Consider the following 230,686-nt stretch of genomic DNA (forward strand, 5'->3'; position numbering starts at 1 on the left):
GAAGAGCTAAGTAATGCTAATGAAAGCGAAAGAGAAACTAGACCCGTTATATGGAAGTCTGCACTACCATTAATAAAAGACAATATAATTATTGGACTTGGAACAGGAGATGCAAATAATGTTTTAATAAATAAATATAAAACCGAAGGATTAAAAACTAGTACTAATATTCATAATCAATATTTAGATTATTTATTGCGTTTTGGGGTTTTAGGTTTGATATTGTTTTTATGTGTATTTGGCTATGCGCTTTATCAATCGATTAAACTAAATAATTATGCATATTTTTGTTTTTTAATATTAATTTTGGGAAGTTGTTTTACAGAGAATATTTTGAGTCGACAATGGGGAATTACTTTTTTCGCTAGTTTTAATTACTTACTCTATCTAACGACCACAAAAACCATTAAATGGGAATAACATATATACTAATATTTGTTTTATTAATCCATATTTACCTATTTAGAAAGCTAATTTTTAAATGGAATGTTTTTAGTGTTTTTTTTATATCTACAGTCATATTTTCCTTAATAGGAATTTTAGCTTTCCCTTTTGTAAAACAATTTGTTTTAAAAGTATTTTGGACGTTTGATTTTAGGTCTATTACAAATTATGTGATAATTAAGACTCAAATTATTGCCGTTTTTAGTGTATTGTTGATTCTATATACATATTCTTTTGTAATGACTATAGTTTATGGAAAAATAAAATGTATAAATCATATGGAAATTGAGGAAGGAATAAAAGACAATATTAGTCGCTCTAAATATTTCTTTATACTCTTTTGTATTGGCTTATTTTTATTAATTTATCTGTATATCAAAAGAAAAGTACTATACACTGGCTTCTTTGAAGGTTTAATTTACAGAGACCCTGATGCTTTATTAACGTCTCGTAAAGCTATCACCTCTAATTACTTATATGTTGTAATAACCTATAATCTATTGCCTTTTATTACTATTATATCTTTATATTTAGCGATAAATAAAAATAGTTTATTTAATAAGTTTGTGTTTTTTACACTTTTAATTACATCTTGTATTTTAATCCTACTTCTCTTTCAAAAAAGACCATTAATACTATTCTTATTATGTCTGATTTTTGCAACATTCATTTTTAAAAGGAACACAAAAAGAAGCAATACAAAAAGAAGGAGCGCAAAAAAAGATAAAAAAATTATTCGGAGGCGTTTTATTTTGTATGGGTCTTATTTATTTATTTTATTAATGTTATTATATTACAGTTCGACAACTTATCAATTTAAAAGTATTTTTCAAGGTGTTTCGACATTAACAGAAGTAGCATTGACTAGAGTTTTTGGTCGATTATCTATTCCTTCATTTTTTTATGTGTCATATTTCCCTGATGTTGGTAGTCATTATGGTATTAGAAATATAGGGACATTAGGGAAAATATTTAGATATGAAGTATTTCTAGATACGCAAGAGCTTTTTAAGCATTTTTCTTGGAGAGAAAAAAAAGGAACTTTAGCTATAAATTCAATTATGGATTTTTATGGTGCTTTTGGTTATTACGGACTTATTATAGGTAATATTACACTTGGGTTTTTTATTGGAGGTTTAGATGTTTTATTAAATAAACTTGAGAAAAACACTGTTAATCTTGTTTTTATAATATTTTGTTTTGTTTTTGCCTATTATCTATCTCAAGCTAGTTTTGCGAGATCACTTTTAGGTTATGGCTTTTTCTTTTTTGTTCTATGTTGGGTTTATTTACAGAAAAGGTTTAAAATTAAGTTAAGATAGTGCAATTAATAAGAAAGAATATAGATAAAATTATACCATTTTTAATAATAGGCTTATTAGTAAGTGACTTTATTACAAGCGTGGTTTATAAACTATCATTGTTCTCTTTCTATAGATATTCAGGTGCTTTTAAATTAGTCTTTCAAATAATTATGTCCTTAGTCATAATATTTAATTATAAATCATTATCAAGACTTCATAAGGTTACAATTGGAATTATTATTTTGTTTATTATTAGTCAGATAAATATAGACTCTAGTTCTTATGATTTTATGTATCATATTTCTAGAGGTAATATTTATTTTTTTAATAGATATCTTTATATATTAATATTTATACTTTTTTTAAATAGCATTAAAATTCCGAGTATATCTTTTCAAAAAGGATATAACTATTTAGAGGTATTATTATTCATTAACTGTTTAGTAATTATATTCGGAATATTATTTGAAATCAATATTTTTAAATCTTATGAAAGCACACCTAGGTTTGGTTATGCTGGCTTATTTTCTAAACCTGAAGAAGCTGGGTTTATTTATTGTATAGCAATAATCTACAACTACTATTATTGGTCACTAAATAAAAGTAAAACCAATCTTATTAAAGTAGCTGTTTTTATTGCAACAATTTTAGTGTTAGGACAAAAGAAAATGTTTTTGTTTGTAGCATTATTAATATGTATGCATTTACTATTTCAAGTCAAATACAAGAAGTTTTTTAGAGTTATAATACCTGTTTTAGGATTAATTGTAATAATATTTAACAAAAAGATTTTTAGTTATTTAATTAGTCATTCATCTTTTTGGACTAGAATATATCAAGAAAAGGGGTTGTTATCAACACTCACATCTACAAGGAGTGATTTAGTTAAAAATGTTATAATTTATATAAAAGCTAATTGGGACACATATAACTTTATATTTGGAGGTATAGATTTTAATAAATATAAAGTAGAATTTGAAGCTTTTGATTTATATATCTTTTTGGGAATATTTGGTTTGCTTTTCTACTATTACTTCATTAAAACTTTTTTTTATAAAAATTTAGATAATTTAAAAAGGCGATTAGTGTTTACTCTCTTTCTAACAAGTTTTTTAGGAGGAGGTTTATTACTAAGTGTTACTGCAACATTATTATTATATATAGTAATTAATAAAGTTATGGTTGTAAATGACAATGAATAATATAATTTGAATAATTACCTTTGCAAGAATATTTAAAAGGATAAAATTTTATATGAAGCAAATATTACAGTCTTTTAAAACAGGTAATACTGAACTTGCAGATGTTCCAGCACCAAAAGTTAAAAGAGGACAAGTGTTAATACAAACCACAAGAAGTTTAGTATCACTTGGTACAGAACGTATGTTGGTAGAGTTTGGGAAGGCATCACTTATACAAAAAGCCAGACAACAACCAGATAAGGTTAAAATGGTTTTAGATAAAATTAAAGCAGAAGGTTTGATGCCTACCTTAGAAACTGTTTTTAATAAACTAGAACAACCATTGCCGTTAGGCTATTGTAATGTAGGTAAAGTAATTGCAGTCGGTGAAGGTGTTTCAAGCTTTAAAATAGGGGATCGAGTAGCTTCTAATGGACAGCACGGAGAATTTGTTTGTATACCTCAAAATTTAGTAGCTCATATTCCAGATAATATAACAGATGAAGAAGCGGCTTTTACAGTAATTGGAGCTATAGGTTTACAAGGTATTCGCTTAATTAGACCAACAATGGGTGAAACTATTGTGGTTATAGGTTTGGGTTTAATAGGTTTGTTAACTGCCGAAATGCTAATCGCTAATGGCTGTAAGGTTATAGGATACGATTTAGATGACGCTAAAGTAGAAATAGCAAAATCTAAAGGGGTTAAAGCATTCAACCCATTAAAAGGAAATGACCCTGTAAAATTTGTCTTAGAAAACACAAATAATGTTGGAGCAGATGGAGTAATTATTACTGCTTCAGCTAAAACAAACGAGATTATATCACAAGCTGCTAATATGAGTAGGCAACGTGGAAGAATCGTATTAGTGGGTGTAATTGGGCTAAATATCTCTCGAGCAGATTTTTATGAAAAAGAATTAAGTTTTCAAGTATCATGTTCTTATGGTCCAGGAAGATATGATGATGATTATGAACAAAAAGGTATCGATTATCCTCTACCATTTGTACGTTGGACGGAAAAAAGAAACTTTGAAACAGTTCTACAACTTATAGAAACGGGTAAATTAAAGGTTAAAGAATTAGTCTCAGAAATTATTCCATTAGATGAATACGATAAAATATATGGAAATATAGGGCAATCAAAATCTATTGCATCCATAATTAAATATAATGAGAATAATGTTCCAGAACATAGTATTGTTGTAAATAAAAAACAATTAGAGACCAATAAAGGTGTAATAGGTTTAATAGGAGCTGGGAACTTTACTAAAATGACATTGTTACCAGCTTTAAAAGGAACAGATGCTCAAATAAAGCATATTGTTTCTTCTGGAGGTGTAAATGGAACTGCTTTAGCTCAAAAACATAATATAGCTCAAAGCACAACAGATTATGATTTAGTTTTAGATGACAATGATGTCAATTTAATAATGATTACTACTAGGCATAATTTACACGCCAATATGGTGGTAAAAGCTTTAAATAAAGACAAACATGTATTTGTAGAAAAACCTTTAGCATTAAATGTTGAAGAACTTCAAAATATAGAAGAAGCATACAAAGACAGTAAGGGAACATTAATGATTGGTTTTAACCGTCGTTTTTCTCCACATACACAAAAAATGAAATCTATAATAGGCAACTCTCCTATGAATGTTATTGCGACTATGAACGCAGGAGCAATTCCTGCTAATGTTTGGGTTCATGACATGGCAGTTGGAGGAGGAAGAATTATAGGTGAAGCTTGCCATTATTTAGATTTAATAGTTTACTTAACAGGAAGTAAAATTAAAGCTGTTTGTATGAACGCATTAGGTGAAAACCCTGAAGAGAATACAGATAATGCTTCTATTTTAGTTAAATTAGAAAATGGATCAACAGGTGTAATTAATTATTTCTCAAATGGTGCTAAATCATATTCAAAAGAACGTTTAGAAGTGTATTCTCAAGAAAAAACGTTAACAATGGATAATTTCATAAAAACTTCAGGCTATGGAACTAAAGGCTTCTCGAAGTTAAAAACAAAATTAGATAAAGGGCACAAAAACCAATTCGCAACTATTTTGAGCGAACTTAAAAAAGGAAGTGTAGAATTAATTCCTTATGATGAGTTAATCAATGTTACAAAGGCTAGCTTCGCGGCAATAGAAAGTCTTAAATCTGGAGAATGGGTTGAGGTAAAATAGTCTTATAGAATTTAAAATTTTGATATGATTCAAAAAATAAAATTACTTTCCAATCTTATTAATAATATGGGGTTGCGATATGTTTTATTTAGAATATATTACGCAATTTCGACAAAATTAGGTTGGCAAAAAAAGGCGTTTCCAATTAACCCTGAATTTAAAAAGTTTATTTCTTTAGAAGAATGGAAAAATAATTTACCTGCGTTTTTTTTCTATGGAAAGGATATTCATAATCTTACAAAAGATAAAGACGAAAAATTAAAAGATATTTTCGAAAATATAAAAAAAGGACGATTTACCTTTTTTAGTAAACATGAATATGATTTAGGGAAAGAATACGATTGGATTACAAACCCAGTAACAAATTACAAATATGATATTTCTAAACATTGGTCAGAAATTCAAGATATTTCTACTGAAGCCGGAGATATAAAGTTTGTTTGGGAAAAAGCAAGATTCTCTTTTTTATATGATATTATTCGTTATGATTATCATTTTGAAGATGACCAATCGCAATTGGTTTTTAATGAAATAGAAAGTTTTATAGATAAAAACCCAATCAATCAAGGCCCTAATTATAAATGTAGTCAGGAAACAAGCTTAAGGATTTTAAACTGGATATTTGTGTTGTATTATTATAAAGATTCAGAGTGTTTAACCGATAGTCTGTTTAATAAAATAATAAACTCTATATATTGGCAATTGCATCATGTATACAAAAACATTAACTTTTCAAGAATAGCAGTAAGAAATAATCACGCTATAACAGAAACCCTTACGTTATATCTTTCTAATAAACTTTTTCCATTTATTTCTGATACAAAAAAATGGAGTACAAAAGGGAAAAAATGGTTTGAACAGGAGGTAGAATACCAAATATACGAAGACGGAACATTTCTTCAGTTTTCTATGAATTATCATCGTGTAGTTGTGCAGTTATTAACATGGGCATTGCAGCTCTCAAAACTAAATAAAGAGAAATTTAAGCCTATTGTATACAATAGAGCAACACAATCATTAAACTTTTTAGACACATGTTTAGATCCTATTTCAGGAAAACTTCCAAATTATGGGTCTAATGATGGCGCACTGTTTTTTAAGTTTACAAGTGATGATTTTAGAAATTATAAATCACAATTAAATGATTTAAGATCAGTCTTAGAAAAGAAAACCTACACTAAAAACGAAAGTGCGTTTTGGTATGGTTTAAATAAAGTGGATGTAGTCGATTATATTCCTCCTAATACGATAAATAGTTTCAAAAAAGGAGGATATTATATTATACAAGATCAAGATGTAAAAACATTTATTAGATGTGGAAAATATAAAGATAGGCCATTTCAAAGTGATAATTTACATTTAGATATTTGGATAAACGGAAAGAATATTTTAAGGGATTCTGGTTCTTATAAATATAATACAAAAAAAGAGTTTATTAATTATTTTAACGGTTGTGAAGGTCATAATACGGTTAGTGTATCAGGTGAAAATCAAATGTTAAAAGGGAGTCGTTTTATTTGGTATAATTGGGTAAAAGAAGCACAAGCTAAATTAACTAAAGAAAGAGACTTTTTTAAATTTCAAGGGAAAATAAGAGCCTTTAAAAGTATAGCTAATAACATTTACCATAATAGAAGTTTTACTAAAGTTATAGGTGAAAACAAATGGGAAGTTGTAGATGTTATAGAAAATGCTAAAAATAAAACAATATATCAATATTGGCACATAAATCCAGACTTTGAAGATACTATTACAATAGATGCTTTTGACGTAGATAATCGTAAATTAGAACCTTTAATAGAAGAAAAATGGTTTTCTGGTTATTATGGTGTAAAAGAAAGATCAATAAGGTTTACTTTTGCAACCAATAAAAATAGTTTTAGAACTACAATAAAAATTGATAAGTAATATATGCGCATTCTCTTAATTCATCACGCGTTTTTAGAAAAAAATGATGGAGGTGGATCTCGTTTTAATGAAATGACTAAAGTTTGGGCAAACCAAGGACATGAAGTTAGTGTTTTAGGAGGTATGGTTCACTATGCAACTGGAAAAAAAAATGAACGCTACAAAGGAAAATATTTCCATACAGATAAACAGTTCTACAAAGGTGTAGATGTATATAGGTGTCACGTTTCAGAAAGTTATAATGTAAATTTTTTAGGACGCCTTTGGGCCTATTTTTCGTTTGTGTTTTCTAGTATTTATGCTGGTTTATTTAAAGTGCGAGGTAAGTTTGATATTATAGTCGTGACTTCACCGCCTCTTTTTGTAGGTATTACTGCTTATGTTTTATCTATTTTAAAACGTACTCCTTTTGTTTTTGAAATTAGAGACTTATGGCCCGAATCGGCAATAGATACAGGCGTTTTACAAAATAAAGCAATTATTAAATTCGCGTACTGGTTTGAAAGTTTTATTTATAAAAGAGCAAAACTAATTAATGTTTTAACACCAGCATTTAGAGAGACTTTAATAGAAAAGAAAAAGGTTCCAGAAAATAAAATATTATTCATACCAAATGCTGCTGATTTTAATTTAGCAGAAACTATTCAAAAAGAATTTGATGCGAATAAATTTAAATCAGAATTAAATTTACAAAACAAGTTTGTTATAACCTATGTAGGCGCTCATGGTGTTGCAAACCATTTAATTCAATTAGTAGACACTGCAGAAAAGTTAACAGATACAAATGTTGTATTTCAATTAATTGGATCTGGAATGCAAAAGGAAATGCTTCAGCAAGAAGTTTTAAAACGAAAAATAGATAATGTTATATTTCGTGATCCAGTATCTAAAGCAGAAGTGTTTAAGTATATATTAGCTTCAGATATGGGAGCATCTGTATTAAAAAGAGTAGACACATTTAAAACCATATACTCTAATAAAACGTTTGATTATATGTCTTGTAAGAAACCTGTTTTATTAGCAATTGAAGGCGTATCGAAGCAGTTAATAGAAGATGCTAAGTGTGGTATTTGTGTTGAACCAGAAAATGCCGAAAATATCGCCAGTAAGATTAAAAATTACATTGCCAATATTGAAGATTATAAATCATATGGAGAAAATGGTTATAATTATGCTAAACTTCATTTTGAAAGAAAAGGTTTGGCGATTAAGTACCTTAAAAATCTAATTAAAGTGGCAAAAAAGTAGAATATGTATAAATCTTTTGTAAAACAGTTCTTTGATTTTTTTTCAGCATTAATGATTTTGTTAATGGTATCTCCAATATTCATAATCCTTATTGTTCTATTATTTATAAGTAACAATGGTAAACCTTTCTTCACACAAACAAGAGGTGGCAAAAACAATAAAATTTTTCATGTCATTAAGTTTAAAACAATGAATGACAAAAAAGATGCTAGTGGAGAATTATTGCCCGATAATGTTAGATTAACTAAAGTAGGAAACTTTGTTAGAAGTAAATCTTTAGACGAACTACCACAATTAATAAATGTTTTAAAAGGAGAAATGAGTTTGGTGGGGCCAAGACCTTTTATGTCTGAGTATTTAGAAATATATACAGATTACCAAAAAAGAAGACATGAAGTAAAACCAGGAATTACAGGTTGGGCACAAGTAAATGGTAGAAATAATATAAGTTGGCAACAAAAATTTGAATTAGACATATGGTATGTTGATAGACAGTGCTTTTCACTAGATATTAAAATACTTTTTTTAACTTTGCTTAAAATTGTAAAACCTACAGATGTTAATCAAACAGGAGAAGCCACAACAGTAAAATTTAACGGAAAAAATTAGAGAGAATGGAATTTATAACCGATGTGAAATTAAGAACAAATAATCCTTTGGAAGCTGCAAAAACAGTTAAAGAAGCATTAGCAAAACATAAAGTGATTAAAGTGATTCCAGAATGGTATTTAGGAGATTTAAGAGCATTTTATGATGTATTTGTAGATAATTTAGGAGACCCTATAAACATTGGAGAAGACTTTACAAAAGGTGGCGAACAAACACATGAAAAATGGTTGGAGATAAGATATGATGCAGATATTCCTGATTTAGCCGCTTATCGACATAGTAAAAATGCTCAACCATTACATACTGATGAATCATATATTTCTAATCCTGCCGATGTAATGATGTTTTATGGTATCAATAAAGCAGTAAAAGGAGGAGCAACCACGTTTATAGATAGTACTGTATTATTAAAATACATGGAGGAAAACGCTCCAGATTTACTACATCGATTAAAAACTACAGATGTTAGATACAAAAAAGCAGATGAACAGCGTACAGAAAAAATAATTGACTTTAAAGCAGATGGGCAAGTGCACTTTAATTATAACTATTACTGTGTAGATAAAGATGAAACTGAAGAAAATAAGGCTTTAAATAAAGAGTTTTTCGATTTTCTTCAAAACTATGTAGCACATTCGCATATGGTTGAGAAAGTGACTTTAAATCCTGGAGAAGCAGTGCTTTGGTGGGATGAGTTAGTGTTACATGGACGTACTTCTTATGAAGTTGAAAAAACAAACGATAGATTTATTTGGAAAACAGGTTTTAAGTGGAAGAACTAAAATCCACTTTAAACTTAAGTGAAATTACTTTAGGTACTATGCGGTTTTTTGATAAATCATTAAGTACTAAAGAGATTACAAATTTAATTGAAGCAGCCTTTTCTATTGGAATAGACACACATCATTCTTCAGTAGAATATAGCTCTTATGGTTTATATACAGAAGCTTTAAAACAATCTAATTGTGCTAATAAAGTAAAACATATTGTTAAGCTTTCTGCACCGCATTTTGAAGACGATACTTTTTCAGCAAAACTATTAGAAGAAAGAATAGATAAAGAATTAAAAGTTTTAGATATTGAAAGAATAGATGTTTTGCAATGGTTATTAAGATCTAAACCAATAAACGATAAAGATAGGCTAAATACGCTTTATGAATATAAAGAAGAAATTGAAGATGTTTTAAAAAAGCTAAAAGATAAAGGCAAGATTAAATCTGTATTTAGTTTCCCATATTCAGTGCCGTTTGCTGATGCTGTTGAAGAGTTAAACGAAATAGACGGTATTATATCTTATTTAAATAAAGAAGAGCAAGACTATTCAAAATTTGCTAAAAAAGCTCCTTTTATAGCCATACGTCCTTTCTTTGCTGGAGAATTATTGAAAAATTCTGAAGATATAAAAAAGAGTATTGAAAGCTGTTTAGCTTATATTAGTACCAATAAAAAAGTCTTAACTACAATTGTTGGTATTAATTCAATACAGCAATTAGAGGCTTTTAAAAACTAAAATTACGCATATGTTTTTATATGGTGCAGGCGGACACGCAAGAGTAGTAATAGACATTATTTTATCTTCAACAAACTATAAAATAGATGGTGTTTATGACGATTTTATTTTAGAAAAATTTATACATAATATTCCCATAGTTAATGTCTTACCAGAAGAAAAGAAAAAGGAGGCAATTATTACTGTGGGCAATAATAAAATAAGAAAGAAAATAGCCCAATCACTATTAGTAAATTATATAACAGCAGTTCACTCTAAAGCTGTAATATCCAAATTAGATGTTATTATAGGAAAAGGAACAGTTGTAATGGCTAATGCAGTAATAAACCCCAATTCTACAATTGGTAAACACTGTATAATAAATACGGCTGCTATTGTAGAACATGATTGTAAAATTGAAGATTTTGTGCATATTTCACCTAATGCAGCTTTAGCAGGAAATGTTAGTGTTGGTGAAGGTACGCAAGTTGGTTTAGGAGCTAATGTAATACCTGGCGTGAAAATTGGAAAATGGTGTGTTATTGGAGCTGGATCCACAGTAATAGAGGATGTTCCTGATTTTTCAGTAGTTGTGGGTTCTCCCGCTAAATTTATTAAATCAAATAAATAACAAACTAAATGACTTAAAGTGTTAAGTATAAATCAGAAAATAGTAAAACGAACTTTCGATGTTATTCTAGCAATAATACTGTTCTTTTTTATTTGGTGGATTATTGTATTACTTTTCATTATCAGTTTTTTAGACACAAAAAAGCCAGGAATAATAGTTCAAAAGAGAATAGGTTTAAATGGTTTACCATTCAAAATCTATAAAATTAGAACAATGAAGTCTTTAGAAAATGAGAATGATACAACTATTACAATTAAAGGAGACAAAAGAATAACTAAGATTGGACGATTTATAAGACGATTTAAATTGGATGAATTACCTCAAATTATAAACGTACTTATTGGAAATATGAGTTTTGTAGGACCAAGACCAGATGTAGAAGGTTATGCAAATAAATTAGAAGGTGAAAATAGAATAATATTAACAATAAAACCTGGTATTACTGGACCAGCATCTATTCATTTTAAAAATGAAGAAGAAATATTAGAAAAGCAACAAGATCCAAAAAATTATAATGACACAATTATTTGGCCTAAAAAAGTTGAAATAAATAAAGCATATATAGAAAACTATACTTTGCTTAACGACATAAAATATATATTTAAAACATTAATTTAAATACTTATGAATCCAAAAATATGGCTCTCATCACCACATATGGGTGGCACTGAGCAAAACTATATAAAGGAAGCGTTTGATACTAACTGGATAGCACCTTTAGGACCAAATGTAACAGGTTTCGAAAATGATTTAGAAAATTATCTAGATCAAGATGTACATGTTGCATGCTTGTCTTCTGGTACCGCAGCAATTCATTTAGCTTTAGTTCAATTAGGAGTTAGTTTAAACGATGAAGTTATATGCCAAAGTATGACATTTTCTGCCTCAGCAAACCCAATTACATATCAAGGAGCTAAGCCTATATTTATAGACAGTGAAAATGAGACATGGAATATGTGTCCTATTCATTTAGAAGCAGCAATTAAAGATAGAATAGCTAAAGGAAAAAGACCTAAAGCTATAATTATAGTTCATTTATATGGGATGCCAGCTAAAACAAGCGAGTTATTGACTATTGCAAGGGAATATGATATTCCTGTAGTTGAAGATGCAGCAGAAGCCTTAGGCTCGACTTATAAAGGAAGAAAATGTGGCACATTTGGAGATTATTCAATATTATCTTTTAATGGAAACAAGATTATAACAACCTCTGGTGGTGGAGCAATGGTTTGTAATACTGAAGAAAAGAAGAAAAACACAATATTTTTAGCTACACAGGCTAGAGATCAAGCGCCTCATTATGAGCATTCTCAAGTGGGATATAATTACAGAATGAGTAATATAAGTGCTGGAATTGGAAGAGGACAGATGGAAGTATTAGATAAACATATAAATCTAAGACGTAAAATGAATGCTTTTTACAAATCTATTTTCTCAGATGTAAAAGGAGTAACCGTTTTAGAAGAATCTAATAATGAAATTTTTTCTAATCATTGGTTAAGTTGCATTATAATTAATGAAAAGGCACCTTTTACAAGGAAAGAATTATATGATTTAATGCTGGAGAATAACATAGAAACTCGCCCTCTATGGAAGCCTATGCATTTACAACCAATTTTTAAAGGAGCACCATATTATGGTTCTAATGTGAGCGAAACTTTATTTAAAACAGGATTATGCCTGCCAAGTGGATCAAACTTACAAGAAGCAGATTTACAGAGAATTGCTAATGTAATAAGTAAATTAAAACAAGAATAATTCTTGATATATTAAGAGTAAACTACTCTTATATTTCTATATTGTAATTATAATTAAGATATTTGCTTTCTATAATTATTTTATACAAATGCTTAGAAAATTAAAACTAGCAATATTTCAAGTATTAGAATCTAGTCGTAAAAAGATAGATTTTAAAAACATAAACTATTTGCCTCGTTGGGCAATATTATGTTTTGATACTACTATTTTGTTAATAGCATTGGTGGTTACTAAAATTATTATAAGTAACCTTCAAAATATTAATTATTTTTCTTTTTTGCCCACTAGTCAAGAACTTATAGTGGTTCTTGTTAATGTAATGTTTTTCATTTTATTTAGAACTTATGCGGGTTTAATTAGACATTCTACATTTATAGATGCAGTTAAGTTTTTTTTGGCCTCAGCAGCGACATTAATTACGACCTTAGGTATTCATTACATTTATTTTTTATTTTCTAGAGAAAGTATATTTGTTATTCCTGAAATATTAGTTTATTCAATTATTTCATTCTGTGGATTGTTTTTATTTAGAATATTAGTAAAACAAGTTTTTGAAGTTTATTTAAATTATCAACATTCTGAAAATCAATTAAATGTATTAGTCTATGGTACAGATGAAAACGCGATAGCTATTGCAAGTGCATTAAAATCAGAAAAACCATCTAGATATAAAGTACTTGGTTTTGTTGATAAAGATGATAAAAATAAGAGTAAGGAGATCCTAGGATTACCAATTATATACTTGCACCGTAAAATAGCTATTACTTTAAGAGCTCATAGAGCTCAAGCATTGATTATAGCAGATAACAATCTTACAAAAGATGAAAGTATAGCGCTTATTGATAATTGCTTAGAATATAATTTCAAGGTTTTTAGAGCACCATTAATTTCTGATATAGAAGCAAATAAAAGTCTTTCTAATCAAATAGAAAAAATTCAAATAGAAGATATTTTAGAAAGAGAACCTATAAAGCTAGATAATAAGTTAGTAGCAAAAGAAATATATAATAAATGTATTCTCGTTACAGGTGGAGCTGGATCAATAGGGAGTGAAATTGTAAGGCAAGTAGCAAATTATAGCCCAACGAAGCTAATAATATTAGATCAAGCAGAATCGCCTTTATACCGCATTCAATTAGAAATAAAAACAAGTTTTCCTGATTTAGCTTTTGAAGCAATAATAGCAGATGTAAGAAAAAGAGAAGTTATAGAACAAGTGTTTAAAGAACATAAACCTAACGTTGTTTATCACGCTGCCGCCTATAAGCATGTCCCTTTAATGGAAAGACATCCTTCTGAAGCCATTTTTTCAAATGTAATTGGTTCTAAAAACATTGCAGATTTAGCTAATATATATAAAGCAGAAAAGTTTGTTATGGTTTCAACAGATAAGGCTGTAAACCCTAGTAATGTTATGGGAGCATCGAAACGTATAGCAGAAATATATGTTCAAGCATTACAACGAAAATTACAAAGTAAAAATAAATCTAAAACACAATATGTTACAACAAGATTTGGTAATGTATTAGGTTCAAATGGTTCTGTTGTTCCTTTGTTTAAAAAACAAATTGAGCAAGGAGGTCCTTTAACAATAACACACCCAGACATTATTAGATATTTCATGACTATTCCAGAAGCATGTCAATTAGTAATTGAAGCAGGTGCTATGGGTAATGGAGGTGAAATATTTATTTTTGATATGGGAGAAGCGGTTAAAATTATTGACCTTGCTAAGAAAATAATAAGGTTAGCAGGTTTCACGCCATACAAAGAGATAGATATTAAAGTAATTGGTCTAAGACCAGGTGAGAAATTATATGAAGAATTGCTGAATGATAAATCTGAAACGTTACCTACTTACAATGAAAAAATTATGATAGCAAAAATAGGCAGTCATGATTATGATATTGTAAATAAAATGATTTTAGATTTAGCAATTATAGCTCAAGAAGGAACTAAAGCAGAAATAGTTTTAAAAATGAAGGAGATAGTTCCTGAGTTTTTAAGCATGAATTCTGATTTTGAAAGGTTAGACAAAAAAATTGTATAAAACTTTTTCAATATAATTTTAATCTTCTCAAAACATTTAAAATAATTAATATCAATAGATGAAAATAGCGGTAATTGGTACAGGATATGTTGGTTTAGTTACTGGCACATGCTTAGCTGAAACAGGTAATGATGTATTGTGCATTGACATAGATGAAGAAAAGGTAAAACAAATGCAACAAGGGCAAGTGCCAATATACGAGCCTCATCTTGATGTGTTATTTGATAGAAATATAAAAGCAAACCGCTTAAAGTTTTCTACATCCCTAGAAGAAGGTATAGATCATGGAGATATAATCTTTTTGGCTTTACCAACACCTGAGGATGAAGATGGATCAGCAGATTTAAAATATATTCTTGGGGTAGCTAACGACATTGGAAAGCTAATTAAAGAGTATAAGGTTATTGTAGACAAAAGTACAGTGCCAGTGGGAACCTCCGATAAAGTTAAAGCTGCAATTTCAAAACATGCCAATGTGGATTTTGACGTTGTCTCTAATCCAGAATTTTTAAGGGAAGGTTTTGCTGTTGACGATTTTTTAAAACCAGAAAGAATAGTAGTAGGAGCAGATAGTGATAAAGCCATTAAGTTAATGGAAAAACTGTATAAACCTTATGTAAGATCTGGTAATCCAATAATTATAATGGATGAAAAGTCTGCAGAATTAACAAAATACGCTTCTAATGCGTTTTTAGCAGCAAAAATAACCTTCATGAACGAGATAGCTAACTTTTGTGAAAAAGTTGGTGCAGATGTAGATAAAGTGAGAATTGGAATGGGAACAGATTCACGTATTGGAAAACGTTTTCTTTTTCCAGGTATTGGTTATGGTGGTTCTTGTTTTCCAAAAGATGTTAAAGCTCTCCATAAGTCTGGAAAAGACAACCATTATAATTTTCAAATATTAGACGCTGTAATTAATGTAAATGCAAGACAAAAACTAGTTTTAATCCCTAAAATAGAAGCTCATTTTAATAATGATTTAAAAGGTAAAAATATTGCGGTTTGGGGATTAGCATTTAAGCCAGAAACCGATGATATAAGAGAAGCTCCAGCGCTTTATATGATTGATAATTTATTAGATTTAGGTTGTAATATTTCAGCTTACGACCCGGAAGCAATGCCTAATGTAAGAAGAAAACTAGGCGATAAAATTAATTATGGAAACTCTATGTATGATATTTTAGATAATGCAGATGCTATAGTAATTTGTACTGAATGGAGTATTTTTAGAACACCGGATTTTGAACAAATGAAAGCGAAAATGAAAGAGAAAGTTATTTTTGATGGTCGAAATCTATATGATGTTAAAGATGTTAAAAATGAGGGCTATAAATATATTTCAATAGGAAGATAAGTGAGTAAAACAGTTTTAATTACAGGTGCAGCAGGTTTTTTAGGGTCACATTTGTGTGACCGCTTTCTTAAAGAAGGTTTTAAAGTTATTGGTATGGATAATTTTATTACTGGAGATGAAAAAAACATTGCGCATTTAAAAAACAACTCAAAGTTTAGTTTTATAAAACATGATGTTACAGAGTTTATAAAAATTGAAACCGATATACATTACATTCTTCATTTTGCTTCACCAGCAAGTCCAATAGATTATTTAAAAATACCAATTCAGACTTTAAAAGTAGGATCACTAGGAACTCACAATTTATTAGGTTTAGCAAAAGCTAAAAAAGCAAGGTTATTAATAGCTTCAACATCTGAAATATATGGAGACCCATTAGTACATCCTCAAACTGAAGATTACTATGGAAACGTTAATACCATAGGTCCAAGAGGTGTTTATGATGAAGCCAAGCGTTTTCAAGAGTCTATAACAATGGCATATCATCGTTTCCATGGTTTAGAAACACGTATTGTTCGTATTTTTAATACTTATGGACCTAGAATGCGATTAAATGACGGTCGAGTAATTCCTGCCTTTATGGGCCAAGCATTACGAGGAGAAGACCTTACTGTTTTTGGAGATGGATCGCAGACACGTTCATTTTGTTACGTAGATGATCAAATAGAAGGTATTTATAGATTATTAATGAGTGATTATGCTTTTCCTGTAAATATTGGAAACCCTCATGAAATAAGTATTAGTGATTTTGCTGAAGAAATAATTAAATTAACTGGCACAACACAAAAAGTAATTTATAAAGATTTACCCGTTAATGATCCATTACAAAGGCAACCAGATATTTCTCTAGCAAGAAAATTATTAGATTGGGAACCTAAAGTAAATAGAGCAGAAGGCATGAAAATTACTTTTGATTATTTTAAAAACCTAAGTGAAGAAGAACTTTATAGAAGCGACCACAAAGATTTTTCTAGTTATAATAACAAATAATTAATGGAATATAAACGCGGAAGATATTCTTGGTTATTAAGGCCATTTCTTATCATTTTTGACCTTACGGTCATTAATATTTTAGCGTTTTACTATTTTAATTTTAATGATCAAAATCTTTATTTTTTCTCTTCAGCTTTTTTTAATAATAAGCACTTACTATATATTATTTATACTATTATATTTTGGTTAATAACAACCTCTTTTATAAAATTTTATGATGTTTATCGTTATACTTCAGCATTAAATATTTTATCACTGCTAGTAAAACAATTCTTCTTGTTTAGTATTGTTGTCTATGCTTTTATAGGTGTGTTTAGAAGTATTAATGTTCAAGCATTTGTAACTTTAAAGTACCTTTTATATACTTTCTCGTGTATTAGTCTTTTAAAACTTTTTAGCTATTATATGTTAAAATCTTATCGTTCCTATCTTAGTGGAAATGTAAGACATGTTGTAATAATAGGAAATACTCAAGGAGCCCAAGAATTAGAATCTATTTTTAAAAACAAAAAAGAATTGGGTTATAATTTATTAGAAAAGTTTAACACTGGAAAAGGTAATAAAACTAGTATTAAAGATAGTTTTGAATTTCTAGAAAATCACAAAAATATAGATGAAATTTATTGTGCAATTGATGATTTAACAGAGAAAGAGGTTAATGATTATGTTAAGTATGCTAATATTAATCATTGCAACATTAAATTTATTCCAAACACAAAAAAACTATTTACTAAAAGATTAAAGACAGATTTTTACAACTATTTACCTGTTTTATCTATACAAGAAGTATCTTTAAATGAGGATACCAATAAGTTTCTTAAGCGTAGTTTCGATGTTGTTTTTTCAATATTTATAATTGTATTTATATTGTCTTGGGTTTATGTTATCCTTTTTATTGTAATAAAATTAGAATCTAAAGGTCCAGTTATCTATAAACACAAACGTAATGGTATAAATTATAAAGAGTTTAATTGCTTTAAATTTAGATCACTAAAAACTATTAAAGAGGTACAAGGCACTTATGTAAAACAAAATGATAGTAGAGTAACCAAAATAGGGAAGTTTATTCGTAAAACCAGTATTGACGAATTACCTCAATTTGTAAATGTACTAATAGGAGACATGTCTGTAGTTGGCCCAAGACCACATATGTTAAGTTATACTGAAGAATATTCAAAAAAAATTGATAAATATAATTTCATTTTTAGACACAATGTAAAACCAGGAGTTACCGGTTTAGCTCAAGTTAAAGGATATCGTGGAGAGATAAAAAATGATGAAGACATTATAAATCGAGTAAAATACGATATATTTTATATAGAAAACTGGTCATTATTATTAGATATAAAGATTATATTTCAAACCATAAGCCATATTTTTAAAGGGCAAAAACAAGCCTATTAATATTTATATTGAAAGCACTCGTTTCTATAATAACACCGCTGTATAATTCTGAATCATTTATTACAGAAACGATATCAAGTATATTAAATCAAACTTATAAAAATTGGGAACTAATTCTAGTCGATGATTGCTCCATAGATAAAACAGTAGAACTTATACAAGAGCTTGTTTTAAAACATAAAAACATAAAACTGTTAAAAAATAAGAGTAATTCTGGCGCTGCAGTTTCAAGAAATAATGGTATAAATATAGCTAAAGGTGACTTTATTGCCTTTTTAGACGCAGATGATTTGTGGAAACCTCAAAAACTAGAGAAACAAATACAATTTATGCATGAAGAAAATTGTAATGTTTGTTTTTGCAGTTATGAGCAAATAGACGAATCCAGCAAGCCACTTAATATATTAGTTAAGGCATTGCCTATTTTAAGCTATAAAAAGCTATTAAAAACAAATTATCTTGGTAACCTAACAGGAATATATAATGCTAAGACTTTAGGTAAAATAACGACTCCTAATTTAAGAAAAAGGCAAGATTGGTTACTTTGGCTGGCTGCTATAAAAAAATCAGGTAAACCTGCTAGAAGCATTCAAGAGTCTTTAGCATATTATCGTGTTCGTAAAGGATCCATATCTTCTAACAAAATATCTCTTTTAAAATATAATTACTTAGTATACAAAAAAGGACTGGGTTTTTCTACGCTAAAATCTTGCTACAGAATGTTGGTATTTTTATATGAACATTTTTTTGTAAAATCTAAACGAATAATCTCTATAGATGAGAAATAAACTGTTTTAGTTTGCCACTTTTTGCACGAGTTAATTTTTCTTTTCTTTCAAATTTAACAGTCAAATTGGACTCTAAGTATTTATCAAACGCAGCTTTTATCTTTTTTAATTTTTCTTTAGAAAGGACTTCGCTACTAACATAACTCACTTTAAAAGTGTCTAATTCTAATTGTTCTATTATAAACTCTTTTACACTAGATTTATCTTCAATAATTGTTTTTGTAACGTAATAAAATGTTAAACCAGCAGCTTTTTTTCCACTAGGCAAAATAGCAATATCATTAGTTCTCCCTATTAATTTTTCAAGAATAGGTTTTTGTAATGTGCTATCTTTAGAAAGCATACCAATATCTCCTAAATCGTAGCGAATAAAAGGATGAGCTTTATTATATAATGAAGTAATTACTACTCGACCAACATTTCCATAAGGTAAAATAGCTCCAGATTCATCAACAATTTCAACATATAAATCTGTACTATTTATTAACCATTGATTTAATGTGTTTTGGAAAGCAATTAAACCCAACTCTGCTGCGCCGTATTCATTAACTATTGGTATTCCAAACTGCTTCTCTAAAAGGTTTTTGTCGATTTTATATAACATTTCGGAAGTTACAATACAAACCTTCAAACTTGGACAAACAGATTTTAAAACGATTTGTTTACGTTCTAAATATTTTGCAAACTGAACAATAGAACTTGTATAACCATTAATGTAATCGAAAGAAGTACGTTTAAATTTGTTGAGGTTTTTTTCTAACTGGTTATCACTTAAATCGAACACCGAAAATCTAAAACGATTCGCTAAAGTATCTTTAAAACGTTCTTTATAGTAGCCTTTTTTATTTAAAGGAATGCCATAAAATCGCGCTTGTTTAGAGGTATTAATATTTAAATTATACCAACTAAATCTATTTTTAAAAACAGACCAAGTTAACGCATGAGAGAACTTGTCTTTTGCAAAAATAAAAGGAGTTCCAGATGAACCTGAAGTTTTATGAACGTGACAGTTTTTCTTAGTATAACCTTTAGACAATCTATTATTTATAGGTTGTTGTAAATCTTTTTTTGTGAGTATAGGAATAGAACTCCAGTCGTTTATATTTATTTTTTCTGCTAAAGATTTATAAAAAAGATTGTTATTTAAATGATAATTAACAATATCCTTTTTCTGCTTTTCTAAGTATTTAATAAAATCTTCATTATTTAATTTATTAATATTATTAAAAACACGATTAGCTTTCTTGACAGGAAAGCCATTAAATTTTAAACTAATGTCAAATAAATTCAAAAGAAAAAGGTATAAATATGTTTTTGTAAAGTAAATAATTATTTTTGCGCAAACAACAACAACAATGAACATTTTAATACTTGGTTCTGGAGGAAGAGAACATACTATAGCTTGGAAAATTGCACAAAGCAGTAAGTGCGAGAAACTTTTTGTTGCACCGGGAAACTCTGGAACAGCAACAATAGCTACTAATATTTCAATTAGTGTTACAGATTTTAATGCTATTAAAGAAACCGTGTTAAGTAACGATATTTCAATGGTCGTTGTAGGTCCTGAAGATCCTTTGGTACAAGGTGTTCATGATTTTTTCTTAACAGACGATGCTCTTAAAAATGTTGCCGTTATTGGGCCTCAAAAAGCAGCAGCAGAATTAGAAGGTAGTAAAGAATTCGCTAAAGAATTCTTATTTAGACATAATATTCCAACCGCAGCTTATCAAAGTTTTAATGCATCAAATGTTAATGATGGTTATGCTTTTTTAGAAACATTAAAACCACCCTACGTATTGAAGGCTGATGGTTTAGCAGCAGGTAAAGGAGTCGTTATTCTTGATGATATTGAAGAGGCAAAAGCAGAATTAAAAGCAATGTTAGTAGATGCTAAATTTGGTAATGCTAGTACTAAAGTTGTTATTGAAGAGTTTTTAGACGGAATAGAATTAAGTTGTTTCGTTTTAACAGATGGTAAAAATTATAAAATTTTACCTACTGCAAAAGATTATAAGCGTATTGGAGAAGGAGATACAGGATTGAATACTGGAGGAATGGGAGCTATTTCACCTGTACCATTTGCAGATGAGACGTTCATGGAAAAAATAAAGAATCGTGTTGTTATTCCAACAATTAATGGACTTCAAAAAGATAACTTACCTTATAAAGGCTTTGTGTTTATAGGACTTATAAAAGTTGGAGAAGATCCTTTTGTTATTGAATATAATGTTCGATTAGGTGATCCAGAAACAGAAGTTGTTTTACCGCGTTTAAAAAATGATTTAGTAGATGTGTTTAATGCTGTTGCAAACCAAACATTAGATGCTATTGAAATAGAAATTGATGATAGAGCTGCAACAACAGTAATGTTAGTTTCTGGTGGCTATCCTGAAGCTTATGAAAAAGGAAAAATAATTTCTGGAATAGAAAATATTAAAGATTCTATTGTTTTTCACGCAGGAGCACAAGAGAAAGATGGAGATATAGTTACATCTGGTGGACGAGTTATGGCTATTACAAGTTATGGGGAAACCTATAAAGAGGCCATAAAAAAATCTTATCAAAATATAGAAAAACTACATTTTGATAAGATGAATTACCGAAAAGATATTGGTTTCGATTTATAGGTATGAATGTGAAGAGATGCTTTTATCTTCTTCATTATTGTCATTAAATTTCTTTAATTGTAGCATCCAGTATACAAATGCTACCGAGCCTATAATTGTAAAAAACCAAGACATAAAGTTTGCAGCAAACCAACTGTCTAGCTCTAAAGCTCTTAAAGCATCAAATGGTGCAAACAATACGTTTACAAATAAGTCTTGAATGGCATAAAAAAATTCTTTCATCTTAATATTATTTTTTAGTGGTGATTTTTTTCACCATCATAATTTAAAAATATAAACTATAGGACTATGATTTTAAACATAGTAGTATATTTATAAGGCAAAAATACAAAAACCAATAATGATTACAAGTATTTTCAGTAAATCTAAACCGATTAATTTTTCAATCGTTTTTATTATTTCTGTTTTAACACTTTTTATAGCTATATATAAGTTTAATAAAGTAGAGTTATTAACAAGAGATTATGTTTTTATTGGGCTTAGTTATGTGTGTTGTTTGTTCTCTATTTTACTTTTAGATTTTATAGTAAACAAAAACTCTTTATCTCAAACAGCTTTTTACGAAGTAATACTCTTCTCTTTTTTTTTATTAACGACTCCTCAAGTTTTTTTAAACTATAGAATTGTATTATCTAATTTTTTAATTTTATTAGCCTTACGAAGACTTATTAGTCTAGGAACGCAAAAAGATACTAATAAAAAGCTTTTTGATGCAGGGTTTTTAATAGGCTTAGCTTCGATTTTTCATTTTTGGGCCATTTTATTTTTTCCAATAGCTTTTATTGCATTACTGTTTTATGCAGAAAGTGAAATGAAAAAGTGGATAATTCCAATGCTTGGCTTAATAGCAATTATAATAGTATCAATAGCTTATTCTTTAATAGTTAATGATAGTTTCTTTTATGCACTTCATATAGATCCAAGTTTTAGTATTGACTTAAGTGCATATAATTCAATACAATTTATTGTAGCTATTACAATGTTTTTATCTTTTGGATTGTGGTCATCTGTCTCTTATTTAAGAGATATAAAAAAGAAAAAGAAAACTTTTAGACCTTCTTATAAAATAATTTTCATAATTTTTATTGTAGCTGGTATCATCATGATAATTTCGCCTAATAAAAACGGTAGTGAATTCTTATTTTTATTTTCTCCGTTAGCAATTATTATCTCAAATTATATAGAAACGATAGAAGAAAAGTGGTTTAAAGAATTGTTTTTTATTTTACTTATAGTAATCCCTTTTGTACTGTTATTGCTGTAATTTACTCCCAAAAGCTAAATCGCCAGCATCACCTAAACCAGGCACAATATAACCTTTACTATTAAGGTTTTTGTCTATAGCGGCAATCCATAAATGAGTGTTTTCAGGAAACTGTTCCTTCACAAAATCGACTCCTTCTTGGGCACCTATAACAGCAACTAAATGAATCTCTTTAGGAGTACCAAAAGGTTTTAAAGCTTCAAAGGTGGCAAGTAACGATTGGCCAGTAGCAATCATAGGGTCAGCTAATACTAATGTTTTGCCTTCTAAACTAGGGCAAGCCAAATACTCAACTATAATTTCAAATGTTTCAGGGTTTTCTAAATGATGTCTATAAGCAGAAATAAATGCGTTTTCTGCCTTGTCAAAATAGTTTAATAAACCATTATGTAAAGGTACTCCAGCGCGTAAAATTGAACAGAGTACAATGTCGTTCTCATAGGTTTCTAATTCAATTTCTGCCAGTGGAGTTTCTATTTTCTTAGTCTGATAGTTAAAAGATTTACTCATTTCATAACCTAAAACTTCTCCAATACGTTCTATGTTTCTTCTAAAACGCATACTGTCTTTTTGTATGTCGACATCCCGAATTTCAGAAATAAAAGTATTTAAAATTGAATTTTGCTCGTTTATATTATGAATATGCATTTATAGGTAATCTTAGGTGTTAAATGGTAAAGTTAAATATTTATACGTAGTTTTACAGTCTTAAAATAAATGAATATGTTTTCAAGTAAAGCCAATGCTATTTTTCAAGATGTAATAGCAAAATATCACGAGATTAATACTGTAGATCAACCTTTCACTAACAAATATGATGAGAAGTCAAACTTATTAGAGCATTTGTTATATAGAAAATGTTGGATAGATACTGTACAATGGCACTATGAAGACATTATTCGTGACCCGCAAATTGATCCTGTAGCTGCTTTAACATTAAAACGACAAATCGATGCTTCTAACCAAGACAGAACAGATATGGTAGAATATATAGATAGTTATTTTCTTGAAAAATATAATGATGTTAATGCAAAAAGTGATGCCACTATTAATACAGAGAGCCCAGCTTGGGGTGTAGATAGACTGTCTATTTTAGCATTAAAAGTATATCATATGGAAGAAGAAGCAACTCGTAAAGATGCTTCAGATTCGCATAGAGCGGCTTGCCAAAAAAAATTAGATATTTTACTAGAACAGCGTGTAGACTTATCTACTGCAATAGATACACTTTTAGATGATATTAGTAAAGGTGATAAGTATATGAAAGTGTATAAGCAAATGAAAATGTATAATGACGATGAATTAAACCCTGTTTTACGAGGGCAGAAATAACATAACTAGTTATACTAAATACAGGTGTTAAGCAGTGTTTAAGTGTAATTTAGATCTCATTTAAAAATTAAGATGTCTATAAAATCAAAACACATCTTAGTCATTCGTCTTTCAGCAATGGGAGATGTCGCAATGTCTATTCCTGTTTTACGTGCTTTTTCTAAGCAATATCCACAAGTTAAGCTAACGGTTTTAACGCGTGCTTTTTTTATTCCTTTTTTTAGAGATATACCAAATGTTGAAGTGTTTGATGCAGATTTAAAAGGAAAATATCAAGGAGTTATTGGTCTTTATAAATTATCTAAAACATTAAAGAGACAAAATATAGATGTTATTGCAGACTTGCACAATGTATTAAGAACTAAAATTCTTAAACTGTTTTTTATAGGAAAACCATTTAAGCAGGTTAATAAAGGTAGAGCAGAAAAGAAAGCACTAACTAAAGGTAAATTATTTAATCAACTAAAAACAACTCATGAACGATATGCAGATGTTTTTAGAGCTTTAGGTTTTGATCTTGATTTATCAAACCCAACATTTCCTAAAAGAGTTGTAATAGAATCCAAAACACAAGAATTTATTGGTAAAGACAATAAAAATTGGATAGGTATTGCCCCTTTTGCTCAATACGAATCTAAAATGTATCCATTAGATTTAATGGAGAATGTAATTAAAGCGCTTTCTAAAAAAAATAAAATTTTGCTATTTGGCGGTGGTAAGAAAGAAGTCGATATTTTAAATAAATACGAGAAGACTTACGATAATACTATTAATATAGCCGGGAAATATGATTTAAACCAAGAGCTCGATATTATTTCAAATTTAGATGTTATGTTATCTATGGATTCTGGCAATGCGCATATTGCCGCTATGCTAGGAAAAAAAGTAGTTACTATTTGGAATGTTACACATCCTTTTGCAGGCTTTTCTCCATTTAACCAACCCAAAGATTATGCTATTACCGCTAGTAGAGATCAGTTTCCATTAATTCCTACATCTATTTATGGAAATAAATATCCTGATGATTATAAAGAAGCAGCTAGAACTATTACTCCAGAAACAATTATAAATAAAATTGAGTCTATCTTATAATAGAAATAAAAAGATGTACTTATATAAAAGTAAATGCCTCACTGGTTAAGTGAGGCATTATATTTATAACAACCATTCAAAATATTAATGTTATCCCTTAAACTAACAAATTATTGTGTTATAAACCGTTTCAAATATAGGTTTGTAGTTATGTTTTAGAGATATGTTAATTGTAAATAATCTTATCAATTCGATAAAAAGCAATAAAAACCGATTAAATGCTTAAGAGGTTTTTAAACATCATCATAATCAACAGTAATGGATGCGCTTGTTGGTTGGGCTTGGCAGGTTAATACTAAGCCTTCTGCAACCTCACTATCCGTTAAAATGTTATTTTGACGCATGGTAGCACTACCGTCAGTAATTCTAGCAATACAACTACTACAAATGCCACCTTGACAAGAATAAGGAGCGTCTAAATCATTATCTAAAGCAGCTTCAAGTATGGTGTGTTTTTGAGACATAACAAAGTTTGCTTCTTCGTCATCTACTATAACTTTTATATTTGTTTCACCCGTTTGAGATGAACTAGCGATAGCTTGTTCTGCTTTTGCAGCTTTAAAAAGCTCAAAGAAAATAGAGGTTTCAGCAATGTTATTTTCTATTAATACATCTTTTACAGTATAAATCATTGCTTCTGGGCCACAAAGGTAAAAAGCATCTATAGTTGTGTGTTTGTATTTGTTTTTAACAATAAGGTTTACAGTGCTTTTTTCTATACGTCCAAATAAAGCATCAGGTTCTTGAGATTGACTAAATATAAACTGAATATCAAAACGTTCTTTGTATTGATGATGCAGCTCTAATAATTCATTTAAAAAAATCGTGTCTTTAGTGGTTTTATTTCCGTAAACTAATACAAAAGTACTATTAGGTTCTTGTTCTAATACAGCTTTTGCAATACTCAAAACAGGTGTAATTCCACTTCCAGCAGCAAAAGCTGCAATGGTTCTAGATTTGTTTGCTTCAGGGCTAAAAACAAAACGTCCTTGCGGTTCTGCAACATCTAATGTGTCTCCTTCTTTTAAGTCATTATTTGCAAATTTAGAAAATGTACCATTTTCAACCTCTTTAACAGCAACAGTAATATTTCCACTTTTTGGTGAAGAACATAAAGAGTAATCTCTACGTATTTCTTCCCCATTAATAGTAGTTTTAAGAGTGATATATTGTCCAGCTGTAAAGTTAAAATTAGCAGTTAAATTTTCTGGAATAGAAAAATTTAGCGTTACACATTTATCGGTTTGACGCGATATATTATTTATAGATAGTTTATGAAAGTGAGCCATAATTTTATTTTTTGTAAAAATAGTGAAGCTGTAAACGAATAAAAATCTATTATGAAAAAAATAATACATAAGAATCTTATACATAAGAATTTTATGTATATATTTGAACTATGAGTAATTCAAAATTATATAAAGGAAGTTTAACCACTATTATTTTAAAGCTTTTAAATGAAAGCGATAAAATGTATGGTTATGAGATTACACAAAAAGTAAAAGAATTAACTAAAGGCGAATTAAAAATTACAGAAGGCGCATTGTATCCTGCTTTGCATAAGTTAGAGGCAGAAGGTTTATTAGAAGTTGAGGTAAAAAAGGTAGATAATCGCTTGCGTAAATATTATAGGTTAACAGAAAATGGTGAAAAAGAAACGGTTAATAAATTAAATGAATTGGCTAATTATATTAGTACAATGCAAAATTTGGTAAGCCCTAAATTGAGTTTGGAATAATGGAAAAATTAAATAAGGAAGAAATACAGTTTATAGATAATTATTTAGATAATTCAGATATAGTATATGGTGATGTTAGATTAGAAATAGTAGACCATATAGCTACAGATATAGAATGCCAAATAAATGCAGGTGACAATAGGTCTTTTTACGATATATTTAAAGCATACATGATAGACAATAAATCTTTAATATTAAATAATCATAAAGCGTTTAAAAAAGCAACAGATAAGAAGATAATAAAAACACTTTTTAATCAATTATTGTCTTTTAAAGGAATACTGTTTTTCATATCAATGGGATTTATATTATATATAGGGATAAATTATTTAGAGGTAAAAACCTTTAATCGTATTTTAATTAGCAGTGAACTTCTTATACAAATAGGAGTGTTAGTTCTAATTCTAATTACTTATAAAAAAAATAAAATAAGATATTCTGCTTTAGAAAGAGCATTAGTACTTTATGTTATATACATATTTGGAGTTTTTAACCTAAAGTATAATGCAAGTTTTTGGGGAGAATTTGTTTATGTTTTTTTGCTTGTGAAAGCATTTTTAGTAATGCTTCCAATTCTATTTTTAATGACAGCAATTAAATTTAAAAACGATTATGAAATAAAGTTTAAATCAATTCTATAAAATGAAACTAATTAAAGAAGAAATAGAGTTTATAGAGCATTACCTCATTAAAAATGGAGTAAAATATTGGGATGTACGTATAGAATTATTAGATCATATTGTGTCTGCAGTTGAAGATAAAATAGAGCAAGAAGGTGTTTCATTTAATGAAGCTTTGTTAGATGTTCATCAAAGTTTTGGAAACAGAACTAAAACCTTTGGAATTTATAATGATAAATTAATGAAAACCGGTTTATATGCAGATAATAACGGCTTCAAAAAATTCACTAGAAAAAAGCAAAAAGAATTAGGTCGAAAATATAGAAATCTAACGCTTAAAGAGCTTAAAAAAATGCTTGTTAGTCCTGCATTTTTATTAGAATATACAAGTATTATATTGTTGTTTGTTATCGTTTTTCAATATTGGCCAAAAACAACTGGTTTTATTGGATTAGTTGTTTTAATGCTGCCCTATTTTTTTAGTGCTTTTCATTCATTAAAAGATAAATCGACCCGTAAATCTTTGAATATTATGATTGTGGGTAATATGGGATTTCTTTTTTTTTCACTCTATAATTTAGGAATACAGATATTCAATTCTTACTATGAAGCAGAAATACACAAACCATTTATAATATTTGCAATAATGACGTGTTTGTTATACCCAATAATGAGAACAAATATTAACGTCTATTTTCTGGCTTACAAAGAGCATAAAAACATGTATGAACTAATGTTGACTTAAATGAAAATAAACGAAACCCAAGTACAACAACTCTATAATTTTACACAGGCCCATTATGTAGAGCATTATGATTTGCAAACAGAATTAGTGGATCATTTAGCTAATGCTATAGAAGACATATGGCAAGAGAAACCATTGTTATCGTTTGAAGAGGCAAGAGATCAATCTTTTAAAAAATTTGGAATTACAGGTTTTTCAGATGTGATTACGCAAAGAAGAAAAGCAATGAATAAACGTTATTATAAATATCTATGGAGAGAATTAAAACAATGGTTTTCAATTCCTAAAGTTGTTATTACATTGTCTTTGTTTTTTATGTTTTATTATGCTTTTACTTCGGTTATTTCAGGTTATTTATTTTTGGTGTCTTATGTGCTTTTGTTTATACATATCGCTTATATGAGTATACAATTAAATAAGCAATTTCGTAGACGTAAAGAAATATCTAATAAAAAATGGCTTTTAGAAGAAATGATATATAAGCAAGCTGGTGGAATAGCAATAATTTTAATCTCCCAGTTTTTTAATGTTATAGGTTATAAAGACTTTATATTTAGTAATTTGTACTATGTTATAGGGCTTTCGTTAGTATTTACGCTTCTGTTTCTTATTAACTATATCGGGTTTAATTTACTTCCAAATAAAGCAGAAATACTCTTAAAGGAAACATACCCAGAATATAATTTGTAACAAATTAATTATTTTAGATACTTACTATATAAACCAAACCAAAATATTTTTCTATGATTAGTAAGTTTATAAACTTAGAATGGAAATCTTTTATTCGTTCAGCTAGTATGGGTAAAAGCATAGCTATTAAAATATTAATAGGCTTTTTTGTGCTTTATTTCATTGTAATTTTCTTGTCAATTGGTATTGGAGGTTATTATCTTTTAAAGAAAGAATATCCAGATTCAGACCCATTACAAATTGTAAATTCTTATTTGTTATTTGCAATTCTTGGCGATTTAATTTTTAGATATTTAATGCAAAAGTTACCAGTAATGAATATAAAACCATTACTAACATTGCCAATAAATAGAAGTAAGTTAGTTCACTATGTACTAGGTAAATCAGCATTTTCTGGGTTTAACTTTTTAAGTTTGTTTTTTTACATTCCTTTCTCTCTTGTACTCATTAAAGAAGGCTACGATACAGTAGGCGTTTTAGGCTGGTTATTTACCATGTTTTTAATTATTCAATCTGCAAATTTTTTAAATTTTTTAATTAATAAAAAGAATACAGTATTAGTATGTGTTGCAGCTCTTTTAGTTGGTTTAATAAGTCTCCAAAAATTTGAAATATTCGACGTAGTAGGATATGGAGGTAAAATATTTGATGCTATTTATTCAAACCCAATATTTTCTTTAATTGGAGTTTTTGTTTTAGGAGCACTATATTATTTAAACTACAAACAATTACGAAGTCTTGTATACTTAGACGAAGCTGTATCAACCAAAGTAAAAGAAGCTACTTCTGTAGATTTATCTTGGGCAGATAAATTTGGTGATGTTGCGCCATTTATAAAAAATGACATTCGATTAATTTGGAGAAATAAAAGGACAAAAACAGTATTCCTAATGTCCTTTCTGTTCCTTTTTTATGGATTAATATTTTTTACAATGGATGCCTATAAAGACAAAACTGCTATGTTAATGTTCGCCTCTTTATTTGTTACAGGTGGTTTTACTTTAAACTACGGACAATTTATTCCTGCATGGGATAGTGAGCATTATAAAATGTTAATGAGTCAGAGTTTTAGGTATAGAAAGTTTTTAGAATCTAAATGGGTTTTAATGGTCGCTATGACAGCAATTTTGTACTTATTAAGTTTTCCATATTTATATTTTGGAACTAAAATTTTTTTAATGATTACTGCAGGCGCAATATTTAACATAGGTTTTAATTCTCTATTTCTATTATTTGCTGGTTCTTTTAATAGAAAGAAAATAGATTTAACAAAAAGTGGTTTTGGTAATACACAAGGAACAAGCATTACACAGTTTATTATTATAATTCCTTTAATGTTATTTCCAATGCTTTTATTCTGGCTTTTCGACAAATTTGTTGGCTATAATTCAGGTTTTATAGCAGTAGCTGCATTTGGCGTTTTAGGATTAGTTTTTAAAAATTATTTTATGAATTTAATTGAAAAGAAATACATAAGAGAAAAGCACGACATGATTAGCGCTTTTGGAAAAGAAGCATAAACCACCAAAACTTAAAAACAACATGATTACAATAGATAATATTTCAAAAAAATACGGAAAAGCACAGGTTTTAAATGTGCCAAATATTAATATTCCTACTGGGCAAAGTTTTGGGTTAGTAGGAAATAATGGTGCGGGTAAAACAACACTATTTAATATTTTATTAGATTTAATAAGACCAACAACAGGAAAAATTACAAATAACAATATTACTGTAAATGAAAGTGAAGATTGGAAAAATTTTACGGGTTCTTTTATAGATGAATCGTTTTTAATTGGTTACCTAACACCAGAAGAATATTTCGATTTTGTAGGGAGTTTAAGAGGTCTTAATAAGGCAGATGTAAAGTCATATATAACTCAGTTTGAAGAGTTTTTTAATGATGAAATTATAGGAAAGAAAAAATACCTTCGTGATTTAAGTAAAGGAAATCAAAAAAAGGCAGGGATTGTTGCAGCATTAATGGGTAACCCGGAAGTTATTATTTTAGACGAGCCTTTTGCTAATTTAGATCCTACAACGCAAATAAGATTAAAACAAATTATTAAAGATCTAGCAGAAAAACAGGGTGTTACAGTATTAATTTCTAGTCACGATTTAATGCATGTAACAGAGGTTTGCGAGCGCATTGTAGTATTAGAAAAAGGTGAAGTTATAAAAGATTTAGAAACAAGTGCTGCCACTTTAAAAGAGCTAGAAGCTCATTTTTCTGGTGTGGCTGAGGTGTAGTTTTAATAAAAGAAAATTTTGTCTATTGCCAGTACTTTCTATGTTTGCGATAATCTATAACGATTGACATTCCTAACCTACGAAAACAACTATATTATTTTACTCTTTTCTTATGGAGTTTGAAAAATTTGAACACATACTTGGAAAAGCTATTTCTGTAGTAAAAAAAGCTATTGGAAAAGAATTTGTAAATGAACTTTTCGGGAGTGATTTTTATTATACATATGATTTTGTTAGTAGAGACCTTTATGGAACGAAATATAATTCTCTTACAATACTAACTGATGAAAAAGATGCTATTCAATCTGTTACAATTCATTTTCAAAATATTATAAATCGTAAATTTTACGAATCATTTGTCAAAGAATACGGAGAGCCAAACATAATTCAAGTAATCGATAAAAGGGAAATTATAAGTGAGAGTAAATTAGAAGATAATAATTTTTCACAGCACTTAACAAAAAGTAATATTACATTAAGAGAAGGGAGTTTTGAAGAAAATCCTTTATTTATTATTTGGAGAAAAGAAACTTTTCAGATTAAAGCTTTTTTAAGGCATAAGCAAAATATTAGTGAAATAACATTTAGTATTTCTAAAGATTAAATATTTGCTCTTTTACTCCTGCTTTTAATATTACATGATAAAATTTATTTCTTTACTCTCGTCGAAAGGGAATACTCTTTTTAGTTATTTGTACCATGATTAATTATGGTAAAGCGTATACTAATAATCAATTTCCCTTGATATTTTGGCATAAACTCAAAAAGATGCTTATTTTTACGTGCTTATCTAAGTAAACACATAATATTAAAGTAATTTAATAGTTATGTATTAGACTAAAAATCATAACGTTGAAAATAACATCAAAATTAATAGTATTTACTGCGATTTCTGTATTAATATTAGCGAGCTGTTCTAGAAAGAACGATAGTTTTATTAATAGAAGTTGGCATGCTGTTGGAACTAAATATAATATTCTATACAATGGTTATAACGCCTTAGAGCAAGGGCGTAGTAGTCTTAATGATAGCTATCAAGATAACTATTGGGATATTTTACCAGTAGAGCGCATGCAGATTAAAGAAGAGATTATACTTCCAGGGCAATCTAAAAACGCAAACTTTACTAATGCCGAAGAAAAAGCGGTAAAAGCCATACAAAAACATGGCATGAATATTCAAGGTAAAGAAAGAAATCCACAAATAGACGAAGCATATTTATTATTAGGTAAAGCACGTTATTTCGATCAACGTTTTATACCAGCTTTAGAAGCGTTTAATTATATTTTATATAAATATCCAGCAAGTAGTAATATTAATCAAGCCAAAGTTTGGCGTGAGAAAACTAATATGCGTCTAGAAAATGATGAGTTGGCCATAGAGAATTTAAATCGTTTACTTGAACAAGAAGAAATAGAAGGGCAAGATTTAGCAGATATTACATCTACATTGGCTCAAGCATATATAAACACAAAAGCTTTAGACAGCGCATTAACGCAAATTAAAATTGCAGCAGAGTCTACAAAAAAGAAAAACGAAGAAGGACGCTATTTCTTTATACAAGGGCAATTACATAATGCTTTGCAAGATAAAGATAGTGCCAACATAGCTTTTGATAGAGTTATAGATTTAAACAGAAAAATTCCACGTAAATATTTAATTAATGCACATGTTGAAAAAGCAAAAAATTTCGATTTTGAAAACGGTGATAAATTAGCATTTATAGAACATCTTACTAAGTTAGAGGAAGACAGAGAAAACAGACCTTTTTTAGATAAAATATACCACCAGATTGCGCAGTATTATCTAACAAATAAGAATGATTCTTTAGCAACAGCTTATTATAATAAATCACTTCGTACTAATTCTCAAGATAAAATATTAGTTGCTAGAAATTACGAAACGCTTGGTGACATGAACTTCGATAAAAACAACTATAAAATGGCTGGTGCTTATTTTGATAGCACAATGACCAAAATGGTTGAGAACAGTAAGCCTTATAGAGTTTTAAAACGAAAGAGAGAGAACCTAGATGATGTAATTTATTACGAAGGTGTAGCAGAAACAAATGATAGTATTTTAAATTTAGTTGCTATGTCTAAAGTAGATAGGTTAGACTACTTTGAAAAACACGTCGCTAAATTAAAAGCCGAGGCCGAAGCTGAAAAAGAACGTCAAGAAATTGCTGCACAAAAGCAAGGTTTAGTTACTAATAATGCAGGTAATACAAGTAATAGTAATTTTATTAAGCCAGCAGGTTCTACGCCTAATGCATCAGCATTTTATTTTTATAATGACCAAACGGTAGCTTATGGAAAAAATGAGTTTTTACGTATTTGGGGAGAAAGAGAACTAAAAGATAATTGGAGATGGTCTTCTAATGGTAAAACAGGAATTGCGATTGCTAATTCAGCTGATGGTAGTGAAGAACCAATATCAGAAAGTGAATTATTTGATGTTAAATACTATTTAGATAAAATTCCTAAAGAAGAAGATAAAATTAACGAATTGGTTAGAGATCGTAATTACGCATACTATCAATTAGGATTAATTTATAAGGAAAAATTTAAGGAATATGAATTGTCTAAAGACAAGTTTCAAGCGCTTTTAAATAACCAACCAGAAGAACGATTGGTTTTACCTTCTAAATATAATTTGTTAAAAATATATGAGGTTTTAGGACGTGAAGCAGAAGCTAATATTTTAAAAAGCGAAATTATATCTAATTATCCAGAATCTAGATATGCTAGTATTTTAAGTAATCCAGAATTGGCTCTTGAAAAAGATGAAAATAGTGTAGAAAGTATCTATGAAGGTGTTTATAAGTTATTTGAAAAACAAGAGTTTGCACAAGTTATTAAAGACTGTGAGAAACACATTACTAATTTCGAAGGCGATGACATTGTTCCAAAATTCGAACTATTAAAAACCTTTGCAATAGGGAGACTTTATGGTTTTAATGAATACGAGAAATCACTTAATAAACTTGCTGTTGCTTATGCTAATACAACAGAAGGTCTTCAAGCACAAATGATTTTAGACAAGTCTTTAAAAAACATTAAAAGTCCAGAATTTGTAGATGATACAACTCTAACAAGCTGCAAAGTTGTTTTTAGTTTTGTAAATGCGACAGAATCAGAATTAAAAGATTATAAAGACATTCTAGATAAGGCCATAAAAAAAATGGGATATAATAGAATGTCAACATCTATAGATGTATATAGTCCAGAAACAACATTTGTAGTTGTACATGGATTAAGGAGTATTGAAAGTTCTAAAGGATTTACAGATTTATTCGAACCTATTGAACGTTCACAAATTACTAAACCATCTTTTGGTATTGCTACCGAAAATTATAGAATACTACAAATTCATAAAAACCTCGAATCTTATATAACCAATCAATAAAATTAATAGCGCCATGTTTTCTGAGAATAAAAAAACCAAAGTAGACCAAAGTAAAACGAGTAGTACTTCAGTTCAAAACCTTATTGCCAAAGGCACTAAAATTGTTGGCTCTTTTATAAGTGAAGGTGATATAAGGATAGATGGTTATGTTGAAGGCGATGTTAAAACACCAGGAAAAGTAGTCGTTGGAAAAACAGGAGAAATTAATGGTTCGTTACAAAGTGGTAATGCTTATGTAGAAGGTAAGTTTTCTGGAAAATTAAATTTAACAGGAACTTTAACTTTAAAAGCATCTGCAGTTATTGAAGGAGAAGTTGTTACTGAAAAACTGGCCGTAGATCCAGGAGCAACCTTTAATGTGTCATGTGTTATGAAATCAACAACAAAAAGTGACTCAAAACCCAAACAACTTAAATAGTTACGCTAAGTACTCAGGCTTAGTTATCCAAATGATTGCTATTATAGCTATTGGCACTTTTATAGGTGTAAAGTTAGATGACAAGTATCCTAATGAAAATAATCTTTTCACATTAGTACTAACATTACTATCTGTAATCATTTCAATATATTATGTTATAAGACGTATCATTTTAGTTTCTAAAGACGATAAATAAATGAATGACCTTTTTAAAAAAAGAGAAGCAAACTTCCTTATTCAGCTTATAGTTATAAGTGCATTATTATTTGGTATTCATAGTTACTTAAATTATCATTTTGCAAAAGAAGTACTGTTGTTTTTTCCTTTATGGCATATTTATTTATTCCATATTATTACAATTGCTATTATTTACTCCTTAATTAATTATAGAGATTCTATTGGCAAGAAAGAAGTGTTTAATACCTTTATATTAGGAATGCTTTTAAAAATGATATTAGTAATGGTGTTTTTGCTACCATGGATTTTATCTAAACCAGAGCAAAAGGGTTACGATCTTGCAAATTTCTTTATACCTTACTTTCTATTCTTGGCTTTCGAGGTGTATTCTGTAACAAGATTTCTTCAAAAAAAGTAATTATTAAAATTATTATTTTGAGTAATAATTGCAGTTAAATAGAATAATATCAACCGTTTTTAACTGTAGTAATTGGTTGAATATTTGGCCTAAGAAAACAAGACAAAAAAAGGCTGTAAATAATCATTTAAATATAGTTTGCCAATTCATTAAATGTGTGTACATTTGCACAAAATTTAAAGCAAGGTATTTTTAATTAATACAGCATGATATTGAACACTTTTAGAACAGTATTATTTTCAACACTATTTTTAGCAGTCTCATTTGTAGGTTTTGCTTCTGAAGATAAACCAGTTAGCGACGATGCGCCATTCGATGCTAAGTCAATGATTTTACATCACGTAAAAGATGCTCACGAGTTTCATTTGTGGGATTGGAAAGGAAAACCAGTATCATTATCTCTACCTATTATATTATGGACAGATAATGGATTAACTACTTTTTCTTCTAGCGAATTTCACCATGATGACGAAGGCCATACTATAGTTGAGAAAAACGGAGGTAAATTTGTAAAGCTGCATGAAAAAATATACCAATTAGATGCTGGAGCATCTTCAGTAGCTTTCGATGCAGAACATCACCCAACAAATGCTAAGAAGCCTTTAGATTTTTCAATTACAAGAAACGTATTCATGATGTGGGTTTCTGTAGCAGTATTATTGTTTATCTTTTTATCGGTAGCAAGAAGCTATAAAAAATCTAAAGATGGAGTGCCAACTGGATTAGCTGGATTTGTAGAGCCATTAGTAGTATTTGTTAGAGACGAAATTGGAAAGCCAATGATTGGAGAGCATAAGTATAAAAGATACATGCCTTACCTATTAACCATCTTTTTCTTTATTTGGATTAATAACATTTTTGGATTAATTCCAATATTAAATGGTGCTAACTTAAGTGGTAACATTGCGTTTACTTTTACGCTAGCCATTTTTACATTTATCATTACAACATTAAGTGGTAATAAGAACTACTGGAAACATATCTTTTGGATGCCAGGCGTTCCTGTACCAATGAAAATATTTTTAATGCCTATAGAAATTATCGGGATGTTTGTAAAACCTATCTCTTTAATGATTCGTTTGTTTGCTAACATTACAGCAGGACACGTAATTATCTTAGCATTAATGTCATTAATATTCGTATTTAAGTCGGTTGCAATTGCACCAGTATCTGTAGCATTCTCATTGTTTATTACGGTTATTGAAATTATTGTAACGGCAATACAAGCATATATATTTACAATATTGTCTGCCCTTTATTTTGGTATGGCAACAGAAGAAGAACATCATTAATTAATTTAAATTTTATAACTATGACTATTACTGGAATTGCAGCTATTGGAGCTGGTTTAGCAGCTATTGGAGCTGGTGTTGGTATTGGTAAAATTGGTGGATCTGCTATGGAAGCTATGGCACGTCAACCTGAAATGCACGGAAAGATTCAATCTTCTGCGTTAATTTTAGCAGCCTTCGTAGAAGCGGTAGCACTATTTGGTGTTGTTGTTGCTTTCTTACAAGGGTAAAAACACAAAAAATACTGAAGTAACGGTTGGTTACTTCAGTATTTTTTAAAATTTAAGTTATTTAAAAAAGAACAAAGAAATGGATTTAATTACACCTGGATTTGGATTAGTATTTTGGACGGCAGTAACGTTCATTTTCCTACTAGTGATTTTAAGAAAATTTGCTTGGAAACCAATTTTAGGCGCAGTAAGCGACCGTGAAGAAGGTATTAAAAATGCTTTAGCTTCAGCTGAAAATGCGCGTAAAGAAATGGAAAACCTTACGGCAGATAACGAACGTATTTTACAAGAAGCACGTGCAGAGCGTGAAGCAATGTTAAAAGATGCTCGTGAGATGAAAAATAAAATGATTTCAGACGCTAAAGATGAAGCGCAAGCACAAGCTAGCAAGATGATTGAGCAAGCGCAAGCAGCAATCGAAAGCGAAAAGAAAGCGGCTATGGCAGAATTAAAAAGTCATGTAGCAGGTTTATCTGTAGATATCGCAGAAAAAGTAGTACGTCAAGAATTATCTAATAAAGACAAGCAGCTTGCATTAGTTGAGTCTATGTTAGGTGATGCAAAACTTAACTAAGACATAGAAATGGCAGGAGCAAGAGCAGCAATACGTTACGCAAAAGCAGTATTAAGTATAGCAAACGATCAAAATTCAGCAGATGCTGTAAATAGCGATATGAAGCTAATAACGAATACTATTGCCGAAAATAAAGACTTAAGCGATATGCTTCAAAGTCCTGTAATTAGTCCTTCAATTAAAAAATCATCTTTATTAGAGATTTTTAAAGGAACTAATGCATTAACTGGTAATTTAATAGATACACTTATTTCTAATAAGAGGATCGATATTATTGGTAATGTAGCATCAAAATTCAACGAATTATATGATGCTTCTAAAGGAATTGAAGTAGCAACAGTTACAACGGCTATACCTTTAACAGATGATTTAAAAGCTAAGGTTTTAGCTAAAGCAAAAGAATTAACTGGAAAAGAAGTAGCAGTAGAAAATATTGTAGATGAAGACATTTTAGGTGGTTTTATTCTACGAATTGGCGATTTACAATACAATGCTAGTATTTCAAATCAGCTAAATAAAATTAAAAGAGAATTTACATTAAACTAAGATATTTATATCTAAATAAATAATAAGATGGCAGAAGTAAAACCAGCTGAAGTATCAGCAATCTTAAAACAACAACTTTCAGGTTTTGAAGCTAGTGCTTCTCTAGACGAAGTTGGAACAGTATTAACTGTAGGTGATGGAATTGTACGTGCTTACGGATTAGCTAACGCTCAATACGGAGAATTAGTAGAATTCGAAGGTGGATTAGAAGGTATTGTACTTAACCTTGAAGAAGATAATGTAGGTATTGTATTATTAGGAGGATCTACAGGAGTTAAAGAAGGTTCTACAGTAAAACGTACATCTCGTATCGCATCTATTAAAGTAGGTGAAGGTATTGTAGGTCGTGTAGTAGATACTTTAGGTAACCCAATTGATGGTAAAGGACCTATTTCTGGTGATACATATGAGATGCCTTTAGAGCGTAAAGCACCTGGAGTTATCTATAGAGAACCAGTAACAGAACCATTACAAACAGGAATTAAAGCAATTGATGCAATGATTCCAGTAGGTAGAGGACAACGTGAGTTGGTTATTGGTGACCGTCAAACTGGTAAAACAACTGTTTGTATTGATGCGATCTTAAATCAAAAAGAATTTTACGATGCAGGAGAACCTGTATATTGTATATATGTTGCCGTTGGACAGAAAGCTTCAACAGTAGCAAACATTGCTAAAACTTTAGAAGAAAAAGGAGCTTTAGCTTACACAACAATAGTAGCTGCAAATGCATCAGATCCTGCTGCAATGCAAGTATATGCACCAATGACTGGAGCATCTATTGGGGAATACTTTAGAGATACTGGTAGACCAGCTTTAATTGTATTTGATGATTTATCAAAACAAGCCGTTGCTTACCGTGAGGTATCTTTATTATTAAGAAGACCACCAGGACGTGAGGCATATCCAGGTGATGTATTCTACTTACACTCAAGATTATTAGAGCGTTCTGCAAAGGTGATTAATGATGATGATATTGCTAAAGAAATGAATGACTTACCAGAGTCATTAAAACCAATCGTAAAAGGTGGTGGTTCTTTAACAGCTTTACCAATTATTGAAACACAAGCAGGAGACGTTTCAGCTTATATTCCAACTAACGTAATTTCTATTACAGATGGACAAATCTTCTTAGATGGAGATTTATTTAACTCTGGTGTTCGTCCGGCAATTAATGTAGGTATTTCTGTATCTCGTGTTGGTGGTAACGCTCAGATTAAATCAATGAAAAAAGTATCTGGTACATTAAAATTAGATCAAGCACAGTTCCGTGAATTAGAAGCGTTTGCTAAGTTTGGTTCAGATTTAGATGCCGTTACTTTAAATGTAATTGAAAAAGGAAAGCGTAACGTAGAGATCTTAAAGCAAGGTCAAAACGATCCGTTTACAGTTGAAGATCAAGTAGCAATTATTTATGCTGGATCTAAAAACTTATTAAAAGACGTTCCTGTAAATAAAATTAAAGAATTCGAAAGAGATTTCATTGAATTCTTAAATGCTAAACACAGAGGTGTTTTAGATACCTTAAAAGCAGGAAAATTAACTGATGAGGTTACAGATACATTATTAACTGTATGTAAAGACCTTTCAGCTAAATACAGAGCATAAAAAAATTAAAGTTATGAGTTAAGAATTTTTTTTGCTCATAACTTTAAATTAGAATTATTAAACTAATGTCACTCTAAGCTTGTCGAAGAGTCTTTATAATATAAAGAATGGCTAATTTAAAAGAAATACGTAATAGAATATCTTCAGTATCTTCAACGATGCAGATTACTAGTGCCATGAAAATGGTATCTGCTGCAAAGCTAAAGAAGGCACAAGATGCTATTACAGCAATGCGTCCTTATGCAGATAAGTTAACTGAGCTTTTACAGAGTTTAAGTGCAACTTTAGATGCAGATTCTGGAAGTAAGTTTTCTACTCAACGTGAAGTAAATAATGTGTTAATTGTAGCAATCACATCTAACAGAGGTTTATGTGGTGCTTTTAATTCTAACATTATTAAACAAACACAAAACTTAATTAGCAATGTTTATGCTAGTAAAAAAGTGTCTGTTCTTGCTATTGGAAAAAAATCTAATGATGCTTTCGAAAAGCAAGGTGTTGTTATTGCTAATAAAAGTGAAGTTTTTGATGATTTAACGTTCGATAACGTAGCTGCAATAGCAGAGATGTTAATGGATAAATTTGTTGAAGGAGATTTCGATAAAATTGAAATTGTATACAATAAGTTTAAAAATGCTGCTACTCAAGAAGTAATGACTGAACAGTTTTTACCAATTGTACCTATAGAAGGAGAAGCAGATGCAAATTCAGATTATATTTTTGAACCATCTAAATTAGAAATTGTAGAACAATTAATCCCTAAGTCTTTAAAGACTCAATTATATAAAGGTATTAGAGATAGTTTTGCAAGTGAGCATGGTGCACGAATGACTGCGATGCATAAAGCAACAGATAATGCCACAGAATTGAGAGATCAATTAAAATTAACTTATAACAAAGCACGTCAAGCAGCAATTACTAATGAGATTTTAGAAATTGTTGGAGGTGCAGAAGCTCTTAATAATTAGACGAAGCATCGAGAAGTCAAATTATTAAAAAGTGCAGAAGCTCTTAATAATTAGACGAAGCATCGAGAAGTCAAATTATTAAAAAGCGCAGAAGCTCTTAATAATTAGACATAGCATCGAGAAGTCAAATTATTAAAAAGTGCAGAAGCTTTAAATAACTAATATCAGTTATTCTGTATTTATTACAGAATGATAATAATATAAAAGCCTTATTCATTTTGAATGAGGCTTTTTTATGGAATAGATTTTGATTTTCTATCTTTATAAATCTAATATATAATTTACATGAAAACATATATAATACTAGTACTAGCATGTTTTAGCTTGATATTATTAATGCAATGTTCAAGTTCTAAGAAAGGTGTTAAAATGGAAGAAAAAAAAATAGAATTTCAATCAGATATTGTAGTTAAAGCTCCTTATTATACAAAATGGGCAGCTGGAGAAAAATCCGGAGGCACAGGTTTTAACGTATATTTCCCAAACCTTATCAATAAAAGTAATTACCCTGTTGAAACGGTATATTTTAGAAACCTCACAGGAAGGATATTAGTTGGTAAAGGTGCATATTTTGTAACTCTTAAAGATAAAACTAAAGATATAATAATGAGTAATGAACCAAATGCAGAGTATGGCAATACATTACCAAATAACCAAGATACGTTTCCATTTCAATTAAAAGATAATGAGTGCGTAATAAGTTATATCGTTAATGGAGAAACTAAATATTATAAAATGAACAATTTAGTCGAAAAACCTGGCGAGTATTTGCCAAGTCAAGCACCTAGACAAAATAAAGACTAAAAGAGACCCCGAAAAAGTTACTAAACATGAAATTTTTAAAACCAATTACAATACTATTATTATTGGCTTTTATAACTATAAATTTTCAATGCACTGCTGCAAAAAGAGCCCATAAATTGCCAGTTGAAGTTGAAACGAGTTTAAAATTTACAAAACCTTATTTTCAAATATGGAATGCAGCTATTAAATATGGTAGTAGTGGAGCCAATTTGTATTTGCCTAATTTAGAAAGTAATACAAATGCAGAGATAAAGAAAGTATACTTTAGAGGTATGTCTGCTAATTTAGAAAAAGGAAGAGCAATACATACAGCGCTACTTACTAAACCAAAATTAAATGATGGTTCACTAAACCCTAATGTACCTCAAGAAGATTTCCCTTTCGACTTAAGACCCAATGAATGTGTTGTAAGCTATATTGAAAGTGGCTATACAAAGTATTTTCTTATTGAAAAACTTATTGAAAAAGAAGGAGTGTATTATCCAGATGGGCCACCGAAAAAGATAAACTAAGTTTAAACTTTTTTAGGTCTTACAAAATCAATACATTTAGAGAAAATATTTACAAATACTATTGAGCGGATTAAAATCTCTTTTTAAGCAAACATTTATTTATGGTTTAGCGACTGTGCTGCCTAGAATGTTGAGTTTTATTTTAGTGCCGTTATATACAGATCCATCTGTGCTTTCAAGAGCAGAGTATGGACGCGTATCATTCATCTTTGCTTATTTTGTTCTTTTTAATGTTGTTTTAGCTTATGGAATGGAAACAGCCTTTTTCAGGTTTTTCAATAAGGAAGAAGGCCAACAAAAAACAACCAGTACATCTGCTATTTCTTTAATTATTAGTTCATTTACTTTACTAGGATTTGCATTTCTATTTCGTGATCAAATTTCATCATTAATAGATATAGAACTTAAATATTTAAACTTAGTTTTTATTATTCTATTGTTAGACGCTTTAGTGATTATACCTTTTGCTTGGCTACGAGCCACAGCAAAGCCTATGCGTTATGCAATTTTAAAGATTACAAACGTAGCTATTAATTTAGGCTTAAATGTTTTTTTACTATTGTATTTAAAAGATTTAGCAAAAGAGAGTTCTGTTTTTGAGAGTATTTACAAACCTGATTTTGAAATTAGTTACATTTTCATTTCTAATGTTATAGCAAGTGCAGTTACATTATTACTTTTACTTCCATTTTATACTAAAATCAAATTTAAATTTGATTCAGTATTATGGAAAAAAATGATGCGTTATGCATTGCCAGTATTGATTGCTGGAGTAGCTTATTCTATAAATGAGACTTTTGACCGTATTCTTTTAAAAGAATTGCTGCCTGCGAATATTGCAGACGATCAAATAGGTATGTATTCTGCATGTTATAAACTAGCTTTATTCATGACGCTGTTTGCTACGGCTTTTCGTTTGGGTATTGAACCATACTTTTTTAGCCATTCTAAATCCGAAAACCCACAAAAAAATTATGCAAAAATTTTAGAGTTTTTTGTGGCTTTTGGCTCTGTGATTCTTTTAGGCGTTGTTGTGTTTGCAGATGTTTTAAAACCATATATTATTAGAAGCGAAGCTTATTATGAAGCAATGTGGATTGTGCCATTAATTTTATTAGCAAATTTTTGTTTGGGAATTTACCATAACCTATCCGTTTGGTATAAAATTACAGACCGTACAAAGTTTGGTGCTTATATTTCAGTCTTAGGTGCAATAATAACATTAGTTTTAAATTATATTTTGATTCCTAAAATTGGTTTCAAAGGCTCAGCGGTAGCAACTCTTGCAGCTTATGCAGTTATGATGTTTTTATCTTTTTATTTTGGAAGAAAGTATTATCCTGTTCCATACAATTTGAAAAAGATAAGTTTATATCTAGGACTTTCAACAGTATTCTCAATACTATATTTCTACTATTTTAGAGGGAATTATTTCGTGGGAATTGCATCATTAATCGTATTTTTAGGCCTTGTTTTTCAGTTTGAAAAAAAAGAATTAAAACAGTTGTTAAAAAGATAGTATGCAAATAAAAATAATTAACAAATCTAATCACGCATTACCGCATTACGAAACCATAGCGTCTGCTGGAATGGATTTAAGAGCAAATATTCAAGATAGTATAATATTAGAACCAATGGCGCGTAAAATAGTGCCTACAGGACTGTTTTTAGAGCTTCCTATTGGTATAGAAGCACAAGTGCGACCAAGAAGTGGTTTAGCTGCTAAAAAAGGAATTACAGTGCTTAATGCGCCTGGAACTGTAGATGCCGACTACCGAGGAGAAATAGGAGTGATATTAATTAACTTATCTTCTGAAAATTTCATAATAGAAAATGGTGAGCGAATTGCGCAGTTAGTTATAGCAAAACATGAAAGAGCAGAATGGAAAGAAGTAGAAATATTGTCTGAAACAGCTCGTGGAGAAGGAGGTTTTGGAAGTACTGGAGTTAAATAAATAGAGTTGTCATTCTGAGCATAGCGAAGAATCTAAAAAAATAGAGTTTAATTAAAAATATACCTGACAAAACAGGCATTAAATATGAAGATTATTGTACCAATGGCAGGACGAGGTTCTCGACTGCGCCCACATAGTTTAACAGTACCAAAACCATTAATTCCTGTAGCAGGGCAACCAATAGTGCATCGTTTAGTAAAAGATATTGCAAAGGTTTTAAATGAGCCTATAGACGAAATAGCTTTTGTTTTAGGAGATCCAGCATGGTTTGGTGATGATGTAGTAACAAGTTTAGAAAATTTAGCAAAAGGTTTAGGAGCTAAGGCCTCTATTTATCGTCAAGATCAACCTTTAGGTACTGGTCATGCCATTATGTGTGCTAAAGACTCTTTATCAGGACCTGCTGTTATTGCTTATGCAGACACTTTAATTCGTGCCGATTTTAATTTGGACCCTGAAGCAGATGCAGTAATTTGGGTAAAACAAGTAGATAAACCAGAAGCTTACGGTGTTGTTAAACTTAATAATAATCAAGAGATTATTGAATTGGTTGAAAAGCCAGAACAATTTGTAAGTGATTTAGCAGTAATTGGAATCTATTACTTTAAAGATGTTTCTGTATTAAAAGGAGAGTTACAAAAAGTACTAGATAATAATATTATTAATGGTGGCGAATACCAAATTAATGATGGTATTAAAGGCATGATGGCAAATGGTAAAGTATTCAAAACAGGCGAAGTTAGCGAATGGATGGATTGTGGTAATAAAGCAGTTACTCTAGAGACAAATCAACGTATGTTAGGCTTTTTAAAAGCTGATGGAGAGGAACAATTGCTTTCAGATTCTATTAGAAATATTGATTCAAATATTATAGAACCATGTTATATTGGTAAGAATGTAGTGATAAAAAATAGTTCTATCGGCCCTAATGTTTCTATTGGAAACAATTGTGTTATTGAAGACTCATCAGTTAAAAATAGCTTAATTCAGAATGAAACTACAATAAAAAACGCTAATTTAGAGGACGCTATGATTGGCAATCATGTTAGATACGATGGGAAATTCACCAAAATAAGTATTGGAGATTATTCTGTTTTAGAATAACCAAGTTCTTGCAAAGGCAAGAATCTTATGAATTTATTTGAACTAATTTGGTATAAATATTGCTTTATCTTGATAATACATTAAGATTCCCTTTTTCAAGGGAAATAGATATGAAAAAAAAACTATACATATTAACTTTTACTATAGGAACATTTCTTTTCCCACAACTAAACTTTGCGCAAGTAGATTTTAATGATGTGCCTCAAGATGATTTGGGAAATGTATCAGACGAATACCAAGAGTTATTTTATGAAGCATTAAAACAGAAAGGCATAGAAAACTATGACAAGGCAGTAATTGCACTTCAAAAATGTATAGATATTGATGATTCTGAAGCGATTTTATATTTCGAATTAGGAAAGAATTATAATAAGTTAAAAAACTTTGGTGCTGCTGAAGATGTATTAAAACAAGCGGTAAAAAAAGAACCAGATAATGAATGGTTTTTAGACGAATTGTATGAGGCTTATGCGCAACAAAAAAATTACGATAAAGCAATAAAAACAGTGAAGCAATTAGTTAAATTCCATCCAGATTATAAAGAGGATTTAGCTTCAATTTATGTACGAACTAAAAATTATAAAGGCGCTTTAAAAGTTTTAGATGAATTAGATGAAGAGTTTGGAATTACAGATGCAAGAGACCGATTAAGAAATCAAATTTATAATGCTACAGGACGTAAAAAAGCTCAGATAAGAAACTTAGAAGATCGAGTAGATAAAAATCCAGATGCCGAAAAAAATTATTTAGCTCTTATTTTTAGATATAGTGAGAATAATGATAAAGACAAGGCTTTTGAGACTGCAAAAAAGCTTTTAGAAATAAACCCAGAATCGCAATTAGTCCATTTGGCACTCTATAAATTTTACTTAGACGATAATCAAGCAGAGAATGCTATTAAGTCTATGAAAGTAGTATTAAATAGTCGTAAAATTAAAGCAGAACCTAAACTTAAAGTATTAGCAGATTTTATTCAGTTTGTTGGAAAAAACCCTCAATACGAAAAAGATTTAGTAGCTATAACTTCAGAAATTACAGATAACACTGCAGATGTAAAAACATTAGCAGAAATTGCACAATACTATTTACTTAAAAAAGATAATGCAAAAGCATTAGAATACTATATAAAAGCGCAAGATGTAGAGCCTGATAATTTTTCTGTATTGCGTAATATTTTACTACTACGTATAGATTTAAAGCAATATAAAATAGCAGAAGAGAAAAGTGATGAGGCATTAGAAAAATATCCATCTCAACCTGTTTTATATCTTATAAATGGTGTTGCATTAAATAATTTAAATCGTGGACAAGAAGCTGTCGATAGTTTAGAAGCTGGTTTAGATTACATTATTGATAATACTAAAATGGAGTTAGATTTTTATAAACAACTTAGTAAAGCCTATAAATCTGTAAACAATTTAACAAAGGCAAAAACGTTTAGTGATAAAGCTAAAAAGTTAGAACTCTCAAATTAAATGAATTACTTCAATAAGTCCTTTTTCTTTTTTTCGATATTTATATTTTCTTTTGTTGGCTGTAAATCGACTAAAACGGTAACATCAAATGGCGAATTAAATACTAATGCTTCGGCAAAAAGTATTGTTAAGAATATAGATAAAAACGTATCCAAATTTAAAACAATGGCTTCGCGTTTAAAAATAGAAACCATTCAAGGCCAAAAATCGCAATCATTTTCTGTGTCTATGCGTATGGAAAAAGATAAAACCATATGGATTAGTAAGTTAGGAATTGTAAGAGCCATTATTACACCAGATAGAGTAGCATTCTACAATAAATTAGACGGTAGTTATTTTGATGGTGACTTTAGTTATTTAAGTAATATGTTAGGAACAGAGTTAGATTTTAAAAAAGTGCAAAACATGATTCTGGGAGAACCAGTTTATAATGTAAATGCAAAAGATTATATCGCATCAACTTTTGAAAAATCGTATTTATTGCAGCCTAAACAACAACAAGAATTATTCGAATTATTTTTATTAATAAATCCATCACATTTTAAAATGGATTCGCAACAAATTTCTCAAGAAAAAGAGGTACGCCATTTAGAAGTAAATTACGAAGCATACCAAACAGTAGATAGCGAAATTTTACCAGAAAAAATAAGAGTTATTGCTGTAGAGAAAGAAGAGCAATTGCTTATAAACTTAGATTTAAAAAACATATCATTAAATGGAGATTTACGTTTTCCATTTACTATCCCATCTGGATATAAAGAAATAGAACTTAAATAATGCTTAGTAAAAAAACATATACTATTTTATGTTTATGCTTGTTAAACATTTTCTTTTCTTTTGCCCAAAACGGAAAGCAAAAAGAGCTTGAAACAAGACGTTTAGAATTAACACGTGAGATTAATAAAATTAATTCGTTATTAAATTCTAATAAATCTAAACAGAAATCTCAAATAACTTTAATTGAAGATTTAAATTATAAGGTTCGTGTTAGGCAAAACTTGATAAAAGTTACAAATCAACAAGCTAATTTATTGACACGTGAGATTAATAATAATCAAAAAAAAATCTCTGCAAATAGAGAAGAATTAAAACTTTTAAAAGATAATTACGCGAGTATGATTAGGAAATCATACAAAAATAAGAACAAGCAAAGCCGTGTGATGTTTTTATTATCTTCAAGTAACTTTAAACAAGCATATAAACGTATCCAGTATCTTAATCAATATGCAGATTACCAAAAAAAGCAAGGTGATAATATAAGAGAAAAAACAAAGGCCTTGCAAAAAAGTAATCAAGAATTATTGGTTAAACAAGAGGCTAAGAAAAAACTTATTGCTGAAAATAAAATAGCAAAAAAGGCTTTAGAAAAAGAGCGTAAGCAACATGAGAAAATCATGAGCGCTATTAAAAAAGATTTAAGTAAGTATTCGGCTCAAATAAAGAAGAAACAAAACGAAGCTAGAAAAATTGACCGTCAAATTGATAAAATCATTAAAGAGGCTATTGCAAAGTCTAATAAAAAATCTGGAGTAAAGAAAACGAAAACAGCTTCAAGAAGTTTTGCGTTAACAGCAGAAGCTAAGGCGCTTGCTAAAGACTTTTTAAGTAATAAAGGTAAATTACCTTGGCCGGTAGAAAAAGGCATTGTTAAAATGCGTTACGGGAAGCAACCATCACCTATAGACAGAACTGTGAAAATTAATAGTAACGGTGTTAGAATTTCTACTGAGAAAAATGCTAAAGTACGCGCTGTTTTTGCAGGAAAAGTTATGAAAATTATTAAGCAAAAACGTAGTAATCCTACAATTCTAATAAAACACGGAAATTATATTACCGTATATAAAAACTTAGGAAAAATCTATGTTAAGGAAGGTGATAAAGTAACTACTAAACAAGACATTGGTGAAGTATTCACTAACCCTGCAACAGGAGAAAGTTTATTGCGTTTTAGTATTTATAAAGACAATGGAACGCAAAACCCTGCGAGTTGGATCTATAAAATGTAATAAATAAGTTTCATTATTTTATGTAATTCAATGAAAAAAGCAACACTATTATCAATAGTCATTACTTGTATTCTTTTTTTTGGTTGTAAAAATGAAACCCAAAAAATTGAGAATATAGAAGAATTAAATCAAATACCTCAAAAAGAAAAAGATCCTTTAGATAGTATTACAGAGATTCAAGAAAAAGACTTAGCAAATGCCTATTTCTATGTTTTAGCACCTAATGGCTTATTACTTCGAAAATCTGATAATTTAAATAGCGAAAAAATTTTAACGATACCTTTTGGAGAAAAAGTAAAACAAAAATCTCTTATTTACACAGCAAATTTAACTGTCGAAAATATTCATGGTAGTATGATGGAGGTTATATACAATGGTGTGACTGGTTATGTATTTAGTGGGTTTCTTTCTCCATTTGCTATGCCAATAAAAGAAGAACCAATAAAAGATTATATTAACAGGTTAAAAGAAGTACATTCTAATATATCGTTTAAAGAAAACCCTACAGACCCTGATTTTCATGAAGGTACAGAAGAAACGATTACATTGCCCACTAAGAATTGGCATGAAGCATTTTATATTGCTAAAGCCAGCTATAATATTCCTCTATCTTTAATATTTCCAGGTCATAATGGGCTTAAAAAAGAAACAATAAACCAAGAAGATAAAGAAGATTATATTTGGTCTAGCGTACTTATGGTTAGTAGGAACGAAAAAAAATTAGATACTATTCAATACAATTGGCGCACAGAAGGTGGTGGTTATTGGGTAACAATTACAAAACCAGTAGCGAATCAATTTAAAATTGAGTATACTGGTTTTGCAGATTAAAAATTTTATAACGACTAGTTTTATACTCTTACTACAATATAGCCTTTACGTGTTTTTCTATAATGCTTCCCATTCCAAAAATAATAACGTTTACCTTTTACTTTAACTATTTTATAATGCCTAGGTGGTGTTTTAACAACAATAGTTTTTGCTGGTCTCTCTACAACACGAGTAGCACACGATGTAAGATTTATAATTAAAAATAACGATAGTAGTGTTAAAAAAGCTCTCATAATATTAAGGGTTTAGTATACTACTAAGACTACTTAAAATTAGAAACGTTTAAAACAGTATAATTTTACTCAAATAGAGCTTTTAATTCAGAGGCGTCATTAGGTTTCATTTTACCAGCTAAGACTAAACTTAATTGTTTGCGCCTTAAAGCACCTTCAAAACGTTCTATTTCTAAATCTGTTTCAGGTTTTAATTCAGGAACACGCACAGGTCTTCCGGTTTCATCTACAGCAACAAAAGTATAAATAGCTTCATTTGCCTTAGCTTTAATGCCAGATTCTCTATCTTCTGTCCAAACATCAATATAAACCTCCATAGAGCTTTTAAAAGCTCTGGAAACCTTAGCATCTACAGTAACAACGCTACCTAAAGGTATGGCCCGATTAAAAGCAACGTGGTTTACCGAAGCAGTCACTACAATACGTCTTGAATGGCGTCGTGCACTAATACCTGCAGCACGGTCCATTCTTGCTAGTAATTCACCACCAAATAAATTATTAATAGGATTGGTTTCACCTGGTAAAACCATATCTGTCATTATTGTTCTTGAGTCTTTAGCAGTTTTTGCTTCCATAAAAAAACTATTATTTTTTATTTCCGAGAAAGCGGAAATCGTATCTTTTTAACATGAAATACTGAAAATAAATTCAGAATATCACAATCATATCACATTTAAAAATGCAAAGGTAATCCGATTTAGATTTTCAGCCTTAATTTTTAAGAAATATTAAGAATTAAAACGAAAAAACTCCAATGATCATCAGTATCATTAAGTAACATAAAATGCCTAATAAAGCATAAAAGCGACGTTCTTTTTCCTTTTTAGCGGATCCTAGTGATGAAAAGGATTTTCTTTGATTTTTTTCATATTCGTTAGAAACGAAACCTGTAGTTTTTCCAAAAGGAAAAAAGAAGTAAAAAATTTTGTCTTCTAGTGCTAAAGTAGTAGCTAATCTTGTAAAGGCAAAATCTATTTTTTGATTGATATTTTTTTGCTCTTCAGAATTAAAAGAGTTTAAATCAATTGTCTTTAACAATGCGTCTTTAGAATAGTTATTTTCAATAATTAATTTAGAAAAATATTCTGCCGAGATTTTTCCATTTTATTAAAAAAAGATTAAGAATTAGTTTAGCTTTTTTACCAATAACCAAGCATCGCGGTTACCATTCTGTCTAACTGTATTAAGTGCTTGAAGTGCTTCGCTTCTATTGGTATAGCTATCGTAAGCAACTTGATGTAAACCAAATCTATTAGTACCTATTTTTCTGGCCTTATAACCTTGTGCTTGTAATTGCTCTACTTTTTTATCAGAGTTTTCTTCAACTCTAAAAGCACCAGCAACAACATGGTAATTACCTGTGTTTTTAGTCACATTTAATGTTATAGCAGGTAAAGGATTACTAATAATAAAAGTAGCTTCTTGAACTTTAGAATCTAATTGCGCATTTGCTTCTTCTTGAGCTATTTGGTTATGCGCTTCAACATCATTTAAGTAATATTTAGAACCTCCTAAACCACCAATAGTTAAAGCTATTAAAGCAATAGCGGCATATTTTAAGTATGGTCTAGCGTTACGTTTTTCTGGTGTAACAGCAATAGGAACAATCTTTTCAATTGCTTCAACTTCTTCTTTGTATACTTCGCGACTTACAGCTGGAGATGTAAATTGTGCTAAGCCAAAAGCATCAGTTAAATAATTTAAATGATAGCTTGGATTAAATTCAATTTTATGTTCGTTGTTAAGTTTTAATTCACCAATATTTTCAAAAATAAGTGTTTCACCTTCGGTTAAATTAGACTTTAACGACTTTACACGTTTTTCAATTTTATTAGAGGCTGCTTCAAAAGGAATTTTCTCTACATCTGCAATATATCTTACTAAGATCCCGTCATTTGTTTGTATCTGCTCGTTAAAAGTTAAACTTTTTTTAGGCGGATAAAACGCATTAGTAGACTCATGAACTGTAGCCGAAACACGTTGCGATAAAAAGGCACCAAAGTTAGGCACAGTAACACATTCGTAACGGTATAATAAATCGCTTATGTATTGTTCTAATTGCATAAAACAAAGTTAAAAAATTTTATACCTGAATAAAATATAAGCCGTATTAGTTATTAACAGCGTTAAAATTCTTTTATTGTAGTCTCAAAATCAGAAACATAAAATGACAGAAAATGAGCTGCTTTATACTTTAGCATTGCAAAACGTACCCAAAATTGGAGATGTTACTGCTAAAAAACTAATAGCACATTGCGGTTCTGCCGAAGCTGTATTAAAAGAAAAAAAGCAAAACTTATTAAAAATTGATGGTATTGGTTATATTACTGTTTCCGATTTATTTGCTAGTAACCATTTAGAAGCGGCCGAAGCAGAGTTACGTTTTATTAAAACCGAAGGCATTAAAACACACTACTTTAATTCTGAAACCTATCCGGAACGTTTAAAACAATGTATAGATAGTCCTATTTTATTATTTGAAAGCGGACACATAAACCTTAATAAAAAACACATTATTAGTATTGTTGGTGCCAGAAAAATAACAACTTCTGGTATCGCGTTTTGTGAAAAATTAGTTGAAGAACTCGCTATATATAATCCAATTATTATCTCTGGATTTGCTTATGGTACAGATATTACAGCACATAAAGCAGCCTTACAAAATAAATTACAAACCGTAGCCTGTTTAGCACATGGCTTAAACCAAATTTACCCTAAAGTCCATAAAAAACATGTTGCTGAGGTTGAAAACAATGGTGGTTTTTATACCGATTTTTGGAGTAGCGACCCTTTTAATCGCAATAACTTTTTAAAGCGTAACCGTATTATTGCTGGTATTAGCGAAGCGACAATTGTTATTGAAAGTGCCGAAAAAGGAGGTAGTTTAGTTACAGCAGATATTGCTAATTCTTACAATCGCGATGTTTTTGCTGTTCCTGGTCGTACTACAGATTCGCAAAGTGTGGGTTGTAATAATTTAATAAAACAGCAAAAAGCACATTTGTTGTCTACGCCATTAGATGTGCCTTATTTACTTAATTGGCAATTAGAATCCGAGCAACGTCCACTAGTACAAAAACAATTATTTGTAGAGCTTGATGAGAATGAAAAAATGATTTATAATTATTTAAAGGCTAACAGTAAACAACTATTAGATGTTATTGCTCTAGAATGTAATATGCCTACCTATAAACTGGCCGGTTTACTTTTAAACATGGAATTAAAAGGTGTTGTTAAGCCTTTGCCAGGTAAGTTATTTGAGGTTATTTAAATTTTTTTTATAAACTGTGTTAACCTGACTATTAAAAATACATAAAGTATAGTTAATCATTAAAACTTAAAATCATGAAACAACTATTCTTTAAACTTAAATGCGTATGTCTATTCATTACGCTATGTATTCAAACTAACAGTTACTCGCAATGCGATCCAAGTGCACCAAATATAGGAGTTCAAGCTGAAGCTATATCAAGTATTACAATTATTAAAGGGACATCTACCACTTTGTCGTCACCAATTACTGGGTCGAGTTATCAATGGACAAAGGATGGAGCTAATATTTTAGGAGCTAACTCGGCAAATTTAGTCTTAAATAATTTTAACTCAGTAGATGTTGGAGAATATACTATTATTGTTGATGGTGTAACACTTGTTAACACAATAAGCTTAGCTATTCTTGAAAACACTATTAGTGGATACGAAAGTGATCGTCAAGCCTTAATAGATTTGTATAATAGTACTAATGGACCAGCATGGACTAATAGTACAAATTGGTTAACCGGACCAATAGAAAATTGGGAAGGCGTTACAGTTACAAATTGCAGAGTAACAAGACTTAATTTACAAGCTAATAACTTGAATGGAACATTACCAGCTTCTTTTAGTAATTTAACAGGTCTTAAATATTTATATCTAAAAGAGAATGACATTTCGGGGGTTTTAGATATATCCTCAATGACATCTTTAACCATATTAAATGCTCAAAATAATAACTTTAATGATATTATATTTGGTTCTAACAACTCATTACAAAGAATAAATATATCTAGTAACCCAATAATTTCTGGTAAAACTATAGACCTTTCTGCAATGCGCGAATTAATAGATTTTAGAGCTGTTGGATTAGGGTTAAATCAATTAACCCTGTCTGGAGATTATAATAATTTGAGATACTTATTAGTTCAAGATAACAATCTTACAGGTACATTAGACATGTCAAAAATGCCTAAGATCACTATTGTTTTTGCCCATAACAATCAATTCACAGATTTTAATTTAGGAACAGGAGCAGAGCTTCAACGTTTTTATTTTTATAATAACCCAGTAATATCAGGCAAATCTATAGACATTTCTTCAATGCGAAATTTACTTGATTTTAGAATTCAAAACTTAGGAATATCCAATATTACTCAGTCAGGAACTTATAATAAAATGCTATACTTTTTAATTCAAGATAACCAAATATCTGGAACGTTCGATATCTCTAATATGCCAAATTTGGTGTTAGCTTTTGCTCATAATAACCAATTTACAGATTTTAGTCTAGGAAATAATACTAAGTTAAGTCGTTTGTATTTATATAACAACCCTATTATACCTGGAAAAACTATGGATATATCTTCTATGAGGGCGCTATTAGACTTTAGAGTTCAAAACTTAGGGCTTAGTGATTTAGTTATGTCTGGAACCTATAGTAATATGTATTATTTTATAGTTCAAGACAATAATATCACAGGAGATCTAGACTTATCTACAATGTTAAATTTGAGATTGTGTTATGCTAAAAGTAATTTTTATGAAAACTTAATCTTACCAACAAATTTTGCTGATGTAGATAGTGAATTAACACATATTAATGTTAGAGATAATAGCTTGCATTTTGATGATCTTATTCCATATAATAGCATTTTTAGTACTACAAATTTTTATTATGCACCGCAGCGTAATGTGATTACTCAGGTTTCTGGTAATACGCTTTCAGTTAATGTTGGAGGTGCTACAAATTATAATTGGACACCTTCTGGATCTGGAAACCCACTTGTTACAACGTCTAATGGAACTTATGCCTGCGCTACAAGTAACCCATCTCAAGTGCCAGGTTTAGTTATACATAGTAATCCAGTAACAGTATCTCAGTCCGCAAGGTTTATAAATAAAACGAATAACGAAATAGGTAAATTAAAAATGTATCCTAATCCATTACCTCAAACAGAAGCAATACTAAATGTTGAACTAAAGACAGAGTCATCTAAATCGGTCCATTTCGTAGTGTATTCTATTAATGGAAAAAAAATTAAAGACATTTTTAAAAAGGGCAAAACAGGGGTGTTTACTTATAAATTAGACTTAAACGGAATACCGCAAGGTATGTATATTTTACAATCAGAATTTGATGATAAAATATTGAAACAAAAAATTATTATACAATAGTAAGTATTTAAAAATAGGAATGAAAAAAGCTGAATTAAATTATAATTCAGCTTTTTTAAATTTAAGGATAAATAGAACCTATGCGTTCAACTCTTGATATACCACTGCCACCATAAATAGTTTGCGGGTTTTCAATTTGATAATCTTGAAAATGTTCTAACACAATAAGATGATTTATAAGATTAAGAATAAAAATTACTAGTTAATTATATTAGCATGCTTCAGTCCTTGGTTCTTTACAAGCATACGGACATCCATGTTGAGGTGTGCCATAACTTGTGTTTGGAGGATTGCCACCACCAAATAAAGATTTACTGTTAAATGTAGAGACCACATTTTTGTTTAGAGCTAAGTTTTTTAATACTCTTTTTTTCATGATTTAAATTTTAAAGATTAATAGTCTCCAAAATACTTAATCATAAAAATGAATCATAAAGAACTAAACTTAAATTATCTAAAATAAGGAAGTAATCGGTTAGCAAATTTGTAACTAAGATACTTTTAGATAAGTAGCCTTAATATCCAACTTTATCACGTACACGTTTTAAAACGTCATTGGCTACAACCTTAGCTTTTTCAGCGCCTTTGGCTAGCGCCTCATCTATTTTGTCAAGGTTATTCATATAAAAATCGTAACGCTCACGTTGCATTTCAAAGGTTTTTATAATGAGTTCAAACAAGGCTTGTTTGGCGTGACCATAACCATAATTGCCGTTTTCGTAATTAGCTTTCATGATTTTTATCTCCTCATCTGAGGCTAATAATTTATATATAGCAAAACAGTTACATGTTTTCCAATCTTTTGGATCTTCTAGAGGAGTACTATCTGTTTCAATACTCATTATTTGCTTTCGTAATTTCTTTTCTGGTAAAAAGATATCGATAATATTACCTTTGCTCTTACTCATTTTAGAACCATCTGTTCCAGGAATAAGCATCGTGTTTTCTTGTACTTTAGCTTCTGGCAATATAAAAGTATCTCCCATTTTTGCATGAAAACGAGAAGCCACATCGCGAGTCATTTCTATATGCTGTAATTGGTCTTTACCAACAGGAATAATATTAGCATCGTATAGTAAAATATCTGCAGCCATTAACATAGGATATGTAAATAATCCAGAGTTAACATCTTCTAATCTATCAGCTTTATCTTTAAAACTATGCGCTAATGTTAAACGTTGGTATGGAAAAAAACAACTTAAATACCAAGACAATTCTGTTACTTGTGGAATATCACTTTGTCTGTAAAACACTGTTTTTTCAATATCTAAGCCAAAAGCTAACCACGTAGCAGCTGTGGAATAGGTGTTATTTCTTAAGACATTACCTTCTTTAATTTGAGTTAGCGAATGCATATCTGCAATAAATAAGAATGAATCATTCTTTACATCGTTAGAAAGCGCTATTGCTGGCATTAATGCACCTAAAATGTTTCCTAAATGTGGTGTGCCAGTACTTTGTATTCCTGTAAGTATTCTTGCCATAGTATTTTCCGCGTAGGCGGAAATTGTATTAAAAAACGCAAATTACAATTGCATTTTAGAGGAACAGCTAAAGCATTTTTTAGCGGGACACTCTTTTTTGTTAAACGAAAAAACAAAGGTATTTTTTTTCAATTAAAATAGCTCAAAACAATTATGTATTTTTGGCGCTTATGATTGTATTTAAATACATATTTTGGTTACTCTACCGTATTTGGTTTTATATTTTGGTTGCTTTGCCTATAGTTTTAATGTTTCCTTTTCTGTTACTATCTATTTTAAAAGAATCTTGGTATCCATATTTTTTTAAATTAGCTCGTATTTGGGCGCGATGTATTCTAATAGGTATGGGTTTTAAAACGAAAATTACTAGAATGCAAGAGACTAATAGAGGAGATAGTTATATGTTTATTGCAAATCATACTTCTATGGCAGATATTATGCTAATGTTGATTGCTACTAAAAACCCTTTTGTATTCGTAGGAAAAGCAGAACTAGCTAAGATTCCATTATTTGGATTTTTCTATAAACGCACCTGTATTTTGGTAGATAGAAGCAGTCCGGAAAGCCGAAAAAGAGTGTTTTTAAGAGCAAAAAGACGTTTAAAAGATGGTTTAAGTATCTGTATTTTTCCTGAAGGCTTAGTCCCTGAAGAAGATATTCTCTTAACAGATTTTAAAGATGGTGCTTTTCGTTTAGCAATTAACCATCAAATACCTATAGTACCTATTACTTTTGCCGATAATAAAAAACGATTCTCTTACACTTTCTTTAGTGGTAGCCCTGGAAAAATGCGAGTTAAGATTCATAAATTTATTGAAACCAAAGGACTAACAGTTGAAGACACTAAGCTTATAAACGAAAAGTCCAGAACTATTATTTACAATCAATTACTTGCTTTTGGTATAAAATAAAAAGCTACCCTTGGCACAGAGTAGCTTTTTGTCATCATTGTCTTTCTCAATTTAATGAGATACTAATTTAAAGTTTAACCAACTAAAAAACTTAAAACTCAAAATTTATAACTAAAACCAGTATAAACACCAATGATGTATGGTCTAAAATCTCCAGATGTTTCACTATAGGCATTCATTTGATATTTAAAAGTAGGTTCAAAATTAAATTGTAGCTTATCACTAAATTTATAATCTATTCCTAAACCAATATTTGCACTATAGCTTATATCGTTAATATTATTTGCTTCACCAATTTTTTGTTTTCTATTATCTATTTCAGAAACAACTTCATTATCTCCTAAAAAGAATGCGCTTGCACCAGCAATAACATCAATACCTAATTTATTGTCTACTAAAGCATATTCCATTTCTAAAGGCACTTCTACATAGCTTAAACGCTGACTTAATGCTGCGTTTAAATTTTTATTTACTAAATTACTTACTTGTTGTACTCCAAAATTATCAGCGCTTAATACAGAAAATGTTTGCCCTTGATTATCAGGTACAAAATTTATATTTCTTAACGCTGCATTATTAGGAGCATTAGAAACGGCATCGTAAACTAAAACGTTTGCTGTATCATAACTTAAATCTAACATGTTAACACCAGTACGAACTTTTAGTTTTTTATTAAGAGCATAACCCACTTTTACACCATAACTTGTGTTGACTTCGCCGCTTTTAGGGTTGTCAATAAATTGATCATGAATGTGAGAGCCTTTGCCAAGAGTATTGTAGTAAACAGGGGCAACGTTAGCATTAACGGTCCATTTGTTTGCTTCTTTTTCTTTTTCATCAAGATCTTCAATCTTGGCAATGGCCTCTTCGATAGATTCAGACGAGTCTTCACTCTCTTTTTCTATCATTTTCTCTTCTTCTTTTTCACTATCTGTTGTTGCAACATCTGTATTAGAAATTGCAATATTGTTATCTAAAACAGGAACTGTTTTAGTATTAGTTTTATTCTTATTTATAGTATTAGAGCTAGCTACAGTGGTATTAGAGTATGAAGGTCTAGCTTCTGTATTATTTTTTTCTTCTTCTTTTTTACTATCTGTTGTTGCAACATCTGTATTAGAAATTGCGATATTGTTATCTAAAACAGTTCCTGTTTTAGTATTAATTTTATTCTTATTTATAGTATTAGAACTAGATACAGTGGTATTAGAGTATGAAGAGTTGGTTATATCATTATTTTTCTCTTTAGAAATTGTTTTATTTTGAGAATTGTTAGCAACTGCATTTGCAGTATAATTACTATTTTCATTTGTAACAATACTATAGTCTTTTTTATTTTTATTAGAAATAGAGCTTTTATTATTTGAATTTGAAACTACAGATGTGTTATAGTTGTTTTTACTTGATGATGTTACTAAATTATTAGCATTTTTCGTTTTGTCTTTAAGTGCTTTAGAAGCATTTTTGTTGCTTAATAAATTACTTTCAATAGATTTAGAATCAGTATTATTAGTATTAGAAATAGCAGTGTTATTTTCGGTGTTTTCAGTAACACCTTCAATATTTTCTTTTTCTTTAATGATATCATCTTTGTTTTCATCATTTGAAGTATTACGAATAATTTTATCTTCAGTTTTAGTATCAACAATAGTAGTGTTGCTTTCAGTGTTGTTATTATTATTTAAAATGGAGTTACCTATTACTAAAAATAATAATAGTGTAGCAGCAATACCACTATAACGTAACCATACAGGGATTGTTTTTCTTTCTTTTTTAGGTTTGGTATTATTGTCTAATTGATCTTCAATATTAGCCCAAAGGTTTGGATTGGGCTTCATCTCGAAGTCTTTAAACTTTTCCTGGAAAAGTCTGTCTATGTTTTTTTTATCACTCATATTTATAAAGATTGAGAACTAATTCCCATTTTATAGTCTGTAATTTTTGTTTTTAAAATCTGTCTAGCTCTAGCTAGATTAGATTTTGAAGTTCCAGAGGTTATTTTTAACAAATCCGCAATGTCATTATGCGAATAACCATCTAAAACATAAAGGTTAAAAACTAACCTATATCTATCAGGTAATTCTTGAATAATCTTTAAAAGATAATCTATTGAAATATCATCTTCATCTTCAACATTTACCGTTTCATCTTCAATGTTTTCATCATTAATAATTTCAAAAACACCTTGTTGCCTGTAACGTTGTAAAGCAGTGTTAATTGTTACACGCTTTAACCAGCCTTCAAAAGAGCCTTTGTTTTTATATTGATCTATTTTTTTAAAAATAGAAATAAAAGCATCTTGCAAATTATCTTCAGCTTCCGCATAATTACGCGAATACTTTAAACAAAGAGAAAACAATTTACTCGAAAAGAGCTTGTAAAGTTCACTTTGTGCTTTAGTATCATTGCTTTTACATTTATATATGAGTTGGTCTAAACTCAATTTATAATCACGTATTAGTTAATAATTATTCTACTGCAGGTATTTCCATTTCTAAATATGTGTCTTCTCCATTTTGATCTTCACCTTGCCAAAACTTGAAAATATAAGAACCTGTTTGAGTTGCTACGAAATTAAATGAAACATCAGTCTGTGCATCTATAGTCGTACAATTTTCATTTTGATATACAGTACTAATTACTGCAACAGTTCTTTCATTAAAATTTTTTAAATAATAAATGTTATAAAAAGAATGACAATTAGTAGGCTTTACATAAGTTAAATCGATTTGGTAACTTATCCCTACTTGAAATTCATCTGGGATTACAACACTTTCTATTGGTAATAATTCTTGGTGAGATGCTGGGCCAGCATCATCTACACTACAAGAAAATAGTGCTACTGTTATTAAACAAAAAAGAAACTTTCTAATCATTTTCAAATTAAAATATACGTGTATTATAAATAGTAGATGCAGAAATCTATAAATGGTTGCGTCTAAAAATAAAAAATCCCGAAATTTTTCGGGATTTAATTATTATTTATCTTCTTTAATGGCTTTTTTTATTTTTTCTTCAAGCTCTTCAAAAAGCTCGGGGTTGTCTTTTATTATTGCCTTTACAGAATCTCGCCCTTGTCCTAACTTTGTTTCATCATAACTAAACCAAGATCCACTCTTTTTTATAATTTCTTTGTCTACTGCTACATCCAGAATTTCACCAACTTTACTTACACCTTCACCATACATGATATCAAATTCGGCTAACCTAAATGGAGGAGCAACTTTATTTTTAACCACTTTTACTCTGGTTTTGTTACCCATAACTTCACCATCTGTATTCTTTATTTGTGTAGAACGACGAATATCTAAACGTACAGAAGCATAAAATTTTAATGCATTACCTCCTGTTGTTGTTTCTGGGTTACCAAACATAACACCAATCTTTTCTCTTAATTGATTAATAAATATTACAGTACAATTCGTTTTACTAATTGATGCTGTTAATTTTCTTAATGCTTGAGACATTAAACGAGCATGTAAACCCATTTTACTATCGCCCATTTCTCCTTCAATTTCACTTTTAGGAGTTAATGCTGCTACAGAATCGACAACAACTATATCAATAGCTCCAGAACGAATTAAATTATCTGCTATTTCTAAAGCTTGTTCTCCATTATCTGGTTGAGATATTATTAAATTATCTATATCTACGCCAAGTTTTTCTGCATAAAAACGATCGAAAGCATGTTCTGCATCAATAAAAGCTGCAATACCTCCAGCTTTTTGAGCTTCAGCAATAGCGTGTAATGTTAATGTTGTTTTACCAGAAGATTCTGGACCATATATCTCTATAACTCGACCTCTTGGATAACCACCAACGCCTAAAGCAATATCTAAACCTAATGAACCAGAAGGAATAGACTCTACGTCTACTACAGCAGCATCACTCATTTTCATTACTGTTCCTTTACCGTAAGCTTTATCTAATTTATCTAAGGTTAGCTTTAATGCCTTTAATTTTGCTTCTTTTTCACTGCTCATGTTATCTTATTTTTAGGTAATATTCGTGCTAAAATAATACTTTTTTTCACTTTTTTTTATTTTCTCACGCAACCTTTTCACTCTTTTTGCATCTACTAATAAAAGCGGGAAAAATTTTGCTATGAAAAAGAATCATTAATCCCAATTTTTACAAATATTCATCATTAACTTTTAAGTGTTTTAACGATGAGGTATATAAAAAAAACAATTAAATCAAAAGCATTAGGCGTTTCAGTAACTGTATTTATAAACAGTAGCTGTAAAGCCGATGGAGGTTAGCTCGTTTACTTTTTTTAGAAATAAAAAAATTAATAACGAGTTAGTCTATTAAAAGTCCGTTGAAAGTCAACGGACTTTTTTTTATACATAACACTTTCTTTTGTTGCTAAAACTATTAAAAACAGTACTTTTGCAAAAAAAATCTTTAACCTTAAAATTAGTATAGCATGCAACTGTACAATAAACTAAGTGCCAAAGAAAGAGCAGAACTTATAGAAAACGCAGGAAAAGAGCGTTTAACTCTTTCATTCTATCAATATGCGAATATTGGCAATCCACAAATACTTAGAGATCATTTATTTTTAACATGGGACGCATTAGACGTTTTAGGTCGTATTTATGTTGCGACCGAAGGGATAAATGCACAATTGTCGTTACCAGCAGATCGTTTTAATGCATTTAAAACACATCTAGATACCATTGAATTTTTAAAAGATATTAGATTAAATATTGCTGTTGAACAAGACAATATGTCTTTTTTAAAACTTAAAGTAAAAGTTCGGAAAAAGATTGTTGCAGATGGTTTAAATGATGACTCATTCGATGTTACGAACAAAGGCGTACATGTTGCTGCAGAAACATTTAATGAGCTTATTGAAGATGAAAATACGGTATTGGTAGATATGAGAAATCATTATGAAAGTGAAATAGGTCATTTTAAAAATGCAGTAACACCAGATGTAGATACATTTAGAGAATCGTTAGATATTATTGAAGATGATTTAAAAGATCATAAAGAAGATAAAAATTTGGTGATGTATTGTACTGGCGGGATTCGATGTGAAAAAGCTAGTGCATATTTTAAACATAAAGGATTTAAAAATGTATACCAATTAGAAGGAGGTATAATTGAATATACTAGACAAGTAAAAGAAAACGAGTTAGAGAATAAGTTCTTAGGGAAAAACTTCGTGTTTGATGATCGCCGTGCAGAAAAAATTAGTGAAGATATTATTGCTAATTGCCACCAATGTGGAAAACCTTGTGATACGCATGTTAATTGTGCAAATGAAGCTTGTCATTTATTATTTATTCAATGTGAGGACTGTAAAACAGAATTAGATAACTGTTGTTCTACAACTTGTAAAGATATAAATGCCCTGCCTTTTGAAGAACAAAAAGCATTACGAAAAGGTCAAGGCAATAGTAATGATATTTTTAAAAAAGGAAGAGCAGATCATTTGCCTTATAAAAAAGATTTAAGGAATATTTTTGAAACATTGAAAAAGAAATAAAATTCTAAAATCATATAAAAAAAGCCTGAGTTTTAACCTCGGGTTTTTTTATATTTTTAAGTCATAAGAATAATCTTATCTTTACCAATAGATTTTGTTTTAAAACTGAAAGAAAAATAGTTTATAAAAAAACAAAAGAATATTAATCGTCTTCTGGTGCTAAAGCATTCAGAATCAATATATCTACATATATGGCTTGTGCAAGTTGCTCAACTAAAGATGGCCAACCTAAAGGCTGCAAAAATAATGGTACTTGTGGTACAGATAGTTGTAATAAACTAACCGTTTTCGATTGGTTAGCAAATATGTCTGTTCCAAATGGAGAAAAACCTTTCGATTTTGTTGAAGTTCGTTTTAAAAATGGTAGAAAACAATACTATAAAAATGCAGAAAATTTATCGCTTTCTATTGGCGATATTGTAGCGACTCAAGCGCAATCTGGTCATGATATAGGAATGGTTACATTATCTGGTGAACTTGTTCGTGTTCAAATGAAACGAAAAAAAATAGACCCTAAACCAGATGAGGTTTTAAAAGTGTATCGTAAAGCTTCACAACGAGATATTGATATTTGGAGCGGAGCTCGTGATAAAGAAGAACCAATGAAGGTTAAGGCACGTCAATTTGCAATTGATTTAAAATTGCAAATGAAGATTTCAGATATTGAGTTTCAGGGTGATGCCAGCAAAGCAACATTTTATTACACAGCAGAAGAACGTGTAGATTTTAGAGAGTTAATAAAACTATTTGCGAGAGAATTTAGAACGCGAATAGAGATGAAACAAGTGGGTTTTAGACAAGAAGCTTCAAGATTAGGAGGAATAGGTTCTTGTGGACGAGAATTATGTTGCTCTACTTGGTTAACCGATTTTAGATCGGTAAGCACTAGTGCAGCTCGTTATCAACAGTTATCCTTAAATCCGCAAAAATTAGCAGGACAATGCGGTAAATTAAAATGTTGTTTAAATTATGAGTTAGATTCGTATTTAGATGCTTTAAAAGCATTTCCTAAAAACGATACCAAACTTTATACAGAAAAAGGTACAGCCGTATGCCAAAAAACAGATATTTTCAAAGGACATATGTGGTATGCCTATGAGGGAGAATGGATGAATTGGCATAAAATTACTACAACACAAGCCAGAGAGATTATTGAGCTTAATAAAAAGAAACAGAAAATTGCTAGTTTAGAAGAATATGCTGCAGATTTAATAGAAGATACTAAAGTAGAATTTGAAAACGTTGTTGGTCAAGACAGTTTAACACGTTTTGATAGTCCAAAAGGGAATAAGAAACGTAAAAATAATAGGAACAGAAATCGAAATAAGAATCGAAATCAAAAAAATAAGGCACAAAGAAAACCACAAAACAAAACGAATAATGCAAAATAGAGTTGTTGTTTTTAGCTTTTTAATATCTTTATTATTATTGGCATGTGATGGTGGTAGTGTTTTTGATGAGTACCAATCTGTACCAGATAATTGGAATAAAAACAAGATAATTAGTTTTAATGTTAAAGTTCCAGATTCAACCAAACCATACAATTTATTTGTAAATCTTAGAAATACTGGTGATTATAAATACAGTAATTTATTTTTAATTGTTGAAATGAATTTTCCTAAAGGGAAAGTAGTCCGTGACACCTTAGAATATAGAATGGCTAGACCAAATGGAGAGCTTTTAGGTACAGGTTTGTCAAGTATAAAAGAGAATAAATTGTGGTATAAAGAAGGTGTTATTTTTGATGAAGCAGGTGAGTATAAAGTTAATATTCAGCATGCCATGAGAATAAATGGAGAAGTAAACGGCATTACAAACTTAGAAGGGATTACAGATATAGGGTTTAGAATAGAAAATCCTTTAGAAAATAAAAATTAATGGCAAAAACAGAAACAAAACAAACAGCAGAAGCTCAAAACTTCGACAAATATGTGCGATGGTTTTGGATGCTATTTTTAGGCGGGATATTTTTAATCGTTTTATTGTTTTTATTAGCCTCTTGGGGAGCTTTTGGTGAATTGCCGGATCATACACAATTAGAAAACCCAAAAACAAACTTAGCAACTGAGATTATTTCTTCTGATGGTAAAACTTTAGGTAAATTCTATTTCAATGATAACAGAACTCCCGTTAGTTATGAGGAGCTTCCAAAACAATTGGTTGAGGCGTTAGTTGCTACAGAAGATGTACGTTATTATGACCATTCTGGGATTGATGCGCGGGGAACTTTAAGAGCTTTTTTAAAACCGGGAAGTGGTGGAGCCAGCACAATTTCACAACAATTAGCTAAGCAATTATTTACTAAAAGGGCATCTAGTAATAAAATTAAAAGATTGTTGCAAAAATTTAAAGAGTGGATTATAGCTATTCGTTTAGAAAGACAATATACTAAAGAAGAAATCATTGCTCAGTATTTTAATATTTACGATTTTGGAAACAATGGAGATGGCATTCGTTCTGCTGCTAATATCTACTTTGATAAAGAAGCAAAAGATTTAAACCTTAAAGAGTCTGCAATGTTGGTGGGTATGTTTAAAAACTCATCATTATATAACCCTAGAAGAAACCCTGTTGGTGTAAAAAACAGAAGAAATGTAGTGTTGTCTCAAATGCAGAAATATGAATATATTGAGAAAAAGGCAAAAGACTCTCTTCAAAAAACTGAGCTAGATTTAAGGTATTCTCCACAGTCTCATAGAGATGGAGTCGCAACATATTTTAGAGAATATCTAAGATCATGGATGAAAGATTGGACTAAGGATAAAGCAAATAGAAAACCTGATGGCTCTAAGTATAATATTAATAGTGATGGTTTAAAAGTATTTGTGACTTTAGATTCGCGTATGCAAAAATATGCAGAAACAGCTGTTGCTAGACATATGCCAAAATTACAAGCAGAATTTTTCCATCAAAACACACCAAAAAGAAACCCTACAGCTCCTTTTTTAGAATTAGATAAAGATGAAATTGAGAAATTAATGAATGATGGGATGAAACGAGGAGAGCGATGGCGAGTATTAAAAAAGGAAGGGAAAAATGAGAAGGAAATTAGAGCTTCTTTTCAAAAACCTACAAAAATGACAGTTTTTAAATGGGAAAACGGTAAGCCAAGCGAAGTGGACACTATTATGAAGCCAATAGATTCTATGCGTTACTATAAATCATTTCTACATCCTGGAATGATGAGTATGGATCCCAAAACAGGACATGTAAAAGCCTGGGTTGGAGGTATGAATTATAGACATTTTCAATACGATCATGTTAAGCAAGGGAAACGTCAAGTTGGGTCAACATTTAAACCGTTTGTTTATGCAACGGCAATAGATCAATTGCACATGTCGCCTTGCGATAAAATACCTATCTCTCAAATTACAATAGAAGCTAATAAATATGGTAATCCCGAGCCTTGGACGCCAAGTAATAGTGATGGGAAATATGGAGGAGAAAAAACACTAAAGGATGCTTTGGCAGCTTCCGTAAATACTGGAACTGCAAGGTTAATGGATAAAGTTGGGCCGCAACCTGTTGCTAAACTAGCAAGGAATTTAGGTGTTACATCAGATATACCAGAGGTGCCTTCTATTGCGTTAGGTACTCCAGATATAAGTGTCTATGAAATGGTTGGAGCGTACTCTGCTTTTGCAAATAAAGGCGTGTATACTAAGCCGGTGATGATTGAGCGCATTGAGGATAAAAATGGTACTGTTTTATATCAATTTACACCAGAAACTAAAGATGTTTTAAGTGAAGAATCTGCTTATGTAACAGTTAAATTAATGGAAGGTGTTGTGCAGTCTGGTTCTGGTAGTCGATTACGAGGTAAATGGAGAGCAAACCAAACATTATATAAAGAGATTATAACTGGTTATCCATATGAGTTAAGTAATCCTATAGCTGGAAAAACAGGAACAACACAAAATCAAAGTGATGGTTGGTTTATGGGTATGGTTCCCAATTTAGTAACAGGTGTTTGGGTTGGAGCAGAAGATCGAGCAGCGCATTTTAGTAGTATCTCATATGGGCAAGGAGCTTCAATGGCATTGCCAATTTGGGGCATGTATATGAAAAGTTGTTATGAAGATAAAACTTTAAACGTTTCTAAAGGGAATTTTGAAAAACCTAAAAATCTATCTATTGAAGTTGATTGCGAAAAATACCAACAAGATAATCCAGATGGTGATAACGATACACCAACTGAAGAAATTCCTGACGAATTGGATTTAATGCCGTAAATTAAAGAGACTTAATATCATTGATAAAAATAGATTCAAAGCAAATAAGTAAAACTGAAAACTTCAAAAAGCATGTACGATGGTTTTGGGGATTATTTTTAGGAGGAATATTTTCTTTTTTTCTATTGTTTTTTATTGCATCATTAGGTGGTTTTGGTGAAATGCCAGACCACACACAGTTAGAAAACTTAAAAACAAATTTAGCTTCAGAAATTATTTCTAACGACGGTAAAACATTAGGAAAACTATATTATAAAGCCAATAGAACACCAGTAAGTTATGATGAGTTGCCAAAACACTTAGTCAATGCTTTAATAGCTACAGAGGATGTTAGGTATTTAGAACATTCTGGTATTGATGCTCGAGGAACATTAAGAGCTATTTTAAAACCAGGAAGTGGTGGCGCTAGTACTATTACGCAACAATTAGCTAAGCTGTTATTTACTAAAAGAGCTTCTAGTAATAAAGTTAAAAGAGTTTTACAGAAATTTAAAGAATGGATTATAGCTATTCGTTTAGAACGCCAGTATACTAAGCAAGAAATTATTGCACAATACTTAAACATTGCAAGTTTTGATAATAATGCCCATGGCATTCGATCAGCTTCAAGAATATATTTTGGAGGAAAAGAGCCAAATGAATTAGATCAAAAAGAATCTGCAATGATTGTTGGGATGTTAAAAAACCCATCTTTATTTAATCCGCTTAAAGACAAAGGAAAAAGAGCTGTTAAAACAAAGAAGAGAAGAAATGTTGTTCTTTCTCAAATGTATAAGTATGAATACATATCTAAAACTAAAAAAGATTCACTTCAAAAAACAGATTTAGGTATTAAATATACCCCTGAAAGTCATAATACAGGGACAGCAACTTATTTTCGAGAATATATTAGAGCTTGGATGAAAGGTTGGGTTAAAAAGAAAATTAATAGAAAACCCAATGGTGAAAAATATAATATTACCAGTGATGGATTAAAAATATATGTAACTATAGATTCTCGTATGCAAAAATATGCTGAGAAAGCTGTTGCTAGACATATGCCAAGATTGCAAGCAGAGTTTTTTAAACAAAATACATCAAAACGAAACCCAACAGCACCCTTTTTAGGTTTAAATAAATCTGAAATAGAAAAATTAATGAATGATGGAATGAGTCGAGGAGAACGATGGAGAATTCTAAAAAGCCAAGGGAAAAGCAAAAAGGAAATTAGAGCCTCTTTTTACCAACCGACAAAAATGACCATTTTTAAATGGATTGATGGAAAAGTAGGTAAGGTAGATACTATAATGAAACCTATTGATTCGATGAGGTATTATAAACATATTCTTCGTACTGGTATGATGAGTATGGATCCACAAACTGGACATGTAAAAGCATGGGTTGGAGGTATAAGTAATAGACATTTTCAATTCGATATGGTAAATCAAGGAAAGCGTCAAGTAGGATCTACTTTTAAACCATTTGTATATGCTACTGCTATAGATCAATTACATATGTCTCCATGTGATGAAATTCCAATGTCTCAAATTACAATTGAAGCTAATAAATTTGGAAGCCATGAGTCATGGACACCAACTAATAGCAATGGAGAATATGGAGGAGAAAAGACATTAAAAGCAGCTTTAGCTGGATCTGTTAATACCGCTACAGCTCGTTTAATGAATAAAGTTGGACCTCGACCAGTAATAGATTTGGCTAAACGATTAGGAGTTACTTCTAAGATTCCTGAAGTGCCATCAATAGCATTGGGCACTACAGATATTAGTGTTTACGAAATGGTTGGTGCTTATTCTACTTTTGCTAACAAAGGCGTGTATACAAAACCCGTAATAATTGAACGTATTGAAGATAAAAACGGAACTGTTTTATATCAATTCGAGCCAGAAACTAAAGATGTTTTAAGTGCAGAATCGGCTTATGTTACTGTAAATTTAATGGAAGGCGTGGTACAATCTGGATCTGGAAGTAGACTAAGGCATAGTAGGTCTAAAAATGAATATGCATATAAAAAAATTATTACTGGCTATCCTTATGAGCTTTTAAATCCTATAGCTGGAAAAACAGGAACCACTCAAAATCAAAGTGATGGTTGGTTTGTGGGAATGGTTCCTAATTTAGTAACAGGTGTATGGGTTGGAGCTGAAGATAGAGCAGCTCATTTTTCGAGCGCTACTTATGGAGCTGGAGCAGCAATGTCATTACCAATATGGGGAATGTATATGAAAAGCTGTTATGAAGATAAAACCTTAAATGTTTCTAAAAGTAATTTTGAAAAACCAAAAAACTTATCTGTTGAAGTAGATTGCAATAGACACCAACAAGATAATCTTGGTGAAGATAACGGTACGCCAATTGAAGAAACCACAGACGAATTAGACTTGTTACAGTAAATAATTGTATTATTAATAGTATAGTTAAGATCTCTAATAATAAAAAAGCCATTCATTGCCGAATGGTTTTTTTATTTCATAAATTTAAGCCACAAAAGAAAAGAGTATTATGATTAATAAAAAGGTAGATTCTGTTGAGGAAGCAGTAAAGGGTATTACAGATAATATGACTTTTATGCTTGGTGGTTTTGGCTTATCAGGGATTCCAGAAAATGCTATTGCTGCATTAGTAAAAAGTAAAGTAAAAGGTTTAACATGTATATCTAATAATGCAGGAGTTGATGATTTTGGTTTGGGTTTATTACTGCATCAGCATCAAATAAAAAAGATGGTATCATCTTATGTAGGAGAGAATGATGAGTTTGAGCGTCAAATGCTCTCGGGAGAATTAGACGTAGAGTTAATTCCGCAAGGAACTTTAGCTGAACGTTGCCGTGCGGCGCAAGCAGGTTTTCCAGCTATATATACTCCAGCTGGATATGGGACTGAAGTTGCTGAAGGAAAAGAAACTAGAGAATTCGATGGAAAAATGTACGTATTAGAACATGCTTTTAAGGCAGATTTTGCTTTTGTTAAAGCATGGAAAGGTGATGCTGCAGGTAATTTGATTTTTAAAGGTACAGCTAGAAATTTTAATCCTTGTATGGCTGGTGCTGCTAAAATAACTGTCGCTGAGGTTGAAGAATTAGTTCCAGTAGGAACGTTAGATCCAAATCAAATTCATATACCTGGTATATTTGTGCAGCGGATTTTTAAAGGAGCTCATTACGAAAAAAGAATAGAACAAAGAACAGTTAGAACAAGAGAATAATTATGTTAGATAAAACAGGAATTGCAAAACGAATTGCAAAAGAAGTACAAGATGGTTACTATGTGAACTTAGGTATCGGTATTCCTACATTAGTGGCTAATTATGTTAGAGAAGATATAGAAGTAGAATTTCAAAGTGAAAACGGTGTTTTGGGTATGGGGCCATTTCCGTTCGAAGGAGAGGAAGATGCAGATATTATTAATGCGGGTAAACAAACAATAACAACATTGCCAGGTGCTAGTTTTTTTGATAGTGCTACAAGTTTTTCTATGATTAGAGGTCAGCATGTTGACTTAACTATCTTGGGAGCTATGGAGGTTGCTGAAAATGGTGATATTGCTAATTGGAAAATACCAGGAAAAATGGTAAAAGGAATGGGTGGAGCTATGGATTTAGTTGCCAGTGCTGAGAATATAATTGTTGCCATGATGCATACTAATAGAGCAGGAGCATCGAAATTACTTAAAAAATGCTCTTTACCATTAACGGGAGTTGGTTGTGTAAAGAAAATTGTAACAAATTTAGCTGTTTTAGAAGTTACAGATAAAGGGTTCAAATTGTTGGAACGTGCTCCAGGAGTAACTGTTGAAGATATTCAAAAGGCCACAGAGGGAACTTTAATTATTGAAGGGGATATTCCAGAAATGAATTTGTAAGTTTTAAAAATAAACGACCTGTTTCACGCATGCGCATTAAAACTTTAGCGAATACTTATATAAATTATAATTATATAGAAAATAGAGATTATAATGTAATTGAAGACCGTTTTCTTAGAAATACAACCACTGCATTAGACTTTCTTGTAAAGAGTAGTGTGCTTACGATTTCTTTTATAGATAATAGTGTTTTAAAAACAATCGACATCATTGATGTTTTGGTTGCAGATACAGAAAATAACATTACAATTATACCTGGGCAAAAAAATGCTTATAGCCCATCTCATAATACAGTATTATTCTATGACACTCATGGTGTCGTTTTTCGTAAAAATCATAAAAAAAGTTGGTTCAGGAGAAACAAAGGCTATAATTCTCCAGTAGCATTATTATCTCATGAGTTAATTCATTGCTATAATGAATTATATGAAACAGAAGATTATCATGCTAGAAAAAAAGATCATTCTTCAAAAGGAAAAAAAATTGATGCAGATGGCCATGACTTATCTTTTCCAAATGCAGAAGAGGTTTTTGTTATAAAAATGACGAATCAAGTAGCAAAGAGGCTAGGAGAAGACAAAAGAAGCAACTACGGTAGAAGTTATTATCCAACAATTTCAGTGCTATCTACCAAAAGAGCTAACAGGAGTTAGTATGTTTTAAATGTTAAAATTACATGCATTTCATCGAATAATATTGCTTTTTAACTGATTCAATCTAAATTAATCATATATTTACAATCCCAAACCTATCTAAATTATAACTCAAATGTACCATAACTTTAACTACTTTGTTATTTTTTACGCACCAAGTTTACTAATTTAAAGATAATCCAGATTTATCATAAACATCCCTTATTATGAATATTGCAACAAATCTACCTGAGCAACCTACTACATTAAATAGAATATCTAATACTGTAAAAAAAACGGCACGTTTTGCTAAAAGCGTTTTGTATTTAACAAAAAAGGTGTTCATGCTATAAACCTTTAGGTATAGCATTAATTAATTTTTTGGTATACTCTTTTTTGGGTGATGCATAAATAATATCGGCATCATCAATTTCTTCAATTCTTCCTTTATTCATTACTAGTAATTGATCACTCATGTATTTTACAACAGCTAGGTCATGAGAAATGAAAATATAAGTAAATCCATACTTTTCTTTTAGTTCATTAAGCAAATTTAATACCTGAGCTTGTACAGATATGTCTAAAGCCGAAACAGATTCATCACAAACTATTAGTTTTGGTTGTAATGCAACGGTTCTTGCTATCCCAATACGTTGTCTTTGACCACCTGAAAACTCATGCGGATAACGATTAAAATAACTTTCATTTAAACCTACTCGATTTAATATCTCTATTACTTTGTTTTTTCTTTCGGCTGTGTTTTTATACAATTTATGTACCTCCATAGGTTCCATTATTGCTTTTCCAATAGTTAGTCTAGGGTTTAAGGAAGAATATGGATCTTGAAAAATGATTTGAATATCTTTTCTTAGCATTTTTATTTCTGAAGGAGATAGCTTAGTTATATCTTTTCCTTTAAATAATACGCTTCCTGAACTTGGCTTGTCTAGTAATAATAGAGCGTTGCCTAATGTCGATTTGCCACAACCAGACTCTCCAACTAATCCTAAAGTCTCTCCTTCATATAGCTTAAAGCTAACATTGTCTACTGCTTTAAAATATTTAGGTTTTGTAAACCAACCAGATTTTGAAACATATGTCTTATCTAGGTTAATTATTTCTAGCAATGGTGCTTTGCTATATATTTTTTCATGTTCTTGTTTTCTCATTTCTAAAGTTATAATGTCTTTAGAAATACTATTATTCATAACGTCATCAATAGTGGGTAGTTTTTTTAGTCTAGTTTTTAATGAGGGTCTTGAAGTTATTAGCGCTTTAGTATAACTATGCTCAGGAGATTTGAAAATAGTATTTACTGTATTTTGCTCAACAATTTCACCTTTGTACATTACAATTATGCGATTAGCTATTTGAGAAATTAAAGATAAATCGTGTGTTATAAAAATAACACTCATTTTGGTTTCTAATTGTAATTCTTTTAACAAAGAAATTATGTCATTTTGAACTGTAACATCTAATGCGGTTGTAGGTTCATCTGCTATTAAAATTTGAGGCTTACATGCAATAGCCATAGCAATCATAACACGTTGTTTTTGGCCGCCAGAAATTTCATGAGGATAAGACTTGAAAACGCGTTCCGGTTCAGGAAGTTTCACCTTTTCAAAAAGACGTATTGTTTCTGTTTTAATTTCCTTTTTTGTTAAGGTTGTATGTTGTAATAATATTTCTTCAATCTGTTTACCGCATGTCATAGATGGGTTTAATGAGCTCATTGGTTCTTGAAAAATCATTGCGATTTTTTTGCCTCTTATTTTCTGAAAAGATTTAGATGATAATTGAGTTAAATCTTTAGATTCAAAAACAATATTTCCAGAAGTAATTTTTGATATTTTTTTAGGTAGTAAACCTAATATGGCTAGTGACGAAACAGACTTTCCAGAACCAGATTCTCCCACAATACCTAGAATTTCATTTTCCCCTAAATGATATGAAATGTTATGAATAACTTCATTTTCCTTTCCATTTGAAAAAAAAGAAACACAAAGGTTTTTTATTGATAATAAATGACTCATAATTTTAAAATGTAGGAATAATAGATGTTAAAATTACGGCAAAAACCGTAATCACATCGAACGTTATTATTTTGTTGGCATTTCATCGAAAAATCTACAGGATAAATATGAATTAAACAAAATAACCTATTAATTATTATTAATTTTATTAAAATTTTATTAATCCATTAAACCCTTTCGTATGAAAAAAGTATTACTTTTTGCTTTTTTCCTAAGTACTATTTTTGCGTTTTCGCAAGATAAAGTATTATGGGAAAAACAATCACCGGCTAATTTTGCTAAAGTTAAAGAAAGCAAAAGAAATTTACCAACAAAACAAATTTATTCACTAAATCTTAGTAATCTAAAACAAACATTAGAAAATGCTCCCAAAAGAGGAGAATTTTATGGAGAATCTAATGTAATTGTATCTTTTCCAAATGCAGATGGTAGTTTTGAGCGCTATCGTATAATGGAGGCTTCAGTTATGCATCCAGAATTAGAAGCTAAATACCCTGGTATTAAGTCTTATGCCGGACAGGGAGTAGACAATGCATCAGATCGTATCCGTTTTAGCGTATCTCCATTGGGACTACAAAGTATGCGTTTATCTGCTAATAAAGAAGCGTCTTTTATTGAGCCTTATACTAATGATCTATCTCAATATACAATATATAAAAGAGCTGATAAAACAGCTGATTTAAGTGATTTTGAATGTGAAGTAACAGCAAAAGCAAATAATGTTTTATCTGGCAATAATACAGCTTTTAAGAACGCAGATGATAGTATTTTGCGTACCTATAGAATTGCAGTATCTACAACTGGAGAGTATACAGCATATCATGGAGGGACTAAAGCTCAAGCTTTGGCAGCAATTAATACGACTATGACCAGAGTTAATGGTATTTTTGAAAATGACTTCAATGTTACAATGGTATTAATTGCTAATACAGATGATGTAATTTATACCAATGGAAATAGTGATCCTTATTCTAATGGTAGTTTTAACGGTCAGTTACAAACGACTCTTACAAATAATATAGGAGAGGCTAATTATGATATAGGGCATTTATTTGCTAGGGCTTCTAATAATGGAAATGCAGGCTGTATAGGCTGTGTTTGTGTAAACGGAAGTAAAGGTAGTGGATGGACATCACGTGATACTCCAGAAGGAGATCCTTTTGATGTTGATTTTGTAGCGCATGAAATTGGTCATCAATTTGGTGGAAATCATACATGGACTCATGGAGGAAATGAAGGTAGAAACGTACAAATGGAACCAGGAAGTGGAACAACTATTATGGGATACGCAGGGATTACAGGTGCTAATACAGATGTGCAACCAAATAGTGATCCATATTTTCATGCTATTTCTGTCCAACAAATTACAAATTATATAAAGACAACTAGTTGTCAAACAAACACAAATACTAATAATGCAGTGCCAACTGCAAATGCTGGGTCGAATTATACAGTTCCAAAAGGAACAGCTTTTGTGTTAGAAGGAACAGGTGCTGATGCTAATTCGCAAGACGTATTAACATATTGCTGGGAACAAATAGATGAAAACGATTCTGCAACATCTAAACCTAGTGTAACTGCAACTGCAGGACCAGCGTTTAGATCGTATAACCCAACAACAGATAATAAAAGATATTTTCCAAGATTATCAACAGTGAAAACCGGAGCTACAGCATGGGAATGGGAAGCTGTGCCAAATGTTGCTAGAAATTTAAATTTTAGACTAACTGTTAGAGATAATCGAGCTGGTGGTGCTAATAATAATAGCGACGATATGCGTGTAACGGTAAATGGAACAGCAGGACCATTTGTTGTAAATGCTCCTAATACTAATGTAACATGGAATGGAGGAACAACCCAAACTGTAACATGGAATGTAGCCGGAACAACAGGAAATGGAGTGAATGCTGCAAACGTTGATATTTTCCTATCCACAGATGGTGGAGATACTTATCCAATAACATTAGCTTCTGGAGTAACAAATGATGGATCTCATGATATAGTAGTTCCAAATAACCCAGGAAACCAAAATAGAATTATGGTTAGAGGATCTAATAATATCTTTTTTGATATTTCAAACTCTAACTTTACTATTGGAGCGCCTGTATCTTGTACGGCAAATGTACCTACTGGATTATCAGCTTCAAATATTGGTTCTTCTTCGGCTACTTTAAGTTGGACTGCTGTGCAAGCAGCTACTTATGATTTGCGTTATAGAGTTGTAGGTACATCAACATGGACAACTAACGCTGTAACTAGTATTTCTTCAAACGTGTCTGGATTATCTGCATCTACTCAATATGAAACTCAAGTAAGAAGTAAGTGTTCTGGTGGAAGTAACTCTTCTTATAGTGCGTCTGTTAATTTTACAACAACAGAAGTGCAGTTGAATTATTGCAGTTCGAATGGAAATAATACTAATGATGAATATATTAGTAGAGTTGAATTAGGATCTATTAATAATACATCAGGAGTTGGTACAACGAGTACAGGTTATTCGGATTTTACATCAATTTCAACAGGCTTATCAAAAGGAGCATCTGCAACAATAACAATAACACCAACTTGGACAGGAACTTTATATAATGAAGGTTATGGCGTGTTTATAGATTATAATAAAGATGGAGATTTTACAGATTCAGGAGAAACGGTTTGGACAAATGCAGCATCTCAAACCACACCAGTTAGCGGAACATTTACGGTTCCAGCAAGTGCTGCAGATGGAGCAACAAGAATGCGTGTAGTAATGCGTTATAATGTAACACCAACATCTGCTTGTGGCTCATTTAATTATGGAGAAGTAGAAGATTACACAGTAAACATAGGTGGTACAGTAGCAGATACCACAAAACCTGTAATTACACTGGTAGGAAATGCGTCTATAAGTCTTACTGTTGGTGCTAGTTATACAGATCAAGGTGCAACAGCAACAGATAATGTGGATGGAAACTTAACATCAAGTATAGTTACAACAGGATCTGTAAATACGGCATTAGAAGGCGTTTATACAATTAGATACAATGTGAGTGATGCAGCAGGAAATGCGGCAACAGAAGTAACTAGAACTGTAACGGTAACTGCTCCAGTTTCAGTAACATATTGTTCTTCTAATGGAAATAATACAAATGACGAGTATATTTCACGAGTACAAGTAGGCTCTATAGATAACACATCGGGAGTTGGAACTACAAGTACTGGTTATTCAGATTTTACATCAACATCAACAAACTTGTCCAAAGGAGTATCAACGACAATAACTATAACTCCAACATGGACGGGAACAATCTACAGAGAAGGTTATGGTGTATTTATAGATTATAATCAAGATGGTGATTTCACAGATTCAGGAGAAACGGTTTGGACGCAATCAAGAACAAGAACAACGCCAGTTAGCGGTTCATTTACAGTACCAGCAGGAGCGACTAATGGAGCAACAAGAATGCGTATAGTGATGCGATATAATGTAACACCAAATTCGGCATGTGGATCATTCAATTATGGTGAAGTGGAAGACTATACAGTAAATATTGTAAATTCAAGTATTGGTGAAGCATTAACTACTAGAGGAGATGAATTAATAGAATTAAGTATTTATCCAAATCCAGTAAAAGGAAATACATTATATGTAAAATCTAATAAAAGTTTACCTTATACAGTTGTTAATACGTTAGGTCAGCAAGTGGCTAGAGGTATTTCAACAAATACAATAGATGTAAGTGATTTAGAAGCAGGTTTATATATAATACAATTTAATGTCAATAATAAAATAGAAACAAGAAAATTTATAAAGCGATAAGAATCTAATATCCCTTAAACTAGGCTTTTATTGTTGGGCCCAGACGAAAGTCTGGGCTTTTTGTTTTTCTCAATAAAACAGCTTAATCGTAGAATAAAACTTAAACCGAACGTTAAAATTTTAACAGTATTTCATCGAAAAGCCCATGGGATAACTAGGTATTAAATAAATAATTAATACTTTCGCTGCCGATCTAATAAAAAATTAATTAATTCATTAAATTATCCTCATGAAAAAAACAATTACATTATCATTGTTGAGTTTTTTATTTGCGTTTACAACTTTTGCGCAAGACGCAAGAAATTGTGCGTCTATGGAAAACTTAGAGTACAGAAAGCAGCAAGACCCAAATCTTGAGCAACGAATGGCACAAATTGAAGCTTTTTCAAAATCAAGAGAAGCTCAATTAGAAAATTCTCAGAATAAGATTGTAGGAAACATTATAACACTACCAGTTGTTGTTCACGTATTATATAGAAATGCCACTGAAAATATTAGTGTTGCACAAATTCAATCACAATTAGACGTTTTAAATGAAGATTTTAGACGTACTAACCCAGATGCAGATAACGTATGGTCTCAGGCAGCAGATACTCAAATTGAATTTTGCTTAGTAACTGTTGACCCTAATGGAAATGCTACTACGGGAATTACAAGAAAATCTACAACTAGAAGAGACTGGGGAACATCAGACGATATGAAAAGAGCTTCATCTGGTGGTATTGACCCATGGGATACTAGCGAATATTTAAATATGTGGGTTGTACCACAAATGTTAAATTCTCAAGGTGGAACAATTTTAGGTTACGCACAATTTCCTGGAGGAGCTGCATCTACAGATGGTGTAGTAATGGGTTATAACTATTTTGGTAGAACAGGAGCTGTATCTGCGCCTTTCGATGGTGGTAGAACAACTACTCATGAAGTGGGGCACTTTTTAAACTTACGTCATATTTGGGGAGATTCAAACTGTGGTAATGATTTTGTAAGTGATACACCAACACATCAAACTTCAAATGCTGGTTGTCCTGCAGGAAGAGTATCTTGTGGATCTACAGATATGTATCAAAACTATATGGATTATTCTAATGATGTGTGTATGAATTTATTTACTACAGGTCAAAAAAATAGAATGCGTGCGGTTTTAGATGTTGGAGGTTTTAGAAGAAGTTTAGCATTATCTGATAAGTGTGGTGCTGTAGCACAGCCAACATGTACTGATGGTATTCAAAATGGAAATGAAACAGGTGTAGATTGTGGTGGTTCATGTACTCCATGTCAAACAGGAACACAGTATTGCGATTCTAATGGAAATAATACTAATGATGAATATATAAGCCGTGTAGAATTAGGCACTATAAATAATGCCTCTGGTGTAGGTACAACAAGTACAGGGTATTCTAACTTTACAAATATATCTACAGACTTATCTAAAGGAGCTTCTGCAACAATTAGAGTAACTCCAACTTGGACAGGTACTAAGTATAATGAAGGTTATGCAGTATATATTGATTATAATAACGATGGAGATTTTACTGATTCAGGAGAAACAGTATGGACAAATGCGCCATCTCAAACAACACCAGTAGTTGGAACATTTACAGTCCCAGCTAGTGCAACTAATGGAGAAACAAGAATGCGTGTAGTAATGAGATATAATACAACACCAACTTCAGCTTGTGGCTCATTTGATTATGGAGAAGTGGAAGATTACACTGTAAATATTGAAACAGGTACTACAAACCCTCCAGCAGGTGGATGTACAGGAGGTATCACATCATTCCCTTATAGTGAAGGTTTCGAATCTAGTTTTGGAGCTTGGACTCAAGGTAGTGGAGATGACTTTAACTGGACAAGAAATTCTGGTACAACTGCTTCAAGTAACACAGGACCATCTAGTGCATCTCAAGGATCTCAATATGTATATATGGAATCTTCATCTCCAAACAACTCTAATGATAGAGCAATTTTAGTGTCACCTTGTTTTAACTTAACAGGTCAAAACCAAGCAACATTTAGTTTCAAATATCATATGTATGGAGCTTCAACAATGGGTAACTTAAAATTAGCAATAAGCACAAATAACGGATCTTCGTGGACTACAGTATGGAGTAAAGCTGGTAACCAAGGAAACTCATGGCAAGATGCAAGTGTAGACTTATCTTCATATGAAGGAGATACAGTTCAGTTAAGATTTGATGGAACGACAGGTACTACATGGCAAGGAGATATGGCTGTTGATGCTATTTCATTAGCAAATGGAGCTACTTCTGCAGATAAATGTGCAGGTGTTCAAGCTTATGTTAGTGGTCAATCTTATTCTGTAGGAGAAAAAGTGACTTATCAAGGAACTTTATATCAAAGAACTGCTTCTGGTTGGACTAATTTAGGAGCTTGTGGTACAGCAAGAACAGATGAAGGATTTGTAGAGCATTTAGGTGTGGATATAAAAGTATACCCTAATCCAGTAAAAGGAAACACATTATTTGTAAAGTCTAGTGTTGAAAACTTATCGTTTACTGTTGTAAACATGTTAGGTCAGCAAGTAGCAAGAGGTACATCTACTAACGGTGTAGATGTTAGTAATCTTCAAGCTGGAATGTATATGATACAATTTAATGTCAATGATAAATTAGAAACAAGAAAGTTTATCAAGCAATAAAAGATATCCTTTAGACAACAAAATTATTTTAAAAAGCCTCAACATATTTGTTGAGGCTTTTTTTTGTTTTAATGCCTTAGCAGTTACGGGTTTAACCGTAAATTTTATAGAATAAAATTCTACTTAATGTTATTCGTCGAAAAGAACCGAATAAATATTCGGGTTTAATATGGTTTTAATAATTTAATTAAGAATTATTCAAACAATTAATTAATCCATTAAATTATCATTATGAAAAACAGTTTTAAATTGTTTTTACTGCTAGTTTTTGCAGTACAAACGTCATTTTCCCAAAAACAAATGAATGGTGTCGTCCAGAACTACTTTAATAGTATCTCTGAAGCGTCAGAATCTAAAGCAGCAGATTTGTCTGAATGGAAAATTACAGATATTGTCCCCTCATTGAACCCAGAAATTCAACATGTTTATGTTCAACAATATCATAATAATATTCCAATTCAATTTGCTAGTTATAAGTTAACCGTTAAGAATAATCAAGTAACATGGAATATTAACCAGTTTGTTACAGATATAGCATCAAAAGCTAATGCTGCGATCCCTTCAATCACTCCAGAGAATGCTGTATTAAAAATAGTTAATAAACACCGTTTGATGAATCCTATACTAAAAAGGACTAAAACTAAAAACGGAGTGTATGAGTATAAAAATTCAGGAATAAGTGAAGAGCCAATTAAAGTTAAACAATTATATCAAATGTATAATGGTAAATTAAGATTGGTTTGGAATGTTAGTCTATATCAAAAAGATGGACAACATTGGTGGAACATAAATATAGATGCGAATACAGGTAAAACACTCTATACTGAAGATTGGGTAATCTCTTGTAATTTCGATGATTCAAATCATGAAAATCATAAACATGACAACAAAACGTTACATGTAGAAGAAGAAATGGGACCCGTTTTATATGAAGCTAAAAAAGTAAATGAAGCTTTTGTTGGAGGCGGATCATATAATGTATACCCTTTAGGTATTGAAAGTCCTAGTCATGGTAACCGTACAATTGTAAGTGATCCTGCAACTGCAACAGCATCTCCATTTGGATGGCATGACACTAATGGCTCATCTGGAGCTGAATATACAATTACAAGAGGTAATAATGTTTGGGCACAAGACGATACAAATGGGAACAATGGAACTGGAACGTCTCCAAATGGAGGATCTAGTTTAAATTTCGATTTTGCATTAAATTTAAATAATAATCCTTCAACATTTTTACCTGCTGCTACTACAAACTTATTTTATTGGAACAATATTATGCATGATGTATGGTATGAGTATGGGTTTAATGAAGCTTCTGGTAATTTCCAGGAGAACAATTATGGAAAAGGAGGAATAGGAAGTGACTCTGTAAATGCAGATGCGCAAGATGGAAGTGGTACTAATAATGCAAATTTTGGTACACCTCCAGATGGAAGTAATCCTAGAATGCAAATGTTCTTATTTACTAATCCAACAAGAGATGGTGATTTAGATAATGTAATTATTGCTCATGAATATGGTCATGGAATTTCAACAAGACTTGTAGGTGGTCCAGGAACTAATGCTCTTGGTGGCTCTGAACAAATGGGAGAAGGATGGTCTGATTGGTTTGGACTTGTTATGACAATACGTCCAGGAGATGACCGAAACACTGCCCGTGGAGTTGGCACCTATGCAATAGGTCAACCAACAACTGGAGCTGGAATTCGTCCAACAAGATATTCTACTGATTTAGCTGTAAATGGAACCGATTACGGTGATATTTCAGGACTGTCTGTTCCACATGGTGTAGGTTATGGGTTTGCAACTATACTTTGGGATATGACTTGGGATCTTATTGATTTAGAAGGCTACGATAGTAACCAATATACAGGTACTGGAGGTAATAATATTGCGATGGCTCTTGTTATAGAAGGTCTTAAGAATACAGCAAATAATCCAGGATTCGTTTCTGGACGTGATGGAATTCTTCAAGCAGATCAAGATCTTTATGGAGGTCAATATAACTGTTTAATTTGGGATGCTTTTGCAAGAAGAGGTGTTGGTGTAGATGCTGTAGAAAATACTAATGGAGGAACAAATACTAACTCAGATCAAACGACTTCGTTTACTAGCGGTTGCTCTGCTCCACCACCACCAGCTAGTTGTAATTCTACTTTGGATAACTTTCCTTATAGTGAAGGATTTGAAAATACATTAGGCGCATGGTCTCAAGGAGCTGGAGACGATTTTGATTGGACACTTAATACTGGAGGAACACCATCTAATAGTACTGGTCCAGCAGCTGCTTTTGAAGGAACACATTACATATATGTAGAAGCTTCAGATCCAAATTTTGGAGGGAAAAGTACGATATTAAATTCACCGTGTTTTAATCTTACAAGTGTTAATTCACCAACGGCTAATTTCCATTATCAGATGACAGGAAACTCAGTTGGTACCATTAGACTTGAGGTAAGATTAGATGGTGAAAATACATGGACAGAAATATGGTCTCAATCTGGTGATCAAGGAGCTGCATGGATAGAAGCGAATATAGATTTAGCTGCTTATACGAATAATACTATTCAATTGCGTTTTAGAGGTACAACAAATACTTCATGGCAAGGAGATATAGCTATTGATGCCTTTGGAATTGAAGGAGCAACAACAGCAGACACTCAAGCTCCAAGTACACCAACAAACCTTGCGGTAACAGCTGTAACAACTAATACAGTGAGTCTATCCTGGAATGCTTCAACCGATAATGTAGGAGTAACTGGATACAATGTTTTTAGAGACGCAACAAATATAGGAACTGTAACAAGTACAACATATCAAGATACTGGTCTTGCCGAGGGAACAACATATCAATATACAGTAAGTGCTACTGATGCTGCCGGTAATATTTCAGCAGAAAGTAATACAGCTTCTGCGACTACAGATACTACACCACCAAATGGAGGATGTGTAAATGGACAAAATGCTCCATATACAGAAAGTTTTGAGGCTAGTCTTGGACTTTGGTCGCAAAGTGGCGGAGATGATATTAATTGGACTCGTGATTCTGGAGGAACGCCTTCTAATAATACAGGACCATCTACTGGGTCTAATGGGTCATTCTATTTATATGTGGAAGCTTCAGGTAATGGAACAGGATTTCCTAATAAACGTGCAATTATAAACTCTCCTTGTTTTGATTTAGCTGGTGAAACGGATGTGTCTTTTGTCTTTGATTATCATATGTTTGGATCTACAGATGGCGGCCGAGTAGATTTAGAAGTAAGTACAGATAGTGGCACTACTTGGACTAGTATATGGAATCAAACTGGTAACCAAGGTAATCAATGGAATACAGTTACTATTGACCTTGCTGCTTACTTAGGAGGAGCAATACAATTACGATTTAATCGTATTACCGGAGGTACTTGGCAATCCGATGTTGCTATTGATAATACACGCCTTGTATCTGGAGGAGTTGGAAACCCTAATCCACCAACAGGTTATTGTTCGTCTAACGGACAAAACAATAGTGAAGAATTTATTAGTAGAGTGCAAATAGGAAGTATTAATAATGCTTCTGGCGCTGGTGCTGGAGGTTATCAAGATTTCACAAACCTTTCTACTGATTTAAGCGGAAGTACTTCTATTACAATTACTCCTACATGGACAGGTACTGTTTATAGTGAAGCATATGCTGTATTTATAGATTGGAATAGAGATGGCGATTTCGCAGATGCTGGAGAAACAGCATTTACGCAAGCTCCTACACAGGCAACTTCTATTAACGGAACAATTACAGTTCCTTCTGGAGCATCGCAAGGTCCAACAAGAATGCGAGTGTCTTTGAAATATAATGCAGCGCAAACTGCTTGCGAAAGCTTCAACTTTGGAGAAGTGGAAGATTATATTGTAAATGTAACATCTAACATAAATGGCTTTGGTTTAGCAGATACTAATGGTAGTATAAATGATACAGCTAATTTTGAGTTCTCAATTTTTCCTAATCCAGTTACTAGCGGAGAACTTAATGTTCGAGTTGCAGGAGGAAAAGCGCAAAAACTTATAATATATAATGCACTTGGACAAATAGTGCGTAAAGGTGCATTTATAGAAAAGGTAAATGTTTCAAACCTAGATGCTGGAGTTTATATTTTAGAAATAGAAATAGAAGGTAAAGTATTAAATAAGAGGTTTATTAAAAAATAGAATTAGTAATTGACACTAACCATTCAATTATGATTAAAAACTCCAGCAATTTTGCTGGGGTTTTTTGTTTAGAGGGCTGTTAAAAGTCTAATCTTAATGTTAAATTAGGTATTCTGCCTAAAGAAAATTTATTAATTTCTCTTAATTGATAAGTTGCATTATCTGTGTTCAAGATAATTCTGTATGTTCTATTTAATATGCTTTTTCGATTATAAATGTTCAATAAGGAGAAACCTATAGTTGCTTTTATATTTTTATTTTTAAAAGGAGCAACTTTATATTTTGTAGAAAAATCTAATCTATGGTAATCATTTAAATATTTACTATTAATTGCGTCATAATCTATAGCAATAGTATTAGCATTATTGCCAGTTAAGCCATTAGCCGGAGTATATGGTCTAGGCGATTTGTATTTCCAACCCAAAGAGAATTCTATGTTTCTTAATTTGAATGATTGTATTAGTGTTAGATAGTGTCTAATATCAAAATTTCCAGCAAAAGGCATGTTGTTATTTAAATTATTAAATGTAAAGTCATTTTTAGTTAAAGAATAACTAATTAAACTAGTAAAATTCTTTATGCGCTTTTTAATAAGCATGTCTATACCTTTAACTTCACTTTTTCCTATTGAAAATGTATTTATTTCTCTATTAAACCCTTTAGTTACTGATGTAATATTTTTAATTTTTTTATAATAAGGTTCTATGTCTATGTTCCAATTATTTTTTTTGAAATTAATTCCAAAGCTAAACTGCTTACTCTCAATAACAGGAATTTCATTATTATCTGCTATGGTCCATACTTGATTTTCTAATCCAAATTTTCTTGTTTCAAACTCGATTATTTGACTTATATATTGATATTGTTTTTCAATTGAAAGGTTCAACTTTATATTTCGATTTATTAGCCTTGTTAGGCTTATTGTTGGCTGAAAATATAATTTAGAAGTATTATCATAGTAATCTGTTTTAATACCTGCATTTACATGCCATTTTTCGTTACTATAACTATATTCATTAAATAAAGAATGAATATTACTTTTTGAGTTTTGAGACTCTACAAGTATATCACTATCAAAAATAACTTTAGATTGGTCAATTAGTTTATAGCTTAAGTTATTATTTGTTAAATTATAACCATTTACTAAAGATGTGTTTTTATTGATTTTATATTTTGTAAAAACATTTAAGGATAATTCTTTTATATCATTCTTTTTAATTGCTTTATACTTAAATAAATTAGAAAGGAGCTCGTCGCCTTCGTAATCATAATTATAATCGGTATAATTAATTTGTAGTTTAGAGTTGAATTTTGAATTCCATTGTTTTTCCCAATTAGAGGTAATGCCAATATTTGTTATATCTAAATTGTCTTCAGTTTGTTGATTTATTTCTTCAAATTGAGACAAGAAATCTAATTTATTTTTAAAATAAATACCACTAATGTTAAGTGTGCTACTAGGGCTTAATTTTGTAATAAACTTTGCTGTGTAATCATTAAAATAATAATCGGTATTTGTTTTAGATAAGACATCACTAAAGATTTGATTATTGTCTGTTATTTTAGTGTTTTGAAATACTTGTTCGGAAAACTTTTCAAAAGTGATAGTTCTAAAAACTTCAGTAAATGAGCGTCTGGCTGTTATAAACAAAGCAGAATGTTTTGCTATTGGGGCTTTTAAGTAAGCATCAGAATAAATTAAATTAGAGCCAATACCGGCTTTAACTTTATTTGGTATTTTATAATTGGAATGTATATCGATAACTCCAGATAGATGGTTACCATATCTTGCTAATGAAGCGTTTTTATATAGTTTAACATCCTGAATACTATTTGGATTAAAAGAAGAAAAAGAACCAAAAAAGTGATCGTATTGGTACATTTTTATACCATCCCATAGTATTAAATTTTGATCAGGTGTACCGCCTCTTATATTTATTCCTGTTGCTGTTTCATCTGGGCTTTGAATACCTGGAATAAGCTGTAAGCTTTGCATGACATCTGGTTCGCTAAACCCTGGAAGCAATTGCATTTTATCAGGAATAGCGAGTATAGAGCCATCTTTTTGTTTATAAAAACCTGAAGTGAAATAACTGTTTAAAGTAATTGAGTTTAAATTTAAAACTTTGTCTCTTATAGGGATATGTTTTTTTGCAGCTCTTAAAACAAGATTTCGATTATTAATTTTAGTAAATATGGTTTGTGTTTGTTCCTCAATTAGAGCTAAAATGTCATCAAGTTTTAATGATGATATTTTTATGTTAACAGATTTTTTTTCAGCAATTTTTGAATTATAGGAAATAACAATATCAAACTGTTTTTCTAATTTTAATAAAAAAACATCTAAGGGAGTATTTTGCTTTTCAGTATTGTTGTTCTCTTGAGAGCATAGAGTATTGTAAAAGAAAATTAAGATAATAACTACATATAATCTCCTCATTTATTATTAATTCTTAATAAGAACGATATCATTATTTATGGTATACTTGATACCCATTGCAGTAAAAACTGTTTTTAATGCATTCTCATAATCTTTATTAGAAAAGCTTCCTGTAAAGCGTTCTTGTTTGAAGTTATTACTGTTTTGTATTTTAATATTAAATTGATTTTCTAAAGCTAAAATTACTCTAGAAAAAGGAGCCTTATAAAAAGAACTCATTCCTTTTTTCCAAAAAAGATCTTCAGGATTAAAATTCCATTTCTCTTCTGTTTTTATAGCGGTTCGACTAGCATTTCCTTTTGTTAATGTCGTTTCTGTATTATACTTATTAATTACATTAACTTTTCCAGAATAGCACATTACTTCAAAATAATTAAAACTGCTATTAACGTTAAACTCAGTCCCAAGAACTTCTACACGACCTTCTTTAGTTTCGATTTTAAAAACAGAACCTTCCTTAACAGAGAAATAAGCTTCTCCTTCTAAATTTAAGTTTCTGTTTTTTTTCCATGATGTTTTATTAAATGTTAAAGAAGAGTTTGCATTTAAAACAACTTTAGAACCATCTGGCAAAATAACAGACAGTTGTTCGCCATAACTAGTATTATATACAGGGTTTTGAGCATTTTGATAAAAGAAAACACCTAATAAAACAATTATAGAAGCAGCTATAGAAATTATTCTTGGAAGGTTTAATTTTCTCACCTTAGGTTTATCTATCGTTTCTTTTTTAATTTTAGAAATTAAAAGATTAGCATCAAAGTCTGGAGCTTCAAGAGTATTAGAAACATCAATTATTTTTTGATATTCAATATATTCTTTAGAATTTTTAAACGCATTTTCTTCCTCAGGAGTTAAATCTCCATTTAGCCATCTTGCTAAAAATGTATCGTCATTTTTTTTCATTTTATTTAAGCGCTTCATTATATAAACAACACATGTTTATAAAACCCTATGGTTTAAATTAAACATTTCCTATTTCTTTTCTTAGTACGACTAGAGCATTATGCATTCGTTTTTCTACTGTTTTAATTGATATTTCTAAAAGAGTGGCTATTTCTGCATACTTTTTTTTATCAATTCTATTCAATAAAAATACTTCTCTTTCTTTTTCTGGTAAACTTTCTATAGCTAGTTTTACTTTAGCCGCAAATTCTTTTTCTTCAAGTATAAATTGAGGACTTTCGTTATTACTTCTTTCAATTGCATTTTTCTTAAAGTTCAAAACTACTTTTTTATGTTTGTAAACATTAAGTAAGGCATTGTTTGATACTCGTTTTAAAAAGAATAAAGCAGTGTCGAATGTTACTTTATTACAATTATTCCATAATTTAATAAAAGCTTCCTGTGCTATATCTTCAGATAGATTAGTATCTCCACATTTATAATAAATATAGTTTCTAATAACCTTTAAATGAAGATTGAATAGTGTTTGAAAATGTTCTGTTTTACATACAGATTTTTCCTTTTCTTTCATTAAGTTGATGCTTGTGTCAAATTCATTTCAAAATTAATATAAAAAAACAAATAATTTAAATACCTGATTATCAAATGTTTATATTTAAAAATAAATTTATTTTCAGAAAAGCATAGGGTTTTATAAATATGGGTTGTCTGTAATTTGTAAACCAAGTAAAAATTACAAAAAACAAAAAATTATGAAAAACGTTTTAAAATTTTCTTTAGTAATCTTAATGATTTTCGGCTTTTTTTCATGTGATGATGAAGAAGTTGTTATCGATGAGCAGCAACAAACTGCAGCTATTTCTCCAAGTTTAAAAACAAGCCTTTCAAACTTTACAGAAACAGCTTCTACAACTAATCAAGACAGTGACTTTTTTAATAACAATGACGATTGCTTTGAATTAGCTTATCCTCTTTCTGTTACAAGTGATGGAGGTATAACTGTAACAGTAATTAATAATGAAGAAGAGTTATATACTTATCTGTCTACAATGAATCCAAATGGTCCTTCAGGTAATTTTGATTATGTATATCCATTAAACGCAACTGTAGATGGAGAGATGGTAACTTTCAATAATGCAATGGAAGTTCAGGATGCAATTTTATCATGTATTGAAGACCAATACCCAGATAATGGAAATCCAGATAATGGAAATCCAACTGGTAACGGTTGTTTTGAATTTAATTTTCCTTTACAAGTTGAGACTGTAGATGGGCAAACTGTTACTATTAATAATATGGATGAGTTAATAACGGTTAATGGTGTTGGTTTTGCTTACCCAATAACTGTTACTTTAAATGATGGTACAGTAGCAACTATTAATAGTGATGATGAGTTTGATGCTTTATATAACGATTGTTATGATATTGATACTTGTGATAACTGTGAGCCAAACTGTTTTATAATTGTTTATCCTATTAATTTAATATCAGATTCAGGTGTAGTAACTACAATAAATAATGATGATGAATTTGCTGCTTTCTTTGAAAACATTAATGAAAATGACTTATTTACTGTAACGTATCCATTAAACTTAGAGTACGAAGATGGAACTCAAGTTACTGTAAATAATGATGCCGAATTTGAAGCTGAGTTTGCTAATTGTATGTAAAATTTTTAAGGGATTGGTCATTAATTTGATTGATTAACATGAAAAGGACCGTTTAAGGCTAGTATTAGTTTTAGATGGTCTTTTTTTATGCTTTTAAGGATTAAGTTTAAACATGAATAATTTCATCATCTTCTAAAAGACGATCTCCTCGGAATCTTAAGAATATTTGTGCTACTGCAATTGTGTCTTTTTCACAATAAATTATAATACGATCAATATTATTTTCTTCATAATAGACTCTATATACTTCACTACCATCTATATCATCTTTAGGAGAGGGAATACCCAAGACATTAGTCATTAGTTTTAGAGATGTATAGGTTTTATAATCACCAAACTTCCAAAGCTCTAAAGTATCTAAGTGTGGAACTTCCCAAGGTTTTTTTCCGATAAGATTAAGCTTATATGGTAATTCAATATTGTTTATTATCATGCGCCTAGCTATATAAGGGAAGTCGAATTCTTTACCATTATGAGCGCACAATAAATGTTTAGTTTGGCTAAAATGTGAAATTAATAAATTTTTAAACTCTACTAGTAGTTTTCGTTCTTCACCATAAAAAGATGTGGTACGAAACAGTCTTGTATCTCCTTGCATTGTAAAATACCCAACAGATATACAAATAATCTTTCCAAACTCTGCCCATATACCTGCGCGATCATAAAACTCTTCAGCCGAAAACTCTTCTTTTCTTTGATAACGAGATTTTGCCTCCCAAAGCTCTTGTTTGGTTTTATCTAATTCATTAAAATATTGTGTTTCTGGTACAGTTTCAATATCAAGGAATAATATGTTTTCTAGGTTGAGTTTACTTATCATTTGCTAACATCTTATATGCTTCATCGATATAAATAGAAATGTCATTAGTATAAGCTCCAGTGCCAGCATCTGGAGATTTTTGGTGCCCAAGGCGTACAATAATAACATTGTCTTCTGGTTGAACAATAACATATTGTCCTAAGTGACCACGCATCATTTTAAAATTTTTCCCATTATGTTTTTTTAACCACCAACCATAGCCGTAAACAGGGTCGAATTTAGGAGTTAGTGATTTGGCAACAAATGCAGAATCTAAAATTTGTTTACCATTCCATTTGCCATGATTTTTGTATAATTTTCCAAAACGAGCAAAGTCTTTTGCGTTACTTGCAATACAGCAATAACCTTTTACTAAATCGTGATTATCACTATCTACTTGCCAAAGTGTTTGGTTTTCACTTCCTAGAGGTTTCCAGAAACTATCTTCAAAATAATCATACAATTTTTTACCAGTAGCTTTTTCAATAACCATAGCTAGCATTTGTGTATCACCACTAGCGTATTTAAATGCTTTTCCAGGTTCTGTTACTACTTTTAAGCCATTCATTACCTTGGCTAGATCATCATCAAAATAGGCACGTGTTGTTATTGATAAAGGGGAATAATAAGCTTCATCCCAGTTAGTTCCAGAACTCATAGAAGATAAATCGCCTACAGTCATTTTTGCCGCTTTACCTTCGCAAAAAGCTGGTAAAAAATCACAAACGGGTTGCTCTAAACTTTTAATATAACCTTCCATAATCGCTTTTCCCATTAAGCCAGAAACGTAGCTTTTTGCCATGGAAAAAGAGTTAGATTTTGAATTAGCATTATATCCATCGTAATAGTTTTCAAACCAAATGCTATCATTTTTAATTATTACATAAGCTACAGTTCCATAATCATTATTTGCTTTAGTTAATGCATTGGTTTCTTTTACAGAATTGTAATTTTTATGGTTTGCCCATGGTTGAGGTGAGCCTATTTCAATGTTTCTATTATCAAAACGTTTATAATCGTCTAAAAATGCAGTCGTATAACCTCGCATGTAAATTGTACGTACCGCTTTTATTAAATAATCTGTATCAGTGATATAAAGTATAGCGATTAATAGGCCAAAAAGTACAACAAGTACTTTAAGTAATTTTTTAAGAAATTTCATTGATGCGTTTTAATTAGATTTTTAAGATACTAAATTATTTTGTTGAACGTTGATTTTGTTGTTGTTTTCTAAGTTTTTGTTTGTCTTTATAAAATGATTTTTTAGCGATATAAATGGTTTTTTCTACTTCAGCAATAATAATGTTTTCAGCATTTACAAGTGCCGTATTTTTTGTGATATCTATTTCGTTTTTAATATCTATTTGCTTTTTAATAGTATCTATTTCTTCCTTAGAAAATATAAATTCGGCATAAATAGTTTCTTTAGCTGGCCGTTTATATTTTACATTAACAGTCTTGTCCCAAACAACATAATCATCACCTAAAATTTGAATAAGTTGTATCATGTAAATAGGATCTGTAGCAGATAACATGCTACCGCCAAATATAGAACCCGCATAGTTTCTGTTTTTCCAACTAAGTTTTAATCTAATTTTTACAACATGTAAATCATCACTTACATCAATAAGTCTAGCGGTTGAACGTCTATACATTGGTGACCAATTAAAACCGTATTTGTAGATAGTAGCGGTTTTAAAAAACCGTTTAAAAAAATTAGCAAGTATTCTATACATTTAGAATAAAGATTGTTGTTTGTATGGGCTTTCGTGCTCTAATAGCCATTGTTTTCTATATAATCCGCCTGCGTAGCCTGTAAGGCTTCCATTGCTACCAATTACTCGATGACATGGCACAATAATCCAAAGCGGGTTTTTGCCATTTGCATTTGCGACAGCGCGAATGGCTTTTACATCACCTAACTGTTTTGAAAGTTCTAAATATGAAGTTGTTTTGCCATATGGAATGTTTAGTAAAGCATCCCACACACGTTCTTGAAAGCGTGTCCCTTTAGGGTTTAATTTTAAACTGAATTGTTTACGTTTTCCATCAAAATACTCATTAAGTTGAAGCACACAATCTTCCAGAGTTTCTGGAATAACTTCTGATGTTTTTTCGTTTGAATTTAGAACTGAAACAGATGCAATACCATTCTCATTACCTACAATTTTGGTAATACCTAAAGGAGAATTAATAAAGCAAATGTCTTCCATTATTCAGGTTTTTCGTCATCTATTATGCCTAGTTTTTTGGCACGAGCTTCCCAGTTTTTTCTTGCTTGATGTTGTAAATCGCTAACATTATCGCTTTCATCCATAATTTCAAGCCCAAGTAATGTTTCAATAACATCTTCCATAGTTACTAAACCACTAACAGTACCATACTCATCAACTACTAAAGCCATATGATTTCTTGTTTCTACAAGTTGCTCAAACAATTTAGGAATAGCCATATCTCTATTAATAATAATGATATCTCTTTTTAGCTCTGATAATTTTTTAGAACCATTTCCTAATGCCATTTCTTTAAAAATTTCATCTTTTAAGACAAGGCCTTTTATATTGTCCTCCGTATTAGAATATACAGGAATTCTTGAAAAACGAAGGTTTAGGTTCTTATTAAAAAAATCTTCAACTGTTGTTGATTCGTTTTCAGCTTTCATAACCGTTCTTGGCGTCATGATACTTTTTGCCATAACGTCTTTAAAGGTTAATAGGTTTTTTATAACCTTACTTTCACTTTCTTGAAAAACGCCTTCTTCATGAGCCATATCTGCCATTACATGAAAATCTTCTCGACTTAATACACTTCCATGATGTCCTTTCCCTCCAATTAATTTTGTTGTTAATTGTAATAACCAAAGAATACCTGTCCATTTTAATGGAAAAATTAAAACGTTAAGTGCTTTTGTAGTAAAATTAGCTAACCCTTTCCAATATGTTGCTCCAATTGTTTTTGGTATAATTTCGGATGCAACTAAAATTAAAATAGTCATAATTGATGAGACAACACCAACCATAATGTCTTCAGAAAATTCTATTCCTAAAATAGTTTTAGTTTCTGTACCATACATTTCTGCATAAGCTACTTTTGCTTGAACACCAACTAAAATAGCGCCAACAGTATGTGCAATTGTATTTAAGGTTAATATTGCAATAAGTGGACGGTCGACATCTTTTTTTAAAGCTTCTAAATTATTTGCAAAAGTTTTACCTTCTTTCTTTTTTACATTAATAAATGTTGGTGTTACACTTAGTAAAACAGCCTCTAGAATAGAGCAAAGAAAAGAGAAAAATATTGAGATGATTCCGTAGAATAGTAGTAAAGCCATTAATTATAGTATTTTGAGGCTAATTTATATAAATTATTATAACTATATTTCTTTATTGATTTAAAAAACAAATAAATTAAAAAAGGCAAGGTATTTGTGCTTAACAAATTGTTTAATAATACTTTAGGTTAATAAAAAACGTGAAAAAGTATATTTTTAGCATAAAAAAATATACTTTTACGGTCCCAAATTGTAAATGATGCTATGAAAAAAATAAGATTTTTAATCCTATTTTTAATTTTCCCTACCTATTATATTAATGCGCAGGTTAATACTCCCGCTCAAAAGTCTTACCTAGACTCATTAATTGTTAGGTCTAAAGAAATATACGGTACATATAACTTTAAAGAAGCTATTACTCTAAGTGCAAAACTTATTGAGAAGAGTGATGAATATAGAATAAGCTATCCAAAATATTATGGATATGATTTATTAGCAAATGTATATAGTAAACTAGATGATTCTACTAAAGCAAGAATTAATGCGCAAAAAGCAATTAAAATAGCTAAAGAGATTAATAACGATACGCTTATAGGTGCTGGTAATCTTAAATTGGGCTCTATTTTATCTTATAACACTAATACATATAAAAAAGGAATTAGATTATTAGAAGAGAGTATTTCCATTTATCATGAGAGTGATAACTTAGAGGCAATACATATTGCTTATATTAATATTACTAGAGCATTACTTGAAAATAATAGTTTAGATGAAGCTTACGACTATTTAAATAAAGCACACGTAATTGAAGATGAAATTGAAGTTTCGAAAATGAGTAAACTTCGTACTAACTTTTTACTTGCTACTTATTATTTTAAAAAGAAATATTATAATCTTGCAGAAAAAGAACTACTGTCTATTAGTGAAGATGTTGATAAAAGCTCAATAAATAGCCTTGGAACCATAGTTTATAAGTATTTAAAAGAAATATATATTGAAAAGAAAAACTATAAAAAAGCTTTTTCGTGTCTTGAAAAGGAAAAAATGTATAGCGAAAAAATATATGCTTTTAAAAAAATAGAAGCTATTGAAGTCGCTAGTGGTCAATTTGAATTGAGCGAATATAGAAGAAACCTACAAGTTGCTATAAAGGATAAAGAGTATGCGGCTAATGATAATAAAAAATCCAAACAGCTAACAACTATTTTGATAATTGCAACCGGAATTTTATTATTAGCTCTTTTAGGGTTCTTTTTGTTATTTAGTTCACGAAAAAAGTTTGTAAAACAGCTTAGTAAAAATAATGAAGAACTAACTATAGCAAAGAATAAAGCAGAAAAACTCTCAAAAGTAAAAAGTCAGTTTTTCTCTACGGTAAGTCATGAATTAAGAACGCCTTTGTATGGCGTTATTGGGATCTCTTCAATACTACAAGAAGATATTAAATTAAAATCTCACCAAAAAGAATTAAATTCACTTAAGTTCTCTGCAGACTATCTTTTAGCTCTTATTAACGATGTTTTATTGTTAAATAAAATGGATTATCAAGATCTTGTATTAGAAAAAATTCCATTTGAATTAAATGGCCTAGTAAGAAGTATTACAAATTCTTTTGAATTTAGTTTAGAGCAAAATAAAAATAGACTTTACGTTAGTATTGATGATAAAATACCAAATAATTTGATTGGTAGTACTGTTCGTATATCTCAAATACTTATGAATATAATAGGTAATGCCACTAAGTTTAATGAGAATGGTAATATTTGGCTAGATATCACTTCTCAAGGTTCAATAAATGAAGACTTACACCGCATTTTATTTGTTATTAAAGATGATGGTATTGGTATACCAAAAGAAAAACAAGACACAATATTTGAAGAATTTTCGCAAGTAGAAAATCATAATTATAGCCACAAAGGCACTGGATTAGGATTGCCTATTGTAAGGAAATTATTGAAATTACATAATAGTGATATTCATTTAAAAAGTGAATTAGGAAAAGGATCAGAATTTAGTTTTACTTTAGATTTATTAGAAAATAAAAACGTTGTAGAAACTTCTTCTGTATCAAATTTATCTTTAGATGAAATTAAATTAAAATATAATGAAGTCCATGTTTTAGTAGTAGATGATAATAAGATTAACCAAAAAGTTACGCAAAGAATGTTAGAGCGAAATGATATAAAATCTAGTGTAGCAAACGATGGGGAAGAAGCTGTTAAAATGACTAGAGTTAATAATTATCAGTTAATATTAATGGATATTAATATGCCTAAAATGAATGGTATTGAAGCGACGAAGGTTATTAGAACATTTAATGAAGACATTCCAATAATTGCACTAACTGCTGTAGAAATAGAAGAGATGCGAGCTGAAATTTTAGCATCTGGGATGAATGGGATATTATCTAAACCATATGATGCTTCTCAGTTTTTATCTACAATATTAAAAAGTATATCTAAAAGAGAAACGGTAAAATAATAAAAAAGGATGCGCAGAAACTTTAATATTACACATCCTTATTTTGTTTTAATTATTTCTTTTCGCACGTTCCAAATCTCGTTTTGCTCGTTCTAATTCCTTTTCTGCTCTTTCAAGATCACGCATAGCACGTTCGGTTTTTTTAGCTTCTTCTTTTTTTCGATCTCTACCAGAGATATAATATTTTAAGTCGTTCCCTAAGGCATTAATTTTCTTAGAGAATTCTTTAGAAGCATAATTTAAATCTACATGCATACGTAAACGACCATTTGTGAGTTTGCATTCAAAAATTTCATCACTATTTTGATTGTTTGTCCATAAATAAGTGTTTCCATTAACACTTAAGTTTTTTTCTCCCAAAGCTTTAAATAACATTGTTTTTACACCTTTGTTTTTAGTTTTATGAAAGCTAGCTCTAAACTTATATGTGTCTTCTGTAATAGAAACAGAAACAGAGCTGTTGGATGTTCTGTTATCATCATTGTCAACTGAAATTGAATAAGAAACGCCTGTAGAAGTTGAAGGTGGTGTTGGTGGCTCTGGAGTAGATTGTGCATTTAATGATAATGTTGAAATAAAAGCAAATAAAATTGCTAAACTTACTCCTTTTTTTACATTAATAATTCTAATGATTTGTTGTCTTTCTTTTGATTTTGTAAAATTCATAATTGTATGTTTTAATGATTGAATGATACAAATGTAGCGGACAGATTTGGTGAAAAAAAGAATATGGAGATCGTTAACCTAGCATTAACCAATAAAGAAAAACGTATTAACTTACTTTGAATTCTAAGCCTACATTTCTAATACTTTCAATAGTAATTGAAGTATCATGTTTAAAGTATTTACGAAGTCTGCTAATAAAGACATCCATACTTCTACCAGAGAAGAAATCATCGTTTTCCCATACAGCTTTAAGAATATCTTCACGTTTTAAAAGCTGGTTTTTATGTTTAAAAAGAAATAGAATTAACTCGGCTTCCTTTTGTGTAAGTTGCTTATTATAATCTTTACATACAAGCTCTAAGCGATTGGTATCGAAAGTGTAGTTGCCAATATTTATAATAGCTTCTTGAGTTGTTTGAGTTGTTACTTTCTCTGTGCGCTTTAAAATATTGTTTAATCTAAGTACAAGTTCATCTGCTTCAAAAGGCTTAACAATGTAGTCATCTGCACCTAGCTTTAACCCTTTTATTTTATCTTCTTTAAGTTTGCGTGCCGTTAAAAAAATAAAAGGTATTTCGGGGTTAATATCAATTACTTTTTCAGCCAAAGTAAAACCATCCATTTTTGGCATCATTACGTCAAAAACACAAATGTTATAACTTCCATTTTTAAATAATTCTAGAGCTTCTTTTCCATCTTTTGCCCAAGTTATATTGTAACCCGAAATTTCTAAATACTGTTTTAAAATATTTCCAAAATCTAAATCATCTTCTGCTAAAAGAATACGTTTCATAATTTTTAAAATTAATTAAAAGGAATAGTTAAAATGAAATTAGAACCACTGTTTTCTTTACTTTCTACTACTATATTTCCATGGTGAGCCTTAATAATCTGACTAGTATAATATAGCCCCAAACCTAAACCTTTTACATTGTGAATTTCTTTATTGCCGGCACGATAGAATTTATCAAATACTTGTTTTTTTTCTTTATCTAAAATACCAATTCCATTGTCTTGTATTGAGATTTTTAATGTATTTATACTTTTAACTTCACAGTTTATAATAACTTCATCGCCTGAATATTTTACAGCATTTTCAAGAATATTTAATAACGCAGTTGTAAAGTAAAATTTATCAAGATTTATAGTATTCTTTGATTCTAAAAACTTTCTGTTTATAGTTATGTTTTTTGATTTTATAGATAATAGAAAGTCATCTAAAATAGTATTGATGTAGTTTTTAATATTTACAGTTTCTAGATTAAGTTTAATTTCATTATAACCCAAGCTATTATTCAATACTTGATCTATTAATTTTTGTAACCGTTTATTTTGACGTTCAATAGTGTTTACTGTATTTTCTACCAGTTGAGGTTTTTTCTTGACTTCTTCTTTTTTAAGCATTTTAGTTGCTAAAGTTAGAGTTGCTAATGGAGTCTTAAGTTCGTGTGTGATATTATTAACGAAATCTGTTTTTATGTCTGCAATTTTCTTTTGAGTAATTAGACTTCTTATTGAATAATACAGTAAGCCTATGACTATTGAAAAAATAATTAAAGAGAGAAGAAGTAAGCCAAACATTTGTTTAAAAACAATTTTTTTCCATCCATCAATGTCCATTTCATCTTGAGTTTGAAACATTAAATAAAAGAGAACATCTTGCGTTTCTCCATTAACTACTCGGCTAGAAGTATGGTCTGTTTGCCAAAGTGTTGTACTTACTCCAATTGCCTTTTCATCTATTATTGGATCACCTAAAACAATGCGTTTAGGTGTTTTATTAATATCAAAAAGAGTGTCATTTCTAGTAGAGTCTAATAAAATGATGGCTTTAACCTTTTTATGAAACTTAATACCGTAAGGAATATTGTTTTTTACTAACTCTTTTTGATACTCAATTCTATAGGTTTCATTAATAGAATCGATAACCATTTCAAGACCATTAAGTACATCTGTTTTTGTTGCTAAATTAACTTTGTAATCTGCTATTCTATTTAAAAAGTTATCCTGCCAAATATCTGATAAAGAATCTAATGCTGGAGAAAAATCATCAAGCTGGGAAATGGATCTTCGAGTATCTGTAATAAAGGCTTCTTTTTTTAATTTATAAGTGTTGTTAATTAAGTAACCTTGAATAATAGATAAAGCAATTAATCCTAATATGGAAGTAATGATTAATAAGTTGATTTTTTTCTTCATTTGGATAATGTACAGATCTTAAAATTAAGAATCATTTTAATAAAATGAGCACAATGTCATAAAAAGACATTATGCTCATTTCGGTGATTGGTTGATTGATGAATTGATAAGTTCTTTTTACTTAATTAATCTATATCGCCTTCTTGAATTCCAGTGATGTGATTTTGTGTTTTGATGTCTTTCTGTAATTAAATTGTTGTTTAAAGTTCTCATGATGTTTTGATTTTTAATGATTGATGATACAAATTTAGAAGGAAGAATTGAATTAAAACCAAAAATGTACATGGTTAACCTAGCGTTAACCTTAATAGAAAGTAGAGTGTATGATTTGTAGGTGCTAAGAGAAAGGTTTTAATTTCTGTTAACGTATAGAATTAATTGAAAAAAGAGGAATTGTGTTACTAATTTATTAAGAGACTATCAATCAATTGGTATATGAAATCAAATTTGAAATTTCTTTTTCAGTTAAAAAAGGAAAGTTAAGACATTTAGAATTATAGTTCTTAGTTGCTATAAGTTTTTTGTTTCCAATTATATAATTTTTGATTGTAGTAGAATCGTATTTTTGAGCAATATTTCTTAATGCAGGTCCAGTCATTCTTTTATCTAATTTGTGACAAGCTGCACAATTAGTGTTAAAAATGGCCTTGCCTATAGAAGCTTCTTCAGATTTTGGCCCAACTGTACCACAAAATGGTTGAGGACTTATAGTGCCACATATGTTTCTTGTATTTTCTATTTTTAGAATTAAAACAAATAAGCAAATTCCAGAGAGTAAGATTAGAGAAAATAAAAGTAGTATACGCTTCATTATTAAGAAAGCAATTTCACTACATCTTTAGCAAAATAAGAAGCAATGACATCTGCTCCAGCTCGTTTTATTGCTGTAATTTGTTCCATCATCACGGCATCGTGATCTAACCAACCTTTTTCGGCGGCAGCTTTTAACATAGAGTATTCTCCAGAAACTTGATATACAGCTACTGGTACATCTACTTCATTTTTAATTTCACGAACAATATCTAAATAGCATAAGCCAGGTTTTACCATTACAATATCTGCACCTTCATCGATATCCATTTCGGTTTCACGAATGGCTTCAAAACGATTTGAATAATCCATCTGATACGTTTTTTTATCCTTAGGAATATCTTTTATAGCAGCAGGAGCAGAATCTAGAGCATCACGAAAAGGACCATAAAAAGCAGACGCATATTTTGCACTATAACTCATAATGCCAGTGTCTGTATAACCTTCATCTTCTAGGGTTTCTCTTATTGCTAAAATACGGCCATCCATCATATCACTTGGTGCAACAAAATTAGCGCCAGCTTGTGCATGAGATAGACTCATTTCTGCTAAAACTTCAACCGTGTCATCGTTTATAATTTTGCCGTTTTCAATAATGCCATCGTGGCCATATGAAGAATATGGGTCTAGAGCGACATCCGTCATAACTAACATGTCTGGACAAACGTTTTTAACCGCTTTTATAGCGCGTTGCATTAATCCATTAGTGTTTATAGCTTCGGTACCTTTATTATCTTTTAAATTGTCTGGGACTTTTACAAATAATAAAACTGATTTTAAACCTAGTGACCAAAGTGATTTTACTTCACCTTCTAACAAATCTAAACTAAAACGATAATAATTAGGCATTGAAGCAATTTCTTCTTTCACACCTTTACCTTCAACTACAAAAAGAGGTACTAAAAAATCGTTAGGAGAAATTATAGTTTCTCTAACTAAGCTTCTAATTGCTTCGTTTGTTCTAAGTCTACGGTTTCTTCTAATGGGATACATAAGTTTCTATTCTAAATTTCTAATAAACTTCTCTACATTTATATATACATCATCTTCACCTTGTTGGTCAAATGGGTTTTCTAGATGCGATTGTATATTATCTAATGCCACTAAAATAACACTAAACATAATTGGAACCGCAAAATGGAGTCCAAAGTTGTAATTTGTAACATTATGGGCAAAATGTGGGCCATATATTATTGGTAAAATCACAATAAAAATATCACTATAAGTACGAAGTGTACGTGGTGTTCTATATTGATATATGTGTTTTATGCGTTCAAAAGAAATCATCATTTTACTTAAAAACTGATTTGATCGTGAAGCTTCACCAGACGGTAAGCCGTGTCTACGCATTTCTTTTACAAATAAAGATAGTTTTTTAAAACTATCGTAGACTTCCTTTTCATTATTCTCTAACTCACTAACAGGATGTGTGAAAATTTGTTTACAAGAGTTTAACAAACTTGCCAGGTGCTCTTTTAACTCTGTTTTTAATTCTTGTGGCGGATTTTCCAGCCAGTCTGAGACTGCAAAGTATAAAGCTCGCCCGTGTGCTTTTATAGAACCATATTCATCTAAAGCGACTTCTCGTCGTTTGTATGCACCACCAATAGAAAATACAATAGGAAACACTATCGCCGTGCCTATTAAGGTTAATGGGAAGTCTGCTTTAATATGAAAGTGTAAACATATTGCAGTTGAAGCAATTGCTAATCCAGTAATTAAGAGTGTTTTCCAGTTTATAATTAAACCTACGCGTTTAATAAGTTTCCACATATTCTAAATCTTCAGTTTTATTTTTTTTATTTACTTAGCCCTAAGTATTTCCAGTGATTACCTTCTTTTAAAAAAGCAGATTTTTCATGTATAATATCTACTTTTCCATGGTCGTAAAAATAAGCATTAAATGTTACTGTGCCTTCTGTATCGTTCTCTAAGCCTTTAGTTTTTTCTAATACTTCTAACTTTATCCATTGTACAGATTTAGCCCATATAACAATGCTTTTTTTCTCTTTTATTTTACGTGTTGTTGAATGATGACTTTTCATTAAATAATCGCCATTAGCCACTACAAATGCACTATATCTAGAACGCATTAATTGTTCTGCTGTTAATGCTTGAGTAATGTCTTTGTGCACTTTTTCACAACAGTTAGTATACGCTTTTAAACTTCCGCAGTAACATTCCATTTTATGCTTTTAAACCCATTCTAAAGGCTCTTTTAAGACTTTAATTAATCGTTCTTCTTCACTTCCTGCTTCTGGATTATGATCGTAAACCCATTGTACATGTGGTGGTAAACTCATTAAGATGCTTTCTATTCTTCCGTTTGTTTTTAAACCGAAAAGCGTGCCTTTATCATGTACTAAATTAAATTCTACATAACGGCCACGACGAATTTCTTGCCATTTACGTTGTGCTTCGGTATAGTTTAACTCTTTTCTTTTTTCTATTATAGGAATATAGGCTTCAAGAAAACTATTGCCAACTTCGGTAACGAAATTATACCAGTTTTCCATAGTCATCTCTTCTGAAGCTTTACAATAATCAAAGAATAAACCACCAACTCCACGACCTTCGTTTCTATGCGCATTATAAAAATATTCATCGCAACGTGCTTTGTATTTAGGGTAAAATTCTTGATTGTGTTTATCACAGGCTGTTTTACAGGTTTGATGAAAATGTTTAGCATCTTCATCGAACAGGTAATACGGTGTTAAGTCTTGTCCACCGCCAAACCATTGATCTACAATATTTCCATCTTTGTCATACATTTCGAAATATCTCCAATTTGCATGAACTGTTGGAATCATTGGACTTTTAGGATGGATAACTAAGCTTAGGCCACAAGCAAAAAAGTCTGCGTCTTCAACACCAAAGTATTTTTGCATGGTATCTGGTAATTTACCATGTACACCAGAAATATTTACACCACCTTTCTCGATGATATTTCCATCTTGTATTATTCGTGTGCGTCCGCCGCCACCTTCAGGTCTTTTCCAGATGTCTTCTTGGAATTTGGCTTTGCCGTCTATAACTTCAAAAGCTGAGGTAATAGTATCTTGTAATTCGTGTATGTAATTGAAGAATTTGTCTTTCATCTTTTATTAAATCATAGATTTATTGCAATACGTTGCCTTTTCGAAATCTCTAATATTAATAGCAATAAATTCTATTGATGGAAATACGATTTTAAGCTGACTAATAATTTGCTTAGAAAGCATAGCTTTTTGAGTAGTTGTCCTTCCTTCCATAATATTAGCAAAAACATGAATGAAATCATCTTTTTTTCCACCAACACTATAATTTTCTTTAAAAGGGTTTAATCTTACTTTAATATCTGCTTCATCAAACAAATCACTATTAACAGCTACATCATGTACAATTTTAAGTGTGCTTTCGGGAGTATTAAGTTTTAATATAGTCTCAGAACAATCTATAACAAAATGTGGCATAATTTTATATTATTTACTTATGCCTACAGGTTTAAAAAACTGCAGGATTAGATTGCGCAAAGATAAGGATTACCTATAAAAATAGGTTTTGAAATGTAAAGTATTATAATTGAAAGAAACTGTTATTATCTACAGGCTTATCTTTAATTATTTTTTTTGTTGCTTCTTTTATAATAGTTTCTGGTTTTGTTGTTTTTACATTAAGAGTTTCTCCCATTTGTATTGACGTTTTGGCTTTTTTCTTTTTGGGAGTTGGTTTGGATTTTGGAATTGCTATTTGGGTTGAATCTTCTTCACGAAGTAACATCTCGTCTTCCTGTTTGAAGGCTAAGATTTCATCAAGTGTAAATTCTCCTATTGGGACGTCTTCGAAACCTTTAAAGGTTGAAATATCATATTCTTGATATACTTTTTCTATTAATTTTATACAGTCTTCATTTGTAGCATAGCGTTGACGATGTAATGTGTTTGGAACCACTAAATGTTCAACCAGCCATTTGTTTCTTTTGTGGAAATTGAAGATTATGACTTCATAATACACATCAATAAACCCAATATATGATTTTTTATGGTCTGATAATGCTAGAAAGTAATCCTTAGCATTAGATAAACTTATCGACTTACTTTCGAAAGTTACTTTTCTGGGTGAATCGTTGTAGTAGGTTTTCATTTTACTTTTTTAAATATAAGTTCTATAGATTTGTATAAATAGAATAACCTTCTTCAACAAAACTCATTCCTTTAAGCTTAGCGATTTCACTCTTTTTCTTGAAATTTTCATTAATAATAATTCTTAATTCATCTTCTTTTAAACGTATAATGTCGAGGTTGTTTTTTATGAGTTTTGAATCAATATAAAGTTTTTTAATTTCATAACTTTCATAAGAATTTATTTTGAAAACGGATTTCTTTTTATCTAAGCATTCAATCAGGTTTAAGATATTTAATGAATAAAACATGTCGTTAATATTACCTTCTTTATCAATTATTTTTGCAGGAATAAATTGTAGCTGTTCATTTTCTAGTTCAATAAAAGTATTTCTGAATTTTTCACTAACCAAAGGAGGTCCAGATGATACAGGAAGAAAATCATATTCTACTATATAAGAATCAATTATATCAACATTATAATAAAGAATCTTTGGTGAATCAATACTAACTCCTTTAAAGAAATTGAGCCAACTAATTTCAGATTTTGATTCATCAAAAAAGAAATATAGACTCCTTTTATATTTTTCATATAATTCGTAATACATTTTAATTAAGCTTTAGAGTTAATTATCTACATTTTATTGTGCCATTTCTTAAACCTTGTCTTGTTTCTAACCTTAGTTTATCGACCTCATTTTTATACTGCTCTTTAGTCCAATTATTTTTCTCTCCTTCTATAGCTAATCTATCAAGCTTGCTTTTCATTAATTTATTATACTTAGCATGATCGCCAGTCCAACCTTTGTGAGCAGATCTGTCCCCATAGGCATCAATCTCTTCTGGAAGATAAATTAAGTTATCGAGCTTGTTAATATTATATCCAATAATTTTTAATGTTTTATGGTCATTTAATGATTTTGGAATTACATGATGCAATTGGAACCCATCTATCTTTGGCATATTGCCATAATTCCAACCATTTGGAGGTCTTTTTTTTCCTGGTGCTAAGCCAAATGGATCAAGCCAGCAATTAGAATCATGTGTGTAAGCATATATATTTGGATTGTTTCCAGCTAAACGAATTGGATCCTGTGATATATAAATACCTTCTTCAGGAGAATAATATCTAAACCTATTATAATACAAACCTGTTTCTATATCTTCATATTGTCCTTGGTATCTAAAAGGGCAGTCATCGGGATTTCCTTTTATCTGTTTTCTAATTTTACCATAAATATCATATTCTACCTGCCATGTTTTTTTACCTTCATTATTATACATTTCTACAGGAGTACCTAGATAATCTGTAATTATTGAGTAATATTCACCATTTACAATTTTTGCAGCAGGTTTAAATGTATTTTGATCGAAAATCCAAGTAATTAAATTTGAGCTAATAGGTTCTTTTTTGTCCAGACTTAAGTGCCCATTATTATTGATAATAGTTTTTGGACGTTCTTTTAAATTATAATTCCATTCATGAAGAGGTACATTACCATCCCAAACGAAGCGAGCAATTGTTGATTCTTTATCAGGTACTGTGTTTATTTTGGATTTGTGATTTACTATTTTAGAAGTACGACGTCCAAGAGCATCATACTCAAATGAAACCTCTGTATAATCTGGTCGAAGTATTTTTTGTAACATACCAGACGCTTCCCAGAAATAATACCAGGTACCTTTAGGCGTTCTTTTTTGAGTTAAATTACCTTCTGTATCATAGTCAAAATATGTATTACCAGAGCGTAATAATTTTCCGCTTTTAGTATATTCTTGATCTTTTTTATCTTTTGTACGATATAGATTCCCTACTTCGTCAGGCAATTTATAATCATAAGAGTCATTCTCATAGTTAGCCCATGCCAGACTATTAAATACATTATATCCAAAATTTACCGAACCTGTATTAATTGTATCTACAATTGATCGTAGTTTATCATTAATATCCCAATTATATTGTTTGTCGCGATGTTCTTTGTTATTTCCTTTTATTTTGTGTCGTGTTGGTCTACCAGCGCTATCATATTGCCAATTACTGTTTGTGTTACCAGGCAAAGATCTTTCAGTTTCTTGTCCTAAGCTATTGTATTTAAATTGTGCTTGCCATTCTTCACTATTGTTTGTTTTTGCATACATTGAAATTACTTGTCCTAAATCTGAGTGATTAAAACGAATATCTGCGCCTAAACTACTTTTAATGTTTGTACGTAATCCTAATTCTCCATATTGACTATTTACAATATGTCCGTCTTGGTTCTCAGCTGTAATTCTTCCTGCTTCATCACGAATAAGTTTTACATGACTGTTAGAATTAATGGCTTCAATTAGCAAGCCATCTTTATTGTAATTGTATGTCGCCCATGTACCGTCTTGATGTTCAATTCTAGAAATACGACCTCCTAAATCATACTCATAAAGGCTATATTTTTCATTAGGTCGTTCTATTTTAATAACTTTTCCAGCTTTATCTCTTTGAAATTGTCTTGTTATTCCATCAAAACCTTCTTCTTTAATTATATTACCTTTTAGATCTCTAGTAAAACGATAGAATTCGTCATGCTCGTTTACAATAGATATTAATTCTTCTTCAGAATTGTATCCAAAGCGTACTTTTACACCATTCTCTTCTCTAACTAAAAGATTTCCAAGTGCTGTATATTTAAATTTTACGGTACGTTGTTTATCTATAGCTTCAATAACTTCATTATAATTATTATATTTAAGTTGGATTTTGTTTTTATCAGGTAAGTTGACATTAGTGACTCTACCTAAGGCATCGTAAGAAAACTGTTGTCTGTGATTTTCTGGGTTTATTGCAGCAATACATTGCCCCCATTGATTATACTCCCATTTAGATATAGTGCCATCTGGAAGTTTCATTGCTATTAGATTACAATCTTTATCATAACTAAGAAATGTTTCATTGTCTAAATTATCGAAAACCTTAATAGGTAACCCTTTTGAATTGTATTGAAAAGTAGTCATGCTACCATCTGGTTGAATAACACAATCTAATTTATTATTTTTATAGGATTTAACTACTGTTCCTCCTTCAGGGTTATTTGCAATAACAGCTCTTCCTAATTCATCATAAGTGTATTCATAGGTGGCTCCATCTGGAAGTCTAATTTCTGTTAGATTTCCATAATCATCATAATTATAAGAGGTCTCAAGCCCTTCTTCATCAATTTCTTTAATTAATTCCTCTTGCTCGTTATATTCTTTTATTTGTATTCCTCCTAATGCGTCAATTTCTTTTATTCCTAGTCCATTGTTATGATAGAATGTACTTTTTCCATGTGGTTTATTCTGATAAATTGTATAATCTTGGAAGTATTCAAAAAAACCTTCCATAACACCATTATCTCCACTGGTGTATATACACTTAGAGCCAATAGTAATGCCATCATATTTCCAAAAAAACGTTTGCCCGTTACGATCTGTTTTAGAAATCATTAAATGATTTTTATATCGCATTTGTAGTGTTTTCCCCATTATATCTGTTATGCCAACAAGATTTTTTGAGTTATCGTAAGTGTAAGTAACTAATTCTTTTTTTTCGTCTTTGTTAGAAATAGTTATGTTTGATATTAAATTATTTTTGTTAGAGTTAATATTAATTACTTTACCTAAAGTATCAATAATTTTAATAAGTAAATTCCCATTATAATCAAATTTTATACTAGCTAAATCTGAATTAAATATTTTTTTCAATCTAAAAATAGTGTTGTATTTTTCAAAACTATAAGTGAGTTGATTGTTATAATTAAAAAGTTCATAATTACCGTTATTTAAATACGTAAGTTTTAATTTTTCTTGTCGGTTATAATGGGTGTTCTTTTCTTTTGAAAGTTTTGGAAAAAAGGTTCCTCTTCCATCAGGAAGTCTTAATAATATAGTGGTTGTGTTTTCTTTTAAATGTAAATTATAACTATGATGAAATCCTGATCCTAAAGGGCCTTTATATTTAGAGTCTGAATACCAAACACGTTCCCATTTTATTGGTATTATACCTGGGATTTCGAAATCTATACCGGAATAGAACATTGCACCCGTAACTACATTTACAGGATCATTTTTACAGACCTGCGAGCCATCTGCTCTGCAGGAAGTCCCGTCATTATCCTTAGGTTGATTATTATCTCCATTTTTGTCTTTTGGTGGTGGAGGATCATCAGGTGTATTTATTGTTACATCTCCATCTTTATTTTTTGCTAATTTTGCAGCATTAGCTGCATCTGAACTCATTTGAAGAGTGTTTTCAGTTGTTCTTACCGAGTTTTTTACTGTATTTACTTTTTGTGTAACATTAGCAATCTGGCTTGAGCCTCCTGAAAGTAAGGTGAATGCAACTTCAAATCCGCCTCTACCAATTAGCTTTTGTACATCTGAAGCAGTAAGGTTATTATACCACTTTTTAATGCCTTCTCCTTGAGCTTTTATAAATGCTTTATCACTTGCTTGTGCAGCAGCATAATCTTCTGGGTTTAAAACAGCATTTATTCTTGTTCTTCTATATATTGCTCCAGATGCTGAGACTACAGTGTCAATATCTTTTGATGCGGCTCCAGAGAAATCTTGAGTATAACCCCATAAATGTCCACCAACTCCAACAACAAGATCTTTTGCTCCAGTTACTAAAGCTGCAGATCCTTCTAATGCACCTAGCCCAATAGTTGCAATGCCTTTATTTACATCCATCAAAGCTCTAGCTTCATTACCAACACCAAAACGATCCTCGGCGAAATTTTCTATATCATCAGATGCATCTTTAACTCCATCTACAACGGCTCCAATGCCGTCACCTAAAGCTATATGAGCTTCTTGAGCTGTTTTTTTAACAGAATCTACAGCACCACCAATAGCATTACCAAGAGACTCCTTAGCGCTAGATAAAGAATCACCTAAAGCTTGCTTTGCATCATTATATGGTGCAGTTACTTTATTTACTAGGCCGTTCATATTACTTTTCATTTTCTGAAAGGCATTAGGAGTTTCTGGTGTTGGAGCTTCGAGAACAATGCTAATTTCTCCTCCAGATCCTGTAGTGCAAGGTAATTTACTTTTGTGAGTTAATAATTTACCACCAGCACAAGTTACATCTGGAGCTAGGTTTGTCCATTCTTTAACACTTGGAGTGCATGCTGTTCCTCCATTAGCAGAGCAAGCTCCAAAACTTTGAAAATTTGTACCGAAAACGTTGTCTTTTTCAGTCCCTAAATCCATGCCATGGATAGTCGTATTTGGGTTTTTTATTATGAAAGGAGAAGGTTTAGGACATTTATCACATAATAAGTTTACGTTCTTTGGAACACATTTTTTTTCACTCATAATCTATTCTTTTACTGTGATTACTTTTGAAAATTGTTCGAACAAATAAACACCTCCAATTTTTACGCTAAATATTTGCATTGCATAATCAATGACATATTTAGAATCTAAATCGAGTAATTCTATATAGTTAATATCAAAATCTACAATTAAATTATATTTTTGATAGTGATTTCTAAAAAATTGCTTTATTTCATCTTCTTTAAAAAGGGATTTATTAATATGTCCTTGTCTCGACATTTTTAAAGCTTTATTATCCTTAGTTGGTAGTTTAATTATTTCTGTTTTTATTAATAATGGTAAACTGATTGCTCCAAAAAAATCTTCGTAATTTTTCTGTTGTATTAAATATGATTCTGTTGTAAGAAACTCTGTATATACTGGAGGAAATAGAAGGCTAACTAATTCAGACTGATTGAATACTTTGATAAAACTTTCCATATCACTAAATAAGAGATTTAATCTTTCTATTATTTCACTAATATTAGGCGTTTTTTTAAATCTTTTTTTGAAGTCGGAGCGAGATGTTATCCATTGTTCTTCTATTTCTTTTAAATTGACTATAGATTTAAACTGACCTAGTTCATCTACATATAAAATAATTTTCTTTTGAAAAAGAGACAAATAGTATTCCATTCCTCTTAAACCTTCTTGATTGCTTTGTTTTCTTTTTGTTATATCTAAAGAATACAGAAACCCAAAAGCGTCCTTTTTGATAAGACTTTTTTTTACATTATATGAGGTTATGTTTTCGTTTACATCTGATTCAGATATTATTTTTTGAGTAATTTCTATTTCATAGCTTTTAGAATATACTAATTGGGGTTGTTGTATAATGAAATTATTTTTATTAACTAAAGTTTCCATTCTATATCACTATTTAGTTATTAATTTCGACTTTCCCACCATTAACTTTCACCTTACTTCCAAAAATTTTTGCGGCTGCTCCAGCCATAATTCCTATGCCTAAAGAAGCTAAAGATAATGCCACTCCAGCTTGTATGTTTGCCATCACAGAAGCCGTTATAGAAATACGTTTTCCACTAATTGAAGTCGTTTTTCCTTTTAATGAAGCTTTAGAACCGCCACTGGCGCTAAAATTACTAGCACCATCTAAACTCATATTTGAAGCTGCATTTGCACTAAAATTACTACCTGCACTAGCTGCTATGTTACTACCTGCATTTATGGTTAAGTTATTACTAGCTTCTATAGCAATATCTGTAGAAGAAAACGTGATTTTATTAGGCGCATTAATTGTTATTTCTCCATTACCACCCATTACAATAGTATTTCCGCTTGGATCAGCTATAGTGACGCTACCATCTGCATCGTTAAGTGTTAATTGATTTCCACTTCTTGTTTTTATTGCTTTTAAATGGTTATTTCCACTTTTAAAACTTTCAGGAACTGATGATGCATTGTATAAACTACCTTGTACAATTGGGCTTTCTGCATTTCCGCCTTCGTAGCCAACTATTACTTCGTCACCTATTTCTGGAACCATAAAAAAACCTTGTCCAGCTCCTGCAGCAGTGCTACTTAATCGAATAAAAGGAGTTGTTTCTCCTAATGGTTTTTGCCAAGGGTATTGTACTTGTACGCGACCTAAGCCATCTGGGTCGTTATTGTTTACAATTACTGCTGTTTGAGATTTACTTTTAGGAAATGAAGACACTGAGGTTTTTGGGTATACTTTTACGTTTTCTGGTATAGCTTCAAAACTATTTTCATAATTTCCATTACTAATATTATGGGTAACTTTAGTAATTCTATAGTTGCCATAGTGAGAGTCTTTGCCGTCTATTTCTATAATACTACCAATTTGAACACCAGAATTATAACTTTTACCAGTGACTTTTATTTGACTTGCTTCACGGGCTAATTTTTGTTTTCTAATTTGCTCATCCATTCTTGGTTTCATCATCGGATCATCATAAGCATTCACAAAAACCTGTGTTTCTTTTGGGTATAATCTTTGAGATTTCTTTCTTAATAATTCATGTTCTCCATTTAAATCGGATGTTATTTCTTGCGTTTTTGTTTCGTGAAACGAGTTTGTAAAATAATCGTTTGTTATATATTTAAAGTTATTAGGAACTGGTTCTAAATTTACGGACAGATTCATTAAATCTGAACCATAATTTAATTTTACGATGTCTCTTTTTGGAGATTCTCCAAAAATAAGTTTCATACCATCATAATAAAACCATTCACCATACTGAGCAGCTAAACGGCTAACATATTTAAAAGCGCTTTCATTTTGTTGTACACTATAATGTATTAGATCCTTATTTTCGGGTGTGATTTTAATCTCTAGTAGAGATTTGTCATAATCCTTAAAGGCTTTATTAATAATTTCATTTAAACTATTATCCATAAAAGAAGATAGATGCGGTCCGTCATCCGAAATAATACTAGTGCTTTTTCCTTTAACTTCAATTAAATCGCCATCACCATAGTAAAGTCCTCTACTACTGTTTATAGCGGTAACAACACCTTTAAAACGTAATAATTTTTTATTTGTTGAACTCTCATTTTCATTAAGTATTAGAATAAATTTTTCACCAAGGAAACTCTTGCTTTCACCAAATATTTCTTTAGATGTAGATTCAAGAGTATCTTTTCTGCAGACCATTTTAAAATCATGATGTGCATCTATTTCTTGAGATAAAACGAGGCTTTTAAATATTGGAATTAATTTATCTCCTATGTAAACTTGACTTTGTATTTCTTGAAACATAAACCCGCTATTTTAAGTTGAATTATTTTTAATAATGTTAAGTTAATTAAAAACAATTTATATACGAAAAAAAAGGGACTAGGGTATGTTATATGTAGCTAAACAGCAAAAAAAAGGTGACTAAATATAATTGTGATTTTAAGTAATAATCTTCATTAGTGATTTATTTATACAATTCATATAACTCCATATCTAATGGTTTTTCACCAGTTGGAGTAAATTCTTCTTTTAAGGTTTTTTGCCATATAAAGCTATTATTCAATGCGACCTTTACACTAGAGGTATTGTCTTTATGAGCAATAATTTGTAATGTTTCTATTCCTAAAACTTCAAAGGCATACTTTGAAAGTTCTTTAACAGCTGTGCTTGTTATACTTTTGCCTTCAAACTGGTAACCAATACAATAGGCAAATTCACCTTGTTTTATAGTCCAATCTAATTCTTTAATATAAATCAAACCAACTAAGGCATCTGTTTCTTTTTCTTTAACCGTAAATAAAAACTCTTCTTTTAAGTTGAATTTTTTTACTTTTTTTTCAGCAAATAGTTTAGATAATGTTGGTGTTAAGTTTTGTTCTAGGGTTTTAGGGAAATAACGTTTAAATCGATCTTGATTTATAATCATAAAATCACAAAGTTTCCAAGCGTCTTTTTCTTGGATTTTATCTATGTAATATGAATCAAATTTTATTACCATTATACTGTAAGTTGTTTTGAAGACAATAAATCTTCAGACTTTAAAATTTCCACAGTTTTTAACGAAGCTGCAGTTACGCTCATGGGTAAAACTAAAATAATACCAACGACAGGAATCAATAAGAATAGCATAAAAACAATACCATTGCCAATGGCAACACCACGGTGCTTTCTTACAAATCGAACGCTTTCGTTGTATTTAAAATGACGTTCTAAAGTGTAATCTATATTACCAAACCCAGCATAGTAAGCTTGAACTAAAAATAATAAACCTGTAGAAAATATATTAACAACAGGAATAAATTTAAGTAAAAGTAGAGGTAATGTAATTAATAATTCTTTGCCTAGGTTTCTAACATTCATTCGAATGCCTCTGGCTAATTGTTCTTTAAAGGATGTTTTTCTATGTTGATGTTTTTCTATACCAGTTAAATGTGTTTCTATTTTTTCGGAAACAGGACTCATAAACGGCGCAGATAAAGCCATAATAATATGCTTATATAATATAAGTCCAACAGCTAGTACTATAATTGCTCCAATAAAACTTGAAATAGCAGTAAAGGTTTCTTTTCCTGTTTCCCAAGGCCATATTCTAGCTATAAAATCACCAATATTATCAGATAGTCCATATGCAGATAATCCAATAATAATAGCTGTTACAACGCTAATTACTATTGGGATTAAGAAGTATTTCCAAAGATTTAATTTAGAAATTAATGCAAAGGTTCCTGTATAGGCTTTAATGCCATTTAAAATATTTTTTATCATCTTTTGGTATTGTTGTAATAAATGTATTGATTTTACAACAAAACAAGACGTAAAAATTACTTTAATGTTACAATAAAGTAATCAATTAACTAGACTTTATATTCTTTTACCGCATCTATAAATGCTTTAGCATTATCAAGTGGAATGTTAGGTAAAATACCATGACCTAAGTTTACAATGTATTTGTCTTTGCCAAATTCATTAATCATTTGGTGTACCATTTTTTTAATTTCACTTGGTGGTGAGAATAATCTAGTAGGATCAAAATTACCTTGCAGTGTAATGTTTCCTCCAGTTAAATAACGTGCATTACGAGCCGAGCATGTCCAATCTACACCTAAAGCAGCAGCTCCAGATTTTGACATTTCATTAAGCGCAAACCAACAACCTTTACCAAAGGCTATAACTGGAGTCTCGTCTTTTAAGGCATCTATTATTTGTTGAATATATTTCCAAGAAAACTCTTGGTAATCTACTGGAGATAACATGCCTCCCCAAGAATCGAATACTTGTACAGCATTAACTCCCGCTTTTACTTTTTCCTTTAAGTAAGCAATAGTAGTGTCTGTGATTTTTTGCAGTAATTGGTGAGCAGCAATAGGATTAGTAAAACAAAATTCTTTGGCTTTATCAAAATTTTTACTGCCTTGACCTTGAACACAGTAACATAATATTGTCCATGGAGAACCTGCAAAACCAATTAAAGGTACTTCATTATTTAGTTTTTCTTTTGTAGCTTTAATAGCTTCATAAACGTAATTTAAAGACTCTTTTACGTCTGGTACGATGACATTATCAACATCTTTTTGAGAACGCACAGGATTTGGTAAATAAGGCCCAAAATTTGGTTTCATTTGCACCTCGATATTCATTGCTTGAGGAATTACTAAAATATCACTAAATAAGATAGCTGCATCCATTCCATATCTACGAATAGGTTGCACCGTAATTTCACTTGCTAATTCTGGTGTTTGACAACGAGTAAAGAAATCGTATTTAGCTTTGATTTCCATAAATTCCGGTAAGTAACGTCCAGCTTGACGCATCATCCATACTGGTGGACGATTTATTGTTTCTCCCTTTAATGCTCTTAAAAATAAATCGTTCTTTATCATACTTTTAAACGTAATGTTCATTTACTAACTCAATTACACTCTCTACTGTTGGTAGTTTTGCAATTCTAATATCTTTAAAATGTCTACTAGCTTCTTTTGCTGTAGTTTCTCCTATGCAAAAAGCAATAGTATTGTCTTCAACTGTGTTTTCTTGCTTAAAACTTTTTACCGTAGATGGGCTATAAAACATAACGCCTTCAACATTGTTATCGATTTTTACACTATCAAATTTTGTTTGGTAAGCTTCAATTTCTGTAACTTTTATATTGTTTTCTTCTAGAATAGTTGGTAAATCATCTAACCTTAAATCGCTACAGAAATAAGAAACTTCACTGCCTTCCATAAACTCAACAAGATATTCTGCCAGTTTTTTAGCATTCTTTTCACTGTGTTTAACTTTTCCTATTCTATTCTCTACTAGTCGTTTTGTACGTCGACCAACACAGTATATGTTTTTAAATTGTAATTCTATAGGGGAAAAATTTGTGAGTAAAGCTTCAACTGCATTTTTACTAGTAATAACAACGTTCTCTACCTCATTCTTTAGATGTCTAGGAGGAATACGATTCAAACTAATTTTAATAAAGTCACTACTTTCTGTCACTACCTTTTCATGAAATAATAAGCGCTGATCTTCAGTGAGAGATTTTGTAGAATATATATTTGTTTGCTTAGCCGACTGTTTAATGTTATCCATTAAACGTTTGCCACCTTTTTCAATAACATAGTTAGCACACCATTCTGCTAAATCTCCATGTTCTCCTAGTTTTTTAACACGTTTAACAGTTATTTTTTTGCTTCCGTTTGGGCTTAATAAAACGCCTTCAAAGTTAACTTCTTCGTCTTTTATATAACATAAAGCACCAATTGGAGCAGTACAACCGCCTTCTAAACGATTTAAAAACTCACGTTCTATTTGCGTACAAGTTTCTGTTTCTTCGTGGTTAATTTCTTTTAAAATTACTTGTGTTTCTTCGTCATCTTCTAAAGCAGCTACCATAATAGCGCCTTGCGCTGGAGCTGGAACCATCCATTCTAAATTTACCGCAGTTTCTGGACGTAAACCTAAGCGGCCTATGCCTGCAGCAGCAAAAATAGCAGCGTTAAAATGCTCGGTGCTATCTAGTTTTTGTAAGCGAGTGTTCACATTGCCTCGAATATCTTCAATGGTGTGTGTTGGGTAGCGATTTAACCATTGTGCTTTTCTTCGTAAGCTACTTGTGGCAATAACAGCGTCACGCGCTCCTAAAAACTCTTCTGTTGTTTTATAAACCAATGTGTCACGTACATTGCCTCGTTTTAAAACGGCTGCTTGTATTATACCTTTAGGTAAAAGAGTAGGTACATCTTTTAGAGAATGTACGGCAATATCTATATCGCCATTTAACATAGCAATATCTAACGTACGTGTAAAAATACCAGTAATTCCTAATTCATAGAGAGGCTTATCTAAAACAATGTCGCCTGTAGATTTTACAGGAACAAGTTCTGTTTTATGACCTAAATGTTCTAATTGTTGTTTTACGGCATTGGCTTGATAAAGCGCTAACTCGCTATCGCGAGTACCAATTCTTATTATTTTAGACATTTTTTGTTGGTTCTAACTGAAATACTTTTTGAATAAGTTCCAGGCTATCATTTGTAGAAACCGCTTCGTCTTTTAAATGATGAGCGAAGTGATTTGTTATTTTTTGAATAAGTTTATTACTAATTAATTCGGCTTGTTCCTCATTAAAATTAGTGATTTTTTTACGTTGCGTATCTAATTCGGCATTTTTAAAGTCTTGCAGCTTACTTTTTAAAGCCTTTATGGTAGGAGCAAACTTTCTGGTTTCTAACCAGCTACTAAATTCCATTTTTACTTCATCAATAATACTTTCTGCTAACGGAATATGCTGTTTCCTTTTTTCTAATGTTTCATCTGTAATTTGTGATAAATCATCTAAATGGATAAGTTTAACATTACCTAGTTCTGAAACATTGTTATTTACATTTTTAGGAATTGATAAATCTAAAATTAGTAAGTCTTTTTTAGATTGTATAATGTGTTTATCAATGGTTGGATTCTGTGCTCCAGTGGCTACAATTAAAATATCTGAAGCGTTTATTTCTTCTTGAAGATTTGCGTAATCTTTTACGATGAGGTTAAATTTACCTGCTATTGCTTCGGCTTTATCTTTTGTTCTATTGATAAGAGTTATGTGCTCATTTTTTGTATGCTTAACTAGGTTTTCGCATGTGTTTCTACCAATTTTACCAGTTCCAAATAATAAAATATTTTTTTCTGAAACATTTTCAATATGTTTCATGATATATTGGACAGAAGCAAATGAAACCGAAGTTGCACCTGATGAGATTTCTGTTTCTGTTTTAATACGCTTACTTGCTTGGATAACGGCATTTACTAAACGCTCAATAAACGGATTAAATAAATCATGTTTTTTAGATATACGTGCAGCTGTTTTTAACTGACTAATAATTTCAAAATCGCCTAAAATCTGGCTGTCTAAACCAGAACCTACACGAAACATATGTGAAATAGCATCTTTATTTTTATATACATATGCTACTTGTTGGAATTCTTCTACCGTTCCTTTTGTGTTATCGCAAAGCAGTTGAATAAGTTGAAAAGGATGTTCTGCAAAACCAAAAATTTCTGTTCTATTACAAGTAGAGGTTACAATTAAACTTTCTATACCATTAGATTTAGCTTGATGAAGTAAGTTTACTTTTGCTTCTTCACTCAGACTAAAATGACCACGAATCTCGGCATCAGCTTTTTTATAACTTAAGCCAATGGCGTAAAACGTTGTACCTTTTGAGATATGATATTGTTGCATTAGTAGATTTAAATCCTGACGAATGCAAAAATAAGTGGTGCATTATCTAAAAAGTAACGCTAAAAGAACTATTAGTATCGTTTAGGGTTTTTTAGCGTTGTTTTTGTGTGTAAAATCTCTAAAGTATTATATTTGTTGTGTTTAACAGGATTTTGTATATTGCAGTTTAGAACAAATCTAAATAAGAAAACTATGAATTCGGAAAATAAAATGACAAAAAATGTCGCTAAAGGTTTTTTTATAGAAACTAGGGCAGATGATGGTGTTTTTATTTTAACGCACCAAAATGATTCTGAGGAAGTTAAGGTTATAGATCGAGAAATAGATAGTAGTTTTATTCAATTTCATTTTTGTTTAAAAGGAGAAAGTAAATTCAATTTTAACAATGGAAATTACACATTAAATGTTGCTGAAGAAACATCATTATTATTGTATAATCCTCAACGCGATTTACCAATTCATTTAGATGTTCAGCCAAATTCGTGGTTAGTTTCTGTAATTATCTCTATTAAAAAATTTCATGGGTTATTCTCTCAAGAGGCAGATTATATTACTTTTTTAAGTGAAGATAATCGTGATAAAAAATACTATAAGGACGGAAAGATATCTCCTTCTATGGCTATTGCATTAAATCAACTAGTTAATTATAATTTAAATCAATCTATAAAAAACATATATTTTAAAGCTAAGGCCTACGAAATATTAAGTTTATATTTTAATAGAAGTGAAGAGGCTAATATTGAACAGTGTCCTTTTTTAGTAGACGAATCTAATGTTTTGAAAATTAGAAAAGCCAAAGACATTGTAATATCTAGAATGGCTGAGCCTCCAAGTTTACAGGAACTATCTGATGAAATAGGTTTGACACTTAAAAAATTGAAAGAAGGTTTTAAACAAATTTATGGAGATAGTGTGTTTAGTTTTTTGTTTGATTATAAAATGGAATTTGCTAGAAAACTATTAGAATCTGGTGAACATAATGTTAATGAGGTTGGATTAAAAGTTGGATATAGTACTTCAAGTCACTTTATAGCCGCTTTTAAAAAGAAGTATGGCACAACACCAAAGAAATACGTACAGTCAATAGTTTAATTTATTACCTGTTAATTCGCTTTCTAGTTTTGTGTTTAACTAATTCTAGAGCTTCTTTAATTAAATCTTCTTCTTTGTCATTTTCATTCATGTAAATACCACTATAGCCGGATTTGTAATAGAGTTCTGTTTGTAGTTCTCCTTGTTTTTGAGGTTTTAAAAAGGCAGCATAGTACAGTTTCTTTCTGTCATTATATTCATTTTTCTTATGGAGGATATAAAAATAAATTGTTCCTTTTTTATTATTATCAGTTTCAAAAGTTTTTTCGGCTAAAAAAGAAATAGAGTCTCTTCCTTTTTCAATTTTGATATCACTAAATAAGTATGAGTTTGCATATTGTTCTTGACTTATTGCTCTTAATAAATAAGCGTCTTTTAAATCATTATTATATAACTTATCGACCAATAAAGCTTGGTTTTTGTAATCAAGTACTGTTTTCTTTATTAGTTTTTCAGGTATTACTTCTTTGGCACCTTCAAGCATTACGTAATAGGTTGTCAAAGCCTTAGCGTTATCACTGTCTAAGAGTTTGTCAAAGAAATTTTTTGCAGAAGTTTCTGTTCTAAAAGGGAAAATAAGTTTTACATAATTATATAGTGAACTTTGCCTAGATTTATATCCAGAAGTTTCACTTAAACTTCGTTTAACTTCTATTTTTCCATCATTAATAATAGACTTTTTATATCTTTTATAGTCTTTAGGTTTTAATAAACTGCTATCCTTTAAAGTTGCTAATAGTTTATATATAGGTTCTTTATATTCTTGAATTGTGGTGTATTCTAAAAGTTCTGGGAATAAGTTTTTTTTAAGTTCTAAAGAATCTTTATAGCTATAGAAAAGTGATTTTACACCATACTTCTCTAGAGGCAAATCTTTACTTAAAAGGTCTAAGAAGTCTTTGTAGGCTTTCTTTTCTTTTCTGTTTAATAATGATTTTAGAATTGAAGTTTGAATTTCTGGGTCTGAATAAGAATCTTCATATAGAGATTTTAAAAAAGGAGTAATTTTAGGATCGTCTATGTCAGATAATGCTAGAATAAGGTCTACTTTTATGTCTTCTTTGTTTTCAGGAAAATCAAATGTTTTAATTGTTTCAATAATTTCGTTTGTATGACTTTTATCAAACTTTACTAGATTATAGCTTTTCATTACAATACTGTCGTCTGCTTTAAGCGCAGTAAAAAATTTCTTAGTTTTATCTTTAAAGACATTTTCACCTAATAAAGTATCTAAAGGCGTGAAAGTTTTGTAAAAGTTTGTTATAAAATCTGATGGATTTGCAATAGTATCTGTTAGTGTTTTAAGCTGAAATAGTGTTCCTTTTTTTAAGATATTTTTTACTAAAATTGCTTTGGTACTCAAAGAATCTTTTAGAGTATAAGAATAGCTATATGTATCACCTTTCTTTTCTTTTTTCTTATTTGATATGATAAATTCATTGTCTTTTTTCTTAGAAAACTTGCCTTTTCTAAAATGCTCAACATCACTCCATAAACTATCAATGTTTTTAAACATTTGAAGATCATGAAACTTAGTTCTGCTTACAAAAACACGTTCATTAGCTTTAGAAAAATATGTTGTGGTTTTGTTTTCAGCTTCATACGTTTTTGCTTTTTTTCTCCTGTAATTATAATAGGATGACCCTATAGGTTTTGTATTAGTTAGTACAGTAAAATGTAATGAAGTGTCTGTGGTTTTTTCGAACCCAGTATAATTTGTATCTCTAAATTTAAAAGAATTGAAAAATATGTTCGCTTTATATTTGTCTTTACCTGCATAACCTAGAAAATAGTAACTACCATCTTTAACAATGCTTTTAATGTGAATTCTAGATGAAGAAGTATCTCTGCGAGCAGAGGCAACATATGTTTTATAAGGACCTTCTGCAAAACGTCCTGTCATAGTATCATCTATTTCGAGTTCCTTGTATAAATTTTCAATACTATATTTTGCTTCAAAAGCATCTTCCTCTATATATCTTATGTCTTGATTTACAGATTCTTTTAGAAAATAAAAATCGTCTCCAATTGAACCTTGAATTAATTTATTACCGGGATTAGTTAAATTATCTGCGATATTAAAAGATGGAATGTCTACTTGATATTTTTCATATGGAGAAATAAAGGTTTCTATTTTTTTTGAAGGTGTTTTAAATACAATCGAACTAAAAATAGCTTTTTCATAATTTAAAACATAATCTTTTGGCCCACCAAATTTAATAATGATAAGTTCTAAAGGTGTTTTATATATATGATATTTTTGGTAATCACCCTTTTTAGTTTTATTAAGAATACTTATGCCAGGAAAAGGAGTCTTAATTTTTGTTTTAGATATAATATCACCAGGAATATCTTCAAAAAGAAAGTTGTCTAGTCGCTCTAAAGAAATCTCTTCTTCATGAGGTAAATATTCAAATAAATTAAAGCGACTAATAGTTAAATAGGCGCCGTTAGTCATATCTGGAGAGACAGTAAATTTATTTCCGTTGTAAAAAAATGTTTTTAAACCGGTAAAACTATTTAATGTTAAAAATCCATCTTGAGTGGAAACTTGCTTTAGCTGTGGTTTAGCAATAAAGTCTTCAAGGCTTTGTTTAGCAGTTATAGCTCTTTGTGTTTGACCAGAAATTAATGGTTTAACTTTATATCCCTTTTTTCGAAGTAAATTTAACATGCCTTTTTCTCCAGGTAAATGCGCAGCTCCAACACCAGCAAAAACGGTTTGTTTACGAATTACAGAATCTAATACTGTTGTCATATTATCGTTCCTAATAAACAACATGTTTTCTCTAAAGAAATTTGTATTTGAAGCTTCGCCAATAGAATCTAGAAGGTTTAAATTACGCTCTCTATATGTGTTTTCTTGAACTAAATATGGGCTTTCTTTCTCATAAATTTCTACTAACCATGGGTCCATTTTTTTCTTATAAGCATTACTTCTGGCTTTAGAAGTTAAGTATTGGGCTTCATCTAGGTCTTCAAGGCTAATTATGGGTTTGCTTTTCTTTTTTCCTGCTTGATAAATAAACATATCTAAGTAGGTTTCTTCTTCAAAATTATCTGAATTTGAGTCTTTTCTATATAAATAACCATTAATCATTCTATTATCAGATCTAATAGCGCTCCTTATCATTAATTCTTCTGGTTTTTCAAAGTTAAAAAGAGAAGAGTAAAAGCCTTGCCTGTATGTGTTTTTGTAATTTTGTGGAGAGATAATTGCGTTTTCATAATTATGATCTAGCCATGTTGCGGGATCACTTTCTAAAGCAATTGATTCGCTGTTTTCTAAAGCATCAAAAAAAATATCATCTAATCTAAAAGCCACTTTTTTACTAACATGCATGGTGCCGTAGATGTAAGACGATTTCTCCAAACCATTTCCAGAGATTTCCCAAAGTAAGCTCTGTTCTTGTTCTTGAGAAAAAACCAAAACACCTAAAAGTGAGGTGATTATGATGAAATATTTTTGCATAGAAAATTATATTGGGGTTATAAATATATTTATTTAAGCGAAAAAACATTGGTAAAATATGGAATTTTAACGTGTTTATAACATATACAACGTTTTTATCTACTGTTTAATATGAATTAGAGTTGTATTTTTGCCTAAAGAAGTTTGATGAAATTCTCATTTTTTTGAGAATGAAAAAATTTTAATTTTTCTATGAAAGGAGTACTACTCGTTAATTTAGGGTCACCAGATAGTCCAGAACCTAAAGATGTAAAAAAATATTTAGGTGAATTCTTAATGGATGAACGTGTAATTGATGTGCCACTATGGGCAAGAACATTGATTGTTAAAGGTATTATCCTAAATACACGGCCAAAAGCATCTGCCAAAGCGTATAAAAAAATTTGGTGGGAAAACGGTTCGCCATTAATTGTTTTGTCTGAAGAGCTTCAAGACAAAGTTCAAGAGCAAGTAGATTTTCCAGTTGCATTAGCTATGCGATATGGTAGCATGACTATTAAAAAAGGATTGCAGGAATTAGTAGATAAAGGAGTGAATGAGGTGTTTTTAATTCCGTTGTATCCTCAATTTGCTATGGCGACAACCGAAACTATATTGGTTTTAGCAGAAAAAGTAAGGCAAGATTATTTTCCAGATATTACAATAGAATCACTTCCTGCTTTTTATAACAACCCAGAATATATTGAAGTGCTTTCAAATAGTATTAAGAATGATTTAAAAGGTAAAGATTATGAGCATTTACTATTTTCTTATCATGGCGTTCCAGAACGTCACATTCGTAAAAGTGACATTACTAAATCGCATTGTAAAATAGATGGTAGCTGTTGTGAAACAGCAAGTAAGGCTCATGAATTTTGTTATAGACATCAATGTAAAGAAGTAACTAGATTAGTAGCAGAAAAACTTAATTTAAAAGAAAATACATATTCAACTTCTTTTCAATCGCGACTAGGTTTTGATCCTTGGTTGCAACCATATACAGATAGAACGATTGAGCGTTTAGGAAAAAGAGGTGTTAAAAAAATGGCTATTGTAACTCCTGCTTTTGTTAGTGATTGTTTAGAAACGTTAGAAGAGATCGCAATGGAAGGTGAAGAGATTTTTCATGAAGTAGGAGGAAAAGATTTTAGTACTGTTTCTTGTTTAAATGTAAATAAAGATTGGGTTGCATTTCTTGCAAACCGTATTAATGAATGGTCTAAAACGCAAGTAGAAGCATAATCTTTTATGGAATATTATAACTATATAAAATCACTACATCTTATTTTTGTTATCACTTGGTTTGCTGGTTTGTTTTATATTCCAAGATTATTTGTTTATCAAATAGAAGCTTTTTATAAACCGTCTCCTGAAAAAGAAATTTTAGGGAAACAATTAAAGCTAATGGCAAAGCGATTATGGAATATTATCACATGGCCATCAGCTATTTTAGCAGTGCTTTTTGGTATATCTCTGTTTTATTTAAATCCCTATCTTATAAAAAACGATTGGATGCAAGTAAAGTTAGGCTTTGTTGTTTTACTTATTATCTATCACATTAAAACCCATTTTTATTACAAGCAATTGCAAAAAAATGTAGTAATAAAAAGTTCTAATTTTATGCGTTTATGGAACGAAGGCGCTACTTTTATCCTGTTTGCAGTTATATTTTTAGTCATCTTAAAAAATGCTTTTAATTGGATTTTTGGGGTTGTTGGAATTCTAATTTTAGGTATTCTATTAATGTTAGGGTTTAAGTTGTATAAGCGTATTCGAGACAAAAACCCTGAAGCTTAGGAATAGAAATTAAATAATCTTTGGTGCGATTATTGTTATATTTAATGCAACAAAATAATAGATGAAAATAAAAAAACTGTCTTTACGTGTTCGTATTTTTATAGCAATGATATTGTTAGTGTTATTATCTTCAATACTAATTGCAGTTGTAGCAAATTATAATTACGATAAAGAAGCGCAAGATTATAATAAAGATCGATTAGATCGTAAAGAAAAAGCGATTATTAGCCATCTAGACATTGTTATTAGGGAAACTACTTATCCCGTGACTACAGAAAATGTTCCACTTATTTTTAGAAATAAAATTCAAGAAGTTGCAGAGGTTCATAACATTCAAATTAACTTATACGATTTAGAAGGAGGATTACTTATCTCGTCTAAATCAGATTTAAAACCAGAATTGTCATCAAGGTGTTTGGATGCAGAGGTTTTAAATACATTGTTAAACACTTTTAAGCATCGTTTTGAAGAAAAAAGAATAAAAGGAGATGATACCTATAGGTCTTCGTATAATTATATCACAGATCAAAAGTTTAAGAATCTAGCTATTTTAAATTTGCCTTATTTAGAAAAGGATGATTTTTTAGCGAAAGAGCTTCAGGCTTTTATAGAGCGTCTAACATATACAACATTATTTGTTCTGTTATTTGCGGTAGCATTGGCTTTTTTTGTATCTAAATATATTACTAAATCGTTACAAACTATTAGTGAAAAAATGAGTTCCACTCGTTTAGAAAAGCGAAATAAGAAGATTGAAATTGGTGATACTAGTGAGGAAATTAGTATGCTCGTTAAGTCTTATAATAGTATGATTGATGAGTTAGAGGAAAGTGCTGTGCAGTTAGCAACTAGTGAAAGAGAGCAAGCGTGGCGAGAAATGGCAAAGCAAGTTGCGCATGAGATTAAAAACCCATTAACTCCAATGCGATTAACAGTGCAAAGCTTTCAAAGAAAGTTTAATCCACTGGATGAAAATATACATCAAAAATTAGATGAGTATAGTAAGACTTTAATCCAGCAAATAGACACGATGAGTGCAATTGCGGGTGCTTTTTCGAACTTTGCTAAAATGCCAGCACAAAAAAATGAAACACTAAATGTTGTTGAAATAGTGGATTTAGCGCTAGATATTTTTAATGAAAATTATATTACTTTTCACTCTGATAAAAAGGAGATAATTGCCACTTTTGATAGAACGCAGTTAATTCGTGTAGTTACAAATTTAGTTAAGAATGCTATTCAATCTATTTCTGAAGGGCATACGCCTAAAATTGTAGTTAACGTTTTTGAAGAGAATGATAATGTTAATATTACAGTTTTAGATAATGGAGTAGGTATTTCTGAAGAAAATAAACCTAAAATATTCGAGCCAAAGTTTACAACCAAAACTAGTGGAATGGGATTAGGGTTGCCAATGGTAAAAAATATTGTAGAAACTTATAAAGGAACAATTACCTTTGTATCCCAAAAAGGAGAAGGCACAACATTTACTGTTGCTTTTCCAAAAAAATAATACTTTTATTTTTGCGACAACTAAAATCTATTTCAAAATATAAATTATGAACTACGAAAACATACTTACAGTTAGCCAAAACGGACTTACTACTATAACAATTAATAGACCATCAAAATTAAATGCCTTAAACAAGGTTACTATTGAAGAATTGCATAATGCTTTTGATGCAGCAGATAAAGATGCCGAAACAAAAGTCATTATTATTACTGGTGCTGGTGATAAAGCTTTTGTTGCTGGAGCAGATATTAGTGAATTTGCAAATTTTAGTGTTGAAAATGGAGGTAAATTAGCTGCTAACGGGCAAGAGCTATTGTTTGATTTTGTTGAAAATTTATCAACACCTGTTATTGCGGCTGTTAATGGTTTTGCTCTTGGAGGTGGATTGGAATTGGCAATGGCTGCGCATTTTAGAGTCGCTAGTGATAATGCAAAAATGGGTTTGCCAGAAGTCTCGCTTGGGGTAATTCCTGGTTATGGTGGAACACAACGTTTGCCACAATTGGTAGGTAAAGGGCGTGCAATGGAATTAGTAATGACAGCAGGTATGATTGATGCTAAAACAGCTAAAGACTATGGTTTAGTAAACCATGTGGTATCTCAAGAAGAATTAATCCCTTTAGCAGAGAAGATTGCTAGTAAAATAAAACGAAATTCTTCAGTGGCCATTAGCAAAGCTATAAAAGCAGTAAATGCAAATTATAAAGATGGTATTAATGGTTTTGATGTAGAAATAGAACAATTTGGAAATTGCTTTGGAACCGAAGATTTTAAAGAAGGAACAACAGCGTTTTTAGAAAAACGTAAAGCAGATTTCCCTGGAAAATAATAGTTGCCAACTATATAAATAATGAATAATTCTTTGTTTTATTAATAGATGAGAATACCAATCCTTTTCTTGTTTTTTATTGTAACGCTAAATGCGCAGGAAAAGGACACACTTTCAGCAGTATCTTATAATAATCTAAAAACATTAATTAAGAGTAATATAAGATCTAACCCAGATAAGGCAATACTATATAGTGATTACCTTTTAAAAAAAGGATTAGAGCAAAACGATTTTGCTAAACAATGCTTAGCACACTCTTTAAAAGGAGCTTCTTTTCGTGTATTAGGCGATGTTTCTAAGGCGCTTGAGCAACAATTAAAAGCAAAAACATTACTTGGTAATGTAGATGATCCTGAAATTTTAGTTACAGTATATACTGCTTTAGGAAACACCTATTCAGACCTAGGTGATTTTGGTAATGTTTTGCCTAGTTATTTTGAGGCTTTAAAAACTGCAGAAGCCAATAATTTAAAAGATAAAGTAATATCGTTAAAACACAATTTGGCTTATTTTAAAGATCAAATAGGTGAATCTAATGAGGCGCTTAAATTGCTTAAAGAGAGTAAAAAGCTATTAGATGAAGGGTTTGTGGGGAATGGTGTTAAGTCTTTCTATTCGTCTCATAATGATATGCTTCAGGCTATGGTTTATAGTAAATTAAATCAGCCAGATTCTATAATTGTATATGCTAAACAAGGCTTGTTAAAAAAGAAAAAACATAATGATGAATTTTCCTTACAAGGTTTATATAATTATTTAGGTATAGCTTATACGCAAAAAAATGACTTTGATACTGCATTAAAATATCTTAAAAAGTCAGATTCTTTAAGTAAAATAATAGGTAACTCTATTGTTTTAATGGAAGTTCGGCATTCTTATGCTTCTTTATATTATAAAAGGAAAGAGTATGAAAAAGTCATTTCTATTTTGCAATCGTCAATTAATATAACAGAGAGAGACAGTCTTGTTTATCAAAACAATGATGATAATTATAAATTAATTGCTAATGCTTACAAAGAAATTGGAGATTATGAAAATGCTAATCTTTATTTTGAAAAGTATATGGCAAAGTACAATGCTAATAAAGCACTTTATAATATAATTGATAATGGCTTTGAACAAAAGCGAGTAGAGGGTTTTAAGAAGGAATTAGAGCAACTTAGAATTGAAAAAATGAAGCAAAGTAAATATGCTAAATATGCTTCATTGTTAGCAATATTAATTATTTTAAGTTTATTGTTATTGCTTTTAAAATTTTATAAAACAAAAAAGAAAAATGAAATAAAATTTGAAGCACTTCTTAATAAATTAAACGTATCTCAGGAAATAGTAGATACAAAAGATGTTATTTTAGGAGAAGAAAATTCTCAAAGTATTAGTATAGAAATTAAAACCCAAATACTTGAAGGGCTTGAAAAACTAGAAACCCAAGAGTACTTTTTAAATAAAGACTGTAACTCTTATAATGTTGCAAAAAAGATAAAAACGAATACATCTTATTTGTCTAAAGTTGTTAATTCTCATTATCAAAAAAACTTTAATACTTATATCAATGATTTACGTATTAATTATGCTGTTTTAAAATTGAAAGATGATGCAAAATTTAGAAGATATTCTATCCAATCTATAGCCGAAGAGTTAGGTTATAAAAGCTCAGATTCGTTTACTAAATATTTTAAAAAACATACAGGATTAAATCCTTCATTCTTTATAAAACAGCTAAATAATTTAACATAAAAGCGTATTTGTGCCCCTAAATTTATAAATATAGGGTTTTAGCTTTTCTTTCAATTTCTTACTTTTTATTCGTTTATAAGTAGCTAAATACCAATGAGTTAATTTGGTTTTGTTTATCCCTATTTTTCTAAAACTCGGGTTGCTTGTCTTGTTTTTAGGCTTTTTATGAAAGTAATTTGCTTTGTAAATCAATCTAAAACAAATAATCATGAAAACAACAAAAACAATCAAAGGTCTCAAGTTTTGCATAGGTCTATTTATAGGTATTTCTATCTATTTAATACAAGAGTTCCTTTTTTAAAAAAATAAAATTATGATAACTATAGCAAGATTTGTAATTGAAACAGTAACAAACATTTTATTTTAAACACTAATACTTTAAACAATATAATTATGAAAAATTTTAAACAACTTATATCCTCATTAATTTTAGCTATAACATTTGTTGGAAATGTAATTGCTCAAGATAATACAAAAACGAATCTATGGAAAATAGAAGGCGATAGTATAAAAACGTCTTATTTATTTGGTACGATTCATTTATTACCAAAAAAAGATTTTAAAATAGCAGATAAAGTAAAAAAGGCATTTGATGCCTGTGATAAGGTTGCTTTAGAAATAGATATGGCAGATACTGGTTTTTCTGCAGAGGTTATGAAGCATTCTTTTTTAAAAGAAGGTGAGGAGTTAAAATCTTATTTAGATGATGATGAATATGTTGTGTTAGATAACTACTTAAAAGAAAAGACGGGAGTTGGTATGGCTAACTATAATAAATTTAAGCCATTTATGCTTATGTCTGTTATTATGACGAGTGCTTTAGGAGAGCAACTAGCAAGCTATGAAATGACATTCATGCAAATGACAAAAGAGGCAAGTAAAGACATGGAAGGTTTGGAGACTTTTAAAGATCAAGTAAAAGTTTTTGATGCTAAGCCATATGATGAGCAGTTAGATACTCTTGTAGAAATGATTGAAGATCCAGAAAAGAATACAGAAACATATAAAACACTATTAGATTTATATTTGGCTGAAGATGTAGACGGTATGTATAATTATATGGATGAGTTTATGGAAGGAGATATTGAGGCTATGAAATTATTTCTCGATGATAGAAATAATAAGTGGATACCAAAATTCGCAGAATATTCTAAAGATAAATCTGTATTTTATGCTGTTGGTGGTGGACATTTGGGCGGAGATCAAGGTGTAATAAATTTACTTAAAAAAGCAGGATATACAGTAACGCCAGTTACTGAATAAATTATTTTCTTTAATAGATACTTAGCCTCAATTTGTATTGAGGCTTTTTATTATTTGTGTAGGGTAAACTATTCTACTTTTTGTTAATATCATAAGCGTATTTGTTGCTTTTAGAATTATTTATTTTGTAATTTTACAAAAAATTACAAAATATGTTTAAAAAAGATGTTATTAAAGGGCGAGGCGCACAATTAAATACGCATAACCGTTTTTTTGCTCTTTCTCACGAAACACGGGATGATTTTTTAGAATTTTGTGAAAAAGAAGGTGAAACGGCCGATAAAAATAAAACACTTTATCTAGAAACATTTCCAAAAACCATAGTAAATAAAGTCACTAGTCCAGATGTTGGCATGACGTATTCTATGAATGCTTATCAAGGTTGCGAACATGGTTGTATATATTGCTATGCAAGAAATAGTCATGAGTTTTGGGGGTACAGTGCGGGTTTAGATTTTGAACGTCGCATTTTGGTAAAGAAAAATACACCAGAATTATTAGAGGCTTTACTTAAGAAGAAAAGTTGGAAAGCAAATACAATAGTAATGTCTGGAAACACAGATTGCTATCAACCTGCAGAAAAGCAATTTCAAATAACTAGACAATGTCTAGAAATCTTTTTAAAATATAAACATCCAGTATCTATAATTACAAAAAATGCATTAATTCTACGTGATTTGGAGTTAGTAAAAGCGCTTGCGAGTGATAATTTAATAAGTGTTAATGTATCAATCACTTCTTTATCTGAAAAAACTAGGCGAATATTAGAACCAAGAACTGCAACAAGTACAAAACGTCTTGAAACTATTAAAATATTAAGTGATAATGGTGTTCCTGTAAATGCAATGTTAGCACCAATTATACCTTCAATAAATAGCCATGAAATATTGCCATTAGCAGAAGCCGTTTCAAATGCTGGTGCATTAAGTATGGCACACACCATTGTAAGGTTAAACGGTGCTATTGGTGAAATTTTTACCGATTGGATTAAAAAAGCACTACCAGATAGAGCAGACAAAGTATTGCATCAAATTGAAAATTGCCATGGTGGTAATTTAAACGATTCTAGATATGGAACTAGAATGCGAGGTGAAGGTAATATAGCAAAGCAAATTAATGATTTGGTGAGATTAGCACGATTAAAATATTTTAAAGAAAAAGGAATGCCGCGTTTAAATACAATGCTTCATGAAGAGTATAAAGATGGTCAACTAAAGCTTTTTTAATATTGAAAGGTGAGCTTAAAAAGCCCACCTTTAAAATTTAAAAAATATCATAATAATTTAGTGTGTGATTTTTTCAACAAAAGTTTTGCCTTCAGTTTTTAATATTATTTTATATTTTCCAATTTCTTTTTTAGATAATTTATAGACTCTTCCTATATCTAAAGTATTATCAATTGTTTCAGATAGTAGTAATTCAAAATTGTCATTTTCTGGTGCATTATAATAAAGCTCAATTTTTAAAGGGTTTTTATTTAAAGATAATTGTGAAACATATAGAAAATTGTTTTCAACTCTTACAAAAGGCTTATATAATTTAGTTTCTTCATTTTTATTAAATAATACCTTATTGTAAGTTACTGTAAATGGAGTTGTAGTTATTTCTATGCCCTTGTCTAATTCAAAGAAGTAGTTTCCATTTGGAAGAGAAGTTAAATCGAAAGTTTTAGAATACATTCCATTTTTTTTAATCTCTTCTTTGTACATAATTATACCATTAATATTAATAATTGATAATTGTTGCCCTTTTACAGCATCTTTAATGCTAATTGTAAAATTGTTTAATACTCCATCTTTGTTTGAAGTCGTGTTGCTCGTTGCATAACTTAATGTGGCTATTAACGTTGTCACAATTAACATGCTTTTTTTGATTGTTGTTTTCATACTGTTTTTTTAAATATTTATAGTACAAATGTATACGAGATAAGAGAATTTTAAAACATCAATATTTTCATATTTATACACTATATTACCTGTTTAATAAAACAAGTGTCTCATTGGGGTTAATATAGAATATAAAAAAGGTAATTTTGCATATGTTAGAAATTAAATAAGGTAGTAATTTTACATAAACTAAAAATTATTTTTTGAATATTAAGCCCACATATGAAAAGATAAGCACAAGTTTTGGAAACTCTATATTGGTTAAGCAGCATACTAAAAAGAGGAAGAATAATTTGGCTTTTTGGCATTTTCACCCCGAAGTAGAACTCGTTTATGTTAATAAAGGAAAAGGTAAACGCCATATAGGTAATCATTTATCTTATTTTAACAATAGTCAGCTTATCTTGTTAGGTTCCAACTTACCGCACAATGGATTTACCGATAGGTTAACCGCAAAAGGAAAAGAAACTATTGTACAATTTAAACCAGACCTTTTTGGAGAGCCTTTTTTGAACTTGCCGGAAATGTCAGATATAAAGATTCTATTAGATAAAGCAAAACAAGGTATTCTATATAAACCAGAAACAAAACTTAAAGTTGGACCTAAAATTGAAAAACTTTTGAAAGCAAAAGGTTTAAAAAGGGTTGTTAAGCTTATAGAGATTTTAAATATTTTGGCGCTAGCTGAGGATTACACTATTCTAAATGCTGATGGTTTTACTTTTGAAGCCAAATCTCAGGACAATAATAAAATAGATATTATTTACAAATACGTTAATAAGCATTTTAATGAGCATATTCCCTTAGAAGATATCGCTACCAGGGTGAGTATGACTGTACCGTCTTTTTGTCGCTATTTTAAAAAATCTACAGGAAAAACATTTACGCAGTTGGTTAATGAATATAGAATTGTACATGCCACAAAATTGTTATCTGAAACACAGGCTAGTATTACAGATATATGTTTTGATTGTGGTTTCAATAACTTTTCGCACTTTAATAAACAGTTTAAAATAGTTACTGGTAAAAGTGCTTCTAATTATAGAAAAGAGATCAAGCTAATATTAAAATCGTAACTAAATATTGCCATTCCATTCAGCATAAAACTGATCTAAAAAAGAACTCATATAATTATGACGAGCTTCTGCAATTTTACGACCGGTTTTTGTATTCATTTTATCTTTTAGAAGTAAAAGTTTTTCATAAAAATGATTGATTGTTGGAGCTGTAGAGCTTTTATATTCTTCCTTTGTCATATTAAGGTTAGGCTCAATATCTGGATTATATAGAGCTCTATTTTTAAAACCACCATAATTAAAAGTGCGAGCAATACCAATAGCACCTAATGCATCTAGCCTATCTGCGTCTTGGATAACATCTAATTCAATAGATTTAAATACATTATCGTTATTAATATTAGAACTAAAAGAGATGTTTTCAATAATTTTTACAACATGTTCAATAACGGTAGAATCTACATTGTGTTTAAATAAAAACTCTCTTGCTTTTTTTGGGCCAATTGTGTCATCACCATCATAGAATTTACTATCAGCAACATCATGCAATAAAGCACCTAGAGCTACTACAAGTTTGTTAACATCTTCGCTTTTAGAGATTAGCAAACTGTTTTTATACACTCTTAAAGTGTGAAACCAATCGTGGCCGCCTTCGGCATTCTCTAACTCTTTTTTTACAAAGGATTTAGTAGCTTCAATAAGTGTTTCGTTAAGCATTTATAATGTCTTTCTTTATTGTCGATTCAAGTAATTTTAAAAGTGCCTCAGTTTCAAAGTCACTAACTTTTAAGGGTTTGTGAACAGTATATTTTATATGAGCACCAATACCATAAGGAAACTTGCCATATTCTAATGTTTTCCATGAATTATTAATACTAACAGGAATAACGTACGCATTTGGAGCTTCTGCAAAAAGTGTTTTTAAGCCTCTTGTTTGAAATGGTTTTGGTTTTCCATCTCGACTACGAGTGCCTTCAGGAAAAATAATAACACCTCGATTGTGTTTTTCTATATATGCCGCCATAGTTTTTATCGCTTCTACAGCTTGTACAGGATCTTTTCTGTTTATTAAAACCGAACCTCCATGACGTAAATTATAAGATACACTTGGTATGCCTTTACCAAGTTCTCGCTTACTAATAAATTTAAGATGAAATTTTCTAAAAAACCATATCATTGGCGGAATGTCGTTCATACTTTGGTGATTGGCTACTAAAATTACGGGTACATTTTTAAGTAAGTTTTCACGACCAGAAATGGAAAAACGAGTACCTAAAAGATGTAAAGAACGCGTTAAAAATAGGTTTAGATAATCTACACTTTTTTTATGTGCTTGGTAACCAAAAAGATTAAAACAAAGCCACTGTATTGGGTGAAATATCAACAAGAAAAACCCGAAGAACAGGAAATAAATACAGGTTAGCGGATAAGCTAAAAGTTTTCTCATTTTGGACTAATTACGAATCCAAAAATAGTAAAAACTTAAACGAATTAATATTTTAATAGACAGGAATACAAATATTATTTTCGCATTCCATAGCTGTTGGAGGCGTAACAAAAGCACAATCTGAAACCGTATTACAGCTTGTATTAAAGCTTTCTTGTTCTGTATTGTACGTTGCGACTAAATTAGTTAGTTGTAGTGTATCAATTGAGGTAGAGTAGGTTAAGTAAGACCATGGGCCACCACAAGGTTTAGAGCCAAAAGCAATAAAACGACATTCGAAATTTTCTGAACATACAGATGCGCTTGCTAAATCTTCAATTTCGGTTTTTAATTCATTTAAATAGCTTGTTGTGTTTTCACAAGGATCAACAGGATTGTCATCGTCTTCACATTGAAATGCCATTAATAATAGACAAGTAGATAGAAAAAGTAAAATGTGGAATGTCTTTTTCATTTTGGTTGATTTATAATTATAAACGTAAAAAAATGAAAAAGGTTGTGTAGTATAATAAAAAACCACGCATTTAGCGTGGTTTTTAATATTTATAAGGCTATAATTCTAGCAATGCTCATTGTAAGCATCCATAAGGTTTTCAGCAATTAATTCTGCTGGACGACCTTCAATATGATGACGTTCTAACATGTGTACTAATTCTCCGTCTTTAAATAATGCCATACTTGGCGAACTTGGAGGAAATGGTACCATATGACCACGAGCTCTATCTGTAGCTTCTCTATCTACACCAGCAAAGACTGTTACGGTGTTAGATGGTTTTTTGTCGTTATTTAAACTCATTTTTGCTCCTGGACGAGCATTTGCAGCTGCACAACCGCATACAGAATTTACAACAACTAATGTTGTACCTTCTTTTTTTATTGCAGCATCTACAGCATCTGCTGTTTGTAATGCTTCAAAACCTGCGCTCGTTAAATCATCGATCATAGGTTTTACTAATTCTGCTGGATACATATTTTCTTTTTAATTTTTATTAATGTTTACTATGCAAAGTTAATCAAAAACCATGCAAATGTTGTTATGCTTAAGCTATATAACATTTATAGTGTCATAAGGGCAGACTATAATACTTTTTTTAAAGTAAATAAATACAGTCGATAGTTATATTTTACTTCAGTAGAGTCGTAACAAAATGATAAAAATATCAACTAACAAAGTATTATATTTACTTTTTTAAAATTGAATAGAACAGAATGAGTGCATTTAAATGGATAGGCGCAACAATAGGTTGGTCGGTTGGCGGACCAATAGGAGCAATAATAGGATTAGCATTAGGTAGTTTAGGAGATGCTTTTTCAGATAAAAATAAAGGTCTTTTAGGACAGGGAAAAGATCCTTATCAAAACCGAAGAGCACAGCAAGAAGGAAGAAGATCAAGACATGAGCAACGTGATCCATATAGTCGTCCACGCCCAAATTATAGAACGCAACAAGAAAGAAGACAACAAACTAAATCTGGTGATTTTGAAGTAAGTTTACTCATATTAGTAACAGTTGTTATTAAAGCAGATGGTGTACAAGATCAGCGTGAATTAGACTTTGTGCGAGAACAATTTGTTAGTATGTATGGTAAAGACAGAGCTAATAAAGCGTTTAAATTATTTAAAAATATTAGTCAGCAAACTATACCGGTGCGTCAAGTGTGTAAACAAATACAAACAATGATGGATCATTCATCGCGTTTACAATTAATGCATTTCTTATTTGGTATTGCTAAAGCTGATGGTATGGTAACCGAAGATGAAGAAAGGCAAATATTTACAATGGCTGGTTATTTAGGCATAAGCTCTAGAGATTATAATAGTATTAAAGCCATGTTCTATAACAGTAGTGATAATGCCTATAAAATTCTTGAAATAGAAAAGACTGCTACAGATGATGAGGTGAAAAAAGCGTATCGTAAAATGGCAAAAAAATACCATCCAGATAAAGTTGAACACTTAGGAAAAGAACATAGAAAAGGTGCAGAAGATAAGTTTAAGCAAGTGCAAAAAGCTTATGAGCAATTACAAAAGGAACGTGGATTTTAAATTCAAAGTCCTTAAAAATGAAGAGTTCTATTTCCTGTTTTTTTAATTTTTTCCAAGGTCTTAAAACATGTAAGTATTAATTAATCTTTTTAGTATAAAAGCTAGGTAAACATTAACAATAATTGAGTGAGTTAAAGAATATAATAAGTTTTTATAGAGATTGTTATCAGTTTGATTTAAAAGGAGTTAGGGTTAAAAACTTTATATCAAATCAATGCGAAAAAAGATTTGTTCCAAGTAATACTACCTTTTTTAATAATAGTTATTCAAGAATAGCTATTGATAAAGATTGGGCAAAAGAAGTCGAGCAAATTTTATTTTTAAACTCAAAAGAAAAAACACTTTATGCTGGTTCGGTTTTTATAAAAGGAAAACAAAACACATTAGGTTCTAAAAGAACTGCATATGTACCTCTTTACATTCATGAATTAAGTTTATTAAAAGAAAACAGTAGTTTTTATATTTCAATAGAAGAGTCCTACTTCAATCCAGATTTTATTGAACTGGCTAATAGTATGGACGAAAATTTAAATATTAATTTAGACTTTATTTCTAGTAATGCTCCTGCAAATCCTTTTGGGCCTGAAAATTTAGATTTACTCAAAACGTTTTTTGGTAAATATTTTCACGGATGGAACACTTATGACCTTAATAATTACCAAAACTTTAGCTTTAATTTTAAACACTACTACAACAGAAGTAATGCTATTGAAAATACGTCATCAAAATTTCTTTCTTGTTTAATGATAGGAATATTTAAAAAACCCGAAGGCTCAATGGGTATTTTAAATGAATTAACTGCCTTATCTGAAAATATCAAGGTATGTTCTATTTTAAGTCTATTTTTTAATTTAGAGGATTTTATAATTACAGAAATAGAAAAAAGAGCTATTTATTTACCAACTACTTTAAGTAGCAAGCAAGAATCTGCTTTTTATGGCGTAGATGCCTATCCTATCTCACAAATTATTGGTCCACCAGGAACAGGAAAATCCTTTACTATAGCTGCCCTTGCAATAGATGCTATATCTAATAACAAGTCTGTATTAATTGTCACTAGAAATAGTCAAGCTTCTAAGGTTATAACTAATGTTATAGAGAAAGATTTTATGCTTAAAGGAGTAGTAATAAAAGCATATAATCAAATTTATAAGAGAAGTCTATCCTCTAAACTTAGAAAGTCAATTTCTGTAAAACCTACAAGAAACAACGATCCAAAACAATTGTTAAAAAGGATTAATAAGATTGAAAATAGGATAGAAGAAATTGAAAAAGACATAGTAGAGGTTGAAAATGATGAAATAAAGTGGGGAGCATTCTATTCAGAATATCAAGAAAACTTCTTTTCTAGTTTTAAAGACAAATGGTATCAATATCAAAAAAGAAAAACCAAGCCAATTGACGCTTTAAATTATTCACTTAAAGCATTAAGAACCGAAAAAACAAGGCTTGTAAAAAAATACATTACTCAAAAAATTAAGCATGACTTATTTCATATAGTAAAAAGAAAAAAAGTTGAGTTTTTAAAATTAAATGCTTCTCTAAAAGAAAAGAATTTAACACTAGTAGATAAAAAGTTAAAACAAGTAGATTTTCAACTTGTACTCGAAGCATTGCCATTATGGGCTACAACAACAAAAGAAATCTCAAAATGTTTGCCTTTACAACAAGGGTTGTTTGATCTCGTAATTTTTGATGAATCTTCTCAATGCGATATAGCGTCTAGTATTCCAGTGCTTTATAGAGCTAAAAAAGCAATTGTTGTTGGCGATCCACATCAATTACAACATGTTTCATTTTTATCAGACAATAAACAAATAGAATTAAAATCTAAACATTCTATAGCGACTCAAATACCAGATTATAGAAAAGAGAGCTTAATAGACTGGACAGATAGCAGGTTGTCAAATCCAGATCAAACAACATTTTTAGATCAACATTTTAGAAGTAAAACAGATTTGATACAATTTTCAAATCATAACTTTTATGATAATCAATTAAAGTTAATTAGATCAAACCCCATTTCAGATTTAACGTCTTCAATTGAAATAGTAAAAACAAATGGTGCTAGAAACAATACAGGAAGTAATGAGATAGAGGCTAAACATATAATAGAAAAAGTAAAAGAAATAATTAAAGTTTATTTGAAGGCAGATAAAGAGTTAGTGCCTTCAATTGGAATTATTAGTCCATTTACGCAACAAGTACAATTACTTAAAAAAAGCTTATCAAAAAGTATAGTATTCGATCAAATTAAAAAACATAAAATATTAGTTGGTACACCATTTCATTTTCAAGGTGAAGAAAGAGATGTAATGCTTATTTCTTTTTGTGTAGACTCTAATACACATTTTGCAGCTATAAACTATTTGAATAAGAAAGATGTCTTTAATGTTCTTATTACAAGGGCAAGAAATAAGCAAATAGTTTTTACTTCTTTAGAATCATCTATTTTACCAGGCAATTCTTTACTTAAACAATATTTGGAGTCAAATACAATTCAAATTAGTACCACAACTAAAGATACTATATATGATTTATTTGTAAAGCATGTTTCAGATTTCTTGGTTCAATCGGGATTTGATATAGTTTATCAATCAATAGTTGTTTCTGGTGTTTTAATTGATATGGTTGTGGTAAATAATAACAAATATTATTGTATAGATTTAATTGGTTATCCTGGTGATTTTGAAGAACAGTTTAGTTTAGAAAATCTTAGAATTCTAAATAGAATGAACACGCCTATTTTCTTCTTACCATATAGTAGTTGGTATTTAGAAGAGGAAAAAGAAAAAAAGAATCTTATTCAATTTATTAATAAATAGGCAGAGCGTTTTTTAACCTTTAAATAAAATAATTGTTTTTTAAGGAGACCTTTCCATAAAATGACTATTAATAAGTAAAATGCTTTTTTGGTAAAATAGAGTCTAAAGGTTTCATTTTCATTCCTAAAAAACCATCAATATCATATATGTATTCAAAATGTGGAATTGAATAACTCCAGATATGTTTTATAGGAGTTTCAAATTTTATAGAGTCTAATTGATTTTTTGTTAAGTCATTTAGTGTTAAGTTGTATCTTTTTAAAGAGTTTTGCTCTCTAATAGAATTGTATACAGACCTTATTGTTATTTGAAGTTCTAAAAAATGGTAATAATTAGATTCTAAATCATATAAACTTAATATGTAATTTTTGTTTTTAATAGTTTCTTTTAATAGTTGAGAAAGATCAGATTTATTGATTTTTTTTGTGTTAAAGTAGCATTCGTTTTTTATTAGAGAAATAACATTTGGATAATGTGATAATTCACCATAATACATATAGTTGTGAGTTTGATGTATAAATGGTATTATATTATTCTTATTATTTATAATAGAATTAAGATAATCCCATTCTTCAGTTGGAGAGATTCGTGTTCTGAGAACCTGATTTTTATAATTAAAGGCTAAAGTATCTTTAATTTGAAAATTAGAATTGTTAACTAGTAAAATATCTTTCTCGTTTATAGATGACATAATTAGAAATATTTTTTCTAAATCTTTCATTTTTGAATCTTTATCAATAAATAAATAGTGTTTTTGTTTGTTATCATATCTATCGTTTCTTGTATTTGATAGAAAACCTATAAGATCAGTAAACTTAGAGTACTTATCATTTAATTCGAGAGCGAATTCTCCATTATCATGTCTTTTACCAAATCTTATATATGTTGATGTTAAGAATTTTGGATATTTAATAATATTCTTAGGTTCAATTTCAGGTAAATTAATTTCAATTTTAGGATCTGTTAACCCTATTTCTTCAAATATTTTTCCGGAATCGTCTTTAAAAAACTTCAAGCGATCATTAATAATTAATGTGTCTTTATTAAAAGCTGTCTTTATAGGTTTATTCTCTATAACTATGTTATCATCTTGTAATATAAAAGCATATTTATTTAATGGATTAAAATCAAATCGAGTTATTTTAATTGAGTCTTTCGAAAAGATTAATTTCATTGGAGCATCATTATCAAATACAGATGTAGAATCACTAAAAACCCAAGTTCCAATATATTTTTCTTTAGGATTACATGAGATACATAAAATACTTATAAATAGAAGAAAAAATCTTTTCATTTAAGTTTAAATTTGTTTTACATCCACAATAAAGATACCAATTAGGTTAAAATAATAAGCTTCTTACTTATTTTAGTAAAAAAAATTAGGAGACCTTTTCATAAAATGACCATTAATAAGTAAAATACTTTTATGAGTGATCAAAAAATATTAGAGCTTTTTAAAAATGGTAAGAGAAGTAAAGCGTTTCGAGAGCTATATAAACTCTACCCAAAAATAGAGAAACTTATTCTTTCTAAAGGAGGCACAAAAGCCGATGCTAATGATGTATTTCAAGAGGCATTAATTATTCTCAATAGAAATCTTGAAAAGACAGATTTTAATTTAACGTCTTCATTTTACACCTATTTATATTCTGTCTCTCGATTTGTATGGAAAGACACACAAAAACAATTCTCAAAGCAAGAATTATATAATTTAAAACCAGATGAGGTTTCTATATTTCATAGTGTTATAGAAGAAGAGAAATACCAATTTGCCGAAAAAGCGTTTCGCGAATTAGGAGAACGATGTCAAGAATTATTACAACGGTTTTACCTTAAAAAAATGTCGTTTAAAGACATTGCTGAGGTGATGCAATTTAAAAGTGAAAAAATTGCAAAAAACCAGAAGTATAAATGCTTGCAAAAAGCTAAAGATAGCTTTAGAACCCATTTTAAAACCGTTCAATCTTAATTCTCGACATCATGGAAAATAATATAAACACTATAGACTTAATAAATGCTTATATAGACAATACGCTTTCTAATGAAGAAAGATTAGCATTTGAAAATAGATTAGAAATAGACACAGAATTAAATACCCTTTATAATGAACAATTGGCTATTATAGAAGGTATAAAAAGAGTAGAAATAGGAAAAGAAATACAAGTTGCTAGACAACATTATGTTCGGGGTAAATGGTCTAAATATATTGGGATTTCTATTGCTATTATTTTAGTTTCTGCCATAATATATAACATTGTTTTTAAAGCTGAAGAACCGCAAATTGTTGAGCCAGTATATAATAACGAGATTGAAGTCGTTATAGATTCAATGATAGTTAAAAAAGCTTCCGAGGAGAAAATTGAAACAAAAAATGTTGATGAGCAATCTAAGATTGGCACAACTTTAAAAGCAGAAGAAATTATTAAATTGGAAGAAGATAAAGCCGAAGTAAAAGAACCTTTTGAAGAGGATAAGACAGAAGTTGTTGAAAAGGAATTAGAAAATATCGGGGTAATAGAGCCATTAAGTCCAGAGTTAAACTCGTTCTACAATTCAGTAAAAAAAGCACCACAAGTTATAGAAATAAATACAGAAAAACGGTTTACTGTGACTTGCAAAGAGGGAACAGTACTAACAATTCCTGCAAAGTCTTTTGTTGATTCTAAAACAGGACGATTAGCAAGAGGAACAATTAATCTTGAAGTGACAGAGTATTATAAATTATCTGATATGTTGTTAGCAAATCTTAGTACAAAATCTGATGATAAACAGTTAGAAACTGGTGGCATGTTGTATATCAACGCCAATAAAAAAGGTAAAAAGCTAAGGTTAAAACAGGGTAAAAGAATACAAGTAGCTTTTAATAATAGTGATAAAAAGAATATGCAATTATTTTCTGGTGAAGAACATAATGATAGTGTTAATTGGAGGCTGCAAGATCAAATAGGTAATACAAAAGAAATTGTAGAAGAAGATGTTGAAGTTTCTTTTGATGTAATACAAGAAGTACCAATTTATCCTGGTTGCGAAGATGGTAATAATGATATGAGGCGAAAATGTATGTCTGATAAAATATCAAGTTTTGTATCTGAAAACTTTGATAGATCTATTGCTGAAGATTTAAGGTTAACCGGGCTTCAAAAAATTAATATGTTTTTTGAAATAGACAAAGCAGGAGACATAGGTAAAATAGATATTAGTGCTTCAAGAAAAGAGCTTGGAGAAGAAGCTATTAGAGTTATTGAATCTATGCCAAAACTTAAACCTGGAAAACAAAGAGGGCATTTGGTAAGAACAACATTCTTTTTGCCTTTTTCAATCGCACTCGAAGGAAAAACGATTAATCAAGCACCGGTTAGTGTTAGAAGTGATAGGAAATTCATTAAAGAATTTGAAAATCGAATGGACTCAACCAGATCTATTCAAGGAACACGTCCTATAACAAATAACGATATTGAGCGTTATGCTTTTTCAACTTCAAAATTAGGTTGGCTAAATTGTGATCGATTTGCAAGAACTACGAGCAAGAAAATAAAATATAAATTTAAGCTTAAAGACTCTAAAGGTGCTAGCGTGAAAATGGTTTTTAAATCAATGAGTTCTATTTTGCCAAGTATAAAACGAAATAGTGATTATGAGTTTGGTTGGGTTCCTAAAGATGAGGAAGTTATTTTAATTGCGATTAAATGGAAAGGCAATAAGCTTTATTTAGGAAAGAAAACAGCGAATACTAAAATTGTTCAAGATCTAAATTTAAACTTTAAAGAAGTAACTGTCCATGAATTAAAAAAAGAATTAGAGACTTTAGATAATGGTTTTAATTAGCCTCTAAACAAAAAGAAATCATCTTTCATATCTTCTATTTGAGTATCCTCATTTGTAATGATATAGTCAATAGCTTTAGAAGTAAATGTGTTTCCTTTTTTTGTAAGAGAAACAATATTTTCATCAATCACAATCATATTGTTTTTAAGAGCTAATTCTAATACGGTTTTAGCTCTTACTTTTTGCCAATTAATATGTTCTCGTAAGTGATTAACATGGCGTTCTTCTTCTTCGTTATGGTTTTTTAGGTGTAATAAAAACGTTAATAAAGAGACTTCGGTACGTTGTTGCTTTTCTCTATATAAAACAGCAATTACGCCTTTGCTAGGCGCAAATAAATACACTAATAAAAAAATAAGACCTAACATGGTGGTTATTGATCCTGCAATCGAGGCATCTAGCCAATGCGCAAACCAGTAACCAGAAATAGCACTTAGCACACCAAACCCAATGGCTAGAGATAACATTTTCTTTAAATCTGTAGTTAGTAAATAGGCTGTCGCAGCTGGAGCAATCATTAAGGCTACTACTAATATTGCGCCTACAGCATCGAAAGCGCCTACGGTTGTAACAGACGCGACACTCATTAATCCATAATGAATTATAGCAGGCGAAAACCCTAAAGAAGCAGCAAGTCCAGCATCAAAAGTACTTATTTTCAACTCTTTAAAGAATGCAATTAAAAGACTAATTGTAATTAATAAAATAATACCAATAATCCATAATGCTTTTGGCCCAACATCAATTCCAGAAATTAATAATCTATCAAAAGGAGCAAAAGCTAATTCCCCTAATAGAACGGCATCAACATCTAAATGTACATCATTAGCATTTTTAGCAATTAAAATAACTCCAATACTAAACAAGGCAGGAAACACTAAGCCAATGGCAGTATCTTCTTTTACTAAGCCTGTTTTTTGAATATACTCAACTAATATAACGGTAATAATACCAGTGAAAGCAGCAAAGAGTATTAATAAAGGAGAGTTGAGGTTATGTGTAATAAAAAAACCAATAACAATACCTGGTAAGATAGAGTGACTAATAGCATCACTTATCATTGCCATTTTTCTAAGTACTAAAAACGTCCCCGGAATGGCACAAGCGATGGCAACTAAACTTGCAATAAGTTGTATTTCTATTTGAGCGCTATTCATCTTCTGTAGTTTGTTTAGTGTACAAATTTGCAGCAGTTTCAAAACCGGTTTCGGTTAAACTCCACATATTCCCTTGGAGAGTAACATAATCTTTTTCTACTAATTTTTTTAATGTCTTTCGAGTATAACCTTGAAAATTATTTAATAGTTTAATCGCATGCGGATGCGAAATATCTTCATGTGTTTCGGCTATATTATGCATAAATGCTAATGTCTTGTGCAATTGCAAATCCCGACGATTTCTTATAAAACGAATCTGCTTAAATAATAAACCTCGACTTGGAGAAAATACAAAAGATACGAAAACAAAAACGGAAGCTACTAAAACAATAACTGGTCCAGTAGATAAGTTGTTTTGGCTAGCGCTAATAGCGGTTCCAAAAATACCCGAAAACGCTCCAAAAATAGCAGCTAATAATACCATAGTCGCTAAGCTATTGGTCCATTGCCTTGCAGCTGCAGCTGGTGCTAATAACATAGCGCTCATTAATACAACGCCAACAGTTTGTAAGCCTAAAACAATAGCTAAAACAATAAACGAAGTAATTAAAACATCTATAAATTTAGTATTAAAACCTAGTGTTTTAGTATAATCGGCATCAAAAAGTAAGAGTTTAAATTCTTTCCAAAAAAGGAGTAAAACAAATAAACACAAACCAGTTACAATAGCCATTAGCCAAACATCACTTTCTACTAATGTGGCAGCTTGACCAAATAAATACTTGTCTAAACCAGCTTGATTGGCGTTAGGTTGTTTTTGAATAAAAGTGAGTAATAGCATTCCGAACCCAAAAAATAAGGATAGAATTAAGCCTAAGGCTGTATCACTTTTTAAATGTGTTTTAGTTACAATACCACGAATCCAAAATGTTCCAATTAAACCACTAACTAAAGCACCTAATAATAATGTGTTGGTATCTTTTGCACCAGTAATTAAAAATGCGATAGCAATTCCTGGTAAAGCGGCATGAGATATTGCGTCTCCTAATAAGCTTTGCTTTCTTAGTACAGCAAAACTACCAAGCATACCTGTAACAGCACCTAAAATAGCTGTTCCTAGTGTGATTGTACGTAATGTGTAATCACTAAAAACTAACTGTATGTATTCTGTAAAGTCGATAGTTACTAGTTTTTAGAGGTTAGTTTAGATTCTTTGTTTCGTTCAGAAATTACATTTCCTGTTTTTAAAAAAGTTTCTCGATACAATTTTTTCATTCTTCAAAAATCACTCGAAGTGACGTTATTTTTTATTAGAGTATGCACTGCAAACTGAATACTGCAAATTTTTTATTCCTGTATACTTACTTTATAATTAATACCATAAGTCTTAGTTAAATTATCATCATTAAAGATGTCTTTAACTGGACCTGTTGCAATCTTTTTTACGTTTAAAAAGGTTACCCAATCAAAATATTCAGGAACAGTTTGTAAATCATGATGTACTACAATTACTGTTTTACCTGCTTTTCTTAGTTCTTTTAATATATTAATGATTGCAATTTCGGTAGTAGCATCTACACCTTGAAAAGGTTCATCCATAAAATAGATTGAAGCATTTTGTACTAATGCTCTGGCTAAGAAAATACGTTGTTGTTGCCCGCCAGATAGTTGACTAATTTGCCTTCCTTTAAAGGCTAGCATACCTACTTTTTCTAAAGCTTCTAAAGCTGCTTTTTTTTCTTTTTGTTTTGGACGTTTAATCCAGCCTAAACTACCATAGGTTCCCATCATTACAACATCTAAGGCAGTAGTTGGGAAATCCCAATCCACACTTCCTTTTTGAGGAACATAAGCCACCAGTTGACGTTGTTTTTCATATGGTTTATCATATATACTTACGCTACCAGCAATAGGTTTTAAGATCCCTAAAATAGATTTAATAAGTGTTGATTTTCCTGCGCCGTTAGGTCCAACAATAGCCATTAAAACACCTTCAGGAATTTCTAAATCGATATCCCAAAGAACAGGTTTGTAGTTATAGGCTACTGTAAGATCATCGACTTTTACGGCTATTTGTTTCATTAATTTGTTTTTTTTCGTCAGTTAGAGTGATTCCCAAATTTTTATTAGGAATTATATCGAGGACTTTTTAAAAAATACTTCTCGATACAATTTTTTTCATTCTTCAAAAATTACTCGAAGTGACGTTATCTTTTATTCAGAGTAATTAATGTAAATTTATTTTAAGGCGTTTACAATAGTATTTACATTATACTCAAACATGCCTATGTAAGTGCCTTCTACTGTCCCAGCATTTCCAAGAGCATCAGAGTATAATGTGCCACCAATAATTACTTCGTGACCTTTAGACTTTACAGCCGCTTGTAATGCTTCAATAGTTCGTTTTGGTACAGAGCTTTCTACAAAAATAGCTTTTACTTTATTTTCTATAATAAAAGCAGCTAATTTTTGAACATCTTGTACTCCAGCTTCAGTAGCAGTACTTAACCCTTGTAATCCTACAACATTAAAACCATAATTTTTCCCAAAATAATTAAAAGCATCGTGTGCAGTTACTAATATTCGTTGTGCTTTAGGAAGTGTCTCAATAGTTGTTGCTACCTTAGTTTCTAAAGCATTTAATTTCTCAATAAATAACGTTTCGTTTTTAATAAAGTTTGCTTTATTCTCAGGATTTTTTTCAGATAAAACAGTAGTTACTTTTTTAGCAAATTGTTTAAAATAAGCAATGTTAAACCATACATGAGGATCGTAATTTGAGGCAAAATAATCTGAACCTATTAATCCAGATTTATCTAATTGATCTGCAAGAGCAATAGGTGATTGGGTTTTCATTTTTTCAAAAACTTCAACTAACTTGCCTTCTAAATGCAAACCATTATAAAAAATAATATCGGCATTTAATAGTTTAGAAACGTCTCCTTCACTGGCTTTATATAAGTGCGGATCGACACCACTTCCCATTAAGCCACTAACAGTTACAAAATCGCCACCAATGTTTTTTACTAAATCGGTAATCATTGTAGTGGTTGTTACAATGTTTAGTTTTCCATCTTCTTTTTTTACTTCATTTTTACAGCTAAAAATGACCGTTAATATAAGTAGTATAATTATGTTTTTTTTCATTGATTTTTTTTTTTTTCATTCCCATAAACACGGAAACCTTGTTATTTAAATACTCTAAAACTTGCTCCTAAACCAAATAGTAAATCTTGACCTTTAGTAATACTTGTACCCGCATAAATATCTAATTGTAGATCATTAGTAACGAGATAAGTTAATCCTGCATCCCAATAATGGTTGGCTTTATTGTCTTCTGGTAAATCGCCATATAACTCAGCATAAAAACCAAAGGCATCTGTTATACTATAGCCATATGCTACTGTGTAAACAGCTGCTGCTTCTGCAGAATCATCTCCCCATTGACCACCAAGGTTGTAGCCAATACTTGATTTTTCGCTCAAAGTATGAGATAATGAGAATCTAAAATCGATGCCTGTGCTTTCCGGGCGATAATCACTTGATGCAGTAAATATTGGAAAAACATGACCAATAAGTGCTATTTCTGGCATAGCTCCTTTTTCTTCGGCGATGTCAATTTTTACGCCTAAAAGTAGAGGTGAGAACCCACTAGTGACATCGTCTAAAGTGTTTCCGTTTAATTTAGTCTGTCCTTCAGTAAAATCCCAACCAACACGTAGCTCCATATTATCGAGAATACCATAACGCACTAAAGTTGTGTTATAAGTATAGTTTTCTGTCTTGACTTTATTTTCTTCAAAAGAGTCGTAAATACCTCCTGTTTCTATTTGTAGAACACCTTTACCAACAGTTGAAGATGCTTCAGTTGCATCCGGTCTATCTGTTACTAAAGCGCTTTGAGTTTCTTCCTCTTGAGCATATGCATTAAAAGTGCCTGCTAAAAGTAAAACTGTTAAAGTTAGTTTGGTGGTTTTAATTAATTTCATTTGGTAATTCTTATGGTTTTTTAATGTTATTATCTATTAACTGTTAGTTTATTTCATCAACATAAATAATATTAGTAAAATCTTGATTTAAAACTATTGTGTTGTTATTAATTGAAATTTGAGTCATTTTATTACTACTAAATTGCTTTGTGACCAAAATAGTATTACCATATTTTAAGCCGTTTTGAGTGCAAAAGTCAAAAAATTCTTTATCATCACTCATCAATCTAGAAATTACATATTCTTTATTTTCTATGGTTTTAGATAAGGCTATTGAGGTATTGGTTGTTGTTATTTCTCCATTCTCATTTGGAATAGGATCTCCATGAGGATCAAACTTTGGATTACCTAGATACTCACTAATTTTATTAGCTAAAAAATTTGAAGTTTCGTGTTCTAAAAGTTCTGCTTCTCGATGAATATCATGCAGAGACATATCAAAAGTTTTATATAAAAATGCTTCCCATAGTCTATGCTTTCTTACTACATTTAATGCCATTTTTTCACCTTTTTTGGTGAGTTTTAAGGCTTTGTACTTTTCATAATGTAATATATCTTTAGTCGCTAATTTTTTAGCCATGTCTGTTGCTGCTGCGTTAGATATACCAAGTTTTTTGGCAATATTACCTGGCTTGGTGTTATTGCTATCATTATTATTATTTTTATAAATAGCTTTTACAAAATTCTCTATTGCTACAGACATTTACTTGTGCTTTAATTAATTTTTAAGTAAGCTTAAATTTTTTTCAAATATAACTAAAATTTTAAAAAATTATATAGTTTGGTACGATTTAAGCTATATTTATAATGTAAATTATTATTATGAAAACAGTATTATTCTTTTTTGCATTAGCAATTTCTACTTTAAGCTATGCACAAGACTCAACTAAAGTAAAGGTAGAAACTCCCAAAATTGTAAATAAATTACAGTATGGAAAATCGGTTTCTGTAAACGATATAGAAGTTAAATTTGTGGAATTAGTTAGTGATTCTCGTTGCCCACAAGGTGTGTCTTGTGTTTGGGCTGGTGAAGTTGTTATTTTAGTAGATGTATTAGAAAATGGTAAAAAAATAGATACTAAAAAAATGACTTTTAATGCAGTAGGTAAAGCTAATGATATATACATCTCTGATGGCTTAAGTATCTCAGGTGTAAATATCTCTCCTTATCCAGTATATGGTAAAAAGATCGCTCTAGAAGATTATAAAATGCAATTATATATTAAGAACTAGCTTATTCTAGTTTATTTAATAATTCTTTAGCTTTTTTATTATTATTCATTTTTTGTAATTGCTCTATAGCCTTTTCTGTATCGTCAATTTTTAAATATGTTAAAGCTAAATACCAGTAGGCTTTGGAAGCATCTAAATTTTCAGAATCTGAGACTTTTGTAAACGCCTCTATTGCTTTATTTATATTATTCATTTCTAAATGAGAAATACCTAAATATAATAGTACTGTTGAATTATATGTTTCGGGGTTGGTTTTTATCCAATCTTGAAAAGCAATAGCTGCTTTATCATAGTTTTTTGCCTTAAAAAAACGCTCACCGTTTACTAAGTATTCATTGTTATCTCCTCTTAAGGTTAAAGATGGTAATTGGTTCCAATCTTTATAATTACTATAAAGTTCTAAATTACTAGGAGTACTATTAAGACGATAACCTAAATAGACACAGCATAAAATAGCAGCAACAGCTATAACTTTATAAAATAATTTAAAAGTATTATTGCTTTTTGGTGGGTTTTCAAAATAACTAGATTCTGCATTAGTAATGGCTTCTTTTATAGCTTTAGCCTTGTTGCTTTTATAGTAAGTTTCGTATGCTTTAACGTCTTCTTTAAACTGTTCTAAAGGCAAGTTACTCCAGTCGTTTTCACTAAAATTTGCATACAGTTCTTTACAAATAGCAAAGTAGTCTTTGAATTCTTTATCGGTTTCAAGCTCTTTTTTAAAAGCCGTAACGTCGTCTGCATTCATTAACCCAGAAAGATAGGCATGTATGTGTTCTGCTTGATGGTTCATAACTAGTTTAACTTTTTAAAACGTTTATCTCTTTGAATAATTTCTGTTAAACGCTTTTTGCATTTAAAAATACGTTGCCTTACTACATTTCCTGTATTATAGCCTAATTCTAAAGCAATCTCCTCGTATGGTTTTTTTTGAAAAGCATAACCTAAAAGCGTTCTACAGTTTTCTGTTAATTCTTGTAGTTTTTCTCTAAATAAGTCCCAACGTTCTAACTCTACGGTTGCCAATCCTAAATCATGCTCTTCATTAACGAGTTCCATCACCTGTGGATTTGTTACCCTATTTTTTTTCTTATTTAAAGCCCTTTTCCATAGATTTTTGCAAGCCGTAAATAAATACCCTTCAAAAGTAGAATTAATAGTAAACTCCTTAACAGTTATTCTTGCAGTAATTTGTAATAAGGCTTTTTGGAATACATCTTTAGCGTCTTGTAATTCGCCATTGTTTTTACGAACAAACCCTAATACTTTAGGGAAAATTAGCTTGTAAATTTCTGCTATACCTTTTTCGTCTTTATTAATAAGACTGTTTAATAAATAATCGTCTTTCTCGCTGTTGGTCATAGATATAAGAAAAATAAACTATCTGTTATATATTTTGATAAAATTCGTCAATTCGAGTGAATTTTTCGATTGAAAATGAGAAAAACTTGTATCGAGAATAGAATTTTTGCTCTAAATATGTTCTCGATACGGTTTTTTATATAATTTTTAATTCAAAATGCACAACGGGTTAAACTATTGATTTGTATTTGGTATAAGTATAGGTTATGAAATTAAGGTTTTAAATAATAAAACCTAATCACTCCCGTTTTTTATATATACACTATTGTATTTAACTTAAAAACCTATTAAATATTATGAATACGGAAACAACAAAAAATACTAAAATTGAAATTTTTAAAGCTTTTGAAACAAACAAATCACACCTTATTCTTGGTGGGAGTAGACTTGGAGAAACAGAAGCAGACCCAGACCTTGAATAGAGTTAAACAATAAATAAAGACCATTAAATTTATATATTAAAGTTGAACAATAATTGTATTGTTCAGCTTTTTTTGTTTTAAATAGCCTTTTTAGGAACTCGAATTGTTATTTTAGAAAATAATGTGTGTTGTAAGTCTAGATCTAACTCTTTTCATTTTTTAATAAATTATTTAAAAATTAGGGTAACATTTTAGAAGTTGAAGAACCTCTCTAAAAATAGAACTTATTAAGTATAAACTGTAACACTTTATAATACTTGTAGTCTTATGGTACTAAATAATATGTTTCTATAAATATTTAAATTATTAACCTTTAATTAATTAAAATTATGAGAACGATTAAATCCCTAATGTGTATTGCAGGTGTATTTCTGTTATTATTTAATAGTTGTAGTACAGAGGAAGATTTTGAATCTAGAAATGATATTAAACAAGAAACTGAAAACAAAAAGACAGTAAAAAAGGATGTTCAAGGAGGTTTAGAAGAAGTTACAACTCCTGAGTATGTAAATAACCAATTAATAATAAGATTTCGTGAGCAATTAGAAAACGAGACGGACTATGAGTATAATAGAATGAAATCTGAAAAAATGGTGATTTATGAAGCTGTAGACGCTGAACCTTGCAGTTGTGAAGATGATCGGATAGTGCTTTGGACTTTTCCAGATGATATAAATATAGAAAATAGATTAGGAGAGATGCCACTAGATGACGATTTAGATGGGAACCTTCAATTTTTATTCAGGAGTGATACAAATCAAACGAATTGGTATACTCCTATTAGTGGGTCTATATCAAATAAAGTGGCAACAAACAATAGTGGAGTAACTATAGCTGTAATAGATTCTGGGGTTAATTATAATTATGAAGGGTTTTCTTCTGGGTTTTTATATAAAAACACTAATGAGTGCTCAAATGAAGATGTAATTTCTGGACGTAACTTTGTAGAATCAGGAACCTTTCCTTTCGATGATAATGGACATGGTACAGTTGTAACTAGTTTGATTACAGATCAATTAGATGATGCAAATACAAATTACCAAATTTTACCAATAAAAATATTTGACCATAATGGTAATACGTCATCTTTTAAGGTTACGTGTGCTTTAAGTTATGCTACTAGAAATAATGATGTAGATATTATTGTTAGTAGTTTTGGATGGTATCATGAAGATAGAAGCTTTGTCTTAGACCTTATGCAAGAAGTAGAAAATGACAAACTATTAATAGCTTCTGCGGGTAATGCTAATGTTGATAGTGATTATGATAGTGGTGTGCATTTTCCTTCAGGATATGCTTTAAATAATATATTATCTATTGCCGCTACTAATTCAAGTACATTTAACACCACACTAACAAATACAAGTTTAGAACTTGCTTGGTATTCAAATTACGGAATTAATAGTGTGGATATAGCAGCGCCAGGATTAAATATTCCATTTGTTTTTAATTCGAATACTTATAATGTGAGTGGAACATCTTTTGCTAATGCATATGCTGCAGGAAGAACAGCTCTTTTATTTAATTCAACTACTCCTTTAAACCTTAAAAATGCAATCATTAGTGATGCAAATGTTTATACATCATTAAAAAATAAAGTAAAATATTGGAGTGCTTTAGATTAAAAGTTAATTAAGTGTATTTTAGATTAAAAATAGAGTCTTTATAAAAATTAAAGACTCTATTTTTTTATTTTAGAGGATTAAAAGAGATTATGGTTAAGCGTTTTTTTTTCATTATAATTATTACTTTGTTTAATTCTAATGTTTATAGTCAAGATACTTCACCAGTATTAAAAATTATAAAATCAGATAAAAGTAAAATTGAGAAGCAAAATCTATTAGAAACGTTTTTTACTTCTGGAATAGATACTTTAAATAGTGTTGAACAAGGAAACTGTTATCATAATTATGCAACACATTGGTTTCATAAGGCTAAAGATTATACAAATGCTATTAAGTATATAAAAAAAGCTATTGAATTAAAAAAAACTAATAAAGATTCTCTCCCTCAAGTATATAATAAAAGCTTATATAATCTAGGAAGGTTTGAACAAATTTCAGGAAATCATTTTGAAGCTATCAAAGTTTTCGAAGCGCTTATTAAAACAAAATTATTAGATAAATATACAGTTAAGGCATATTCAGCAATTAGTTATTCTTTTAATGTTATAGGGGATTTTAATAAAGCTATAAATTATAGCAATGAGATTGAAAGAAAAGTAATAAAGAATTCTCTTAAACTTAAAGAATTAAGGTTAGTTTACCTTGAAAAGGTTAGAGCATTAGGCCATTTAGGGCGTAATAAACATAGAAAAGATATTGTTTTTTACCTGAATAAAGTTGATTCTATACTCAAAGAAAAACCAAAGAAAAAAGTAGAGACACATTCAAAACAATTTAGAGCTAATCTTTTTATAAGGACTAAACAATATAAAGCAGCTTTACCTCTCTTAAACTTTATTATAGAACAGGAAAGGTATTTGCCTATAGCCTATAACAATATAGCAGTAGCTCATGATGAAATGGGTGATAATGAAAAGGCTATACATCATTATGAAAAGGCTATAAAAGGAGGTTATTTATTAGCATACCAAGGACTAGGGGATTTATATGTAAAAACAAAAAAATTTGAAAATGCAACAATAACATATAATAAAGGTATTTTACATGCTTTTAATTATAATGAAAAATACTTAAACAATTGGTTGCCTTCAAATAAGGATTTAGAATTTATCACAGAAAAAATAGATGTGCTTTATATCCTTAATGCTAAAGCGATGGGGTTAATTGATTACTATAATTTTTCAAATAATAAACATCATTTACAAGAAGCCCTAAAAACATTTCAATTAGCAGATAAACTAGTTGATTTAATCCGATCAGAAAGTACAGAATATCAATCTAAATTATACTGGAGGGAAATAGGGAGTGACTTATATCTTAATGCAGTTAAAGTTTGTAAATATTTAAATAACCCTGAGATGGCTTTTTATTTTATTGAGAAAAATAAAGCCCTATTACTTCTTGAAGATGTTACTAATGAGCAAGCCAAGATTAATAGTAACTTACCAATTGCAGTTGCAAAAAAAGAATTTGAACTAAAACGAGGAATTTATTTAGCGCAAGAACAATTTCTAGAAGCTAAAGACACTACAAAAGCATATAAAATCACATTAGAAGATGCTATTTTTGAAAAAAAGCGACATTTCGAAAAATTTATAGATTCTATTGCCATACTTTACCCAAAGTATGCTGCGTCTAAAAAGAATATTAAGCTTAGTACTAGCAAAGCTATAAGACAAATATTAAAGACAAATAATCAAGTATTGTTGCAATACATATTAGGAGAGAATGAAGGCTATTTAGTTTATGGTGCTCATGAAAAAATGATGTTATTTCCTATAACCAATGTTCCTAAGCTACAAGGTAATATTATACAGTTGTTAAAACAATTACAAGCACCTTTACAAACCCAAACAGAGTTATCAACTTTTAAAGCCTATGCTGGTAATGTTTTTAATACTTTAATTCCGGAAGAAATACAAGATGAATTAAAAGGGAAGCATATTATTATTGTTCCAGACCAAGTATTACAAAAACTGCCTTTTGAAGCATTAGTAAATAAGAAAAACGATCACTATTTTATTGAAGATTCGCAAATAAGTTATGCGTATTCTATGTCGCATTTACAAGCATTAAATACCGTGCAATACGATACAAAAAAAGAGCTTTTAGCATTTGCTCCGGTGGACTTTAGCGATAAATCGTTGCCAAAATTACCTTTAAGTGCAATAGAATTGCAAAACATTGAAGCGCAATATTCTGGAAATATTTTTACACATAATAAAGCTAGTAAAACCGCCTTTTTAGAACATGTTAAAGATCATAATATATTGCATTTATCTACACATGCAGAATTAGGAGACAATGGTAATCCTTGGATAGCTTTTGCAGATAGTAAAATGACACTTAATGAGATTTACGCCACTAAAATGAACTCAGACATGGTAGTGTTGAGCGCTTGCCAAACAGGATTAGGAGAAGTAAAAAAAGGAGAAGGCGTTATGAGTTTAGCGCGTGGTTTTTTTAGTGCAGGCACAAAGAGTGTTGTGTCTTCTTTGTGGAGTGTAAACGATAAATCTAATGAAGTATTAATGTCTAACTTTTATAAATTTTTATCGCAAGGAGATAATAAAGCGACAGCCTTACATAAAGCCAAATTAAATTATTTAAATACGCACGATGGTGTTGAGAAATCACCGCATTTTTGGGCACCTTTAGTATTAGTAGGAGATACTAGTGCCATTGCTAAAGACTCTTATATGTTTTTATGGGTATTAGTAGCAGTATTAATACTTGTGTTAATATATTTTATTACTAAAAAGAGGTTAAAATAAAAGCCAAAGATTCTTTCCTTGGCTTTTATAATGATTACATGTCTATTGGATCCATTGGGTCGGTTAAATAACATGGTCCACTTGTTGCTGGCATATAAAATGTTTTAAAAAAAGCACAATCATTTTGTCCTGGCTCATTAAATAGAGTAGAAGGATTTACATAATTGAGTTTTACAGTCATAGTCCAATACGATGCTGGATAATCTACAGGTAAATCTTTGCTAAATACAAAACGGTAGTCATCATTTCCGTATTGGTTTGCTTGACCTAAATAAATCCAAGTACTAGCCTTTCTACCGTATACATGAATTGAGTTGTAGTAAGTGGAGTTAATACTGCATAATTCAATGTCGTAAGAGTATCTTATCTTATTTTTAAGCGTACATTTATTGACATCTACATTAAGAATCTTAGTAGGTGGTGTTCTAATATCTTTTAACATTTGAGTGTCTTGATATTCTATAGATTCATCTATTGTATCTACTTCATTTGGGCTGCATGAAGCCATTAACGATAAAAGCATGATAATTATTAATAAACTGATTCTTTGCATAATTATATTTTTTAAATTGTTAGTATTCTTTATTTTTTCTACTTGTTCTTGAAACACTTATAGTTCCTCCTTTTATTTTAGATGTTTCTACGCTATTTAGCGTGCTTATTTTTAGCTTATTAAGCGCTAATTTGTTTGTCTTCAGTTTTGTTTTCATAATGTTACGTTTTAAAGATTTTTAATTGAATCGATTCATCTAGTGGTTCATCAAGGTTTTAAATGTTACCCTATTTTTTTCAAGAATAAATTTTCAAAAAATATTAGGGTAACATTTTTTAAGAGGTAGAACCAATAGATGAATCGATTCATTAAACGGATAGAAAAACTTTTAAAATTTTAACAATGAAAAATATAAAAACAACATTATTAAGTTTATGTGTAACAGTTGTAGTAAGCTTATGTAATGCGCAAACTCAAGAAACAGCTTTTGCTAATCAAACAAATGCAACTTTAGCCACTAGTAATGGAAGTGGTGCAATTACAGAAACATTTATAGGGAATTTTGCTGGTCAGTCTATGAGTAATGGGAATAATACTTGGCATAATACATTTATTGGAGCCAACTCTGGACAAAATACGATTAATGGAAACCTTAATACTTTTATAGGAAGTCAATCGGGAATTAGTAATACTTCTGGAAATGAAAATGTGTTTCTTGGTTCTTTTTCTGGCTTATTAAATAATAAAGGACGACTAAATACTTTTATAGGCGCAAGAAGTGGTCAATTGAATTCAACAGGTAGGCAAAATACTTTTTTAGGAGCATATTCAGGAGAAAATAATACTACTGGAATTGGTAATGTATTTATTGGGAATAAATCGGGAGGAAATATTAACACTAATAATCGTTTATTTATTGATAATTCAAATACAAATACACCTTTAATTTATGGAGATTTCGCAAGTAATGTGCTAGGAATCAATACTAATAATCCTCAAGCTATTTTTCATGTTCAAAAAGAAACAAACCCAAACATAAGACTATCTGATGCTAGTAATAGCACATTAGAAATAGGTATCGCTTCAGCGGATACTAATTATAATTCTTTTTCAAAAGCAGGAGATGCAATTTTTAGAACACTTAATGGTGGTAATATGATTTTTAGTATTCCAGGAATTAATGGTGATAGAGAGATATCTTTTGCAACAGAAGGAAGTAAAGTTATGACTATTAAAGAAGTCGATAGTTCTGGAAAAGTTTCAATAGGAACACAAAATACTCCTAATCAATTAGGAACACAAAGCAATACCGTAAATATTAGTAATTATAAATTATTTGTTAGCGGAGGTATTTTAACTGAAGAACTTAGAGTAAGAACTGGATGGGCAGATTATGTTTTTGATAAAACGTACAAACTAAAATCATTGACTGAAGTTGAAAATTACATTGAAAAAAATGGACACTTGCCCAATGTTCCATCAGCAAAGACAGTAGCTGAACAGGGTATTGAAATGGGGAATATTACAAAAATTCAACAAGAGAAAATAGAAGAACTGACACTTTATACCATTCAACAGCAAAAAGAAATAGATAGCTTAAAGAAAATAGTTGACAAACTTTTATCGAGTAAATAGTTTAATTAAAACATTTAATTATGAAAAACATATATATACTATTTACTTTATTTTTTCTATTCATAACGTTCTCCTTTGCGCAGCAAAGAAACTGTGGAACAGATCAAAATTTAGAATATAGATTAAAAAAAGATCCAGAGCTTTTAAAGCGAATGGAAGATATTGAAATAAACACGGAAATAGAAACACTAAAAAGAAGAGATAAGGATTCTTTATATAGTAGAATAATAATTCCTGTAGTTGTTCATGTGTTGTATAGAAACTCAATAGAGAATATTAGTGATGTACAAATAGAATCTCAAATAGATGTATTAAATGAAGATTTTAGACGTAATAACAGTGATGCTAATAATATATGGCCTCAAGCTATAGATACTAGAATAGAGTTTTGTTTAACGACAATAGATCCTAATGGCAACCCAACTAATGGTATTACCAGAAAACAAGTTACACGTAAAGATTGGGGATTAACAAATGACATGAAGAAAGCCTCTCAAGGAGGTGTGAATCCATGGAATACTAATCGTTATCTTAATATATGGATAGTACCTGAAATGATAGGTGGTTTTGGTTTTCCTGTTTTGGGATATGCTCAATATCCTGGAGGTGCAGCTTCCACTGATGGGGTAGTAATAGGATACAATTATTTCGGAAGAATAGGAACACTTACAGCTCCTTATGATAAAGGACGAACAGCTACTCATGAAGTGGGTCACTTTTTAAACTTAAGACATATATGGGGAAATGGTTGTAGTGTAGATGATTTTGTTTTAGATACTCCTTCATCTGATAACGCTAACTATGGCTGTGATACAGGACACGTATCTTGTGGTACAATAGACATGGTGCAGAATTATATGGATTATAGTGATGATGCCTGTATGAACTTATTTACAGAAGGACAAAGAGACAGAATGAGAGCCGTCTTAGTCCCTGGAGGTGCAAGAGCCAGTTTAGCTGCATTAGATTGTGATGGTTGTGTTGGAAATTTAATTATTGATCAAAATGTATTAAATGGTGTTGCAGATAATCAAGAAGCAGAATACACTATTGTAGCTCTAAATACAATAGAGTCTGGTGCTCAAGCTACTTATCATGCCAGTGAAGAGGTGCTGTTAACTTCTAATTTTGATGCTATTAATGGCTCTGTGTTTAGAGCCTATCTTGAAGGTTGTAGTGGTGATTTTGAAAGTAAAGGAAGAGGTGTTTCGAACGAAGAGATTAATTCTACTTATTTAGGTTTAGAAGAAAACATAAGTAAGAATAATCTAAAGATCTACCCTAATCCTGCTAATGAAAATGCCACAATCTCTATAGTTATAGATGAAACAGAAGCTAAAGTAGAAGCGATAGCGGTGCTTTCAATGACAGGAATAGCAATACCACATAAATTTACAAAAGTAGATGGTATACATATAGAATTTAGATTGTCTAATAAAGTAAAACAAGGTATTTACTTTGTTAAAATAACTTTGGAAGATGGGCAAGTAATTAATAAACAACTTTTAGTAAAATAAGTAGTTGTTTTTTAGAAAAGGAGGTTATATATAGCCTCCTTTTTATTTTTAAATTAATGTTTCTTCTTACTATTAAAAAAGGCTTTAAGCGCAAAGACTAAAATAATTTCTATGCCTATAATAAAAGCAACATTTAGAAAGTGTATTTTAAGTACTTCTTTTAAAACAATCGCAGAAATAAAAAAGACAGCACATATAAAAATACCCCCACTTAAATCATTAAAAAAAGAAGATTTTTCAGATTTATAATCAAAATAAAACCCAATAAGAATTATTATTAGTCCCAAAAATTTTAATTGTTAATGCTTAGATTTTTTTTCAAAAGAATTCTAATGACAACCACAATCATCAGTGCCGCAAGCTTTTTTTGTTTTCTTTTTCCAAAAAAACTTTTTAACCAAAAACAATAAAGCAAAAGCTAATGTTGTAAAGACTAATATGTTTTGAATAATAGTGTTCATTTTGTTTTTGTCGTGAAAAAATAAATAATTATACTATAAATTTAATGATTTAGTTTCATTTTATAAGATTGCCACGTCGCTAAATACTCCTCGCAATGACAATTATTTTAAAAACTGATAAGCAATTAGAGCTGTTATATATGCAAAAGCCGTCATAATCACTAATTGGTAGGTTGGCCACTTCCAACTATTAGTTTCTTTCTTTACAATAGCCAATGTACTCATACATTGCATGGCAAAGGCATAAAATAAAAGTAAAGAAATACCAGAAGCAAAATTATACAATGGTTTGCCAGTAATACTATTGATTTCGCCTGCCATTCGTTTGGTTATTGTCTTCTCATCGTCTGCGCCAACACTATAAATAGTTGCTAATGTGCCAACAAAAACTTCACGAGCAGCAAAAGAACTAACAATAGCGATACCAATTTTCCAATCGTAACCTAAAGGTCTAATTGCGGGTTCTATAGCGCGACCAGTAATACCAATAAATGAGTGTTCTAATTTATGAGAGGCTATTTTTTGCTGTAAATCGTCTTCAGATAAATTTTGAGAAGCGTATGCTTTTGTTATTATATCTTCAGCATTATTAAATTGTTCACCAGGACCATAAGATGCTAAAAACCATAGTACAACAGAGATTGCTAAAATAATTTTCCCGGCACCAAAAATGAAAGATTTCGTTTTTTCTATAACGGTTATCGCTACATTTTTAAATAAGGGTAATTTGTAGTTAGGCATTTCTACTACAAAAAAGGTTTTACTCTTTATTTTTAATACTTTATTTAAAATATATGCTGAAAGAACCGCTGTACCAAAACCAATTAAGTATAATAGCATTAGGGTTAATGCCTGGTAGCCTAAACCTAAAAAGTTGCCTTCAGGGATAACTAATGCAATAATAATGAGGTATACAGGTAATCTAGCTGCACAGGTTGTAAAAGGCGTAACTAAAATGGTTATTAAACGTTCTTTCCAACTCTCAATATTACGAGTAGCCATAATAGCAGGAATGGCACAAGCAGTTCCAGAAATAAGAGGAACTACACTTTTACCACTTAATCCAAAACGACGCATTATTCTATCCATTAAAAAGACAACGCGACTCATATAGCCACTTTCTTCAAGGACGGCAATAAATAGGAATAAAAACGCAATTTGTGGTATAAAAATGACAACTCCTCCTAATCCAGGAATAATACCTTCGGCTAATAAATTAGTAAAAACACCAGCTGGTAATGAATTTTTTGTCCAATCGCTAAGAGTAGCAAAAGCCTCATCAATAAATTCCATTGGTATGCTTGACCAGTCGTATATGGCTTGGAAAATAGTTAATAGTATAACAAAGAAAATAGCGTAACCCCAAACTTTATGGGTTAAAATCCGATCAAATTTAGTGCGTAAATCTTTAGCTTGAGAAGCATCAATTGTTTGTCCTTTTTTTAATGTGTTATTAATAAACTGGTAACGTTTTATGGTTTCTTTTTGTTGAAGCCTCTTAAGGTCACTTTTGGATTTAGTTTTAAAACTAGCGATAGCGTCAATTTCCTTTCTATCTGTTTTACCAAAATTCACATCTTGTGTTATAACTAACCAAAGCTTATATAATAACTGATTTGGAAAGGCTTTACGCAATCTGTCGAAATAATCTACATCAATTTCAGAAGCATTTAAACAAGGTGTTATAGACAGGTCTTTATAATTTGTAATAAGTTGTTTTAACTCTGTAATACCTTGGTTTTTTCGAGTACTTATTAATGCTATTTTAGTGTTTAGTTGCGATTCTAAATATGGAATGTCTAACGAAATACCTTTATATTTCATTCTATCGGCCATATTAATAACTAATAAACAAGGGATTTCAAGGTCTTTAATTTGTGTAAAAAGAAGTAAGTTACGCTTCAAGTTTTCTACATCACTTACCACAACTGCTACATCTGGAAAATCTTTATCATTACGATTTAAAAGTAGTTCAATCACTACATTCTCATCTAATGAAGAGGCATTTAGGCTATAAGTTCCCGGTAAATCTATAATGTGGGCTTTAACACCACGCGGTAATTTACAAATACCTTGTTTTTTTTCTACAGTAATCCCAGGGTAATTACCAACTTGCTGGTTTAATCCTGTAAGGGCATTAAAAACTGATGTTTTTCCAGTATTAGGATTTCCTATTAAAGCGACATTTAACTGTTTACTCATCTATTTTGTCAATTAAAATATGAATAGCAGTCTCTTTTCTAATGGCTAAATGGCTTCCATTAATATTTAAATACATGGGGTCTGCAAAAGGAGCGACTTGAACTAATTCTACATTATTGCCAGGTAAACAACCCATTTCTAACAATTTTAAAGGAATTAATTCTGAAGAAACATCACTAATTATTCCCTTTTCACCACGTTTTAAATCTGCTAATGTATATTCCAAGCTTATTTAGATTGATTTTAAAGAAGCAAAAGTAATGGAAAATAATAGGCTAAAAAAATTGTAATAGAAAAACTACTGTTTCTCCATTCGTTTTAACTTTTTAATATCTTTTAAAAGTTGAGAAATAGCTTCTGGATCTGTACCATCATAAAAACCGCGTATTTGACGCTTTTTATCTATTAACATGAAGTTTTCTGTATGGATCATATCGTATTTGTCACCATTACCAGTTGTTTTTACTGCCAAATAGCTTTTTCGTGCTAGTTCGTAAATTTGTTTCTTGTCTCCAGTAACTAAATTCCATTTAGCATCATCTACGCCTTTTAGCTTAGCATATTTTTTTAATTGAGGTACGCTATCTTTTACAGGTGTTACACTGTGCGATAATAGCATAATATCATCATCATTTAAAATTTCTTTTTGAATGTCACGCATATTATCTGTCATTATAGGGCAAATAGTTGGACATGTAGTGAAAAAGAAATCGGCTACGTAAATTTTATCTTTATAATCGTTTTGAGTAATTGTTCTTCCATTTTGGTTAATCAAGCTAAAATCTGCGATTTTATGATATTTTTTTACATGTTGAATCGTGCTGTCAACTAAAGTCCTATCTAAACTATCAGGATTATAAATAGGCAAAGGCTTTTCAACCTTTAAAATGGAATAAAAAATAGAAATAATAATTGCAGAAAGGATAAAAAAACCAATGGCAAATTTTTTATAATCTTTAAAAAAGGAAAGCATAAAACAAGTTTTGAATTGCTATTTTGCAAAAATACGACGTAAACAAACGATAAACCATTTTTTTCACTCATAAATAAAGGTTAAAACAGAAAGCAAAACAATAATAGCTTTTTAAACTAAGTCTAAATACTTACTTTTGGGCGTTATAAAAATGAATAGAAGAAATACATGGAATTTGTAATAAAAATAAGTCAGTTTTTACTGAGTCTTTCACTACTAATTATATTGCACGAGCTTGGACATTTTATTCCAGCTAAATTATTTAAAACTAGAGTAGAAAAATTTTACTTGTTTTTTGATATTAAGTACTCATTATTTAAAAAGAAAATAGGAGAAACGGTATACGGTATTGGTTGGTTACCACTAGGAGGTTATGTTAAAATTTCTGGTATGATTGACGAAAGCATGGATACTGAAGCTATGGCAGAAGAGCCTAAGCCATGGGAGTTTAGATCTAAACCAGCGTGGCAACGTTTAATTATTATGCTTGGAGGTGTTTTTGTAAATTTTGTTTTAGCTTTAATTATATACATTTTTGCTGCATTTATTTACGGAGACACAAAAATTTCTGCTGCTAGTATACAAGATGGGTATTTAATAGAGAATCCTTTATTAACAGATTTAGGCTTTAGAACTGGAGACGATATTATTAAAGTTGGTGATTTTAAAGTTGAAAAGGTATCTGATATAAAAGGGCAGTTTATAGGAGCAGAATCTATAACAATTAAAAGAGATGGTGTAGAGCAGACTATTGCATTACCAGAAGATTTTTTAGGTCAGTTTTCAGATAGTAAAACTAGAGACTTGTTTGAAATGAGATATCCAATGGTGATTGCTAAAATCCCTGATTCTTCTTTAAACAAAGGCGTTAACCTTAAAGAAGGTGATATAGTTAGAACTATTGGTGATAAGAAGTTGAAGTATATTGATCAATTACCTACTGTTTTAAATGAATTTAAAGATCAAGAAGTAGCTGTTACATTATTGAGAGGAGAAGAATTAATTACAGAAACACTAAAAGTTGATAATAATGCCAAATTAGGTGTTGTTTATTTTTCTGGTGCTGGTCCAAAAACAATGGAAAAGTTAGGGTATTATAAAATGACAGTTGAAGAATATTCTTTTGGTGAGAGTTTTGGTGTTGGTTTAAATAAATTTACTGGACAAATAAGCTCGTATTTTGGACAATTAAAGCTAATCTTTAGTCCAAGTACAGGTGCCTATAAAGGAGTAGGAGGCTTTAAAGCCATTTTCGATATATTTCCAGACTTTTGGAGTTGGGAAGCTTTTTGGGGTATTACAGCCTTTCTATCAATTATGTTAGGTGTACTTAACTTATTACCAATTCCTGCTTTAGATGGTGGTCACGTTATGTTTTTACTATATGAAATGGTTTCTGGACGTAAGCCAAGTGATAAATTTATGGAGTATGCACAAACGGTTGGTTTCTTTATTTTAATAGCTTTAGTGCTGTTTGCCAACGGAAACGATATTTTTAAGGCAATTTTTAAATAAAAAAATTAATTATTGTTTTGTAGAAACTAAAAAAGCTTTTATATTTGCGCTCGCAACAGCGAAAAACACTCCTCCTTAGCTCAGTTGGTTAGAGCATCTGACTGTTAATCAGAGGGTCCTTAGTTCGAGCCTAAGAGGAGGAGCAAGTTTAGAGAAGCCACTAGAAATAGTGGCTTTTTTTATGGATTGAATTGAGTAAGACCTTTATGTTGAGTGGGATTGAATTTAACCTAAGAAGAATAATTATATGTAAAAGAAAAGTATCACTTTATGTGATGCTTTTGTAATATGAATGATTATTATGGACACGAATTACAAATCCGCGCCATCGGGATTGTATACACTTTTTTATTTTCTAATCAAAATTTCACTCGTCACAGACGAGCGCTAGCTGGGAATGAAATGCCAAGTTTTAGATATTCTTCAATATCTCTATTTTAGCCTCTGTCCAGTAACTTTATTTGTAAGAACATGGGGTAAATGTAATGCTTTTGTAAATAAAAAAGCACCCAGATAGAGTGCTTTTTAATGTATGTTTATTTATAGTTTCAGTCGTCTAAGTCGCTAGTTTCTGTGTTTAGAAAGTTCTCTATTTTTTCTAATCTAGCTTCTAAAGTTTTAATTTTTGCAGCTTCTTGTTTTAGCACATTATTCTCTTGTTTTAATTCTTGTATGGCTTTAATTAATACAGGTATGAGCTCTGTATAGTTAACCGCTAAGGTATTTTTCTTATCGTCACTTATTGAAACTAAGTTTGCAATTATGGGTTGTACTTCTTGTGCAATTAGACCTAGTGATTTATGCTTTTTATTCTCCTTATTTTTCCAGTAGTATTGTACTGGGTTTAATGCTAAAATTTCATCTAGACCATATGTTATTTTCTCAATATTTTTCTTTAACCTCCTGTCTGAAGAATGTACCAAAGCTCCACCTGCATAAATGTCACCACCACTTGGGTTTAAATATAAATCTGCCCAAGCATTTAAAGCATTATTATGAGCGCCAATAGTTGCATTATTATTTAAATTACCTATAACAACTCTGTTACCATTAACTGTTGGGCCAAAAACACCTGCAATCCATGAAGGATCTGAATTTCCAACTCCACTTCGTATCTCCAATGTTTTTTGTGGCGTTGCAGTACCAATACCAACATTCCCATTTTTTAATACAGTCATAGCATTTAATCTATTTGAAGCGTTTGCACCATTTCCTATTTCAAACAGCGGGTCTGTAGCTACCCAACTACCTGCTGTTCCACCGCCAATATTATATTGTCCAATGCTTGTACCTGCAAAACTATTAGCCAAAGTACCAAGTCCCATAGCTGTTGAAATATTTCCTGAAGCAAAAGTACTAACTCCCATTGCTGTAGATTGAGTTCCTGTAGCTGCTGTTGTACTTCCCATTGCTGTTGAATTCAATCCTGAGGCCGTTGAGTTAAATCCCATGGCTATTGAAGACGATCCGCTTGCTCCATATCCAAAACTATTACTTTCATCAGAAAGACTTAAATCTAAAGCATTTGAACCGATTGTTGCGTGTAAAGAAGGGTTTCTACCAATTAACCTCCAACCTGTTCCATTACCCTCATCTATAGCTTCTAAACCTCTACCATAATTAGTATCTGCATATTCTTTAGTGATTAAGGCTCTGGCATTTGTAATTTCAGATATATCAAATGATGGTGCTATTATAGTTCCATTTTTTAATACGCTTAAAGCATTGAATCTAAAATTTCCAATTCCTAGGCTATTACCTATTTCAAATATAGGATCTGTTGGAATCCAAGTATTTGGTGAACCACCACCAAAATTATAACTACCTATGGCAACAGAATTTAAAGATTCAGCTCTTGTATTCTGTCCCATTGCTAGAGAATAGTCGCCTGAAGCAGTTGTATTCCTACCTATTGCTATTGAAGATCTTCCAGTAGCTCCATAAGAAGAGCTTACCTCATTAGGGGTACTTAAATCTATAGCATTTATACCAATATTACCATGGTTAGCTTGGTTACTTCCTATTAATCGCCAACCTGTATTTCCTCCTTCTGTTATTTGTTCTAAACCACTAACATTATCAGCTTCTATTGCATTTAAAGCATAAGGTACACTCATCAACTGTGAAGTACCTATATTGGTATATGTAGTACCTCCTGAAATATCAACTCCAATTTCTAAAAAATAAATATCTGTGTTCCAATCAACACTTGTAAAAGTATCTGTAGTTGTTCCTTGACCTATCACTACATTAAATGCACCATAAGCATTTGTTGTTGGCGTATGTGTTTCTGTGTAAACTATAGTTCCTGTAGAAGTAGTTTGCCTAATTTGAAACTGAACACCTATACTAGTATTGGCTAATATATCTCCTGCATTATCTCTCACTACAGATTGATAATTAAAACCTTGAGGAGCTTGGGAATAAGACAAACTAAATATAAAAAAGAATAAAACTGAAAGTACACTAGTCTTCATATCAATGTTTTAAGGTTGATAGTATCAAAGATATAAATAAAACAATAACTATCAGCAACTTACCTCCGTTCCACAAGAGATATTTAAAACTCTAGAAATACCTTGTACACTACAACTTTCTTTTAGTAATGATTTAATTAAACTATTTGTGTTTTCATTATAAGCTTTATAAGTATAATACAATTGAAATCGCTTATTACAAACTTTACATTTGTAACGTTGTTTTCCTTTTTGAAAACCACTTTTTACTGAATATTCATTACAATCTGGACAATATACTTTTTTCATATCCTAATTTGAAATACTACCAATTTTGGCCATAAAATAACACTATTTTGTCTTTTAGAGTTATTTTTAAATACTAATAACTCCTTATTTTATTGCATAATAAACCAATTTGATTACTATCCCTTTGGGATGCTACTTCCTGGTAGACACGGTAACTCCTCAGACTATAGGTATGGCTTTCAAGGACAAGAACTAGATAATGAAATTAAAGGTGAAGGGAATAGTCATAATTTTAAGTTTAGAATGTATGATTCGAGAATTGGTAGGTTCTTTGCTATTGATCCTCTATACAAAGAATATCCTCATAATTCTCCTTATGCTTTTAGTGAAAATAGGGTAATCGATGCAATTGAATTAGAAGGTGGAGAAAAATTGATTGTTGCTAAAACTAGTGAGCCTATACCTAATCAACGTTCAGGAAGAGCAAAAATCACAATAAAATTAGATTACAAAGTGTTAGTCGATAATGCAATGGGAGGACTCAATAGTGCAGATATTGATCCTAAAGCATTTAGCAAAAGGTTTTCTGATGGAAATTATACTGACTATATGATTACATTACCAACTTCTGATACTGAAGCTCAATTTTTAGAAGGAAAGCAGTTAGTATGGGCTCAAAAGGCAAATGATTTTAAAGGGCGTAACCAAGAAGATAGAGCAAAGTATGCAAAAAAACTTACTGAAAGTGGAGTAACGTCATACTATAAGGTGGAAGTTGAATATGATGTAACCTTAACAGCCGAACAAAAAATTAGAGAGATGATTAATTATATGAAGGGAGATCCTAAATCTAGAGGGATAATTATGAATAAAATGGCCACTACTGGACAATTGACACAATTGTATAAAATGGCAGATATAACAGGTAATGATGGTTTAAAAACATTATATACATTTGCTAGAAAATTAAATAGTCATTTTGATCCAAATACAGGTGGAGCTGCTGTTTCTGAGGGCTATTTAGCAACTGAAAACACACAAGGGTTGCCAGACTATAATTTTGTATATATAAATAGTGATAGAAAAGCTGGAGGGTTATCATTATTAGATATTATGGTTCACGAAGGTGGGCATAATATGGCAAAAATACATAAACATACAGAAGATGGTGATGGAGATTATGAATATAATCAAGATGGTTTGCAAGGGAACAACACAGAAAAAAGAACAAAAATACGTCCTACAAGACAAAATTCGCGAAGTATAATAAACGATGGAACGAATAGATCAACAATTGAAAATAATTGATTTTATTTACTTTTACTAGCTTAATGACAAACTCAATATTTTCCCCTGCTATCGCTCGTTTGTGACGAGTAACCTCAATAAAGAGTAAACAAATTAAAACCTTTACATTTCTGTAAAGGTTTTTTCTTTTAAGTTAAAAGCACGGTAACTCAGAGTAATTATATAATACATCACTCGTCACAGGGAAAATATAATATAACTAATTTTTATCTTGAGCAACATATTCTTTTATTGTTTTGTATATAACTTCAATTTGATCATTTCTTAATTCTAAGGTTGTTTTTCCTGTTTCAATATCATCTTCCATCTGAAGTTTTAATAATAGATACTCTCCTTCTTGCCCCATGTTCATAATATTTTTAGCAAGAATTCTTGTAGCACTATTTGGTTCATTAAAAGTATTATTTTCCATTTCTTTCTCGGATAATCGCCATAATTTTTTTATAGATGGTATTTGTTTTACAAGTTTTCCGTTGGCATCTAAACTATAATCATCATAGGTATGAAGTAACCCCAATAGATGAGCTAACTCATGAAAAATTACATTGGCTGCATTATCAATATCTTCTTCTTCATAAGGCAAAAGGTCATTTGGATCTAGCCAATCTACTGTAAACTGACCAAGTGTTTCATCTGATATATAAATTTTATCTCCTTTGATGTTATTAGCTATAGCAACGAAAATACCATTTTCTATTTGTTGTTTTGTAGCTTTATTTTCAGCAATCAACATTTCATTAAACTCTTTTTTAGGCAAAAAAAGAATTTCGTAACTAGCATCATTATCTATGACTACTGCTCCTTCTAATTGATTATGATTTGGAGTATTAATTTCTTTAGATAATTCAGTTTTAAACTTAATTTTTAATCCATGAAGAATTTTATCTATAATTTCACTATTTATCTTGGTTTTATTAGTTACCTTAAATTTAACTCCAGCAACTAGTGTCCTTCCTTTAGTTTTTATAAAAGGCTGTAAACCTTCCATTTCGAAAGCATCAACAACTCTATTTCCAGAAAAGGCATAAGGTGAATACCAATTATATATAGCCTCCATAGGATCCACTGCAAAGAATCTACCTACTCTTGGGTCATGCATTCTAAACTTATAGTTAATAGAATTCCCTTCACCTTTAATTTCATTATCTAGTTCTTGTCCTTGAAAGCCATACCTATAGTCTGAGGAGTTACCGTGTCTACCAGGAAGTAGCATCCCAAAGGGATAGTAATCATTGTATGCTTTTACATCTGTATTAAAGTAGGCTAAAGTACTTCCTGTAAAGGTTGGAATTTTTACATCGCTTACTACACTTAGTACATTACCTAAATGGTTAGATAATTCATAATTTTTATCACCAACTCTTTTAGTATAGCTTCTTTTTACCAAATCATCTGTAAAAATACTCGTTGCCCAAGCGAGTTCATTTTGGCTAAGATTAGCTGTAGCTCCTTTTTCTGAAACTAAAGTTTCTGCTTCTGTTTCAAAATTAAAGGCATCTGCATAGGTATTACCATTAATGGTTGTGCTATAAGCTATGTCTTTTATTTGAAACTTGTTTGCATATTCTCCGCCAATAATAGATTGTATAGTGGTATTAATAGTCGCTGGAGCTGGAATGCTATTAATAGACATTGTAACACCGTTATTTAAATTATAACTTTCGTTATTTATAGCAATAGTAATATCAAAGGTTGTGTTTTTTAATTGTGTAAAGTCTATAGCGATACCGTCTTGTTGCATTTCTGTTTCTGTAATACCAATAGTATGGTCTAGCTCAGCTTTAAGTATATAATGAAAAGCATTAGCCATAACAGAGTGTCCATAAAATACAGGTTTGTATTTGCCTTCGCTTTTCTTTAAGAATATTTCTGTATAATTTTCTCTACTAGTATTATTACTAGTTGCTGTATTAACAAAACCTAATTTTGCTACTCTAATAGAATCATTCTCTTGTAAAGGTTCTAGTAGCTTTATTTTTGTATTTATTATAGATGATGTTATTGGTTCATGATCTAATGCAGAGACATTGTCTATAGTAAAATCTATAGTATTGTTTGCTCCTAGCTCTAAAGCAACTGTTGTATCATTATCACTTGTTAGGCTAGTAGATTTTGAATCTTTATTAGATACATAATTCTCGATACCTAATCTGCTACTACCATAAATATGATGTTCTTTTATTTTATACGATGTATAATCATGATTGTCAAATTCTTGACTTGTAGCGTTAGTTTCGAAAACACTTAAAACGTTACCTTGTGCGTCACGTGCGTATCGTGTACTAACAACGCCAGTTTTACTTATTACTGTTTTTGCTATTCGGTTACCTAATCCATCATAATCAAATACAATAGTTTCTGCTATTTTATTTGGAAAACCTTCAGGGTACTTTTGTATTCTATCGACTTTACCATCAACTCGCCATTTAATGTGTATACGTTCTGTTTTGTCTTGTATTAATTGTCCTATCTCATCGTACACATAATTATGACTATTAGGGTCATCTTCACTGTATGTAATTCCTAAAAGATCTTCTTGGTCATCTATATCTACATCAAAATTAGTGGCAGCAATAGCATCTTTTACTAATTGTAATTGGTTAGTTTTCGATTTGTATTTATAGGTAAATTGATCCATTGGGATTACTGCATTCCCTTTTACAGTTCTAGACAACTCGGTTAAATTACCATTTCTATCATAACTGTAACTAGAAGCATAACTATCTCTATAAGCCGTTGTAGAACTACTTTCGAAAGCTTTAGAGGTCATACTTTTAATCCTATTAAGCTGGTCGTATTTGTAACTATTTAGTTGCGTGGCTAGCATAACATCTTCTTGCTGCCTTATACTAGTTACCATCTTTTTAATATTACCATTGTATAAATTAGGACTGTTATCGAAGGTGCTATTACTAGAAAGACTAAAACTACTAGAAGTATTACCTATAGAATTATAATCACCATTAAAATAACTTAATGAATAGCCAAAAGCATCTTTAGCAACTAAAGCATTAGCAAGCGCAAGACCATCTTTTCCAATATCATTATTTGCATCTCCTATATGCTCTCCGTTTACAGATTTTAGCCAGCCTTGAAGCGTGTACATATAGTCCATACCTTGTACTTTTTTATCTCCAATTTCTGTTCTGGCTAATGGGCCATGTTCATAGTATTTATAAGACGCATCTTGCTCCCATATAACATTATCTTTAGAAGTTTCTACACTAGTAATTCTATTATCTGCATCGTATTTATAACGATGTATAAATTGGTCTAGCTGGCCTTTTTGATAAGTAACTTTATTGACATTACCGCTAATTAAATCATAATCGTATGCCACTCGTTTTAGGTGTTTGTTAAAACTATTAGGAATGTTTATATCACTATAAAAATTAACTAACTCATTGACATTACCATGTATATCGTAATTATAAAAAATACCATTGTTAAAGACTGGTTTTAGTGTTAATGTAGAAAAACTATCATAGTATAGAATGGCACTCACTCTATTGCGTAGTGTATGCGGATTAAATGCAGTAAATAGCTGTGCTGAATTACTATAATTAGATACTGCAACGGTAGGTAAGTTTATTGCTTTATCATAAAACGTCTTTGTAACTTCTGTTCTTAAATGATTAGCATTAAATACATTAATAGGGTTAGATAGACCTGTGTTATACAGTCGTCCTTCATTAGAAATGGTATACGTTTCATATGGTGTATGTACTTCTCCTGCTTCAATAATTCTGCCTAATCCATCATAATTTGTATAGCTGAAACGATCTTTAGCTTGATCCTCTCCATCATAGCCTACGAAATTTAAATCATGTATTTTACCTCCGTTAAATACTAAATTGGCACGAATATCCATAGGTAAGCCAGGATGAGATTCCTCGTAAGTTAAATAAAGCGTATTATTTATATAATAATTAATATCTCCATTTAATCGCTCAACTTTAAGTTTATCTCCTACTTGCAAATAATACTGTGATGGCGGTGTAATTAAACTTCCAGAATTTCCTACTCTAGCTACACGTAAGGAAGTATTAGTACTATTGGTATAAGTATACATAAAATAACTAGGCAATCGAGAGCCTCCATAATTACCTAATCCTTTTGTTCTATCTACATAACTTAATCCAAGTGCTACGGCTTTATGAGCTTGAAAATCGCTAGTAATGGTACGCTCTACATACCCATTCCCGTATAAGATATGAGTTTCATCTATACCAGATGTACTCCAAGTTCCTGGGCCAGTTTTTTCTATATTTTTACCGTCTTGAGAGATAGTAACAGTTCCGGCTACATCTTCTTTATAAGTTAAATCGGTATATAAAGCAGCTTGCTTATCGTTCTGTGACGCAATTATTCTGCCTAAATCATCGTAAGCAAATCGAGTCACACCGCCATCTGGTGTTTTTTGCCATACTAATTGGTTTAAACTATTGTATTTGTACTTAGTGTCTAGAGTGTGTTCTGGTAAGGTGTTTTGATGGTTTGGATTATTATTATCTGGTGTTACTCTAGCCTCATCTAATGCGGTTTGAAAATCAGTAGTAAATTCATCATCTTCAAATCGATCAATACCTTCTGGAGACACCGTTTTTACTAAGTTGCCAGCTTGGTCGTAATAATATAATGTGTATTGATACTGTTTGTCTTTATAGGTCATGGTAGCTTGTTCTTCAATGTTACTCATGGCCTCAGCAATATAATCTTGTTTAAATTGCTCTTTTAATGTGTTTAAGTAAGTGTAATACGCATCTCCTGCATAAGTATTGCTTACATTAAAGGCAAACTCTTGGCAATTGGTTTGTGGATCTTCTATAAATATATTTGAGGTAGGAAACAATGGTGCTGGTGGACATATTCCTGGATTAGCAACCATATAAATTGTAGCGATGTATGCACCCCAATTAACATCACCACCATTATCTACATAATTTTTATAATCTGTAATCGCACTTGCATAATTATCATAACCATAATGCAATTGTGTAGCCCCAAACTCTGCAATACTTATAAATTGTGCATGTTCAACACTTAAAGTGCCATTTGTAGCAAATGCCTCTACATAACTGTTATAACCATCTACGATATAGCTAAAATTTTGATTACAGAAATACTCTTCTGTCATTGGGTCACCAGGATTGTCTCCTTCTGGAATAGTCGTGTAATCTTCTAATTTTGGTAATACAGTGTTTATAAAAAAGGTGTGTTTTTCATTACAAGACACGGGTGCTATGGTTTGAGGAGTACAAGGTTGTTCACAATTATCTTGATTAATATAATTAGGTAAATCGATTTTTTTATCAGAATCACTTATTATATCTTCATATACTATTTCATTACGTAAATTATTAGAAGGATTATACCAACGACATGAAATCGCATAACGATTTACAAGAATTACGGAAAAAGTACAATTAGAGATATTAAAACTTAAATCATAGTAAAACTCATTGCCTTCATTGGCAACTGAACCATCGTTAAAGAAAGCTAGAGCAGTTTCTACATTATTAATATTAGAACGAAGACTAAAACTTAAAAAGTTACTTGGGTTTCCATAATAAGTTGAAGATGGTAAATCATATGAGGTTACTTCATTATAATCAAAAAATGAAAATAAACCATTAGTACTAGAAGAAACATTATTGGACATCAAAAAATATCTATTGCTTCCAGATGTTGTTTCAAATTTTATAGCAAAGAAAAATTTATTTGAACAAGTAATGTGTTCTCCTGTAGTAGGTATAATATATCTAGTTTTTATTTTAACAAACTCCGCATTATCGATTGATTCATCGTTAAGATTTGTATTATTTGAAAATTTAAAAAATTCTCTTAACGATTCAGGAATAACTATAGATTGTGGGCCATTATCAGATAATATATGAAGACTATTATTATAAACACTATTGTATAAATCAATAAATCCATTTTCTATGTCTGTTTCTGTGATACCATCCGTCTCTATAAAACTTTGACAAAAGGAATTTTCGCAATTATCTTCACTATCATATGGGCAATCATCGCAATTATCAGGAGTTCCATCTCCATCCGTATCAATTGGACCATCACAAGTACAATTCGTATCGGGATTATTAGGGCATGGATCACATAAATCAAAAATACCATCATTGTCACTATCTATATTACCACATTCACAATTAGGATCTGGGTTATTTGGGCAATCATCACAAAGATCAGGTATGCCATCTCCATCAGTATCGTCTAATAAAACTTCTCCAGGTCCTGTATAATCATTAGTTCCTAAACCGCATTCAATTCTTGCAATTGTTTTTCCTTGTAATATTACTTCAGTAACACCATCACTTAAAGTTGCTTTAACTTTAAAAGTAAACTGTTGTGTTATGTCATTATAAGAGTTGGGTACATAATAGACATCACTCATGTGTGCAATTGCATCTACTGCCCATAGGCTATCCCAAGTATGTCCTGGTGTAACTGGGGCAAAATCTGTAATAATATTAGAGAGATTTGGGTTTGTAAAATGGATACTTAATGCATTATTACTAAATGAAGCTGTTATTTGTAACGGGCCGTTATTTGGGATTGCTCCTCCAACATCTGTAAATAAATCAGGACTTAAAAAATGACCATTAAACTGTGTGCTACTATTTGTAGGATCTAAGTAACTCTGGCCGCTAGATAACTGTGTTGTTGCTAAGCCATTTAAGAATATTTCAAGATCTGTAACTAAAGGACATTGCCCCGTTTGCGTATAAATTTCTATATCCACCTGATCTTCAATATTATCTGCTATGTCTTGATTAGAATCGTTAGAATTGTATAAAGCATCTACGGGTATATAACGTTTACTTTTTATGTTATAGTTTGATGCACTAGTACTACTACATAAACCATCATTTACACCACTTACACTAACGCTGTGTACAACACTGTAATCTCTTATAACATCTAGTATAGAATTAGGTGTTGTTGCTGTTTCTATACAGCCATTATAAGCATTTTGCTCTATGGTATAATAATTAAGTAATACATATTGTAACTTTTGTTTAAGCGATAAATAGTAACTTATGTAATAGCTCCATATATCGTTTTTAGTTTGTTGAGACAAACTAGTATTAGTATTTGTTGGTGTACTTGGGCTATTAAGCATCCCTATAAAATTAGATGGGATTTGGCATACATCAATACTATTACAATAAGCCGTTTCAAAAGCGAATTGTAGCATTGTTTTTTCAGTTTTGTCATAGCCATAGCCTGGATTGTTATGTTCCAAAGCTTCTAACATTACATCGTTTTTAAGTGCAATTAATGCTGGATCATCTAAACTTACGCCTTGCCCAAAATATGGATCTTGATTAAAGAGGTCTAATAAATCGTTACTGTTAGATGGTATAAGATTCGCTGTTTCTGCTCCTTCAAAATCTAAAGACCTTAAATAGTCATCAAAACCATCAGTATTTATAGTGTTACCATTTGTGAGTTGACATAATGCTTTACTATAATTGTAGTACACATATTCTGGATGGTATTGTACTAAAGATTCTGCCCAATGTACTCGCCACAGATTTATAAAATCGTCTGCATTTTTTAAATGTTGTGGTTCTACCCATAGTGTTTCGTTATTTCCTTGTGTAATAGTAATTACTGTAACATTATTATCAATTTCTGGACTATAAGTTTGTGTTTCTTCGTCATAAATTATTTGTGTTAAGGCAACATCTCCAGCGGTAGTAAAATAATGATTAGGAGATAGTCCTTCAATTAATCCTCCATTTCCAGAAGGTGCTACTCCTGTTAGTTTATAATGTTTAGGTGTTTTCCAATTAAAATCACCTGGATTACTATTAGGAAATGCTGGATATGCTAATTGGTTGTCTTCAGAAAAAATATTTGTTTCTGTTTGTATGTTTACTGGTACTAATACTTGTTCTCCATCAGCATTTGTATAATATTCTGCACCACCATATTGCCCGTTTGGTTGCATATCCCCTAACATAAAATTAAGTCCTACACTACAAGATGAGGATTCGTATTCACCGTTAGGATCAGGGTCTATAAAAATACCATCATTAGAACAAGGCGCTGTACATGTTGCATAGAGCTCGTTCCATTGTTGCTCTAATGTACTGGTTATAAGTGCTTGTAAATCTATATCTATACTACCTGGTGCCCAAGGATTAGGAAAACCACTATAATTTACGCCATCTGTACCAACAGTAAGGTTAAAATAATCTTGAAATGTAGGAAGGTCTGGGTTAGTAGCCTCATCATCCCAGTTGTTCCAACCAACTATATTGTATAAGCATTCACCACAACTTGTAAAACATTGGTCTTCAATATTTACTTCAGGAAACGGAATACAACCAGTATCTGCATTGGTTATTTTAGAAATATAATCGTTAGCAAAATAGTCTAGTGCTTGTTGGTTGATTTTTAAATCCTTTTTTATCCCAAAGTTTCCTATGTTAAAAGGTTGTAGAGAACTGTTACCATTAGCTAACGCAGTACTTGAGGTATAATTTTCGGTATTATTAATGTCTTGTTGTAATACAAATGGAGTGCCATTTAGAATTTGTGATGGATCAAAGTCTCCAATAGTCGTTTTGTATGCAATGCCTCCATTTCCATTCTCGTCTGCTAGAATTAAATGTCCAAAACACTCATTAGTAATATCGGTCTCGAAATCGAAAACAAAAGGATAACCACTATTATCTGGTAAACAGCCTGTCGTGAATCCCTTTTTATAGGTTAAATTATAGGTGGTTTCATATTGGCTTCCGTTTAGTGCATTAAATTTTTGTACTTCGTATAATGTACCATCTTGCAGTATACCATAATTACCTGTAGCGTAGTTTTGATTTTCTGCACTATTACTATTAAACAATTCTACAGTAACTACTTTGTGAAGCTCATCATTATCTTCATCTTCTAAGCCTATTAACTGTGATGGGTTTTCTCCAGAAAGTGCTGTTGCTATTGTTCGTCCTTGTGGATCTATATAACTAATGCTTATTTGCCCATTTGGATCTATTACTGCATTTTTTTTATAATGTTCACTATAACCTACACTATAGCCAAATAAGCGATCTAGTTCTTTTTGTTCTGGTGTTGTGTAATAGTATTTCATTTCATGACCAGAACCTAATTGATGTGTATAGCCTACGCCACTTTTTCTAGCTATTCTACCTGTATTATCTGGTGTGTATTCTATTTGTGAAAAAGGATAAGACTCACTGCCTTCAACAGCATTAGGGATAAATGGTGTAAATGTTGATTCTGAGTTATTTTGAGGAGAGTAATAATATCCTGAACCGCTTGAAGGGTTTAGTCCATTAACATCTGTTTCACAAGATTGTTCTGCGGCTGTTATGTTCCAATCGAAATCCTGATGTGTATAGGGTATTGGTCCTTGTATTGAACTTTCAGGACTTAAGTTAAAATTAGAATAATAACTTAATCCATTCTCACTATTAATTGCTGGTACTGGTAAAATTTCTACAGCTGGTCGTCCTTGATTATCATAAATAACTTCACCTACAATGGCATTATCATCGCTATTAATTTTAGTAACAGTTTGCCTATTTCTTAGTGTTCCATCAAAATAACTGACAACTTCTTTCTTTTTGCCTTCTTCGGCATAACTGGCTTGAAATTGCCAGTTTTTATTTGGTTCTGGATTTGTTATTTGTATTTTACTACTCCAAGTATCAACTGTTCCATTTGGAGTAGCAGTATATGACCATGAGCCATATTTTTTTACTGAAATATCTTCTAGAAACACACCTACTGCACGTACTCTATAAGCTATATATCCATTAGAATATATATTTGGTAAAGCATAAGAGGTGTTTTTGGTATTTATTCTTGTGCTATTATGCTTAAACATGAGTTCTGATAATTGAATATCATTTGCAGCTCTTTCATTATCGTTATCACCATAGTTGTCTACCCAAGTCCACTCTAAGTCATAGCTTATAGCGCCATTTATAGGTTGCCAGTCTATGTTAATTGTATTTGTAACAGCATTGGTTAAAGGATTTGGGTTACCTTGTTGTAATTCATAATAGCGCTCCACCCTAAGTCCTGTTTCCATTTTTATACTTTCTGGCGTAATAGTGGACAAAGTTTCATTTTCTACATCTTCGTAAGTTACGCTAAGTATTACAAAGCTTAAATCTGTTACATTTTCAATCTCATAGACATACATATCCTTAAATGTACCTGCATTGGAGAACGGATTATACTCTATAGTCAATGTTTTATTAAAAGCAGGCCTTGATGGTGTTAAAGGTGTTATTTTAACCTCCATACTATATTTGTAATGTTCATTTAATGGCACATTGTCATCTGCCCATATTTTAATATAAGAGGATGCTTTTGTTGTTGTAAATAGAGTGCTAATAGTCTCATCTGAGATAGTATAGCTAGCAGATTGCTGCGGTTGAGGCTGAGGACTAACCGCTTCTATTTCATCACTGTTATAAAAACGTTGGTCTATAATAGTTTCTTGTGCTTTTGATAGCTGAATACAACAAATAGCGACTAATAGTAGTATTTTACTATTGAGATGTGTTAATGATTTAAAGAATGTATGCATAACGATTATTTGTTTGTATTTCTATTGATTAATCTATAACTATTGTATTTTTTAATAGGCTGTAGTTGAGAACTATTAGTATCTACATAACTATCTATGTTTAGTTCATTTCCAATAACAGGATGATCCTCTACTTTTTTTATTTTGATTTCTAGGAACTTTCTTGAATTATTATATTCTCCCTTTTCATCCTTAATTCTACCCGGAGTTACTAACTCAATAGTTTGTTTTTGTAGACTATATGTTTGTTTATTGAAGGTTAGAGTAATACTACCATACGGCAATTGTGTTAATTTTGGAACAGTTAATACACAGGTAATACTATTGTCTTCAATAGACATTTTTTTTGTAGCAAAATATTTGAGGTAATTTTCTATCGCTATTGGATTTTGGATTAGAGTATTATCATTAATAGTAGTATATTCCATAGCTTTTTGCTTATGATTTATCTTAATGAAAGTACTACCAGTAGTTAACATTTCGGTAGTATTAATTTTAACATAAGTATCCTTATCTTTTTTTATTAATACGCCTAGATATTTATCTATAGTTATTGGTTCTTTTTTATTCCTGTATAGTGTGTATTCTAGAGCTACTTTATAATCTGAATTATCGACAAATTGCGCTTGAGATTTATTAAAAACATCAATAATGTCTTGGTCTGTGTATTGAGCAACAGCTTGTTTAGTACAGATAAAGCATACAAGCATGAGAACGATATTTTTTAGCTTATTTTCCAAGGTGTTTCGATTTTTAGTTGTTAATAGTAGAATTTCCAGATCTTGTTTCTTGAATGGTATAGACACCATTTGCAGTTTCTTTTTTTACTCTAACCAGACCGCCTTCTGCGTCGTATTCATAAAAAGTAGCATAGTTGTTTTCATCTAATTCTGCCATTAATCGTTGTGTTTCTTGATCATAGGCAAAGGATTTCATGTTTCCATTAAATGGATGTATTCTTATATCATCGAAATAAGCATTAATACTTGTATTTGTATTGATTAAATTAATACTGATTTTTTGTGCTGCTTCAGGAATAATAACTTCACCAATAATTCTTTGCCAACCATCTATTATCTCACCCGATGGCGAAAAAGAATTAATTTGCTGAATAAGTGGAGCACCATTTTCATATTGAAATTGCAGAGCTATAGCACTGCTAGTATAAGTAATTTGTTGCTCTGCATGTTCTTCGAGAACCCATGCACTAACGACATATTTTTTTCCCGGAATGGGAGAGAAGGAGCTACAATTTTCACACTCTTCACAATCACAATCAATAATGTTAACAGTTCTATTAAATGCTATTTCGCAATTGCCAGGATTATTTGGTGCACCTTCAATTTCTAGGCGTATAGTATGTTCTCCTAATTGATTAAAATAGTAATCAAAGGTATCTACAATGTATGGACCAGACTCGTTACCAGAAGGATCGATAACAAACCAAGATGGTGTGCCAAAAGACTCTTGTTGAGAAGAAAAACTAACATTATTGTTGATACAGAAACCGTTTTGACCAGTATTTGCCACTATTGCATTATCAAGATTTCCACATGATCCTTCAAAAAAAGCATATGCATAGTGACCACCTAGAGAGCAATCCCCTACTTCTACCGTAATAGTTACATCTCCAGAAAAACCATGACTTGGATCTAATAAATCTATACTATTTGTAGAAGTAGGCCTATAGTAAATGTTAGAGTTGTTTGTACTATGAGAGAGTATAAATCCAGGAATTCCACTTCCAGTTCCTGTAGCTGGTAAAACAGCAAAAAAAGCAGAACAATTATTAGTATCTTCAATAAATATTCTAATAAAAGGTTGCTGATGTAGTTCATGGTTATTTGTAGGCTCTTCCAATACTACTGCGTAGTTATAAGAAAAAAGCCTATTATTCTCGGTCAAGGTTATTGTTTTTGTTATTCTTTCTACCCAACCGCCACTATTATTTCTTCCAAGACGTATTGCGTTAGGACCAAATTGATCTAAATTTAGATCATCTACTGTTATTTGATTATCAGGGATATCGTTATCAGTATATAAACTAGATAATAATTCAGAACCTGAAGTATTTGGAGGATCATTATAGGTTGTGAAGTTATTTACAACTCCTGTACTACTGTTTCTTTCTCCTCTTTGATAGACCCATTCATTAAAACCATCTTGAAAACCTACATTTCCACATGCAGTATCTGGAATGTCAGGTATCTTATTTTTTGATAAATTAGACTTATATGCTTCAATTAAAGAGTTTCTGTGAAGTATTAATTCTGCATCTATATTTAAAGAACTAACACCGTCTGCTAAAAACAGTTTTCTTAAAGCCTGTTCATTATAACCAATTTCCCGATCTGTTTGTCCGCTAACACTTAGAAAAACGAATACCAATAGAATAGTATATAAATATTTTAATGTCATAAGTTTATGTTTTAGTTTTCGTTAGAAGTTTCTTGACTACAATCTTGAACAGATTTATTTAATTTTATAGTAGAGTTTGGAGCAACTCTAATACTATTTCTACCAGAGTGTGCTTTTTGATCTGTAATATCTGCGCCTTGGTCATGGTAACCAAAGTGAGTGTCTTGTTGTGTATTATTATAGTCTTCAAAGCCATCAAACCCCATTTCTTTATATTGACTATTAGATGATACTGCTATAGGTAATGTATACTCATAACCATATTGAGCTGAAGAAAACCTATTAAGTGCATCTTTGTTTTCTAACTCGGCACCATAAGGGCTAAATTGAGTAACCTCACTGGCAAATGTCCATTTGTTATTGTCGTTTTGAGAAACCCATTTTTTGGATAGCGCATCGTATACATAATATGGAATAAAGTTGTTAAAGAATCCTTGGTTTTTAATTGCTGTTTGATCTGTTGTATAGCGTCCTGTTAAAAAAGCATAAGATTTTTTTGCTCTATAATCGCCTTTAATATTATAGATGTATGGGTTTAAGCAAAGTTTATCTATATCGTAAATAGCTTCTCCAGTAATAGGATCTTTAGAGAACATTGGTTTAATAATATTTGCCTCACATTGAGAATTCCAAAAATCTGAATATTCTACAGCAGAAGCATTTACTATTTTAGGATCATTACTCGTGTTTTGTGTTTCATTATCTAGTAAAAAATCAGCTTCATTTAATACACCATCAGTAATTGGATTATGCATTAAAGTAATAGAAGCCATTGATGCTATTTGCATATTTCTATAACCAGATCTTGTAATTTTAAAATTGTATTCGTCTAGACCGCCAGTTTCGTCTCCTATTATTTTTCCTTCAGCATCCATAAGCTTAATTCTGTTTGTAGATAAGTCTCTTTCTACTACCCACAGTTTTAGGAAGTCGTTACTACTAGGGTATTGTATACTGCTATCGAAGGCAATAAGTTCATCTCCTTCCATAAATATATCTTCAATGTTAGAATTATCACTATTATAGGTGTAAGTATCTGCATTCTCTTTATTTAGTAAGCCTTGCATACTTATATTATTTGAAGCTAGACCCATTGCGTCATTTGCCCAATAGGCAGGGAAGTTTACATTGTAGTAGTAATCATTATATTCATTAGAAGTTTTTGTAACTATAACATTACCAGTATCGGCATTCCATGCAATATTCTTAGTAGAGACAGTTGCTCCTAAATCGTATGCAATTTTTTCTGTTTGAATTCCAGTTCTATGAATAACTTTAGTAGTTGCTACCGTATGTAACGTATTAGTGTGTTGTGAAGATAAAGGCACAATCATTGGGAATATAATTGGGAATATAGCAAATGGAATAACCGCAATATTTCCTTGAAAACCACTAGTATTAGTATAAGTATAACTTTCATTAAAATCATTAATAACCTCGTAATGCATACCAACTTCAGGAGAATTACTGGAAATAGGTATTATAGATCCATCTTCATTTATAAGCGGGATTCTATTATCTAATTGCCCAGTAGTTTCATTAATGTTGTATTTGTATTCAACACTCGATATTAGATTTCCAGGTTCGTTATATACAGATTGTTTTTCTTGTTTTCCATTCATGTCGTTAGTTTGTACTACAAACCCTTGAGATAAGGTAAGCTCTGTAGTAACATCAATATCAAGACCTAATAATGTATCTATATCATTGTCATTAGAATAGTAGTTATCTGGGCCATCTAAATCTGTATAATCGACTATTGTAGGGAAATCTTTTGAAGTGTAAAAGTCATTAATAACTGTACCAGTAGCATGTTTTTTTACAACTCTATCACCATCTTCTCTTGCTAAATTTTTTACTGTAACTTTTGAATAAGTCACCGTTGGAGATGGGAAAAAGGATTCACCAAAGGGCTTTTCGACATAATTAAATTCTTTAGGTGAAACTAGCTTTTCATTTCCTGCTACAATACCATTCTCATCGGGTATTTGATTATAAAAAGGTTCTACAAATGGATTTTCTTTACTACTATTAGGCTCATAAGTTGCAACTCCTGAAGATGTTCCATCATCTAAGGTATATTTATATTCTTGGCCGTAAGATTGTTTGTAAATACTATTAGATGTATTTAACATTTCATCCCAAGCATCATGCATTTCTATTTTAGAAACCCTTAATCCGCCACCAAGTTTGGTCCCAGTGGGCTCTAATAAACGTATCCATGATTTATTTGGGACATATGTTTTTGCTATTAATTTTTCGTTACGGAGTTTTCCATTTGCTCCTGTAATAAGTTCTGTGATTGCTCCAAAATCATTACTTAATTGTGTTACTATGTCTTTAACAGAACCACTAGTGTATGGCGGAAGACCATAGACTTCCTTCGGTAAATGTTTTCTGCCAAAGTACCATCCTGCTTTAGAAATAGGGTTTACATTTCTATTTGAATTAATACCTCCATCCAGGTCTAAAAACGCCATTGGAATGGCACCGTACACTTTACCATTTTCTGCAAAGGTTAAATTTGTAGATGCATCATATAAAAGGTCTTGATTTATTTTAAAATAACCTGTTACATAATCGAAATTATTTGAATTAGAAGGCGATGCATTTTTAGTCATATTTAATAGAAACCTAAAATAAATTGCTTTGTCTACTTGATCTCCTATATACCTTGAGATAAAATCACTGTTAGTTATAGCATCAGATTCTGGTATTTCTACTAATAAATATCTAGCATCTTCGTTGTAATTATTATTCTTGTAAAGCCTATTATTATAAACATCATTAAAACTTGGAATATCATCTTCTTTAGTTACACCAACAACTTTAAACATACGCATAGCTTTGCGATCTTGAACGTATTGGTAATCGTCGGTTTCGTATGATATATCAATTTTACCTCCAGATGGTAATTCTATAGAGGATAGAGACCAAGTTGCTGCATTTTTATTTTGATCGCTTCTACTTTCTTGCTGTACAAATGGATATTCCTGTGGAGACATTTCTGGGTCAGAAACATTATAAGATGTTGCTTTATTTTCTTTATAATTCCCCCATATGTCGTTAGCCTTTAAAGAGTATTCTGGATTTTCATTGTCATAATTAAATTTATATGGAGAATATTTCCCCATAAAGGAATCTCTATAAGTAAAATAAAGTTTGGTTAATGTTAGTTTACCTCCATTTATTAGTTCGTCATTACTTATAGCACTACTATTGGGTGTTTCAGGAGTTAAAATATAATCATAGTCAAAATGTGCTACTTTTATTGCTTTTGCTTGTAACTCATTAAAATCTAATGGTTGATTGTTATTTATTAATGTTTGAAATGGTTTAAACTCGGGTTTACTAAATAGGTATATTTTATCGATGGCCTGAAGTGTAGAACCGTTTGCACCTTTACCATCTAAACGTTCTTTAAGTTTAAAATAGGCTATATGTGTTTTGGTTTCTATAGTTTGTATATACTTAACTTCTTTTTTTCCACTAATAACAGACCCTTTTTGGTCTCTTGTATCTGTATTTAATCCGGCATTATAAGAGGCTTGATTATTTGAGAAAGGCGTTCTCCAATTAAAAGCATGATCATGAGTAAAGTAATTAAACTTAGTATATGCTCCCAAATCGTCATCTGATAGGCCATCGCCTGTCAAATCTTCATAATCTGAAGATAATACGCTGCTTAATAGGTATGTGTGGGCATATTCAGGTGTTTCTATACCATTAAAATAATGATCTACTCCACTTGAATTACCATTAGAGTTTTCATTGCCATTAATTGTAACTAATCCATTTTTTACATCATTTGGGTTATTTGCAACTGCAAAAGTATTTTCGTGCTTTTCAATATTATACGCAGTCTCTCCATAGACATAAGTTGCGCCATCTGCATTTAAAGTTTTGTAACCAGCAATATGATGTAATTTACTATTGGAGTTACGAGTAATTAAAGGATCTACAGCAGCTTCTTTTGCCGAAATAGGGATTATAGCAGTATTTCTTAATTCACGCTGACTTCGTTTTATTTGTTGATTAAATGGAACAGGCTCATAATCGGCTGGATCACCACTATTTTGTTCTCCTTTTACGAGATATCTATTTTGTGCTGTTTTACCAGGCATGTTATTACCAGCGCTTATTCCTATTCTAACTGGATTATTACCTCCTAATTGATTAGTAAATATGTTTGCATCTCTATCTACAGTAAATTCACCTATGGTTTTATAATAAATTGATTCAAAATCAATGTTATTAGCTGTGTTATTTTCAGCAAAATAACCGGTAACTGGAGCTTGCCATTTACCTGTTCTAGAATCTATAGTTACATTCTTATAATCTAAACCAACGTGCCATCCTGCACCACCTTCATATTCCCCTCCAAAACTATCGCTACTACTTTCGTCTTGAACTAATTGATTGTATACATGTCCTACTTGACCTCTAAATGGCCTAAACATACCGCTAGTACCTTGACCATTAATTTGGTAAATATCGTATGTGTAATTTGTAGCAGGAAGTAGTAGTGAGTTTTTAGTTATAATTTCTTCTTTTTCTCTATTAAAATCTAATACAGCATTAGTATTGGCATGATGTGTATTGTTGTAACCAAAAGCATTAGCAGTACGCTCTTTATTTTTTAATTTTTGAGAACTGGCAGAACCCGTAACACCTACTTCTGCATCAATACCCCAAGCATCAAGACCTAATGATGCAGCAAAGGAGATACTAGAATTGTGAAAAGCGGCTCTTTTTACTGGTGTGAATGTGTTGTTTACAAAATTTATACTGCCACTATTTTTTTTAGTTAAAGTGTTTATGTAAGATGTAAGTTCATTCGCTTTTGCAGGATCAAACATAGTAAGACCAGCATTTACATTAAAGTTGCTTAACCCTTGTCTAGAGTTATACCCTATTCCAACTCCTGCAGAAAGCCCTAAAATAAATTCGCCTTTTTTTCCTTGCAATTGATGACTAATACTTCCTCTTGGGCTTATATTTGCACCATTACTTGCAGAAGAACTTAAATCTGCTCCTACTGAAACATTTTTTGTGAGATCGAAACTAATACCATAAGAGGGTTGAAAACTAACACCAGTATAATTATTATGCTGTATAGTAAGACCAAACTTACCACCAATACCAACATTAGAAGTATCTGCCGGAGTGCTTTCGGTTGCTTCACTTATATCACCTAAACCAATAAACTGTGGATTAAAATTAAAGGTAAATCCAACAGTTTTATTGTCTTTAAGGTTGTCTTTATAAACTATTTCATCACCATCAAAATCATCTGGTAAGCCTCTTACTTGTCTATTGATTTGTCCTACATTTAAGTTCCAGCCTAAACCTACCCAAGAGGCTTCTTGATCTGTAGTTATTCCTGCATCATATGCTAAGTTTATTGGGTAGCCGCCAACATCCATAATAGGAATATTATAATTAAAATCTCCAGAAGATAAGTTTACCATATCTGAAGTACCAATAGGAGTAAACGAATTAAATTCTGGTTGAGAAGGACCGCTGGTAAGCGCATATAAACTTGATGGCTGTACCATGGTTAGTATCATCTGAAACGCTAGATAACAAGAAATTACCTTGGTTACTTTACTAGTTCTAATTGTATTGATCATATAGGATATCTTTAGGTCTTAAATGGAATTTCGCTAAACTTAAATTTAAAAGTGCCATTGTTAAACAATGCATCGTTGTATATTAATTGTATGTTTTCTTCTGGTGGAATATTGTTAAAATAGAGGAGTACGCGTTTAAAAGGAGCTACCTTAAAATTTCTTTCAAATAACACGCCTACACACGGTATGGTATCATTTTTAGCAGTAATAGCGATAAAATCCTTTTGAATTGTATTTGCCATATACATTACCGACTCGTCATAATTGAGGTTGGTATAATTAGATTTTAGCAAATCGTCACTTTCAAAATGTTCAAATTCAAATTCTATAATTCGTTCATTTTCTAAGCGTTTAGAAATAGAATCTATTTGCTTTAGATCACTTGTTCCTTCGTTTTTTAATAGGTAATACTCTGAAGGTACCTGAGTTGCTTTATAAGATAAATTATTAGTAAAATGAATAATCTGTTTTGATTTCCATCCTTGACCTTTTAATGTAAATAACTTGTTAGAAAGGCCTTCGTGTTTAGTATGCTTGGTTTCATTTGCACAACTAGTGCTAATGAATGCAATTAAAACGAATAACATTAATTTTATAGTTCTTTGAATGACTAATGAGCTTGACTTTTTCAAAAATGATTAGTTGTTAATTCTACATTGATATTATTTTTAATGCATTTGTATATACATTAGAAACAAAGAAATAGTTGTAATGAGACTACTACAATAGCAATTTCAAATTCGTTACTAAGCATTTAAAATTTGCTGAATTGTATTTCATTTATGGAAAGACCTTTTCGTTTCTCATTAATAAATGATAGGGAAGTGTATAAATGTATAGCCTAATTAGACTATAAAAAGATTACCACGTGAATTAATAGTTTAAAGAATGGCAACCCTATATATTATGAATTAAATAAAAAAAGATTGAAAATTTTATTAATTATATAATTTACTTGTATATTTGGAAACTATTTTACATATAATTCAATAAACTATCTAGTAATAATTTAAGTTTAATATGCCCCAAATATTAGAAACTTTTACATTAGAAAAAGCTTACACTTTTGATTTTGGTGAAGTAAAGTTTTATAAAAACTTTTTAATCACTGAACTAAATGAAGGTATTAGTTTTGATATTGAAGGCGCAATAAAAATTTCAGAGTTAGTTTCTATTCATTTTAAAGAAGAGCCGTTTGCATATATATCTAATAGAATAAATTCTTATTCTGTTGTTCCAATTAGCTACTTAAAGATAGAAACAATTTTTCCTACTATAAAAGCTTTTGCGGCTGTTACTTATTCTGAGTTACAAAAGTCTGTTATTGAAATTGAAAATAGTTTTCTAAATGGTATGCTAGCAGACTTTAATGATTTAGACGAGGCTATTAAATGGACACAGCAAAAGTTAGTTGAGTAATCTTATTGTGTAATAATAAAAAACTTTTTTTCCTCAGGAGTCAATAACCTACATTGCTCTACTTTTCCCATAATTAAATAACGGTGTTTGGCTATAATATCGTAACAAAAATTACTTAATCTATTAGGAATTATTTGCAAATAGTGTAAGTAGTACCAATAAGAATTAACATGCTTTAAAATTTTAAAAAAAGCCTTTGCTTTTTGGTGTACATTTCCTTTTTCTACAAAAACAATGGAGTCCAGTGATATTTCAAGTTTAAATTTAAACATGATTTGCTGTCCAATTATAGATTGAAAAGAAATAAATCTAATTTTTTCTGAAGGCTTTCTATTTAAAATAAATTGAATTGAAGCATCACAGAATCCACATACACCATCATAAATTACAATATTATAATTAGTTATTAATTGATCTAATTGATAGTTATTCATAGCTTAGTTTTTTTAGAAAATACGACCCAGTAAATAACACCAGTATTAATAAGAGCATTATTCCTGTATAAGTTAAAGACGTATTTACCGCTCCAAAATAATCTGTTATAGCGATGAGGTTAATATTACTATATATTAAAAAGAAGAAAACAATTTCAAAGAGTTTTTTAGATTTTGTTAGTGTTCCTAGAAAAACCGCTAACAGTACAATAAAAATGGCTCCAAAAATGATGTTAATTATTGTTATAAAGTCTAATTCTAATAGGTATCTAATTAATAAAGGTATAGTTATAAATAAAGCAATAGAAATACCAGCAATAACTCTTGATATAAATAAACGATGTAATGGTTTATATGATGCAGCTGCAAAATAATGTGTTCTATACTCTAAATCTTTTGTTACAAGGTTTGACCAAGTAGTTACTTGTAAAAACCATAATAAAGGCAAAATGTAATAATGAGCATAAATTATTGGAACAAAAAAAGAAGCAATCATTCCACAAAGTGTAATTAACCATAACCATTTCTCTCTTTTTCTCACTAGCATAAGTAATTCTGTAAAGATTAAAGGCGTTAGTTTTGTTGAAAATTCAGGTGTTTCTATTAATGTACCTAATTGAAAACCAGCGCTTTTTTCTGATGTGGTCTCTAATACATTAGTACGCTTAATATGCTCTTCTTTAATATTAAACCTATGAAAAAAGAATGATACTAAGTAGACTATTAAAAAGGAACCTATAACCCAAAAAAACCTTTGAAATAAATAGTTGTTAGGAAATGAGATTGTATTTATTGCTACTGTTTTATTAATATCTCTTCCCCCAGAAATAAAACCAATGGCTAATTCTGTGTTGCTATCTAAATGTTTTTGTTGAATTTGTTCACTAACAATAGCAGTTGGATATTGTATACCAAAAACATCTATAGTATTTTCTTTTTTTGATGATGAAGCAAATAGCGCGAAAAAGTAAATAAATAAAAAGGCGCCATATTGTAATAGTCTTTTTTTAGGTATTAAGATTTCTAATAGTAAAGAAAAACTTGATGTAAAAAGTAAAGAAGGAACAGCTATAATAAAATAAGGAATGATAAAATCTAATAACTGTAGTGAATAACCATCGCTATATAAAAAGAAAATGGCCAGACTTACAATAAATACGATTACTAAGATTGTAAAAAGAATAAAAAAGTTACTTAACATCTTAGCCAAAATATAAGATGTATTAGAAATTTGAGTTGTTCCTATAATGTGACCTATTCGTGTTTCTATATCTTTTCTAATACTACCATTTATTAAAAAGAAACCAAATAGAGATAAAAATGCACTAGACATAATTGCAGTAACGAAACCTATCCATACACTATTATAATTTCCAGTAAATTCACCAAACCTAATAGTTGTATAGTTGGCATCTGGAGCTGGAATAAAACTAAAGGCTATATATAGACTTAATGCAATAGTTATTAAAAACGAATAGCTTCTAACATATTGTAAATAATTACCTTTTAAGATATTTTTAAATAGAAACATAGTTATTTAGTTTTTAGTTAAATAGATATAAGCATCTTCTAAAGTAGCAGGAACATTGTGCTTTGCATCACTATAACTTTCTCCAGGAATGTAGCGTACTCTAAATTCATTTTGCATACGGTAAGAACTAATTATAGTGTGGGAACGTTTAAAATCGTTGATTTTAGATTTTTCAACAATACTCTCAAATATTTTACCGTCTGCTATGTTGATGATGTCTTCTTGTGAGCCTTTTACAATTAAAGAGCCTTTTTTCATTATAGCTACTTCATCTGCAATGGTTTCAATATCTGATACTATATGTGATGATAAAATTATAATTCGATCTTTTGCTAAATCAGATAGTAGGTCTCTAAATCGTAGTCTTTCTTCTGGATCTAAACCAACAGTAGGCTCATCAAAAATGATGACTTTTGGGTCGTTTAATAAGGCTTGTGCAATACCTATACGTTGTATCATTCCTCCAGAATACGTGCCTAAATGGTTTTTAGCATGTTCAATAAGGTTTACTTCTTCTAACAGTTTTTCTATTCTACTATGTAGTCCTTTTCCACCAATACCTTTCATAGCCGCTATATATGCTAAAAATTCATAGGCATTAAGGTTATGATAAACACCAAAATCTTGAGGAAGATAACCTAACATTTTACGTATATAATTAGGTTTTTTTAAGATGTTATTTCCGTTTAAATAAATTGTGCCATCTGTAGGTTTACTAATAGTAGAAATTATTTTAATTAAAGTAGATTTTCCTGCTCCATTTGGACCTAATAAACCTAATATCCCTGAAGTTATGTTTAAGGAATAATCACTTAATCCAATTTTTTTTGAACCGTATTTTTTTGTTATGTTTTTTATTTCTAATTGCATTTTAAATAGTATTAAGTGATTATTTTTTTAATTTTAAAAGAGTAATTTATTTTGAGTTTTCTACCATTCTTTGAAAGTTTTCTTTTTTAGTAAAAACTTCTTTTACAATAATGCTTTTATTTTTGTCATTAATAATCTTATTCTTTACCTCTTTTAATTTGTTTTGAAATGCTTCTCTATTTTCATAAGAAATAGACATGGCGTTAATAGATTGGAAATAGCTATCTGCTTCTAATACAAGTCCCGGTAAGCCATAAAAAACATAAGGCCCTGAGGTTACAGAAATTTCTGGTGTAAACCATACATTTATTTTAGGATTGTTTTTTAATTGTGCTTTTTTACATTGGTATCCATTAATTTCTTTTTGCTCACTAGTAATGTCCCATTCTAATTCTTTAGAATCGCATTGAAAATTAATCTCTCTACCCATAAAAATCTCTTTTCCAGAAATAGCTCCAGATTTGCTTTTATGAACATAATAAGTATGCCCAGGAGTACTTAGGCCTTCAACTTCACTAATAGAGTCGATTACAAAAATGGATTCTTTAGTTTTTATGTCTTGATAGAAACTACTGTGTACTTTATATTCTCCCATTTTTCCTAACATTTTTGATAACTCATTAGGATCTTGAATTTGTTTTTTAAGCATACCTACTAAAAAATCTGAAACACAGCCACTAGAGTAGTTTACTTTTATAATGTTTTTGTCCTTTGTTTGTGCATAGTTATTAGTAAATGTACCTATGCAAATTGCGATTAATAAAATTTTAATTGTTTTCATGATGTTTAATTTTTAAGATTTATAATTTATATTTAATTCCAAGTATGATATAGTTTAATGACTGGTCGTTAACTATGGTGTTAATAATGCCATCTCTTATTACAAATTGAGAGTTGTAACTGTCGTTTTTAAAGACATCAAGCAATTCTCCTAAATGCCTAGCCTCAATACTAAAAGTTGTTTTGTTTTTTGTGTGAGACAATTCAAAATTTAAATTCTTTCTAGAATAGTTAATTCCGTTAATACGATTGTTATCTAATAAAAAGCTTAAAGCTCCTTTCCATTGACGGTTTTTTAAAAGCACTGCAAATGCATTATTAGTGTAGGTTGAGTTGTATTTTTGAGCTCCTACTTTATCATTAATAAATGATATTTTTGAAGAGAAACGAAAATTTAATAAACGATCTGTAATGGTTTCTAACTTCAATTCGGGAGCAATATTATTAGTCTTTACATCAACATTTTGTATTGGATAAGAATCCAGATTGTAACGCACGCCAAAATCAATTTTTGTAGGATATTTATAAGCAAAAACGGTTTTAGAATAAAATGAAGATGCATTAAAATTAGTTGACTTATCTGCTATAAATAAAACGATATCCGAAACCCCATTTTGTTGTTGTACAAAACGCCTTCTTACCGTGTTTTTTTGGTTTTCATACCCTAAAGAAATTGAGAATAGTTTTGCATCAAATAAATTATCGTAGTTATATCCAGCCTTTATACTATTTGTAGTATTAAATGCTAATGGAAAAGCGATGTTTCCAATCCAATTAGTATTGAAAGGTTGAATTGTATTTATTCCAGATTGTAGATCATTAAATCTATTAGAACGTGCATAGTCTACGTAATATCTATTAAGTTTATTCTCGTAATCTATTGATGCCTTTATTGGTACAAATATGGTTTGCTCTTTAGAATTATTAGTTCTTATTTTATTATTAATTGATTGCAGTCCTATAGCTACATCGTAGTTTAGCTTTTTTAATATTTTTCTTCCGCTTATATTAAAGTTTAATTTATAATTATTTAATATGCGATCAATAACAACAGTATTGCTTTGATTTCTGTCTTTAATAGCATCAGCTGTATTTGTATAGTTTAACGATAGTGATGGAATAAAAGCTTTAGAAAACTTATATTTTAAAGCAGTTTCGGCTTCAATAGATTGTTTAGAGAATTTAAATTGTTGTTCGTTTTTTGTTAAAATAGATTGATTATTGATTGTGTAGTCATTTAGCAATTTGCTATTCTCGTTATAGTACTTAAATCTTGTTTCGGAGATAAGAGATTTTTGAAGCTTACTTTTTAACGCTAATTGATGATAAGAAGTAAAAATGTCGTTTAAATTATTAGAAGTAATAGTGTTTGTGCCACTTATAGTTTCATTTTGAAATAATTGATTGTTAATATTGCTTCTATTGGTATTATCAATATAGTTAGCATTAATATTATAAGTAAGTATTGAGTTGTTACTAAGTTTATATGCTACTAAGAAAGCACCTAAAAACGATTGTGTTTTAGATTTAGTTTGCTCTTGTGTATTTAAAAGCGAGACATTGTCTAGCGTACCTGTATTCTGTATTATACTATTTAATCTATTTGGCGCTATATAGTATAATATTCCTGACGTTTTTAATCTTTGAGTTTGATTTCTAAGAGTGATATTTGTACTAGTAAAAAAGTCTTTTTGCAAGTTTTCATTTCTTGAAAATAATTGTCCTAAAGCTTGTCCTTGGTATGGAGAAAATGGCTGTCCTTCGTTAAATAGTTTTCTTATTTCATTAGACGTTATTGTTGTTTTTCCAATGTTATTAGTATTGTTTGTTAAAAAAGCATTGAGGTTTTTAGAGAAAAGAAGCCCTTTGCCTTTAAATTCATATTTGTTTTGGTAACCATATTTCCCTTCAACAGAACCATTAAAAATATTTTGAGACTCTTTTTTAGTATCAATGTTTAAAACGCTTTCTTGATTGTCGTCAAAGTCTATTGTAAAGTCATCGTTATAATTATTGAAAATACTAATCCCTTCAATAATTTTATTTTCAATACTTTCTAATGCTATACTGTTTTGGTTAACAAAAGAAGGTTTGTTATTAACTAATACCTTATTTATATTTTTTCCTTTATAAATAATTGTACCATCATCACTAAGTCTAAAATTTGGTATTTTAGTAAGAATCTCTTTTAGGTTGTCATCTTCATAAAGGTTAAGCTTTTCTAGATCTAACTTTACAGTATCTTTTACTTTATTAGATGAAACAATAATAACTTCATCTAATGCATCTGCATTATCTTCTAATATAAAATCTACAGTGTTTAATTCTTGTATGTTTTCAGCTTTAAATGCATATTCTTGTACCTTAAAAGATAGATGAGATACTTTTAAGAAGAAACCAGGTGTTAGTGTTTCGGTATCCAATTCATAAAAACCGTCTTCGTTGGTTACCGAATAGGTTACTATATTTTTATCTGTATCATACAATACTACTGGAGCACTTTCTACAGGAAGATTGTAAGTGTCTATAATCGTTCCTTTAATAGTTTTTGTTTGGGCAAAACCCTGTTTAAAAACCATTGTAAAAATGATAATAATTATAGTTTTTATGTGTTTTTGTATATCTTTCATTTTAATAAATTGTAATCTGCATTACTTGTTATATTGTTATACTATGTATTAGGCCAAAAAAATTATGCTTTCTTTTTTCGTGTTGTTTTTAATAGTAGTGTGATAATAATGTAGAGTGCTACAGAGCTAAATAGTGCCATTGGAATAAACCAATCTCCTAGAATGTCTGTTGTGTTTTCTGAAGAGCCATAAAGTCCTAAAACGGCAAAGCCTTGATCATCATAAAATAAACCAGCTTCATTTGGATAGATTATTTTTAATAACAGTAGTATTCCAAAAACAAATAAGCATAAATAAAGACCTGCAAATACCGAATAGACAACGCCATTTTTAATGTTTAACAAAATAGCTTGAATAATATGTTTAGGATTAAATGTTCGTGTTGCTTGCTTTAGTTTTTTATCGGCAATTAGAGGTTTTAAAACCTCTTCTGGGTTTCCTAAATCTTGAGTTATTTTTAAAACACTTTCTAGTTCTGTTTTTCTATTAGTATTTTGTAATCCTTCGTATATGTGACTGTTAAATTCCATTAGTATTTCTTTTTTATCTTCATTAGAAAGAATAGTTATAGTTTTACTTATTCTTTTGATATAATTATCGTAGATGTTTTTTGCTAGTTGATTTTCGAATTCTAACGCTTTCATCGTGTTACTTTTTTTATAGATAATTGTAAGTTTTGCCAATAAATAACCATTTCTATTAAAGCTTCAGTTCCCATATTTGTTAGCTTGTAATATTTTCTAGGAATACCTGATTCTTGTTCTACCCATTTAGACTTAACTAATCCTTCTTTTTTTAATCTATTCATTAGAGGATACAATGTTCCTTCTGCTATTTCTATGTCTGTTATTTTTTTAACCTGCTCCATAAGTTCGTATCCATAAAACTCATTTGTCTTTAAGACATTTAATAAAATAAATGCTAGCGTTCCTTTCTTTACTTGTGATTGCCATTTGTAAACAAACTCAGAATTAGTATCGTGTATAATTATATCGCTCATGACATTATTCTAAATTATGCGATATCGGTTTTTAAAACAGAGCGTTTTTTTAATTTAGGTAGAGACCAATTAATATAATGGCCATAGGCTATAATATTAATTAATATCATTATTAACCCAAAAGTGTAAAACTCCATGAAAACACCTATTGATAAATGCATTAATAGAACAAGATATAGTGTTACCTTTCTTGTCTTTTTAGTGAAAATTAATATTGGATATAATAATTCTAAAGCAATTGTTCCCCAGCAAATTATTTTAAATACTATAGGATAGTTTATTAAAGGAATTGCACTTTCAATAGTCGAAGACGACGTAAAACCATTTATTACATACCATACAGCATTACCATCAAACCAGTTTATTCCTAATGCTTTTCCAAGACCAGCATAAAAATATACAATGCATAAATGTACTTGTAGAAAGCGTATTACAAATGAGAATAATAGTTTTTGATTAGCAGAGTTAGCTAAATAAGTTAAACAGAACATTAAGTTAACAAACAGCATAAATGTTGTAAAATAATCTGCACCATATGAGAATAAATAAGTAGAGTTAATAAACGTAAAATGTATAAACCAACTTATTAATGCAAATACAATTCTTTTGTAGTTAAAGAAGACACAACATAGGCTAATAATAAATAAGATCTCGAATAATAATAATGTCATGTTTTCTGAAATCCCTAGGTAATTAAAAGGTTCAAAAAACCAATTAAATACTGGTTGATACCAAGAAATATGGCGTGCATTAACAGCGCTTTTAATTAATCCAAATTCCCCAATAAATTTTAAATCTGGAAGAATAATTAAAGTTTTTAGTATTCCAAATGCAGCAATAATTTTAATCGCTATATCTACCTTTATTGTTTTCGTGTTCTCAAAAAGAAACCTGTTAACTATCTTTTTCATAAATGCGTTTTTAAATATTAATATCAGTCTATAGAGGTAACCGAATTCTGATTAGAATCGTTATTTTTCGTTATAGAAAATGCTAGAATCTGTTTATTGTAAAACTGGTAGCCAATCTCTTGAGAGATTAATAAACTTGGATACTTATTAATATCTAAATAAACATCCAGTTGATTTAAGTTTGTATTATTAGAGAATATATATGAGGAAATCGATTTCAAAATAATCTCTCTTTCTTCTATATTAAAAATGTTAGAATTAAAGTGAGAGTTTAAACAACGAAATTTTAATGCTAGCTCCTGAGTTTTAAGAGGTAATTCTATTTCTTTTCCATTAGACATAAATGTAATGCCTACTTTTGAAGCAGATACATTTGGTGAAAAAAACGAAAACCCTCTATTGGTTCCGGTATATATTGAGTATAAGAAAATAAAATCTACAATAAGTTCTGGAGATCTATATTCATCTGCCTTTTTTACAACAGCTTGACCATAAGGATTAAGCTTATTAAAAGTAACATCATCTTTAAAATAAGAAAAACTAGAAAATCCAAGAATCATCATTAATACTATGTGTATTAAGAAATATGAGGCTAATATTTTTTTTATAATTTTCATACTTTAAATGTTTATTGATTAATTAAAATGTAAGCCCTAGACTTAACTTAGGACTTACATTTAATAAAGGACTATTATTTAGTTCCTTTGTATACATACTCGCTAGAGATGAAAGTCCATGGGTGCTCAGCTAATAAAACTTGGTCTAAGTTTTCAGCAGTGTTAACATTTAAGTTATCCATTGATACTGCTTGTGCATTTGTAGTGTTTACAGAAGAGATTGCGATGATTGCTACTACTGCTAAAGATCCTGCTAATTTTAAAAATACTTTTTTCATTTTAATAAATTTTATATAATTAATTGATTTCAATTTTAGTTTAGAGACATTAACTGTTTTTCGGTCTAATTTGCTATTAATTAAAGCTTACATTTAATATAAAAGGACTATTATTTAGTTCCTTTGTATACATACTCGCTAGAGATAAAAGTCCATGGGTGCTCAGCTAATAAAACTTGGTCTAAGTTTTCAGCAGTGTTAACATTTAAGTTATCCATTGATACTGCTTGTGCATTTGTAGTGTTTACAGAAGAGATTGCGATGATTGCTACTACTGCTAAAGATCCTGCTAATTTTAAAAATACTTTTTTCATTTTAATAAATTTTATATAATTAATTGATTTCAATTTTAGTTTAAAGACATTAACTGTTTTTCGGTCTAATCCTTGGCCAGGAATATTTTATTTAAATAGTTTGTTTCTAACTTCTATTCAAAGTTATAAAGCATCACACTCACTTTGACTACACGAAAGAGTAGTTAAGTTCTTGACTGTCAAAAACTACACTTTTAGGTAGTGAGCTATTTTCCGCGAATTGATTTAAGACATTTGTAGGTACTAATCCTTTGTTTTCATTGTAAAAACCTATTAATCCATCATAAGTCATAGAAATAGGAATAGTCTCAGAGCCTAAATAGTTAATAGACTCACCTATAACATTAGTTTTTATTCCTAATAGAGATAAAACCCTTAATAATTTACTATCACATTCTGCAAAGGCAATATTTCCTTTATTACTACATATTGGTGAGATTGCACAAACCATTAACTTTTTAAATAAGTTAATGTCTTTGACTTCCTTTTTTATTGCAAATCTCCCGATATGCCATATTTCATTTAATGAGATATCTCCAATTGCTAATAATGGATTAATTCCAAAAATCTTTTGAAGCGGTAATACATCAACATAATTCCATTTAAGAGTTCGTATTGAACCTAAAATATCTCCTTCATCATTTTTTGCAACAAAAATTTCAGAGTTCTTCAAATAATTCATTTCTTCTTTGTAAATTGACTTTACATCATTCTCATAATCTTTAGGAAGAATATTATTTGAGTGATGTTTGAAGTTTTCTGTAACAACAAATTCTGATAAATTCATTATTTCATTTGTTCTTAATTTTTCTAAATAGTTTTTTGCGAGTATCATAATGGTATGTTTTACTCTCAAAGCTACCCAGTATAGAAGGTCTTTTTGTTACACTAAAGAGTAGTAACATCCTGATTTTCTGAAAACTACACTTTAGTGTAGTTAATTGAATTATATATAAAAAACGCTATTTTAAATATGGGAGATGTAAACGATTTTTTTTCTTTTAATAACACGATTAATAATGTTTCTGATGAAGAGCAGAAACAAACTGCTAACTATTTAGAACCAATAAAAGCATTTGCTAGAACAACATATAAAAGTATTTATATTATTGATTACGAGAGTAAAGGATTTGAATATGTCTCAGAGAACCCATTATTTCTTTGTGGTCATACAGCAGAAGAAGTTAAAGAAATGGGATATGCATTCTATTTTAAGTATGTGACAAAGGATGATTTAGACTTACTTTTAAAAATTAATAATGCTGGATTTGAATTCTATGAAAAAATTCCAGCTCAAGAAAGGAAGTTTCACACTATTTCATATGATTTTCATTTAAAAAATCAAGAAGGAAAGGTTATTTTGATAAATCAAAAATTAACCCCTTTATTTTTAACTAGTGATGGGAAGATATGGAAAGCTATTTGTATAATATCTTTATCTAATGAACAAAATTCTGGAAATATAAAAATCTATAAAAAAGGGAGTGATAAAATTTTTAAATACGATTTAGAAGGTGAATTTTGGAAAACAGAGGAGAAAATAAAATTAACGAATAGAGAAAAAGAAGTGCTTCTTTTTTCAACTAGAGGCTATACTATTAATGAAATTGCAGAGGCAATTTTTGTATCTCCAGATACAGTAAAATTTCATAGAAGAAAATTATTTGATAAGTTAGAAGTTGCTAATATTTCAGAAGCAATTTCTTTTGCTATCAATAATAAGTTGATATAATTTACATTATTGAAGACAGATAAAATTCAGGGAATTTTTTAAATTCTTTTTTTGTAGCAATTTTAAAAAGTAAATGCGTACACATAGCTGCTACCATCCAAGAGGCTACAGATAGCTGTGGTGGAGGTAATGCTTCTTTTTCGTTTCTGTACTTCTCAATAATTTCATCTATCCAGTTTTGCGGATTCCCCCAAAATTTCAAATAACTAGTAGCGTATTCTACCATGTTTACTTCATTAAACACCTCATTTGGTTTAACTATAGAGTTAAGAGATAAACCCTTAGGTTCTATAACTGTAACTAAACCAGCCCAACCTAAATTATAAGGATGTAAAACGGTGATACCTTGTTCTTGACATATTTGATCAAAAACTAAAGGAACATCCGAAGAGAAATCTAAAGCATTAATAGCTATTTTATGCCCTTTAATATAGTCTCCAACATTTTCCTCTGTTAAGAAACAGTTGTGGTGAGTTATTTTTGCATTTGGATTTATAGATTGTAATCTATTTGTTAAAGCTTCTACTTTATCTATCGAAATATCGTTTTCTGTATAATTTTGTCTGTTTATATTAGATAGCTCTACTTGATCTCCATCTATAATGGTTATATTCTCAAAACCAAGACGCAAAGCACATTCCGCAATAATACTTCCAATACCAGCTCCTCCAAGTATTATAGGGTAGTCTTTAATAGTGTCTTGTTCTTCTTTAGTAAGGTAAATTCTATTCCTACTGTATCGCTTTTCCATCTTTTGTTAGTTTAAAGCAAATTTAATTACGAATAATCAATAAGGCGCTAAACTAAAAGGTAGGTTTTTAAAATAATAATGAATATTAGCTAACCTAAAATGGAAATGAAAAAGTAATAATGTATTTAAAAAGAGTTAATATTTGTCCTTTAATTGTGTAAGCATTTCTTTAGTAATAGCTTCTAAATCATAGCTGTGTTGCCAATTCCAATGCTTTCGAGCTTCCATATCATTTATACTACTAGGCCAAGAATCTGCAATAGCTTGTCTAAAATCTGGTGTGTAAGACATTTTAAATTCAGGAATGTGTTTTTTAATAGAAGCAGCAATATCTTTTGGAGTAAAAGAAATACCTGCTAAATTATAAGATGAACGAATCTTAATAGCATCAGCGTTAGCAGTCATGATATCAACAGTGGCTTTTATAGCATCATCCATAAATAACATTGGCAAAGCAGTGTCTTCACTTAAAAAACAATCGTAACTTTTATTTTTTAAAGCTTCGTGATATATTTCTACAGCATAATCTGTAGTGCCACCACCAGGTAATGTTTTCCAACTTATTATTCCTGGATAACGTATGGAGCGTACATCTACATTATATTTTTCATGATAATATTCGCACCAACGTTCACCTACTTGTTTTGTAATACCATAAACTGTTGTAGGTTCCATAGTTGTGTATTGTGGTGTATCTTGTTTAGGAGTAGTAGGACCAAAAACAGCAATACTAGATGGCCAGAATACTTTTTTAATAAACTTTGCTTTTGCAAGATCTAGAACGTGAAACAAAGAAGTCATGTTTAAATCCCAAGCTTTCATAGGGTATTTTTCACCTGTAGCACTTAGCATAGCAGCCATTAAATAAATGGTATCAATATTATGTTTTTCAACACATATTTTAACAGATTTGTAATCCATAGCATCAATAATTTCAAAGATGCCAGAATTAACTACATCTAAATTATTATAACTAATATCACTGGCTATTACATTATCATTACCGTAAATTTCACGCAGTTTAAAAGTTAATTCTGAACCTATTTGACCACAAGCGCCAATAATTAATATTTTAGATGACATAAATTTCTTTGTTAAATAAAGGAATCAAAAATAATAAGTTTTTATGCATTTATTATGTAATAGATAAATAAAAATAGACATGAATTATATTTTTATGATATTATTTTAATACGAACTGTGGAATAGAATATATATTTGTATTTCAATGTTTTTTTAAATTATGAAACATATATTCTATTTCTTACTATTCTTTAGTTTTTTGACTTGCAATGAAAAGCAACAAACAACAAAAGTAGAATCTAAATTAAAGACAGATACAACAGTTTTAACTAAAATAGATATTTCAAAAATCAATTATATTGATTATGGAGTAGATACTAAAGCGAAAAACACATTAGATGCCTGGCAGGCATACAATACAATAGCTGTAGCCGTTAATGGATTGAAATCTGCAAATTTTGATTTTTTTAAAGAAGATAATTCTGTTTTTATTCCAACGATTAAAGAATTAGAAACTACTATTCCAGATAAAATAAATATAGATCCTATTCAAGCTAGAATGCTAATATTGAAAACAAAATTATTAAAATTAGAAGAAGTTATTAATTTAAAAACAACTCAAAAGAAAGAAAAGCTTTTGGTCATTAAAGAAGTTTTTGAGGCTTTTTCTAACATGACGCTTCAAATTAATAAAAAGTTTGAAAAAGAAGCGCAGAGTATTATAAAACCTGACGAACTATAAAACGGTAAACAATGAAAATTTTAAAAATAGCATTAGTTTTTTGTTTAATATTTTCATGCAAAAGCGCAATTAATACTACGCATAACCAATCTCCAGGTGAGTTAAAACAAAATATTAGCGATGCATTAGATAATTGGCACAAAGCTGCAGCTGATGCTAACTTTAATAATTATTTTGAATTAATGACTAAAGATGGAGTGTTCCTTGGTACAGATGCCACAGAAAATTGGCAAAATCAAGAATTTAAAGCATTCTCAAAGCCATATTTTGATAAAGGAAAAGCATGGAGTTTTACTTCAGTAGAGCGTAATATTTATATTTATGATAACCAAAAAATAGCTTGGTTTGATGAATTGTTAGACACACAAATGAAACTCTGTAGAGGATCAGGAGTCATGAAGTTAGAAGATGATGGGTGGAAAGTTGCTCATTATGTTTTATCTATTACAATCCCTAATGACGATGTAACTGATGTAGTAAAACTAAAAACAGTTTCAGACAGCTTATATACAAGAAAACTTAAATTAAAGTAACTATTAATCATTTTAACTGATGGCTATATTGTGTTTAAAATGTTTAATTTATGTTAAAAATAAAAGCTTAAGATGTTAATTAATTTTAGACCATAAAAATATCCAGTAACTTACAAGCTTAAAACCAAAACTAATACCAGTAAAAATGAAAAAAATAACAGCAATATGTGGCTTTGCCGTATTATGCTTTTTTGCATGTAAAGAAGATGCAAAAAAAGAAACAGCTCAGTTAGAAGAAATTCCAGGAATCAATCTTGATTTTATGGATACTACCGTTAAACCTAATGAAGACTTCTTCAAATATGTAAATGGGAAGTGGTTAGAAAACAATGAAATTCCAGATGATAGATCTACATGGGGAAGTTTTCAAGAACTTCGTAAAAAAACAGACGCAGACGCTTTAAGTATTTTAGAAGCAGCAATGTCTGATAATAAAGACATTGAAAAGATTCAAGTCCTACCAGGATCAGATCAAGAAAAAGCAGTACACTATTACCAAACAATTATGGATACTTTAGGTAGAAATAAGCAAGGTATAGAACCTGTGATGCCTTATTTAGCAAAAATTAATGCGATTAATAACATCGATGATTTACAGGCTTACATGATTGAGATGGAGCCAAAAGGTGGTGGAGGTTTATACGGTTTTGGAGTTGGTTCAGATCCTAAAGATAGTAACAGAAATGTTGCGTATTTAGGTGGTGGAAGTACAGGTTTACCAGATAGAGATTATTATGTAAAAGATGATGAAGATTCTAAGGAGAAAAGACAAAAATATGTTGCTCATATTTCTAGAATGTTACAATATTTAGGAGATAGTGAAGAAGATTCTAAATCGCAAGCAGAAAGTATTTTAGCTTTCGAAACGAGCTTAGAAGAAGCTAAAATGGATAAGGTAGATAGACGTGATGCGCGTAAGCGTTACAATCCAAGATCTATTGCAGATTTACAAAAAATGGTCCCATCTGTAAATTGGAAAAATTTTATTGAAGGTATAGGTGTAAAAGATTTAGATACAGTTATAATTGGAGATGTAGGCTATTTTAATAGATTAGAAGAAGTTTTAGCTAAAGGGAATGTTAATGACTGGAAAGCGTATTTAAAATGGTTAACATTTAATAATGCAGCAGGATTTTTAACAACAGATTTAGAAAAAGCTAATTGGGAGTTTTATGGAAGAGATTTAAATGGAGCTAAAAAACAACGCCCAAGAGACGAAAGAGCTTTAGGCGCTTTAAACGGAACGATAGGAGAAGCTTTAGGAAAACTTTATGTCGATAAAAAATTCCCGCCAGAAGCTAAAGAGAAAGCGAAGAAAATGATTCAAAATGTAATTTTAGCATTTGAAGGAAGAATTAATAAGCTTGATTGGATGAGTCCAGAAACAAAAAAGAAAGCTATAGAGAAATTAAAAGCGACTAAAGTTAAAATTGCCTATCCAGATAAATGGAAAGATTATTCAGCTTTAGAAATTAAGAGCGTTGATAATGGAGGATCATACCTTCAAAACTCTTTAAATGCTAGAGCTTGGAACTTTAAAAAAGACTTAGATAAATTAGGAAAGCAAGTAGATAAAAGCGAATGGTTTATGGCACCACAAGTTGTGAATGCCTATTTTAATCCAGCATATAATGAAATTGTTTTTCCAGCGGCAATTTTACAACCGCCATTTTATAATTATACAGCAGATGATGCTGTAAATTATGGTGGTATAGGTGCCGTTATTGGTCATGAAATCTCTCATAGTTTTGACGACTCTGGAGCACGTTATGATAAAGATGGTAATCTTAATAATTGGTGGACAGATGAAGATTTAAAACAATTTGAAGGTTTAGGTGCAGATTTAGCAGACCAATATAGTGCTATAGAAGTATTACCAGAAACAAACATTAATGGAAAATTTACTTTAGGCGAAAATATTGGAGATTTAGGAGGTGTTTTAGCAGCTTACGATGCTTTACAATTAAGTTATAAAGGTGGCGCAAAACCAGAACCAATTGATGGATTTACGCCAGAGCAACGTTTCTTTATGAGCTGGGCTACGGTTTGGAGAACTAAAATGCGTGATGATGCGCTTAAAACAAGAATAAAAACAGATCCGCATTCTCCTGGAATGAATAGAGCAGTTCAACCCTTATTAAATATTGATTCTTTTTACGAAGCATTTGATATTAAGGAAGGAGATAAAATGTACATTGCTCCAGAAGATCGTGTAAGAATTTGGTAAAATAATTAGTATTATAAAATTTAAAAAAAGCAACCTGTTGAGGTTGCTTTTTTTGTTATATAAAATCAAGAAATAATATCATTATTCTATAATTATAGTTTTTTTAATAAGAATAGCATCATTTAATATAAATGGTTTTGGGATCATATTAATATCTCTAGGAGGAATACTAAATAAATCGTTGTCTAACAAATCAAAAGAAGCTTCAAATAACTCAATACTTGTTTTTTGATTTTTAGGAACACTAATTTGCATTTCTAAAGGTTCATCGTCGCTAACAAAATAACTAAACAATCTATTTTTCCATCGGTTTGTAAAAACCAATGAATCTTCTTTTTGGCGATAAGCTTCTATTCCATTTACTTTAAAACTTTTAAATAAATTAGAACTATCTGCAAATACTTCCATACGTTCTACTTTTCGTTGGGGCATCACGCATATATTGAAAGACCTAGTGTTACCAATAATTGTATCATTAGAAATTTCAATTTTAGGTTGAGCAATAGCTTTAAATGGCGCGACTTTAGAAAACGTAAAACCAGAACCGTATTTACTACTAAAAGTATTAAGAGTGTTAGCGTTTTCAGGGCTATCGCCTAAAAAGTTTTTGGTATAATTGTCTAAAGTAGAATCATAAGTTGCCCAAACAGCTGAATTTTCATCAACATTTAATGCATAAACTAAACTATTAGGTTTTGGAGTGTCTGGTTTAAATTTTGAATTGAAATGTGCAATTATAAGGGTTATTGCAGCTAATATATTAAACAGATAAGCCCAACGTTTTTTATGCTTTAAAAAGCCTAATACTGGAAGCAATAATCCAAAGAGTAATACTATAAAAATAGCACTAACAAATAGTATTTTTAAACCTAAACCTACTGGGAACATTTTTACTAAAGGCGCTATAATAAATAAAGCAGGGATACATAATATTGCCATAACAATAATATTAGGTTTTTTCTGTCTTATTAATATAAAAAGCGCTAGTAAAGCAAAATAAACAGGTATAATAAAAAAGCTAGCGCCTTTTAGTTTTAATGCAATCACTGTACATATAACTAACCAAATTGCAATTGGAGCTATTAATAAACTAGCTGTATTACTTATTTCATATACTTTTTGGTATATGTAAAAACAAATTAAGAGTGTTAACCATAAGAAAAACCAAATGTATATATGTCCATTGTAAGTGAAACCCTGTAGCATTTCATTATATTCTGGATAGAGCAGCATAATCCCTTTCCAGCTAATAAAAGTAATTAAAGCGCTTATAAATAGAGCGCTTAAAAAGGAGATAAAGCCTTTTTTAATAGCTTTTGCCTGTAGCGTTTTAGCTTTTAAACCGTTAATTATTAAGCTAATAAAAACAACAAATGCAATAATTAGCATTGGAAAAACCCAAGCAAAGGGATAGGTTATAGTTCCCAGAACAGGAACATTAAAGTAGATGTAGTCTTCTGTGCTTTTTATGTTATTTAAATCGGTTTGACTAAAATGATTTAGCAAAGGCATAATATAAGAGCCTTGATGCTCTAAAGTATTTCTATCTAGTCTAGCGTAAGTATCTAAAGCAGTATGATAATCAAAATGATCATCAATAAATGCGAAGTTAAATCCGTCAATATTTCCATCACGTCTAAAAACAGTTAAATCTGTATCGTTAGGTAGCATTTTATAAATGCTATAAGCCAAAGAATTTGCGACAGGAAATTTAGGATTAGCTTCAACAAATTCCTTCATTAAATTCGCATTACCGCCATTGGTTTCAATAAGCATATAACTTGGTCCACCACTTCCTCGAGCTTCGAAGTTTAATACTAAACCAATGTCTTTTGCCCATTCATGTTTATTAACAAATAAATCTGCACCATTTAATCCAAGTTCTTCAGCATCAGAAATTAAAATAACAATATCATTTTTATGTTGTTTTTTATCAGCCAAAAAGGCACGTAATCCTTCTAAAATAGTTACCACTCCAGATCCTGCGTCACTAGCTCCAATTGATGAATGTGGATTACTATCATAATGCGTTAGTAACATTAATGCTTTGCCACTTTTTGTACCTTTTAATCGTGCTAAAATGTTTTTAGGTTTGGTTATATTTCCCCATTTACTCATTGTATAACCTTCTTGGACTTGAGTTTCTAAACCTAGTTTTTTTAATTCTGAAATAATATAACCTCTAACGTTGGCGTGTTCTTCATTTCCAACATAATGTGGTTTTTTTGAAATTTCAGAGAGCTGTAATAAAGCTCTTTCAGTTGAAAATTGATTTAATGGAGTGTCTAGATTCGAAATCTTATTAGGAAGCAGCGCATCAAAACTTAAATAGATGGCAAAGCATATAATAAGCAGTGCAATAGCTTTTTTAATCATTTTTGTAGCGGGTATTAGTTATTATAAAAGTAATAAAATAATAGATGTATTGAGAGTTTAGGTTAAGTGTTTTAAAATCAGTAACTTTAGTATTATTCTTTAAAACTAAATTATTATGGGAATCAAAAGTTTTCAAGGCGCACGAAAAATTCAACAACAGACTACAGAAAGCACGCCTTTTAAGGTAAGTGATTATATGACTCGAGATCTTATAACCTTCAGGGCGACACAATCTATAGAAGATGTAGTGAATACATTAATTAAACATCGTATTTCTGGAGGTCCAGTAGTTAATGAGAAAAACGAACTAATTGGAGTTATTTCTGAAGGAGATTGCATAAAACAAATTAGTGATAGTCGTTATTATAATATGCCAATGGATGATAACTCTATTGAAAAGCATATGGTAACGAATGTAGAAACTATAGATGGTAACCTAAATATCTTTGATGCTGCAAAACAGTTTTTAAGCTCTAAACGTCGTCGTTTTCCTATTGTTAAAGACGGGAAATTAGTAGGGCAGATAAGTCAGAAAGATATTTTAAAGGCAGCAATGCAATTAAAGCAACAGAATTGGAAATAAATTTATAATCTATTATCTACACGTTTTAATCCTTCAGGTAAGTCGGTAATAATTAATTTTTTATTTTCTGTTCCTGTAAGCGTTAATATTTTTGAATAATTGTAACCTTCTATAGGTTCTTTTAAAGGTTTCCATTTTCCAATACCTTTTACAGCTATGTTTTCCTGTAGCTCTATAATGCCTTCTTTGTAACGAAGTTGTCGATTAAAGCCAAAAAAACCTTTACTTTCTTTACCATGTTTATTTAAAAAACGTTCTAATTCCGGTGTAGCATCATTAAAAGAACCAGATTTAGTTTTAAAATCCTCAACTACAAATGTCTTTTTAGGAAAATTATCTGGTTTAATTATAGCCATTTCACTATTAACTTCTATAAAGAAATCTTGAGCTTGTTCTTCTTTTATAAAGGTATGCCAGCTTTTATCTCCTTTTTTTTGAATATGGACATAGTAGTATACGCATTTTCTTCCACTAAGTGGTGCGATTAAGGGTTCGTGAACATGTAATGCTTTGCCAATAACTTTAGCATATTCATTCTCTTTAACATTAGGAATTTGTTTTTTACGTGTTTTCTTTAATTCTCTTAAAATGGTATTTTTTTTAGAATAGTAATAGCCTAGAAATAGTAATACTCCAGTTACAAGAAGAATAATAAATATTATAATTGGTTGTTCCATATAAATTGGTAGCGATAATGTATATTTTGTTACAGATATTTATTTTCCAGCTTTTAGCGCATAAGCAGCAAAAGAAGCTAACCAATGAGCTCCAGCATATTCTCCGGAGTCCATTTTACTATAACTTGAATTAAAGTGAGTATTAGCCAAAGTAATCATGTTGTTGTTATTTAGAACTTTACCCATTTCATATAGACACCAAGCGCGGCTAAAGTTTAAACCGTCTAAATGCGCCATTTTACCATCACTTTTGTCTACAACCTCTACAACCTCAATATTTTCACTTGGATTATTTCTAAATCCAGGCATAAATGTATCCAACCATATTATATATTCATTTTTTGGTAATACTTTTAACATTAATGCGGCCTCTTGTAAGCAAGGTGATAAAAAATCAAATCCTCCAGGTTCCCAACTTAAAGGACAGTTAGCATCATTATAATAAAATTCTTTTGCTTTTTTTATTATTACAGCTTCTAGATCTTTATTATATTTTTTAGCATAATCGAGAGCAAAAGACATCCCAAAAGCGGTGTTTGGGTGTTCACCAACTCGAATTGGGTAGTTAAGTTTGTTTAGAAACTCAATAAATTTATCTTCAATAAGTTTAGTTAATGGCGCTAAATCTTGAGCTAACTTTTTACCTTCTTCCGTTTTGTATTCATTTAAACTTTCGGCTAATTTTAAAAGCCAAGCCCAACCATAAGTTCGCTCAAAGGTTTTATTATGGACGTCATCAAAATATTTCACCTCATTTTCAATATTCTCTTTAGTAATGTTTGCCTTAAGTTTTTTTATAATAGCATCTTTTTGGTCAAATTCTGGAAATTCAATTAATAAATTAACGAGTGTCCAATGCCCATGTACAGATGAATGCCAATCGAAACAGCCATAAAATGATGGATGTAATTCTTTAGGTGTTTTTAAATAAGAAGCATCACCAATAACTTGATTTAGTTTGTTTGGATATTCTTGATCAATGCAATCGTATGCAAAATGGTAGAGGTAATTTGCTTTGTCTAGGTTAAAGGCAACTGTTTTTTCTGTTATAGTTTTAGAAACTGTAATGTCTTTTTTTTCTTCAGTTTTTTCATTACAACCTGAAATTAATAGGGATAAACAGAATATACTTAATAGTCTTTTCATTTTTATTTTCTTTTAACTAATGCGTAAAAATCGTTGTCTAAAGGTAAGTATCCTTGATCGTAAACAAAATAGTAAATAGTGCCAATTTTAGTTGTATAGGTACTTGTAAAATAATTAAAGTCGAATCCTTTTTCTATTAGTTTTGTTTTTGTTGTTTTCGTTTTTTGATCTGGGTTTAAACTTTCTAAAATACGCCAGTTTTTCCTTAAACGATTATTAATGTTTCGAATAAGGTTTTTAGCATCTTTATTTATGTTATTATTATGAGCATTACGACAACCATCACTACAGAATTTCTTGTCTATTCTACCTACAATTTTATCACCACACTCTGGACACACTTTTTGCATAATTATTTGTTTTCAATTTTATACCATCTTAAATCTAGATCCTCTTGCTCAAAATAGAAATCTTCAATATAAGTAAGTCCTAGTTTTAAAAGTGCATTGTGAGAGGCTTGATTACCCATTTCTGTTGTTGCATATAATTCGGGTAATTTCATAACATTAAATGCATAATCTACAGCGGCTTTACCAGATTCTGTAGCATAGCCTTTTCCCCAAAAGCGTTCTATTAATCTGTATCCAACATCATAATATTTGGTAAAACCATTCATATTATATTCAGTATTTAGTCGTATTCCAGACCAACCCATAAATTCATTTGTGTCTTTATTAATCACTGCCCAGCGACCAATACCTCTTTCTTTGTATTGATTTATTACACTATCTAAAATTGTTTTAGCTTCTGCTTTGGTTTTAATAGGCTTATTACCTAAATATCGATGCACCTCTGGGTTTGAGTCTAACTCAAACATGCCATCTAAATCACTACTTCTCAATTCTCTCAATAAGAGGCGTTCTGTTTCTATATTGAATGTCATTTTTATTTTTTGTAGTTAAATTTTATTTCTTCCGTTTTTCCGTTGTCTTCAATCACAACATAAATATTCATTTCGTTGTCACTTACGTTTTCAAATGTAAATTGATCAAAATAAACACGGTTATCTTCAATTTTAATAAGTTTAGCATCTACAGTTTCATCCTTTTCTTCCCAGCCCTTAAAGTCGTTTCCAAAATGCTTTAATTGAAATAATAATGTGTCATTTACTTCTCTAATGCCTCCAAGCTCATAAAAGACGACTTTGCCTTTAGTAACTAACTTAAAAGAAAACATCATTGATTCCCCTAAAGGTGGACTCCAAATTTCTTCAGTAATTCCACCAAAAGCTTCTCCTTTCCAATGTCCTGCTATCCATGAAACTTGAGATAAATTGGCCTTTGGAGAAATTGTGTTTTTTGAAAATTTTAGAGTATTGGTTTGCGCTTTACAGCTAAAAAATAATATTATAAATGTAAATATGAATGCATTCTTCATGATCGGAAAAATTTCATTCAATATACAATTATATTCGACTACAAACGATTACAGATACGTAGTAAAATGTAATAGTTTGTTTTTTAGGTGTTTAAGTAGGATTTAATGATTAACATATGTTAATAAGTAATGTTTATTGATTATCTTTAAGAGTTATTAATTAATACTTTTTTAAATCATGAAAAAACAAAAACTTAAATCATTAAAACTAAACAAGCAATCTATTTCTAAATTAAATTCTATTAATGGAAAAGGCCCTTTAACGGTTACATCTTATTATGTATGCCCATCTGATGGATTTGAACCTGTTTGTCCATCTGAGACAGTTGGATTATCATGTAGAGGCGGATCCGAATGTAAATGCTTATAATTGGATTATTTTATTTCATAATAAAAATTAAAAGCGAACGAAAGTTCGCTTTTTTTATCTAATTAATTGAAATTGTTTTTTCGTCTACTATATATTTACCATCACTAGTCATACCTTCAATAAATAATTTAATGGTTTCTGTATTAGTATTGTAGATTTTAAAATCTAGATTGCCATTACTATCTATTGTACAGTTAGGAGCCCAACCGATAACGCCATATTCTTTAAAGAAAGGATCCTTGTAAAAACGATACTTAGGAATATACATTTTCTTTTTAGTATCAAATGTAATAGGGATTTTGTATTCTTGAAATTTATTAGAGAGGTTACCACTGGGTTTACGAAATGGATCGGTATATATTTTTATAACGCCTTTATCTCCACCTCTAATACCTTCACCTGCGCCAAATTTTAAGATTTCAATATAATCTACAACAGACATGTCTAGAGTAGAAAGGAAACCAATATTAGTTAGTAAAACATCATTAAGAAAAACCACAGGAGTTCCACGTGTTCTATGCGTTAGTATAAGTTCTCCATTGTTAATTTGTGAAATATAGCCTTTCTTACTAAAGTATACAGCCAAACTTGGGGTATTTCTTCTTTCTTTATCCCCAAAAACATCAATATCTCCCCAAGATCTTTTTTCTAATTCTTGAGTTCTAGTTAATTCTTTTCTTGTTTCAATAGAGACTTCATCGAGTTGTAAAGTTTTATTTAACATTGATTCTTTTAATGTTGGGATTGTAGTGCTTAATGTACTGGTATTAGCTTTTGGTTTTAAAGAAAAGAAATCTGTTTCGTAAACTGGAATAATAGTAGGATAGAACTGTAAGTATAGTGTTGGATCACTTGTTTTTCCTTTTTTTGATATTTCACTTACTCTAATTGTTTCGCCTTCTTCTGGGAACATTCCATTTTTTTGAAAGGTCGTTTCTCCTTCGTTTAATGTAAATAAGTCGCCTTTAGTTTCTTTTAAGGCATATATAAGATATTGATTAGATTTAGGATTATTTACATTGGCTTTAAATGTAATTCCATTTTCAAACAAATAACTATTAGTAGGAACAGTATTAAAAATAGTATTCCAACTATAACTACTCCAACCTTGAGTGATTAGTAAATTATCAAGCTCGTATTTTTTTTGCCTATTAATATTTGTAAAATAATAAGCTGCATTTTCTATGTAACTATTAATATAGGGCTGAAGGTATAAATAAGATAATATGTTATGGTGTCTATTGTAAGACTTTGTACCTTCTGGTAATATAGATACGTTTATATTGTGACCAGTTTTTAGTTGCTGTAGATTGACTTTAAAATTAAGAGAATCGCTAGATTTGGTAATACTTGTTTTTCCAGATTTTAAAAGATCAATCCCGTTGTAGTTAAAAAATAGTCGCTCCAATATAGGCTTGTCGTTTTCATCAAAAAGAGTAAAAATATTTATTCCTGGAGATAATACATCATACTTGATTAATTTAGAAACCTCTAGATTGTTAATTTTAATATCTGTAATCTTAATAAGATCCCCATTATGTATGGCTAGTTTATATGTTTTATTCTTTATTGAAGACAGTGTTTTTGTATTGGTTTTAAAATTTAAAGCCACATTTTTATCTGTATAACTTAATGAAAGCGTAATACCTTTCCTTTCTATAGAATCAATTTTATATTTAAAAGACTTGCCAAGGTGATCAATTTTAACAGTATAGTCTTGATTATTTTGTGGCGTTAATAAAAAACGACCAACACCCAATTTGTTTGTTTTAAAAGTTGTTATTTGGTTGTTGTCTTTATCAAAAATAGTCCCTGTAATATCAGGTATACCAAAACCGTCTTCATTTTTTAAAATAACTCCAACAGTATTTTTTGCTTCAACTAGTAAATGGCCACTTTCTGGTAGAAATTGCGCATCAATATTATTTTTTAGGGTTTTGTTTTTAACTATAGACGTTGTTTCTGGATCAATAATTGTAATAGTTTCGATGAATATGTTTTGCTCGTCAAAATTTTTCATCCAATTAGTGTAAGCTTTAACAGTGTATTCTCCTGATGTAAATAAACCATCTATACTAAAAACACTTTTTAAATAACCATTATTTACTCTAATTAATTTGCTTTTAATAATTTTATTGTTGCTATCTTCAATAACACAATATAGGTTTGTTGTTAATGCAGAAGGACGTTTGGTTTCCTTATCTATAACATAACCGCTTAAACCTAAAGCTTCACCTTTAATATATGTAGATTTATTAAGATGTAAATAGACAACTTCTCTAGGCAACTCGCTATAATTTTCATATTTAGTGATTAAGTTAGAGTTTGTTATATCGTTTTGAGCGATAATAAATTGAAAAGCAATAAGCTGAAAAATGAAGAAATAGAATTTTTGTTTTTTGCTTTTCATATTTTGATTATGGTTTATTAGTTAAAGGTAATCAAATCATCAAAAATTATTCCAAATATAGAACTTCATAAATAATTACAAACGACTACAAACGTTTACAACCGACATTAAATAAGTAGTTACCGATTAATCTTTGTGAGTCATAGCATCTTTGCAGTGTCGAAACATTAGAACTCGATAGTATTAACTGTTTAACAATTAAAAATTTTAGAAATTATGAACACGCTTAAAAACAAAGTACAGTTGATTGGTAACTTAGGAAATGATCCAGAAATCATCAATTTAGAATCGGGAAAAACACTTGCTAAATTTTCTATCGCAACAAATGATAGTTATAAAAATGCTAGTGGAGAAAAAATTACAGATACCCAATGGCATAATATTGTAGCTTGGGGAAAAACAGCAGAAATTATTGAAAAGTATCTTACAAAAGGTAAAGAAATTGCTATAGAAGGGAAGCTTACAACTAGATCTTGGGAAGATAAAGATGGAATGAAACGTTATACAACAGAAGTGGTAGTTAACGAATTATTGATGTTAGGAAAGTAAATATATATAGTATTTAAAAAAACGATACTTAAAAATAATACGTTCTATATAATAAACGGATATAAGTAATAGCGATTTGAATTATAACTCAAATCGCTATTATTTTTATTTTGTAAATTACTTTAAAAAAAGTAGATAAATAGATTGTCTACTTTTCATACACGAACAAATCGTTATCTAAAATTTAAAAAATGAAAAGGATATTGATAGGTATAGTTTTAACATTAATTACTCATAGTTTATTAGCGCAAAATATATATAGAACAGCTTGTCAAGGAAACTTAGCGAGGCTGGATAGTATGCTTTTAAATACTTCAATTAATATAAAAGATAATCGAGGAAGATCAATACTTCATTGGGCAGTTGCTTGTAAAAAAGAACAAGTCTTTAATTTCTTAATAAAAAAAGGAATAAACATAAACGGGGAAGACAACCAGAAAAAAACACCAATGCATATTGCTGTTCAATATGACAACAAAAAATATTTCGATTTACTAATTCAATCACAGCTTAATAGTAATTGGATAAATAAGTATGGCGCATCATTAATTGAATTAGCTGTTTTGAAAAAGGATAGTACATTTATTAAAAAGCTTATTGACAATGGTGTTAATGTTAATAGTACGAATGATAGAGGAAGTTCTGCTTTAGAAATTTCGAAAAGAATTAAGGCTAAAAATATTTCTCAATTTCTTTTAAGAAATGGTGCAAATAAAAATAAAGTTCGTGCTATTAAAATGAAAGGGAAGTATATGGGGCAGGAAAAACCGGGGATTATGCCAAAAATGTTTGCACCAAATTTTATTTCTACAGAAGAATATGAATTTGGTTCTGTTTTTAATGCAACTACAACTGAGTTTTATTATGGAGTAGATGTAAATGGAAAGAGTGAAATTCGATATTCAGAGCTTAACGAGGATAACTGGTCTAAACCAAAAACAATTCTATCGCATAAACGCTATAGTTATAATGATCCATTTCTATCTCCTAATGAAAACAGATTATATTTTATTTCTAATAGAGCTATAGATGGTTTAGGAGAGGAAAAAGAAGATATTGATATCTGGTATGTAGAGAGAACTGAAAATGGATGGTCAGAACCTATTAATGCGGGAACAAAAATTAATTCTTCAGGAAATGAATATTATATTTCATTTACTAATAAAGGCACTATGTATTTTTCTTCTAATAAAAACGCATCTAAAGAAAGAAAAGGTTTTGATCAAGATATTTACTATTCGGAATTCATAGATGGAAAATTTCAAAAAGCGATTTCTTTAGGAGATTCAATTAACACAATTGATTATGAGGCAGATGTATTTATAGATCCAGAAGAAAAATATATTATTTTCTGTTCTACACGATCAGAAGGATTTGGAAGAGGTGATCTCTACATCAGCTTTAAAAACTCTAATGGAACATGGTCTAAATCTATAAATATGGGAAAGGCTATTAACACTAAAAATCATGAATTATGCCCATTTGTTACTGCAGATGGGAAGTACTTATTTTACACATCTAATGAAGATATTTATTGGGTTAGTACAGAAGTTATAAAAGAAATAAAAGAAAAGAGTAATTAGCCATTGGTGGTAACTACAAAAAAAGTGAAAATTAACAACTGTAATATCATTCTCAAATCAAATAAATGTAAATTGTATTCTATTTTCTATGCAATTAATATTTTATGACAAATATATTTTCTAACATAGTAAAACATAAAAGTAAATCTGGACTAATTAAATACTCTAATGCGAATGAAGAGTATTTTTTTAAAGGACTTACTTCTGGTCTAGCTCTAAAATATGTTGCTAAAGGCAAAGAAGTGTATTATATCAATAAGCGAATTATTCCAGTAAAAGAAGGTCATTTTATTTTAGTTCGCCCAAACACTCATTTCGAAACACATATTATAAATCAATCTGCAGTAGCTAAAGGAGTATGTATTGATTTATCGTGTGTGGCTCCAAAAATTGATATAAAAAAAATACTTGATAATAACCTCTTGTTTAATCAAGCATTTAACCTTACAAATTCTACTTCAATAGGGCATCAACTTAATCAAATGGGTGCTTATATGGATGAAAATGGACAACAACCATTGGAGCACGAATCTCTCACAAACATTTCTAATCATCTTCAATCATTCTCCGAAAATATATTACATTTCAGAAAAGAAATTTATACTCTAGCTAAAAAAGAAACTACTCAACAATACATTATTCCAAAACTTCTTCAAACTAAAGAATATATCATTAAAAATTATAGGAATAATATTTTATTGGATGAATTGGCTGAGCATGTTGGTATATCTAAATTTCAATTACTAAGATTATTCAAGCATTGCTTTAATTGTTCTCCGCAAGAAATGCAGACTGCACTTAGAATGGAAGAAGCTAAAAATAGTCTCCAAACTAAAAATGAATTCATTTCAAAAATTGCTTTTGATTTAGGTTATTATGATCTAGCTGCTTTTTCAAAAAAGTTTAAAGCTCATTTTGGTGTCTCTCCTTCCTATTTTAAAAATTAGCAATATTTTACAAAAGAATAATAGGACTTCAGTACTATTTTAGATTAAAAAATAATAGCCTATTAAATATTATGCATCGAACCATCATACTAATTTCAGTAGTTTTCCTTTTCTCATTTAGTTGCAACTCTCAAAACAATGATTTTCAAGATGTTATGAAAGAGTTTGTGCAAGTTTATAAAGAGTTGCATTTACCGGATTTTAAAATTGATTATAAAGAGAATCTTAAAAGTATACAGAGTTTAAGTCTTGTTCAAAAACAAGAAGAGGCTTTTTTAAAATTAGCCGATAAAATTAAAGGAATAGATCGTTACAGTTTATCAAAAAAAGATCGTATTTCGTTTGAGCTCATGAGGTATCAAATTAATCTAAATGTAGAACGCATTTATCTTGAAAAAAGATGGCTAAAAGATCCTTCTGTGCCAATTCCCGAGAATGGTGTTTACGATATTTCTATAGGTAAAGATTGGTATCGCTATTTGTTACATTATTGGGTAGATAGAGAAGCTAGCCCAGAAAAACTGTTCGAGTTTGGGGAATTAGAAGTGGAAAAAATCAAAAATAAAATTAGTGCCATTCAACAAAAATCGGGTTTAGATGAGGTAGAGTTTAATAAACATATAAATACATCTAATTTCTTTTATAAAGATCCTGAGGACATACAAGCGGCTTTTAAAGCGAAAAAGGAACAGGTCTCTAAAATATTACCCACTTATTTTCCTTTTATGAAAAACCTTCCTGCTCATACTATTAAAAGATATACTGAAGAAAGTGACATTCAAACACCAGCTTTTTACAGAGCATACGAGAAGACTTTTTACTATAACTATTTCAATCGCCCTTTTAATAAAAGACAAATTGCTTGGATCTATCTTCATGAAGCCAATCCAGGACATCATTACCAAATTCAACTTAAAAAAACGTTAGAAAGATCCCCAATTCAAGAGCTGTTTAATTATTCTGGTTACCGTGAAGGCTGGGCTGCTTATATAGAAGAATTAGGAACTGAAATTGGTGCCTATGAAAATATTTATGATGAATTAGGCAAATGGGAATGGGATTTAATTAGATCGGTAAGAGTCGTCCTTGATATAGGTATGAATTATTATGGCTGGAATAATGATCGCGCTATGGAATATTGGAAAAAACATATTAAAGATCAGGATGACATTGCAAAACGAGAAATAAAACGAATGAGAAACTGGCCTGCTCAAGTAATTACTTATAAATATGGAGCAGATAAAATACTAAAATGGAGAACTTTGTTAGAAAAAAAACCAAACTTTAATCTAAAGGAATTCCATAGATTAGTTTTAGAAAATGGAGACATTCCTTTTTCTGTGTTAGAACCTTTTATTTTGAGTGATGGACTAACAGTAATAAACAATATTTCTTATGTTAACAAAGAAAACATAGAAGTAGATTCTTTGCAAAGACTCAATTTAGTACTTCCAAAAAATAAAATAAAGCCTCCGTTATTACTTTGGATTGGTAGTGGTGCATGGGCATTAGTAGATAGACATCGAGAAATGAACTTTGTGAAAAGAATAGCCCGTGAAGATATAGCAGTTGCTTCAGTTGGTCATAGATTAAGTTCAGCAGTTTTTCAAAACCCTTTAAGAACTACTGGTGTAAAACATCCTGAACATATAAAAGATATTGCTACTGCTTTTCGATGGTTATACGATCATGCAGATGAGTATGGTTACGACAAGGAAAGAATATATGTTGGAGGTTACTCTTCTGGAGCACATTTAGCAGCATTACTTAGCTTAGATAATCGTTATTTGCAAAATGTTGGGCTAGATAAATCTAACATAAAAGGCGTAATTCCTATTAGCGGTACATATGATATACCTGATTACAAAAATGCATTCGCTAATGGTTCTCGTCCTGAATTGGTAGAGCAACATGTAAATGCTGTATTTGGTGACACCGAAGCAGAACATTTGAATGCTTCTCCAACAACTTTTATTAATGAAATGTCGGTTCCCATGCTTTTAATTTCTGATTCAAATATGATTGGATATACTAATGTATTTGAGGAAAAAATTATAGAAACCGAATTTCAAGCGGTCACTTTTTTATACATAAGAAATAAAAATCATCGTGAATTATATGATGACATTGCTAATGGAGCTGAAAGCAGTTGTCGAAATTTTATTGTTGATTTTATTAAATAAGTAGCCCATTGAATGAGAGATAGAATAAAGCTAAAAAGAAACTAAATGAATATTAAAACTATAACAATAATTTGGTTACTATTTCTAAGTTCAGAAATAATAAATGCTCAAAATAAATTACTTGAACCCATACTTCTAGATAAATCTACATTATCAGGAGTTGGCTTAAAAAAAGTAAACTTAAAAGATGAACCAGAAAAAGATTTTTATCAAAAACAATTATATAAAGGAGAAGATATAAGTGTGTATGTTGTTTCTACTGAAACGTGGAACAATAATTTTAAAAATTTTTGGTTTGATGAGTTTATATATATGTATCATGGAGAGGCAGTAATCAAACCGAAAAAAGGGAAAGTTCAGTTATTTCATTCAAATGATTATTTTTTTGCCCCTAAAGGTTATACTGGTGAATGGGAAATAAAGGCAGGAAACAATCTTCATTATGAGTTGTCTGTAATTACAACAAAAAGAGCAGATTCATCTTTTATATCAGAAAATTTAGAACACAAGTTATTCAAAAAATCTACGCTTTCTGGTGCACATATTAAATTAGATAATGACGGGAAATATATAGAAACCCTAAGAAAAGGTATAGAGTTAACAGTGAGCTTAAAAGCAGAAAAACCTTCTCAATGGAAAATAAAACAAGCAAAAGAAATGTTAATCCAAATATTATCAGGTCAAGTAACTATAAAAAACCTAGAGGGAATTGAAAAGACTTTTTATAGTGGCGATTTTTTTATTATACCCAAAGACCTCAGTGGAAATTGGAAAAGTGAAGGGCATGGACTTGTTAAATATTTAGCTATTGAAAAAACTTTAATAGAATAACCTAAATTAATCACTATCGTTAATTCATACTATAATACAAACGGATTAAAATCTTTTAACCCGTTTGATTAATTGATACTTATTGTCCGTGTGTGTATGTATATACAAAATCTCCGTCTATTCTATAAATAGGATCTAGTTCTGCACTACCTCCATTAATTTTACTAATTGTTTTATTAGATAAAATAGCTTTTTCTTTAAAATTCTTTAATAACGATTTGCTCATGGTTTATTTTTTATGTGTTGTCTACTCTATTAGCTTTTCGACTTCCGCTTTACTTTATAAAAGTAGCCAGTTATACAGGGATAATTTTTGAAAACTTTTTGAAATGATGGTCTCAACTTCTAAAAAGCTAGATTAATAAATTTAATACTGTAGATAAACTAAAAAAGGCCCACATAAGTGAGCCTTTTTCCGCTATTAATCAATAAGTTTAGTAACTAGATTAAGGAAATCATAGCACTAACTAAACTTAGAAATGAGTAACCAGCTCATTTCAATTACAAATGTAGTTGAATACCAGTGTTTTGCGATATGATGTGTAATAAATGGTGCCTTTTGTGTAATAGGTGGCTTTAAGAGAACTTGATAATGAAAAAATGTAGTAGTTTGCTTGTTAAAAATAGCTTATTTTATTTTAAGAAACCGGTGTAATTGGTCTTGTCTTCTTTTGGCTATTGGTAGCTGTTCACTATTCTCCATAACACAATAGTTTCCTCCAGATTTATTAATGCTTAAAACTTTAGTAAGGTTAATAAGATAGCTATTATGTATTCTAAAAAAGGTATTAGCATCTAACATTGTTTCGTATTCTCCAAGGTTTTTAGTAGCAACTATTTGCTTGTTACCTTTAAGATTGAAAATAGAATAGCGCCCTTCAGATTTGATATAAATAATGTCTTCTATTTTAACAAAATCTATTTTGTCTTTAGAAGGAATTGCTATTAAATTTAGAGGTAAATTATTATTGGTAACTGTTCTGTATAAGTTTTGTACTTGATGTCTTTCTGTAAATTTATGATGGCTAATATCTAAGCAAGCCTTTTCTACAGCTTTAATAAGTTGATCTATTTCTATTGGTTTTAAAATATAATCAACAGCATTATATTTAAAAGCTTTAATAGCAAATTCATCGAATGCAGTAACAAATATTATTTTTGTTTCGTTAAAAGTAACTTCTTCTAGTAAATCGAATCCTGTACCTTGATCAAGCATGATGTCTAAAAACAAAAGTTCAGGCTTAAGTTCGTTAACTAAAGACACGCCTTCACTCTTTGTTGTGGCTTTTCCAATAATATTTATATCTGGACAGTATTGAGTTAAAAAATGGACTAGTAAGTCTACATTATTTACTTCGTCATCCACAATTATGGCATTTACTTTTGTCATAGCGAAAACTTAAGGGGTTGACTCTAAGTTAAGTAAATTTATTTTAAGTAGTGATTTTTTCTAAAGATTTATTAGTTAACGGAATCCTTAAAATAGCTTTGGTTCCTATTGCATTTCCATTAATGTCCACAAGGTCAATTATTTCCCTGCTAATTTTTTCGTTCATTATTGTATTAGAAATAGAAATACGCTCATTCATTATATGTGTTGCCCATGATTTGTGTTTGCTATCTCTTTTTGCTTTTAGCTCTTGTGCTTTTTTACGGCCAATACCATTATCAATAACTTCTCCAATAAGAAAGTTATCTTGTTTTTTAAAATTGATAGTCAGTTTTAAATCTTCTTTCATAGGTGTTAACCCATGGATTAAGGCATTCTCAATTATAGGTTGAAATAGCATACACGGTATACAATGATCACTTACATTTAAATTGCTGTCAATATTTAATTTAATATCAATACGATTATTAAGCCTTAAGTTTTCTAATTCTAAATACGATTTTAAATATTCAATTTCATCTTTTAAAGGAATATACTCTGTATTACTCATGTCCAAAGTAATGCGTAGCAGTCTCGAAAAGGCGCTAAAGTATTTATTAGCTTCTCGTTCTCCTTTTAATATCATGACGCTTTGCATACCATTAAGTGTATTAAAAATGAAATGAGGATTCATTTGAGCACGCATAGCTTTAGCTTCTAATTGGAGTATTTTGTTTTTTTGCTCGTATTGAATTTTTAATCGTTTTCTCTTTCTATTATTTTTAATTGTAAAGAAAAGAATTAGTGCTAAAAAATTGAGAGCAATAAACCAATATTGTTTATAGAATATTTGTTTAATAACTATCTCAAAATTAAGCGTATTAGTTTCATTTCCATTAGATGAAAATCCGCGAACTTCTAAGTTATAATCACCTGGATTTAAGCCTCTAAATTGAAGTGTGCTATAATTACCTAGATTAATCCATTCATTAGAATTCTCTTTAATGCGATATTGATATATGTTTTTGTCGGGATTTAATATATCATTAATTGCAAATTTAAGCGTAAGATAGTTTTGTTGGTTAGGAATAATAAATTTTGATACTGTATCTCCTACAGCAACTACTGTTTTGTTGGCTTTTATGTCTTTATCATATAATTCGTATTCTGCTAAAAATATAGTGTGCTTTTCTTGATTTATTTTAGCAATGTTTTTAGGGCTAAAACTATTCACCCCATTTAAACTTCCAAAATAGAGGTCTCCATTAGAACATTTAAAGGCAGATTTTATATTAAATTCATTATGTGTTAAACCATCTTTTTTATAGAAAGACTGAATAACATCTGTTGTTTTATTTAATCTAATTAACCCATAATAAGTTCCTATCCATAAATTTTCATTTTCTTCAATTATTGAAGCTATATTATGATTTAGTAACCCCGAATTTATTGTGTAATTCTTATACGAATAATCTACCGGATTCACTTTTTGTAAACCATTATCCGTGCCTAACCATATAATGTTTTCACTATCTTCATGAATAACTTTAACGGTATTGTCTATTAAGGGAAACTGTTCATTGTCTTTATTAAAAGATATGGCTTTGCCAGTTTTTGTATTGACTCTAACTAGCGCATGTTCTCCATCAGTTGAAATCCATAAGTTAGATTTATCGCGATTTTGATAAAGAACTTTTATTTGAGTTTGATCAAGATTAATGGTCTCGCTTAAATTACTAACATTTTTGAATGTTTTAGTATGTAAATCAAATTCATAAAGACCAATAGACGTTGCTAATAAAAATGTTGCATCTTTTATTGGTAATAAATCAAGAATATTAATCGTTTTAGTAGGGAAATTATATGTAGTAAAACGATCTTCTTTTAAATTGTAATGAACTAAAGTATCGCTATAACCAAAAAACCAATATTCGTTATCGTTTGGTTTATAAAAATTATAAGAAAGCGCAGTTACTAGATTATGCTTTTCTTCATCTTTTATATAACTAACTTTCTCAAAAAAACTAGAATCTTTTTTTTTGTTAAAAATACCATTATAAGTTAAAATCGTTATATCGCCTTGAGCGTTTTCAGTAAGTCCACGACAACTAACGTTTTGCTTTTCTAAATACTTCCTAAAACCTAATCCGCTATATCTTAAATTACTTATACCATATTCTGTATGTAACCAGAAATAGCCATTTTTGTCATATAGAACATTGTTAATTCTGCGTTTAAACGTGAATCTTTCAACCTCACTAAGAGTAAATGTTTTATTTTCTTTTTCTAGCCTAAAACCAACTAGATTATTTTCATCTAAACTTATAAAATTAAGAGTGTTATAGAAATTTGCACTAATGTTGTTAGGTATAAACTGGGCTTGTTTATACGGTAATTGAATAATTTGTCTGTCTATTTCTGCTAAATATTTATAAAAGTATTGTTCTCCATTAAAGTTATAGTACCCAGATTCGTTTTTGGCAAGTACAGAACCATTAGGAATGAGTATTGTAGACGTATTTTCTTTAATTCCAAAGGCTTTATTTGTATCAAACATAAAATAGCTTAAACCATCAATTATATGGTACCACTTATTATTTTGAACAACAATAAAGGAGTCGTCTTTAAGAATTTCAACAATCTCCATTTTAGATATTGGAGTCCGTAATTTTTCTTTACTAGTGTATTTGCTTTTAAGAAGTTTAGTGTAGATAAGCTCTGCTTTATTAGTATAGCAGTATACATAATTCTTATCTGTTCCTAACCATAAATTACCTTTAGAATCTTCTTTTACAGAGGTGAAATTAACAGTTAAGTTAGACTCTGGATAATTAGTGCTAATCCATTTAGACTGTTTAGTTTTTAAGTCTAGAATACTAAAACCACCATCAGTACAGGTTAAAAGTTTGTTTTTTGATGTTTGGGCAAAAGCATTGGTAGTTAAAATATTTACATCTTTTGGAGTATTGTATTTAAAAAAATAAGAATTTTCACCTCCCATTTCTTTTACTATCCCATTGTATGTAGAGTACCAAAGAAACCCATGGTCATCAATAAATAGTTTTTTAGGTAAAAATGTACTATAATTATTGTTGTTTATTTCTATTGTGTTTATCTCATGCTCTTGAGCTATTACTAAATTAGCATTTATAAGAAAAGCTAAAAAAAGTATAGACTTAGAAATAAAACAGGGTTTAAAAATCACTATAAGCTATGAATTATAGAGTTATTATTGACATACAAATTAAACTTTATAATTAATAAAAAAAATTACCGTGTAATAATCGGGTCGAATTTGGTTATAAATGATTTTGTACTTATCTAAAAAGTTTATAGTCAAATATTACTATTAAAGTTTTAATGAGAGCGACTGTATTTTTATTTTTTTAGTATCATATATACTGGAAAATGATCACTATATCCACCTTTATAACGCTTTCCAACATAGGTTCTATATGGACTTCCTTTATACTTTCCATCAAACTCTTTTAAAAAATCTTCATCAAAAATATTAGCGTCTACATAACGAAGCGTATTTTTTTTACGTTCAAAAAAATTATGAGTAATTAAAAATTGATCAAACAAATTCCATTTTTGATGGTAACTTGTAGTGCCACGATCATGAGACATTAGTGTTTGCATAGGGTTAAACAATCCATGGCTTAGTTCTAGAGCCTTAATACTTTTACTGGATGGATCATCGTTAAAATCTCCCATTACAATCACTTTAGCATTTGGATCCTTTTCTTTTAATTCTGAGATAACTTCTGTAACTTTTTGAGACGCTTTTAGTCTTTTATATTCGGTTTCTACATCACCACTACGCCTAGAAGGCCAATGGTTTACTATTAAGTGAAGTTCTAATCCTTCAAATAAGCCACTAACTAATAAAATATCTCTAGTATAATCCACATCACCATCTTCATCTAATAAATCTACAGTAAACGTTTTAGAAAAAGCAACTTTAAATATTGTTTCATCGTAAAGTAATGCCACATCAATTCCGCGTTCATCAGGAGAATCATAGTGAACAAATTTATAGTTATACTCTTCTAAATGTTTTGAAGCTACTAGATCTTTTAATACATCTTCATTTTCAACTTCTGCTAATCCAACAATAGCAGGGTGCTTTTTGGTGTCTTTTTTTCCAATATTAGAAATAGCATAACCTATTTTACGAAGTTTGTTTTTATAACGTTTAATAGTCCAACGTTTTTCAGAAGTTGGAACAAAATCATCATCACGTGTTAACTCATCATCATAAATATCAAATAAGTTTTCAATATTATAAAAAGCGATAGCATGTCTTTTTACTTTAGATTTAAAGAGATTTAATTTCAATACTTTTGGTTTTAATGGAGTTAAAAATAGCAAATTTTATCTGCTTTCAATTGTTTAACTTTGTGCTTTAAATGTATTTATGCTAGAAAAGAAAGACATAGAATTAGAAAGTGCAGTACTTATAGGTGTTGTAACTAGAGATCAAGACGAAGATAAAGCAAAAGAATATTTGGATGAGTTAGAATTTTTAACCTTTACTGCTGGTGGAGAAGTAAAAAAAAGATTCATGCAAAAAATGGATATGCCTAACCCTAAAACCTTTATTGGAACAGGGAAAATGGAAGATGTACGTCAATTTATAGAAGATAATAATATTGGTACTGCTATTTTTGATGATGAATTGTCTTCTGCTCAAGAACGAAATATAAGTAAAATACTTAATTGTAAAGTACTAGATAGAACTAATCTTATTCTAGATATTTTTGCGCAACGCGCACAAACAAGTTATGCTAGAACACAAGTAGAATTGGCGCAGTGTGAATATTTATTACCGCGTTTAAAAGGTATGTGGACTCACCTTGAGCGACAAAAAGGTGGTATTGGTATGCGTGGTCCTGGAGAAACAGAAATCGAGACAGATAGACGTATTGTCCGTGACCGCATTTCTTTATTAAAAGCCAAAATTAAAACAATAGATAAGCAAATGTCTGTGCAACGCGGTAATCGTGGTAAAATGGTGCGTGTTGCTTTAGTAGGTTATACTAATGTTGGGAAATCTACTTTAATGAATACGGTAAGTAAAAGTGCTGTTTTTGCAGAAAATAAGCTATTTGCAACTTTAGATACTACGGTTAGAAAAGTAGTTATTCAAAATTTACCATTTTTATTAAGTGATACGGTTGGATTTATAAGAAAACTGCCAACACAATTGGTGGAAAGTTTTAAAAGTACATTAGATGAGGTTCGTGAAGCCGATTTATTATTGCATGTTGTAGATATATCACACCCTAATTTTGAAGACCATATTGCATCTGTAAATAAGATTTTAGGAGAAATACATAGTAGTGATAAACCTACCATTATGGTCTTTAATAAAATTGATGCTTATAAGGCGAAACCATACGATGAAACAGATTTAATAGTAGAACGTACCGAAGCACATTATTCGCTTGCAGAATGGAAAAAAACATGGATGAATAGAGTAGGAGAAAACAATGCGCTGTTTATTTCGGCTTTAAATAAACAAAACCTTGAAGATTTTAAGAAGCGTGTTTATGATGAGGTTAGAGACATACATATAACTCGTTTTCCCTATAATCATTTTCTATATCCAGATTATGATTATAATAATATGGCTAATGAAAAATAAAAAAAGGCGAAACATATGTGTTTCGCCTTTTTTATTAACGTGTACTTTGTGACTATAAGTTATAGCTTAAACCAAGTACCCAGTATGTTTGTAATTTATTATCTACATTTCCAAAAGTTGGTACTGAAGTAGTTAATTGGTCTGCGGCAGATAAGTTATTAAAACCTGCAAAGGCAGCATTTAATGCTTCTTGTTTATTATTTCTTAAACCAAAATCAAAACCTACACCAATTCTCTTCCATAAAGTATAACCAAAAGAGTTTATCCAAGTCCAGTTAGATAAATCTCCAGATTTGTAACTTTGAAACGTTGAGAAGTTAGATTTGAAGCTAATAGCTCCAAATTGACGTGTATAATCTGCAACAATTTTTGCCCCTAAAGATGATTCGAAAACAGCATCGTTTTTAGCAAAAACAAAGTTGTAGTTTAATGGGTGAATAACCACGAATAAATTTTCTAATGGGTTCCAAGTAGCACCAACACCTAAATCTAAATAGCCAGGATCATTAAAATTATTTAAAATAGTCGTTCTATATTCTCCTAAAGCAGAAATAGCAAATGTTTTACTAATATTTCTACCATATAAAGACGAAATATTAAAGACATCTGTAGCTTCTCTAAAATCATCGCTATCTGTTGGGTCATCTCTATCGTCTAATTTAACCCATGCAAGGTTAATGTTTGCAGAGTTTCTCCAGAAAAATTTCTCTTGCTTTAAATTAGCAAAACCATTTACAGTAAATCCTAAGTTAGCAGAGTTGTTATTAGGAGAACCTTGAGAATACCAATTGTTAAATTGAGAAAGACTTCCTCCTATAGTACCAAATGCACCTTTTGTCCATCCTGGTAAAGCATCTATCTGGGCTTGTAAAGCATCAGCTTCTGCTTGAAATTTATCAGCTTCTGCTTGTTTTTCAGCTTTTTGAGTTTGAAGCTCATCTTTAGTTTGCGCATTTATTGAAAATGTACCAACTATAAAAGCAGATAAGATTATTAATTTTTTCATAATTGTTGATTTAATTTTTAATTGTTGATTTTCTAAAACGAAAACAAAGATAGACTTTGTACGAATTTTACCAAAAACAGAACAATATTATAACTAATTGATAGTCAGATATTTGATTAATATATCGTGAAGTAGTTAACGTTTAAAAAGTGGTACAGAAGAGCACGCTTCTCCATACATAAGTGACTTGGCTATAGGTTTTAATTTTTTAATGGCCATAGTGTAAGCGTTTACAGGCACTGGCTTATTGGCACAGCCCTTTACAATAATGGGTTTGTCTCTATAAGAATCTATATCAATTTCATTAATAATATCTTGGTAAATTGAGGTCTCTAAATCCTCTAAAGAACCAATTATTGCTTTTTCGACAAACGGTTCTAAATTAACGACCAAAAGCATAAAAGCCCAAGCGGGAATAATTGCATCTGTAGAACAAGTTATGGCTATATATTGATTTTTATGTTGAGACCAATTATAGTTTTTAACTTGTTCACGAAAGTCTTTTTCTCGTAATACTAAACCTTCGTATAACCAATCTTTAATATCAAATAGTCTGCGTTCTCCTTCAGGGTATAAATCTTCAAGATCAAATACCATTAGTTTACTATTCGCTACGCGATTTACTATTTCATTTGCCATAATAGAATTTAAAGCATTCCTAATTCTAATTTAGCTTCTTCACTCATTAGGTCTTGTGTCCAAGGTGGATCGAAGGTAATTTCTACTTCTGCGTCTTTAACATCTTTAAGTGATTTTACTTTTTCTTCAACTTCTAATGGTAGCGTTTCTGCTACAGGACAATTAGGCGTTGTTAACGTCATTAAGATTTTTACATCGTAATCTTCATTTACAAAAACATCATAAATTAATCCTAATTCATAGATGTCTACTGGTATTTCAGGATCGAATATGGTTTTTAAAACCTTTACTATTTTTTCACCAAGTTCTATAGTGTCTATTGTTGTATCGCTCATTTTATTTTAACTGTGTTTGGTATGCTATAGCATACATTTTAAGTTGCTTTATCATACTAACTAAACCATTTGCTCTTGTAGGTGATAAGTGTTCTTTTAAGCCAATTTGATCAATAAAATCGGTATTAGCCTCAATAATATCTTTTGGGTGTTGATTAGAAAACACTCTAATTAAAATGGCTATAATACCTTTTGTAATTATGGCGTCACTATCTGCCGTAAAAGCAACTTTGTCTTCAAGCATTTCAGCATGAACCCAAACCTTACTTTGGCAACCTTTAATAATATTGTTTTCTGTTTTATATTGGTCGTTAATAAGAGGTAATTCCTTTCCTAAATCTATCATATATTGATAGCGTTCTTCCCAATCTTCAAACATTGAAAACTCATCAATAATTTCTGCTTGTATCTCTTGTATGCTTTGCATTTGTATTATTCGTTTTACAAATGCAAAATTACGGAAATCTTTACATCTATTGTTTGGTTTCTTTAGCAATATTTAAAACCATATTTATTAAAGGGGCAATATCTTTATGTGGGTTACCAGCATCAAATGGAGGAACGTCATAAGTATTACCATCTTTAACAATAGTAAAGTTTGTAATTGGTGCACCATCATATTGAAAAGCCTTAGAAGGTGCCTCTAATGTGCTTAAGCTTTTTAAATTATAATCTGAAACCATGTTCATTAGCTTACTCCAATCTTCATTAGAACAGCTTTTTAGAGTTGGTTTTCCATTAACGTTATCTTGTACACTTATAGTTTTATTATCTAAAATTATTTTTTTAAAACTACCTCTTGTATGTGCTCTGTATGTTATAGTAGTATTGTTATCTTGTGCCATTTTCTCTTCTGTATTCTTTTTAGCAGTAAGTAATTCTGTAGCGCCTTTTAAAAGTGTAATAGTATTATTTTCAATTTTAAAATGTTCTGTTTTTTCTAAACACTTTAGCATTTTACTTTCTAAAGTGTTACTACCTTTCTCACACATTTTTTCTGTATAACTAAGATCTTTAAATGTTAAATTGTTATTGTTAACAACATAGCTTCCCGTAAAGGTATTACATCCTAAAAAACCAGATACTCTTTTAGAACTATCATTAAATTTAAGTGTTAGTTTTTGGGCTAGGCCTTCATGAACATCTAATTTGGTAACAGTAAATAAACCATTAATAGGATTTTGATCCTTATTGTTTTCTGCTATGTTTGCAGTAGATTTTGTACTACCGCAAGCATTAAAAATGATAGTAAAAAATAGTATTGTAATTGTTTTCATCGTCATTGTTTTTTTCTAATATATATAATAATACAAAAAAGACGCCAAAGTTGGCGTCTTTTTATATTTATGTTTAATAATACTAGTTTCCTGATAAAGAAGCTCTTGATGCGCCAGGCTGTAAAACAGCTCTCATACGAGATTTTTGACCTTCAGAGAACATAGTCATACATGCATCATCAGTGTAATCCATGTAATTCATTGTCATATCATTAGAACGACAATTAACTGTTGGGTAAGATGGGCAACCGTAGTTAGGAGCATCAGAACTTGGTGTATCTGCTACGAAATCATCTCTTTTACATCTTCCATCACCCCAAATATGGCGTAAGTTTAAGTAATGTCCAACTTCATGAGTTGTTGTTCTTCCTCCATCAAATGGTGCAGAAACAAAACCTTGAGTTCCAAAATATTGAGGAGATACTACTACACCATCTGTTGCAGAAGCTCCACCTGGGAATTGTGCATATCCTAATATTCCACCACCAATGTTACAAACCCATATGTTTAAATGAGTCTCTGGTGTTACAGGAGGATAAGCTACTTTCATAGCATCGTTAGTTCCCCAAGACGCTTGAGAATTAGAATGTCTAAATGTTCCTGCTAAAGAGAAAGTAATTTCACTATCTGCAGCCAAACCAGCAAATTCAGAAGGCGTTTGGTTAGCATCACTATTAGTTTTTCTAAAATCGTCGTTTAGTACGTTCATTTGTGAGTTAATTTGAGCATCACTAATGTTTTGTTGCGAATTGCTATAGATAACATGTACATAAACAGGAATGTTTACTACGCCTAAATTATCTGTTGGAGGTGGTGTAGTACCGCCACCACCGTTTGGATTTCCACCGTTACCATTTCCAGGTTTGTTAGCAATAAAGTTACGTGTGTTGTATTCTATGTCGTACATTTTTTTGTGCAGTTCTTTGTCTTCATTTAGTAACCTATTAAGGTTTACCATAGAATAACATGCAGTTTTCCCTTGTGCAAGTCTTGAGTGTTCATCTGTATCGGCATCTGTATAAAGGTAAAAGTCAGACATATCTACTTTAGATTGATCTTGAAGTTCTTCACTTT

At 30.3% G+C, this 230,686-nt stretch carries 200 protein-coding genes and 1 tRNA gene (2 of these 201 running past the window's edge); 98 read left to right on the plus strand and 103 right to left on the minus strand.

Features of this window, described 5'->3' with window-relative positions; translation table 11 throughout:
* From Q0997_RS01375 to Q0997_RS01455, 17 genes are all read left to right on the plus strand, one after another.
* Positions 1 to 420: the final stretch of an O-antigen ligase family protein gene (locus Q0997_RS01375; RefSeq protein WP_299883686.1), read on the plus strand. Its footprint begins 819 nt before the window's first position; only the last 420 of its 1,239 coding nucleotides appear in the window; the start codon falls outside the window, past its left edge; the stop codon is at positions 418 to 420.
* Positions 421 to 1,226: 806 nt separating this feature from the next.
* Positions 1,227 to 1,766, plus strand: a complete 540-nt coding sequence (locus Q0997_RS01380; RefSeq protein ID WP_299883688.1) for a hypothetical protein — start codon at positions 1,227 to 1,229, stop codon at positions 1,764 to 1,766.
* A gap of 152 nt (positions 1,767 to 1,918) precedes the next feature.
* The gene (locus Q0997_RS01385; protein WP_299883690.1) at positions 1,919 to 2,950 is read left to right on the plus strand and encodes a hypothetical protein; all 1,032 of its coding nucleotides are present in this window, start codon (positions 1,919 to 1,921) and stop codon (positions 2,948 to 2,950) included.
* Positions 2,951 to 3,002: 52 nt separating this feature from the next.
* Positions 3,003 to 5,117, plus strand: coding sequence for a bi-domain-containing oxidoreductase (locus Q0997_RS01390; protein WP_299883692.1), 2,115 nt, complete (start codon positions 3,003 to 3,005; stop codon positions 5,115 to 5,117).
* 24 nt (positions 5,118 to 5,141) lie between these two features.
* Entirely contained in the window at positions 5,142 to 7,025 is a 1,884-nt protein-coding gene (locus Q0997_RS01395) for an alginate lyase family protein (RefSeq protein ID WP_299883694.1), read from the plus strand.
* 3 nt (positions 7,026 to 7,028) lie between these two features.
* Complete coding sequence (locus Q0997_RS01400; protein WP_299883696.1) at positions 7,029 to 8,273, plus strand: glycosyltransferase family 4 protein; 1,245 nt, start codon at positions 7,029 to 7,031, stop codon at positions 8,271 to 8,273.
* A 3-nt stretch (positions 8,274 to 8,276) separates the two neighbouring features.
* Entirely contained in the window at positions 8,277 to 8,882 is a 606-nt protein-coding gene (locus Q0997_RS01405; protein WP_299883698.1) for a sugar transferase, read from the plus strand.
* Positions 8,883 to 8,887: 5 nt separating this feature from the next.
* Positions 8,888 to 9,664, plus strand: a complete 777-nt coding sequence (locus Q0997_RS01410; protein ID WP_299883700.1) for a TauD/TfdA family dioxygenase — start codon at positions 8,888 to 8,890, stop codon at positions 9,662 to 9,664.
* On the plus strand, positions 9,652 to 10,392 hold the full coding sequence (locus Q0997_RS01415) for an aldo/keto reductase (RefSeq protein ID WP_299883702.1): 741 nt from the start codon (positions 9,652 to 9,654) through the stop codon (positions 10,390 to 10,392). The genes Q0997_RS01410 and Q0997_RS01415 overlap by 13 nt, the downstream gene beginning before the upstream one ends.
* Positions 10,393 to 10,402: 10 nt before the next feature.
* Complete coding sequence (locus tag Q0997_RS01420; protein ID WP_299883704.1) at positions 10,403 to 11,002, plus strand: acetyltransferase; 600 nt, start codon at positions 10,403 to 10,405, stop codon at positions 11,000 to 11,002.
* A gap of 18 nt (positions 11,003 to 11,020) precedes the next feature.
* Positions 11,021 to 11,620, plus strand: a complete 600-nt coding sequence (locus Q0997_RS01425; protein ID WP_299883706.1) for a sugar transferase — start codon at positions 11,021 to 11,023, stop codon at positions 11,618 to 11,620.
* 6 nt (positions 11,621 to 11,626) lie between these two features.
* Positions 11,627 to 12,760 carry an aminotransferase class I/II-fold pyridoxal phosphate-dependent enzyme gene (locus Q0997_RS01430; protein WP_299883708.1) on the plus strand — a complete coding sequence of 378 codons (1,134 nt, stop codon included), beginning with the start codon at positions 11,627 to 11,629 and terminating at the stop codon, positions 12,758 to 12,760.
* Positions 12,761 to 12,848: 88 nt separating this feature from the next.
* The gene (locus tag Q0997_RS01435; RefSeq protein WP_299883710.1) at positions 12,849 to 14,810 is read left to right on the plus strand and encodes a nucleoside-diphosphate sugar epimerase/dehydratase; all 1,962 of its coding nucleotides are present in this window, start codon (positions 12,849 to 12,851) and stop codon (positions 14,808 to 14,810) included.
* A gap of 58 nt (positions 14,811 to 14,868) precedes the next feature.
* Positions 14,869 to 16,167: a UDP-glucose/GDP-mannose dehydrogenase family protein gene (locus Q0997_RS01440; RefSeq protein WP_299883712.1), complete on the plus strand. Its 1,299-nt coding sequence runs from the start codon at positions 14,869 to 14,871 to the stop codon at positions 16,165 to 16,167.
* The gene (locus Q0997_RS01445) at positions 16,168 to 17,157 is read left to right on the plus strand and encodes a UDP-glucuronic acid decarboxylase family protein (protein ID WP_299883714.1); all 990 of its coding nucleotides are present in this window, start codon (positions 16,168 to 16,170) and stop codon (positions 17,155 to 17,157) included.
* A gap of 3 nt (positions 17,158 to 17,160) precedes the next feature.
* Complete coding sequence (locus tag Q0997_RS01450) at positions 17,161 to 18,564, plus strand: exopolysaccharide biosynthesis polyprenyl glycosylphosphotransferase (protein WP_299883715.1); 1,404 nt, start codon at positions 17,161 to 17,163, stop codon at positions 18,562 to 18,564.
* 8 nt (positions 18,565 to 18,572) lie between these two features.
* Positions 18,573 to 19,352, plus strand: coding sequence for a glycosyltransferase family 2 protein (locus Q0997_RS01455; protein ID WP_299883717.1), 780 nt, complete (start codon positions 18,573 to 18,575; stop codon positions 19,350 to 19,352).
* Here Q0997_RS01455 and Q0997_RS01460 read toward each other — a convergent pair.
* Positions 19,336 to 20,643: a phenylacetate--CoA ligase family protein gene (locus Q0997_RS01460; protein WP_299883719.1), complete on the minus strand. Its 1,308-nt coding sequence runs from the start codon at positions 20,641 to 20,643 to the stop codon at positions 19,336 to 19,338. The genes Q0997_RS01455 and Q0997_RS01460 overlap by 17 nt on opposite strands.
* A gap of 64 nt (positions 20,644 to 20,707) precedes the next feature.
* Here Q0997_RS01460 and purD point away from each other — a divergent pair, with 64 nt between their 5' ends.
* Positions 20,708 to 21,979: a phosphoribosylamine--glycine ligase gene (purD, locus tag Q0997_RS01465; protein WP_299883721.1), complete on the plus strand. Its 1,272-nt coding sequence runs from the start codon at positions 20,708 to 20,710 to the stop codon at positions 21,977 to 21,979.
* Here the strand turns inward: purD and Q0997_RS01470 are convergent.
* The gene (locus Q0997_RS01470; protein WP_299883723.1) at positions 21,974 to 22,201 is read right to left on the minus strand and encodes a uracil phosphoribosyltransferase; all 228 of its coding nucleotides are present in this window, start codon (positions 22,199 to 22,201) and stop codon (positions 21,974 to 21,976) included. The two genes, purD and Q0997_RS01470, sit on opposite strands and share 6 nt — an antisense overlap.
* Before the next feature lie 118 nt (positions 22,202 to 22,319).
* Here Q0997_RS01470 and Q0997_RS01475 point away from each other — a divergent pair, with 118 nt between their 5' ends.
* Positions 22,320 to 23,243: a DUF6427 family protein gene (locus Q0997_RS01475; protein ID WP_299883725.1), complete on the plus strand. Its 924-nt coding sequence runs from the start codon at positions 22,320 to 22,322 to the stop codon at positions 23,241 to 23,243.
* Here the strand turns inward: Q0997_RS01475 and upp are convergent.
* Positions 23,232 to 23,891 carry a uracil phosphoribosyltransferase gene (gene upp / locus Q0997_RS01480; RefSeq protein WP_299883727.1) on the minus strand — a complete coding sequence of 220 codons (660 nt, stop codon included), beginning with the start codon at positions 23,889 to 23,891 and terminating at the stop codon, positions 23,232 to 23,234. The genes Q0997_RS01475 and upp overlap by 12 nt on opposite strands.
* A 75-nt stretch (positions 23,892 to 23,966) precedes the next feature.
* Here upp and Q0997_RS01485 point away from each other — a divergent pair, with 75 nt between their 5' ends.
* A complete protein-coding gene (locus Q0997_RS01485; protein WP_299883729.1) occupies positions 23,967 to 24,575 on the plus strand; it encodes a DUF4254 domain-containing protein in 609 nt (202 codons plus the stop codon).
* Positions 24,576 to 24,647: 72 nt separating this feature from the next.
* Positions 24,648 to 25,667, plus strand: a complete 1,020-nt coding sequence (locus Q0997_RS01490; protein ID WP_299883731.1) for a glycosyltransferase family 9 protein — start codon at positions 24,648 to 24,650, stop codon at positions 25,665 to 25,667.
* Positions 25,668 to 25,900: 233 nt separating this feature from the next.
* On the opposite strand, the gene Q0997_RS01495 is transcribed toward Q0997_RS01490, so the two are convergent.
* On the minus strand, positions 25,901 to 26,956 hold the full coding sequence (locus tag Q0997_RS01495) for a ferredoxin--NADP reductase (protein WP_299883733.1): 1,056 nt from the start codon (positions 26,954 to 26,956) through the stop codon (positions 25,901 to 25,903).
* A 110-nt stretch (positions 26,957 to 27,066) separates the two neighbouring features.
* Here Q0997_RS01495 and Q0997_RS01500 point away from each other — a divergent pair, with 110 nt between their 5' ends.
* The 26 genes from Q0997_RS01500 to Q0997_RS01625 all read left to right on the plus strand — a co-directional run bounded on the left by Q0997_RS01500 (position 27,067) and on the right by Q0997_RS01625 (position 50,036).
* Complete coding sequence (locus tag Q0997_RS01500; protein ID WP_299883735.1) at positions 27,067 to 27,405, plus strand: PadR family transcriptional regulator; 339 nt, start codon at positions 27,067 to 27,069, stop codon at positions 27,403 to 27,405.
* On the plus strand, positions 27,405 to 28,046 hold the full coding sequence (locus Q0997_RS01505) for a hypothetical protein (RefSeq protein WP_299883737.1): 642 nt from the start codon (positions 27,405 to 27,407) through the stop codon (positions 28,044 to 28,046). The genes Q0997_RS01500 and Q0997_RS01505 overlap by 1 nt, the downstream gene beginning before the upstream one ends.
* Before the next feature lies 1 nt (position 28,047).
* Positions 28,048 to 28,770: a hypothetical protein gene (locus tag Q0997_RS01510; RefSeq protein WP_299883739.1), complete on the plus strand. Its 723-nt coding sequence runs from the start codon at positions 28,048 to 28,050 to the stop codon at positions 28,768 to 28,770.
* Positions 28,771 to 29,460 carry a hypothetical protein gene (locus tag Q0997_RS01515; protein ID WP_299883741.1) on the plus strand — a complete coding sequence of 230 codons (690 nt, stop codon included), beginning with the start codon at positions 28,771 to 28,773 and terminating at the stop codon, positions 29,458 to 29,460. It begins immediately after the preceding gene.
* A 53-nt stretch (positions 29,461 to 29,513) separates the two neighbouring features.
* On the plus strand, positions 29,514 to 30,980 hold the full coding sequence (locus Q0997_RS01520) for a DUF5687 family protein (RefSeq protein WP_299883742.1): 1,467 nt from the start codon (positions 29,514 to 29,516) through the stop codon (positions 30,978 to 30,980).
* Between the two features lie 22 nt (positions 30,981 to 31,002).
* The gene (locus tag Q0997_RS01525) at positions 31,003 to 31,710 is read left to right on the plus strand and encodes an ABC transporter ATP-binding protein (RefSeq protein ID WP_299883744.1); all 708 of its coding nucleotides are present in this window, start codon (positions 31,003 to 31,005) and stop codon (positions 31,708 to 31,710) included.
* A gap of 112 nt (positions 31,711 to 31,822) precedes the next feature.
* Positions 31,823 to 32,314: a hypothetical protein gene (locus Q0997_RS01530; RefSeq protein ID WP_299883746.1), complete on the plus strand. Its 492-nt coding sequence runs from the start codon at positions 31,823 to 31,825 to the stop codon at positions 32,312 to 32,314.
* Positions 32,315 to 32,562: 248 nt separating this feature from the next.
* On the plus strand, positions 32,563 to 35,118 hold the full coding sequence (locus tag Q0997_RS01535) for a hypothetical protein (protein WP_367180189.1): 2,556 nt from the start codon (positions 32,563 to 32,565) through the stop codon (positions 35,116 to 35,118).
* A gap of 13 nt (positions 35,119 to 35,131) precedes the next feature.
* Positions 35,132 to 35,536: a polymer-forming cytoskeletal protein gene (locus tag Q0997_RS01540; protein ID WP_299883748.1), complete on the plus strand. Its 405-nt coding sequence runs from the start codon at positions 35,132 to 35,134 to the stop codon at positions 35,534 to 35,536.
* Entirely contained in the window at positions 35,508 to 35,732 is a 225-nt protein-coding gene (locus Q0997_RS01545) for an AtpZ/AtpI family protein (RefSeq protein ID WP_299883750.1), read from the plus strand. Before Q0997_RS01540 ends, Q0997_RS01545 begins: the two co-directional genes overlap by 29 nt.
* On the plus strand, positions 35,733 to 36,131 hold the full coding sequence (locus tag Q0997_RS01550) for a hypothetical protein (protein ID WP_299883752.1): 399 nt from the start codon (positions 35,733 to 35,735) through the stop codon (positions 36,129 to 36,131). It begins immediately after the preceding gene.
* A gap of 206 nt (positions 36,132 to 36,337) precedes the next feature.
* The gene (gene atpB / locus Q0997_RS01555) at positions 36,338 to 37,423 is read left to right on the plus strand and encodes a F0F1 ATP synthase subunit A (RefSeq protein ID WP_299883754.1); all 1,086 of its coding nucleotides are present in this window, start codon (positions 36,338 to 36,340) and stop codon (positions 37,421 to 37,423) included.
* 20 nt (positions 37,424 to 37,443) lie between these two features.
* Positions 37,444 to 37,653, plus strand: coding sequence for an ATP synthase F0 subunit C (gene atpE / locus Q0997_RS01560; RefSeq protein ID WP_034042296.1), 210 nt, complete (start codon positions 37,444 to 37,446; stop codon positions 37,651 to 37,653).
* Positions 37,654 to 37,732: 79 nt separating this feature from the next.
* A complete protein-coding gene (locus Q0997_RS01565) occupies positions 37,733 to 38,227 on the plus strand; it encodes a F0F1 ATP synthase subunit B (RefSeq protein ID WP_299883756.1) in 495 nt (164 codons plus the stop codon).
* 9 nt (positions 38,228 to 38,236) lie between these two features.
* A complete protein-coding gene (gene atpH / locus Q0997_RS01570) occupies positions 38,237 to 38,773 on the plus strand; it encodes an ATP synthase F1 subunit delta (RefSeq protein ID WP_299883759.1) in 537 nt (178 codons plus the stop codon).
* Positions 38,774 to 38,800: 27 nt separating this feature from the next.
* A complete protein-coding gene (atpA, locus tag Q0997_RS01575; RefSeq protein WP_299883761.1) occupies positions 38,801 to 40,381 on the plus strand; it encodes a F0F1 ATP synthase subunit alpha in 1,581 nt (526 codons plus the stop codon).
* Positions 40,382 to 40,488: 107 nt separating this feature from the next.
* Complete coding sequence (atpG, locus tag Q0997_RS01580; RefSeq protein ID WP_299883763.1) at positions 40,489 to 41,349, plus strand: ATP synthase F1 subunit gamma; 861 nt, start codon at positions 40,489 to 40,491, stop codon at positions 41,347 to 41,349.
* 285 nt (positions 41,350 to 41,634) lie between these two features.
* Positions 41,635 to 42,153 carry a hypothetical protein gene (locus tag Q0997_RS01585; protein ID WP_299883765.1) on the plus strand — a complete coding sequence of 173 codons (519 nt, stop codon included), beginning with the start codon at positions 41,635 to 41,637 and terminating at the stop codon, positions 42,151 to 42,153.
* Between the two features lie 26 nt (positions 42,154 to 42,179).
* Positions 42,180 to 42,665 carry a hypothetical protein gene (locus tag Q0997_RS01590; protein ID WP_299883767.1) on the plus strand — a complete coding sequence of 162 codons (486 nt, stop codon included), beginning with the start codon at positions 42,180 to 42,182 and terminating at the stop codon, positions 42,663 to 42,665.
* A gap of 61 nt (positions 42,666 to 42,726) precedes the next feature.
* A complete protein-coding gene (locus Q0997_RS01595) occupies positions 42,727 to 44,184 on the plus strand; it encodes an oligosaccharide flippase family protein (protein ID WP_299883769.1) in 1,458 nt (485 codons plus the stop codon).
* Position 44,185: 1 nt separating this feature from the next.
* Entirely contained in the window at positions 44,186 to 44,620 is a 435-nt protein-coding gene (gene dut / locus Q0997_RS01600) for a dUTP diphosphatase (protein ID WP_299883771.1), read from the plus strand.
* 84 nt (positions 44,621 to 44,704) lie between these two features.
* Positions 44,705 to 45,724 (plus strand): sugar phosphate nucleotidyltransferase, encoded by a 1,020-nt coding sequence (locus Q0997_RS01605; protein WP_299883773.1) that lies wholly within the window; start codon positions 44,705 to 44,707, stop codon positions 45,722 to 45,724.
* Between the two features lie 110 nt (positions 45,725 to 45,834).
* A complete protein-coding gene (locus Q0997_RS01610) occupies positions 45,835 to 47,199 on the plus strand; it encodes a tetratricopeptide repeat protein (protein WP_299883775.1) in 1,365 nt (454 codons plus the stop codon).
* Entirely contained in the window at positions 47,200 to 47,976 is a 777-nt protein-coding gene (locus tag Q0997_RS01615) for a DUF4292 domain-containing protein (RefSeq protein WP_299883777.1), read from the plus strand.
* Positions 47,976 to 49,205 carry a peptidoglycan DD-metalloendopeptidase family protein gene (locus Q0997_RS01620; RefSeq protein WP_299883779.1) on the plus strand — a complete coding sequence of 410 codons (1,230 nt, stop codon included), beginning with the start codon at positions 47,976 to 47,978 and terminating at the stop codon, positions 49,203 to 49,205. The genes Q0997_RS01615 and Q0997_RS01620 overlap by 1 nt, the downstream gene beginning before the upstream one ends.
* Positions 49,206 to 49,235: 30 nt before the next feature.
* Positions 49,236 to 50,036, plus strand: coding sequence for a hypothetical protein (locus Q0997_RS01625; protein ID WP_299883780.1), 801 nt, complete (start codon positions 49,236 to 49,238; stop codon positions 50,034 to 50,036).
* Between the two features lie 20 nt (positions 50,037 to 50,056).
* On the opposite strand, the gene Q0997_RS01630 is transcribed toward Q0997_RS01625, so the two are convergent.
* From Q0997_RS01630 to Q0997_RS01645, 4 genes are all read right to left on the minus strand, one after another.
* Positions 50,057 to 50,269 carry a DUF6515 family protein gene (locus tag Q0997_RS01630; protein WP_299883783.1) on the minus strand — a complete coding sequence of 71 codons (213 nt, stop codon included), beginning with the start codon at positions 50,267 to 50,269 and terminating at the stop codon, positions 50,057 to 50,059.
* A gap of 65 nt (positions 50,270 to 50,334) precedes the next feature.
* A complete protein-coding gene (locus Q0997_RS01635) occupies positions 50,335 to 50,844 on the minus strand; it encodes an acyl-CoA thioesterase (RefSeq protein ID WP_299883784.1) in 510 nt (169 codons plus the stop codon).
* Positions 50,845 to 51,004: 160 nt separating this feature from the next.
* Entirely contained in the window at positions 51,005 to 51,307 is a 303-nt protein-coding gene (locus tag Q0997_RS01640) for a hypothetical protein (RefSeq protein ID WP_299883786.1), read from the minus strand.
* A gap of 87 nt (positions 51,308 to 51,394) precedes the next feature.
* Positions 51,395 to 52,333, minus strand: a complete 939-nt coding sequence (locus Q0997_RS01645) for an SPOR domain-containing protein (protein WP_299883788.1) — start codon at positions 52,331 to 52,333, stop codon at positions 51,395 to 51,397.
* Positions 52,334 to 52,436: 103 nt separating this feature from the next.
* On the opposite strand from Q0997_RS01645, the gene dprA reads away from it, so the two are divergent.
* Both dprA and Q0997_RS01655 read left to right on the plus strand, forming a co-directional pair.
* Positions 52,437 to 53,540, plus strand: coding sequence for a DNA-processing protein DprA (gene dprA, locus Q0997_RS01650; RefSeq protein ID WP_299883790.1), 1,104 nt, complete (start codon positions 52,437 to 52,439; stop codon positions 53,538 to 53,540).
* 74 nt (positions 53,541 to 53,614) lie between these two features.
* The gene (locus Q0997_RS01655; RefSeq protein ID WP_299883791.1) at positions 53,615 to 55,699 is read left to right on the plus strand and encodes a T9SS type A sorting domain-containing protein; all 2,085 of its coding nucleotides are present in this window, start codon (positions 53,615 to 53,617) and stop codon (positions 55,697 to 55,699) included.
* 211 nt (positions 55,700 to 55,910) lie between these two features.
* Here the strand turns inward: Q0997_RS01655 and Q0997_RS01660 are convergent, their stop codons facing one another.
* Together Q0997_RS01660 and trpS are read right to left on the minus strand one after the other, a co-directional pair.
* Positions 55,911 to 56,075 carry a hypothetical protein gene (locus tag Q0997_RS01660; protein WP_299883793.1) on the minus strand — a complete coding sequence of 55 codons (165 nt, stop codon included), beginning with the start codon at positions 56,073 to 56,075 and terminating at the stop codon, positions 55,911 to 55,913.
* A 139-nt stretch (positions 56,076 to 56,214) separates the two neighbouring features.
* Entirely contained in the window at positions 56,215 to 57,183 is a 969-nt protein-coding gene (gene trpS / locus Q0997_RS01665) for a tryptophan--tRNA ligase (protein WP_299883795.1), read from the minus strand.
* A 170-nt stretch (positions 57,184 to 57,353) separates the two neighbouring features.
* On the opposite strand from trpS, the gene Q0997_RS01670 reads away from it, so the two are divergent.
* Complete coding sequence (locus Q0997_RS01670) at positions 57,354 to 58,094, plus strand: 1-acyl-sn-glycerol-3-phosphate acyltransferase (RefSeq protein WP_299883797.1); 741 nt, start codon at positions 57,354 to 57,356, stop codon at positions 58,092 to 58,094.
* A gap of 98 nt (positions 58,095 to 58,192) precedes the next feature.
* On the opposite strand, the gene Q0997_RS01675 is transcribed toward Q0997_RS01670, so the two are convergent.
* The 4 genes from Q0997_RS01675 to recA form a co-directional block, all read right to left on the minus strand.
* Positions 58,193 to 59,989 carry a hypothetical protein gene (locus tag Q0997_RS01675; RefSeq protein WP_299883799.1) on the minus strand — a complete coding sequence of 599 codons (1,797 nt, stop codon included), beginning with the start codon at positions 59,987 to 59,989 and terminating at the stop codon, positions 58,193 to 58,195.
* Between the two features lie 2 nt (positions 59,990 to 59,991).
* Positions 59,992 to 60,537, minus strand: coding sequence for a sigma-70 family RNA polymerase sigma factor (locus tag Q0997_RS01680; protein ID WP_299883801.1), 546 nt, complete (start codon positions 60,535 to 60,537; stop codon positions 59,992 to 59,994).
* Between the two features lie 25 nt (positions 60,538 to 60,562).
* Positions 60,563 to 60,970 (minus strand): hypothetical protein, encoded by a 408-nt coding sequence (locus Q0997_RS01685; protein ID WP_299883803.1) that lies wholly within the window; start codon positions 60,968 to 60,970, stop codon positions 60,563 to 60,565.
* Between the two features lie 102 nt (positions 60,971 to 61,072).
* Positions 61,073 to 62,077 carry a recombinase RecA gene (recA, locus tag Q0997_RS01690; protein ID WP_299883805.1) on the minus strand — a complete coding sequence of 335 codons (1,005 nt, stop codon included), beginning with the start codon at positions 62,075 to 62,077 and terminating at the stop codon, positions 61,073 to 61,075.
* Positions 62,078 to 62,523: 446 nt separating this feature from the next.
* Between recA and Q0997_RS01695 the strand changes: the two genes are divergently transcribed.
* From Q0997_RS01695 to Q0997_RS01730, 8 genes are all read left to right on the plus strand, one after another.
* Positions 62,524 to 63,591, plus strand: coding sequence for a rhodanese-related sulfurtransferase (locus Q0997_RS01695; RefSeq protein WP_299883807.1), 1,068 nt, complete (start codon positions 62,524 to 62,526; stop codon positions 63,589 to 63,591).
* A gap of 191 nt (positions 63,592 to 63,782) precedes the next feature.
* On the plus strand, positions 63,783 to 64,982 hold the full coding sequence (locus Q0997_RS01700; protein WP_299883809.1) for a regulatory iron-sulfur-containing complex subunit RicT: 1,200 nt from the start codon (positions 63,783 to 63,785) through the stop codon (positions 64,980 to 64,982).
* On the plus strand, positions 64,972 to 65,469 hold the full coding sequence (locus Q0997_RS01705) for a gliding motility lipoprotein GldH (RefSeq protein WP_299883811.1): 498 nt from the start codon (positions 64,972 to 64,974) through the stop codon (positions 65,467 to 65,469). The genes Q0997_RS01700 and Q0997_RS01705 overlap by 11 nt, the downstream gene beginning before the upstream one ends.
* Positions 65,469 to 67,823 (plus strand): transglycosylase domain-containing protein, encoded by a 2,355-nt coding sequence (locus tag Q0997_RS01710; RefSeq protein ID WP_299883813.1) that lies wholly within the window; start codon positions 65,469 to 65,471, stop codon positions 67,821 to 67,823. Before Q0997_RS01705 ends, Q0997_RS01710 begins: the two co-directional genes overlap by 1 nt.
* Before the next feature lie 20 nt (positions 67,824 to 67,843).
* Entirely contained in the window at positions 67,844 to 70,213 is a 2,370-nt protein-coding gene (locus Q0997_RS01715; protein ID WP_299883814.1) for a transglycosylase domain-containing protein, read from the plus strand.
* A gap of 109 nt (positions 70,214 to 70,322) precedes the next feature.
* On the plus strand, positions 70,323 to 71,024 hold the full coding sequence (locus Q0997_RS01720; RefSeq protein WP_299883816.1) for a CoA transferase subunit A: 702 nt from the start codon (positions 70,323 to 70,325) through the stop codon (positions 71,022 to 71,024).
* Between the two features lie 2 nt (positions 71,025 to 71,026).
* Positions 71,027 to 71,680 carry a CoA transferase subunit B gene (locus Q0997_RS01725; RefSeq protein WP_299883818.1) on the plus strand — a complete coding sequence of 218 codons (654 nt, stop codon included), beginning with the start codon at positions 71,027 to 71,029 and terminating at the stop codon, positions 71,678 to 71,680.
* Positions 71,681 to 71,709: 29 nt separating this feature from the next.
* Entirely contained in the window at positions 71,710 to 72,333 is a 624-nt protein-coding gene (locus Q0997_RS01730; RefSeq protein WP_299883820.1) for a hypothetical protein, read from the plus strand.
* Positions 72,334 to 72,496: 163 nt separating this feature from the next.
* Here the strand turns inward: Q0997_RS01730 and Q0997_RS01735 are convergent, their stop codons facing one another.
* Positions 72,497 to 72,682, minus strand: a complete 186-nt coding sequence (locus Q0997_RS01735; protein WP_299884224.1) for a hypothetical protein — start codon at positions 72,680 to 72,682, stop codon at positions 72,497 to 72,499.
* A complete protein-coding gene (locus Q0997_RS01740) occupies positions 72,660 to 74,345 on the minus strand; it encodes an ABC transporter ATP-binding protein (RefSeq protein ID WP_299883823.1) in 1,686 nt (561 codons plus the stop codon). Before Q0997_RS01740 ends, Q0997_RS01735 begins: the two co-directional genes overlap by 23 nt.
* Before the next feature lie 181 nt (positions 74,346 to 74,526).
* On the opposite strand from Q0997_RS01740, the gene Q0997_RS01745 reads away from it, so the two are divergent.
* The 3 genes from Q0997_RS01745 to Q0997_RS01755 all read left to right on the plus strand — a co-directional run bounded on the left by Q0997_RS01745 (position 74,527) and on the right by Q0997_RS01755 (position 84,994).
* The gene (locus Q0997_RS01745; protein WP_299883825.1) at positions 74,527 to 78,141 is read left to right on the plus strand and encodes a reprolysin-like metallopeptidase; all 3,615 of its coding nucleotides are present in this window, start codon (positions 74,527 to 74,529) and stop codon (positions 78,139 to 78,141) included.
* Positions 78,142 to 78,370: 229 nt separating this feature from the next.
* On the plus strand, positions 78,371 to 80,803 hold the full coding sequence (locus Q0997_RS01750; protein ID WP_299883827.1) for a GEVED domain-containing protein: 2,433 nt from the start codon (positions 78,371 to 78,373) through the stop codon (positions 80,801 to 80,803).
* A 231-nt stretch (positions 80,804 to 81,034) separates the two neighbouring features.
* Positions 81,035 to 84,994 carry a M36 family metallopeptidase gene (locus Q0997_RS01755; RefSeq protein WP_299883829.1) on the plus strand — a complete coding sequence of 1,320 codons (3,960 nt, stop codon included), beginning with the start codon at positions 81,035 to 81,037 and terminating at the stop codon, positions 84,992 to 84,994.
* Between the two features lie 79 nt (positions 84,995 to 85,073).
* Here the strand turns inward: Q0997_RS01755 and Q0997_RS01760 are convergent, their stop codons facing one another.
* The 3 genes from Q0997_RS01760 to Q0997_RS01770 are packed head-to-tail and all read right to left on the minus strand — an operon-like array spanning position 85,074 to position 88,911.
* Positions 85,074 to 87,434, minus strand: coding sequence for a TonB-dependent siderophore receptor (locus tag Q0997_RS01760; RefSeq protein WP_299883831.1), 2,361 nt, complete (start codon positions 87,432 to 87,434; stop codon positions 85,074 to 85,076).
* A gap of 6 nt (positions 87,435 to 87,440) precedes the next feature.
* A complete protein-coding gene (locus Q0997_RS01765; RefSeq protein WP_299883833.1) occupies positions 87,441 to 88,340 on the minus strand; it encodes a FecR family protein in 900 nt (299 codons plus the stop codon).
* A 58-nt stretch (positions 88,341 to 88,398) separates the two neighbouring features.
* The gene (locus tag Q0997_RS01770) at positions 88,399 to 88,911 is read right to left on the minus strand and encodes a sigma-70 family RNA polymerase sigma factor (RefSeq protein WP_299883835.1); all 513 of its coding nucleotides are present in this window, start codon (positions 88,909 to 88,911) and stop codon (positions 88,399 to 88,401) included.
* 181 nt (positions 88,912 to 89,092) lie between these two features.
* Between Q0997_RS01770 and Q0997_RS01775 the strand changes: the two genes are divergently transcribed.
* Positions 89,093 to 90,010, plus strand: a complete 918-nt coding sequence (locus tag Q0997_RS01775) for a hypothetical protein (protein ID WP_299883837.1) — start codon at positions 89,093 to 89,095, stop codon at positions 90,008 to 90,010.
* Positions 90,011 to 90,116: 106 nt separating this feature from the next.
* Here the strand turns inward: Q0997_RS01775 and Q0997_RS01780 are convergent, their stop codons facing one another.
* From Q0997_RS01780 to Q0997_RS01800, 5 genes are read right to left on the minus strand one after another with little or no spacing between them, the layout of a single operon-like run.
* Positions 90,117 to 90,830 carry a 3'-5' exonuclease gene (locus Q0997_RS01780; protein ID WP_299883839.1) on the minus strand — a complete coding sequence of 238 codons (714 nt, stop codon included), beginning with the start codon at positions 90,828 to 90,830 and terminating at the stop codon, positions 90,117 to 90,119.
* Positions 90,820 to 91,971, minus strand: coding sequence for a serine hydrolase (locus Q0997_RS01785; RefSeq protein ID WP_299883841.1), 1,152 nt, complete (start codon positions 91,969 to 91,971; stop codon positions 90,820 to 90,822). Before Q0997_RS01785 ends, Q0997_RS01780 begins: the two co-directional genes overlap by 11 nt.
* A 34-nt stretch (positions 91,972 to 92,005) precedes the next feature.
* On the minus strand, positions 92,006 to 92,545 hold the full coding sequence (locus Q0997_RS01790) for a DUF4442 domain-containing protein (protein WP_299883843.1): 540 nt from the start codon (positions 92,543 to 92,545) through the stop codon (positions 92,006 to 92,008).
* The gene (locus tag Q0997_RS01795) at positions 92,546 to 93,022 is read right to left on the minus strand and encodes a methylated-DNA--[protein]-cysteine S-methyltransferase (protein ID WP_299883845.1); all 477 of its coding nucleotides are present in this window, start codon (positions 93,020 to 93,022) and stop codon (positions 92,546 to 92,548) included. It abuts the gene before it with no gap.
* The gene (locus Q0997_RS01800; RefSeq protein WP_299883847.1) at positions 93,022 to 94,140 is read right to left on the minus strand and encodes a CNNM domain-containing protein; all 1,119 of its coding nucleotides are present in this window, start codon (positions 94,138 to 94,140) and stop codon (positions 93,022 to 93,024) included. The genes Q0997_RS01795 and Q0997_RS01800 overlap by 1 nt, the downstream gene beginning before the upstream one ends.
* A 204-nt stretch (positions 94,141 to 94,344) precedes the next feature.
* On the opposite strand from Q0997_RS01800, the gene Q0997_RS01805 reads away from it, so the two are divergent.
* Positions 94,345 to 96,561: a response regulator gene (locus Q0997_RS01805; RefSeq protein ID WP_299883849.1), complete on the plus strand. Its 2,217-nt coding sequence runs from the start codon at positions 94,345 to 94,347 to the stop codon at positions 96,559 to 96,561.
* A gap of 48 nt (positions 96,562 to 96,609) precedes the next feature.
* Here Q0997_RS01805 and Q0997_RS01810 read toward each other — a convergent pair whose 3' ends face one another.
* The 19 genes from Q0997_RS01810 to hemA all read right to left on the minus strand — a co-directional run bounded on the left by Q0997_RS01810 (position 96,610) and on the right by hemA (position 117,832).
* The gene (locus Q0997_RS01810; protein ID WP_299883851.1) at positions 96,610 to 97,227 is read right to left on the minus strand and encodes a hypothetical protein; all 618 of its coding nucleotides are present in this window, start codon (positions 97,225 to 97,227) and stop codon (positions 96,610 to 96,612) included.
* A gap of 106 nt (positions 97,228 to 97,333) precedes the next feature.
* The gene (locus Q0997_RS01815; protein WP_299883853.1) at positions 97,334 to 98,020 is read right to left on the minus strand and encodes a response regulator transcription factor; all 687 of its coding nucleotides are present in this window, start codon (positions 98,018 to 98,020) and stop codon (positions 97,334 to 97,336) included.
* Between the two features lie 11 nt (positions 98,021 to 98,031).
* Positions 98,032 to 99,426 carry a HAMP domain-containing sensor histidine kinase gene (locus Q0997_RS01820; RefSeq protein ID WP_299883855.1) on the minus strand — a complete coding sequence of 465 codons (1,395 nt, stop codon included), beginning with the start codon at positions 99,424 to 99,426 and terminating at the stop codon, positions 98,032 to 98,034.
* A gap of 424 nt (positions 99,427 to 99,850) precedes the next feature.
* Complete coding sequence (locus Q0997_RS01825) at positions 99,851 to 100,237, minus strand: cytochrome c (RefSeq protein WP_299883856.1); 387 nt, start codon at positions 100,235 to 100,237, stop codon at positions 99,851 to 99,853.
* A gap of 2 nt (positions 100,238 to 100,239) precedes the next feature.
* Positions 100,240 to 101,229 (minus strand): porphobilinogen synthase, encoded by a 990-nt coding sequence (gene hemB / locus Q0997_RS01830; RefSeq protein ID WP_299883859.1) that lies wholly within the window; start codon positions 101,227 to 101,229, stop codon positions 100,240 to 100,242.
* Positions 101,230 to 101,235: 6 nt separating this feature from the next.
* The gene (locus Q0997_RS01835; protein ID WP_299883861.1) at positions 101,236 to 102,009 is read right to left on the minus strand and encodes a hypothetical protein; all 774 of its coding nucleotides are present in this window, start codon (positions 102,007 to 102,009) and stop codon (positions 101,236 to 101,238) included.
* Between the two features lie 26 nt (positions 102,010 to 102,035).
* Positions 102,036 to 102,422, minus strand: a complete 387-nt coding sequence (locus tag Q0997_RS01840) for a YchJ family metal-binding protein (protein WP_299883862.1) — start codon at positions 102,420 to 102,422, stop codon at positions 102,036 to 102,038.
* A gap of 9 nt (positions 102,423 to 102,431) precedes the next feature.
* Positions 102,432 to 103,334, minus strand: coding sequence for an oxygen-dependent coproporphyrinogen oxidase (gene hemF, locus Q0997_RS01845; RefSeq protein WP_299883864.1), 903 nt, complete (start codon positions 103,332 to 103,334; stop codon positions 102,432 to 102,434).
* A gap of 6 nt (positions 103,335 to 103,340) precedes the next feature.
* Complete coding sequence (locus Q0997_RS01850; RefSeq protein WP_299883866.1) at positions 103,341 to 103,688, minus strand: 5-carboxymethyl-2-hydroxymuconate Delta-isomerase; 348 nt, start codon at positions 103,686 to 103,688, stop codon at positions 103,341 to 103,343.
* 103 nt (positions 103,689 to 103,791) lie between these two features.
* On the minus strand, positions 103,792 to 104,358 hold the full coding sequence (locus Q0997_RS01855) for a hypothetical protein (protein WP_299883868.1): 567 nt from the start codon (positions 104,356 to 104,358) through the stop codon (positions 103,792 to 103,794).
* A gap of 22 nt (positions 104,359 to 104,380) precedes the next feature.
* Entirely contained in the window at positions 104,381 to 104,944 is a 564-nt protein-coding gene (locus tag Q0997_RS01860; RefSeq protein ID WP_299883870.1) for a DUF1629 domain-containing protein, read from the minus strand.
* 22 nt (positions 104,945 to 104,966) lie between these two features.
* Complete coding sequence (locus Q0997_RS01865; protein ID WP_299883872.1) at positions 104,967 to 109,670, minus strand: DUF6531 domain-containing protein; 4,704 nt, start codon at positions 109,668 to 109,670, stop codon at positions 104,967 to 104,969.
* A 3-nt stretch (positions 109,671 to 109,673) separates the two neighbouring features.
* The gene (locus tag Q0997_RS01870; RefSeq protein ID WP_299883874.1) at positions 109,674 to 110,537 is read right to left on the minus strand and encodes a hypothetical protein; all 864 of its coding nucleotides are present in this window, start codon (positions 110,535 to 110,537) and stop codon (positions 109,674 to 109,676) included.
* 13 nt (positions 110,538 to 110,550) lie between these two features.
* The gene (locus Q0997_RS01875) at positions 110,551 to 112,413 is read right to left on the minus strand and encodes a phage baseplate assembly protein V (RefSeq protein WP_299883876.1); all 1,863 of its coding nucleotides are present in this window, start codon (positions 112,411 to 112,413) and stop codon (positions 110,551 to 110,553) included.
* A 163-nt stretch (positions 112,414 to 112,576) separates the two neighbouring features.
* Positions 112,577 to 113,110 (minus strand): GNAT family N-acetyltransferase, encoded by a 534-nt coding sequence (locus tag Q0997_RS01880; RefSeq protein ID WP_299883878.1) that lies wholly within the window; start codon positions 113,108 to 113,110, stop codon positions 112,577 to 112,579.
* Positions 113,110 to 113,877, minus strand: a complete 768-nt coding sequence (locus Q0997_RS01885; RefSeq protein WP_299883880.1) for an EI24 domain-containing protein — start codon at positions 113,875 to 113,877, stop codon at positions 113,110 to 113,112. The genes Q0997_RS01880 and Q0997_RS01885 overlap by 1 nt, the downstream gene beginning before the upstream one ends.
* 89 nt (positions 113,878 to 113,966) lie before the next feature.
* The gene (hemE, locus tag Q0997_RS01890; protein ID WP_299883882.1) at positions 113,967 to 114,992 is read right to left on the minus strand and encodes a uroporphyrinogen decarboxylase; all 1,026 of its coding nucleotides are present in this window, start codon (positions 114,990 to 114,992) and stop codon (positions 113,967 to 113,969) included.
* 4 nt (positions 114,993 to 114,996) lie between these two features.
* Positions 114,997 to 116,580 carry a hydroxymethylbilane synthase gene (hemC, locus tag Q0997_RS01895; protein WP_299883885.1) on the minus strand — a complete coding sequence of 528 codons (1,584 nt, stop codon included), beginning with the start codon at positions 116,578 to 116,580 and terminating at the stop codon, positions 114,997 to 114,999.
* Positions 116,573 to 117,832 (minus strand): glutamyl-tRNA reductase, encoded by a 1,260-nt coding sequence (gene hemA, locus Q0997_RS01900; protein ID WP_299883887.1) that lies wholly within the window; start codon positions 117,830 to 117,832, stop codon positions 116,573 to 116,575. Before hemA ends, hemC begins: the two co-directional genes overlap by 8 nt.
* Positions 117,833 to 118,024: 192 nt before the next feature.
* On the opposite strand from hemA, the gene Q0997_RS01905 reads away from it, so the two are divergent.
* The gene (locus Q0997_RS01905; protein ID WP_299883889.1) at positions 118,025 to 118,924 is read left to right on the plus strand and encodes a helix-turn-helix transcriptional regulator; all 900 of its coding nucleotides are present in this window, start codon (positions 118,025 to 118,027) and stop codon (positions 118,922 to 118,924) included.
* Between the two features lie 4 nt (positions 118,925 to 118,928).
* Here Q0997_RS01905 and Q0997_RS01910 read toward each other — a convergent pair whose 3' ends face one another.
* Positions 118,929 to 122,396, minus strand: coding sequence for a TraB/GumN family protein (locus tag Q0997_RS01910; protein ID WP_299883891.1), 3,468 nt, complete (start codon positions 122,394 to 122,396; stop codon positions 118,929 to 118,931).
* Positions 122,397 to 122,588: 192 nt separating this feature from the next.
* On the opposite strand from Q0997_RS01910, the gene hemH reads away from it, so the two are divergent.
* The 7 genes from hemH (at position 122,589) to Q0997_RS01945 (ending at position 130,740) form a co-directional block, all read left to right on the plus strand.
* Positions 122,589 to 123,617 carry a ferrochelatase gene (gene hemH / locus Q0997_RS01915; RefSeq protein ID WP_299883893.1) on the plus strand — a complete coding sequence of 343 codons (1,029 nt, stop codon included), beginning with the start codon at positions 122,589 to 122,591 and terminating at the stop codon, positions 123,615 to 123,617.
* A gap of 6 nt (positions 123,618 to 123,623) precedes the next feature.
* Complete coding sequence (locus Q0997_RS01920) at positions 123,624 to 124,172, plus strand: CopD family protein (protein WP_299883895.1); 549 nt, start codon at positions 123,624 to 123,626, stop codon at positions 124,170 to 124,172.
* A 61-nt stretch (positions 124,173 to 124,233) separates the two neighbouring features.
* Entirely contained in the window at positions 124,234 to 125,685 is a 1,452-nt protein-coding gene (locus Q0997_RS01925) for an ATP-binding protein (protein WP_299883897.1), read from the plus strand.
* A 46-nt stretch (positions 125,686 to 125,731) separates the two neighbouring features.
* Positions 125,732 to 126,514, plus strand: a complete 783-nt coding sequence (locus tag Q0997_RS01930; RefSeq protein WP_299883899.1) for an enoyl-CoA hydratase-related protein — start codon at positions 125,732 to 125,734, stop codon at positions 126,512 to 126,514.
* Between the two features lie 48 nt (positions 126,515 to 126,562).
* Entirely contained in the window at positions 126,563 to 128,251 is a 1,689-nt protein-coding gene (locus Q0997_RS01935) for a helix-turn-helix domain-containing protein (RefSeq protein WP_299883901.1), read from the plus strand.
* A 393-nt stretch (positions 128,252 to 128,644) separates the two neighbouring features.
* A complete protein-coding gene (locus tag Q0997_RS01940) occupies positions 128,645 to 129,514 on the plus strand; it encodes a TraB/GumN family protein (protein ID WP_299883903.1) in 870 nt (289 codons plus the stop codon).
* 152 nt (positions 129,515 to 129,666) lie between these two features.
* On the plus strand, positions 129,667 to 130,740 hold the full coding sequence (locus Q0997_RS01945; protein ID WP_299883905.1) for a PA0069 family radical SAM protein: 1,074 nt from the start codon (positions 129,667 to 129,669) through the stop codon (positions 130,738 to 130,740).
* Positions 130,741 to 130,797: 57 nt separating this feature from the next.
* Here Q0997_RS01945 and Q0997_RS01950 read toward each other — a convergent pair whose 3' ends face one another.
* Positions 130,798 to 131,400: a hypothetical protein gene (locus Q0997_RS01950; RefSeq protein ID WP_299883906.1), complete on the minus strand. Its 603-nt coding sequence runs from the start codon at positions 131,398 to 131,400 to the stop codon at positions 130,798 to 130,800.
* Positions 131,401 to 131,603: 203 nt separating this feature from the next.
* On the opposite strand from Q0997_RS01950, the gene Q0997_RS01955 reads away from it, so the two are divergent.
* Positions 131,604 to 132,476: an AraC family transcriptional regulator gene (locus tag Q0997_RS01955; protein ID WP_299883908.1), complete on the plus strand. Its 873-nt coding sequence runs from the start codon at positions 131,604 to 131,606 to the stop codon at positions 132,474 to 132,476.
* Here Q0997_RS01955 and Q0997_RS01960 read toward each other — a convergent pair whose 3' ends face one another.
* The 4 genes from Q0997_RS01960 to Q0997_RS01975 all read right to left on the minus strand — a co-directional run bounded on the left by Q0997_RS01960 (position 132,477) and on the right by Q0997_RS01975 (position 134,833).
* Positions 132,477 to 133,133 carry an HD domain-containing protein gene (locus tag Q0997_RS01960; RefSeq protein WP_299883910.1) on the minus strand — a complete coding sequence of 219 codons (657 nt, stop codon included), beginning with the start codon at positions 133,131 to 133,133 and terminating at the stop codon, positions 132,477 to 132,479.
* Positions 133,126 to 133,863: a 1-acyl-sn-glycerol-3-phosphate acyltransferase gene (locus Q0997_RS01965; RefSeq protein ID WP_299883912.1), complete on the minus strand. Its 738-nt coding sequence runs from the start codon at positions 133,861 to 133,863 to the stop codon at positions 133,126 to 133,128. Before Q0997_RS01965 ends, Q0997_RS01960 begins: the two co-directional genes overlap by 8 nt.
* Positions 133,864 to 133,915: 52 nt before the next feature.
* A complete protein-coding gene (locus Q0997_RS01970; protein ID WP_299883914.1) occupies positions 133,916 to 134,317 on the minus strand; it encodes a hypothetical protein in 402 nt (133 codons plus the stop codon).
* 105 nt (positions 134,318 to 134,422) lie between these two features.
* A complete protein-coding gene (locus Q0997_RS01975) occupies positions 134,423 to 134,833 on the minus strand; it encodes a BrxA/BrxB family bacilliredoxin (protein ID WP_299883916.1) in 411 nt (136 codons plus the stop codon).
* 239 nt (positions 134,834 to 135,072) lie between these two features.
* On the opposite strand from Q0997_RS01975, the gene Q0997_RS01980 reads away from it, so the two are divergent.
* Both Q0997_RS01980 and Q0997_RS01985 read left to right on the plus strand, forming a co-directional pair.
* The gene (locus tag Q0997_RS01980; RefSeq protein ID WP_299883917.1) at positions 135,073 to 135,909 is read left to right on the plus strand and encodes a TerB family tellurite resistance protein; all 837 of its coding nucleotides are present in this window, start codon (positions 135,073 to 135,075) and stop codon (positions 135,907 to 135,909) included.
* Positions 135,910 to 136,031: 122 nt separating this feature from the next.
* A complete protein-coding gene (locus tag Q0997_RS01985; protein WP_299883919.1) occupies positions 136,032 to 138,734 on the plus strand; it encodes an AAA domain-containing protein in 2,703 nt (900 codons plus the stop codon).
* Positions 138,735 to 138,801: 67 nt separating this feature from the next.
* On the opposite strand, the gene Q0997_RS01990 is transcribed toward Q0997_RS01985, so the two are convergent.
* Entirely contained in the window at positions 138,802 to 140,028 is a 1,227-nt protein-coding gene (locus Q0997_RS01990) for a hypothetical protein (RefSeq protein WP_299883920.1), read from the minus strand.
* A 132-nt stretch (positions 140,029 to 140,160) separates the two neighbouring features.
* Here Q0997_RS01990 and Q0997_RS01995 point away from each other — a divergent pair, with 132 nt between their 5' ends.
* Positions 140,161 to 140,703, plus strand: a complete 543-nt coding sequence (locus tag Q0997_RS01995) for a sigma-70 family RNA polymerase sigma factor (RefSeq protein ID WP_299883922.1) — start codon at positions 140,161 to 140,163, stop codon at positions 140,701 to 140,703.
* Positions 140,704 to 140,714: 11 nt separating this feature from the next.
* A complete protein-coding gene (locus Q0997_RS02000; protein WP_299883924.1) occupies positions 140,715 to 142,559 on the plus strand; it encodes a hypothetical protein in 1,845 nt (614 codons plus the stop codon).
* On the opposite strand, the gene Q0997_RS02005 is transcribed toward Q0997_RS02000, so the two are convergent.
* The 6 genes from Q0997_RS02005 to Q0997_RS02030 form a co-directional block, all read right to left on the minus strand.
* Positions 142,556 to 143,716 carry a metal ABC transporter permease gene (locus Q0997_RS02005; RefSeq protein ID WP_299883926.1) on the minus strand — a complete coding sequence of 387 codons (1,161 nt, stop codon included), beginning with the start codon at positions 143,714 to 143,716 and terminating at the stop codon, positions 142,556 to 142,558. The genes Q0997_RS02000 and Q0997_RS02005 overlap by 4 nt on opposite strands.
* Entirely contained in the window at positions 143,709 to 144,836 is a 1,128-nt protein-coding gene (locus Q0997_RS02010) for a metal ABC transporter permease (RefSeq protein ID WP_299884220.1), read from the minus strand. The genes Q0997_RS02005 and Q0997_RS02010 overlap by 8 nt, the downstream gene beginning before the upstream one ends.
* A 167-nt stretch (positions 144,837 to 145,003) precedes the next feature.
* Positions 145,004 to 145,738: a metal ABC transporter ATP-binding protein gene (locus Q0997_RS02015; RefSeq protein ID WP_299883928.1), complete on the minus strand. Its 735-nt coding sequence runs from the start codon at positions 145,736 to 145,738 to the stop codon at positions 145,004 to 145,006.
* Between the two features lie 156 nt (positions 145,739 to 145,894).
* Positions 145,895 to 146,803: a zinc ABC transporter substrate-binding protein gene (locus tag Q0997_RS02020; RefSeq protein WP_299883930.1), complete on the minus strand. Its 909-nt coding sequence runs from the start codon at positions 146,801 to 146,803 to the stop codon at positions 145,895 to 145,897.
* 41 nt (positions 146,804 to 146,844) lie between these two features.
* On the minus strand, positions 146,845 to 147,645 hold the full coding sequence (locus tag Q0997_RS02025; RefSeq protein WP_299883932.1) for a transporter: 801 nt from the start codon (positions 147,643 to 147,645) through the stop codon (positions 146,845 to 146,847).
* Between the two features lie 43 nt (positions 147,646 to 147,688).
* Positions 147,689 to 148,348: a metal-dependent transcriptional regulator gene (locus tag Q0997_RS02030; protein ID WP_299883934.1), complete on the minus strand. Its 660-nt coding sequence runs from the start codon at positions 148,346 to 148,348 to the stop codon at positions 147,689 to 147,691.
* A 119-nt stretch (positions 148,349 to 148,467) separates the two neighbouring features.
* Between Q0997_RS02030 and Q0997_RS02035 the strand changes: the two genes are divergently transcribed.
* Positions 148,468 to 148,878, plus strand: a complete 411-nt coding sequence (locus tag Q0997_RS02035) for a hypothetical protein (RefSeq protein WP_299883936.1) — start codon at positions 148,468 to 148,470, stop codon at positions 148,876 to 148,878.
* 1 nt (position 148,879) lies between these two features.
* Here the strand turns inward: Q0997_RS02035 and Q0997_RS02040 are convergent, their stop codons facing one another.
* Together Q0997_RS02040 and Q0997_RS02045 are read right to left on the minus strand one after the other, a co-directional pair.
* Positions 148,880 to 149,671 (minus strand): tetratricopeptide repeat protein, encoded by a 792-nt coding sequence (locus Q0997_RS02040; protein WP_299883938.1) that lies wholly within the window; start codon positions 149,669 to 149,671, stop codon positions 148,880 to 148,882.
* 2 nt (positions 149,672 to 149,673) lie between these two features.
* On the minus strand, positions 149,674 to 150,240 hold the full coding sequence (locus Q0997_RS02045) for a sigma-70 family RNA polymerase sigma factor (RefSeq protein ID WP_299883940.1): 567 nt from the start codon (positions 150,238 to 150,240) through the stop codon (positions 149,674 to 149,676).
* Between the two features lie 296 nt (positions 150,241 to 150,536).
* On the opposite strand from Q0997_RS02045, the gene Q0997_RS02050 reads away from it, so the two are divergent.
* The 3 genes from Q0997_RS02050 (at position 150,537) to Q0997_RS02060 (ending at position 155,061) form a co-directional block, all read left to right on the plus strand.
* Positions 150,537 to 150,662: a hypothetical protein gene (locus Q0997_RS02050; RefSeq protein WP_299883942.1), complete on the plus strand. Its 126-nt coding sequence runs from the start codon at positions 150,537 to 150,539 to the stop codon at positions 150,660 to 150,662.
* A 329-nt stretch (positions 150,663 to 150,991) separates the two neighbouring features.
* Entirely contained in the window at positions 150,992 to 152,287 is a 1,296-nt protein-coding gene (locus tag Q0997_RS02055) for a S8 family serine peptidase (protein WP_299883944.1), read from the plus strand.
* Positions 152,288 to 152,376: 89 nt separating this feature from the next.
* Positions 152,377 to 155,061, plus strand: a complete 2,685-nt coding sequence (locus Q0997_RS02060) for a CHAT domain-containing protein (RefSeq protein WP_299883946.1) — start codon at positions 152,377 to 152,379, stop codon at positions 155,059 to 155,061.
* A gap of 34 nt (positions 155,062 to 155,095) precedes the next feature.
* Here the strand turns inward: Q0997_RS02060 and Q0997_RS02065 are convergent, their stop codons facing one another.
* Together Q0997_RS02065 and Q0997_RS02070 are read right to left on the minus strand one after the other, a co-directional pair.
* On the minus strand, positions 155,096 to 155,614 hold the full coding sequence (locus Q0997_RS02065) for a hypothetical protein (RefSeq protein WP_299883948.1): 519 nt from the start codon (positions 155,612 to 155,614) through the stop codon (positions 155,096 to 155,098).
* A gap of 19 nt (positions 155,615 to 155,633) precedes the next feature.
* Positions 155,634 to 155,771: a class I lanthipeptide gene (locus Q0997_RS02070; protein WP_299883950.1), complete on the minus strand. Its 138-nt coding sequence runs from the start codon at positions 155,769 to 155,771 to the stop codon at positions 155,634 to 155,636.
* Between the two features lie 185 nt (positions 155,772 to 155,956).
* Here Q0997_RS02070 and Q0997_RS02075 point away from each other — a divergent pair, with 185 nt between their 5' ends.
* Both Q0997_RS02075 and Q0997_RS02080 read left to right on the plus strand, forming a co-directional pair.
* Positions 155,957 to 157,189 carry a hypothetical protein gene (locus Q0997_RS02075; RefSeq protein ID WP_299883952.1) on the plus strand — a complete coding sequence of 411 codons (1,233 nt, stop codon included), beginning with the start codon at positions 155,957 to 155,959 and terminating at the stop codon, positions 157,187 to 157,189.
* 20 nt (positions 157,190 to 157,209) lie between these two features.
* The gene (locus Q0997_RS02080) at positions 157,210 to 158,706 is read left to right on the plus strand and encodes a M43 family zinc metalloprotease (protein ID WP_299883954.1); all 1,497 of its coding nucleotides are present in this window, start codon (positions 157,210 to 157,212) and stop codon (positions 158,704 to 158,706) included.
* Between the two features lie 53 nt (positions 158,707 to 158,759).
* On the opposite strand, the gene Q0997_RS02085 is transcribed toward Q0997_RS02080, so the two are convergent.
* The 5 genes from Q0997_RS02085 to Q0997_RS02105 all read right to left on the minus strand — a co-directional run bounded on the left by Q0997_RS02085 (position 158,760) and on the right by Q0997_RS02105 (position 162,342).
* Positions 158,760 to 158,993, minus strand: a complete 234-nt coding sequence (locus Q0997_RS02085) for a hypothetical protein (protein WP_299883956.1) — start codon at positions 158,991 to 158,993, stop codon at positions 158,760 to 158,762.
* Positions 158,994 to 159,035: 42 nt separating this feature from the next.
* Positions 159,036 to 159,167, minus strand: coding sequence for a FeoB-associated Cys-rich membrane protein (locus Q0997_RS02090; protein WP_299883958.1), 132 nt, complete (start codon positions 159,165 to 159,167; stop codon positions 159,036 to 159,038).
* A gap of 102 nt (positions 159,168 to 159,269) precedes the next feature.
* Complete coding sequence (feoB, locus tag Q0997_RS02095) at positions 159,270 to 161,369, minus strand: ferrous iron transport protein B (protein ID WP_299883960.1); 2,100 nt, start codon at positions 161,367 to 161,369, stop codon at positions 159,270 to 159,272.
* Positions 161,362 to 161,595 carry a FeoA family protein gene (locus Q0997_RS02100; RefSeq protein WP_299883962.1) on the minus strand — a complete coding sequence of 78 codons (234 nt, stop codon included), beginning with the start codon at positions 161,593 to 161,595 and terminating at the stop codon, positions 161,362 to 161,364. Before Q0997_RS02100 ends, feoB begins: the two co-directional genes overlap by 8 nt.
* 72 nt (positions 161,596 to 161,667) lie before the next feature.
* Positions 161,668 to 162,342 carry an SCO family protein gene (locus tag Q0997_RS02105; RefSeq protein ID WP_299883964.1) on the minus strand — a complete coding sequence of 225 codons (675 nt, stop codon included), beginning with the start codon at positions 162,340 to 162,342 and terminating at the stop codon, positions 161,668 to 161,670.
* A gap of 168 nt (positions 162,343 to 162,510) precedes the next feature.
* On the opposite strand from Q0997_RS02105, the gene rseP reads away from it, so the two are divergent.
* Positions 162,511 to 163,857, plus strand: a complete 1,347-nt coding sequence (gene rseP / locus Q0997_RS02110; protein ID WP_299883966.1) for an RIP metalloprotease RseP — start codon at positions 162,511 to 162,513, stop codon at positions 163,855 to 163,857.
* A gap of 69 nt (positions 163,858 to 163,926) precedes the next feature.
* Positions 163,927 to 164,000: transfer RNA gene (locus Q0997_RS02115), tRNA-Asn, on the plus strand.
* A gap of 405 nt (positions 164,001 to 164,405) precedes the next feature.
* On the opposite strand, the gene Q0997_RS02120 is transcribed toward Q0997_RS02115, so the two are convergent.
* Together Q0997_RS02120 and Q0997_RS02125 are read right to left on the minus strand one after the other, a co-directional pair.
* Entirely contained in the window at positions 164,406 to 166,334 is a 1,929-nt protein-coding gene (locus Q0997_RS02120; RefSeq protein ID WP_299883968.1) for a tail fiber domain-containing protein, read from the minus strand.
* Between the two features lie 51 nt (positions 166,335 to 166,385).
* The gene (locus tag Q0997_RS02125) at positions 166,386 to 166,622 is read right to left on the minus strand and encodes a hypothetical protein (protein ID WP_299883970.1); all 237 of its coding nucleotides are present in this window, start codon (positions 166,620 to 166,622) and stop codon (positions 166,386 to 166,388) included.
* Between the two features lie 99 nt (positions 166,623 to 166,721).
* On the opposite strand from Q0997_RS02125, the gene Q0997_RS02130 reads away from it, so the two are divergent.
* A complete protein-coding gene (locus tag Q0997_RS02130; RefSeq protein WP_299884222.1) occupies positions 166,722 to 167,870 on the plus strand; it encodes an RHS repeat-associated core domain-containing protein in 1,149 nt (382 codons plus the stop codon).
* 199 nt (positions 167,871 to 168,069) lie between these two features.
* Here Q0997_RS02130 and Q0997_RS02135 read toward each other — a convergent pair whose 3' ends face one another.
* The 5 genes from Q0997_RS02135 to Q0997_RS02155 are packed head-to-tail and all read right to left on the minus strand — an operon-like array spanning position 168,070 to position 187,144.
* On the minus strand, positions 168,070 to 178,461 hold the full coding sequence (locus Q0997_RS02135) for a DUF6443 domain-containing protein (RefSeq protein ID WP_299883972.1): 10,392 nt from the start codon (positions 178,459 to 178,461) through the stop codon (positions 168,070 to 168,072).
* Positions 178,462 to 178,466: 5 nt separating this feature from the next.
* Positions 178,467 to 179,171, minus strand: a complete 705-nt coding sequence (locus Q0997_RS02140) for a hypothetical protein (RefSeq protein WP_299883974.1) — start codon at positions 179,169 to 179,171, stop codon at positions 178,467 to 178,469.
* A 43-nt stretch (positions 179,172 to 179,214) separates the two neighbouring features.
* Positions 179,215 to 180,879 carry a hypothetical protein gene (locus tag Q0997_RS02145; protein WP_299883976.1) on the minus strand — a complete coding sequence of 555 codons (1,665 nt, stop codon included), beginning with the start codon at positions 180,877 to 180,879 and terminating at the stop codon, positions 179,215 to 179,217.
* 11 nt (positions 180,880 to 180,890) lie between these two features.
* A complete protein-coding gene (locus Q0997_RS02150; RefSeq protein WP_299883978.1) occupies positions 180,891 to 186,512 on the minus strand; it encodes a hypothetical protein in 5,622 nt (1,873 codons plus the stop codon).
* An 11-nt stretch (positions 186,513 to 186,523) separates the two neighbouring features.
* Positions 186,524 to 187,144 carry a hypothetical protein gene (locus Q0997_RS02155; protein WP_299883980.1) on the minus strand — a complete coding sequence of 207 codons (621 nt, stop codon included), beginning with the start codon at positions 187,142 to 187,144 and terminating at the stop codon, positions 186,524 to 186,526.
* 388 nt (positions 187,145 to 187,532) lie between these two features.
* On the opposite strand from Q0997_RS02155, the gene Q0997_RS02160 reads away from it, so the two are divergent.
* Entirely contained in the window at positions 187,533 to 187,931 is a 399-nt protein-coding gene (locus Q0997_RS02160) for an STAS/SEC14 domain-containing protein (protein ID WP_299883981.1), read from the plus strand.
* Between the two features lie 2 nt (positions 187,932 to 187,933).
* Here the strand turns inward: Q0997_RS02160 and Q0997_RS02165 are convergent, their stop codons facing one another.
* From Q0997_RS02165 to Q0997_RS02220, 12 genes are all read right to left on the minus strand, one after another.
* Positions 187,934 to 188,365: a thiol-disulfide oxidoreductase DCC family protein gene (locus Q0997_RS02165; protein ID WP_299883983.1), complete on the minus strand. Its 432-nt coding sequence runs from the start codon at positions 188,363 to 188,365 to the stop codon at positions 187,934 to 187,936.
* Positions 188,358 to 189,896 carry a hypothetical protein gene (locus Q0997_RS02170; protein WP_299883985.1) on the minus strand — a complete coding sequence of 513 codons (1,539 nt, stop codon included), beginning with the start codon at positions 189,894 to 189,896 and terminating at the stop codon, positions 188,358 to 188,360. Before Q0997_RS02170 ends, Q0997_RS02165 begins: the two co-directional genes overlap by 8 nt.
* Before the next feature lie 6 nt (positions 189,897 to 189,902).
* Positions 189,903 to 190,766 carry an ABC transporter ATP-binding protein gene (locus Q0997_RS02175; protein ID WP_299883986.1) on the minus strand — a complete coding sequence of 288 codons (864 nt, stop codon included), beginning with the start codon at positions 190,764 to 190,766 and terminating at the stop codon, positions 189,903 to 189,905.
* 46 nt (positions 190,767 to 190,812) lie between these two features.
* Positions 190,813 to 191,547 carry a GLPGLI family protein gene (locus Q0997_RS02180; protein WP_299883988.1) on the minus strand — a complete coding sequence of 245 codons (735 nt, stop codon included), beginning with the start codon at positions 191,545 to 191,547 and terminating at the stop codon, positions 190,813 to 190,815.
* A 19-nt stretch (positions 191,548 to 191,566) separates the two neighbouring features.
* Positions 191,567 to 194,176 (minus strand): carboxypeptidase-like regulatory domain-containing protein, encoded by a 2,610-nt coding sequence (locus Q0997_RS02185; protein WP_299883990.1) that lies wholly within the window; start codon positions 194,174 to 194,176, stop codon positions 191,567 to 191,569.
* Between the two features lie 62 nt (positions 194,177 to 194,238).
* The gene (locus tag Q0997_RS02190) at positions 194,239 to 194,820 is read right to left on the minus strand and encodes a DUF1700 domain-containing protein (protein ID WP_299883992.1); all 582 of its coding nucleotides are present in this window, start codon (positions 194,818 to 194,820) and stop codon (positions 194,239 to 194,241) included.
* A complete protein-coding gene (locus tag Q0997_RS02195; protein ID WP_299883994.1) occupies positions 194,817 to 195,176 on the minus strand; it encodes a PadR family transcriptional regulator in 360 nt (119 codons plus the stop codon). Before Q0997_RS02195 ends, Q0997_RS02190 begins: the two co-directional genes overlap by 4 nt.
* Before the next feature lie 14 nt (positions 195,177 to 195,190).
* The gene (locus tag Q0997_RS02200; protein ID WP_299883996.1) at positions 195,191 to 196,087 is read right to left on the minus strand and encodes an HTTM domain-containing protein; all 897 of its coding nucleotides are present in this window, start codon (positions 196,085 to 196,087) and stop codon (positions 195,191 to 195,193) included.
* 23 nt (positions 196,088 to 196,110) lie between these two features.
* Positions 196,111 to 196,704, minus strand: a complete 594-nt coding sequence (locus Q0997_RS02205) for a hypothetical protein (protein WP_299883998.1) — start codon at positions 196,702 to 196,704, stop codon at positions 196,111 to 196,113.
* Between the two features lie 74 nt (positions 196,705 to 196,778).
* Positions 196,779 to 196,982: a hypothetical protein gene (locus Q0997_RS02210; RefSeq protein ID WP_299884000.1), complete on the minus strand. Its 204-nt coding sequence runs from the start codon at positions 196,980 to 196,982 to the stop codon at positions 196,779 to 196,781.
* A gap of 110 nt (positions 196,983 to 197,092) precedes the next feature.
* Entirely contained in the window at positions 197,093 to 197,296 is a 204-nt protein-coding gene (locus tag Q0997_RS02215) for a hypothetical protein (RefSeq protein ID WP_299884000.1), read from the minus strand.
* 148 nt (positions 197,297 to 197,444) lie between these two features.
* Positions 197,445 to 198,131 carry a hypothetical protein gene (locus Q0997_RS02220; RefSeq protein WP_299884002.1) on the minus strand — a complete coding sequence of 229 codons (687 nt, stop codon included), beginning with the start codon at positions 198,129 to 198,131 and terminating at the stop codon, positions 197,445 to 197,447.
* 138 nt (positions 198,132 to 198,269) lie between these two features.
* Here Q0997_RS02220 and Q0997_RS02225 point away from each other — a divergent pair, with 138 nt between their 5' ends.
* Entirely contained in the window at positions 198,270 to 199,028 is a 759-nt protein-coding gene (locus Q0997_RS02225) for a LuxR C-terminal-related transcriptional regulator (RefSeq protein WP_299884004.1), read from the plus strand.
* Between the two features lies 1 nt (position 199,029).
* On the opposite strand, the gene Q0997_RS02230 is transcribed toward Q0997_RS02225, so the two are convergent.
* Positions 199,030 to 199,779 (minus strand): ThiF family adenylyltransferase, encoded by a 750-nt coding sequence (locus Q0997_RS02230; protein ID WP_299884005.1) that lies wholly within the window; start codon positions 199,777 to 199,779, stop codon positions 199,030 to 199,032.
* Positions 199,780 to 199,914: 135 nt separating this feature from the next.
* Positions 199,915 to 200,862 (minus strand): NAD-dependent epimerase/dehydratase family protein, encoded by a 948-nt coding sequence (locus Q0997_RS02235; RefSeq protein ID WP_299884007.1) that lies wholly within the window; start codon positions 200,860 to 200,862, stop codon positions 199,915 to 199,917.
* Positions 200,863 to 201,022: 160 nt separating this feature from the next.
* Here Q0997_RS02235 and Q0997_RS02240 point away from each other — a divergent pair, with 160 nt between their 5' ends.
* The 3 genes from Q0997_RS02240 to Q0997_RS02250 all read left to right on the plus strand — a co-directional run bounded on the left by Q0997_RS02240 (position 201,023) and on the right by Q0997_RS02250 (position 204,304).
* Positions 201,023 to 201,544: a hypothetical protein gene (locus Q0997_RS02240; RefSeq protein ID WP_299884008.1), complete on the plus strand. Its 522-nt coding sequence runs from the start codon at positions 201,023 to 201,025 to the stop codon at positions 201,542 to 201,544.
* 11 nt (positions 201,545 to 201,555) lie between these two features.
* Positions 201,556 to 202,077, plus strand: a complete 522-nt coding sequence (locus Q0997_RS02245; RefSeq protein ID WP_299884009.1) for a nuclear transport factor 2 family protein — start codon at positions 201,556 to 201,558, stop codon at positions 202,075 to 202,077.
* Positions 202,078 to 202,222: 145 nt separating this feature from the next.
* Positions 202,223 to 204,304, plus strand: coding sequence for a M13 family metallopeptidase (locus tag Q0997_RS02250; protein WP_299884010.1), 2,082 nt, complete (start codon positions 202,223 to 202,225; stop codon positions 204,302 to 204,304).
* Between the two features lie 81 nt (positions 204,305 to 204,385).
* Here Q0997_RS02250 and Q0997_RS02255 read toward each other — a convergent pair whose 3' ends face one another.
* Positions 204,386 to 206,680 (minus strand): M28 family peptidase, encoded by a 2,295-nt coding sequence (locus tag Q0997_RS02255; protein ID WP_299884012.1) that lies wholly within the window; start codon positions 206,678 to 206,680, stop codon positions 204,386 to 204,388.
* Positions 206,681 to 206,795: 115 nt separating this feature from the next.
* Between Q0997_RS02255 and Q0997_RS02260 the strand changes: the two genes are divergently transcribed.
* Positions 206,796 to 207,263: a CBS domain-containing protein gene (locus Q0997_RS02260; protein ID WP_299884014.1), complete on the plus strand. Its 468-nt coding sequence runs from the start codon at positions 206,796 to 206,798 to the stop codon at positions 207,261 to 207,263.
* 2 nt (positions 207,264 to 207,265) lie between these two features.
* On the opposite strand, the gene Q0997_RS02265 is transcribed toward Q0997_RS02260, so the two are convergent.
* The 5 genes from Q0997_RS02265 to Q0997_RS02285 are packed head-to-tail and all read right to left on the minus strand — an operon-like array spanning position 207,266 to position 210,463.
* Entirely contained in the window at positions 207,266 to 207,940 is a 675-nt protein-coding gene (locus Q0997_RS02265; protein WP_299884016.1) for a hypothetical protein, read from the minus strand.
* Between the two features lie 39 nt (positions 207,941 to 207,979).
* Entirely contained in the window at positions 207,980 to 209,086 is a 1,107-nt protein-coding gene (locus Q0997_RS02270; RefSeq protein ID WP_299884018.1) for a DUF2891 domain-containing protein, read from the minus strand.
* Between the two features lie 2 nt (positions 209,087 to 209,088).
* Entirely contained in the window at positions 209,089 to 209,436 is a 348-nt protein-coding gene (locus Q0997_RS02275; protein WP_299884020.1) for a hypothetical protein, read from the minus strand.
* Between the two features lie 2 nt (positions 209,437 to 209,438).
* Positions 209,439 to 209,969: a GNAT family N-acetyltransferase gene (locus Q0997_RS02280; RefSeq protein WP_299884022.1), complete on the minus strand. Its 531-nt coding sequence runs from the start codon at positions 209,967 to 209,969 to the stop codon at positions 209,439 to 209,441.
* Positions 209,970 to 209,971: 2 nt separating this feature from the next.
* Positions 209,972 to 210,463, minus strand: coding sequence for a DUF6265 family protein (locus Q0997_RS02285; RefSeq protein ID WP_299884024.1), 492 nt, complete (start codon positions 210,461 to 210,463; stop codon positions 209,972 to 209,974).
* A gap of 178 nt (positions 210,464 to 210,641) precedes the next feature.
* Here Q0997_RS02285 and Q0997_RS02290 point away from each other — a divergent pair, with 178 nt between their 5' ends.
* Positions 210,642 to 210,833, plus strand: a complete 192-nt coding sequence (locus Q0997_RS02290; RefSeq protein WP_299884026.1) for a hypothetical protein — start codon at positions 210,642 to 210,644, stop codon at positions 210,831 to 210,833.
* A 58-nt stretch (positions 210,834 to 210,891) separates the two neighbouring features.
* On the opposite strand, the gene Q0997_RS02295 is transcribed toward Q0997_RS02290, so the two are convergent.
* Positions 210,892 to 213,243 (minus strand): hypothetical protein, encoded by a 2,352-nt coding sequence (locus tag Q0997_RS02295; RefSeq protein ID WP_299884028.1) that lies wholly within the window; start codon positions 213,241 to 213,243, stop codon positions 210,892 to 210,894.
* A gap of 216 nt (positions 213,244 to 213,459) precedes the next feature.
* Between Q0997_RS02295 and Q0997_RS02300 the strand changes: the two genes are divergently transcribed.
* From Q0997_RS02300 to Q0997_RS02320, 5 genes are all read left to right on the plus strand, one after another.
* Complete coding sequence (locus Q0997_RS02300; RefSeq protein ID WP_299884030.1) at positions 213,460 to 213,792, plus strand: single-stranded DNA-binding protein; 333 nt, start codon at positions 213,460 to 213,462, stop codon at positions 213,790 to 213,792.
* A 191-nt stretch (positions 213,793 to 213,983) separates the two neighbouring features.
* Positions 213,984 to 215,375, plus strand: coding sequence for an ankyrin repeat domain-containing protein (locus tag Q0997_RS02305; protein ID WP_299884032.1), 1,392 nt, complete (start codon positions 213,984 to 213,986; stop codon positions 215,373 to 215,375).
* Between the two features lie 104 nt (positions 215,376 to 215,479).
* Positions 215,480 to 216,322, plus strand: a complete 843-nt coding sequence (locus Q0997_RS02310) for an AraC family transcriptional regulator (RefSeq protein ID WP_299884034.1) — start codon at positions 215,480 to 215,482, stop codon at positions 216,320 to 216,322.
* A gap of 71 nt (positions 216,323 to 216,393) precedes the next feature.
* Positions 216,394 to 218,505, plus strand: coding sequence for a DUF885 family protein (locus tag Q0997_RS02315; protein WP_299884036.1), 2,112 nt, complete (start codon positions 216,394 to 216,396; stop codon positions 218,503 to 218,505).
* A 45-nt stretch (positions 218,506 to 218,550) separates the two neighbouring features.
* The gene (locus Q0997_RS02320) at positions 218,551 to 219,336 is read left to right on the plus strand and encodes a cupin domain-containing protein (protein ID WP_299884038.1); all 786 of its coding nucleotides are present in this window, start codon (positions 218,551 to 218,553) and stop codon (positions 219,334 to 219,336) included.
* A 79-nt stretch (positions 219,337 to 219,415) separates the two neighbouring features.
* Here Q0997_RS02320 and Q0997_RS02325 read toward each other — a convergent pair whose 3' ends face one another.
* The 4 genes from Q0997_RS02325 to Q0997_RS02340 all read right to left on the minus strand — a co-directional run bounded on the left by Q0997_RS02325 (position 219,416) and on the right by Q0997_RS02340 (position 225,046).
* On the minus strand, positions 219,416 to 219,562 hold the full coding sequence (locus Q0997_RS02325; protein WP_299884040.1) for a hypothetical protein: 147 nt from the start codon (positions 219,560 to 219,562) through the stop codon (positions 219,416 to 219,418).
* A 402-nt stretch (positions 219,563 to 219,964) separates the two neighbouring features.
* On the minus strand, positions 219,965 to 220,726 hold the full coding sequence (locus tag Q0997_RS02330) for a LytTR family DNA-binding domain-containing protein (RefSeq protein WP_299884042.1): 762 nt from the start codon (positions 220,724 to 220,726) through the stop codon (positions 219,965 to 219,967).
* 43 nt (positions 220,727 to 220,769) lie between these two features.
* Positions 220,770 to 223,910 (minus strand): sensor histidine kinase, encoded by a 3,141-nt coding sequence (locus Q0997_RS02335; RefSeq protein WP_299884044.1) that lies wholly within the window; start codon positions 223,908 to 223,910, stop codon positions 220,770 to 220,772.
* A 173-nt stretch (positions 223,911 to 224,083) separates the two neighbouring features.
* Complete coding sequence (locus Q0997_RS02340) at positions 224,084 to 225,046, minus strand: endonuclease/exonuclease/phosphatase family protein (RefSeq protein WP_299884047.1); 963 nt, start codon at positions 225,044 to 225,046, stop codon at positions 224,084 to 224,086.
* Positions 225,047 to 225,125: 79 nt separating this feature from the next.
* On the opposite strand from Q0997_RS02340, the gene hflX reads away from it, so the two are divergent.
* The gene (gene hflX, locus Q0997_RS02345) at positions 225,126 to 226,355 is read left to right on the plus strand and encodes a GTPase HflX (RefSeq protein WP_299884049.1); all 1,230 of its coding nucleotides are present in this window, start codon (positions 225,126 to 225,128) and stop codon (positions 226,353 to 226,355) included.
* A 52-nt stretch (positions 226,356 to 226,407) separates the two neighbouring features.
* On the opposite strand, the gene Q0997_RS02350 is transcribed toward hflX, so the two are convergent.
* The 6 genes from Q0997_RS02350 to Q0997_RS02375 all read right to left on the minus strand — a co-directional run.
* Positions 226,408 to 227,361 carry a DUF3078 domain-containing protein gene (locus tag Q0997_RS02350; RefSeq protein WP_299884051.1) on the minus strand — a complete coding sequence of 318 codons (954 nt, stop codon included), beginning with the start codon at positions 227,359 to 227,361 and terminating at the stop codon, positions 226,408 to 226,410.
* 135 nt (positions 227,362 to 227,496) lie between these two features.
* Positions 227,497 to 228,000, minus strand: a complete 504-nt coding sequence (locus tag Q0997_RS02355; protein ID WP_299884053.1) for a DUF2480 family protein — start codon at positions 227,998 to 228,000, stop codon at positions 227,497 to 227,499.
* 8 nt (positions 228,001 to 228,008) lie between these two features.
* Complete coding sequence (locus Q0997_RS02360) at positions 228,009 to 228,335, minus strand: DUF59 domain-containing protein (RefSeq protein WP_299884055.1); 327 nt, start codon at positions 228,333 to 228,335, stop codon at positions 228,009 to 228,011.
* A 1-nt stretch (position 228,336) separates the two neighbouring features.
* Positions 228,337 to 228,762, minus strand: a complete 426-nt coding sequence (locus tag Q0997_RS02365; RefSeq protein WP_299884057.1) for a SufE family protein — start codon at positions 228,760 to 228,762, stop codon at positions 228,337 to 228,339.
* A gap of 46 nt (positions 228,763 to 228,808) precedes the next feature.
* A complete protein-coding gene (locus Q0997_RS02370) occupies positions 228,809 to 229,612 on the minus strand; it encodes an META domain-containing protein (protein ID WP_299884059.1) in 804 nt (267 codons plus the stop codon).
* Positions 229,613 to 229,694: 82 nt separating this feature from the next.
* Positions 229,695 to 230,686, minus strand: the 3' portion of a protein-coding gene (locus tag Q0997_RS02375; protein WP_299884061.1) for a zinc metalloprotease. It continues 64 nt past the right edge of the window; only the last 992 of its 1,056 coding nucleotides appear in the window; its start codon lies off the right edge, out of view; its stop codon occupies positions 229,695 to 229,697.

The organism is uncultured Lacinutrix sp., assembly GCF_947500325.1.
Classification (GTDB): domain Bacteria; phylum Bacteroidota; class Bacteroidia; order Flavobacteriales; family Flavobacteriaceae; genus Lacinutrix.

Coding starts and splice junctions, on each gene's coding strand:
- Q0997_RS01745 (WP_299883825.1), top strand. CDS start 74,527: ATGAAAAAAGTATTACTTTTTGCTTTTTTCCTAAGTACTATTTTTGCG.
- hflX (WP_299884049.1), top strand. CDS start 225,126: ATGCTAGAAAAGAAAGACATAGAATTAGAAAGTGCAGTACTTATAGGT.
- Q0997_RS02305 (WP_299884032.1), top strand. CDS start 213,984: ATGAAAAGGATATTGATAGGTATAGTTTTAACATTAATTACTCATAGT.
- Q0997_RS01565 (WP_299883756.1), top strand. CDS start 37,733: ATGGATTTAATTACACCTGGATTTGGATTAGTATTTTGGACGGCAGTA.
- atpA (WP_299883761.1), top strand. CDS start 38,801: ATGGCAGAAGTAAAACCAGCTGAAGTATCAGCAATCTTAAAACAACAA.
- Q0997_RS02300 (WP_299884030.1), top strand. CDS start 213,460: ATGAACACGCTTAAAAACAAAGTACAGTTGATTGGTAACTTAGGAAAT.
- Q0997_RS02135 (WP_299883972.1), bottom strand. CDS start 178,461: ATGCATACATTCTTTAAATCATTAACACATCTCAATAGTAAAATACTA.
- Q0997_RS01780 (WP_299883839.1), bottom strand. CDS start 90,830: ATGATAAGTAAACTCAACCTAGAAAACATATTATTCCTTGATATTGAA.
- Q0997_RS01920 (WP_299883895.1), top strand. CDS start 123,624: ATGGAATATTATAACTATATAAAATCACTACATCTTATTTTTGTTATC.
- Q0997_RS01490 (WP_299883731.1), top strand. CDS start 24,648: ATGTCTATAAAATCAAAACACATCTTAGTCATTCGTCTTTCAGCAATG.
- Q0997_RS02025 (WP_299883932.1), bottom strand. CDS start 147,645: ATGAAATTAATTAAAACCACCAAACTAACTTTAACAGTTTTACTTTTA.
- feoB (WP_299883960.1), bottom strand. CDS start 161,369: ATGAGTAAACAGTTAAATGTCGCTTTAATAGGAAATCCTAATACTGGA.
- Q0997_RS01870 (WP_299883874.1), bottom strand. CDS start 110,537: ATGGAAACTTTAGTTAATAAAAATAATTTCATTATACAACAACCCCAA.
- Q0997_RS02210 (WP_299884000.1), bottom strand. CDS start 196,982: ATGAAAAAAGTATTTTTAAAATTAGCAGGATCTTTAGCAGTAGTAGCA.
- Q0997_RS02255 (WP_299884012.1), bottom strand. CDS start 206,680: ATGATTAAAAAAGCTATTGCACTGCTTATTATATGCTTTGCCATCTAT.
- Q0997_RS01775 (WP_299883837.1), top strand. CDS start 89,093: ATGAAAAACGTTTTAAAATTTTCTTTAGTAATCTTAATGATTTTCGGC.
- Q0997_RS02070 (WP_299883950.1), bottom strand. CDS start 155,771: ATGAAAACAAAACTGAAGACAAACAAATTAGCGCTTAATAAGCTAAAA.
- Q0997_RS01420 (WP_299883704.1), top strand. CDS start 10,403: ATGTTTTTATATGGTGCAGGCGGACACGCAAGAGTAGTAATAGACATT.
- Q0997_RS02075 (WP_299883952.1), top strand. CDS start 155,957: ATGAAAAATATAAAAACAACATTATTAAGTTTATGTGTAACAGTTGTA.
- Q0997_RS01450 (WP_299883715.1), top strand. CDS start 17,161: ATGGAATATAAACGCGGAAGATATTCTTGGTTATTAAGGCCATTTCTT.
- Q0997_RS01950 (WP_299883906.1), bottom strand. CDS start 131,400: ATGAAAACAACAATCAAAAAAAGCATGTTAATTGTGACAACGTTAATA.
- Q0997_RS01385 (WP_299883690.1), top strand. CDS start 1,919: ATGTCCTTAGTCATAATATTTAATTATAAATCATTATCAAGACTTCAT.
- atpH (WP_299883759.1), top strand. CDS start 38,237: ATGGCAGGAGCAAGAGCAGCAATACGTTACGCAAAAGCAGTATTAAGT.
- Q0997_RS02175 (WP_299883986.1), bottom strand. CDS start 190,766: ATGCAATTAGAAATAAAAAACATAACAAAAAAATACGGTTCAAAAAAA.
- Q0997_RS01430 (WP_299883708.1), top strand. CDS start 11,627: ATGAATCCAAAAATATGGCTCTCATCACCACATATGGGTGGCACTGAG.
- Q0997_RS02280 (WP_299884022.1), bottom strand. CDS start 209,969: ATGACATTCAATATAGAAACAGAACGCCTCTTATTGAGAGAATTGAGA.
- hemC (WP_299883885.1), bottom strand. CDS start 116,580: ATGTCTAAAATAATAAGAATTGGTACTCGCGATAGCGAGTTAGCGCTT.
- recA (WP_299883805.1), bottom strand. CDS start 62,077: ATGAGCAGTGAAAAAGAAGCAAAATTAAAGGCATTAAAGCTAACCTTA.
- Q0997_RS01590 (WP_299883767.1), top strand. CDS start 42,180: ATGAAATTTTTAAAACCAATTACAATACTATTATTATTGGCTTTTATA.
- Q0997_RS01975 (WP_299883916.1), bottom strand. CDS start 134,833: ATGTATCCAGCAGAATTAGTAAAACCTATGATCGATGATTTAACGAGC.
- Q0997_RS01485 (WP_299883729.1), top strand. CDS start 23,967: ATGTTTTCAAGTAAAGCCAATGCTATTTTTCAAGATGTAATAGCAAAA.
- Q0997_RS02330 (WP_299884042.1), bottom strand. CDS start 220,726: ATGACAAAAGTAAATGCCATAATTGTGGATGACGAAGTAAATAATGTA.
- Q0997_RS01790 (WP_299883843.1), bottom strand. CDS start 92,545: ATGTATAGAATACTTGCTAATTTTTTTAAACGGTTTTTTAAAACCGCT.
- Q0997_RS02030 (WP_299883934.1), bottom strand. CDS start 148,348: ATGTCTGTAGCAATAGAGAATTTTGTAAAAGCTATTTATAAAAATAAT.
- rseP (WP_299883966.1), top strand. CDS start 162,511: ATGGAATTTGTAATAAAAATAAGTCAGTTTTTACTGAGTCTTTCACTA.
- Q0997_RS02275 (WP_299884020.1), bottom strand. CDS start 209,436: ATGCAAAAAGTGTGTCCAGAGTGTGGTGATAAAATTGTAGGTAGAATA.
- Q0997_RS02185 (WP_299883990.1), bottom strand. CDS start 194,176: ATGAAAGATATACAAAAACACATAAAAACTATAATTATTATCATTTTT.
- Q0997_RS02170 (WP_299883985.1), bottom strand. CDS start 189,896: ATGTTTCTATTTAAAAATATCTTAAAAGGTAATTATTTACAATATGTT.
- Q0997_RS02125 (WP_299883970.1), bottom strand. CDS start 166,622: ATGAAAAAAGTATATTGTCCAGATTGTAATGAATATTCAGTAAAAAGT.
- Q0997_RS01945 (WP_299883905.1), top strand. CDS start 129,667: ATGTTTAAAAAAGATGTTATTAAAGGGCGAGGCGCACAATTAAATACG.
- Q0997_RS01400 (WP_299883696.1), top strand. CDS start 7,029: ATGCGCATTCTCTTAATTCATCACGCGTTTTTAGAAAAAAATGATGGA.
- Q0997_RS01980 (WP_299883917.1), top strand. CDS start 135,073: ATGAGTGCATTTAAATGGATAGGCGCAACAATAGGTTGGTCGGTTGGC.
- hemE (WP_299883882.1), bottom strand. CDS start 114,992: ATGATAAAGAACGATTTATTTTTAAGAGCATTAAAGGGAGAAACAATA.
- Q0997_RS01380 (WP_299883688.1), top strand. CDS start 1,227: ATGTTATTATATTACAGTTCGACAACTTATCAATTTAAAAGTATTTTT.
- Q0997_RS02020 (WP_299883930.1), bottom strand. CDS start 146,803: ATGAAAAAAAACATAATTATACTACTTATATTAACGGTCATTTTTAGC.
- Q0997_RS01905 (WP_299883889.1), top strand. CDS start 118,025: ATGAATTCGGAAAATAAAATGACAAAAAATGTCGCTAAAGGTTTTTTT.
- Q0997_RS02065 (WP_299883948.1), bottom strand. CDS start 155,614: ATGCAAAGAATCAGTTTATTAATAATTATCATGCTTTTATCGTTAATG.
- Q0997_RS02005 (WP_299883926.1), bottom strand. CDS start 143,716: ATGAATAGCGCTCAAATAGAAATACAACTTATTGCAAGTTTAGTTGCC.
- Q0997_RS02260 (WP_299884014.1), top strand. CDS start 206,796: ATGGGAATCAAAAGTTTTCAAGGCGCACGAAAAATTCAACAACAGACT.
- Q0997_RS01805 (WP_299883849.1), top strand. CDS start 94,345: ATGAAAAAAATAAGATTTTTAATCCTATTTTTAATTTTCCCTACCTAT.
- Q0997_RS01820 (WP_299883855.1), bottom strand. CDS start 99,426: ATGAAGAAAAAAATCAACTTATTAATCATTACTTCCATATTAGGATTA.
- hemB (WP_299883859.1), bottom strand. CDS start 101,229: ATGTATCCCATTAGAAGAAACCGTAGACTTAGAACAAACGAAGCAATT.
- Q0997_RS01770 (WP_299883835.1), bottom strand. CDS start 88,911: ATGAAAGAAAAGGAAAAATCTGTATGTAAAACAGAACATTTTCAAACA.
- Q0997_RS02150 (WP_299883978.1), bottom strand. CDS start 186,512: ATGATCAATACAATTAGAACTAGTAAAGTAACCAAGGTAATTTCTTGT.
- atpB (WP_299883754.1), top strand. CDS start 36,338: ATGATATTGAACACTTTTAGAACAGTATTATTTTCAACACTATTTTTA.
- Q0997_RS01525 (WP_299883744.1), top strand. CDS start 31,003: ATGATTACAATAGATAATATTTCAAAAAAATACGGAAAAGCACAGGTT.
- Q0997_RS01475 (WP_299883725.1), top strand. CDS start 22,320: ATGATTACAAGTATTTTCAGTAAATCTAAACCGATTAATTTTTCAATC.
- Q0997_RS01505 (WP_299883737.1), top strand. CDS start 27,405: ATGGAAAAATTAAATAAGGAAGAAATACAGTTTATAGATAATTATTTA.
- Q0997_RS02120 (WP_299883968.1), bottom strand. CDS start 166,334: ATGAAGACTAGTGTACTTTCAGTTTTATTCTTTTTTATATTTAGTTTG.
- Q0997_RS01750 (WP_299883827.1), top strand. CDS start 78,371: ATGAAAAAAACAATTACATTATCATTGTTGAGTTTTTTATTTGCGTTT.
- Q0997_RS02180 (WP_299883988.1), bottom strand. CDS start 191,547: ATGAAAACAATTAAAATTTTATTAATCGCAATTTGCATAGGTACATTT.
- Q0997_RS01625 (WP_299883780.1), top strand. CDS start 49,236: ATGAAAAAAGCAACACTATTATCAATAGTCATTACTTGTATTCTTTTT.
- Q0997_RS02090 (WP_299883958.1), bottom strand. CDS start 159,167: ATGAACACTATTATTCAAAACATATTAGTCTTTACAACATTAGCTTTT.
- trpS (WP_299883795.1), bottom strand. CDS start 57,183: ATGGCAAGAATACTTACAGGAATACAAAGTACTGGCACACCACATTTA.
- Q0997_RS02220 (WP_299884002.1), bottom strand. CDS start 198,131: ATGATACTCGCAAAAAACTATTTAGAAAAATTAAGAACAAATGAAATA.
- Q0997_RS01395 (WP_299883694.1), top strand. CDS start 5,142: ATGATTCAAAAAATAAAATTACTTTCCAATCTTATTAATAATATGGGG.
- Q0997_RS02270 (WP_299884018.1), bottom strand. CDS start 209,086: ATGAAAAGACTATTAAGTATATTCTGTTTATCCCTATTAATTTCAGGT.
- Q0997_RS01910 (WP_299883891.1), bottom strand. CDS start 122,396: ATGCAAAAATATTTCATCATAATCACCTCACTTTTAGGTGTTTTGGTT.
- Q0997_RS01725 (WP_299883818.1), top strand. CDS start 71,027: ATGTTAGATAAAACAGGAATTGCAAAACGAATTGCAAAAGAAGTACAA.
- atpG (WP_299883763.1), top strand. CDS start 40,489: ATGGCTAATTTAAAAGAAATACGTAATAGAATATCTTCAGTATCTTCA.
- Q0997_RS01990 (WP_299883920.1), bottom strand. CDS start 140,028: ATGAAAAGATTTTTTCTTCTATTTATAAGTATTTTATGTATCTCATGT.
- Q0997_RS01405 (WP_299883698.1), top strand. CDS start 8,277: ATGTATAAATCTTTTGTAAAACAGTTCTTTGATTTTTTTTCAGCATTA.
- Q0997_RS01605 (WP_299883773.1), top strand. CDS start 44,705: ATGAAGATTATTGTACCAATGGCAGGACGAGGTTCTCGACTGCGCCCA.
- Q0997_RS02350 (WP_299884051.1), bottom strand. CDS start 227,361: ATGAAAAAATTAATAATCTTATCTGCTTTTATAGTTGGTACATTTTCA.
- Q0997_RS02000 (WP_299883924.1), top strand. CDS start 140,715: ATGGAAAATAATATAAACACTATAGACTTAATAAATGCTTATATAGAC.
- Q0997_RS01875 (WP_299883876.1), bottom strand. CDS start 112,413: ATGTTTCAAGAAATACAAAGTCAAGTTTACATAGGAGATAAATTAATT.
- Q0997_RS01705 (WP_299883811.1), top strand. CDS start 64,972: ATGCAAAATAGAGTTGTTGTTTTTAGCTTTTTAATATCTTTATTATTA.
- Q0997_RS01390 (WP_299883692.1), top strand. CDS start 3,003: ATGAAGCAAATATTACAGTCTTTTAAAACAGGTAATACTGAACTTGCA.
- Q0997_RS02035 (WP_299883936.1), top strand. CDS start 148,468: ATGAAAACAGTATTATTCTTTTTTGCATTAGCAATTTCTACTTTAAGC.
- Q0997_RS01835 (WP_299883861.1), bottom strand. CDS start 102,009: ATGTGGAAACTTATTAAACGCGTAGGTTTAATTATAAACTGGAAAACA.
- Q0997_RS01495 (WP_299883733.1), bottom strand. CDS start 26,956: ATGGCTCACTTTCATAAACTATCTATAAATAATATATCGCGTCAAACC.
- Q0997_RS02355 (WP_299884053.1), bottom strand. CDS start 228,000: ATGGCAAATGAAATAGTAAATCGCGTAGCGAATAGTAAACTAATGGTA.
- Q0997_RS02215 (WP_299884000.1), bottom strand. CDS start 197,296: ATGAAAAAAGTATTTTTAAAATTAGCAGGATCTTTAGCAGTAGTAGCA.
- Q0997_RS01765 (WP_299883833.1), bottom strand. CDS start 88,340: ATGAAAAAAAATGACGATACATTTTTAGCAAGATGGCTAAATGGAGAT.
- Q0997_RS01515 (WP_299883741.1), top strand. CDS start 28,771: ATGAAAATAAACGAAACCCAAGTACAACAACTCTATAATTTTACACAG.
- Q0997_RS02295 (WP_299884028.1), bottom strand. CDS start 213,243: ATGAAAAGCAAAAAACAAAAATTCTATTTCTTCATTTTTCAGCTTATT.
- Q0997_RS01410 (WP_299883700.1), top strand. CDS start 8,888: ATGGAATTTATAACCGATGTGAAATTAAGAACAAATAATCCTTTGGAA.
- Q0997_RS01610 (WP_299883775.1), top strand. CDS start 45,835: ATGAAAAAAAAACTATACATATTAACTTTTACTATAGGAACATTTCTT.
- Q0997_RS02325 (WP_299884040.1), bottom strand. CDS start 219,562: ATGAGCAAATCGTTATTAAAGAATTTTAAAGAAAAAGCTATTTTATCT.
- Q0997_RS01635 (WP_299883784.1), bottom strand. CDS start 50,844: ATGGAAGCAAAAACTGCTAAAGACTCAAGAACAATAATGACAGATATG.
- Q0997_RS01760 (WP_299883831.1), bottom strand. CDS start 87,434: ATGAGGAGATTATATGTAGTTATTATCTTAATTTTCTTTTACAATACT.
- Q0997_RS01510 (WP_299883739.1), top strand. CDS start 28,048: ATGAAACTAATTAAAGAAGAAATAGAGTTTATAGAGCATTACCTCATT.
- Q0997_RS02195 (WP_299883994.1), bottom strand. CDS start 195,176: ATGAGCGATATAATTATACACGATACTAATTCTGAGTTTGTTTACAAA.
- Q0997_RS01815 (WP_299883853.1), bottom strand. CDS start 98,020: ATGAAACGTATTCTTTTAGCAGAAGATGATTTAGATTTTGGAAATATT.
- Q0997_RS01720 (WP_299883816.1), top strand. CDS start 70,323: ATGATTAATAAAAAGGTAGATTCTGTTGAGGAAGCAGTAAAGGGTATT.
- Q0997_RS01940 (WP_299883903.1), top strand. CDS start 128,645: ATGAAAAATTTTAAACAACTTATATCCTCATTAATTTTAGCTATAACA.
- Q0997_RS02055 (WP_299883944.1), top strand. CDS start 150,992: ATGAGAACGATTAAATCCCTAATGTGTATTGCAGGTGTATTTCTGTTA.
- Q0997_RS01440 (WP_299883712.1), top strand. CDS start 14,869: ATGAAAATAGCGGTAATTGGTACAGGATATGTTGGTTTAGTTACTGGC.
- Q0997_RS01965 (WP_299883912.1), bottom strand. CDS start 133,863: ATGAGAAAACTTTTAGCTTATCCGCTAACCTGTATTTATTTCCTGTTC.
- Q0997_RS02250 (WP_299884010.1), top strand. CDS start 202,223: ATGAAAAAAATAACAGCAATATGTGGCTTTGCCGTATTATGCTTTTTT.
- Q0997_RS01530 (WP_299883746.1), top strand. CDS start 31,823: ATGGAGTTTGAAAAATTTGAACACATACTTGGAAAAGCTATTTCTGTA.
- Q0997_RS01785 (WP_299883841.1), bottom strand. CDS start 91,971: ATGAAATTTCTTAAAAAATTACTTAAAGTACTTGTTGTACTTTTTGGC.
- hemA (WP_299883887.1), bottom strand. CDS start 117,832: ATGCAACAATATCATATCTCAAAAGGTACAACGTTTTACGCCATTGGC.
- Q0997_RS02140 (WP_299883974.1), bottom strand. CDS start 179,171: ATGCTTGTATGCTTTATCTGTACTAAACAAGCTGTTGCTCAATACACA.
- Q0997_RS01880 (WP_299883878.1), bottom strand. CDS start 113,110: ATGGTAATAAAATTTGATTCATATTACATAGATAAAATCCAAGAAAAA.
- Q0997_RS01840 (WP_299883862.1), bottom strand. CDS start 102,422: ATGGAATGTTACTGCGGAAGTTTAAAAGCGTATACTAACTGTTGTGAA.
- Q0997_RS02205 (WP_299883998.1), bottom strand. CDS start 196,704: ATGAAAATTATAAAAAAAATATTAGCCTCATATTTCTTAATACACATA.
- Q0997_RS01695 (WP_299883807.1), top strand. CDS start 62,524: ATGCAACTGTACAATAAACTAAGTGCCAAAGAAAGAGCAGAACTTATA.
- Q0997_RS01660 (WP_299883793.1), bottom strand. CDS start 56,075: ATGAAAAAAAGAGTATTAAAAAACTTAGCTCTAAACAAAAATGTGGTC.
- Q0997_RS02200 (WP_299883996.1), bottom strand. CDS start 196,087: ATGAAAAAGATAGTTAACAGGTTTCTTTTTGAGAACACGAAAACAATA.
- Q0997_RS01630 (WP_299883783.1), bottom strand. CDS start 50,269: ATGAGAGCTTTTTTAACACTACTATCGTTATTTTTAATTATAAATCTT.
- Q0997_RS02165 (WP_299883983.1), bottom strand. CDS start 188,365: ATGAATAACTATCAATTAGATCAATTAATAACTAATTATAATATTGTA.
- Q0997_RS01540 (WP_299883748.1), top strand. CDS start 35,132: ATGTTTTCTGAGAATAAAAAAACCAAAGTAGACCAAAGTAAAACGAGT.
- atpE (WP_034042296.1), top strand. CDS start 37,444: ATGACTATTACTGGAATTGCAGCTATTGGAGCTGGTTTAGCAGCTATT.
- Q0997_RS01520 (WP_299883742.1), top strand. CDS start 29,514: ATGATTAGTAAGTTTATAAACTTAGAATGGAAATCTTTTATTCGTTCA.
- Q0997_RS01685 (WP_299883803.1), bottom strand. CDS start 60,970: ATGATTAGAAAGTTTCTTTTTTGTTTAATAACAGTAGCACTATTTTCT.
- Q0997_RS02060 (WP_299883946.1), top strand. CDS start 152,377: ATGGTTAAGCGTTTTTTTTTCATTATAATTATTACTTTGTTTAATTCT.
- Q0997_RS01865 (WP_299883872.1), bottom strand. CDS start 109,670: ATGAGTGAAAAAAAATGTGTTCCAAAGAACGTAAACTTATTATGTGAT.
- Q0997_RS01435 (WP_299883710.1), top strand. CDS start 12,849: ATGCTTAGAAAATTAAAACTAGCAATATTTCAAGTATTAGAATCTAGT.
- Q0997_RS01730 (WP_299883820.1), top strand. CDS start 71,710: ATGCGCATTAAAACTTTAGCGAATACTTATATAAATTATAATTATATA.
- Q0997_RS01615 (WP_299883777.1), top strand. CDS start 47,200: ATGAATTACTTCAATAAGTCCTTTTTCTTTTTTTCGATATTTATATTT.
- Q0997_RS02145 (WP_299883976.1), bottom strand. CDS start 180,879: ATGACATTAAAATATTTATATACTATTCTATTGGTATTCGTTTTTCTA.
- Q0997_RS02245 (WP_299884009.1), top strand. CDS start 201,556: ATGAAAATTTTAAAAATAGCATTAGTTTTTTGTTTAATATTTTCATGC.
- Q0997_RS01795 (WP_299883845.1), bottom strand. CDS start 93,022: ATGGAAGACATTTGCTTTATTAATTCTCCTTTAGGTATTACCAAAATT.
- Q0997_RS01710 (WP_299883813.1), top strand. CDS start 65,469: ATGGCAAAAACAGAAACAAAACAAACAGCAGAAGCTCAAAACTTCGAC.
- Q0997_RS01800 (WP_299883847.1), bottom strand. CDS start 94,140: ATGGCTTTACTACTATTCTACGGAATCATCTCAATATTTTTCTCTTTT.
- Q0997_RS01655 (WP_299883791.1), top strand. CDS start 53,615: ATGAAACAACTATTCTTTAAACTTAAATGCGTATGTCTATTCATTACG.
- Q0997_RS02160 (WP_299883981.1), top strand. CDS start 187,533: ATGCCCCAAATATTAGAAACTTTTACATTAGAAAAAGCTTACACTTTT.
- Q0997_RS01885 (WP_299883880.1), bottom strand. CDS start 113,877: ATGATAAAAAATATTTTAAATGGCATTAAAGCCTATACAGGAACCTTT.
- Q0997_RS02320 (WP_299884038.1), top strand. CDS start 218,551: ATGAATATTAAAACTATAACAATAATTTGGTTACTATTTCTAAGTTCA.
- Q0997_RS01810 (WP_299883851.1), bottom strand. CDS start 97,227: ATGAATTTTACAAAATCAAAAGAAAGACAACAAATCATTAGAATTATT.
- Q0997_RS01925 (WP_299883897.1), top strand. CDS start 124,234: ATGAAAATAAAAAAACTGTCTTTACGTGTTCGTATTTTTATAGCAATG.
- Q0997_RS01500 (WP_299883735.1), top strand. CDS start 27,067: ATGAGTAATTCAAAATTATATAAAGGAAGTTTAACCACTATTATTTTA.
- Q0997_RS02080 (WP_299883954.1), top strand. CDS start 157,210: ATGAAAAACATATATATACTATTTACTTTATTTTTTCTATTCATAACG.
- Q0997_RS01700 (WP_299883809.1), top strand. CDS start 63,783: ATGGCTTGTGCAAGTTGCTCAACTAAAGATGGCCAACCTAAAGGCTGC.
- hemH (WP_299883893.1), top strand. CDS start 122,589: ATGAAAGGAGTACTACTCGTTAATTTAGGGTCACCAGATAGTCCAGAA.
- Q0997_RS01825 (WP_299883856.1), bottom strand. CDS start 100,237: ATGAAGCGTATACTACTTTTATTTTCTCTAATCTTACTCTCTGGAATT.
- Q0997_RS01675 (WP_299883799.1), bottom strand. CDS start 59,989: ATGAGTGATAAAAAAAACATAGACAGACTTTTCCAGGAAAAGTTTAAA.
- Q0997_RS02265 (WP_299884016.1), bottom strand. CDS start 207,940: ATGGAACAACCAATTATAATATTTATTATTCTTCTTGTAACTGGAGTA.
- Q0997_RS01585 (WP_299883765.1), top strand. CDS start 41,635: ATGAAAACATATATAATACTAGTACTAGCATGTTTTAGCTTGATATTA.
- Q0997_RS01935 (WP_299883901.1), top strand. CDS start 126,563: ATGAGAATACCAATCCTTTTCTTGTTTTTTATTGTAACGCTAAATGCG.
- Q0997_RS02240 (WP_299884008.1), top strand. CDS start 201,023: ATGAAACATATATTCTATTTCTTACTATTCTTTAGTTTTTTGACTTGC.
- Q0997_RS02040 (WP_299883938.1), bottom strand. CDS start 149,671: ATGAACCATCAAGCAGAACACATACATGCCTATCTTTCTGGGTTAATG.
- purD (WP_299883721.1), top strand. CDS start 20,708: ATGAACATTTTAATACTTGGTTCTGGAGGAAGAGAACATACTATAGCT.
- Q0997_RS02045 (WP_299883940.1), bottom strand. CDS start 150,240: ATGACCAACAGCGAGAAAGACGATTATTTATTAAACAGTCTTATTAAT.
- dut (WP_299883771.1), top strand. CDS start 44,186: ATGCAAATAAAAATAATTAACAAATCTAATCACGCATTACCGCATTAC.
- Q0997_RS01855 (WP_299883868.1), bottom strand. CDS start 104,358: ATGAAAACCTACTACAACGATTCACCCAGAAAAGTAACTTTCGAAAGT.
- Q0997_RS01735 (WP_299884224.1), bottom strand. CDS start 72,682: ATGCTATACCTAAAGGTTTATAGCATGAACACCTTTTTTGTTAAATAC.
- Q0997_RS02285 (WP_299884024.1), bottom strand. CDS start 210,463: ATGAAGAATGCATTCATATTTACATTTATAATATTATTTTTTAGCTGT.
- Q0997_RS01645 (WP_299883788.1), bottom strand. CDS start 52,333: ATGCAATTAGAACAATACATAAGCGATTTATTATACCGTTACGAATGT.
- upp (WP_299883727.1), bottom strand. CDS start 23,891: ATGCATATTCATAATATAAACGAGCAAAATTCAATTTTAAATACTTTT.
- Q0997_RS01740 (WP_299883823.1), bottom strand. CDS start 74,345: ATGAGTCATTTATTATCAATAAAAAACCTTTGTGTTTCTTTTTTTTCA.
- Q0997_RS02050 (WP_299883942.1), top strand. CDS start 150,537: ATGAATACGGAAACAACAAAAAATACTAAAATTGAAATTTTTAAAGCT.
- Q0997_RS02105 (WP_299883964.1), bottom strand. CDS start 162,342: ATGCTTTCCTTTTTTAAAGATTATAAAAAATTTGCCATTGGTTTTTTT.
- Q0997_RS02310 (WP_299884034.1), top strand. CDS start 215,480: ATGACAAATATATTTTCTAACATAGTAAAACATAAAAGTAAATCTGGA.
- Q0997_RS01755 (WP_299883829.1), top strand. CDS start 81,035: ATGAAAAACAGTTTTAAATTGTTTTTACTGCTAGTTTTTGCAGTACAA.
- Q0997_RS02230 (WP_299884005.1), bottom strand. CDS start 199,779: ATGGAAAAGCGATACAGTAGGAATAGAATTTACCTTACTAAAGAAGAA.
- hemF (WP_299883864.1), bottom strand. CDS start 103,334: ATGAAAGACAAATTCTTCAATTACATACACGAATTACAAGATACTATT.
- Q0997_RS02235 (WP_299884007.1), bottom strand. CDS start 200,862: ATGTCATCTAAAATATTAATTATTGGCGCTTGTGGTCAAATAGGTTCA.
- Q0997_RS01995 (WP_299883922.1), top strand. CDS start 140,161: ATGAGTGATCAAAAAATATTAGAGCTTTTTAAAAATGGTAAGAGAAGT.
- Q0997_RS01670 (WP_299883797.1), top strand. CDS start 57,354: ATGATTGTATTTAAATACATATTTTGGTTACTCTACCGTATTTGGTTT.
- Q0997_RS02360 (WP_299884055.1), bottom strand. CDS start 228,335: ATGAGCGATACAACAATAGACACTATAGAACTTGGTGAAAAAATAGTA.
- Q0997_RS01850 (WP_299883866.1), bottom strand. CDS start 103,688: ATGCCACATTTTGTTATAGATTGTTCTGAGACTATATTAAAACTTAAT.
- Q0997_RS02225 (WP_299884004.1), top strand. CDS start 198,270: ATGGGAGATGTAAACGATTTTTTTTCTTTTAATAACACGATTAATAAT.
- Q0997_RS01860 (WP_299883870.1), bottom strand. CDS start 104,944: ATGTATTACGAATTATATGAAAAATATAAAAGGAGTCTATATTTCTTT.
- Q0997_RS01550 (WP_299883752.1), top strand. CDS start 35,733: ATGAATGACCTTTTTAAAAAAAGAGAAGCAAACTTCCTTATTCAGCTT.
- Q0997_RS02365 (WP_299884057.1), bottom strand. CDS start 228,762: ATGCAAAGCATACAAGAGATACAAGCAGAAATTATTGATGAGTTTTCA.
- Q0997_RS02290 (WP_299884026.1), top strand. CDS start 210,642: ATGAAAAAACAAAAACTTAAATCATTAAAACTAAACAAGCAATCTATT.
- Q0997_RS02015 (WP_299883928.1), bottom strand. CDS start 145,738: ATGAAACAAATAGCCGTAAAAGTCGATGATCTTACAGTAGCCTATAAC.
- Q0997_RS02315 (WP_299884036.1), top strand. CDS start 216,394: ATGCATCGAACCATCATACTAATTTCAGTAGTTTTCCTTTTCTCATTT.
- Q0997_RS01620 (WP_299883779.1), top strand. CDS start 47,976: ATGCTTAGTAAAAAAACATATACTATTTTATGTTTATGCTTGTTAAAC.
- dprA (WP_299883790.1), top strand. CDS start 52,437: ATGACAGAAAATGAGCTGCTTTATACTTTAGCATTGCAAAACGTACCC.
- Q0997_RS01970 (WP_299883914.1), bottom strand. CDS start 134,317: ATGAAAAAGACATTCCACATTTTACTTTTTCTATCTACTTGTCTATTA.
- Q0997_RS02190 (WP_299883992.1), bottom strand. CDS start 194,820: ATGAAAGCGTTAGAATTCGAAAATCAACTAGCAAAAAACATCTACGAT.
- Q0997_RS01960 (WP_299883910.1), bottom strand. CDS start 133,133: ATGCTTAACGAAACACTTATTGAAGCTACTAAATCCTTTGTAAAAAAA.
- Q0997_RS01930 (WP_299883899.1), top strand. CDS start 125,732: ATGAACTACGAAAACATACTTACAGTTAGCCAAAACGGACTTACTACT.
- Q0997_RS01470 (WP_299883723.1), bottom strand. CDS start 22,201: ATGAAAGAATTTTTTTATGCCATTCAAGACTTATTTGTAAACGTATTG.
- Q0997_RS02370 (WP_299884059.1), bottom strand. CDS start 229,612: ATGAAAACAATTACAATACTATTTTTTACTATCATTTTTAATGCTTGC.